We start from the raw sequence: 224,765 nt of genomic DNA on the forward strand, positions 1-224,765 counted from the left end.
GCGGGCAAGCGGGCAAGCGGGCAAGCGGGCAAGCGGGCAAGCGGGCAAGCGGGCAAGCGGGCAAGCGGGCAAGCGGGCAAGCGGGCAAGCGGGCAAGCGGGCAAGAAGGCAAGAAGGCAAGAAGGGTGTCCGGGGACGAGTGGGTGTCAGGGGCGTCGGAGGCAGGACGTAGGGTCCGAGTGTGCGGGAAGCGAGTGAGATGCCGCGGTTGCGGGACAGATACGAGGCGCTGCTGCTGGATCTGGACGGGACCCTGTACCGGGGGGCCGTGGTGATCGAGGGTGCCCCCGAGGCGCTGTCGGGTGGGATACAGCGGCTGGTCTACGTCACCAACAATGCGAGCCGGTCGGCCACCGCTGTGGCGGCGCATCTCGCCGAGTTGGGGTACCCGGCGACGGAAGCGGATGTGGTGACCAGCGCGCAGGCGGCCTGCCGACTGCTGGCCGAACGTCTCGCGTCCGGCGCGGAAGTCCTGGTCGTCGGCTCCGACGATCTCGCGGCGGAGGTGAAATCCGCCGGTCTGCAACCGGTGCGGCGGGCGACGGAGACCGTGGCGGCTGTCGTCCAGGGCCATTCGCCGCAGACCGCGTGGCCGGATCTCGCCGAAGCCGCGTACGCGGTGCGGGCCGGCGCTGTGTGGGTGGCCGCCAATACCGATCGGACGCTGCCGAACGAACGTGGTCTCGCGCCCGGTAACGGTGCGATGGTCGCGGCGCTGCAGACCGCCACGGATCGGGAACCGGTAGTGGCCGGCAAACCGTATCCGCCGTTGCTCGAGGACGCGCTGGTCCGTGCCGGGACCCGGGCGGCCCTGGTGGTGGGGGACCGGCTCGACACCGATATCTCCGGCGCGCAGAACGTGGAGCTGGATTCGCTGTTGGTACTGTCCGGCGTCAGCACTGTCGACGAACTCGCCGGTCTGCCCGAGACGGAGTTGCCCACCTATATCGCCGACAGCCTGGATGCTCTCGATCAGCCACCGATACCCGGTCGTATCGACCCGGCCGTGGCGGGTGCGGAACTGCGCGCGCACCCTGGGCGGGCACTGAGGGTACGCGCGCCACGTTCGGAAATCCGATAGCGTTGGGCTCACGATGACTACCCCTACTCCCCGCCCGAACACGCCCGGCGCCGCCCGAGCCGGAGCGCCGCTGCCCGGTCGGCATCTGCCCGGCGCGGCCGGACCCGGTGAACCGGCCGATCCGGACCGGATCCGGGCCGAGGTCCGCGACCTGCTCGCCGAACTCGGCAACGCACCGAGTATCGACGGAACCTCCGGGGACGTCTCCGTCGGCGCCGATCTGGCCCGCCGTGCGCACATCCTGGACCAGGCACACGAGGTGCTGGTGCAGGCGCTGGCCACGGTGGACAAGATCTGAGGTGGCCAGGCGGGCGCGGGTGGACGCGGAACTGGTCCGCCGCGGTCTGGCGCGGTCACGCGAACACGCGGTGGAGTTGATCGGAGCCGGACGGGTGTTGATCAACGGCACCGTTGCGGTGAAACCGGCCACAGCGGTGGAGACCGGGACACCTCTGCTGGTCAAGGAACAGGTGGACGAGGTCGCCTGGGCGTCGCGTGGGGCGCACAAACTGCTGGGGGCGCTGGAGGCGTTCGAACCGCACGGGCTGGAGGTCGCCGGGCGGCGCTGCCTGGATGCCGGGGCGTCGACCGGCGGTTTCACCGATGTGCTGCTCAGCCGGGGCGCTCGCGAAGTGGTGGCGGTCGATGTCGGCTACGGACAACTGGTGTGGCGGCTGCGCACCGATGACCGGGTGCGGGTGCACGACCGCACCAATGTCCGGAATCTGACCGCAGACGATATCGGCGGGCCGGTCGATCTGGTGGTCGCCGACCTGTCCTTCATCGCCCTGGCGCTGGTGCTTCCCGCGCTGGCCGGCTGTGTGGTGCCCGGTGCCGATCTGCTGCCCATGGTGAAACCGCAGTTCGAGGTCGGTAAGGAACGGGTGGGTTCCGGTGGGGTGGTGCGGGATCCGGGCCTCCGGGCCGACGCGGTCCGTTCGGTGGCCGCCGCGGCCGCGGACCTCGGCCTGCACACCCTGGGCGTGGTGGCGAGTCCGTTGCCCGGCCCTTCCGGCAATGTCGAATACTTTCTGTGGCTGCGCCGTACGGAATCGGCGTGCCGGTCCGCCGACGAGGTGGACGCGCTGGTACAGCGGGCAGTCGAGGAGGGGCCGCAGTGAACACGGAGGGATCCCGGCAGCGGGAGATCCTGCTGGTCTCCCATCCCGGCCGGGCCGAGATCAGCGAAACCGCCCATCGGGTGGCGAAGATCTGCGCGGAGGCCGGAATCGGATTGCGCGTTTTGGCCGACGAGGCCTACAGCACCCGGTTCGACGCCGATACCGAACCGGTCACCGATCCGGGTGGATATCCGGTGCAGGTGGTCGCCCACGAACCGGACGCGGCACTGGGCTGCGAGATGGTGCTGGCGCTCGGCGGGGACGGAACGCTGCTGCGGGCCGCGGAACTCGCCCGGCGGGTGACGGTCCCGGTACTCGGTATCAATTTGGGGCGGATCGGCTTTCTCACCGAGGCCGAAGCGGAGAACCTGGACGAGGCGCTCGCGCAGGTGGTACGCCGTGACTACCGGGTCGAGGAGCGGATGACTCTCGATGTCAATGTCCGCCTCGACGACGAGATCATCGAACAGGGCTGGGCGTTGAACGAGGCCAGTATCGAGAACGCGGCCCGGATGGGCGTTCTCGAAGTGGTGCTCGAAGTGGACGGGCGGCCGGTGTCCTCCTACGGTTGCGACGGAATTCTTGTCGCTACCCCTACCGGTTCGACGGCGTATGCTTTCTCCGCGGGCGGGCCCGTGGTGTGGCCGGAACTGGAAGCGCTGCTGGTGATTCCGAGCAACGCGCACGCCCTGTTCGCGCGCCCCCTGGTGACCAGCCCGGATTCACGGATCGCGGTCGAATCGGTTGCCACCGGCCACGATGCGATAGTTTTCCTGGATGGCAGGCGCACCCTCGCACTGCCGCGGGGCGGTCGGGTCGAAGCGGTCCGGGGTGCCGAGCCGGTGCGGTGGGTGCGGCTGGATTCCGCGCCGTTCGCGGATCGGATGGTGCGCAAGTTCGAGCTGCCGGTCACGGGTTGGCGGGGCCGGCGGCGAACGGAGGGCACACGTGCTGACAGAGATAAGAATTGACGGACTGGGCGTCATTTCGACGGCCACCGCGCAATTCCACGAAGGGCTGACTGTGCTCACCGGGGAAACCGGGGCGGGCAAGACGATGGTGGTCACCAGTCTGCACCTGCTGAGCGGTGCGCGCGCCGATGCCGGGCGGGTCCGGCTCGGGGCGAATCGCGCGGTGGTGGAGGGCAGGTTTACCGTCGAGGAACTGAACGACGCCGCGCGCGGTGCGGCCGAGCGGGTGCTGGAATCGGCGGCGGCCGTCGCCGACGACGACGGCACGGTGATCGCGATCCGTACCGTCGGCAGCGACGGGCGCTCCCGTGCGCATCTGGGCGGTCGCGGTGTTCCGGCCTCGGTGCTGGCCGATTTCACCGCACCGATGCTGACCGTCCACGGTCAGAACGATCAGTTGCGATTACAGCGCCCCGAACAGCAGTTGCATGCACTGGACCAGTTCGCCGACGCGACGGTCGGGCCGCTGCTACGCGAGTATGTCGAGCAGCGCCGTAGCTGGCTGGATGCCCGGACCGCACTGCTGGAACGGACCGCGCGCGGCCGGGAGATGGCCGCCGAAGCCGAACGGCTCACCCAATCGCTGGCCGAAATCGACGCCGTCGCACCGGACCCGGGGGAGGACGAGCGGCTGGTCGCGGAGATCCGGCGGCTCAGCGATCTGGATTCGTTGCGGGAGGCGGCGGCCACCGCGCACGAGGCGCTGGCCGGTCCGGCCGGCGACCCCGGTGAAGGAAGTGGCGCGCTGGACGCGCTGGGGGTCGCCCGGTCACGGGTGGAAGGCGCGGAGGATCCGGCTCTGGCGGCACTGTCGCCACGTCTTGCGGAGGCGATCGCGGTGGTGGTGGATCTGACCACCGAACTGAGCGGATATCTGTCGGATCTGCCGTCGGACCCGGGCGCGCTGGAATCGATGTTGTCGCGGCAGGCCGAGTTGAAATCGCTGACCCGCAAATACGCGCCCGATATCGACGGTGTGATCGCGTGGGCGGATGAAGCCCGGACCCGGTTGGAGTCGCTGGACGTTTCGGAGGGGACCCTCGCGGCGCTGACCGCCGAGGTGGAGGCGGGCGCCGATCGGCTGCGCGCGGCCGCGGTGCAGTTGACGGCGGCCCGGACCGCGGCGGCAGGTGAGCTCGGGGCGGCGGTGACCGAGGAGTTGAGCGGGCTCGCCATGGGCAAAGCGCGGCTCGAGGTCGAGGTGCGTCCCTTACCGGCCGGGGGGCAGGATTCGGCGCCTCTGCTGGTGGACGGCACCGAACTGCATGCGGGGCCCGCCGGGGTGGACGAAGTGGAGTTCCGGCTGGCCGCCCATTCCGGTGCGCAGTCGCTGCCGTTGAGCAAGAGCGCCTCCGGCGGCGAGCTCTCCCGGGTGATGCTGGCGCTGGAAGTGGTCTTGGCGGGAGCCGAGCACGGGGCGACGATGGTTTTCGACGAAGTCGACGCCGGTGTCGGTGGCCGGGCGGCGGTCGAGATCGGGCGGCGGCTGGCCCGGCTCGCACGGACCCATCAGGTGATCGTGGTGACGCATCTGGCGCAGGTGGCGGCGTTCGCCGATACACATCTGGTGGTCGATAAATCCGATGACGGTGACGGCGCCGTCAACTCGGGGGTCCGGGCGCTCACACAGGACGAGCGGATCGTGGAACTGGCCCGGATGCTGGCCGGGCTCGACGATACCGAGACCGGTCGCGCACACGCATGGGAGCTGTTGAACACCGCGCGCGCCGAACGGATGGCGACCTACTGAGCCTGTTCGCCGCGGATGGTATGCGGATGTTCGCCGATCCCGGTACGGGTGGTCCGGCGCTGTCGGGGTCCCGCGATGCCGGGTGGTGCGTCCGGTCCAGTGGGCCGAGTCGCGCCGCGAGCCGGACACGCGGCGCACGATCCGGAGCGGCCCGGCGCTGCGCCGGAGCGGCCCTGCGGTGGCACCGCTCCGGTGTCGCGTCGCCGGGTCAGTCGACGGCTTTGCGTGCGGCGGAGATGAACTGGTTGATCAGGCCCTTCAGGCCGATTTCCAGGACCTTGGCCGGAACGGGCAGCGTGGGGTCCGAGGTCATCGTGTAGGAGACCCGGGTGCCGTTGTCGGCGTCGGCGAAGGTGATGACCCCGGTATGGCTCTTCACCGGAGCACCCTTGACGATCTTGTACTCCATGCGTTCGTTCGGGACCAGCGCGGTGATCTCCTCGATGACGCCGACCGGTCCGATTCCGATCTTGTGTTGTGCGCCGACACCTTCCCGTTCGGTGGTGCCCGGTTTGACGAGCGTCACGTTCACCGCAAGGAACGGATCGATGCTCTCGCGGTCGGCGAACAGCCGGTACACGGTCGCGCGCGGGGCGGCGATCACGGTATCGACGGTGGTGCTGGCCATGGAGACTCCTCTTCGCGTAGCTGTCCCAGGCAGCCTACGGCGTACAGCGGTGGTTTTTCGTGCTGTGGTGCAGTGGTCGCAGTGGTTCCGGAGCTCAGTGATAGCGGTGGGGTATCGACGCGCGGCGTGTCTCCACCAATGGTTGAGGGTTTGCGACGATCATCGCTGCATGAGGATGCTGGCGCTGCTGTCGAAGAATTCCGAGACGCTGCCCGGCCGGACCGGTACCGCCCGGGTCGACCGCGATACCCGGCGGCTGCTCGACCGGCTGGAACCCGGCGATATCGCGGTTCTCGACGAAATGGATCTGGACCAGGTCACCGCCGACCGCCTGCTCGCGGCCGGGGTGGCGGCGGTGGTGAACACCTCACCGTCCATCTCCGGCCGCTATCCCAACCCGGGCCCCGAACTGCTGGTGGCCGGCGGTGTACTGCTGCTGGACACGATGAGCTCCGATGCTTTCGGCCGGATCAAGGACGGCGCGAAAGTACGAATCGACAACGGTGTGATCTACGCGGACCGCCTCACCCGGCGGGAACCCGAGGTCTTGGTGGAATGCCTCGAGCTCGACGAGGGCGGCGTGGCCGAACGGTTGTCGGAGGCGCGGATCGGCCTGGCCGGCCACCTCGAATCGTTCGCCGGTGACGCCCTGGAATTCATTCGGGCCGAATCGTCGCTGCTCATGGACGGTATCGGCGTGCCCGATCCGGATCTGGACCTGACCGGCCGGCCGGTGGTCGTGGTGGGTGACGGGCCCGGCTACGCCGAGGACCTGAAGAAACTCAAACCCTTCATCAAGGAGTACGGTCCGGTCGTCATCGGGGTCGGGCAGGGTGCGGAGGCGGTGCGCAGTGCCGGCCACCGGCTGGATCTGATCGTCGCCAACCCCGACGAAATCACTGCCAAAACCCTTACCGGCCGCGCCGAGCTGATCGTCCCGGCGGAAATCGATGGTTACGCCGAGGGCCTGGACCGGGTCAAAGAGCTGGGTATCGGCGCGATCACCTTTCCGTGTTCGGGGACGCCCGCGGATCTGGCGTTGTTGCTGGCCCATCATCACGGCGCCGCGCTCATCGTCACCGCGGGGGCGACCGCGTCGCTGGAGGATTTCTTCGACCGGAGCCGGCGTGGGAGCAATCCGGCGACCTTCCTCACCCGTCTCAAGGTGGGTGGCACGATCATGGATGCCACTGCGGTGGCCACGCTGTACCGGAGCCGGGTCTCCGGGGTGCTGATGGCGCTGTCGGTTCTGGCGGCGCTTGCCGTGCTGATCGTGGCGGTGCTGGCCGCCGGGCACGGAAGCGAAGTACTCACCCTCGCCCAGGACTGGCTGCACCGGGCGGATCTGTGGGCACGCGAGATGCTGAACCGGCCGCAGTGAGAGGCGCGTGGTGCGCGCTGCCCGGATCGGTGCAACCCTACCGGGCTGTTCGCGCACAATCACCCGGTCGCGTCGGTCGCGCGCAATCACCCGGTCGCGTCGGTCGCGCGCAATCACCCGGTCGCGTCGGTCGCGCGCAATCACGCAGCATTGTGACGAAACCGTGAAAAGATCGCTGATCGACGCGCTCGCCTGTGAAAGAAGTGGCCGGTGATACCCCCGGGGCGGAGATGATCGCTCTTCGGCCCGGATCACCGGTAGCGGTGCCGAGTGGGTGCGGCGATCGGACGGTTAACCGGGAGTGGCGGTCGATCGTCGCCCCGGGTTTCGTGTTACCGTGAAGACCCGTGGGTCATACACGGATTCAGGCGCGGGCAACCACCAAACATATCTTCGTCAGCGGTGGTGTCGCCTCCTCACTCGGTAAGGGTCTCACCGCCTCCAGCCTCGGTCAGTTGCTGACCGCGCGCGGGCTACGGGTCACCATGCAGAAACTCGACCCCTATCTGAACGTCGATCCCGGCACCATGAATCCGTTCCAGCACGGAGAGGTGTTCGTGACCGAGGACGGGGCCGAGACCGACCTCGATGTGGGGCACTACGAACGATTCCTCGACCGCGACCTCTCCCGGGACGCCAACGTCACCACCGGTCAGGTGTACTCGTCGGTGATCGCCAAAGAACGGCGTGGCGAGTATCTCGGCGATACCGTGCAGGTCATCCCGCACATCACCGATGAGATCAAGGCACGAATCCTGGCCATGCGCGGTCCCGATCTACAGGGCCACGAGCCGGATGTGGTGATCACCGAGATCGGCGGCACGGTCGGCGATATCGAATCCCAGCCGTTCCTCGAAGCGGCCCGCCAGATCCGTCACGATGTCGGGCGCGACAATGTCTTCTTCCTGCATGTCTCGCTGGTTCCGTATCTGGCACCGTCGGGCGAGCTCAAGACCAAACCCACCCAGCACTCGGTGGCCGCGCTGCGCAGTATCGGTATCCAGCCCGACGCGCTCATCCTGCGCTGCGACCGTGAGGTGCCGGCCGGTCTGAAGAACAAGATCGCGCTCATGTGTGACGTCGACGTCGACGCCTGTATCTCCACTCCGGACGCGCCGTCGATCTACGACATCCCGAAGGTCCTGCACCGCGAAGCCCTCGACGCCTATGTGGTGCGCAAGCTCGGGCTGCCGTTCCGGGACGTCGACTGGACCGTCTGGGGTGATCTGCTCGACCGGGTGCACGCCCCGCGGGAGACGGTGGAGGTCGCGCTGGTCGGTAAGTACGTGGACCTGCCCGACGCCTATCTCTCGGTCACCGAAGCGCTGCGCGCCGGTGGCTTCGCCCACCGGGCCAAGGTGAAACTGCGCTGGGTGCAGTCCGACGACTGCGAAACCCCGGCCGGGGCGCAGGCCGCCCTGCGCGACGTGGACGCGGTTCTCATCCCCGGCGGATTCGGGATCCGCGGTATCGAGGGCAAGGTCGGCGCGATCCGGCACGCCCGCACCCGCGGGCTGCCGCTGCTCGGACTGTGCCTGGGTTTGCAGTGCATGGTCATCGAGGCGGCGCGGTCGGTGGGGCTCACCGATGCCAATTCGGCCGAGTTCGAACCCGAGACCGAGCATCCGGTGATCTCCACCATGGCCGATCAGGAACAGGCCGTGGCCGGTGAAGCCGATCTGGGCGGCACCATGCGGCTCGGCGCCTATCCGGCCGTGCTGGAGAAGGGTTCCGTGGTGGCTCGGGCCTACCACGCCACCGAGGTCTCCGAACGGCACCGGCATCGGTACGAGGTGAACAACGCCTACCGTGACAAGATCGCCACCAGCGGATTGCGGTTCAGCGGTACCTCCCCCGACGGGCATCTGGTGGAGTTCGTCGAACTGCCCGCCGATATCCACCCCTTCTTCGTCGGCACCCAGGCCCATCCCGAACTCAAGAGCCGCCCCACCCGGCCGCATCCGTTGTTCGCCGAACTCATCGCCGCCGCGCTGCGGTACAAGCTGGCCGAACGGTTGCCGGTCGATATTCCCGGTGAGCAGGAGCTGGCCGCAACCTCCGAGCGGGTGTCGTGACCCCCGCGAACCCGGCGCCCGGCAGCCATGCCTTCGCGACGGTCGACAGCCGGGTCGTCTACTCGGGGGCGATCCTGGCGCTGCGGGTGGACCGGGTGGAGATGCCGGACGGGCGCATCGTGGAACGCGAAGTGGTCGAACACCACGGCGCGGTGGCGGTTGTCGCGGTCGACGACGACGGACGGGTGGTATTGATCCGTCAGTACCGTCATCCGCTTGGGGAGAGGCTGCTCGAACTCCCGGCCGGGCTCATCGATATTCCCGGCGAAGATCCGCTGGCGGCCGCGCAACGCGAACTGGCCGAGGAAACCGGGCTGGCCGCCCGGGACTGGTCGCTGCTGGTGGATGTCGCGCTGTCGCCGGGTTTCACCGACGAGGCGCTGCGGGTATATCTGGCACGGGGGCTCTCCGAGACCGAGCGACCGGCTCCCGAGCACGAGGAAGCCGATCTGGAACTGGTGCGTATCCCGGTCGCCGAGGCGGTCCGCGCGGCACTGGCGGGCACGATCGTCAACGCCACCGCCGTGGCAGGGCTGCTGGCATTGAGCGCGGCCGATACCGCGGACGTTCCGCTACGGCCGGCCGACGCGCCGTGGCCGGGCCAGCCGGACGCACTGCTGCGCCGCCAGGCCGCGCGGCAGAACACTACGGACTGATCGGGGTCCGGCGGTGCGGGAGGCCGATACCTTCCTGGACCATCTGGCCGTGGAGCGGGGTGCCTCGCGTAGCACCCTCTCCGCATACCGCCGGGACCTGGCGCGTTACCGGGAGTTCCTGAGCCATCGCGGTATCACCGGCCTGGCGTCCGTCGCCGAAACCGATATCACCGAGTTCGCGGTTGCGCTGCGCGCCGGTGGTGCGGGGCATCCGCCGCTGGCGCCGGGGTCGGTGGCACGTGCGCTGAGCGCCGTGCGGGGACTGCATCGTTTCGCGGCCGCCGAAGGTCTGACGAGCGTCGATGTGGCATCCGCGGTGAAACCGCCGATGGTGGGTCAGCGGCTGCCCAAAGCGCTACCGGTGGACCAGGTGCTCCGGCTGCTGGACGCAGCCGGAGCCGGCGCCGGCGGCGACGCCGCGGCCCGCGGACTGCGTGACCGGGCGCTGCTGGAACTGCTGTATTCGACCGGCGCGCGGATCTCCGAAACCGTAGGTCTCGATATCGACGACCTCGACCTCGACGACCGGTCGGTCGTACTACGCGGTAAAGGCGGCAAACAGCGGTTCGTTCCCGTCGGCCGGCCCGCATCGGCCGCGGTCGACGCCTATCTGGTGCGTGGCCGCCCCGTCCTGGCCTCGCGGGCACGCACCGGGCGGTTTTCCCCGGGTGCGGCGGCAGCCCTGTTCCTGAATGCCCGCGGCGGCCGCCTCTCTCGCCAGAGCGCCTGGCAAGTGTTGCAACAGGCCGCAGAACACGCTGGGATCACTGCCACGGTGTCGCCGCACACGCTGCGGCATTCGTTCGCCACCCATCTGCTCGACGGCGGCGCCGATGTCCGGGTCGTGCAGGAACTGCTGGGCCACGCGTCGGTGACCACCACACAGATCTACACGCTGGTCACCGTAGGAACCCTGCGCGAGGTCTGGGCGACAGCGCATCCCCGCGCCAGGTGAGCCGCCCGCGGGCGCGGGGACGCTCTGTAGATGCCGACCGGGTCAGCCGTCGGCGCGGCTGTGGCCGGACACGCCCCTCAACTCGGCGATCCGGCCGTGCCGGATCGCCGAAGATCTCCATCATGGGTACACGTTCGGCACTGTCCGGTGGGGACAACACCGAGCGGACGGCGATCCGATCGCCGTCCACGAGAATGTCCTCGACGGATACCCGGATTCCAGGTGAGATCGCGAACATCTTCGACCATGCTTCTGCGACGGCCCGGGCACCGGTCGTTCCCAGCGGATGACTGATGAACTCCGGAGCGAGAACGGTTTCCAGAGCGGCCAGGTCCCGCCCGTTGAACGCCTCCTACATTCGCAGGCCGACCGCTTATTCCTCGGATACGCCGACTGCGCTCGAAGAGTCTTCCAGCTCGTAGTCGAACCAGATCCGGTGTGTGCCGTCGGCATCGACGCTCATCCCACCGGCGCCGGAGATCCCGGCCAGTTCCGCGGTGCCGCTCCCGGGCACGATAGTGAAGAATTCCGCTGCGCGGTCGGTGCCGGATGTGGTGGCCGAGTGCGCGAAATTGAAAGCGCCGGTCCGGCCGCGCAGCGTGCCCTCGAACGATTCCATGGCTACATAGGTGCCGGTACTGGTCGCTTGATCGAATGCGGCGGTGAACAACGTCGCCGAGCGGCCTGCGACCTCGCCCTCGAAGCGTTTCTCGATCGTCGCGACTCCCACCGGAAGGCCGGTCGGCACGGGCGGGTCCGGCGCCAATTCGGTCGGGACGAATGCTTCGACGGTGAATGTTGCTGTAGCGCGCATTCGGTGACGATATCGGCGCACTCCGACACGTTCTCCGATCTATCGACGAGGAACAACGTTGTCCACGCCGGTGAGCGCGCGGTTCATCCGTGCCATGGACACCCGTAGTCGGAGTCGCCATCGCACAGCCCCCGCACGATCGCGGTGACCCTCTGCTGGCGCAGCCTCCCCCAGGTCGCTCGAGGCGCACGTCAGCACCCACCTACTGTCTGCTCCGGATGGTCGGTTTTCGTGGTCGGGGCCCGCCCGGTTCTGCGACGACAGAGGGGAGGAGCGCCGGAGTGAAGAATCGGGGAAGCAGGGCCCCGACCACGCGGCGCGACAGACGACGCAGAAAATACAGTAACGTTTCGGTGTCGCCGGGTGCCCAGGCGACGGTGGATACCGGCTGGTCCCGGCCTTGCGGCGAACACGCCGTATCTACACGCCGCGCTCGAGCGCCGTCAACCGGTAGCGTCTAGGTCTAGCCGGACCGTGGCGAAAGCGAGACCGTGCCTTGATCGGCCTCGTTACGCTCTACGAGGTGACGGACGGGTAGGAAACGTATAAGGAGCAGCGGATCGTGACGACAGCCGGATCGGCGGACTCGCCCAAGGGCGCCGAGAGCGACGATCGCGCCGCGTCGGTGTGGGGCGCGGGCCCCGAACCCGTTCCCGCCGACGCCGCGCTCGGCCCGACCGGGCGGCCTCTGCGCCAGGTTCCCGATCCGCCCGATCCATCGCACGAGGGTAGTGCGCTCATCGTCGCCATGTGCAATCAGAAGGGCGGAGTGGGCAAGACCACTTCGACCATCAATCTGGGTGCGGCACTGGCCGAATACGGGCGCCGGGTTCTGCTGGTGGATCTCGATCCGCAGGGCGCGTTGTCGGCGGGTCTGGGTGTGGCACATCACGATCTGGATCTGACCGTGCACAATCTGCTGATCGGAACCCCGGTCTCCGCCGATGACGTCCTGATGCAGACCAAGGTCGAGAATCTGGATCTGCTGCCCAGCAATATCGATCTGTCGGCGGCGGAGATCCAGCTCGTGAACGAGGTGGGTCGCGAGCAGTCGCTGGGGCGCGCGCTGGAACCGATCCGTGATCGGTACGACTACATCCTCATCGATTGTCAGCCTTCGCTCGGTCTGCTCACCGTGAACGCGCTCGCCTGCTCCGACGGCGTGATCATTCCGATGGAGTGCGAGTACTTCTCGTTGCGTGGGCTGGCGTTGCTCAACGACACGGTGGAGAAGGTGCGGGACCGGCTGAACCCGCGGTTGAGCCTGTACGGCATCGTGGTCACCATGTTCGATGCCCGGTTGCTGCATTCTCGTCAGGTGATGGCGCGTGTGGTGGAGGTTTTCGGGGAGCTGGTGTACGACACCGCGATCTCGCGGACGGTCCGGTTCCCGGATGCCAGTGTCGCCGGCGAGCCGATCACCACGTGGGCACCGAAGTCCAGTGGCGCCGAAGCGTATCGGGCGATGGCACGGGAAGTCATCCACCGGTCCGGTCGGTGAGCGGGCCGACTCCGGCCGCACCGTCGACGACGAGCGAACCCGCCCCGGCCGCGGAGGCGCCGCGGGCGGATCCGGAGAAATCCGGTTTCCATCTGCGGTTGAGTAATTTCGAGGGCCCGTTCGATCTGCTGTTGCAGTTGATCTCGCAGCGTCGTCTCGACGTGACCGAGGTGGCATTGCACCGGGTCACCGACGAGTTCATCGCCTACACCAAGGCGTTGACCGCGAGCCTGAACCAGCCGGGGAATTCGTTGCGTACGGATAAGATCCTGGATCAGACCACCGAATTCCTGGTGGTGGCCGCGACCCTGCTGGATCTGAAAGCCGCACGGTTGCTGCCTTCGGGCGAGGTGACCGATCCCGAGGATCTCGAACTGCTCGAGGCCCGGGATCTGCTGTTCGCCCGGTTGCTGCAGTATCGGGCGTTCAAACAGGTCGCCGAGCTGCTCGCCGAGCTGGAGGCGGCCGCGTTGCGCCGTTATCCGCGCAGTGTGGGACTGGAGGAGCGGTTCGCGAGTTTGCTGCCCGAGGTCAGACTCGGGGTGGACGCGGCCGGTTTCGCCGATATCGCGGCGGCGGCATTCCGGCCCCGCCCGGTGCCGACGGTGGGCCTGGATCATCTGCACGCGCATTCGATATCGGTGGCCGAGCAGGCGACGCTGGTACTGGAACGGCTGCGGGCCCGGGGTGTGGGGGTCTGGACCACGTTCGCCGATCTGGTGGCCGATTGCGCGGCGCCGATCCAGATCGTTGCGCGGTTTCTGGCTTTGCTCGAGCTGTACCGGGGTAAGACGATCGAGTTCGACCAGCCCGACCCGCTGGGCCCGCTCGCCGTCCGCTGGATCGGTGACGACGAGGAGGGCGCCGCGGCGCCGGTGACCATCGACGAGGACTACGGGTGAGGGTATGACCGAGGCTGTGACCGATTTCGCGCCCGAGCCGTTGGACGACGACGAGTTCCGGGCCGCGCTGGAGGCATTGTTGCTCGTGGTGGACACTCCGGCGCCGGTAGAGCAGCTGGCCACCGCCCTGGACGAGGCACCGCACCGGGTGGAGCGGACCCTGCGGGAGATGTCCGCGGAGCTGGCCTCCCGGCGCAGTGGGATCGATCTGCGTTTCGCCGGGGACGGGTGGCGCTTCTATACTCGCAGCGAGTACGCACCGTATGTGGAGCGTATGTTGCTCGACGGCGCCCGGTCGAAGCTGACCAGGGCGGCTCTGGAGACGCTGGCGGTGGTGGCATACCGTCAGCCGGTGACCCGGGCCCGGGTCAGCGCGGTGCGCGGTGTCAACGTCGACGGTGTGATGCGCACCCTGCTGGCCAGGGGGTTGATCACCGAGGCGGGCACCGACCCGGAAACCAACGGCACGCTGTACGGCACTACCGAACTGTTCCTGGAACGGATCGGATTGGCGTCGTTGAGCGATCTGCCGCCACTGGCGCCCCTACTGCCGGGCGTCGACCTGATCGACGAGATCAACGACAGTCTGGAGACGGATCCCCGTTACACCAGGCTGCGCAAACCCGCCGAGGACGATCTGAATCTCGGCGCCGAGGATTGACAGGACATCGTGAAGACACCCGCTCGCCGTGATGGCATACCGGATCGTAGGAAAAGTGGTGACCAGCCCGCCCGGGCCGGTCGTGGGCGAAGCGCCTCCCGTACCGGGGACGCCCGCCGGGGAAGTACGGAAGCGCCGCGTACCGGTCGCGCCGGGGGACCCCGCAGTACCGAACGTGGGGCGCGTAGCGACCAGGTGCCGCGTTCGGCCCGGAATACGGGAGAGGCGGCGACCGGCGGTCGCGGTGCCCGTCCGGTGGGAGGTCGTGGCGGTGCGGCGACGCCGGGCCGGGCCGGAGCTGCCGGGGCCGCGCGAGGTGGTCCAGCGGGTGCCGGCCGTAGCGGTGGTTCCGCCGGTGCGGCCCGGGGCGGCTCGGCGGCCGGACGGGGCGGTTCGGCCGGCTCGCGGACCGGTGGCCGTTCCGGTGGGAGCCCGGCGCCGCGTAAGGGTCAGAGTGCCCGGCCGGGTAGCGGCTCTCCGCAGCTGAACAATGCGAAACCGGCCCGTCACCAGCATGTCGAACCGGATGGGACCGGCCACGAGAAGTTGCCCTGGGGCGAGGGCGAGCGTCTGCAGAAGGTGCTGGCCAAGGCCGGGGTGGCCTCGCGTCGCGCCGCCGAGGAAATGATCGAGCAGGGCCGGGTCGAGGTCGACGGCATCATCGTCCGCGAACAGGGCCTGCGTATCGACCCCGAGAACGCGGTCGTGCGAGTGGACGGCACCCGCGTGGTGGTGCGCGAGGAACTGGTGCATCTGGTGCTGAACAAGCCCAAGGGCTGGCAGTCCACCATGTCCGACGATCTGGGCCGTCCCTGTATCGGCGATATCGTTGCCGAGCGGATCGCGGCCGGTCAGCGGCTGTTCCATGTGGGCCGGTTGGACGCCGATACCGAGGGGCTGTTGTTGCTCACCAACGACGGCGATCTCGCTCATCGGCTGATGCATCCCTCCTACGAGGTGTCCAAGACCTATCTGGCGACCGTGCAGGGCGAAGTGCATCGTTCGATCGGCAAGATCCTGCGCGACGGCGTCGAGCTCGACGACGGGCCGGCTTCGGTGGACCGTTTCCAGGTGCTGGAGGTCGACGCGGGACGTTCCCTGGTGAAAGTGGTGTTGCACGAGGGGCGCAAACACATCGTGCGGCGGCTGCTCGACGCGGTCGGGCATCCGGTCACCCGGCTCGTTCGCACCCATATGGGACCGGTGGTCCTGAACGATCAACGTCCGGGCACGCTGCGCGTGCTGGGACGCGACGAAATCGGCAAACTCTACGAGGCGGTGTCTTTGTGAACGGTGTGGAAGCCCCGGTGGGGGTCGTCGCGGCTGCCGCCCGGGACCGGTCGCTGGTCGTCGCGATGGACGGTCCCTCGGGTACCGGGAAGTCCAGCGTGTCGCGCCGGCTGGCGGTCCGGCTTTCGGCCCGCTACCTCGACACCGGCGCCATGTACCGGGTCGCCACGCTGCAGGTGCTGCGGGCCGGGATCGATCCGGCCGATGCCGCGGCCGTCACCGGGGTGGTCACCGATATGCCGTTGCGGATCGGCACCGACCCGGAGCGGGAACTGATCGAACTCGACGGTGACGATGTCCGTACCGAGATCCGCGGGCCCGAGGTCACGGCAGCGGTGTCGGCGGTTTCGGCAGTGCCGGAGGTCCGCGAGCAGTTGGTCGCGCTGCAGCGCGAGATCACAGTGAGTGCGGGCCGGATCGTGGTCGAGGGCCGCGATATCGGTACCACTGTGCTGCCCGACGCCGACGCCAAGATCTATCTGACGGCTTCCGCGCAGGCCCGCGCGCACCGGCGCAACCAGCAGAACATCGCCGAAGGCCGCGGTGACGACTACGTCGGGGTACTCGCCGACGTGGAGCGCCGCGATCGACTCGATTCGACGCGCGCGGTATCGCCGCTGCGGCGGGCCGAGGACGCGGTACAGGTCGATACCAGTGACCTGACCATGGACGAAACCATCGAGGAGCTCTACCGCGAGGTCGGCCGGCAGCTGGAGCGGCCGCGGGATCGTCGGGTGGCCGGACGCCGGGGAGTCGCCGGATGAGTGGGGAGACAATGAGCGATGTACTCGCCGGTGACGGTGTGTGGAGCGACGAATCCGAGTGGGAGCTCACCGATCTCGACGGTGATCCCGAGGCTGCCGACCATGTTCCGATGCCCACACTGGCGGTGGTCGGCCGCCCGAACGTCGGGAAATCGACGCTGGTCAACCGCATCCTCGGCCGTCGTGAGGCAGTGGTCGAGGATGTGCCCGGGGTGACCCGGGACCGGGTCTCCTACGAGGCCAACTGGGCCGGCCGCCGCTTCTGGGTGCAGGACACCGGCGGCTGGGAACCGGATGCCAAGGGGTTGCAGCAGTCGGTGGCTCGACAGGCCGAACTGGCCATGAACACCGCCGACGCCATCGTGCTGGTGGTCGACGCGGTGGTCGGCGCGACCGCCACCGACGAGGCCGCGGTGAAAGTGCTGCGGCGGGCGAAGACCCCGGTCATCCTGGTCGCCAACAAGGTCGACGATCAGCGGCTGGAGGCCGACGCGTCCGCGCTGTGGTCGCTGGGACTGGGCGAACCGCGGATGGTGTCCGCCGCGCACGGCCGCGGTACCGGCGATCTGCTCGACGATATCCTCGAGGTCCTGCCGGAGACACCGCGGGAAACCACCGGACCCGGTGGCGGGCCGCGGCGGGTCGCCCTGGTCGGTAAACCGAACGTCGGAAAATCGAGTCTGCTGAACAAGCTCAGCGGTGACGAGCGCTCGGTGGTGCACGATATCGCCGGCACTACCGTCGATCCGGTGGATTCGCTGGTCGAACTGGGCGGCAAGGTATGGCGTTTCGTCGATACCGCCGGGTTGCGGCGCAAGGTCGCCAATGCCAGCGGTACCGAATTCTACGCCTCGCTCCGCACCAAATCGGCGCTGGAGGCCTCGGAGGTGGCGATCATGCTGATCGACGCCTCTCAGCCCATCACCGAACAGGATCTGCGGGTGATCAGCCTGGTCGCCGATTCCGGGCGGGCGCTGGTGCTGGCGTTCAACAAATGGGATCTGGTGGACGAGGACCGCCGGTTGCAGCTCGACCGTGAGGTCGATCGCGACCTGGTGCGGGTGCCGTGGGCGCAGCGGGTCAATATCTCCGCGCAGACGGGCCGGGCGGTGCAGAAACTGGTGCCCGCCATGGAGACCGCGCTCGAATCCTGGGACAAGCGTATTCCGACCGGCCGGTTGAACACCTGGTTGAAAGAGGTGATCGCCGCGACGCCGCCACCGATGCGCGGTGGGCGGCTGCCGCGGGTGCTGTTCGCGACCCAGGCGACCACGCGGCCGCCGACCTTCGTCCTGTTCAGCACCGGTTTCCTCGAGGCCGGGTATCGCCGGTTCCTGGAGCGGCGGCTGCGGGAGGAGTTCGGGTTCGACGGTTCGCCGGTCCGGATTTCGGTCCGGGTGCGGGAGAAGCGTCCCCGCAAGTGAATCCCGCGGTGCTCACTCGCCGGCACGGCGGGTGAGCACCGGGCCCGCCGATATCGCGTGGTCGCGGTCCGGAACTCGGGCCGGGCCGGGGCCAGCGGCGGTCGGTACTCGGCGGGGTGGCGGTGGCCGACCCGGAGTCTGGTCAGACCCCCCTGTCGCAGCTCGGAGCCGCATGGTTCGTAGGCGTCCCGGTCCGGTGCCGACGTCAAGATCGCGGCGACCACCGGCCACGTGTCGTGCCGCGGGGGCGCGGCGAAGTACGGTCCGGCGCAAAACATTTCGATTCCACAACGGAGCAACCGTACCCCACTCCGGATTCCGGATCCGGTGCCGGTCCCCGCACTGCGGTGCTCCGGCAGCGCCCCCGTGCGCAGTGCATCCGGCAGCGCCGTTCGTACCCGGCGTGGAGGTGAGACCGCCGCGTCGGCGGCCGTGGCGGAATATGCTCCGGGGTTGGGTCCGCTCACCGGCCGGGCACCGCCGCCGATGCACCGGAGTGAGGAGATGCCATGATGCGATACCGGCGCCTTCCCGGCGGCCTGCGGGGATCGTACGGAGTGGCATCGGAGAAGAGATCGTGACGGCCGACGGTGGCCTGCGAGGATCGCGGACAACCGTATCGAAGGAGGGGGTGTGATGGCCAGCCGTCGTACTCGGGTGCTGTCTGTCTTCCTGCGGATCACGCGCAAACGCGGAATGGACACCCCGGCGAAGGCCCGCGCCGCCATGGCCGAACCGCCCGGCACCCATGTCCCGCCGGCACGGTTGCGCCGCCGGCACCGGGTCACCGACCGGCTCGTCGAGGGTTTCCCGTGCTACACCGTGACGCCCCGGACGGCACCGGAATCCGGGAAAGTGGTGATCTATCTGCACGGTGGCAGCTTCTTCCGGGAGATCAGCTGGTGGCACTGGCGGTTCATCGATCGGCTGGTGACCGCGGGGCACCGGGTCGAGGTACCGATCTATCCGCTGGCGCCGCGCTACACCTATCGGGCGGCGCGGCCGTATCTGCTCGCGGTCTACCGGCAGGTGACCGGAGAGGTGGATTCCGGGCAGGTGGTCCTCGCCGGGGATTCGGCCGGCGGAACGCTGGCGCTGCTGCTCGCCCAGGCGCTACCCGGTGCGGGGCTGCCGGCTCCGGCGCGACTGATCCTGCTGGCGCCGTGTCTCGATATGCGGCTGAACAATCCGGAGATCGACGACGTCGCGGACGCCGACCCCTGGCTGGCGCGACCCGGTCTGCTCGAGGCCGGCCGGGTCTGGGCCGGCGGCGATGATCTCGGGCTGCCGGAGCTCAGTCCGATCAACGGTTCGCTGGACGGGCTGCCGGCGACGGATCTCTTCGTCGGAACACACGACATCCTGTATCCCGACGCCCGTCTGTTCGCCCAACACGCCGGAGCGAGAGTACGTTTCATCGAGGAGCCCGGAGCGTTCCACGTGTATCCGCTCGCTCCGGTCCCAGAGGCCGGACCTGTGCTGAAATCGGTCTTGACCACTGTCGACGCTCTGTGATCACGGAAACGCGGCGCCGCCAGGGGAACTCGTGAACAGCCTGTGAGCGTCCACGGAAATCGGTTGTTTCGACCGTGACGATGCATCGCGGAGCAAAGCGCGGTACCGTTCCCCGGCGTGACTACTTGTCTGCCATCGAAGCACCCGAGGCGGGAGCCGTAATGACTGTCGAACCGCCGATCGAGGACGATGTCACGCAACTGGCCCAGCGCGTCGAACATGCACGCGGCCGCCTGGCCTACCAGTTCGACCCCGCCCTCACCGAGGCGCTGTCGGAATCCGAGCTGAGCGCCGAACGCGAACTCGCCGAGCGTATCCGTGAGCAGGAACGCGGGCAGCGGTGGAAGGAGATCCAAGCGGTCGCCTCGGCCAACGATCGGGCGAGGCAGACCACCGAGCAGATCGAGAAGGCGGATATGCGCGACCTCTTGCTCGCCCGTAAAGCCATCGCCGCTCAGCGTCGGGAGTCCAGTCCGCACGCCAAATTGGCTTCGCTGTACCGGCACCGGTCCTGGTCGTTGCGCGCGCTGGCCGGAGTGGTCGGTGCCGGGATGCTCTGGTCGGCGGTCAACGTGCAGCAGAACATCGCGCCCACCGGACCCACCGACCCCCTGTTCTGGTTCAGCTACCTGCTGGAAGCGATGATCAGTGCCTGCCTGATCATCATCATGATCGGCACGAACAAGGTGGCCGAATGGGGGGTGGTCAACAACCGGAAGCAGACGGCGGCCGCCGAGATCGCTCTGCTCGCGCTGACGATCGGGCTGAACACCTACCCGTACCTGAGAGTGGGCGAATGGTACGACGCGGCGGTACATGCGGTAGCGCCGGTGATGATCGGTGTTGCGCTGCTCATCCACGACGCGGCGAGCGCCCGTTACGGTATGGCGATCCTGCGGGCCACCGAACAGGTCCGGGTGTTGCCCGACCCCGCCGAGCACATTCGCAGCAAGCTGCCCCGGGTGAGCGTGCGACTCGATACCGCCCGGGCGGTATCGTCGATGCCGGTGACCGAGGCCGAGGTCACGTCGAGACCGGCCGCGCTGGAGCCCGCCGGTAGCAAACCATCGGGTACCGCTTCGAGTGGTTCGGCCTTTCGGTCGGACAGCAAGGGCGGTGATATGGGAAAACGCCGATCGGGGGACCTGGCGGAGGTCACCTCGGGATTGATCGGACGGACGAGCTCGCTGCTCGATGAGATGGCCGCCAATTCGCCACTGTTCGACGGGGATACGGTGACGAACAAAACAGCCGATACCACCGACAAACTGCCGGTGACCAAACCCAAGAAGATCGCCGGCCTCGGGAAGGCCTCGTCGGACGGTGCCAGGAACGGCGCCGCGGACGGCGGATCCAAGGGCAAGATGTCCGGGGACAAGGAGACCGACGAGTTCCTGGACGTCGTGCGTTCCTCCGACGGGTACGACACCGGGCAGTTCCGGGTCGCCGATATCCTCGAGCAGGAGCTCGCCGAATTGCAGGCCGAACGTCGCCGGGCCCGCTCCGGCCGTACCCGCAGTGCCTCCACCAACGGAGCCTGACCGGGCTCGGCGGTGGGTGGTGCCGTAGTACGGCGGTCGTCCGTACGCGCCGGTCCCGGCGTGAGCGTTACCGTGGTGGGAGACGGTGAGGAGTGACGATGGCCGAGCGCAAACCCGCTGGAGTCGACTTCGAGTCCTGGGTCGATCGCAAGATCAGGGAAGCCACCGAACGCGGCGAATTCGAGAATCTTCCGGGTGCCGGTAAACCGTTGCCGGGTGCGGGTAACCCGTACCACGACGAGAACGCCTGGTTGCGCGACTACCTGCGCCGCGAAGGCGTGAGCGGCGACGCGATGCTGCCGCCTTCGCTGCTGTTGCGCCGTGATGTGGAACGGTTACCGGAGACCGTGCGCGATGCCGGTTCCGAGGCCGAGGTGCGCTCGACGGTCGCCGAACTCAATCGCCGGATCGTCGACTGGTTGCGGATGCCGACCGGACCGCAGATTCCGATCGCTCCGGTCGATGCCGACGAAGTCGTCCGGGAATGGCGGGAGAACGACGCGGGCGCGCAAGGATCAGCCACCACGGGGACCGTCCGGGATACCGGTCGGCCGGGCCGCGACGAGCACACGCCGGCCGCGGTGCCGCGCCGGCGCCGGATCTTCCGCGGTCGCTGAACGCCGATCCCACCCGGCGGTACCGCCGGTGCGGTTGTATGGAGGGATGGATTCACCGACCCTCGCCGACCGGTTCGAGATCACCGATCTGCTCACCCGCTACGCCACCGCCGTCGACAGCAAGGATTGGGAGCTGTACCGGTCGGTGTTCACCGCCGACGCGCATATCGACTACAGCAGCGCGGGCGGCCCGGTCGGCGATCGAGAGACCGTGGTGGCCCGGCTGACCGAGCAGCTGAGCCTGTTCACCTGCACACAGCATTTCATCTCCAATATCGCGGTCGAACTCGACGGGGACAGCGCGAAGGTGCGGGCGATGTTCTTCAACCCGATGATCGTGTCGCCGGGTAAGCAGTTCACCTGCGGCGGCTGGTACAACCACGATCTGGTCCGTACCCCCGACGGCTGGCGCAGCACCCGGCTGATCGAGGAAGCGGCCTGGTTCGACGGTATCGAGGCCGCTTTCGCGCAATAGCGCCGGAGCGCCCGGATCCCGGGCCGATCGGTTGCGGCGGAACCGGGTGCGCGGTCCCGTCGCTCTCATCCGGTCAGCGCGGTCTCGGTGTGCTCGGATTCCCCGGCTGGTCGCGGGTGCAGTTCGTACACCGCGAAAGCGGACCGGATCACCGGCTGGGCGACATTGCGGACCCGGATACCACCCGGCGTACTGCCGCGTTCGGTACCGGCGTGGGCGTGGCCGTGCAGCGCCAGATCGGCACCGTGTGTATCGATGGCTTCACCGAGCAGGTAGGACCCCAGGAACGGATAGATCTCCCGCGGTTCACCGTGCAGTGTGTCGCTGACGGGGGAGTAATGGGTCAGGGCCACCGTGACATCGGTGTCCAGGCCCGCCAGCGCGGTATCCAGGCCGGCGGCCAGGTCCACGGTGTGCCCGGCGAACTCGCGCATCAGGTGTTCCCCGAACACGCTGGCGCATTTGCCCGCGAAACCGCCGCCGAACCCCTTCGTGCCCGCGACACCGAGCGTGCGATCACCGACGGTGACCGTGGTGGCACTGCCCTCGAGTACCGTGATCCCCGCCTCGCCCAGCACGATGGTGATCTCCTCCTGGAGATCGCTGTGATGGTCGTGGTTCCCGAGAACCGCGATCACCGGGACACCGAGATCGGTGAACTCCGCCGCCACGACTTCAGCCTCCGGCAGCGTCCCGTGATTGGTCAGATCACCGGCCAGCAGCAGTACATCGGCGTGGTCGGGTAGTCGGCGCAACGTGGGGCGCAGCATGCCCCCCGAGTCGGTCCCCAGATGGACATCCCCCACAGCGGCGATCCGCATCGGTGCACTCCCTTCCGCCCGGTGTCAGTCACCGAGGTCCTCGCATTCACCCGGCCCGGGTGTCGCGGTCACGTGTACGTCGTTGTGGATCTGCGCGTCCGGCGCGATCTCGTGAACCACGGTTTCCAGCAGGCTGCGCCGCTGTGCGGTACTCACCTCGCCGTCGAGCACCACCAGGTCACCCCGGATGCGGACACGTACACCCTGCTCGGCCGTGCGGGGGTCCTCGGTCAGGGCTCGATGCAGTTCGGCGGCCAGGTATTCCGGTGGTCGTCCCGCCGGCCGGTTATGGGTCTGCGACATCTATCCGCCCCTTCCCGATACTCGATCACCTGGGTGGGTGTCGGCGATCCCCAGATCGTCGATCAGCCCCAGAAAAGCGCGCGCGTACGGCGAATGCTCGGTCTGTACGCGCACCGACGGCCAGTCCACCTGTTCGCGCAGATCGCGGGAGATCCGCAGCAGCGGGCTCAGGTCCAGCCGATGTGCGTCGAAGACGAGCAGTTTGTCGACCAGCAGGTCGGTCCCGTGCACCACCGGTGCCATCGTCGGACCCACCCGCATGACCTCCGCCCGCGCGAGCAGTGCGTCGTCGACTTCCCGGTTGTTCGGCCGGTGGATGATGTCGATGAGGGTGTTGCCGTCGTAGGCCTTGACGAGCCAGTCCTCGGCGGCGTCGGCGATACGCAGCCCCGCCCGCGCGAGTTCGGTGCGCGCCCGGGCACAGTCGGCGGGTTTGACGAAGAGATCGACATCGTGGTCCGAAGGCGGTCCGCCCCGGGCGTAGACCGCGCATCCGCCCGCCACGGCGAAGGGTACGTCGTGGTGGGTCAACGCGTTCGCGGCTCGCGTCAGCGCATGCAGCAATTGCTGATGGGTCGGAGCCATACCGGGCGGCTACCCGCAAACAGCACCACCAATCAACCTACGACCACGATCACAGGCCCACCGCTACCGCGGCGAAGGCCGCCATCAGCACGATCGTCAGCGCGACCGCGAGCACCCCGGTTCTGGAAATCCGTGGCGAGTGGCCGGTTCCTCGGCCGACAGTCCCGAGGTCTGCGCGGTATCCGGTGGGGTGGAGCCCGGCGGAACTCCGCCGCCCGGCTCCGGATCGGGGGTATCGGCGGGGTCGGGACCCATGGATGATATTTCTGCTACCTCCCTTCGCGGCCGGTATCCGGCCGGGCCCGGCGGCGATGGCTGGTATCGCACAGCGGATAACTACCGGACCGTTTGCAGGTACACAGTGCGACCAGGAAACGGTCGGCGAGGATTCGGTCCCCGTTCGGGGCGATCACCTCCAGCGGTCCCTCGATCAGCGCCGGCCCCTCCGCCGTGAACCTGACCCGGCGAACCTCGGACGCAGGCCGCTCCGGCCGGTCCGCGGCCACATCGGGAGCCGGAACTTCCGGCTGCCCGGTCCTGTCGTTGCCGGCGGCGGCACCGGTGCATCGGATCGCGGCGAGCAATTCGTCGGGGCCGGGTGGTGGATCAGCGGGTTCGATCGGCACGGATGACCACCAGTTCCTCGTGCTGTTGTTCGGGCTGGATCAGACTGCGCTCGCGGAGCCACTCGACGCGGCTGCGCATCACCGGACCGAAGGGAACGACGGTGCGCGCCACGACGGTCGCCTTGAGGCCGCCCGCGCGCAGTCCGGCGAGGGTGGCGGCGATACCGGAGACCGCGGAGTGCACGATCAGTGCGGTACCGCCCGTACAGAGCAGGCGCGGCATCATTTCGCACAGCGGGTCGAGCAGATGGCGGCCGTGCCATCCCGCGTCCCAGGCACGTGCCGGGCCCACCTCGGGTGGCTGCGATGTACTCGGCACATAGGGCGGGTTCGCCACCACCACGTCGAAGGTGCGGCCCTCGACCACCCGGGTGACATCTCCCCACAACAGTTCCAGCCGCACTCCGTAGAGCCGGCTGTTGAACCAGGCCGAGGCCAGCGCCGCCCGCGAGAGATCCACCGCCGTCACGGCCGCTGCCCCGGACCGCGCCGCGTGGATGGCCAGCGCCCCGGTACCGGTGCACGCGTCGAGCACCTGAGCGCCCTGCGGCAATGCGGCATCGGTCATCGCCCGGGCGAGCAGCCTGGTATCCGGCTGTGGGCGGTAGACGCCGGGAACCCGGACCAGCACCGGGCTCACCGGTCCGTCGTCCGCAGCGAGCTCTCGCCCGCGTGCCAGCGATCGACCACTGCGGCGGACCACCGGTCCTCGAGGAGATCGGTGGCCTGGATACCGAACACCACCGATTCGGCCAGTCCGGGTTCCCGGGCGAGTAGATCGCCGAGCACATCGCGGCGGACCACCTGTTCGTGGACCGCGTCGGCCGTGACGTGCTCGCTGTAGAACCGCACGCAGTCGCGATGGGCGTCGAAGCGGTGCAGTGCCTCGACCATCAGCCGGGAGGCCGGGGAGGAGGTGATCTCGACCGCCGCGAAATGTCCGACGATCGCACCGCGCAACGACCGATGCAGACCGAACAGCGACATCATGTCGACCAGCGCGAGCATGGGAGCGGGCACTACGTCCAGATAGTGCAGGTATTCCGCGTTCAGTCCGGCGCCGCGCAACAGGTCGGCGTAGAGGCGGGCGTGGATACGGTCACCGTGGCCGCCGCCGAACTCGTCGAACTCGATCGCCACCAGTCCGGCTTTCGCCCGGCCCCGCAGCCGGGGGATCACCCACGCCACCGGATCGGCTTCCTTGTGGTGGTAGATCGACCGGTGGACGAAGTATTCGCGTACCTGCCACCACGCGCCCTCGTCGCGCAACCGGCCCGGGACACCGCCGGAGGCGGGCACGGTGAGCAATCGGTCCAGTTCGGCCGCGACATCGTCGCCACCGGGTACCTCTGCCCGTAGAGCGGCGCGGAACCGGCGCTCGAGCTCCGCGCGCAGTGCCAGCAGTCCGGGATCCCATTCCCAGTCCGGGTGCACCCCCGGAAAACCCTGATAGTGCAGTTCGTAACAGGTGTGCAGAGTCAGCTGGAAATCGTCGCCGTAGGGGTCGAGGCCGCCGGGAACTCCGGGAACCGGTCGGCCGGGCGCACCTGCCAGCAAGTCCGTGACGGCTGCCGACAGGGGACCTCGGGGCATCGGCAGGCCGCGCACGACAGCCGCTTCGCTCGGGGAGAGTGTTTCGACCATGGTTCGCCTTTCGCAGGCATCGAACGCCGGATCCCTGGGGGGCGGCAGCAGATACCGCTGGTTGTCGGGCCGGTCAGGAGGTGCCGCGCAGCGATCCGGCGATCGGGACCGCCCGGCGTCCGGCAGTGGAATCGGCGCGTGAGCCTGTCGATGGACGCATCGTCGCGAGTGCGGTGAGAGAAGCCATATCGGAAACCTCCGCCCCTGTCGGTGGGCCGGTCCGACCCGGCCGTTTGCCTCCCGCAATAACCGGTCGAGACCGGGATAAACATCGCGATCCGGCCGCGCGGCCGTTTCCGGGCGGAGATCCCCCGGTCGCGCGGCGGTGTACAGGGTCGGCCGACCGTGCCAGAATGGTCCGCAGGTTGAAAACATGCAGCCGATCCCGGTACCGCGTAGCTCGGTGCACGGGCTCGACGAACGGGAAACGATCCCGTTCCGATATCTGCCCGCCAGTGCGTACGCCAACCGGAAATCCCCACCACCAGGACGGGATTGATATGTCGGTTACCACCGCTATGTACCAGGTCGATCAACACCGGCGCCGTGATCCGAGGCCATCGGCGGCAGCGCGGCTGTGGTCGCGTCGCAGCACCGAGTTTCCCGATTGTGTGATCGCTCGGGTGGAAGGCGAACTGGACGCGGTGCTCCACGATGATCTGCGCACCGTGCTGGGCCGCTGTCGCTCCATGCTGTGCCGGGTGGTGGTGCTGGACCTGCGCGCCACTACGTTCATGAGCATCCGCGCCGCCGCCGTCCTCGCCGAGGCCAAGGCCGACGCCTGGCGGGCCGGGGTCGAGCTGCGGCTGGTCAGCGGGCGTAAGGAAGTGGAGCGGGCACTGGAGGTCGCCGGGGTGCGGCCGCAGTTCCGCTATTTCCCGACACTGCGGACCGCGCTGGCGAGCTGATCTGCCGTCCCTAACCCCGTCCCGGCCGGTCCAGCGGCCGGGACCGAGTCGCTTTCCGCGCCGGAACCGCCGATACTCGAGTCGTGACCCTGAAGGACGGCGAGATCGCCGACGAACTGGACGACGAGTTACTGGATTCGATCGCCGGCGTATCGCAGTGCGCCGGGGCCTTCCGGTTCTGGTTCGCCGAACAACGCTGGGAGTGGTCGGAGGCAGTCGCGCAGATGCACGGCTATCCGGCCGAGCCGATGACACCGAGCACCGAATTGCTGCTCGGTCACAAGCACCCCGACGACCGTGCCCAGGTGGCGAGTGCGCTGGCGAAATCGGTGGCCGACGCGCAGCCCTTCTGCAGCCGGCACCGCATCGTCGATCTCGAGGGCCACACCAGACCCGTGATCGTGGTGGCCGATGCCATGACCGACGAGGACGGCACGGTGGTCGGCTGCGCCGGCTATTACGTGGATCTCACCGAGACATTGGCCGAGGAACGCGAGGAGACGCTGCAGGACACGCTGCCCGGTCTCTACGCCGCACGCGCGGTGATCGAACAGGCCAAGGGCGCGTTGATGCTCGTCTACGGGATCAGTGCCGATCAGGCGTTCCGCGTACTGATCTGGCGTTCCCAGGAATCCAACATCAAACTACGTCTGCTGGCGGCGCGGCTGGTGGCCGAAATCCGCACGGTCGAGCACGCAGGCCCCGGCCTGCGCACCGAATTCGACCATCTGTTGCTGACTGTGCACGAGCGGATCGACCACAGCTGAACTGCGTGGTGTTTCGGAGATTCCGACCGGGGTATGTGCGCATGTGACAATCAGGCCGATATCCGAGGACAGACGAACCGCGGCGTCACCGACGGTCACGGGCACGACGGGGCCCGGCGGGCGCCCCCCTGCCCGCCGTGGCGCGGGCGGTAGGAACGAGGTGGTGGTGCGCATGGCGGAGAGTATCTCCGAATCCGTGTATACGACATCGGCGGATATGACGGTGGGCGTACGGATCCCGGCCCGGCAGGAGCAGCTGGTGATGCTGCGCGCGCTGGCCGAGACGGTATCGCTGATCGCCGACTTCGGCCTGGACGAAGTGACCGATATCCGGCTCGCGCTCGACGAAGTGGCCACATCGCTTATTGCCGCCGCCGTTCCCGATTCGAGTCTGACCTGCGACTTCGATTACGACGAGCATCGCATGACAGTGCGCGTAACCTCGGTTTCGGAGGTCGATTCGCTCCGAGATCAGGAGGGGTTCGGCTGGCATATCGTGCGGACGCTGACCCGCTCGGTCAGCGTGGTACAGCACCCCTACGACGTGGCGAGCGGTGGTTACCCGACCGATGTCGAGTTCAGCTGGTTCCGAGGAGGCGCCGATGGCGGATGAAGGCCCCCGGGCCGACCCCGGACCTTCGCGTCGCCATCGCGGCAACGACAGTTACGACAATATCGAGCCTTTGTTCGGCAAGCTGGCCGCTCTTTCCGAGGGCGATCCGGCCGGCCCCGAGCTGCGTGAGGAGATCATGCGGCGGTGTCTGCCGCTGGCCGAACACATCGCCCGCAAGTTCTCCGGTCGTGGCGAGAACTACGACGATCTCCTGCAGGTGGCCCGGCTGGGTCTGGTGAACGCGGTGGACCGTTTCGACGTCTCGCGCGGTTCGTCGTTCTTGTCCTTCGCCGTTCCCACCGTCATGGGTGAGGTCCGCCGCCACTTCCGGGACAACACCTGGTCGGTCCGGGTACCGCGGCGGGTCAAGGAACTGCAGCTGAACCTGGGTCCCACCATCGAGATCCTGTCGCAACGGCTGGGTCGGGTACCGCGCGCCAAGGAGATCGCCGCGGAACTCGATATCGATGTGGTGGAAGTGACGCAGGCGCTCATCGCCGGTAACGCCTATCAGGCGTCGTCCCTGGACGCGCCCGCGGCCGGGGAGGACAGCGAGAGTTCGGCATTGCCGCTGGTGGAGTCGCTGGGTGCGGAGGAACCGTCCTACGGCCGGCTGGAGGATTATCTGGCGATCGAACCGTTGCTCGGCGAACTCTCCGACCGGGAACGTCAGGTCCTGCGGATGCGTTTCTTCGAGTCCCGCACGCAGTCGCAGATCGCCGACGAACTCGGCGTCTCCCAGATGCATATCTCACGGATACTGTCGCGGACGCTCGGCTGGTTGCGCGACCAGGCGATGCGCGACTGATCACCGCCGGCCGCGGGTATCAGCGCGCGGTCGCCGGATCCGTTCGCCCGGCCGGAGCGCGGGAGAGGATCCCGCGGATGAAAGCGGCCTGGCCCACGTGCTGGAGGTCGTCGGCCAGCACACTGACCAGTCGCACACCCATGGTGACGGGCGGATCCCAGTTCGTATCGACGATCGCGTCGAGGGCCCGATCGTTCAGGGCGCCGACGAATCGGACTGTCCGCGCGTGTACGGCGTCGTGGTAGCCGGTGAGCAACTCGGCCGGGGCGCTGATCAGCGCCACCTCGGCAGGCGTATCACCGTAACCGGTGGCGTTCCGGTCGATCGGCAGGTCGAAGCGTTCGTACCAGCCGCGGCCTGTCCACAGCGAATCTGTGGCCTCGAGCTCGGCCAGGTGTTCGTCCTGCACCCTGGTGAGATGCCACACCAGCCAGGCGATGGTGTTGGCCCCCGGGGCCGGCCGGTGGGTCAGTGCGTCCTCGTCGAGTCCGTCCACCGCGTCGTGGACCTCCTCGCGGATCCGGTCGAAGGTGTCGGTGAGAATCTCGGCACTGTTCATTCCTGTCTCCGTCGCTGCTGGGTGCGGCACCTTCGGCCCGGCGGCCGGATGCCGCGAACTGTCGTCCGTTCCCGGCGCAGTACCACGGTTCGCGTCCGGCAAACGCGGGTCCGGCCGGGGCCGCCGCAGAAAATAGAACATGTTCTTGCCGCGTCGGGGCCGACGTGCCATGGTGACTTCCATGGATCTGCAGGCACTCGAACTACTCCGCGGCCTCAAATATCGGTACTTCCGCACTCTGGACCTGAAGCAGTGGGACGATTTCGCCGCCACCCTGGATCCGGAGATCGAAGCCCGCTACGGGACGCATGCCATGGGGGAGACGCTCACCCTCGACGGCCGCGACGCGGTGGTCGGGTTCATGCGCGAGAACATGGGCCCCGGCATCGTCACCACCCATGTGGCCAACCATCCGGAGATCACGGTCGACGGCGATACCGCCACGGGTAGCTGGTTGTTCGAGGACACCGTGCTCGCGACCGATTTCGGGGTGCTCATCCGGGGTGCCGGGTACTACACCGACCGCTACCGCCGCGGCGCCGACGGGATCTGGCGGATCCATGCCACCTCCTATGTGCGGATCTACGAATCCTCGCAATCGCTCGCCGATACCCCCAGCCATACGCTGCTCAGCAATATGTGGGCGGCCGGGAAGAACTGAGGGGCCGCGGCCACCCCGGTGCGGGCGTTCTCGCCGCACCCGGATACCGGGTGCGCAATGCCCGCCGCCGTTCAGGGCACCAGGACCGCGCGGCCCCGGATTCTGCCCTGCTCGAGCAGTTCGTAGGCGCGGGCGCCCTCTGCCAGGGCGAACTGTTCGGTATGCGCGGTGATCCGGCCCGCCCGGGCCAGCGCGATACTGTCGATGAGGTCGCGTTTGGTGCCGCCGTAGGATTTGCGGACCGTCGCTCCCCACGGCAGCCCCGGTCCGCCTGCGGGACCCGCGGTGATCCCCGGATTTCCGTCACCCAGTCCGATCATCCGGTAGGCCCCGTTCGGACCGACCGATTCCACCGAGAGTTTCGCGGTCGAATCCACGCCGACGAAATCGAAAACCGCCTCCGCTCCCCGGCCGCCGGTCATGGCGAGGATCCGCGCAGCGGTATCCGCATCGGCCGCCAGCCCCTTGTGCGCACCGCATTCCGCCGCAAGCTCGAGTTTGGCGGGGTCGGTATCCACCGCGATCACCCGCACCGGGGTGATCGCGCGCAGGATCTGGATACCGATATGGCCGAGCCCGCCGGCGCCGATCACCACGGCGGTCGCTCCCGGGTAGAGCTGATCGCGGGCGCCGCGGATGGCGTGATAGCTGGTCAGCGCCGCATCGGCCAGGGGTGCCGCGGCCACGAAATCCATATCGCCGATGGGTACGAAGGAATTCGCCGGAACGGCGACGTATTCGGCCATTCCACCGTCGGGGCCCAGGCCGGGACAAGGCGGCATCGCCACCCGCCCGGCCGCTCGGCACACATTCTCGTTACCGCTCGCGCATTCCGGGCAGTGCCCGCACGACCAGCACAGATAGACGATTCCGCGGTCGCCGACCGCATGGCCGCCGACCTGCGCACCCACCGCCGCGACGGTGCCCGCGATCTCGTGGCCGAGGGTCAGCGGCTCATCGCGAACCTTGACGGGGAGGTGGAGTACATGCAGGTCGGAGTGGCAGATCCCGGATGCGCCGACCCGGATCAGCAGTTCGCCGGGGCCGGGTTCCGGAGTCGGGACCTCGCGTATCTCCAGGATGCCGGGTTCGGTGAGTTGCAGCGCTCGCACAGGTGTCCTCCCGATCCGGCCGGATATGGCGTGCCTCACAAACTAGGCCGTGCTCCAGTCGGCTGACAAGAGTGGATTTTTATTGACACCTGTCAAATCCGGTCCTAGTGTCCCTGTGACCGGTATCACCCGACGGGTCGGTGCCGCACCGGCGCAGCGCACCAGGAGGTCGTATGTCACAGCCCACCGTCGCCGTGATCGGAGCCGGTATAAGTGGCCTGACAACCGGGAAGATGCTGGGCGACTACGGCATTCCGTACACCTGTTTCGAAGCCTCCGACCGGATCGGCGGAAACTGGGCGTTCGGCAATCCGAACGGACATTCGAGCGCCTATCGCTCACTGCATATCGACACTTCGAAGTACCAACTCTCCTTCCGCGACTATCCGATGCCGGAGTCCTATCCCGACTTCCCGCACCACAGCCTGATCAAGGAGTACCTCGAGGGCTATGCCGCAGCTTTCGACCTGAAGAGCGCCATCGAATTCGGTACCGCAGTCGAGCACGCCCGGCCCGTGGCGGACGGTGGCTGGGATATCGAGACCGGATCCGGTACGACCCGCCGGTTCGATCTGCTGGTCGTGGCCAACGGGCACCACTGGGACCCGCGGCTGCCCCACTTTCCCGGGGAGTTCACCGGCGAATCGATCCACTCCCACGCCTATGTCGACCCGCGCACACCGCTGGACCTGCACGGTAAACGCATCTTGATCGTCGGCATCGGCAACAGTGCCGCCGATATCGCCGTCGAACTGTCCTCGCGCAGTACGGACAACGATGTCTGGTTGTCGACGAGGTCGAGCGCATGGGTGGTGCCGAAGTATTTCGCGGGGACCCCGGCCGATCGCTATTTCCGCACCGTTCCCCATGTGCCGTTGTCCTGGCAGCGCAAGATAACCCAGATCTTCACACCGTTCGTCTCGGGTGATCCGGTGAAATACGGGCTGCCCGCACCGAACCACAAATTCTTCGAGGCCCATCCCACCCAATCGGTGGAACTGCCGCTGCGGCTCGGCTCCGGGGATATCGTCGCCAAACCCGATGTGAGCCGGTTGGACGGTCCCACGGTGCATTTCGTGGACGGCACGGCGAAGGATTTCGACGTCATCATCTATTGCACGGGCTACAACATCACCTTCCCGTTCTTCGATCCGGAGTTCCTCAGCGCGCCGGACAATCGGATCTCGCTGTACAAACGCATTTTCGCCCCGGGTATCGACGATCTCGCCTTCGTGGGATTCGCCCAGCCGTTCCCCACCCTGTTCCCGTTCGTCGAATGCCAGGCCCGGCTGGTGGCCGCGTACGCGAGCGGGCACTACCGGCCACCACCGGTGGCGGCGATGCACCGGATCATCGCCGCTGATCAGCAGCGATTCACCGGCCATGTGGTGGACCGGCCCCGGCACACCCAGCAGCTGGACTACTGGGTCTACGAACGCGACCTGCGGCTCGCCGAGATACCCGCCGGGCTGCGCCGGGCCCGCGCCCAGGGGCCGGTGCCGCTGGGCCGGGCCGGATGACCACCCGGCCCCGGACCGACCGCCGGGCGCCACAGCGCGGCGACCGGCGGCGCAGTGCGCTGCTGGCGGCACTGGACGAATTACTGCGCGACAACGGCGGTCAGCTCGAAACCGTCAATATCGCCGAGATCTCCCGGCGGGCCGGACTGACCCGATCCGCGTTCTACTTCTACTTCGAGAACAAGGCTGCGGCTGTGGCGGCCGCGCTGGAGCAGACCTACGAGGAAGTCTTCGCGGTCAACGACATCCTCGTCGGCGGCGGTCCGCCGGCCGAGCGGATCGAGCGGACGATCCGCGCGCTCATCGAGTTCTGGGACCGCAACCGCCATCTCTACAGTGCGGTACTGGCCGCGCGCAGCGCCTCGCCGGGCGTGCGTGACCTGTGGGAATCCGACCGCCAGGCCTTCATCCCGTCCATTGCCGCGATGATCGAATCCGAACGCGCTGCCGGTCGTGCCCCGGCCGGTGGTGATGCAGCCGCCCTCGCCGATGTACTGCTCCTGCTCAACGAGCGCCTGCTCGAGCGGCTGACTTTCGACGCCGAACTGGACCGCGAACGCTATCTCGAATCGGTGGTCACCGTCTGGCTGCGGTCGATCTACGGCACCGCCCCCGCCCCCGCCGCATCCCCCACCACGAGGAACGATCGATGACTCTGCGCGATACCCCGGGCCCGGCCGCCGCGGCCGAGCCCGCCACCGTGACCTTCCGCTCCGGCAACGCGGACTGTCATGCCTGGCATTTCCCCGCCGGGAGCACCGACCTCGAAGGACCGGCCGGTCGTCCGGTGGCGGTGATGGCACACGGCTTCGGTGGGACCAAGGACTCCGGCCTGGAACCGTTCGCGCGCGCCTACGCTGCGGCCGGGATCGACGTCCTGGCCTTCGACTTCCGGTATTTCGGCGCCAGCGGGGGCCGGCCGCGGCAACGGGTGCGGATGGCCGAGCAACTGGCCGACTACCGGGCCGCTGTGCTCGCCGCCGCGGAGCTGCCGGGGGTGGACCCGCGGCGGGTGGTGCTGTGGGGTGTTTCGCTTTCCGGCGGTCACGTCTTCGCGGCCGGTGCGGCCGCCGGTGCCACCCCGCCACACGCGACCGGCGTCCGGGCTGCCCTCGCGGCGATCGTCTCGGTGACCCCGCTGGTCGACGGCCGGGCGGCCGGTGTCCTGGCGGTACGGGAGAGCGGTGTCCCGGGTGTACTGCGCGGCGCGTTCGGTGCCGCCCGGGCCCGGCTGGCCGGTGCGACCGGTGATTCCGGCCTCATCCCGCTGGTGGGCCGGCCGGGTGAGGTCGCCGCGCTGACGATCGACGGCTACCACGACTCCTACCGCGCACTGGCCGGCCACACCTGGCGCAACGAGATCGATCCGAGTGTGCTGACCCAGCTCTCCGGCTACCGGCCTGCTCGCGCCGCCGCCACGCTGAACCTTCCCGTTCTGGTGCAGATCGCCGATTTCGACCGTGGCGCGCCGCCGCATGCCGCGGCGAAGGCGGCATTCGCGGCCCGCGCCGAGGTGCGTCACTATCCCTGCGACCATTTCGGTATCTGGCCGGGAAATCCGTTCTTCGACGCGGCCGTGGCGCATCAGCTGCTGTTCCTGCGCCGCCATCTCGCGCTGGGCGAATCGAGTGGGACGGGTCCGCCGGCCGGGCGCCGGTGATGTCGACGCTCCGGTTCGGGTGAGGGCGCTCACTCGTGGACATACTCGTTCACCCGGTATCGAACCGATCGGTGCCACGACCGCGCTGAACTGCTACGACGGTTCCGGCTCGGTAGATCACTGCGCCGCTGGAGAATCGCGCGGGGCGGCCTGTGCCCACCCTGCGGTAGCGTCGGCGTCACCCCTCGGCGGTGTGGGACAGCACAAATTGCAGGCAGATAACGCCAGTTGTGAATGCCCTTACCTTCGTGAAGATTCGGCATATCGTCGTGCGGGTAAACCTGGGGTCGGCGGTGGTTGTCGCGGCTGCCGGCCACTGATCGATACACAGGAGCAGAATGAGTGCCAAAACTGAACTCGTCCGGGAACTGAACGGACCCACCGCAGCCTCGGAAATGCTCTCCGAACAGGAGATCGAGGATCTGCTCGGCTTGTTCCGCAGTGCCCAGCAACAGGAAAAGGATCTGCTCATCGAGGCCGTCAACGGCATGATCAGGTTCTTTCCGCCGCCGTTCCGCGGGATCACCCGCCGGATCATGTTCGGGGACAAGCTCGAAGGATGAGTGATCTGGTCACCCGCGCGCAGATGGTTCTGCTGGCGCGCACGCTACATGTACCTGTCGAACGCATCGCCTATGTCGAACGGCTCGGAGCCGAACACCTGCACGAACTCGAGCAGCGGATCTCCGGCCGGATCTACGAGTTCCACGGCGAAATGTTCAAACGCATCGGGCGATTGATCCCGATCATTCCACTCACGGTATCGCTGCCCCTGGTCCAGCGAATCGTGCCGCCCATGATGACCGGCCGTGCGGCCGGAGCCGTCGGCGTGGAATATCCCGATGCCGCCGCCGAGACGCTCACCATGCTCAAAACGGAGTACGCGGCGGACTGCACGCCGTACGTGGATCCCAAGGCACTCGGTGAACTGGGCGACATCATGGCTTCCGAGCCGCTGGTCGCGATCGTGAACGAGGTCCTGCGCCGCCGGGACCACATCACCGTCGGACCGTTCCTCGAATACGCCAAACCGAAATTCGTCGAGGCGGTCGAGCACGGAACCCTCGACGACGAGGGCATCATCTTCTCCGCCGCCTACGCCTACTCCGCTTCCGCGATCAGCAACGTACTGCGCCAGTTGCTGGACGGCCGGTCGAAGCGGATCCCGCGGATGATGGAGACGGTGCTGGCCGGCTCGCCCGAATTGAAGGAGGCGGCGATTTCGGTGATGTCGCGGGCCTCCAGGGATGTGGTGTCCGAGATCGGCGATATTCTGCTCTCCATCGCCAGCCCCGATGCGCTCGGCAAACTCGCCGCTCATGTCATCCAGAAGGGCGCCGCGCCCGAATTGATGACATTCGTATCGAAGCTGAGCCACCCGGGCCTGCAGCGGATGGCGATGAATCCGATCTTCGCCAATACCGCAGCGCTCACCGCGATCGTCGAATCCCTCGTCATCGCGTTCTACCCGGGCCCCTGGCGGGGCCTGTTGGTGCTCGCCGAACGCTGCCATCCCGACGTGCAGCGCTATATCGTCGGCCTGATCGTGCGGATGCCGGCCGAACGGGTCGCCGAGCTCCCGTCGATCGCCAACGCCGACGATCTATGGGCGGAGCTGCTGCGCCTGGTGGCGGTCGCCGATCACCCCTCGCAACGTCGGATCGGCGCGATCTGGGCGGGGTTGCCCGCCGAACGGCGGGCCGGGTTGCACCGGCGGATCGCCGAACTGCGGCTGGACGCGCAGCTGGCCGGAATCGTCGAGGAAGTACCCAACATCTCGGTGGAAGAAGTGTTCTATCAGCGGCGGCGGCGTGGGCGCCGACGCGGCTCGACTCCCGATAGCTGGAGTGTCGCCTGACCGACTGGAAGGCTGTTCGTCGATCGTCGCGCCGGGCCCCATTTCGGCGCGTCTACGGTGGTTGCTGCCCACAGCTCGGAAAATTCGGTTACCTTCGTGTAGGTCTCTGATTTCGCTCGGAATTTGCTATCCCTCGCCGGATGCGGCGGCAAATCGACGAAAAGAGGTCGGCACGAGATGAGCAACGGACAGTTCCTCCATCGGATACGCCGTATGGCTGTTCTCACCGGTATCGCGGCGGCAGCGCTGGCGCCCACAGCGCCCGCGCTGGCCGAACCGCTGTGGCCGAACGGGCCGGATGTGCCCGGCGCACCGGCCATCATCCCGACCCAGGCGCCCTGCTCGACGGCGGCACGGGCCTGCCTGCGCCTGTCCAGCAACGAGGTCTGGCTGATGGACAATGGCAAGGTCACCTATGGTCCGACCCCGATGTCGCACGGTATGCAGGGCTTCGAGACCCCGCCCGGGGTCTTCCACGTGGCGTTCAAAGAGCTCTACCACTGGAGCACGATGCACAACGCCCCGATGCACTACGCGGTCTTCTTCAACGGCGATATCGCCTTCCACATCGGGCCGGTGGAGCACAAATCCCACGGGTGTATCCGGCTCACCGAGCCCGGTGCCGTCGCCGTCTACCACTATCTGAACCCGGGTGATGTGGTCGAAGTCGTGCCCTGACCCGCGGTGTCGCCGATCGGGACCGGCGCCGGTCGGCGCCGCGCCGGTCGGCGACCCGGTCCGCGGGACGCACATCCGGTTTCGTACGCTTACCGAATGTGGATCATCGTGGTCGTCGCCGTCATCAGCTGTGTGCTCATCGCGATCGGTTTCGCGCTCGGTCTGCCGGACTGAACCGGCACTTCCACGCGTGACCGCCCGCCCGGTACGACCGACCGTGCGGTGACGCGCCCTCGGGGCGCGGTGTCAGTCGGAGCCGTCCCCGCTCTGCCGCGCCGAATCCGGTGCCGGGCGGTCGACGGCGACCGGGCGCAGCAGTGCCCAGGTCACGAAGGCGGCGGCGACTACGACCAGGGCCAGGCCTGCCCACAGGTTCACATTGATACCGCCGGTCTTGGCCTCTTCGTCGACGGTGTCGTGGACGAAACCGGTGATCACCAGGATGATCCCGTAGAGGCCGAGCAGGCTGCCCACGATGGTGCGGATATCGAAGAACACGATGGTTGTCCTATCCGGTGACGATATTGAGGACGATCACGAGCACCAGCGCGATACCCGCCAGCAGGACGGGGCGCTGATACCAGGGCAGAGTGGCGGCCTCGGGGTCGGTGCGCAGCTCGCGCGGTGTCTCCGAGTACACGAGGCCGACCAGCTCGGCGGCCGGTTTCGGTGCTGTCACCAGGGTCACCGCCACGCTCACCAGGATATCCAGTACGAAGGCCGCGCCGGCGGCGACGAAACTGACGCCCTGGCCCGACAGCGATATCACCTCTGTTTCGTTCAAGACGAAGATGAAGACCGCGACCGCGGTACCCGAGACCAGTCCGGTCCAGCCGGCCGTCGGGGTCATCCGCTTCCAGAACATACCCAGGATGAAGGTGGCGAACAGGGGCGCATTGAAGAAGCTGAACAGCGTCTGCAGGTAGTCCATGATGTTGCTGAACCCGCCGGCGATGAACGCGGTGAAGATGGCGGCGATGGTGGCGCCGACCGTCGCCAGCCGACCCACCCGCAGGTAGTAGCCGTCGGATTTGTCCTTCACCACGTACTGCTGCCACAGGTCGATGCTGAACACCGTGTTGAACGCCGAGACGTTCGCCGCCATACCGGCCATGAACGCGGCCAGCAGCCCGGCCAGGCCCACCCCCAGCAGACCGTTGGGTAGCACATCTTTCATCAGATACAGCAGCGCCTGGTTGTAGGTGACATCGCTTTCGACGTCCGGGTTCGCGGTGACGGCCGCTTTGTAGTGGGCCATCTGCGGCACCAGCACCGCGCTGATCATGCCCGGGATGATCACGATCAACGGGATGAAGATCTTCGGGAACGCGCCGATGATCGGGGTGCGTCGCGCGGCGGCGATGGAATGGGTGGCGAGGGCGCGCTGCACCTCGACGAAGTTGGTGGTCCAGTAGCCGAAGGAGAGGACGAAACCGAGGCCGAACACGATGCCGAGGATCGACAGGAAATCGTTCGCGAAACCCGACAGCGCGTTACCCGGCCACGAGTCCAACTGTTCGGCGCCGCCGGGGGAGGCGGCGACCTTGTCCTGCAGTCCGGACCAGCCGCCGACCCGGTGCAGGCCGATCAGGGTCAACGGGAGCAGGGCGGCCACGATGACGAAGAACTGGAGTACTTCGTTGTAGATCGCGGCCGACAGGCCGCCGAGCGTGATGTAGGACAGGACGATCACCGCTGCCACAATGACCGAAACCCACAGTGGCCAGCCCAGCAGGACGTTGACGATGGTGCCGAGCAGATACAGGTTGACGCCCGCGATGAGTACCTGGGCGACCGCGAAACTGAGCGCGTTCACCAAGTGCGCGCCGGTGCCGAACCGGCGCCGCATGAACTCCGGGACACTGCGCACCTTGGAGCCGTAGTAGAACGGCATCATCACCACGCCCAGGAAGAGCATGGCCGGGACCGCGCCGATCCAGAAGTAGTGGAAGGCCGGGAAACCGTATTCGGCGCCGTTGGCCGACATCCCCATGATCTCGACGGCCCCGAGGTTGGCGGAGATGAACGCCAGCCCGGTGACCCAGGCCGGCAAGGATCTCCCGGACAGGAAGAAGTCCATACTCGACGAGACCCGTTGCCGGGCCAGCAGGCCGATACCGATGACGAATACGAAATAGAGGGCGACGATCGCGTAGTCGACGGGCTGGGCGTCCAGCCGCAGTACCTCGCCTTCCGCGATCAGAGAATCGACCTCGTGGGATAGCTCGTGCTGCGACATACGACGTTCTCCTCGAAGCGGTCCCGGACAACCGCGCGCAGCTCGCCTCATCGCGCTACCGATGGCTGGCCGCACTACCAGACCGGCTCTGGTGGACCAAACCGTACCGTGCGAGACGACCGGCCGGGCGGTGTCGGGCGGAATCGGGCGTGTCCGTCCCGGCGAATTTTCGCTGGGCGGGCCTCGCCCGGCTGCGAGCGCCGTTGTGCGGGCGCCGTTGTGCGAGCGCAGCCTCTCGTGCGCGCGGGCGGGTATTGCTACCATGGACGGCGGCGCATCCAAACGCACTGTGCGCCAGGGAATTTCGGAAGAGCCCTGGCGCCCCTGTGGTGTGCGCGGGTTTCGTGGTCACCGAAGTAGGGGTCGCCGTGATTGTACGCGTGCAGAGCACCGAAATGTCGGGCATACAGCGTTTCGTACGACGGTTACTGACCGATCGGAATCCCGGTGCCGGGCAGCTGGGTGGGGTGGCCCTGCTCGGTCCGCCGCCGTCGCGTTCACGCCGCCGGCCCGTGCCGGCCACCGACCTGCTGGTCTGGATGCCGCACGGGTGCACCCTGGTGGTACTGGCCGATTTCGGGTCGGTGCAGCACGGCGTGCTGTCCACCGGCCCCACCGGTCGGTGGCTGGTGGACGACGACGCCGCCGATCTGCGCACCGGAAAATCCACGCCCAATCCGATCTTGCGCGGGCGCAAACTGCGTAATGAACTGGCCACGATCTTCCGGCGCAGCGGTCTGTCCGAACATATCGATGTCCTCGTGGTGTTGATCCCCAAGACCGGTTCGCGCATCAGCTGGACGCCGCGGCCGCCGGCGGACGGCATCGAGACCATCCTGGTACGGATCGGCGACTCGGCCGAGCTGGCCGGATATTTCGAGCGCGCCGCGGTGGGGGAAGTGCGCTGGCGCGGCGAGGATATCGCCCGAGCCTTCGAGATGCTGGGGGCCGCGCAGCACTTGCCCGACTCCGACGAACTGCAGAACGAAGGCTTCCCGTCGGCACCGGGCGAGGTCGCTTCCGGCCGGTCCGGCTCCGCGGATCGATCTCCCGCACCGGATGTCGCTGCGGAGCCGACCGGTGACCTTACGATCGGCACCGCGGCCGGGCCGGTGGCGATCGAGCGGGGTCGGGTAATCGAGACGGGCGGTCCGCGAAGGCCGGGGCCGCGGCCTGCCCGGGACACCGCCCGGACGAGCGGATCGGAACCGGCTGCCGATCCGGTCGGGTATCCGGCCCGTTCAACGATGCGCGGATGGTCGAGCGAAGGCAGAGCAGGTCGGGCCGAGGCCGGACCCCGATCCGCCGAGCGCGGGGCCGCGGCGGCGGACGACCCGGCGACACCCAGGGAGCCGGCGGTGAGGCCCGGCGGATCGGCGGACGCGACCGCGGAAGCGGCGAGGGATGCGACGGCGCGCGGATCCGCTGGATCGCCTGCAGATCCGGGCGCGGCGGATGAGGCGCCTGTCCGATCCGATTCGTCCGGGCGGAACGACCGGGCATCCGCCCGTCCCGCCCCGTTCGATTACGGTCGCGTTTTCCGGTTCGCCGCCGGTGTCCCGGCCGGGGTGCGGCACGGTCCGGCCGGGGTGCGCAAGATTCCTGCCCGACCGCGCCGTGCACCGACAGCGCCGCGGCCGGACGTCCGGGCCCCACGGGAACCGCGGTCCGCCCCGCGGCCCGCGCGCCGAGGGGCGGATCTGCGGTACCCGGCGGTGCTGGGTCTGGCCGCGGTAACCCTGGCAGCCGTGACGGCGACAATTTTCGCGGCGTCCGGTTTCGCTCGGTTCGATGTGACCGAATACGGTGCGCTGTGCGGGGGTGGCGAGGGAAATTCCACCGCCGCACCGTATTCTGCGTCCGGCCCCAGGCCTGTGTATCTCGGCGGCGACCTACCCGAGTACACGGCGTTCGGTCCTTCCGCGGTGTGGCGTCCGATCGAACCGGGCGCGGTTCAGCTGGTCGCGTGTGTGCACCAGGAGCGCCGCGGGGATCTCGTCCATACCTGTCAATACCCGCCGGGGCCCGGGCAGCCCGTGGGCCGGACACTGAACCTGTTCACCGCGGTCTATCGCCTGACGCTGTATGAGGCCCGCACCGGTAATCGACTGGCCACGATGGAGATGACCGGCGACGAGTTCGGTGTGGATCCCGCGATCGCGGATCCGGATCCGTGTCGTGCGGCCACCGGCGCGCCCGAGGACGGATTACCGGGCCGCCGGCACAGCCGCCCGTCGCATCGGCAGATCGAACAAGCCCTCACTCCGTTCGTGGCACCGGCGCCGCAACGGATCCGGGCCGCTCGCTGAGTCGCCGGAGGGACAGGCGGGCTGCGCCGAGACTCGTGCCGGTACCGCGTGGTTCGTTTCGGCCGGAATCCAGAGGCTGTTCCGTAAGGCCGTCAATGCGACTTGTTCACGATCTCGATACCGAATACCGAGGTGTCGTACTCCGGTCTATCGGCCCACAGATACTCGGGAGACATCTGTTTGACACGCATCGGATGGTTCGGATCGTGATCATGTTGATCTGCGCCCCACCAGCTGTCACTTTCTTTGTCATAGTACGAGTAATTGAAATTCATGCTGTTCGGCCTGCCCTGATTCAGATCGGCGGACATGTCTACACGGCTCGTCTCGGGATCAGGTCGGAATCTGCCGGGATCCGGTGTATCACTGCCCCCGAGGTTTCTTATCCCGCCATCCAGGAACTTCACCTCCTGGGCGGCGGTATCGCTCTGGCCGGACCACAGGTCTTTGAAGGTGACCACTGCTTCGAAGTCTTCGGGCTTGCCGCCGGGTAGTAGCCGTTCGATACCGTGCACCGGGCCGAGGCCCGGATGCAATCGGATCAGATTCGCAACTTCTGCCGCGTCCGCGGGCTTCGATGCGAATATTCTGTTCAACTCGTCCGTATAGCCGGAAACCGTGTCGAACATGCGCCTGTTGCCTTCGAGCTTTGCTGCGCTCTTGGCATCCGCCATCTCCGCCAGACCATCGATATCCGCTATTCGGGCCCTCGTTGCCCGTGCCTTGTCGTGGGATGTCTCGAGATTTTCCCTGGCCCATCTCATGAACTCGGTCGAGGTTCGGCTGACCCCGGTATCGGCGTCCGTTGCTTCCCAATCCGGTCCATGATTTCTGGTTGTTTTCTCTGCTAGATCGAGCTGTTTCTGCCAATACGCGACGTCTTTTTCAGCTGCCTCGACAGGTGCCAGGGTCTTCCCGAGATCAGCGATCACACCGTGTGATTCCCTATCGCTGAAAGCGATACGCATCGGCGGCAGCCCGCCGCTTCGTCCGATGCGATCCTGTACGAGGCCGACACATCCCGAGCGGAGAGTTTCTCGCCGCTCGGGGCTCAGCGCCCGTCCCTCTCTTTCTTCCACTATGCGGACATATGCGTCCAGCGAATACTCTCGGTGGGTCGGCGCGGAACCGGCGCGATCGACCGTGGGAGAGTCGAGAGGGGTTGCCGACCCCGGCTCCGGTGTTCGCGGCGCCTGGCCTGCGTCGTCGAACTCGTGACTGCCGCGCTGGTCGGCGTGCCCCTTCGCGTCGAGATCCCGCAGTGTGTAGTCGGCCGCGCCCCTGGTATTGCCCGCGAACCCGTCGGCTTCTTTTCTTGTGAGGCGCATCAGATCTTTCAGGGCTCGCGTCAGAGCCCTGGTCACGCCGTTGCTCAATCGGGCCTCACGACTGCTCCGGGTATAGCCGGCGCCGTGGTCGGAAAAGTGGTGGAGCGCCGTCGCGGCTGTCGTGGTCCGATCTCGGGTGACGGGCCTCGGACAGGATGACGATCTCCCGAATGTTCACCCGGGTAACGCCTGCGGCGATCATCCGGCCATCACCTCGTATCCCGGCCACATCGAGCTTCACGAACCCGTCGATCATATCGATCGGTGGAAGCGGCGGCGTCGATCCCGGGGCCGTGGACTGGGCCCCACCGCCGACCGGCCTTGTCCCGTAGGCATATTCAGACGCTCATCGCCCTCTCGCGGCTGCCCCTCCGGAGTGCCGATCCAGGACTTCCCGAAGAACGGCGGCGAAGCCCACCGGTTCGCCGGTCATGCCGAATCAGCCGCCCAGGAAACCGGCGTGGCCGCCGGGAAAGGTCACCACTGAGGCGATCCGGGAAGTACCACGCCGGGGTGCCGAAACCGCCGGCCACCATGGGTGAACCGATGAGCAGTAGCGGTCGCGGGCCGAGGCCGTGCAGGTCACCGGGAGGGTCATAGGTCAGCGTGGCGCCGGGTATACGCAGGGTCCGGGTCTCGATATCGGCCATCCGGGCTCCTCCGAGGCCGCGGTCCCTGTGGAGACGACGCGGGCCTGGGAATTCATCGGTGCTGTGCCCGGCGCCGTCGTCGGTTCCCGGTGTGCCGGACCTTCTCGCGTCGAACTGCGGGCAGGCGCCCTCGTGGCCGTTAGGCTCGGGGCAACCGTCGATCATCCCCGCCGCACCGGTACCGGTGCCGGCCCGACCGCAGGAGATCCAGCACAGTGGGCAGTGGTTCGATCCTCATCACCGGCGCGAGCTCCGGCCTCGGCGCCGAAATGGCCCGGCAGTTCGCGGCGCTCGGCTACGATCTGGCCCTCTGCGCGCGCCGCACGGAACGGCTCGACGAACTCGCCCGGGAGATCGCGGTGGCCCACCCGGCGGTCCGGGTCCGGGTGGCGGAACTGGACGTCACCGATTTCGACGCGGTGCCGGCGGTTTTCGACGGATTCGCCGCCGAACTCGGCCGGATCGATCGGGTGATCGTCAATGCCGGTCTCGGTAAGGGGGTGCCGTTCGGTAAGGGCGGCGACCGCCCCAATCGGCAGACCGCCGAGACCAACTTTCTCGGCGCCATGGCCCAGATGGAGTCGGCGATGAAGATCTTCCGGGCCCAGGGCGGCGGGCATCTGGTGGTGATCTCCTCGATCTCCGCCGTCCGCGGGATGCCCAAGACCATGACCAGTTACGCCGCGAGCAAGGCCGGGGTGGCGGCGATGGCCGAGGGCATCGCCGCCGAGCGGGTGCCCGGGGTGGATGTATCGATCATCTTCCCCGGCTACATCTCCTCGGAGATGAACGACAAGGCCGCGCATCCGCCCACGTTCCTGGTCGATACTCGCACCGGTGTGCGCTCCATGGTGTCGGCGATCGAGAAGCGGCGGTTCAAGGCCTACACCCCGGCGTGGCCGTGGACGCCGCTGGCCTACGCGATGAAGGTGCTGCCGCTGTCGGTCGTGCGCAGGCTCGCGGGAATCTGATCCGGCCGGGGCGCACCCGGCGATCAGCTCTTCTCGTCCGCGCCGAGAACTGTGACGGCCGCCGATAGTTCGGTCAGCGCGGCCACGATCTCGGCCAGGCGTTCGGTACCGACCTCGGCCGCGAGCCGGGCGGCGTATTCCGCGTGCCGCGGCGCGATCCGGGCCACGGCGGCGTGGCCCGCGTCGGTGATCGCGACCAGTTTGGCCCGGCGGTGTGCCGGGTTGGGCCGGTATTCGGCGAGGCCGCGTTCGACCAGCAGATCGGCGATCCGCTGTACTCCCTGCCGAGTGACGCCCATCTCCCGGGCGATCCCGGCGACCGGGAGCGGCTCGTGCAGCACGGCACCCAGCACCTGCCACCAGGCGGCGGTCAGCCCGGCCGGCCCGGCCAGATCCTCGGCGATCGCGAGGAACTGGCCGTTGAGCCGGAACGAGGTGATGGCGGCCGTACTGAACAGCTGTTGGCCGGAGTCCTCCACGCTGCCCGCCTCAGACCGCCGCCTGCCGCGCCTCGTACGCGGCCAGCGCCGCGTAACCCGCCGGATCACCGGCGCTGAACAGCCGGTACCAGCCGTCGAGTACTTCGGGTTCGTAGAACTCCAGCGCCGCCAGCACTTCGCGCGCGAATTCGAAAGGCGCGGTGGAGTTCGCGGTGATCACCCCTCGATCGGTGACGGCCGGCTCGTCGACATAGTGTGCGCCGCCCGCGTATCCGCTGGCCGCGAGGAACTCCGCGACATTGCTGGTGTGCCGGCGATCGTCGAGCAGGCCCGCTGCGGCGAGTCCGAAGGTCGCGCCGCAGATCGCGGCGACCGGGACGCCGGCCGCGACGAATTCCCGCGCCTTCGCGGCGAAGGGATCCAGTTCGCCCGATTCCCAGCCGGTCGCGCCCGGCAGAATGAGCATGGCGCTGTCGGCCGGGGTCAGTTCGTCCAGGGTGGTGTCGGGGACGATCCGCATTCCGCCCATGGTGGTGACCGGATCGGTGCTCGTACCGACGGTCCGGGTGCGGTACGCACCGGGTTCACGATGCCAGGCGTCGTTGTTGATATGCGCGGTCGCGGCGCCCACTTCCCAGTCGGCGAGGGTGTCGAAGACGGCCACGTGTACGAGTTTCGAAGTCATGACAACATACTGTCAATAAGACAGCATGTTGTCAACTTGGACGAGTTCAGAACCGCGGCGTACCGCCCACCACCTCATCGCGCTCCAGCCCGGCGATCTCGTCCGCGCTGTAGCCGAGCTCGGCCAGCACCGCGTGATTGTCCTGGCCGAGCAGCGGTGCGGGGGAGCGGTGATAACTGCCCGGGCCCGCGGAGAAGCGGGCGGGTACCGTGCTGTGCCGGGCGGCCGGATTGACCGGATGCGGGACCACCTCGAAGAAGTTCCGGTGCTGGAGCTGCGGGATCTCGCCCTGCCGGTGGGGCTGGAGCACCTCGGCGACCGGGATACCGGCGGTCCAGAGCCGCGAGACGATCTCGCCGACCTCCCGTTCGGCGAACCAGGATGCGAGGTGTACGTCGATCTCGTCGTGCCGCTCTCGCCGGCCCGCCGTCGTCTGTAGTCCGGGGTCGGTCGCCCAGGCGGGCCGCCCCAGGATCTCGGTGAGCTGGGCCCACTGTTCGTCGGTGGTGACGGCCAGCGCTATCCAGTTGTCGGGCCGGCCGAATTCGTCGAGTCCGGCCGCCCGGTAGAGGTTCTGCGGCGCGGCGTGCGGACCGCGATTGCCCATCCGTTCCAGCAGCGCACCGTAGGCGGAATACTCGATGACCTGCTCTGCGGTGATGTTCAGCGCCGCATCGACCATGGCCGCCTCCACCAGCACCCCCTCCCCGGTGCGGCGCCGGTGCTCGAGAGCGAGCAACAGTGCGATCAGGGCGTGCACACCTGCGTTCGGGTCACCGAGGCTGTAGGGTTCGACCGGATTCCGATCCGGATAACCGGTGCGCGTGGTGAGTCCGGACGCGTCCTCGATCACGTAGGCGAAGGCCGGATTGTCGCGCCAGGGGCCGTCGAGACCGAAACCCGGCATCCGGACCATGACGGCATCCGGGCGCAGCGTACGGACGGTGTCCCAGTCGAGACCGATCTGTTCGATCACCCGGGGTGTGTAGTTCTCCACGAGCACATCGCAGATGGCGACCAGTCGGCGCAGGATCTCGCGACCCGCCGGCGCGCGGAAATCGACGGTGATACCGCGCTTTCCCGTGTTGAGGCCGGTGAAGATCCCCGATTTCTCCCACCACCGGTCTTCGTCGATCGGGACGCCCGCGATGAGCCGGGTCCCGTCGGGGCGCTGCGCCGATTCGACATGGATCACCTCCGCGCCCTGCATCGCCAGGAAATGGGTGCAGGACGGTCCCGCCCAGAAAGTTGTCATATCGAGTACCCGCAGGCCCTGGAACGGAAGAGGATTCGCGGTGGCGGTCGCTGTCCGGTCCGGACGGTCGAGGGGCCCGCCGGTGCGGTACTGCTGGGTGTGCTCACCTCGCCGGGGAGCGGGCGCGGGTTCCCGCGACAGGGCAGGCGAAGTCCGGAACGGCGGTCCGGGCCGGACGAATCCGCCCCCCGGGTTCGCGGTGAAGGACCCGCGTGCCCGGTGCTGATCCAGTTCGGTGACAGTGGCGCCGTCGGCCACCGGGCTGTTCGGGATCCGGAACGCCGTGGCCAGTTCCCGGATCTCCTCGACCTTGTGGGCGGCGAACCATTCGGCGATCTCCGCGGCCTTCTCGTTGGTGCGTTCGGTGATGGCGGGGGCCGGGTCCTCCTCGATCCATTCGGGATGCCCCACCATCACACACAGATCGAACCACTGCTGCGCGGTACCGCAGCCGACCGCGATCAGACCGTCGGCGGCGGTGGCCACACCGGGGCGGCTCAGCCTGCGCTGGGTGCGGAACGGGCGGTGCGCCGTCTCGTAGAAGGACACCGGATAGTAGGAGAGCCCGAGGATCTGGGTCTCCAGCATCGAGAGGTCGACCAGTTCGCCGGTGGCTGTGGTCAGGGCCCGCTGCCGGGCGGTGAGCAGGGCCGCCGCTGCGTGCGCTCCGGCGAACCATTCGCCCACATCCCCGCCGATATGCAGCGGTGCGCGATCCGGCGCGCCGCGGCCGAGCCCGACGATCCCACCCGACCAGGCCTGCAGGGTGAATTCGGTCGCGGGTCGTCCGGACCACGGGCCGTCGAGACCGAACGGGGTGATGGCGGTGACCACGAGATGGGGATGGCGTTCGCGCAGTGTGGCGGGGGAGTAGCCGGGATCGGCGGCCGGGCCGGCGCCGGGCGACCAGACCACCGCGTCGGCACCCGCCAATAGCCGGTCGAGAAGTTCGCGGTCGGCCGGGACCGCCGGATCGGTCACCACGCTGTGCGTACCGCCGGCGAGGAACTGGAAGAGCGCACCGTCGGTGCCGTCACCGAGCACGGCCCCCGAAACCGACCGGCGGCGCAGTGGGTTGCCCGCGGGCGGTTCGGCGGCGATCACCCGGGCTCCGGCGTCGGCGAGCAGTTTGGTGCAGTAGGCGCCGGCGATCCCGCTCGACAGGTCGACCACGATGTAATCCGCCAACGGCGCGTTTCCGAGGGGTCCGTATCGGTTCGCGGCCCGCTTCGCTGTCATATGCCTCTCGATTCCTCTCCCGGGGCTACCGGCCACACGTGGATCCGGGCGTCGGCGGAAGAACCGCGGAGACAACGCTGCACCCGCACTGTGGTGCGGGTGCAGCACACCGGCACGCCCGGGCCGGTGTTGTCGACCCCCGATCGGCCGCGGCCTGCCTATTCCGGTTTCTTGCGCCCCGATTTGCTCAGCCGGAATTCCGGTGGGAACCGGCTGTCGTTGTCCTTGACCGAGTTGGCGAGTCCGCCGTCGAAGGCGTTGTCCAGCATCAGATCGTTGTCGTCGGCGTGGATATGGCCGCCCATGGATTCGAAGAAGCCACTGAGCAGGCTGCCCATGTACTCGCCCTGCTGCTGTTTCATGATCTCGAAGAAGACCTTCTGCATGAACACCGTGTCCGTGGGCCGGTTCCGGGCGCAGGCCAGCGCGTACTTATCGGTTTCCGCTTCGAGATCCGCGCGGGCGACGACACTGTTGAGGAAGTTGCACTCGGCCATCTCCGCGGCCGAGAACGCCCGGCCGGTGAACACCATCTCCTGGAACTTGCGCAGTCCCATGGTCTGCGCCCAGGTCCACATCCGCGGACCCCACCCGTAGTAACGGAACGAGGGATGCCCGAACAGTGCATCGTCGGAGGAGATCACCAGATCCGCGTCGGCGGCCTGATAGAAGTGCCAGCCATAGCAGTAGCCCTTCACTTCGACGATGCTGATCTTCTTGAATTCCTGCAGGCTCCGGCAACCGGCCTGGGCGTTGGCGTACCACTGGCTGATACTCGCGCCGTGCCGGAACGACTCTTTCGGCGGATACCGGACGTCCTCGTCGGGACCGATCTTGTATTCGCTGAGCCGTGGACCCTGGTCGGGGTCGTTCTGCACGGCCATGAACTCCCCGAGATCCGCGCCCGACCCGAAATCGTCGCCTGCGCCACGGATCACCAGGACCTTGACGTCGTCGTCGATACTCGCCCGGTGGATGAGGTCGCCGTAGCGTACGCGGGCGGCCATGGTGGGCGCGTTGAGTTGATCGGGGCGGTCGAAGGTGATGGTGGCGATCCGGGTCGCGGGATCCTTCGAGTACCGGATGATCTCCTCGGCGCTCGGCCGCGCGGGCCCCGGGGGCCGCGCGGTGCCTTCGTCGCCGGTCGATGCGCCGTTCGGGGGCGTTCGGGTGGTCATCGCGGCTCCCGGTGCGGGCTCGAGGTCAGAATTTCCGGGCCGTCCTCGCCGATGAGCACGGCGTCCCGTCCGAAGACCGAACCCACCCCCTCGGCCCAGACGTAACCGGTCAGCGCGAGTACCGTCCCGGGCTCGAGGATCTCGGCTTCGGCGGTACGCCGCAGCGCGGGCGCCACCACCGGCGGATCGAAACCCATCCCGAGGCCGCGGGCGACCGGCACGACCGGTAAGGGTTCACCCGCGTTCAGGTAGGCGTCGAGCAACCCGGCGGCGGGCGCGCCGGGCCGGCAGGCCCGCACCAGGTTGTCCCACAATCGGTTCCAGCGCCCGTAGAGCTTCTCCGTGGCCGGTGACGCCGCGCCGACCGGCCACGTTCGCCCGACCTCGCCGATGTACCCGTCGGCGAGGACACCGGAGGAGAAGGCGACCAGATCACCCTCCTGGACCCGCCGGTCCGCGGTCGCACGCCGCCACGGATGATCCCGGGCGGTCACCCAGGCGGCGTCCTGGGTGGCGGGGGTGCTCACCCCGCCGGCGGCGCAGGCTTCCAGCAGGACTCCGGCCAGCCCCTGCTCGGTGACGCCGGGCGCGAGTTCGGCCAGCCCGGCCGCCAACCCCTGTTCGGCGACGCGCAGTCCGGCACGCATGGTGGCGATCTCGTCCGCGGTCTTGATCCGGCGGGCCGCCCGGAAAGCGAGTTCGCCGTCGACGAGTTCGGCGTTCGGGAACGCCGTGGGCAGCAGCTCGGCGAAGCCGGGCGAGAGCGCGTCGGTACCCACCCGCCGGGCCTGGGCCGCACCGTCGATCTCGCGCAGTGCCGCGACGAGATTGCGGGGATCCCACATGGTCTCGTAGAGGTTGTCGTGCGGGATGTCCTCGGGTATGCCCTCGTCCCAGGTGCTGTGCAGATGGACCGCACCGGTTTTCCGGACGATCATGGCCACCGGCCCGAACGGCCGGGTCCCCGCCACCCACAGCTGGGGCGCACCCGAGAGGTAGCGGGCGTTGGCCTGCCGTCCGGCGATCAGTACATCGAGGTCGTGGGCTTGCATCTGTGCCAGCACCCGCTCGCGGCGGCCCACCCGCAGCGCGCGATCGTCCGGCAGGATCTCAATCGCCATAGGGGGCATAGGTGTAGTCGGTGAGAGGCGTGAAGCCTCCTTCGGTAACCACCACGATCTCCTCACTGCGGTAGCCGCCGGTGCCGTCCTCCCACACCACGGGTTCGAGGACCAGCACCATGCCGGGTCGGAGCACGAAGTTCTCGTCGAATTCGGCGCCGAGGTCGGTACCGATCATCGGAACCTCCGCGGCGCTGACGCCGATTCCGTGCGAAATATAGAAATGCGGGAGCCAGGGGCGCTGCCCGCCGGCCGCTGCGGTGGCCGCCGCGCCGAGTTGCGCCGCGGTGGCGCCCGGGCGGATCTGCGCGAGTACCGCGTCCAGGATCTCTCGCCATTTGCGGTACTGCGCCTGCTGGCGCGGTGTCGGTTCTTGTCCGACTATCCAGGTGCGGCCGAAATCCGAGCAGTAGCCGTTGTAGGTGATGGAGACATCGGTCCACAGCACATCGCCGGCCGCGAGTTCACGTTCGGTGGTGAGCAGCGGTAGCGCGAGATCGCCGTGCTTGGTCCACACCCCGTCGGCCTTGGTCTCCGGCATGACCTGCCAGATGGCGTCGAGCATGGTGGCGGTGGCGCCGAGTTCGAACGCGCGGCGGACGAACCGTGCGGACAGATCGATCTGCCGCTGACCGGGTGCCAGCGAACGGTGGATGTCGACGATCGCTTCCTCGGTGATCCGGCAGGCCTTGCGGATACAGGAGAGTTCGTCGGGAGTCTTGATCAATTTGGCCGGTCCGATGACCGTGGCCGCGTCCACCGGCTTCCCGCCCGGGAACAACCGGTCGCGGGCGCGCAGCATCGCACCGGTGTACTCGTCCACCGCGAAGGTCGACCCGGCGGGTACGAGATCGGACAGGATCCGGGCGAAATCGGCGACACCCTCGTCGAATTCGAGATATACCGGCGGGTGCAGATGGTCGTCGGGCAGTTCGGACTCCGCCGCCGCGCCGGCCCGGAAGGGCAGGAACAGATGCGGCCATTCGTCGTGTGCGGTGACCACGGCGACCGGCCGCTCCACATGGGCCAGCCCGGCATCGCCGAGCGGCCAGTTGGCTCCGGTCGCGTAGACGACATTGTTGTTCAGCAGCAGGATCGCCGCGTCCACGCCGCGTTCGGCCATGGCCGAACGCAGGCGGGCCCCCGTCTCCCGGCGCATCCGCGTGCGATCCGGGAGTGCGGGTATATCGATCGCCGCGGTGGTCGCGGCGGGAAATGCGGTCATCGAAACAGGTCCTTCTCGCCCTCGGCGCTCCAGCCCGGCCTATACACCCAGGAATTCCTTGATGTTTCCGCTCACGATGCGCGCGGCGTCCTCGGGACCGACGGCCGCTACGACCGCGGCCAGCGACTGCTCCGAATAGCCGAACGTGCTCTCGTTGTGCGGATAGTCCGAGGACCACATCACCCGGTCCGCCCCGATCTGGTCGATGATGGCCAGACCGAGCGGATCGACCATGAACGAGGCCCGCATATGGTTCTCCCAGTAGTGGCGCACCTCGTGTTCGACCGGGCGGTTGTACATGTGCCGGTAGGAGGCGTTCATATGCTCGGCGTCCTGCAGGGCCGAGGCGACCCAGTTGATCCCGCCCTCGAACCAGCCGATCTGCAGTCCTGGATGCCGGTCGATGATGCCGCTGAACAGATACTTGGAGAACAGCTCCCGGAACGGGGCCACATTGTGCATCATGCCGACCACGACGCTGTTCACCTCGCAGGGCGCCGACAGCGGTGATTCGCCGATATGGTGTGCGACCGGGATTCCGGATTCCTCGATGGCGTCCCAGACGCCGATCATCTCGGTACTGCCGTAGTCGATGACGTTTCCGTCGTCGTCCTTACCGGCCGACAGCGGCAGCAGGAATGTCGTGAGACCCAGGCCTTTCAGCTCGGTCAGGGTCCGGCGCGCACCATCGGCGTCCCACCAGTTGATCAGGCCCACGCCGTAGAGTTTTCCGCCGGACCGCTCCTGTACTTCGGCGATGTATTCGTTGTAGATCCGGAAGCAGCGCTCGCGAACCGCCTTGTCCGGGTAGAAGAGCAGAGCCAGCAGCGAATTGGGGAACGCCAGTTCCTTGTCGATGCCGTCGGCGCGCAGATCCGCGGCCCGGGCCTCGAGGTTGGTGCTCCCGGAACCGTCGAGGGGGTCGTACTGCATCAGTACCCGGCTGAAATCGCCCGGCAGGAAGGATCTCCCCTTGCGTCCGATCTGGTAGGCCCCGTCCTCGTACCACACGCGGGGTGCCTTGTCCCGGAGCTCCTCGGGGAAGCGTTCGTAGAAGATGTCGTCGGCGAGGGAGATGTGGTTGTCGGCGGAGAAGACCTCGGTGCCGGTGGGAAGTCCGAGTGTGCCCTCGGCGTGGCCCCGGCGATCCTTCGGCGGACCGAACCCCTGTGGTGGGTAGAGCTGGGCACTGCTGGGCGACGTCGGCATCGTGACCCTCCAATGGATCGTTGATTCGCGAATTTGCCGTCGGCGGTCGTGGTCCCGGGCTGCCGTTGCCGTCGCGGTGTTATGCCGATTGCGTATGGCTTGCTGCGCAAACGGATCGGCAGTGCCTGCGGCCGGGTTCCGGGTGGTGACCCGCCAATCTGAAAACGACATTATCACAAAGCGAGAGTGGCGTTCTACGAGATGGGGTCTTTTTCCTGGTTCTTCCGCGGCTAGGGCATGGAGAATGGTATTTTCATCAAGGGTTCGTTCCGGGCGCCGCAAGTATTGCGCGCGGGTGGATTCCGAGTCCGTGGCGGCCAGTGATCCGCACGTGAAGGCCCATTGCCGGGGCAACTTCCCTGTAACCCTTGTCACAAGGTCGAAACCAACCTACTGTGTGTTCACTAGGTTTGTCAGATCGGGGTTCGGGCCATGACAGCTCCTCGTCCTTATGCCTCACTCCTCGCCAAAGGGGAAGACCGCAGGCAGCGCATCCTCGCCGTCGCCCAACGTCTCCTCACCCGGAACGGCTGGCGCGGCACCACGCTCGCCCAGATCGCGGGCGAGGCCGGAGTGACCTCAGCGGGGCTGCTGCACCATTTCTCCTCGAAAGATCAGCTGCTGCACGCCGTTCTGGACGCGCGCGATGCCGAGGATCTCGAGGACGCGAACATCAACGGCGATCTGATCGCCGAGATCCGCAAGGTGGCCACCCGGATGGAAAGGCATCCGGAACTGGTCGGCACCTTCGTCGTCCTGCTGGTCGAGAACCTGATGCCCGAGGCGCCGCTGCACGATCGGATGCTCGACCGCTGGCATATGGCGGTCGAACTGGTCCTGCAGGCGATCCGCCGCGGCCAGGACGACGGCCGGTACCGGCGCGATATCGACCCACGGCTGCGCGCGGTGGAAATCGTCGCCTTCTTGAACGGAATGGAGATCTCATGGCTGCTCGATCGTTCGATCCCGCTGGCCGACGTATTCAACGGTTACACCGAGTCGCTGGCCCGCGACTTGGCGGCGAAGGAGATGTGATGAGGTACCGGCTCGATGTGGTGGCGGCAACCGTGGCCGACGCGGTCCAGTTCGCCGGCGGGTGGTTGTTCGATCGATCGGTGGCCGGCTGGGATGTGACGGTGCTGCTCGCCCAGCCCTCCGATATCCGGCCGCTGAAGATCCTGGGCGCCGAGGTTCGTGAGCTCGACGCCGTGCTGGCCACCGAGGTGCCCGGCCGGTTGCCGCAGGCGCTGGCGGTCAACGCCGATGTCTGTAGCCGGGACCGCCGCGCCCGCAAGGGGGTGCTGCGCGCCCTGGAGGACCGTGGGATCGAGGTCGTCGTCTGGGGTGACGGCTGGCCGGCCGGTCAGGATCACGGGGTGGATCCGGTGCTGCACCGGCTGAGCTGTGCCGCGCGAGCGTTCAAGGCGCAGGCGATGGTGGCGGCCGGGCTTTCGCCCACCGGGGTCACGCCGAGTGAGATCTTCCGCAGTGGCGCCATGGAGTACGCGCCCTTCTGCGCGGATCTGGTGCCCGCGGTCTGATCGCCGGTAAGCCTTCCCGCGGGCAGACGGTACGACAGTGCGCGGGTGGGCGATGATGTGGTGGCGAGCCGGGTCGGCGTCGAATCGCGCTGACCCGGACAGTGTTCCACCGGGGCCTCCGCGCCGGAAACGGACGGACGGGAGGCGGCGGGCTCGCCGTCGATATCCAGTGCCGGGGTGATCCGGCGGCCGGGTACGAAAGTGCGCCCGTGCGGTTCGGACGCATTTGTGCGAATTCGATGCGGGGCGAAAGTATCGGGCGGATTTGAAACGTTGAATTTCATGATTCCGTAGATCGCCCGGGGGTTGTCACGGGGGTTTATCCGGTCGTGGTTCGGGGGAATCATGCCTGTTCGAGGGGTTTTCGTCGCGGCGGCGTGGTCGTTTGCCCGATCTGCCTGGGCGTTCCGGGAAACTTGCCGGTAAGTATTGTATTCTCCGAATCCGGATGCCATCCTATTGGAAATCGAGAATGACATTTCCGTACCGAGAGAGATGCGACAGCCGGCCTGCTGAGACGGCAACAGCCAGCGGATCGTGATCCGTAGCCGTTCACCCGGGCACACTCGTCGCGCCACGGCCCGTTCGCCGGCCGCCCCGTCTCGGTGGGTTCGCGCCACCCGGTGCGTCCGCCGAGCCGTCGATCGTTCGACAGGAGCACTTCGATGCCGAATTCCTCGCTGCCCGGGTGGGTCCCCGGCCTCCCGGGGGACCGCCCGAACGGCACGGCGGCAACCGTTCCCGACGCGATGAGGTTCGGATGACCATGCGGACCCCGGTCTGGATCCGGGCCAAGGATCGGATCGCCGGACCTCTCCAGACAGTGGGCGGATTGTTCGCCATGACCGCGGACGCGGTGAAATTCGCATTCCGGCGGCCGTTCCAGACACGGGAGTTCCTCGAACAGGCGTGGTTCATCGTCCGCGTATCGCTGGTTCCCACGCTGCTGGTGGCGATTCCGTTCACCGTACTGGTCAGCTTCACCCTCAATATCCTGTTGCGCGAACTGGGCGCCGCCGACCTGTCCGGGGCGGGCGCGGCTTTCGGCGCGGTGACCCAGGTGGGCCCGATGGTGACCGTGCTCATCGTGGCGGGCTCCGGTGCCACCGCCATGTGCGCCGATCTGGGCTCCCGAACCATCCGGGAGGAGATCGCGGCCATGGAGGTGCTCGGAATCGACCCGGTCCAGCGCCTGGTCACACCGCGCATGCTTGCCTCCGGGCTGGTCGCGCTGCTGCTGAACAATCTGGTCTGCATCATCGGTGTCCTGGGCGGATACGTCTTCTCGGTCTACGTGCAGGATGTGAACCCGGGCGCGTTCGTCGCCGGTATCACCCTGCTCACCGGGATCAACGAGGTGATCATCTCGTCGGTGAAGGCACTGCTGTTCGGACTGGTCGCCGGGATCGTCGCCTGCTATCGCGGGTTGATCGTCACCGGCGGCGCGAAAGCGGTCGGTAACGCGGTCAACGAGACCGTGGTCTATGCGTTCATGTCGCTGTTCGTCATCAATGTGATGGTCACGGCGATCGGCATCCAGTTGACGACCGGATGAGAGGAGGTATCCGATGACAGCCTCCGAGGTTCTGACGGCTCGGTATCCGATGATCATCCGCCGGTTGCGCAAACCGGTGGATGCCCTGGGCCGGGTAGGTGACCACGCCATTTTCTATGTGAAGGCGCTGGCCTTCGCGCCGATGGCGGCCTGGCGGTACAAGCGGGAGACCATCCGGCTGATCGCGGAGATCAGTATGGGCGCGGGCACGCTGGCGGCGTTCGGCGGCACCGTGGTGATCGTCAGTTTCCTGACCCTGGCCACCGGCGGCACGCTCGCGGTGCAGGGCTACAGTTCGCTCGGTGATATCGGGATCGAGGCACTCACCGGCTTCCTGTCGGCGTTCATCAATGTGCGGATCTCGGCCCCGGTCGTGGCCGGTATCGGGCTGGCGGCCACCTTCGGCGCGGGGGTGACGGCGCAACTGGGTGCCATGCGGATCAACGAGGAGATCGACGCGCTGGAATCGATTGCCATCGAGCCGATCTCGTATCTGGTCGGTACCCGCATCATGGCGGGCATAATCGCGATCACCCCGCTGTACGCGATCGCGGTGATCGCCTCGTTCCTGGCCAGCCGGTTCACCACCGTGGTGATCCTGGGCCAGTCCTCCGGACTCTACGACCACTATTTCGCCACCTTCCTGAACCCGATCGACCTGATCTGGTCGTTCCTGCAGGCGATTCTCATGGCGATCACGATTCTGCTGATCCACACCTACTTCGGGTTCTTCGCCGCCGGCGGACCCTCCGGCGTCGGGACAGCGGTCGGCAACGCGGTCCGGACCTCGCTCATCGCGGTGGTGTCGGTGACTCTGCTGGTCTCCCTCGCCGTGTACGGGTCCAACGGCAATTTCGAGCTGTCGGGGTAGGGATGGCGCTGGTGGCAAACCAGAAGCAGTCGTGGGCGCAGCGTCCACCGTCGGGGCCGCAGCCGTCGGGGCGGCCGGTAGTCCGGCGCCGGCGCGACCGGCTGCGGCTGTTGTCCGCGGCCGGCCGGCCGGCCGCGGGGCTGGCGGCGCTGTCCGCCGGTATCGCGATCGTGGTCCTCGCGGTCACCCTCTTCCAGGGCGGATTCGCCGATACCGTCGCGGTCACCGTGCATTCACCCCGGGCCGGGCTGGTGATGTATCCCGACGCCGAGGTGAAATTGCGCGGGGTGACCGTCGGCGCGGTGCAATCCATCGCCGAACGCCCCGACGGAACCGCCGAGATCGAATTGGCGATCGACCGCGGGCAACTCGATCGCATCCCCGGTGACGTCACCGTGGATATCGCCTCCACCACTGTGTTCGGTGCCAAGTACATCCAGCTGGTGCCGCCGGCGCAACCTTCGGACCGTCGTCTCGAGCCCGGGCAGGTCTTCGCCGCCGAAAGCGTGACGGTCGAGATCAACACCGTCTTCCAGCAACTCACCCAGGTACTGGGCGAGATCCAGCCGGAGAAACTCGACGAAACCCTCGGCGCACTGGCCGACGCCATGCGCGGCCGCGGTGACCGGGTGGGCCAGATGCTGGTCGATCTCGAGGCGTTCCTCGCGAAACTGGAACCGGGACTGCCCGCCTTGCGCGCCGATCTCGCCATGGCACCGCAGGTGGCCGGCACCTACGCGGATTCGGCGCAGCCGCTGCTGGACACTGTCGGCAACACCACGAAGCTGAGCGATACGGTGGTGGCGGAACAGCAGCAACTCGACGTGCTGCTCATGAGCCTGATCGGGCTGGCCGATACCGGTAACCGGGTGATCGGTGACAACGGTCCGGCACTGGCGAGTTCACTCGCCGCGCTCGTCCCCACCACCGATCTCACCAACCGCTATCACACGGCGCTGACCTGCGCGCTGGACGGCCTCGGCTATCTGGCGTCGGTGAAACCGGTACAGGTCCCCGGAATCGGGCTCTCGGCGAACTTCCTCTGGGGGGTGGAACCGTACCGGTATCCCGATCATCTCCCGAAGATCGCGGCCAAGGGCGGACCGCAGTGTTCGATGCTGCCGGTCGGCTACGAGGACTTCCCGCCGTTCGTGGTCACCGATGTCGGTGCCGACCCGCAGGCCGGTCCGTTCCGTCCCGGACTCACGTTGAACACCGAATCGCTGGCCAGAGCGTTGTTCGGTCCGGCCGCCGCCGGGAAGGAAGCCCCGCGATGACCAACCGCAATACCCCCCTGCTGAAATTCGGCATCTTCGCCGCGGTGATGGTGGTGCTCTCGGCCTGCCTGATCATCGTTTTCGGTGAATACCGCAGCGGATCCACCAACGAGTATTCGGCGGTGTTCGCCGACTCCTCTGGGTTGCGCGAGGGGGATACGGTCCGGGTGTCCGGTGTCGTCGTCGGCTCTGTACGCGGTGTCGACCTCGAGTGGGACCAGCGGGTGCGGGTGAAGTTCGACGCCGACCGGACCTTGCCGCTGACCACGGGCACCCAGGTCGCGGTGCGGTATCTCAATCTCGTCGGCGATCGTTATCTCGAACTGGTCGACAAACCCGGTAACGACCTGCCCGCGGGCGGTGAGCTCCCGATCGAGAACACCGTCGGCGCACTGGATCTGGACCTGCTGCTCGGTGGGCTCAAACCGGTGATCCAGGGCTTGAACGCGCGCGACGTGAACGCGCTGACCTGGTCGCTGCTGGAGATAGTGCAGGGCAAGGAAGGCACGGTGAATTCCATCCTCGGCCGCACCGCCTCCTTCTCCGCGGCGCTCGCCGACAACAACCAGGTCATCGCGCAGCTGATCGACAACCTGAAAACGGTGATGACGACCCTGCAATCGGAAGGCGGCCAGTTCTCGAACCTGGTGGATCGGCTCGAACAGCTGATCACCCAGCTGAGCAACGACCGTGATCCGATCGCCGCCGCGATCGACTCGCTGGACAGCGGAACCGCCACGGTCGCCGATCTGCTCACCCAGGGCCGACCGCCGCTGGCCGGCGCCATCGACCAGGTCAACCAGCTGGCCGCCAATATCGACGGCGACAAGCAGACCCTCGACACCGCCCTGCAGAAGGCCCCGGAGAACTTCCGCAAACTGGTGCGGACCGGCGCCTACGGCAACTTCATCCAGTACTACCTGTGCGATCTGACCCTGCGGGTCAACGATCTGTCCGGCCAGGTCGTGGAGATCCCGGCAGCCGTACAGACCGACGGAAGGTGCGCTCCCTGAGATGTTTCGATACCGCGGAAGACATCTGCTGCGGCACGGCCTGGTCGGGATCGTGCTCATCGTCTGTGTCATCTCGCTGGGGTTGCAGTCCCAGCAGGTGATCGCCTGGGGGACGACCGTTCGCTACCAGGCCCTGTTCCAAGAGGCCGGCGGCCTGGAAGCCGGGGACGAGGTGATCGTCTCGGGGGTGCGGGTCGGCTCGGTGACCGATGTCCGGCTCGACAACGGGGACGCGCGAGTGGTGTTCACGGTGCGCAGTTCGGTGCCGGTGGGCGCCGAGAGCACGGTGCAGATCAAAACGGGTTCGCTGCTGGGCAAACGGATCATGACCCTGGTCTCGCACGGTGACCAACATCTGCGGCCACTGGCCACCATTCCGGTCGAGCGCACATCGTCGCCGTATTCGCTGACCGACGCCCTGGGCGAGCTGACCACCAACGCCGGGGCCATGGACACCGATTCGCTGAACGATTCGCTGAATATGCTCTCGTCCACCCTCGATACGATCGCCCCGCAGCTGGGACCGGCATTCGACGGACTGTCCGAACTGTCGAAAACCATCAACAGCCGTAATACCGCGCTGCGAGATCTGCTCGCCGCCTCCCGCGATGTCACCGGAATTCTGGCCGACCGCGGACAGCAGGTGAACACCATGCTGCTCAACGCGAATACGCTCATCGGCGTCCTCGACGAACGCCGGCAGGCGATCGCGACCCTGCTCGCCAATACCGCGGCGGTCGCCGATCAGCTCACGAAACTGGTCGCCGACAACGAAGCCGATCTCGGTCCCGCACTCGATCGGCTCAACTCGGTGACCGAAGTACTCCAGCAGAACCGGGACAATATCGCCAAGGCGATTCCCGGCCTGGCCAAGGCATCCCTGACCCAGGGCGAGGCGGTATCGGGCGGACCGTTCTACAACGCCTACGTCGCCAATCTGATCCCGGCCCAATGGATCCGGCCGTTCGTCGACGCGGCATTCGGCGGGTCGGTCCCGCCACCACCCGCACCACAACCGGGGGCGCCGCGATGAATCGGAAACTGATGCTGCGAGTGGCCGCCGGGTTCCTGGCCGTCGTGGTGGTGGCCGGAGCCTTCTCGGTGGTGAACCGTACAGTTCTCGCGCCGACCACGGTGCGCGCGATCTTCACCACCGCCACCGCGATCTATCCCGGCGACGATGTGCGTGTCTCCGGGGTGAAGGTCGGGACGATCGCCGGGCTCGAACCGCGGGGTACCGCCGTGGAGATGGAACTGCATATCGACCGTGGCGTGGATATCCCGGCGGGCGCCGGTGCGGTGATCGTGGCGCAGAGCCTGGTCGATTCTCGGTATGTGCAGCTCACCCCGGCCTACCGCGGCGACGGCGACACCATGCCGGACGGGGCGGTGATCCCGCTGGAGCGCACCGCGGTCCCGGTGGAATGGGACGAGATCAAAACCCAGCTCACCCGGCTGGCCACCGAACTGGGACCCGACGGCGACCAGTCCTCGGGACCGGCGGGCCGGTTCATCGACAGCGCCGCCGACGCCCTCGCCGGTAACGGCGACAAACTGCGGCAGGTGCTGACACAACTGTCCGGGGTCGGCCGGATCCTGGCCTCCGGCAGCGGTGATATCGCGGACACGATAAAGAATCTCCAGATCTTCGTGACGGCCCTGCGTGACAGCAATGTGCAGATCGTGCAGTTCCAGAACCGGTTGGCGACGCTCACCAGCGTGCTCGACAGCAGCCGCTCCGATCTCGACGCGGCATTGAACAATCTCGCCGTCGCGGTAGGTGAGGTGCAGCGGTTCGTCGCGGAGAACCGGGACAGAGTGAGCGAGCAGGTGGGCCGCTTGGCCGACGTCACCCAGAACCTCGTCGACAACCGCGGCGAACTCGAGGAGTTGCTGCATGTCTTCCCCACCAGCCTGGCCAACTTCTACAACATCTACAACCCCGATACCGGCACCGAGGCAGGGGTTTTCGTACTGAACAATTTCTCCAATCCGATCGAGTTCGTCTGCGGCGGTATCGCCAGCGTCGAGAACATCGGTGCCGAAGAAGCCGCCCGCAAATGCCGTGACTATCTGGGACCGGTGCTCGGATTGATGAACTTCAACTATCTGCCGGTCCCGGTGAACCCGGGACTCGGGCCCTCGGCGTCGCCGGACAACATCATCTACAGCGAACCGGGTCTGGTTCCACCGGCCGCGCAGGTGGTGAGCCCGGCCGCGCCGCCGCCCCCGCCCGCGCCCACCCTGGCTCAGATCCTCTTCCCCGGCGGGCGGTGATCGTATGGCGATACCGGGACGTCCACGGAAACTGCGCAGAGCCGTGCTGGGCTCCGCGTGTGTTGTGATGACCGTATCGGGCTGCGCGTGGGACGGCGTGAACTCGCTTCCGCTACCGGGGGCCACCGGACGGGAAGCCGGCGCCACGACGCTCTATATCGAGATGGCCGACGTCGGCACACTCACGCCGAATTCGCCGGTGCTGATCGACGATGTGGTGGTCGGCAGCATCGGCGATATCCACGTCGAGAACTGGCATGCGCTGGTGGAGGTATCCGTGCAGCCCGGCGAGGTGGTACCGGCGAACGCGCAGGCCCGGGTCGGGCAGACCAGCCTGCTCGGCTCGATGCACCTGGCGCTGGATCCGCCACCCGGCCGAGCACCGGAGGGCCGACTGGAATCCGGCGCCCGTATAGCGCTGGACGACACCGCGACCTACCCCTCGACCGAGCAGACTCTGGCCTCGCTGTCGGTGGTGGTCAACGGCGGTGGCCTGGGTCAGGTGGGCGATATCGTCGGCAGCCTCGGGGCGGCCTTCAAAGGCCGGGAGACGAATATCCGGGCCCTGCTCGATCGCCTGGATGTCTTCCTCGGCACTCTCGACGCGCAACGCGCCGATATCGTCGCCACCCTCGACGGCCTCAACCGGCTGGGCGGTACCTTCGCCGCGCAACGCGATGTCCTCGCCGACGCACTACGCCGGATCCCGCCGGCCTTGGACGTCCTGATCCGGGAACGGCCGGATCTCGTCTCGGCCATGGACCATCTGCGCACCTTCAGCGATACCGCCAACGGCGTATTGACCACCGTGCACGACGATCTGCTGACCGATCTGCGCAATCTGGAACCGACACTGCGGGCACTGGCCCAGGTCGGCCCGGATATCAACAAGGCGATCGCGTTCGCCACTGTGTTCCCGTACGGGCAGTACCTGGTCGACAACGGGGTGCGCGGCGATTTCATCAACCTGTTCGCCACCGTCGACCTCACCATTCCACGGCTGCGCCGCGAACTGCTGCTGGGCACGCCGTGGGGTGATCCCACCGCGGTGATCCAGGCCGCGGTGGGCGACCCGGGTTACGCGGAGCAGACCGAGAACCCGCTCGGATTCGGAATCGTGCCGCCCTCGGCCGCGACGCCGCCGCCTGCTGCCCCGGCTCCCGAACCTGCTCCGGCCCCCGCGCCCGAACCCGCTCCGGCCCCCGCGCCCGGCCTGCCGTTCCCGCTGCCGCAGTTGCCGCTACCCCAGATACCCCTGCCACCCGGGATCGGAGGCCGCTGATGCTGCTGTCCCGTTTCGTCCGTGCCCAGCTCGTCATCTTCAGCCTTCTCTCGGTGATCGGCCTGGTCGTCATGTCGGTGTTCTATATGAAGCTCCCGACCCTGGCCGGGGTCGGCACCATGAACGTGACCGTGGAACTACCCGAGGCGGGCGGACTCTACCGGTTCGGCAACGTGACCTACCGGGGTATCCAGGTGGGGAAGGTGACCCGCGTCGACCTGACCGGGGACGGTGTCCGGGCCACTCTCGCGATCGACGGCTCACATCGGATCCCGGCCGATCTGACCGCCGAGGTACGCAGTGTATCGGCGGTGGGCGAACAGTATGTGGACCTGCTTCCGCGGACCGACTCCGCGCCGTATCTGTACGACGGCGCCACTATCGAACGCCGCGATACCGAGATCCCGCAACCGGTGGGCCCCATGCTGGACCGGCTCAGCTCGCTGGTCGACACCATTCCGAAGGACGATCTGCGCCGGCTGCTCGACGAGATGTTCGCGGGCGTGCACGGCGCGGGCGATGATCTGGATTCGCTGCTCGGCTCCGCCGAGAAGCTGACGGCGACGATGAACGGCGTCGGCGACAATACCCGGACCCTGGTGGAAGACGCGGTGCCGCTGCTGGATTCGCAGGTGCAGTCGGCCGACGCGATCCGGATCTGGACCCGCGCCACCGCGAATGTCACCGGGCAGCTGGTGACGAACGATCCGCAGCTGCGCACTCTGTTGCACTCGGGTCCGGGGTTCGCCGACGAAGTGTCCCAGCTGCTGGACTCCCTGCAGCTCACCCTGCCGGTACTGCTATCCAACCTGACCTCGGTGGGCCAGCTCGCGGTCACCTACAACGCGAGCCTGGAACAGCTGCTCGTCCTCCTGCCGCCGGTGGTCTCGCTGGTCCAGGCGGTGCAGCCGACCAAGAACGCGTCCGGTCTGGGGATCGGCGACTTCCGGATCAGTGGCGTCTCCGATCCGCCGGCCTGTACGGTCGGCTTCCTGCCGCCCTCGGAATGGCGGTCACCGCAGGATGTCACCACCATCGACACACCCGACAATCTGTACTGCAAGTTGCCGCAGGATCATGCGGTCGCGGTCCGTGGCGCGCGCAATATCCCGTGCGCGGGCCATCCGGGCAAACGCGCGCCGACTGCGGCGATCTGCAACAGCGATCAGGATTACGTCCCGGTGGCCCCGGAGCAGCCGGTGGTGGGCCCCTATCCTCGCGATCCGGAACTGGAAGGGCAGGGTATTCCGCCGGATTCCCGGTTCGCGCCACCCCCGGGTGACGCGCCCGCCGCGGATACGACCATGCCCGGCGCTGCCGCGCCGGCGGTCGCTTTCGCTCGGTACGACCCGGAAACCGGTGAGTACCTGGGCCCGGACGGTCAGCTGTACCGGCAGACCGATCTGGTGGCCGACAGCCACAGCAGCTGGGAGGAGATGCTGCCCCGCTGACCGATCTCGCTCCGGTATGTCGGCCGCCGCGTGACTCGGTCAGTTGACCCAGGGCGGGTCGACGATGGTCCCGTCGGGGAGTTCGCCGGTGAAACCGACGGGGGCGCTGACCAGGACGGCGGCAGCGGATGCCGAGGGGTTGGCGAGCCGGATCTCGGAGCCGGCGGGGGCCACCGCGGCGTCGCCGGGGGCCAGCGTGCTGACTTCGTCCCCGATGGTGAGGGTGAGGGTGCCGGAGAGCAGGACGAAAGCTTCCTCGCGGTGGATACGGTGAGCGACGCCTTCGAGGGCGGGGGCGATGTCGAGGCGCCAGACGCAGAGCTCGCTGCTGCCGGTGGCGGGGCGGACGAGTGGGGTGAAGGTGGAGCCGTGCATCTGGTGGGATTCGACCTCGGCGGTGCGGACAACGGGCATAGCCAACTCCTCATTAGTCAATAAACTTGACTATATAGTCAAGCGGGTTGACCAATAAGTCAAGTGTCATGATGCATTCATGTCCGCTCAGGATTTGCCGTTGCTACTACTCGCGGCCGCCGCCGAAGTCACCGATACCGTGAACCGGGGGGTGGCGGACGCGGGCTTCGGAGATATCCGGCCCGCGCACGGGTTCGCATTCGTCCGGATGGCGCCCGACGGCGCCACGGTCGGCGAGATCGCCGCGCATCTGGGCGTGACCAAGCAGGCAGCCAGCCAGCTGGTGGAGGAACTGGTGAAAAAGGGTTACGCGGAGAGGAATCCGCATCCGGTGGACGCACGGGCACGATTGATCACCCTGACCGAACGTGGGTGGGCAGCCACCCGGGCCGCCGATGCCGCCCTCGCGCGGTTCGCCGAGGCGTGGGGCCGGACGCTCGGCCCGGCGGAGCTGGTGCGGTTGCGCACTGCGCTCGCGCGAGTGGTCACGCCCGGGCGGGTGCGCCCCTCGGTCTGGTGAGCGGGCTGTGTGCCGTCGGGAGCGAACACCGCGGCGACGGCGGCTCAGCCGCGGGGCAGGCCCAGCACCCGTTGCGCGATGATATTGCGCTGGATCTCGGAGGTGCCGCCCGCGATCGTGCCGGAGAAGCTGCGCAGGTATCGCTCGAACCAGCTCGGCGCGTGATCCTCCAGATTGAGCAGGTTGTGCCGGGAGGTCACCGCGGGGTGGATCAAGCCGTCGGCACCCGCGGCGTCCAAGGCGGCCTCGAGGCCCTGCTGCACGGCCTCCGAGCCCAGGAGTTTCAGCACCGAGAGTGCGGCGACATCGGTCTCGCCCCGCTGTTCCCGGGCCAGTGCCGCGGACCCCAGCAGTTCCAGTGCCTGGAGATCCATCACCGAGGTGGCGAACCGGTCGGCATCGAGTTCGGTGCGTGGGGTGAAATCCTTGACCAGCATGCGCAGCCGCTGCGCGAAGCTCATCCACAGCAGTGTGCGCTCGTGGCCGAGTGAGCCGTTGGCCACGGTCCAGCCCTTGTTCAGTTCGCCGACCAGGTTCTCCGCCGGAACCCGCGCCTCTTCGAAGAACACCTCGTTGAAGTCGAGATCGTCGGCGGCGCAGGCGGAAGCGAACGGGCGGCGCCGTACTCCGGGGTTGTCGGTGGGGATCAGCAGGACAGAGATGCCGCGGTGTTTGGGGGCGTCCGGGTCGGTGCGGACGAAGGTCAGCACGACGTCGGAATCGTGCGCGCCCGACGTCCACACTTTCTGGCCGGTGACGACGAACTCGTCACCGTCGCGGATCGCCCGAGTGCGTAATCCGGCCAGGTCCGAACCGGCGCCGGGTTCGCTCATACCGAGGGCCGCGGGCATCTCGCCGCGTAGGATCGGCACCGCCCATTTCCGCTGCTGTTCGGGGGTGCCGAAGGTGATGAGGGAGGCCGCGATGATGCCCTGGCCCTGTGGGTTGCAGCTTTCGTAGATCCGGCGTCGGCCGAGTTCCTCGCGGTGGACGTATTGCTGGAGGACCGTGGCGTTGCGGCCGCCGAATTCCGGGGGGTAACCCGGTACCAGCCAGCCGTGGTCGAACTGCAACGACTGCCATTCGCGGGCCCATTGCGGTACATGCGAGCTGGAGCGGGGTCGTTCGATAGCGGATGCCTCGGGCGGCAGATGCTCGTCGAGGAACGCGATGAACTCGGCGCGGAACCGTTCCACATCCTCGTCGAAAGTCAGCTGCACGGTGTACCTCCCTTTTGCGAAATATGAGAATATCATTCTCTCATCGGGATATTCTAGTTTCCGTAGGTGGCGCGACCAGTCGGGACGGGGTTCCCTCCGGTGGTCGCCGCCGCGGTGATGGGAGGTACGCCATGCGGAGTGCCGGCAGTGGGCTGACCCTGCAGCAGCGGATCGACGCACGCTCGGTCCGCACCACAAAACTGTTCGGCAGCGTTGCGGTCCAGCGCTTCCTGGATGCCGCCCGGGTTCTGATCACCGAGCGGGGCAGCACCGATTTCACCATGCACGAGGTGGTCGACCACGCGGGCCAGTCGTTGCGCAGCTTCTATCTGCTCTTCGACGGGAAGCACGAGCTGCTGCTCGCCCTGTACGAAGAAGCGATCGCCAAGGTGGCCGACCAGATCCGGGAGGCCACCGGCAATGATGACGACCCGCTGATCAAGCTGCGGCTCGCCGTGGAGTTGCTCTTCGAGTTCTGTCGGCCGGATCCCGGCGCGCATCGTCCGCTGTTCACCGAATACGCGCCGCAGCTGCTGATGTCGGACCCCGTCGAGATCCAGGTCGCGCATGCGTCGCTGTTCGAGCTGTTGGCCGACCTCGTGCAGGACGCGGCCGCGGCGGGGCATATCCGGGCCGGCGCCCGGCCGCGCCGGATGGCCGCCATGACCCTGCAGACCGTGATGTTCGTGGCTCAGGGTGCCCGCACCGACGACGGGTCGAACGCGATCACCGCGGCCGAAGTGTGGAATCTCTGCGCCTTCGGTGTGCTCGGGAAGGCGGAGGGCGCGGCGGGAACTCGCCGGTGAGGGTTGTTCGAGCAGACCGTGCGGTCGGCGAATCGGGGTCGCGACGCAGCGGATATGATATTCTCGGTTTCCGAGAATATCGATATCACCAAGGGCCGGGCGCGGGGACGCCCGGCGTTCGGGAAGTAGTCGTATGAGTATTTCGCTACTGCTGGATATGGCGGCCTCGACCGACCCGGATCGAGTGGCTGTCGTCTCCGGTGAATCGCGCTGGACCGGCGCGGAGCTGGACGCGCTGGCACACGGCGGTGCGGGAGCGATCGCGGCCACCGGCGCGCGCAGTGTCGCGTATGTGGGTACCGGTGGCGCGCTGCTGCCGCTGCTGATCTTCGCCGCCGCCCGGGCCGGTGTGCCGTTCACCCCGTTGAACTATCGGCTCAGCGGCGACAAACTCGCCGAACTCGTCCGCCGCCTCGACGCACCGCTGGTGATCCACGACGATGCCTACGCGCACGCCGTCGCCGGTACCGCCGACCTGCTGTGGACCGCGGCGGAGTTCCTGGACCGGGCCCGGTCCGCGGAACCGGCCGGTAGCGAACCGGATCCCGACGCGGCCGCGGTGGTGCTGTTCACCTCCGGGACCACCTCGCAGCCGAAAGCTGTCGAGCTCTCGCACAACAACCTGGTCAGCTACATCACCGGGACGGTGGAATTCGCCTCCGCCGCACCCGAGGACGTATCGCTGATCTGTGTACCGCCCTACCATGTGGCCGGCGTCGGTGCGGCGCTGTCGAACCTGTACGCGGGCCGCAAGATGGTGTACCTGCGTAATTTCGAAGCGCAGGAGTGGATCCGGCTGGTGGAGACCGAACGGGTCACCACGGCGACGGTGGTGCCGACCATGCTGGACCGGATAGTCACCGGCCTGAAGGAGAGCGGATCGCGGCTGCCGACCCTGCGCACCCTGGCCTACGGCGGTTCGAAGGTGGGCTTGCCGCTGGTGCGCACCGCACTCGAACTGCTGCCCGAGGTCGGATTCGTCAACGCCTACGGGCTCACCGAGACCAGTTCCACCATCGCGGTTCTCGGACCCGATGATCATCGCGCCGCGCTCATCGCCGACGACGAAGCGGTCGCGAAACGCCTCGGTTCGGTGGGACAGCCGGTCCCGGGGATCGAGGTGCAGATCCGGGACGAGGGCGGCGCCGTCGTCGCCGCCGGGACACCCGGTGAACTGTTCGTCCGCGGGCCGCAGGTCTCGGGCCGTTACACCGGGATCGGCTCGGTACTCGATGCCGAGGGCTGGTTTCCCACCAAGGATCTCGCGGTGCTCGACGACGGCGGCTATCTGTTCATCCACGGCCGCGGCGACGACACCATCATCCGCGGCGGGGAGAACATCGCCCCGGCCGAGATCGAGGACGTCCTGGTCGAACATCCGGCCGTGCACGAGGTCGCGGTGGTGGGTGTCGAGGACGCCGAATGGGGACAGATCATCGTCGCCGTCGTGGTCCCCGCCGATCCCGGCGGTGTTCCGGATCCGGAGGAATTGCGCGCCTATGTGCGAACCGGATTGCGCGGGTCCCGGACACCGGACCGCGTGGTCTTCCGCGCCGAACTCCCCGCCACCCCCACCGGGAAGATCCTGCGCCGCGAACTGGTCGCCGATCTCACCCGCGAAACCGCCGGCGCCTGATCGCGCGCCGCCCTGAAAGGACAAACCATGGTCAAGACCGGTACCCGGCTCCGCAGCCAGGTGTGCAGTACCGAGGTCATCATCGTGCGGGCCGCCGACAGCCTCGACGATCTCCGGGCCGGCGGGGTGCCGATGGTGCCCATCGACGGTGGTGCGGCGAACTCCGGCGGTAGCCCGCAAGCGGGTTTCGCGGACGGCAATCTCATCGGCAAACGCTATGTCGACGATGACGGTGCCGAAGTGCTCGTGACCAAGGCCGGCGCGGGCACACTCAGCGTCGGCACCACACCGCTGGCCGTCAAGGAAGCAAAGCCGCTGCCCGCAAGCGATTGATCGCCTCCGCAATCGCTCCCGCGGTGCGCGGGCTGCGGGACAGTGCCAACTAGAAGAGTGATCGAGGTGGGAACATGACCCAGGCCACCACCGACCCGCTGCTCCTGGCGGCGGAGGAAGCCGACGCCGAAGCGGCGGCCGCGGAAGCCGAAGCGGTCGCCGCGCAGGCCTCCGCGACCGCGGCTCGCGCCCGTGCCCGGGCGGCGCGGCTACGCCGGGAGGCCGGGACATCGGGCGAACCGCCCGGCTCCGGCACCGGAGTGGAGAAACCGGGCGCCGCGGCGCCGGTGGCCGACACCCCGACCAAGCTCGCGGACGACACTGCACCCGCCGCCGAACCGGACGAGGACACGGAGCCGGCGGACGCGGCCGATACCGATTCGGAGCGGTCAGGGCCCGGTATCGATCAGCGGCAGGCAGAGTCCGGCTCCGATGCAGAGTCCGGTGCCGATGCGGCGCGGGTCGAATCCGATACGTCCGTGACGGGTTCCGGCGGCTCGGCAGACGACGCACCCGGCGGCACGCCGGAGAAGCCCACCCGGCCGGAAGGGAACCGACGCGCGAAGGCATTGCGGCGGTTGCCGCGACCCGCGTTCCGCCGGCCCCGGGGGCGCACGCTGGGCCGGACCGCCGTGGGCCTGGTGGTGATCGCGGCCCTGGTGATCAGTGGCTTCTCGATCTGGAACCACCAGCGGATCGGCGCCCAGCAGGACCGCGCCGACGCGTATCTCGCCGCCGCTCGGCAGGGCGTCCTGGCTCTGACCAGTATGGATTCCGGGCGGGCCGCCGACGATGTGAAACGGGTGCTCGACAACTCCACCGGTGCCTTCCGCACCGATTTCCAGACCCGCTCCGAGGATTTCACCAAGGTCGTCGAACAGTCGAAGGTCGCCACGCAGGGTGAGATCACCGGAGCGGCCGTCGAGTCCATGACCGACGAATCCGCGGTGGTACTGGTCGCCGCGGTCTCCCGGATCACGAATTCGGCGGGAGCGCAGCAGCAACCGCGCGTATGGCGGCTGAGTGTCACCGTCACCCGCGACGGGCCGGATCTGTTGATGTCGAAAGTGGAATTCGTGCCATGAGAATCCCCAGCTTCCCCCGTACCGCGGGCACTTCCCGGGAACCACTGTTGCTCATCCTGGTGGCCGTGGTGGCGGTGGCCGTCGCTGCCGCGCTGCTGGTCTTCCAGTACCGCCCCGACGACCAGGGCGATGCGGTGAAGAACGAGGTCCTCTCGGCAGCGACCGAGGGCACCGTGGCCCTGCTGTCCTATTCCCCGGAATCGCTGGACGCCGATTTCGCGGCCGCGAAATCCCGGATGACCGGCGATTTCCTCACCTATTACAACCAGTTCACCGAAAAGGTCATCGCGCCCGCCGCCAAGGAGAAGTCGGTGCAGACGACGGCGACGATCGTGCGGTCGGCGGTGGCCGAAGTGCATGCCGATTCGGCGGTCGCGCTGCTGTTCATCAACCAGACGACCACCAGTGCCGAAAAACCGGATCCCGCGCTGGCCGCGAGCAGCGTCCGCGTGACCCTGTCGAAGGTGGAGGACGCGTGGTTGATCTCGTCGTTCGATCCCGTCTGAACGGTACTTCCGGGACCGCGATCCCGCTGCCGCCCGGTATGCGCCCGGACGAACCCGTGCTCGTCACGGTCTATCCGGTTCTGGACTATTTCTCCAGCTGCCCGCGCTGCGGATATCCCGCCGAGGCGTCGGCGACGGTCCGGACCCACGCCGACGGTGATACCGACACCGAGACCCACACGACCTGCGGACTACCTTGCGGTCGGCTCGGGGGCGGTTGATCGGCTCGCTCACCGGCCACCGCCGGATACCTCTCCGATCCTGCAGGGGGCCGAGATCGGGGCGTATCGTTTTTCCGGGTCTGCCTCGACGCGGACAGCCGGGTTCTCTCGGCTGGGGCTCCGGGGACCGATCGGTATCCTGTTGCGGCAGCGGTTGTGCTGCGTACGGGAGCGGAGAGCCGCGGGGGAGATTTCACAGTGGATATCCCAGGCGTGACAAGCGCACGGTCCGGATGAACACACATCAGCGACTCGCCTCGGCGATCGCCGCTGTTGTCCACCGACTGACGGCCACGGCCGACGCTGTCGCCGAGAGCGGGCTCGGTATCCGAAAGGTCGCCGATGGGACCTCCGCCGCCCCGGGCACAATCACCGCCGCCGGCCGGAGAGCCTCGGACAAGGTATCGGAAGTAGATCCGTCACGGGCACAACCGGTCTCCGCCGGTTCTTCCGACGATCGCGCCGTCATCACCTGGTCGGCCTCCGTACCATCGGGAAACAGATTGTCGGCGGTCCCCGACCTGCACGGTTACGCGATCGATCGGGTGGAGGCCACAATGCGCGGAGCCGGATTCAGCTTCAGATCGCAGACTTCCGGCGGGTATCGGCGATATACAGCGGGCGATGGCAGCGAGATCTGGATACGCCCGGACGGCGAAGTCCAACGACTGGGTCCCAAGGTGAGCCCGGGACCGAACCAGCGAAGCTACCGGCAACGATATGGTCCGGACGGAGCTGTGACCAAGGATCATTCGACAGGTGAGAGGGTGTCTCGATGACGGAATTCGATCGGATTCGAAGCGCAGCACCACGCTGTACCGGATACTTGATCGACCGGATGACCTTTTCCCGAGTCGACGAGAACGATGCACTCGATATCGGCTTGCGTTGGGGTCCCACCGAGCCGGATATCGTCTTGTCCTTCCAGAATGTGTACTACCTCGAAATCGGCCGACTGCCCGGACCCGGCGCCGAACCCCTCGACAATGTCACAGCGGCGGTACTGCCGCCCAGCGATGAACCGTGGCCGGCGCAACTGTCGATCGATACGATCCGCTCGGCGTCGCTGCCGCCACTTCTCTGGCTCCGCGCCGAAGGACCGGTACAACTCAACGTCGTCGCCGCGATCGCCACTGCTTTCGTCGAGCTGCCGGGCGATGACGGGCTCTTCGCCACCGACCCGGTCGACGCGACCGGCCTCTCCCGATGAGTGGCCAGGTGGTTTCACTCGAGTTCGGCACCGGCCCGCCGCCGAGTGCCGGCGCACCGACAGCCGGGACTATCGGTGCGGTCCGGGTCACGGTTGTATGCGCGCTTCGTCCGGGGGCGGCTCGCCGTTCACCCGATTCGATTCGGGCAGCATCGTGATGGCGTGTACCGGGCAGTCGAGCAGCGCGCGGGTAACCGCCGGCTCGTCGGCCGATGCGATGGCCTGATCGCCGGCCGGCGAGGCGTAACCCCAATCGTCGAGTGGGAAATGCCCGGGCGCGTGCTTGGCGCAGATGCCGAAGCCGTCGCAGAGCGTGCGATCCAGTTTGATCTTCACAGCAGCGCCTCTGTCGCCACCTGGAAGGGGGCGTGGTCGATAGCGGGCCCGGCCGCGCAATCCGGGCACCTGTTGTCGAGATGAGTGGTGACCTCTCGAGGAAACCGCGCCAGTAGGCTCGCCGCGGTATTGCAGGCGGCGTCGAGGGTGCCGCAGGCCCCGCGTCCGCGCAGTATTGTCGACCAGCGGCGCAACCGTTGCAGATCCTCCGGGCCGGCCCGACCTTCGGCCAGTGCGCCGGCCGCCGCGGCCATGGCCGCGGTGCCGTTGAAACAAGATCCGCACTGCCCGGCGTTCTCCCGGTCGAAATAGCCGAGGACTCCGGCGGCCACCGCGACCGGGCATTCGATGGTGAGAAGGGCGATCGCCCCACACCCCAGCCCCGCGCCCGCCCGGCGCAGTGATTCGTGGTCGAGCGTGAGGTCCAGAATCGTCCGGTCGAGCAGGCCCGTGAAGTAACCGCCGATCAGGGCGCCGCGCAGATCGGTCTCCGCGATCCCGTGCAGCGCGAGGAGATCGGCGAACGGCAGTCCGTGCGGCAGTTCGTACAGTGTGGGAGCGCGTCCCGCGGCGGTGACCGTGGCCAGGAATGTCCCGGGGGAGAGTGCGGTACCAGCGGCTCGGTATGCGTCGGCACCCCACCGGTCCAGAAACGGCAGATTGGCCAGTGTCTCCACATTGCTCACCAGGGTCGGCAGCCCCGCGACCCCGGCTTCGAAGGGACGCGGCGGTTTATCGGTGGGTTTGGCCGGGCCGCCGTTGACGGCCTGTACGGCCGCGGTCTCTTCCCCGGCAACGTATCCGGATTCCACCTGTACGACGGTGATTTCCGGACCTTCGGGCAGCGTGCCGCCCAGCTCCGCCAGCGCCGCTTCGACAGACCGGGTGGATTCGGGGTCCGATACATAGACATAGGCCCGCCGGGCGCCCACCAGTGCCGCTGCCAACCGGAGACCGTCGAGTACCAGATGGGGCCGGTTACGCAGCAGCCAGCGATCTTTGAACGAGGCGGGTTCACCCTCCTCGCCGTTGGCCACGACCACCGTATCGGTCCAACCCGCCGGTGCGCCCGCACCGACTCGGCTGCCACCGCGGACACCGCTCGCCTTCACCGCGAACGGGAACCCGGCACCACCCCGGCCGCGCAGACCACTGCGCTCGACCTCGTCCGCCAGTGCCGCGACCGATCCGACCGGGCGGTAGCCGCCACGATCGCGGTATTCGTACGCGGTTTCCACACCGCCGCCGCTGTGGAGCAGGCGTGGATCGCTATCGGGGTAGGGGGCCACGGTGAGGCCCCCGGCCGACGAGAAGATGTGCTGCATCGTCCCTCCTGAATGGTTGCGGCATCGGGCCGCTTTCGGGCGTAACCGCCGCTGTTGCCGCGACGGTGCGCACATCGGGGGTGGGCTTCGACCGGCTGTGCCCGTTAGGCTGATCCGCATGCGAACTGCGGTGCTGCGGGTGAATGTGGACCCGGCCGGTGAACTCTCCGCCGAATCGCTGGTACGTGGGACGGCCGAGCTCGCCGCGGGTCTCGCCGATTCCGGTGCCCGGGTACTGGACCGGGATCTGACCGCCGCCCCGCCCGGTCGCCGTGAACTGCAGGTGCTGCTGGACACCGCCGATGCCGAAGCCGATACCGAGCGGGTGCTCGCGTTGTGCGGTGAGGCGTTCGGTACACCGGCCGCACCGGGTGTCCTCACCTATGTGAGCCGTGGTACCGATGCCGACGCGCACGGGGTCCTCGCGGGATTCGGGCTCACCGGGGAGATCGTGCGGGTCCCCGGCCCCGAGGGCTACGACATTCTGCAGGTCGGGCTGCGCGAAGCCGATCTGGAGCGGGTACCGGAGAGCCGGATCCACACCGCACTGGAGGCGTCCACCAACTGCGAGGTCCGGATCCGGACGGTCTGAGCGGGCGCGCGGCCCGCTCATCGCTCGCCCAGGAACTTCAGGATCTCCGGCGCGGCGAGCACCCAGGTGTCGAACATGTTGTACTGCTGCACCCGGCCCTGGGCGCGGTCCTCCATCGCGCGTTCCCAGGCATCCTCCGGCCACGGTGGGTCGATCAGGGTCGAACCCTCGATCAGGCAGCTCACCTCGAGCGAGGTCCGTTTGGGATGGTCCATATCCTCGGCGCCGCCCCGGATGATCAGGGTGGGCACCCGGATACGTTCGAACATCTCGTCGTCGACGCCCGGTATTGTCTGTCCCGGTTTCGGGACGTAGGCGCCCAGCCAGCGCAGCGACAGTTTCACGAATTCCGCCGAATCCAGCTCCCGTAGCCGCTGCTCGTTGTCCGGGTTCTCCGCGATCCGCTCCCGCCACTCCTTCATCCGCAGCAGGCCCTCGCTACCCAGGCCGCGGACGGTCTGCAGGCTGGGGAGCACGTAGTAGGCGCCGAGGTTGAAGGTTCCGTACACCCCGCCCACGATGTTCCAGAGCACCAGATCGGTGACCAGTTCCGGGAACAGCATGGTGGTGAGCATCGAATCCCGGGCGCCACCGGACCCGCCGGCCAGGATCACCGGGCCGGTACCGAGTTCGGTCAGCAAGCCGGACAACGTCTCGGCGCGCATATGCGATTCGGTCTGCCCGAAGAACTGCACATCGGAGGCACCGCAGTTGGGCCGATCCCACAGCAGGACCCGGTACCCGCCGGCGACCAGTGCCTCGGCCAGCGGCCGCAGCCCGGGAATATCCTTGCTGTAGCGGCCACCGGGGGTGAGCACGATGAGGTCACCGGTCTCGCCGACTATCTCGTAGACGACCTTGCCGCCGTTCACCGTTACCGCGGGCATGCACACACTCCTGGATGGTTCGGGGAGTGGCCGCGTGGGCCCTCCCGCGGTCGGCCGATGTCTCGGCGCGACCGGGCTTCGTACTGTCCGTCTGTCCCGGATCAGGCGGTGACCAGGACTTCGTCGCCGACCACCCGCACCGGATAGGTGCGGATACTCCATTCGGGTTTCACCGCGGTGGTGCCGGTGGCCAGTTCGAACCCCCACTGATGCCACGGGCAGTAGATGAACTCGTTGTCCCGCACCATCACCGAATCCCCGGGGACCGATTCGTCGACCACCGTGCGACCCCGGGCCCGGCCCGAGCACAGCGGTCCGCCCTCGTGCGGGCAGTAGTTCGCGATGGCGTAGAAAGTACCGTTCACGTTGTAGACCCCGACCCCGTGCCGGCCGATCGGTACCACTTTCGACGAGCCCGGCGGTATCTCGTCCACCGTGGCCACCACATGTTCGCGGCCCTGCGCCAGCCGGACCCGTTCGCCGCCCACCGGCCCGGTGCGCACCGCCTGCGCTCCGGCACCCCCGGCGGTGCTCTCCACCGCCGGAGCGGGATTCGCGTCGGGAGTCTCGATTCCGTCTGCCATCAGTGGACCCGCATCTGTCCGGGCAGTGCCGGTACGGTCTCCGGCAGATGGTAGGTCTCGATGCCGTTGCCGAACATGACCTTCTCCCGGGCCGCCGGTGGCAGATGTTTCACCAGCCAGCGGGGGTCGTCGAAGGTCCAGTGCGGGTAATCCGAGGAGTACAGCAGGATCTTGTCCGCCTCCATCCATTCGAATGCCCGGGTGAGCTCGGTCTTGTCCTCCGGGTAGTCCAGCGGCTGGGTGGTGAACTTGATGTGTTCTTTGACGTACTCCGAAGGTTTGCGCTTGATCGACATATACGAACCGCGTGCCGCGTAGATCGCGTCCATCCGCCACATGAGTGGCAGGATCCAGGTGAACGCGTGCTCCACGAAGACGATGCGCAACTCCGGGAAACGATCGAAGACCCCGTCGAAGATCAGGCTCATCACCTGGTTCGCCGCCAGCAGCGAGTAGGTGACCATGAAATCGTGGTTGTAGCTGGGGAAGCCGACCGGCGGCATGGGCATGGTCTCGTAGGCGCCGCGGCTCAGATGGCAGCTCACCGGTAGATCGTGTTTCACCGCGGCGGCCCAGATCGGGTCGTAGCGGGTATCGCCCCACGACGGCCGGGGTTCGGCCTTGATGAGGATCTGTGCCATGTACTCGTGCCCGGCCCAGTGTTCGATCTCGGCGACGGCGGTCTGCGGATCGTCGATGGCCACGCAGATCGAACCGCGCCAGCGCTGATGCCAGTTGTTGTGCGCGTCCAGCCATTGCGCGTCCAGCCACCGGTTCACGGCGGTGGCCATGGCGGCGGTCGCCTCGGGCAGCCGGGTCGCCTTCACCGTCGGTTCGAGGATGACGATATCCGAACCGGCCTCCATGATGAGCTGCCGGAAGGCCATATCCGGGTCACTACCGGGGAATTCACCGTTCGCCGGGAAGGTGTCCACCCGCATCGCCTTGGAGTGGGCATAGTCCGGCGCATCGTAGATGATGGTGTCGCCGACCCGGTGGCTGAGGAAGAACGAGGTACGCCACGGTTCGGGAATATGCTCCACCAGATCACCCCGCCGGGGGACCGGATGGACATCGGAATCGACGACGCGTACCGGAACCATTTCCGTGGACGGTACCCGCCCCCGTACCTGTGCTGTTGTCACCATGCCTCCTTCGTAAGGGCTGCATATGATCGGCGGAGGCCGTAGCGAAGGTGGAGGTATCGCACCTCCTCGAGTAGCACTGTCGCGGAATCGCCCGCCCGCACCAGCCGCATCAGCCGACCGCGGTGACCGCGTCTATATCGATGCTGTACAGGCTCGCGGCGTTGCGCCAGTAGAGTTTTTCGCGCTGTTGCGCGGTGAGCGCGGCGGGCAGGTTGCCGGTATCGCCGCTGTGCCAGTGCGGGTAGCTGGATCCGAACATGAGCATGTCGTCCTTGCCGGTGAAGTCCAGCCATTCGGCGGCGTAGGGCGCGTCGCCGGGCCCGTCGATCGTGGCGTGTATGAAGTACACATGTCCGGGCAGGTAGTCGCTGGGCATCCGGGGTGCCCACGGGGTCTGTTCGAGATGGGGCCGGCCGAAGGTGTCCATCCGCCAGGTGAACGGGGTCAGCAGATCGGCGCCGCCGTCGGCCCAGACGAACTTCAGACCCGGGTACCGCTCGAACACGCCCTCCGCGATCATGTTCATCAGGTGGTAGATGTAGTTCAGCCCCATGAACCCGTAGTACTGCTCGTAGGTCCGTGGATGCCCGGAGGGGGTGGGTGGCAGGCCGATGCTCTCCCCGGTCTCGATATGTGCGGCGACCGGCAGATTCGCCGCCGCGGCGGCCTCCCACAGCGGCCAGAACTGCGGTTTACCGTACAGTTCGCGCGATTGCAGCGGGATCCCGAGCTGCACGATCCGCGGATGGTCGCCGAGCCGGTCGATCTCGCGCAGCGCACCGCTGAGATCCTCGGGATTGACCCGCAGGGTGCCGCGGAAGCGATCGTGACAGGTCCCGGCGTCGAGCCAGCGCGACACCATCATGTCGTTGTGCGCGGACAGTACCGCGGTGGTCAGATGCCGGTCCGGCAGGATCCCGCGCGTCATCGGATGCAGCACTGCCACATCCACGCCGCGTTCGGCGAACAGCTGCTGCCCCACGAATTCCGGGTCCGAACCCGGATACCCCTTGTGCGGCCCGCGGGCGCCCTTGACGTATTCACCGCCGGGGGCGCCGTACCAGTCCATCTCCGCGTCCGGGATACCGCGGCTCTTGAACGGTTCGTTCAGGTAGGAACGCATATCGTCGTTGGAGCGGAAGAAAATGTGCACGCTGGTATCGATCACCGGAGTGCGGGTGCCGTCGGGCAGATCCTTCATCGCGGTTCCTCGTCGGAGAGGGAGGGCCGGCCGAACCCCGCGGTACAGGCCGGCCCTTCTCGGTCAGTACTCGAAGTCGATCACTGCGGCATCGGGCCGCTCGGTCACCGGCGCGGCCAGACCCTGTTCGTCGCAGATCCGCTGCAGATGGTCCAGGGTCTCGTCGAGGCTGGGCCCCAGTCGTTTACCCGGAGTGAAGGTGGCCGGCAGATTACGCATCCCCTGGATGACGCCGATCGTGTCGTAGTGCACCGTGCCTGCCGGATCGCATGTGTAGTCGGGCATCCGGTCCAGGACCGCGAGCAGCATGGATTTGAACACCGTGCGCGCCACGTTCGAGCCGATGCACCGGTGTACGCCCAGCCCGAAGCTGAAGTGCCGGTTGCCCTTGCGGTCCAGGACGATCTCGTCGGCATCGGGGAAGATGCTCTGGTCGCGGTTGGCCATCGCCCAGGACAGCCACAGCCGCTCGCCCTCTTTGAACTCTGTGTTCTGGTAGGTGCAGTCGTCGGCGATGGTGCGGCCGTCACCGGGGGCGGGGGTGAAGTAGCGCAGGAACTCCTCGGTGGCGGGATCGAGCAGATCGTCGCGGTCACGGCTGAGTTCCGCGCGCTGATCGGGGTTGTCCGACAACCATTCCAGGGAGTGCGCGGTGAGCGCGGTGGTGGTGTCGAAACCGCCGCCGATCAGCAGACCGATCATGCCGAGCAGTTCCATATCGGGGGCCGGTTCACCGTCGATACGCAGCTCGGTGAGGGCTTTGATCAGCCCGGGACGCGGGTTCGTCTTGGCCTCGTGGAGGCTGGTGAGGATATCGATACCCATGGTCCGGTGCATTTCGGCGACCCGGGGGGCGTCGGGGGAATTCTCCGGGGTGTACACCGAGGCGTGCACCGGATCGCTGTAGACCGACCACTTCTTCAGCGGGATCCCCAGCATGGCCAGGGTCAGTACCGCGGGCACGATATTGGCCAGATCGTCCACGAAATCGATCCGGCCCGTTTCGATCTTCTCGTCCAGGCAGGCCCGGACGATCTCGTCGATGAACGGCTGCCACCGTTTCACCGCGGCGGGTGACAGGTACGGATTGAGAACCGAGCGATAGGTGCGGTGTTCGGGCTCGTCCATCTCCAGCATGCCGCCGCGAACCATCGCGGCGCGCTGCGCTTTCGGGATCGAGATGCCCTGATAGCCGCGCCGTTCGTTGTGCACATCGTGATCGACCGACACCTCGGGGCAGCGGGCGAGTTCGAAGACCGCGTTGCCCCCGGCGGCCACCCAGTGTCCGTTGTAGGTATCCGACCACGCCACCGGGCATTTCGCATGCATCTCGTGGGTGATCTCGGCGAAGTTCTCCCGGTATTCGGGGGTGTGCCGATCGAAGTGGTAGCGGTTCTGCTTGCGCTGGTCGTTATCCGTAGAAGTCACGGTCTGTTGTCCCTCTGCTGGTCACTGGGTGCGGCGAACCTTCGCCGGGGCCCGGAACTCTGCGCCGCTCCGGGAGTCGGATACCGACTCGCCACCGGTGCGGCGGCGCGCGTGCCGATCGCCTTCGTTCGCGCGCCGCCGGTCTCGGCGTGGCCGGGTGGGGTCAGAGTTTGTGGTCGTACCACTTCAGGTAGCCGCCGGCATCGACGCGCAGCTGCATACCGGTGACGAAACGGGCCTCGTCGGATACCAGGAACAGGATGGCGTTGGAGATATCGACCGGCTCGATCCAGGGGGTCTTCATGGCCTGTTGGACGTAGAAGGCCGGTTCCGCGTCGGCGCGGGTCGGGTTCTCCAGGTCGGGTCGGAACGACCGGTACATGGGCTCGCTCTGCAACATATCGGTATTGCAGTTGGTCGGATGCACCACATTGGCGCGGATACCCCGGGGCGAGAGGTGCCGGGCGATATCGAAGACGTAGTAGGACAGTGCCCGCTTGGAATGCACATAGGCCATACCGCCGAGATCGGAACCGGGATTGTCGACCTTGCTGGTATCGACCATCGCCGCGGTGGAACCGGTGGCCACGATGGACGCGCCCGCACCGAGGTGGGGGAGCGCGGCCTGAATGGTATTGATGGTGCCCACCAGGTTCGTATCGATGACATCGGTCCACGCCTGGATATCCGGCTGCCCCTTCATCCCGGCCACACCGGCCTGGGCGATGACGATATCGAGTTTGCCGAACTCGGCGACGCCCGCGTCCAACACGGCCTTGAGGGCGACGGCATCGCGGACATCGGTCCGGGTCGCGATGATCCGGCGGCCGGTCTTCTCGACCAGGCGCACGGTCTCCTCGAGGTCTTCGGGCGTGGCCAGCGGGTATCCGATGGTCGACATGTTCTGGCAGAGGTCGACAGCGATGATGTCCGCGCCCTCCTCCGCCAGTCGGACGGCGTGGCTACGGCCCTGACCGCGCGCGGCGCCCGTGATGAATGCGACTTTGCCCTCAACACGTCCCACAGCATTCCCTTTCGATCTGTTTCCGGGAGTCACCTGCCCGGTGTGCCGGTATGCCGGTGGCGGCGCGCGGCACAGGACAGGGTGCGCGGCGAATACCGCGCGTCGATCCGGCCGCGGACCCGTTTCGGTGTCGACCCAGCACCACCGGGTACCGGCTCCGGACATACGGCTGTTCTCGTATGCGAAAAGAACTGCGTTTTCGCATACGAGAACGGTACTCTACCTGTGGGCTCGGCGGCAAGGTTTCGGAAGAAGGCTGGTCGAGTGATCAAAACGGGCTCATGAGGTATTTCGGCAGTTGGCGACCGATATCGCCATCACGATCGCCGGAGGCTGCGCGCGAATTGATTGTTCGCGCTATCAGAGAATTCGATTATCACCAGTCGGCGGTACGAACTCCGGCGCGTTCGCGTAGGTGCCCCGTACTCCGGTGCCGAGCACCCGCCGGCGCGGAAGGGGTGAACCGTTATGTCCGACCGGGATATTCGAGGTGGGGTCCGGTGACCCGGGTGGTGCCCGACGAGCTGCGCGCCCGCTATGTGGCCGAAGGCTGGTGGACCCGAGACACCATGGGCGATCTGCTGAGCCGCGGTCTGGCCGCGGCCCCGGATGCGAAGTTCCGGGTGCACTCCGAGGTCCGGCCCTGGCGAGGTACATTCGCCGAGGTCGAGCGGGTGGCCCGGCGGCTGGCCGCGGGCTTGCGGGCCCGGGGTGTCGGGCCCGGTGATGTGCTCGCGTTCCAGCTGCCGAACTGGATGGAGGCGGCCGCGACCTTCTGGGCGGCCTCGTTCCTCGGCGCCGCGGTGGTGCCGATCGTGCACTTCTACGGCCGTACCGAACTCGGCCATATCCTGCGGGTCGCGCGGCCGAAGGTTTTCATCACCATGGCGGAGTTCGGTCGTACCGTCCACGATCCCGCCGTCAGCGCCGAGGTGCCCGTCGTGGGTGTCGTCGGGCGGGATTTCGACGACCTGCTCGCCGATGAACCCATGCCGGGTGTCCTACCCGCCGATCCGGCGGGCCCCGCCCTGATCGCGTTCACCTCCGGGACGACGAGTGCCCCCAAGGGGGTGGTGCACAGCCATCAGACCCTCGGCTGTGAATCCCGGCAGCTCGCGGAGCGGAACAGGGCCGACCGTGGCGATCAGCTGACCGCCACTCCGGTGGGGCATTTCATCGGGATGGTCGGTGCCTGCCTGCTTCCGGTTCTGCACGGGCGGCCGGTGAATCTGCTCGATGTCTGGGACCCGGGCCGCGCGCTGGCGCTGATGAGATCCGATGGGCTCGTGGTGGGCGGCGGCCCACCGTATTTCGTCACCAGCATGGTCGAGCATCCCGACTACACCCCGGAGCATCTCGCGCATATGCGCTATGTGGGGCTGGGTGGTTCGGCGGTGCCGGCGGCCGTGACGCGGATGTTGACCGAGCTCGGCGTGATCGCCTTCCGGGCCTACGGCAGTACCGAACATCCCTCCATCACCGCCTCGGAACTCGATGCCCCGCCGCGCGAACGGCTCACCACCGACGGCCGCCCGATGCCGGGTGTGGAGATCCGGTTCGCCGACGACGGTGAGATCCTCAGCCGAGGACCGGATCTGTGCCTGGGCTACACCGACGCCGAGCTGACGGCGCGCGCCTTCGATGCCGACGGCTGGTACCACACCGGTGATATCGGCGTGCTCGATGCCGACGGTTGCCTGACCATCACCGATCGCAAGGCCGATGTGGTGATCCGCGGTGGGGAGAACGTGGGCGCCCGGGAGGTCGAGGACGTCCTCGATGCGATGCCGCAGGTGGCGGAGTCAGTGGTGATCGCACTGCCCGACGATCGGTTCGGTGAAGTGGTGGGCGCGGTGCTGCGGCTGCAACCGGGCTGTGCGCTCCCCTCCCGGGCGGAGGTGCGGGCCTTCTTCGAGCGGGCGGGAGTGGCGCGGCAGAAGTTCCCGGAACGGTTGTTCGAGGCCACGGAGTTCCCGCGCACCCCCAGCGGCAAGATCCAGAAACATTTGATCCGAAGGGGTATTGCGGCATCCATCCAGCGAGAATAATATTCTCGCAAAGGGAGATTGTCGTTTTTCTCACGTCGGTCCCGGCCCGTGCTCCGCACGACAGCCCGCCGGGACCGGCGCTTCGAACTCCGCCTGCTCGCCGAAAGGACAGCGCAGTGCCATCGCATCAGCCCGCGGCCGCCGAAGCCGATCCGTCGAACACCTGGGACGAGGAGACCGACGTCGTCGTTCTCGGTACCGGAGCCGCCGGACTCACCGCGGCGCTCGCCGCCGCCGTCGAGGGTGCGGCGGTGACACTGTTCGAGAAGGCGGCCACGGTCGGCGGGACGAGCGCGGTATCCGGTGGACTGGCCTGGATCCCGGCCCACGCTCGCGCCGACCGGGAACTCACCGTGGCCGAGGCGCTGGCCTACCTGGACGCGCAGTCGCTGGATTCGATGGACGACGAACTCGTCGAGGTGTTCGTCCGCACCGGTGCGCGAATGCTCGATTTCGTCGAAGAGCACAGCGCGGTGAAATTCGAAGTGGCCGAAGGGTTCCCGGACTACAAGCCCGAACTGCCCGGCGGCCGGCCCGCGGGCGGTCGATCGCTCGGTCCCGCGGCCTACGACCTCGCCCGCCTGGGCGACTGGCGGGACCGGATCACCACCTTCCCGCTCGACTGGAGCAATGTCGGATTCGACGCCGAGACCCGGGCCCGGTTGCGTGCCGTGCTCGGCGACGCGACCGCGGATATCTGTGTGGCGGGCCAGGCGCTGGTCGCCGGACTGCTCGAGGGTGTACTCGGTGCCGGGATCACCCCGCGCACCGGCGCCCGGGGCGTGGAGCTGATCGCGGACGCCGGGGCCGTCGCCGGCGTCCGGGTCGAACTCGGCGGCCGGCGGCTCGCAGTCCGGGCCCGCCGCGGCGTAGTACTGGCCACCGGCGGATTCGAATGGGATCCGGTTCTGGTCAAAGCGTTTCTGCGGGGTCCGATGACCGGCCCCGTCTCGCCACCGAACAACACCGGCGACGGTCTGCGCATGGCCATGGCGCAGGGTGCCGATCTCGGGAACATGGGTGAGGCCTGGTGGGTGCCGGTGGTACAGCTGCCCGGCGACACCATCGAGGGCGAACAACGCAGCCGCAGTGTCCGGCTGGAACGCACCCGCCCGCGCAGCATCATCGTGAACCGGGCCGGGAAGCGATTCGTCAACGAGGCCGCCGAGTACAACTCCATGGCGGGGGCCTTCCACTACCTGGACCCGCGCGGCGGCTATGTGAACAACCCCGGCTGGATGGTGTTCGACGCCGAACATCTGCGCCGGTACGGATTCCTGGGCGTCGAACCCGGGGGGACGGCGCCGGAGTGGTTCGGCGAATCGGCGGATCTCGACGAACTGGGCGCCCGGACCGGGATCGACCCTGCCGGACTGCGGCGCACCGTGGCCGCTTGGAACCGCGCGGTCGCGGCCGGTGCCGATCCCGATTTCGGGCGCGGCGCCAGCGAATACGACGGTTACTGGGGCGATCCGGACGCCGATACCGTCGCCGGACGCACGCTCGGACCGGTCGATACCGGCCCGTACTACGCGGTGCCGGTGACCGTGGGCGCCATGGGCACCAAGGGCGGTCCGCGTACCGATCGCGACGCCCGGGTCCGGCATATCAGCGGTGCGGTGATTCCCGGGCTGTACGCGGCCGGGAACGCGATGGCCGGGGTCACCGGCCGGGCCTACGGCGGCGCCGGCGGAACCATCGGCCCCGCAATGGTGTGGGGGCTGCGCGCGGGCCATCACGCGGCCACCGGTGAATCGGTGAAGTACTGAGCGAGTGGCGGGCGAACGGGCGGCCCGCGGTCCCGGCGGACCGGCGCCGGACCGGTGGACAGAGCGGAAGGTAGCAGTGTCGGAATACGAGAGTGTGTGGTGCGACCTGCAGGGTGTCGCGTTCAGTCAGGGATATCTGGATGTGGCGGGGGTGCGTACGCGCTACCTGCATGCCGGCGACCGGGACAGACCCGCGCTGGTCTTCCTGCACGGATCGGGCGGCCATGCCGAAGCCTACGTCCGGAATCTGGCGGCGCACGCCGAGCATTTCTCCACCTGGTCGATCGATATGCTCGGCCACGGATACACCGATAAGCCGGGTCATCCGCTGGAGATCGAACACTATGTGCGGCATCTGATCTCGTTCCTGGATGCGATCGGCGCCGCCCGGGCCCATATCAGCGGGGAATCGCTCGGCGGCTGGGTCGCCGCCCGGGCCGCCTACGACCATCCCGGCCGGGTCGAGCGACTGGTGCTCAACACCGCGGGCGGATCGCAGGCCGATCCGGAGGTGATGGCGCGGATCGTCACGCTGTCCATGGCGGCCGCCACCGATCCCACCTGGGAAACAGTGCAGGCGCGCATCAAATGGCTGATGGCGGACAAATCCAAGGAATACGCCGACCTGGTGGCCAGTCGGCAGCGGGTGTACCGGCAGCCGGGTTTCGCGGACGCCATGCGCGACATCATGGCGCTCCAGGATCCGGAGATCCGGGCCCGCAACCTGCTCGGTCTCACGGAATACGGCGGGATCACCGCGCCGACACTCGTGGTGTGGACCAGCGACGATCCCACCGCCGATGTAGCCGAAGGCAAACGGATCGCCTCGATGATCCCGGGCGCCCGCTTCGAGGTGCTGCCCGACTGCGGGCACTGGCCCCAGTACGAATCACCCGCGGAGTTCGACGCACTCCATCTCGAATTCCTGCTGGGCGGTTGATATGGACCACGGAAACGGCAGCGGCCCCGCGAAATTCGATGTCGTCATCGTCGGTGCCGGGCCGGTCGGCCTGACCATCGCGAACACCCTGGGCCGCTACGGCGTGCACACCCTGCTGGTGGAGGAACGGCCGAGCCTCATCGACTATCCACGCGGTGTCGGTATCGACGACGAATCCCTGCGCACCATGCAGGCCACCGGCCTGGTGGACCGGATCCTGCCGCATACGAACCCGAACCAGATCATGCGGTTCGTCGACGGACAGCGGCGGCTGCTGGCCGAGATCGCGCCCACCGATCAGCAGTTCGGCTGGCCCAAACGCAGCGGTTTCATCCAGCCGCTGGTGGACGCCGAACTGCTGGCCGGGCTGGCTCGTTTCGACTGCGTCGAGATCCGCTGGGCCACCGCGCTGAGCGAATGTGACGACACCGGCGACGAGGTCCTGGTGCGGCTCGATACCGCCGACGGTCCACAACAGGTGCGGGCCCGGTACGTGGTGGGTTGCGACGGCGGCCGCAGCACCACCCGGCACGCGATGGGGGTGAGTTTCGAGGGCACCACCTCGCCGACCCGCTGGCTGGTGGTCGATATCGACGGTGATCCGCTCGGGCATCCGAATGTGGAGGTGGGGGCAGATCCGGCGCGGCCGAATGTCTCCATCTCACTGGCCCACGGGATCCGCCGGTTCGAATTCCTGCTGCACGACGACGAATCCGATGCCGACGCCGAGACCCCGGAATTCCTGGCCCGGCTGCTCGCCTCCTTCGTCCCGCATCCCGAACGTCTCGATGTGATCCGGCGCCGGGTCTACACCCACCATTCCCGGATCGCGGGCGAATTCCGGAAGGGCCGGTTGCTGCTGGCCGGGGATGCCGCCCATCTCATGCCGGTCTGGCAGGGTCAGGGCTACAACAGCGGGATCCGGGACGCGGCCAATCTGGGCTGGAAGCTCGCGGCGGTGGTGTCCGGGATCGCCGGCGACGGTCTGCTCGACACCTACGATCAGGAGCGGCGTGAACACGCCCGGGCCATGATCGATCTGTCGACCATGGTCGGGCGGGTCATCTCGCCGACGAACACCCGGGTCGCCGCGGTCCGGGATGTGGCGGTACGCGGGCTGGCGCTGGTACCGCCGTTGAAACGGTACGTGCTCGGGATGCGGTTCAAACCCATGCCCCGCTACGACCGCGGCGCGGTGGTGCACGGCTGGTCGCGGTCGCCGAATTCGGCGGTGGGCACCCTGTTCATCCAGCCGCGCGTCGCCACCCGGGCGCGGCCGGATGTGCTGCTCGACGACACCCTGGGTCCCTGGTTCGCGGTGCTGTGCTGGAACAACCAGCCCCGGAAACTGCTGGGGGACAGCGAATTCGCTCGGTGGAAGGACCTCGGCGCCCGTTTCGTGGAGGCACGGCCCGCGACCCAGTTGCACTGGACCGGGCACGACGACCCCGAGGTGGGGGTGGTCGGTGACCACACCGGCGCCCTGAAGAGATGGTTCGACGGCCAGCTCGATTCGGTGCTGTTCCTGCGCCCGGACCGGTGTATCGCCGGCGCCTGTATCGCCCAGCACGCCCCCGAACTCGGTGCGGCGCTGCGCAAAACCCTCGAACTCGCCCCGGGAGGTACCGATGCCACTGGCCGTGTGCTGCGTCTCGCACAGCCCACTCCTTGAACTCCCGGGCCCGGGTCCCGAACTGCGCACGGAGGTCGGCGAAGCGCTGGATCGGGCCCGGGATTTCGTGCGGGACTTCGATCCGGAACTGGTGGTGCTGTTCGCCCCGGACCACTACAACGGGTTCTTCTACAAACTCATGCCGCCCTTCTGTCTGGGTACCGCGGCCACCGCGGTCGGGGACTACGGGACCCACGCCGGGCCACTGAACGTGCCGGAGGATATAGCCCTGCGGCTGGCCGAAGCGCTGCTCGAGTCCGGGATCGATATCGCGACCTCGGCGGAGATGTCGGTTGACCACGGCACCGTGCAACCACTCCAGCGCCTGTTCGGCGACGCCACCGCGCGACCGGTCGTCCCGATCTTCGTGAACTCGGTGGCGACGCCACTGGGCCCGCTGCGCCGGGTGCGGGCACTGGGTACCGCGGTCGGCCGTCATCTCGCGACCCTGGGCAAGCGGGTACTGATCATCGGATCGGGCGGCCTGTCCCACGACCCGCCGGTACCCCGGCGTGGCGGCGCCCCCGAGCCGGTACTGGAGCGGATCGTGCACGGCCGGCCGATGACCATCGAACAGCGTGCCGCTCGCCAGGCCGCGGTGATCGCCGCCGCCCGTGACTTCGCCGCCGGCGACAGCCCGCTGCAGGCGCTCAACCCCGACTGGGACCGGGCGTTCCTCGAACTCGTGGACACCGGCGAGCTGGCCGCCGTGGACGACTGGGACAACAGCGAGATCACCCGGATCGCCGGTAATTCGGCGCACGAGATCCGGACCTGGGTGGCGGCCTTCGCGGCACTGGCCGCACAGGGGGCCTATCACACCGGCGTCCGCTACTACCGGCCCGCACCAGAACTCATCGCCGGATTCGCCGTCCGCACGGCCCGGCCCGCCGATGAGCGCAGCGACGACAGGAGGCGCGCAGTGAGCACCGACGAGACGGATTTCGACGAAACCGTCGATCTACTGGTGATCGGTTCCGGCGGCGGCGGGATGAGCGCCGCGCTACGCGCCGAAGCACTGGGCCTCGACACCCTGGTAGTGGAGAAGGCCGACTACTACGGCGGCTCCACCGCCCTGTCCGGCGGCGGAATCTGGGTGCCCAACGCGCCCGCGCAACAGCGGGACGGGTTCGCGCTCGACCCCGACGCGGTGGTCGGTTATCTGCGCACCATCACCGGCGGGCTGGTCACCGAAGAACGGTTGCGGGCCTATGTCGAGCGATCGCCGGACATGATGGCCTTCCTCGAAGAGCGCAGCAGCTGGCTGGAATTCGTCTGGAAACCCGGGTACGCCGACTATTACCCCGAGATCGAAGGCGGTTCGGCGCAGGGCAGCACCATCAATGTACCGCCGATCGATCTGCGCGAACTGGGCGACGAGGAAGCGAAATTGCTCAAACCGCTCGCCCTCGCGCCGAAGGGGATCTGGCTGGGGCCCAAGGACCTGCGGATGTTCTACCAGGTCCGGCAGAACTGGCGCGGTAAAGCCGTGCTGCTGAAACTGATCTGGCGGATGTTGCGGGCCCATGTGTTCGGCGACCGGATCGCCGCGATCGGCCAGTCCCTGATCGCACGGTTGCGGCTGGCGATGAAGGAACGCGATATCCCGCTGTGGCTGAGTTCGCCGATGACCTCGCTGATCACCGGCGCCGACGGGCAGATCACCGGCGCGGTGGTCACCCGCGACGGAAAACCGGTACGGATCCGGGCCCGCCACGGCGTGATCCTGGCGACCGGCGGATTCGACCACGATATGACCTGGCGTAACGAGGAACTGCCGGAGGTCGACCAGGACTGGAGCTTCGGTAATCCGGTGGCCCTGGGCGACGGGATCCGGGCCGGACAGCAGGCCGGTGCGGATACCGCGTTGATGGACGAGGCCTGGTGGTTCCCGGCCATCCAATGGCCCGACGGGCGGATGCAGTTCATGCTCAACGAACGCATGATGCCCGCGCAGTTCATCGTCAACGGGGCCGGGAAGCGGTTCATCAACGAGGCCGCGCCCTATATGGACTTCGGGCACGCCATGATCGAGGGCCAGCGCACCGGGGTCACCCATATCCCGTGCTGGCTGATCACCGATCACCGCTCTTGGCACAAGTATGTGATCGGCGGGCACCTGCCGATCCCGAAAGTGCCGTTCGCGCCGGTCCCGACCGGGTACAAGATGGTGGCGGCCTGGCTGGAATCGGGTGTGGTGAAAGCCGCCGGCAGTTATGCCGAACTGGCCGCGAAGATCGAGGTCCCCGTCGCCGAACTCGAGGCCACCGCCGCCCGGTTCGACGAACTCGCCCGCGGCGGCCACGACGACGATTTCCAGCGCGGCGACAGTGTGTACGACAACTACTACGGCGATCCCACGCTGCCGAATCCGAATCTGTTCCCACTCGGCAAACCGCCCTATTACGCGTTCCGGATCGTCCTCGGCGACCTCGGGACCTCGGGCGGCCTGCGCACCGACGAGCACGCCCGGGTGCTGCGTGCCGACGGGTCGGCGATCGACGGACTGTACGCGGTCGGCAATGCCTCGGCCGCGGTCATGGGCCGCAGCTACGCGGGCGCCGGCGCCACTATCGGCCCGGCCATGACCTTCGGATACCTCGCCGCCGAGCACTGCGCCGGGCGAGCACGGTCCGGAGCACCGGGGGACACCGGCGAAGGGGCGGTTGCGCCGGCCGAAGGAAATGACATGACGATCCGATCCACTGGAGGTAACCGATGAAAATATCCCTCTTCTACGAGTTCGCCCTGCCGCGGCCCTGGAGCGACGACGACGAATTCGAGATGTTCTCCGACGGGCTGTCCGAGGTAGAAGCTGCGGATAAAGCCGGTTTCTCCACCGTGTGGCTCACCGAACACCACTTCCTCGAGGAGTACTGCCACGCCACGGCGCCCGAGATGTTCCTCGCCGCGGCCAGCCAGCGCACGAAGAACATCCGGCTCGGTTTCGGTGTCATGCATCTGCCGCCCGGTATCAACCACCCGGCCCGCGCCGCGGAGCGGGTGGCGACCCTCGATCACCTGTCCGGCGGCCGGGTGGAATTCGGTACCGGTGAATCGTCGTCGGTGGCCGAGCTCGGCGGGTTCAATATCGACCCCGCGGACAAGCGTGCCCAGTGGGAGGAAGCCCTCGAGGTCACCATCCGCGCGATGACCGAGACCCCCTTCAGCGGGTTCAAAGGCGAGCACATCACCATGCCGCCCCGCAATGTCATTCCGAAACCCCGGCAGACACCGCACCCGCCGCTGTGGGTCGCCTGTACCCGGCCGTCGTCGGTGCAGATGGCAGCCCAGAAGGGTATCGGTGCACTGAGTTTCGCCTATACCGGTCCCGAGGCGCTCGGTGAGCGAGTGCGCGGCTACTACGAGGAATTCGAGAACGCTGCCGCGCCCTCGGTGCCGCAGATGAACCCGAACATTCTCGCCATCGGCGGTGACCTGTCGATGATGGTCGCAAAGACCGACGAGGAAGCCGTGAAACGCCTCGGCCTGGGCGGCGGGTTCTTCTCGTTCGGCATCATGCACTACTACATGACCGGTATGCACACACCCGGCCGCACCGGCGTGTGGGACAGCTACCTGGACGCGGTGAAGGAAGACGAAACCCTCGCCTACGGCCCCGGCCGCGGTGCCATCGGTGGCCCGGACACCGTGCGCGAATTCCTGCGCGGTTACGAGGAGAGCGGGGTCGACGAGATCATTCTGCTGCTGAACCCGCGCAGCCACGAAGGAACGATGGAATCCATCGAGATCATGGGTAAGGAGATCCTGCCGGAATTCATCGAACGCGACGAGGCCGCCCGGGCCGCGAAGGCCAAGCGGCTCGAGCCGGTCCTGGAGAAGGCCGAAGCGCGGCGCCGGCCCTGGGCGGTACCGGAATTCGACGAAACCTATTCGATCGGCGGCCTGCCCACCGGCCGCGGCGGCAAGTTCACCGCCAGCGAGATTCCCGAGGCCATGGCCGAGATCAACGAAGGCCGGGTGAAGGCTGCGCAGGCACTGAAGGAACAGCAGCAGGGCTGAACGGCAGCAGCGGGAGAGGAGAGCGCGGTGCCCGAGATGGACTCGATCGACCGGCGGTGGCGTTACGACGGGAAACGGGTGGTGGTGACCGGCTGCGCGTCCGGCATCGGCGCCTGCCTGGTCACGCAGTTGCGGGACCTGGGCGGCCGGATCGTCGGTCTCGACCGGCTGCGTCCGGGCACCGAACTCGACGAGTTCTACGAAATGGACCAGGCGGATCCGTGGTCCATCGACCGGGCGGTGCGCTCGGTCGGGACCGACGTGGATGTGCTCTTCAATATCGCCGGCGTCTCCTCCGGCATCGGCGACCCGCTGCGCGTGGCCACCATCAATTTTCTCGGGATGCGGCATTTCACCGAAGCGCTCGTCCCACATATGGAACCCGGTTCGGCGGTGGTCAGTGTCTCCTCGCTGGCCGCCTCCGGATACCTGGAGAACCGCTGGGCGGTCAACGGGTTCCTGGAGACCACCTCGATGGAGGAAGGAATCGCGTGGTGCGCCGCGAATCCGGAAGCCATCGCCGACGGCGGCTACCGGCTGTCCAAGGAGGCGATCATCCTCTACACCGTGCGCCGATCGGTGGAGCTCGCGGGCCGCGGGATCCGGATGAACTGCACCGGCCCCGGCGTCACCGAAACCCCCATCCTGGACCAGCTGCGCTCGGCATACGGCCAGGACTACCTCGACGGGATCCCGAAACCGCTCGGCCGGTCCGCCGATCCCGTCGAACAGGCGTCGGCACTGCTGTTCCTGGGTAGCCGGGCCGCCGGATATATCACCGGTCAGGTGCTGTGGGTCGACGGCGGGAACCTCGCCGCACGGCTGGCCGGCGAACTGGCCGGACCGCCCCCGGTGCGGCCCACCGGGCCGACCCCACCCGAATCCGCCGGGGTGGTCCCGGGCGAGCCGAAATAGGCTGCTGGAAGGAAAGTGCAACGTGGCAACTCTGACCGATTTCTACACACTCGGTGAAACCGTGCGTAACTGGGGCCGCTGGGGCGCCGGCGACGAACTCGGCACGCTCAATTTCATCACCCCCGCCAAGGTCGCGGCCGCCGCCGGGCTGGTCCGGCACGGGAAGGTCTTCCCGCTGGGCATCGATTTCAGCTCCAACGGACCGCAGGGCGCGTTCAAGTTCCGTGCCAACCCCACGCATGTGATGACCGTCGACGGCGGCGACGCCGCGACACTGGTCGAGTACGGCCCGAAATGGCTCCAGAACTCGGTGGCCGGTGAGCTGGCCGGATTCTTCGCCGACAATCCCTTCCGGTTCAACGACGATATGCTCATCATGCCGCTGCAGGCCGCCACCCAGTGGGACGCCTTCTCGCACGTCTACTACGACGACAAGCTCTACAACGGGTTCCCGGCGGATTCGGTGACCAGTATGGGCGCTTTCCACTGCGGTATCGAAAAAGTCGACAGTAAAGGCATCACCAGCCGCGGCGTACTGCTGGACCTGGTGAAATATCGCGGCGCGGACGTATTCCTCGAAGTCGGCGAGCCGATCACCGGCGACGAACTCGACGAATGCGCGAAACGACAGGGCGTCACCATCGAATCCGGCGATATCGTGCTGGTCCGGACCGGCTGGTGGAACCGTTTCCTCGAGGCGCGCAACGGTGCCGAACCGTACAGCGGTCTGGACTGGACCTGCGCGAAATGGTTGCACGAGCACGAGATCGCCGCGGTGGCCGCGGACAATCTCATGGTGGAGAACCCGGTGTCCGGCGTCGACGGCACGTTCCTGCCGCTGCATATGCTCTGCCTCCGCGATATGGGCCTGATGCTCGGCGAATACTGGGATTTCACCGCCCTGGCCGCCGATTGCGCCGCCGACGGAGTCTACGAATTCCAGCTGATCGCACCGCCGCTGCGCGTGGTGGGTGCGGTGGGATCACCGATCAACCCGATCGCCATCAAATAGGAGACCGGTCATGACCTTGGGAAGCACAATGGTGGAGCGCACAGCATCCGGCGCGGATACCCAGCCGTTCGTCGTCGGCCTCGGCGGGACGTTGCGGGCGAACTCCTCGACCGAACGGGCGTTACGCCACTGCCTGGACGAGGTCGAGAAACGCGGCGGCCGGACCGCCCTGTTCAGCGGCCCGGATATCGACCTGCCGATGTACAACCCGCACGATCCGGCCCGCACTCCGCAGGCCGTCGCGCTGGTGGAAGCATTGCGTGCCGCCAACGCGGTCATCGTCGGATCGCCCGGATACCACGGCGCGATCTCCGGGCTGGTGAAGAACGCCCTCGACTATGTCGAGGATATGCGCGCCGATCCCACGGTCTACCTGGACAACAAGCCGTGGGGCTGTATCACCTGCGCCTACGGCTGGCAGGCCGCCGTCGGCACGCTCGGCCAGTTGCGCGGGATCGGGCACGCGCTGCGCGCCTGGCCCACCCCGATCGGGGTCGCGATCAATTCCGCGGACAAGATCTGGGACGAGGCCGGCGCGCTGACCGACCCCGGTGTACAGGGGCAGCTCGAGCTGCTGGCCGCGCAGGTGCTCACCACCGCCAAAACCATCGGCGGCACAGCTTGATGCGATATTCCCGTCTCCACTTCGGGCTCGGCGGTCTGTATACCGACCGATCGCCGGACTCGGTCCTCGTGCTCGAGAGGAACAGCCCATGAGTGATTACGCGCACCGCACGCTCGTGGTCGACGGGCTGCACACGCATTTTCTGGAGGCGGGTGCCGGTGAACCCGTCGTACTGTTGCACGGCGGGGAATTCGGGGCGAGTGCCGAAATCGGCTGGGAACACACCATCGGCGCGCTCGCGCAGCGGTATCACGTGATCGCCCCGGATATGCTCGGGTTCGGCGAATCGGCGAAAGCCATCGATTTCACCGACGGCCGTGGAATGCGGATACGGCATATCGCGCGGCTCTGCGCCCTGCTCGGGATCGAATCCGCTTATTTCGTGCGCAATTCCATGGGTGCCGTGAATCTGCTGGCCGATACCACCGCCGAGAATCCGGTCCTACCGGTTCGTGCCATGGTCACCCTCTGCGGCGGCGGGCAGATCCGGGCCGGCGAGCATATGCAGGCCCTCTACGATTTCGACGCCACCCTGCCCGCCATGCGCAGGATCGTCACCGCGCTCTTCGCCGCACCCGCGTATCCGGCCGACGAGGACTATGTGCGGCGGCGGTTCGAATCGGCGACGGCCCCGGGCGCCTGGGAGGCGATCGCGGCCGCCCGGTTCCGGCGGCCCGGTGCCCCGCCACCACCCGGCCCGGGGGACCGGCCGTTCGAACGGATCCGGGTCCCGGTCCTGGTGGTCGAGGGCGGCGCCGACAAACTCCTGCCGCCGGGTTGGGCGGCCGATATCGCCGCGCGGATCCCGGATGCCCGCTCTGCGGTCGTCGACGATGCCGGGCACTGTCCACAGCTGGAACGCCCCGACGCGGTCAACGCCCTGCTCCTGGACTTCCTGGACCGGCAGTCCCGTAGTGCGCCGGCGCCGGACTACGCGCGCAGCGGATGAGTCGCGGGCGTCCCGGGGCGAGCGCGCGGGATCGGACTACGGAATGTCGTGAGGAAAGGAAATTCAGCGTATGGGCAACGAGTTGACGGGCAAGGTCGCCGTGGTGACCGGTGGCGCGACCGGCCTGGGCACCGCCATGGTCGAGCGGTTCGTTGCCGAGGGCGCCCGGGTGGTCGTCGGAGATATCGACGTCGAGCGCGGCACCGCCGTGGCGCAGCGTTGCGGTGCGCTCTTCCAGCGCACCGATGTCGGGGAGCAGGATCAGATCGCCGCTCTCGTCGATCTCGCGGTCCAGCGGTTCGGCGGCCTGCACATCATGTGCAACAACGCCGGGATCTCCGGGACGATGCACAAGAGCATCCTGTCCGACGATTTCGGCGACTTCCACCGGGTGATGTCGGTCAATGTGCTCGGTGTGATGGCCGGGACCCGACAAGCCGCGCGGTATATGTCGGAGCACGGCGGCGGTTCGATCATCAACCTCTCCTCGGTGGGCGGGGTCCAGGCCGGGGGCGGGGTGATGACCTACCGCGCGTCCAAGGCGGCGGTCATCCACTTCACGAAATCGGCGGCAATCGAATTGGCGCAGTACGAAATTCGCGTCAACTGCATCGCACCGGGCAATATCCCCACCGACCTGCTGGCAAAGGCTTCCACCACCATGTCACCGGAGAAGGCCGAGCGGATGACCCGGGCCATGCGGGAGATGATGAACCAGGACCGGCCGCTACCGCGTGAGGGTACGCCCGAGGACGTCGCCGAAGCGGCCGTCTACTTCGCGGGCGACCGATCCCGTTATCTGACCGGGACGGTGCTGACCGTGGACGGCGGCACCACCGCCGGTAAACCGCTGCGCGCCCGGAAATCCGACGTGGCGGCAAACGGTTCCGCCGCGGCCCCCGCGGGGTCGTCCTGAACCGGCCGACTCCCGAGAACCCCACGCCAGGAGAGAGAACGTCATGAAAGTGACTGTCGAACAAGGGAAATGCATTGCCGCCGGGCATTGCGTGATGGCGGCGGACGCGGTCTTCGATCAACGCGAGGACGACGGCATCGTCGTGCTGCTGGACGAGAACCCGCCGGACGAACTCGCCGACGAGGTGCGCGAGGCCGCCGCCGTCTGCCCCGCCATGGCCATCCACGTCCACGAGGAGTAGCAGTGTCGAATACTTCCGGGTCCGAGACCCACACCGGAACCGTCCTGAACTATCCGCTGGACCGGGCTCCCGGCTGCCCGTTCGCGCCGCCGCCGGAAGTCCTGGGACTGGTGACCGATGCCCCGCTCAGCCGGGTCCGTATCTGGGACGGCAGTACGCCGTGGCTGGTCACCGGGTACACCGAGCTGAAATCGCTGATGTCCGATCCGCGGATCAGCGTCGAGGACCACCACCCCGGCTTCCCGCATTGGAACGAGGGCATGCTCGACCTGGTGAACCACCGGGCCAAATCGGTGTTCAACACCGACGGGGAGGAGCACAGCCGGTTCCGCCGGATGATGACCAAACCCTTCACGGTGAAGCGCGTCGATGCCCTGCGTCCGGCGATCCAGCAGATCACCGACGACCATATCGACGCGATCCTCGCCGGTCCGCAGCCCGCCGACCTGGTCGAGGCGCTGGCGCTGCCGGTGCCGTCGCTGGTGATCAGCGAAATGCTGGGTGTGCCCTACGAGGATCACGAATTCTTCCAGCAGCACGCGACGACCGGGGTCTCGCGCTACGCCACCAAGGAGGAGTCGACGCAGGGCCGGGTCGGTCTGGCCCGCTATCTGATCGACCTGATCAAGGCCAAGATGGAGAACCCGGCCGAGGATATGGTCACCGAACTCGCCGAACGGGTGACCGCGGGCGAGATCTCCATGAAAGAGGCCGCCCAGATCGGTACCGGGGTCCTCATCGCCGGCCACGAGACCAGCGCGAATATGATCTCGCTCGGCACTCTCGCCCTGCTCGAGAATCCCGATCAGCTGGCGCTGCTGCGCGATACCGAAGATCCCAAGGTCGTCGGAGGCGCCGTCGAGGAATTGTTGCGCTATCTGAGCATCATCCAGAACGGTCAGCGTCGGGTGGCGCTCGACGATATCGAGATCGGCGGGCACACCATCAAGGCCGGTGAAGGCGTGATCATCGACCTCGCCCCGGCCAACTGGGACCCGAACCAGTTCCCCGAGCCCGACAAACTCGACCTGACCCGTCCCGCCCGGCGCCACGTCGGCTTCGGTTTCGGCCCGCATCAGTGCGTCGGTCAGCAGTTGGCTCGGGTCGAACTGCAGATCGTCTTCACCACCCTGCTGCGGCGGATTCCGACGATGCGCCTGGCGATTCCGATCGAAGACGTCGAATTCAAACACGACAAGCTGGCCTACGGCGTGTACCGCCTACCCGTGACGTGGTGACCACGCCGCACGATTCCGGAGAGGAGACCGACCTGTGACGACCAGCGCGCCCAGCGACGTTTACTACGACCCCTACGATGTCGAGCTCAACGCCGACCCGTATCCCATGTTCAAGCGGCTCCGCGACGAGCGGCCGCTCTACTACAACGAGACCCACGATTTCTTCGCGATCAGCCGTTTCGCCGATGTGAACGCCGCGCTGATCGACAAGGACACCTTCAGTTCGGCGCGCGGCGCGATCATCGAACTCATCAAGGCGAATATCGAGATCCCACCGGGGGTGTTGATCTTCGAGGATCCGCCGATCCACACCATGCACCGCAAACTGCTGTCTCGGATGTTCACTCCGCGCAAGATCTCCGCGCTGGAGGAGAAGGTGCGTGAATTCTGTCGGCGCAGCCTCGACCCGCTCGTCGGTACCGGGCGGATCGATTTCATCGCCGATCTGGGCGCACAGATGCCGATGCGCACCATCGGCATGCTGCTCGGTATCCCGGAAGAGGATCAGGAAGCCGTCCGGGATTTCGCCGACGACCAGATGCGCACCGAAGAGGGCAAACCGATGGAGGTCTCGACGGAGAGCCTGGCCAGCGGTGAACTCTTCGAGAAGTACGTCGACTGGCGCGCCGAGAACCCGTCCGACGACATCATCTCCGAACTGCTCGATGTGGAGTTCGAGGACGAGACCGGCACTCTGCGCCACCTCACCCGGGCCGAGATCCTCACCTACATCAATGTGGTGTCCGGCGCCGGTAACGAGACCACCACCCGGCTCATCGGCTGGGCGGGCAAGGTCCTCTCCGAGCACCCCGACCAGCGCCGCGAACTCGTCCGCAACCCGTCGCTGATACCGGCCGCCATCGAGGAACTGCTGCGCTACGAACCACCGGCGCCGCATGTCGCGCGCTACGTCACCCGGGATATCGAATTCCACGGCACGACGGTGCCCGCGGGTAGCGCCATGATGATGCTCATCGGCGCCGCCAACCGCGACCACCGGCAATTCGCCCCCGACGGGGACGTTTTCGATATCCACCGGGAGAGCAAGCCGCATCTGGCCTTCAGCGTGGGTACCCATTTCTGCATGGGTTCGGCACTGGCGAGGTTGGAGGGCCGGATCGCGCTGGAGGAGATCCTGAAGCGTTTTCCGGAGTGGGAGGCCGACGCTACGAACGCCGAACTCTCACCGACCTCCACGGTGCGCGGCTGGGAGTCCATGCCGGCGACCTTCTGAGCGGCAACCGGCGGCCGAGGCGGCCTGGTCGAGCCGTGCTGCCCGGCCGCGAGAGGTCGGCCGGTGAGTACTTTCCGTTTCTCTTGTCCGGCCGCTCGACCTCCATCCATGGCCCATGGGCTGCGCGGCGGACTCGCGCCATCGCTCGGTGTTTCAGAGGGTTTTCATGTGCCGTTCGAGCACGGTGAGAATTGTTGCGCGGTCGACGGAACCGTGCGGCGTGACCGCGTCCAGCGACAGACCTGAGACCAGTGCGGCGAGATGCGCGGCCGCGGCAGCCGGATCGGCCGTCCCGGTCGCGGCCACCGCCTCGGTCAGTACCTGCCGCACGTCGGCGGCCATCTGCTCGACTACCGGCGCGAACGCCGGGTCGAGCCGGGAGGCGGCGATCACCTCCAGCAGGACGACCGCCTCGCGGTGGCGTTCTTCGTCCAGCGGTACCAGTTCCGCGAGCACGGTGAGCAGGTGGCGGCGGGCGGCTACGCGGTCCGCGTTTCCGGGCGCGGGATGGCGGACGAGGCGCTGTCCCATCCGATCACCGACCTCGGTTGCCACGGCCACGATCAGTGTTTCGTGGTCGGTGAAGTAGTGCCGCACCGACCCGACGTTCAGGCCCGCTTCCACCGCGACCTTCCGGAAAGTGGCCGCGGCGATACCGCCGCGCACGATCAGGCGCAGCGCGGCGTCGACGATATGGCGGCGGCGCGCCTCGGCATCTACTCGGACCGGCACCGCCACAGTCTAGAAAATCGGTTCATTTTTGTATCACTGTCGTGATACAAAACGGTCGCTGATACCGACCGTGTGGAAAGGACCGATCATGGACGAGGCCGCGGCGATCGCCGCCAACCGGGCGAACTGGGACGACCGCGCCGAGGTCCACCGGCGTTCGCGGATGTACGACGTCGATGCCTTCGTGGGCGATACCGAACGAATCTCATCGGTGGTGCGCAACGATCTGGCGGTGCTGGCCGCGTATCTGCCGGAATCCGGGGTGCGGGGCCGGTCGCTGTTGCATCTGCAGTGCCATATCGGCATCGACACGCTCTCCTGGGCCCGCCTGGGCGCGACAGAGGTGCACGGGCTCGACTTCTCGCCCAACTCGCTGGGCCACGCCGCGCGCATCGCGCGGGCCGCCGGTCATGAGATCACCTTCGTGGAAGGCGACGCACGATTCGCATCGACCGTGCTGGACAGGCGGTTCGACCTCGTCGTCACCAGCGCGGGAACGATCGTATGGCTACCCGAGCTGGAGGACTGGGCGCGATCGATCCACGACCTCCTCGAACCCGGTGGTGTATTCCTGATCCGCGACGACCATCCGATCCTCGGGTCCATGGAATTCGAGCCCTGGGAGATCACCGACGACTACCTGGGTGGCGGTGGCCGGCGCACCTATATCGAATCGGGCAGCTACACCGAGGATTCGGCCGGGCAGATCGCGCACGACACTGTGTCCGAGTGGCGGCACGGCCTGGGCGACGTGGTCGGCGCGCTGCTGCGGGCCGGGCTGCGGATCGCCGCGGTCGAGGAACTGCCGATCATGGACTGGCCGGCCTTCCCTGATCTCGTACCGGGTCCGCGGGGATGGACGCTGCCACCCGGGGCACCGCGGATTCCGCTGAACTTCGCCGTCGTCGCCACGCGTCCGGCTTGAAATCCGCGCAGCGGGATGGTTGGGCCGGGCACGATCAATCCGCTGACACCGGCCGCGACGGACAGGTCGTGCCGCCGGGCGCGGCCGCGGCGGCCGGGGGCCTCGTCGCCTCCTCTCTACGCTGGGCTGATGTTCTTCATCTTCGGTTTCGGTACCAAACGGCAGAACCGCGGTCCGGGTGGAACACGGACCTGCTCTCGATGCCACAACACGACACAGTGGCTGCGGGTGCGGGAGTTCAAGCAGTTCACGGTGTTCTTCGTACCGGTCGCGCGCTGGCAGCGCCGGTCGCTGGAAGTGTGCGGTATCTGCGGGACCGCGATCGAGGCCTGAGTGGCGGCAGCGTCACGTCCGAGCGGGGCGGTGGTGAATCCGGCGGCCGCCCCGTTCGACAGCGGTGGTTCGCTAGCGGATGCCGGACTTCCACCGACCGTCTAGTCTGCTTTTCGCGGCGCGGGTGCCGCGGAGCGAGGTGTGCAATGGGTGAGAAGAATCGGCAGTGGGTCCTGGTCCGGCGACCGGCGGGTGACAACTATCCGGACGCGGTGGAACTACTGGACAGCGAAACCCCGGAATTGTCCGGCGGCGATGTGCTGATCCGCAATATCTACTTCTCGCTCGATGCCGGCACCCGGATGTGGATGGGGCCCCGGGAGGATTCCTACTCACCGCCGACGCCGCTCGGATCACCGGTCATCAGCACCGTCCTCGGTGAGGTGATCGACTCCCGGCATCCCGACTACCGGGCCGGTGATCTGGTCCGGGCCTACGGCCAATGGGCCGATTACTCGGTCGCTCGGCCGGACGAGGTCTATGTGGAGCGAGTCAGCCGCTCGCTCGACGATCCGCGTCAACACCTCGGCGTTTTCGGAGCCAACGGCTGGACCGCGTACCTCGGCGTACTCGAATACGGAGCAGCGCGGCCGGGGGAGAATTTCGTCGTCTCGGCGGCGTCCGGGGTGACCGGTGCGCTGGCCGGGCAGATCGCGGCCGCACACGGTTGCCGGGTCGTCGGGATCACCGGTTCGCCGGAGAAATGTGCCCGGCTCACCGGGGAATTCGGCTTCGACGCGGCCATCGATCGTCGTGCCGGCGATCTGGATGCGGCCCTGCGCGAAGCATGTCCGGACGGTGTCGATGTGTACTTCGACAATGTCGGCGGCGATGTACTCGATACGGTGCTCGGCAATATGGCGCTGTTCGGCCGGGTCGCCGTGTGCGGTCTGCTCACCCAGTACGGTCTCGACGAATCCGGGCCGGGACCGCGGCGATTCGACCAGATCCTCATGAAGCGGCTCACCATGCGGGGCTTCTTCTCGCCCGATTTCTACCACCGCGGTCCGGATCTGAATCGCCGGATGCTGCCCTGGTACGAACAGGGCCGGTTGCGGATGTCTTTCGATGTGACTGCGGGTCTGGAGAACACCCTGGACGCCTACGCACGTCTGTTCACAGGCGATAAGGTAGGGAAATCGCTGGTGCAGGTCGGCGAACTGAATTCGTGAGTCCGTGGCCGCGTGAGCTTTCGGTGCTCCCCGTGGTCGTCCGGCTTGCCGAGGCAGACTGAACCGTATTCCACCACTCGGTCCGGATCTGCCCGGACCGGCCGCCCTCGGGCTCAGTCCAGGAACATATCCGGAACGGGGTTCTCGCTGCCCCCGTAGGCGCTGATATCGACACGTCCGGACTCGATCAGCGCCTGGGCGTCGATAAAGCAGTTGCCGGTGTGGAACCGGGCCTCCCGGGACAGGATCTCGGCCGCCGCGTCGCCCATGATCCGTGGATCCCTGGACCGTTCCAGCAGGTCCGCGCCATCGGGTAGATTCGCCACCGCCGAGGTGGCGATATAGGTCTGCGGCCACAGGCAGTTCGCGGCGATACCGGCGTCGGCGTACTCCGCCGCCCAGCCGAGGGTCAGTAGGGTCATCCCGTACTTCGAGAGGGTGTAGGAGGGGTGGGCGCCGAGCCAGCGGGGACTGGTGTTCAGTGGCGGCGCGACGGTCAGGATGTGCGGATTCGGGGCCTGCCGCAGATGCGGTAGGCAGGCCCGGGTCAGCAGGAATGTGCCGCGCAGATTGATCTGTTGCATCAGATCGAACTTCTTGGCCGAGAGTTTCTCGGTGGGGTCGGTGGCGATGGCGCTCGCGTTGTTCACGCAGTAATCGATGCGCCCGAACCGTTCCAGCGCGGTATCGACGAGTCGCGCGACATCCTCCTCCACCCGGACATCGCCGACCACTGCGGCTGCTTTCCCGCCCGCCGCCTCGATCTCGGCGACCGCGGTGTGCACGGTCCCCGGCAGCCTCGGATGCGGTTCGGCCGTTTTGGCCAGCAGGACCACGTTCGCGCCGCGGCGGGCGGCCGACAGGGCCACGGCGAGCCCGATGCCCCGGCTGGCTCCGGAGATCACCAGGGTCCGGTCGGTGAAGATCTGTTCGGTCGGCATGTCACTCCCGGTCGATTATGCGTTCGCGCGAAGCGGTATTGGCATTCTCATTTTCTGCAAGTATCGTATTCAACGATGAACGACGCAGTCCATACCTCCTCGGGTATCCCGCTCGATCCGGTCTACGGACCGGACCACCGGCGTACCGAACCGCCCGCGCCCGGCGCGTTTCCGTTCACCCGGGGCAACTACGCCACCGGATACCGGGGACGGCTGTGGACCTTCCGGCAGTACTCGGGCTTCGGCACCGCCGAAGAGTCCAACCGTCGCTACCGCTATCTGCTCGAGCAGGGCGGCACCGGCCTGTCGGTCGCGCTCGATCTGCCCACCCAGTGCGGATACGACTCCGACGATCCCGAAGTGGGGGAGGAAGTGGGCCGGGTCGGCGTCGCCGTCGACACCCTCGCCGATGCCGAGATCCTGTTCGACGCCATCCCCCTGGACAAGATCAGCACCAGCTTCACCATCAACGGCACGGCCGCGATCCTGCTCGCGTTCTATGTCGCCGCGGCGGAGAAGAAGGGGGTGCCCCGGGAGAAACTCACCGGCACCATCCAGAACGACATCCTGAAGGAATACGCCTCGCGCGGCACCTGGATCTGGCCCCCGCAACCTTCGCTGCGGCTCATCGCCGACACCATCGAATTCTGTGCGGCCGAGGTCCCGCGGTTCAACGCGATCTCGGTGGCGGGTGCGCATTTCCGCGACGCCGGCGCGACCGCGGTGCAGGAGATGGCATTCACCCTGGCCGACGGTGTCACCTACTGCGACACCGTCGTCGAACGCGGGCGGATGAGTATCGAGAAGTTCGCGCCGCAGATCTCGTTCTTCTTCTACACCCACGGCGATTTCTTCGAGGAGATCGCCAAATACCGGGCCGGCCGGCGGCGGTGGGCGACCATCGTGCGCGAACGCTACGGCGCGACCTCGGACAAGGCCTCGATGTTCCGTTTCGGCTGTGTCGCCGGCGGCGCCTCCCTGTATGCCCCGCAGGCACAGAACAATCTGGTCCGGATCGCCTACGAGGCGATGGCGGCGGTACTCGGTGGAGTGCAGTCGATGTTCACCGCGGCCTGGGACGAACCGTTCGCGCTGCCCAGCGAGGAATCGGCGACCATGGCGCTGCGCACCCAGCAGATCCTCGCCTACGAGACCGGGGTGACCCGGGTGGCCGACCCGCTCGGCGGCTCGTATTTCGTGGAAGCGCTCACCGATAAGACCGAAGCGGCGATCCAGGAGATCATGAGCGACCTGGAGAACCGCGGCGGGATGGTCCGGGCCATCGAGGACGGCTATCTACAGGGCCTGATCGCCGACGAAGCCTACAAACTGCACCAGGAGATCGAATCCGGCGTCAAACCGGTGGTCGGGGTGAACAAGTTCCTCTCCGATGAACCCGCTCCCGAGATCTCCACCTACGAGCTCGACGCCGAGGGCCGCGAAAAACAGTTGAAACGGCTGGCCAAGGTCAAGGCCGAACGGGATTCCGCCGCGGTGCGCGACACGCTGGCCGCGCTGTCCCGGGCCGCCGAAGGAGACGAGAACCTGATGCACCGTCTGGTCGACTGCGCCAACGCCTACTGCACGGTGGGCGAGATGACCGCCGCGCTCAAATCGGTGTGGGGCGAATTCCAGCAGCCGGTGGTGTTCTGATGACCGCGCGCGTACTGGTCGCCAAACCCGGACTGGACGGGCACGACCGCGGTGCCAAAATCGTCGCCCGCACCCTGCGCGATGCCGGATTCGAAGTGGTGTACACCGGGATCCGGCAGCGGATCGAGGACATCGTCTCCATCGCGGTCCAGGAAGATGTCGCGGTCGTCGGGCTCAGCATCCTGTCCGGAGCCCATGTGGCACTGACGAAACGGGTGGTCGACGCACTCCGTGCCGCCGACGCCGCCGATATCGCGGTCGTGGTCGGCGGCACCATCCCGCAGAGCGATATCGAAAAGCTCCGCGAGGCCGGCGCCGCCGCAGTGTTCCCGACCGGGACCGCGCTGGATGTGCTGGTCACCGAGATGCGGGCGCTCACCGGAACACCGGAGCCGCCCACCGCCTGACCCCCGGACGCCGTGTCGTCCGGGCCCGGAGCCGCCGCCACGGCGGAAGGCGGCTCCACCCGAATCATGAGAGTGGAGGAATCGTGCGGATCGGTGTGATGATCGGACCCGAGCGCGGCGATACCGCGCGCAAGGCCGCCCGGATGATCGACGACATCCGTTGGGCCGAAGCGGCCGGGATGGACACGGCCTGGATCCCGCAGATCCCCACGGATTTCGACGCGCTGATCACCGTGGCACTGCTGGGCTCGGTGACCGAGCGGATCGAAATCGGTACCGCGGTCGTTCCGCTGCAGGCGCAGCATCCGATCGCCCTGGCCCGGCAGGCGATATCCGCGCACGCGGTGGCCGGTGGGCGGCTCGCGCTGGGCGTCGGGCCGTCGCATCACTGGATCGTGCAGGACATGCTCGGGCTGCCCTACGAGAAACCGGCCGCCTACACCCGCGACTACCTGGAGGTCCTGAATCCGGCGCTGCACGGTCCGGGCACGGTCGAGGTCTCGAACGGGAGCTTCACCGTGCGCAATCCGCTCGACCTCGGACCGGTGGCACCTCTGCCGGTGCTGTTGGCGGCGCTGGGCCCGGTCATGCTGCGGATCGCCGGCGAACACGCCGACGGCACCATTCTGTGGATGGCCGACGAACGCGCCATCGCCGACCATATCGCCCCCCGGATCACCAAGGCCGCCGCGGACGCCGGTCGCGGTGCCCCGCGCATCGTCGCCGGACTACCCATCTGCCTGTGCGCGAACGCCGATATCGACACCGCCCGCGAACGCGCCAACCGGATCCTCGGCGAGGCCGAGGTGTCGCCGAACTACCAGAGATTGCTGGAACAGGGCGACGCCCGCGATATCGGCGATCTCTGCATCGCCGGTGACGAGGACACCATCGCCGCCGGCCTGCGCCGGTATGCCGAAGCCGGCGCAACCGACCTGTCCGTCCGCCTGCTGCCCATCGGTGACAACCGCGACGAACTGATCGCCTCGAAACGACGCACCCGCGAGATGATCGCGGAGATCGCGAAGGAGCTTCGCTGATGCGGTACCTCCGCCTACGCTGCGGCCTCCGCGGATCGAATGATTTCGACTCGAGGGAGGTTTTGTGATTGTGATATTTCCGCACGCTGCATGTACCTACTCGGAGGGAGTTGCCGTGATGCGGTACCTCCGCCTACGCTGCGGCCTCCGCGGATCGAATGATTTCGACTCGAGGGAGGTTTTGTGATTGCGATTCTTCCGCACGCTGCATGTACCTACCTGGAGGGAGTTGCCGTGATGCGGTACCTCCGCCTACGCCGCGGCCGCTGCGGATCGGATGCACCCGATACCGAGGAGCTGTCATGAGTTCGGGGCCGCTGGCCGGGATTCGGGTGCTGGAGGTCGGCACCATGCTGGCCGGTCCCTACGCCACCATGATGCTGGCCGATCTGGGTGCCGAGGTGGTGAAACTCGAACCGCCCGGCGGCGATATCTCGCGTAAGGTCGGCGATTCCTATTTCGCCAGCCTCAACCGCGGCAAACGCAGTATCTGCATGGACCTGACGGCCGAGTCCGGGCAGCGGCGGCTCGGCGAGCTGGCCGCGCAGTCGCATGCGCTGTTGGTGAACCTGAAACCCTCGGCCATCCGCAAACTCGGGCTCACCTATGAGGCACTGCGCTGCCACAACGACCGCATCGTCTGTGTCGCACTCACCGGTTTCGGCCTGCACAACGGTGACGACCCCGCCTTCGACTACGTCGTGCAGGCGGCCACCGGAGTTGCTGCCCTCACCGGCGACCCGGCCGGTCCCCCCACGCTGCCCGGATACTCCTCCGCCGACAACTCCACCGGCCTGACAGCGGCTCTCGGCCTGCTCGCCCAGATCGTGTCGGGACGGGGCGGCCAGATCGATGTCTCGCTGCGCGATGTGATGCTGTCGCAGCTGAATTATCACGCGGCTGCCTACCTCGACAACGGTGTCGAACCCCAGCGTCGCCCCAACGGTGCCCACTCGTACTACGTTCCGGCCCAGCTGTTCCCGACCGCCCAGGGCTATCTGGCCCTGTTCATCACCCACGACGGCTTCTGGAAACTCTTCGCCGGTGAAGCCGGGCTGGCCGGGTTCGCGACGATGGCCGAACGGGTGAGCAACCGGGAGGCCGTCCTCGGCCTGGTGACCGCCGTCCTGGCCACCGACACCGCGACGTCCTGGGAGGCGCGGCTGCGACCGCTCGGCGTCCCCGCCGCCGCGGTCCGCACGCTGCCCGAGGCGCTGGCGGCGACACCGGAGATGGTCGTCGAGGCCGGGGAGCACCGGCTCGTCGGCTCATCGATTCAGGTGGCGGGCTGGACCCCCGATTATCGGCCGCCGCCCCGCCTCGGCGAACACGACGAATCGGCTGGAGACGGTACGGCCGCATAGAGTCCGCCGCGCCGGAAGGCCCCGCACGGCCGTGAGGTGCGCGTCTTCCGGCGCCGGACTGCGTCCGAAGGCGAGCCGGATCCGGCCGGGGGACTGCGGGATTCACGAACAGGCGCAGTGGCGCCACCGCCTCGGCGCTGTGTGGGTCCCGCCCTACCCGCGATTTCGTCGCGGGTCCGGTGAGCTCCGTCCCATCGTGGCAAAGTCGCAGGTCCGACTCTGTCCACTGTTGGTGATGCGGTGCGCGGATCGGTACGGTTGCCGATGTTCGGTGGGGGTTCCGCGCGATGCGCACCTGTCCGAGCGCTGGGGTCTACTCGAACGAGGTGGAGAAATGCTCGACGGAGTCCGCGCGGCGGTATTGATGGCGGCCACGGTGGCGACCGGTCTGATGGCAGGTGTCTTCGGCATCTACGCCCTCGCGGTCATGCCCGGGTTGCGTACGACCGACGATCGCACGTTCATCGGTTCGTTCCAGGCGATCGACCGCGCGATCGTCAACCCGCTGTTCCTGGCCACCTTCATGGGTGCCCTGATCCTGTCCGTCGCAGCCGCGGTACTGAACCTCGGCGAGGGCTATCGCTCCGTATTGCTCTGGGCCGCTGTCGGGGCCGTGCTCTACCTGGTCGCGGTCGTGATCACGGTATCGGTGCATCTGCCGCTCAACGACGCGTTGAAGGCCGCCGGCGATCCGGCGCAGATGAGCGACCCGGCGGCGATCCGGGCGGCGTTCGCCGAGACACGGTGGGTGACCTGGAACATCGTGCGCACGGCGACCAGCGGGCTGGCCTTCGTGTCGTTGTCCTGGGCATTGGTGCAGTGGGGGCGGGTCCAGGCAGCAGCCTGATCCGCCACCCCTGGGCCTCGCAGGGCCGGTGCACTTCAGCAGGCTCGAGAGCAAGGGAACCGATCTGCTGCCGACGGCGTCTGATCTACTGAATCGCCGATCGACCTTGCGAGGAGTGGTATGACAAGCCGGTACAGGGCTGTTCGTGGCCCATTCGGACCGGGGTAGGCCCGGTTTGCGTAGCTTTCTCGTTGCCCTCGCCCGATCAGGGGTGATCGGTCCGCTGGCCAAGATCGCCGGCTGGCTGAGTGTCGCCGCAGCGGTGATGCTCGTTATCGCCTGGGTGGGTAACCCGTACGCCGACAAAGTGCCCGACGTATCGCAGGCGGCTCCGTCCTGGCGCCCCCCGGCTCCGGTGGAGTCACCGGCGGAACCACCGTTGCCGCCCGGATTTCCCTCTATGGCGTTTCCGCCGCCGCTCCCCGAGGTGCCCGCGGGGCAATCGAGGACTGTGCCGACCAGGTACGGGCTCGACTATTCCGTACCCGCGGGAGACGGCTGGCGCCCGTCCAACGGCCGGACCATCAGCTGGTCCGAAGGTGGCCGGACGATCGCGTCGTACGGAGCCGTGAGCGACTTCGGATACGGCTACTGTCCGGCGACCGATGGTTCGGCCTTGGCAAGAGTCGGTGTCAGGGGTCGCAACGGCATCGATATCGAGACCGCGGCCCGCGAAGCGGCCGCCCAAGCCGGCGCAATCTTCTCCGATGCTGCGGGCGCGCGTCCGAAGGTGGAGATCCGAGGCCCGGTACAGGCCGAAGTCGCCGGGCGCCCTGCCGTTCGATACACGGCGATGGTCAGCGGCATCACCCAGGAGTCCTCCTGTGACCCGAGCACCGCGCGCTTCGATGTCGTGGCGACATCGGCGTACGCCTCTGCCGAGGTGATGGTGCTGTTCCTGCAGCGTCACACCGGCGTACCGGATGCGCTGAGCGGGCACGACGCAGCAGCGATCCTGACTTCTCTGCGCACGACGAACCGATGATGGAAGGAAGGACGGATACATGGCGGAAACACTGGTAGCGGAGTCCGCGCAGATCGCCGGCCTGGGTAACGCCCTCGATGCCATCGGCGGCGACGCCAAAGCCATCGCCGATTTCGTCGGCACGCACTGTACGGTCAGCCCCGAGGGGCTCGGCGGGGCGATACTCGAGCCGCTGACCATGCCGTTCGCTCACGCGGCAGGGGTTTTCCGAACCCGGATGGCAGGTATCGGCAACACCACCGCGAACAGCGGCGATGAGCTGAACCGCACCGCCTGGATGTACCACGACCAGGACAAGAAAACCTATGAGGCGCTCAACGCGGCCACCACGAACCTGATCACCGGGCAGGGTGTGTCCCTCGACGCCGATCGAGAGAACGCCGGCCTGGTCACGGATTACCCCGACCCGGTCGCCTACCCGAAACCCAACGAGATCAAGCTGGATCCGCCTTCGGCCGCACCACCGGAACTCGCGGACCTGATCGCGGAGACCACCGGCGTCGTCGGCGATGTCAACGAGGCGGTCAAGAACGTCACCAGGATGGCGGGCAGCGAGGTCAACATCCTGGAGATGGTCGTCTCCCGCATCACCGCGAACTGGAACGAGCTGCGCCGGATCGGTGAAACCTACAAGGTCGCCGGTAATGCGATGGAGAGTTCCGCCGCGAACCTCGAGGACGCGGTGCGCCGAGTCGGTCCGCACTGGGACGGCAGAGCGGCCATCGCCTTCGAGACGTGGGCGGGCAGCCAGGTCGCGGCTATGAAGTGGGAGGGCCCCGTGGGCCGGGTCATCTCCGACCTGCTCACCCTGGTCGCGGACAAGATTCGCGACGGTGTCCGCCGGGCCTGCGAGAAACTGCGTGACTTCGTCGTCTCCTTCGTGGACTTCCGCAGCACGAAACAGGTCTTCAAGGCCATCGTCAAGAAGATCCCCGGAATCGGGACGGCGCTCGAGATCGCCGATATGGCCCGGAAGATCTGGAATATCGTCGATCTCGTCAACACGATCATCAACGAGATCGAGGATGTGCGTAATCGCACCAAGGAATTCCTGGAGTGGCTCGGCAATCCGGTCGGTAAGGGTAAGGATTGGGTCACCCAGAAGCTCGAGCCGATCACCAGCCGCGTCGACGATGCCGCCCGGCGGACTGCCCTGGTGAACGATGTCGCGAAGATAGCCCGAGCCGAGGACACTCTGAACCGGCCGAAAGAAGCCTATGAGGTGGGTTCCGGGGGCGCGCCGTGGGAGGACGCGGTATGACCGTCTTTCGGTGGAGTTCGGTGACAGGCTCAGGCGATACCCGTGTTCGATGACCCGAATCTGGATCCCGGCGTGGAATCCATGGCCCGGCGCGTTCTTGCCGCGGCGGAACGGCTCGAGTCGGCGAGCCTGCGCGTAGAGCGCGCCGTCCTCGATGATCTCTGGAGTGAACCGGTTCCGGTCACCGAGGAGTTCATGGCGTCGCTGGCGGCGATGCGGAACGCCTCGCCGGAACTGCGGCAGTACAGTGCGCGCGTCGAGGCGGGCGAATGCCGCTGGCCGGATATCGAGCAATTCGCGCGCCCGACGCCGCCGGAAATCGCGGAGCTGAAGAATTCACCCTCCTATGTCTGGAAATGGGGTGCACCTGCATTCGCGCCGCAGACTCCGGCGCCCTCGCCGGCCGTACGCCGGGACGACAACGTGGTGGGGCCGAGTGATTGGCCCGACGATTTCGACGACTATCCAGAACAGAGGACTTGGCTGCAATGAGAAGAACATTGGTGACGGCACTACTCGCTGGAGTCGTCGCGGCGACGAGTACCGCCTGCGGTGGCGCCGATGGCACAGCCGAAACGTCGCCCGTCGCCCGTCCCTGTGATATCCCCGCTGCAGCCCTGACCGAAGCGGGAATCACGCCGCAACCGTTGATGACCGAGCCTTTCGGGACCGAATTCGCCGGCTGGGAAGGCTGTATCTGGAAATCCACCGCCGGGTGGTACGACGCGGCCGTCTACTTCGCACCGACCTCGCTGGACGAGTTCCAGCAGGACCCGCGTTACCGGGATTACCGGGCAGTGGGGCCCGCCACTGTCGGTGACCGCACGGCGGTCGAATTCGGTGACGCACTCGACCCGGAACGGAAGGAGCGCTGCTATTTCGGTGTGGGACTCCAACAGGGGATGGCACTCATCTGGTCGCGTCTGCCGGTCGGGCCGGGTGGAGGCGCGGCAGGCGGCGATATCTGTGCGGAGGGGGAGCGGATTGCCGGGGCGTTGAGCCCCTACCTGCCCGAATAGCGGTATGCCGCCGCATCCGCAGTGCTCGTCGCCGATCGGTCCAGCGGCTGCGGTGTTGTCGGTGGGTCGCGTGGGAGGAACGGGGATCGTAGGGTCGGCGGCGGGGGCGACCGGTTCCCGGTTCGGTGTGGAATGCCGGTGTCGGGAGGTCGTGATGGCCGCTGTTCGGTCGGTCCGGGGGATTCTGTGCGGTGTGAGGGGTGCCCTGCTGGTCATGGGGTGTGGTTCAGAGAGCGGGGTCGGCGTCTTCGGTGACCACTACGACCGGATTGCCGATTGCCGCGGAGGCTCCGCAGTACAAGGCAGCCCACAGTTCCATTCTGCAAGTAGCAGTGGACGAGCGAGACACACAGCGCCTCATCGAGGCGACAGCGAGGGAGTATCGGGCATGAATATCGACCTGTCCGGCGCTGCGTGGTTCAAGAGCAGCCGTAGCGCCAGCGGGAAAGACTGCGTCGAGGTGGCCCACCTGCAGCTCGGGATGGTGGGTGTGCGGGATTCCAAGAACCCCACCGGCCCGGCCCTGGTTTTCGGTCCAGGGGAGTGGGACATCTTCACCGCTGGTCTGCGCGCGGGTGGGCTGGGGACGGCGGGCTGAGTACCTCGGCGTACCCGAACACACCGACCACACGCCCGCCATGTGGCCGAAGTGTGGTCGGTTGTACGTCGTATCGGCCGGTTCATCCCGGAGGGACGGATTTCAATTCGAGGTGAGCACGGCACCTTCGTCCGCAGGCTGTACGACCCGACTGCGGGCACATGGCAGCTGGACTGACTACCGCGGGTTCCGCTGGTGAGTCCGTATCGGAGTGGAGTGTCTTCCCCGCCCCTTTCAACATATATCGCACCGGGGGACTTGCGGCAAGGCCCGGGGAATGGCGCAGAATAACCGGCCGAAGGCCAGGAACTGCGAAAATGCGGTGTGCGGAGCGGGTGAGCGCCTGGCGGAAGTCCGAACTCTCGGTGGATGGGGTGGCTCGTGTTCGATGTGATCGTTGCCGGTGGTGGACCGACCGGTCTGATGCTGGCCGGGGAGCTGCGCCTGCACGGTGTGCGTGTGCTCGTCCTGGAAAGGGATGTCGAGCCGCCCGCGTTCGTCCGTTCGCTGGGTCTGCATGTGCGCAGTATCGAAGTACTGGATCAGCGTGGTCTGCTGGAGCGGTTTCTCGCGCGCGGCCGTAAGCATCCGCTCGGCGGTTTCTTCGCCGGTATCGCCAAGGCGTCGCCCGATGGGCTGGACACCGCGCACGCTTATGTCCTCGGTATTCCGCAGACCGTCACCGAGCCGCTGCTGGCCGAACATGCCACCGAGCTCGGTGCGGAGATCCGGCGCGGCAGCGAGGTGAGCGGGCTGAGCCAGGACGAGCACGGGGTGGCGGTCGAGCTGGCCGACGGTTCGCGGTTGCGGGCGCGTTACCTCGTGGGTTGTGACGGCGGGCGCAGTACGGTGCGCAAACTGCTCGGTGTCGATTTCCCGGGCGAGCCGTCCCGGCACGACACGCTGGTGGGTGAGATGGCCGCGACCGCGGATCCGGCCGCGATCGCCGCCACGGTGGCCGAGATCCGCAGGACGCAATTGCGATTCGGTCTGGGGCCGCTCGGCGACGGGATGTATCGCGTCGTCGTGCCCGCCGCCGACGTGGTCGACGACCGTTCGGTCGCACCGACGCTCGAGGAGTTCGCGCGGCAGCTGCGGGCCTTCGCCGATACCGATTTCGGTGTGCATTCGCCGCGGTGGCTGTCCCGCTTCGGCGACGCCACCCGGCTGGCCGAGCGGTATCGAGTCGGACGGGTGCTGCTGGCCGGGGACGCGGCGCACGTCCACCCACCGATGGGCGGCCAGGGACTCAACCTCGGCATCCAGGACGCGTTCAACCTCGGCTGGAAACTGGCTGCCGAGATCGACGGCTGGGCGCCGGAGAAGTTGCTGGACAGCTACGAGAGCGAACGTCGGCCCGTCGCCGCCGACGTGCTCGACAACACCCGTGCGCAGGCGGAGCTGATGTCCACCGAACCCGGTCCGCAGGCGGTGCGGCGGCTGCTGTCGGAATTGATGGACTTCGAAGAAGTGAACCGCTATCTCGTCGAGAAGATCGTCGCGATCGGTATCCGCTACGAATTCGGCGCGGGTCACGAACTGCTGGGCCGGCGCCTGCGCGATGTGCGGTTGGGGCGAGGCCGTCTCTACGAGCTGATGCACGCCGGTCGCGGGCTGCTCCTCGATTCGACCGGCCGGCTGTCGGTCGCCGGGTGGACGGACCGGATCGACCACGTCGTCGACATCAGCGAGGAGCTCGACCTGCCCGCCGTGCTGCTGCGCCCCGACGGTCACGTGGCCTGGGTCGGCGATCAGCAGCTGGATCTGCTCGCGCACCTGCCGCGCTGGTTCGGCGCCGCCGATACGCGTCGAACGGTGCGGTAACCCGTTCCGGCGAGATCCGGCCGTCGCGGTGGGCGGGTGATGAGCAGCGACCGGCGGCGGTGTCGAACCGCCCAGTCCGGCCACTTCCCACGCCGCGGGCCGGTGCGGACGACCGCGCTCCCGTCCACGACGATGCCGGTTGTCGGCGGGGTGTCCTACCATCGCCGAATGTCGTTCACCCTGCGCCAATGGCCCACCGATACTGCCGAACCCGAGCCGGAAGCCTCGGTGCGGCATACGCCGGTAGCGCACCGAGAGCTTCTCGGTCCCTGGACATTCGAGATCCGCAGCGCTGTTCCGCTGTCCCCGGTCGACTGTGAACGGATCATCGCCGCCGTCGTTTCCCCGGACGGGGGCGAACCGGACCGCGAGAGCATCACAGCCGATACGGCCGCGCGGGCGGAAGCGGATCTCACCGAAGCGCTCGGCACGGGGCGCAGTCTGGACGACCATCTCGAAGAGGATGCGTCGCTGTTCATCCGGACCGCCTTCGGTGACGACGATGCGTGGCGGGTCGTGGCCGCATTGGCGATGGCGCCCGGCGCGGGCGCGGAATCCGAATTCGTTGCCACGCTGACCTGCATCGATAATCCGGAAAACGAGGGCTTGTCGATCGAGGCACTGTTGGCGAAGATCGGTGACCGGCCGATCCACTACGTCTTCCTCGCCGATACCGTCACCCTCACCGACCCCGAACATCCGATCCTCGCCGTCGACACCGGCCCGGAGGAGACCGGTCACGAACCCGGCCGGACGGTCCGAATCATCCCGGCGGAGATGTGGGGCATCGAAAACAATCTGTCCATCGCCAATATGGACTTTCAGGACTTCGCCGACGCCGCAGACGCGGACGGTGTGTTCCGCGGATTTTCCTGAGAGCCCGCGGCGGCCGCGATCGAAGTTACAGCCGCTGCATCTCGCTGCGGCGAAACCTCAGTTCACGTTCCACTTTTCGAACCGGAGAGCCGGTGAAAGGGAGCCGGCCGTAGTCGACGGCCTCCGCAGCGCGTAGTGCGACGGCGCGTGCGGAAGCCGCGCCACGGTCGGGTAGGCCGATCTCGGCGGCGAAGCCGATCCAATCGCGTGCTTTCAGCTTGCGGGTTCGGCCGCCTATCGGCAGTGCCATCGAATCATCGTCGTAGATCAATGTGCTGGGGATGTCGTATATCGGCGCGATTGCCCATCGGTTGTCCGGAGCTTCGAGCACACCGAGGTTCTTGCCGTGTAGATCCCCGTTCCCGGTGAGCCAGGCGAACAAGAATTGCAGGTACAGGTTTCGTACGGCGACGCGCGGTGCGTGCACCACGGCGGCGAGCGCGCGGACGACCTCTATCGCGTCCACTGTGTACTTTCCCGCGGGCGGAATTCCCATCACCTGTGTGGCGTCTTCGAACGCCAGCCGAGTCCATTCGCCGCCCTGCTCGACACGATCGAACCGTCGCACCAGCAATCCGGGCGTGCCTACGCGGTCGGTGATCGACTGCGCGGCGGCGACGGGAAGTTTGAGCAACCGAGCGGCCTCGAGGTGAAGGGCTTCGTTTTCCGCCAGATGCGGAAACCCGTCCTGCGAGAGTTTCAGGATGAACCGTCCGAAACCGGCTGCGAGGGGCGTGCTGATCATGGATGTGCTGGCCTTTTGCTGCACCCCCGGCAGCGCATGCGGGTCGACCTTCTCCACCAAGGCAGTGAAGTCCAGGTCCGCAGGGGACTCGCCGCTGGCGAGTGCCGGAACCTCGATCAGAGGTTCTCCATGAGGTATCACCTGCACGTCCCCAGGTGCGTCGGCGCCGACCGCGAGTAACAGGGTGAGTTCGTCGTTCAGGCCGGTTTTCACCGCCCGTCGCAGTACCGACAGCCGGTGTCCTTCGGGGAGCAAGCCCGCGAAGTAGGCCGGCAGGCTTCCTCCGAAAGTGCGGATCGGTTCGTCGGTCAGTGGCAGTGTGGTGGAGATCGGTCGTTCGGACGCAGTCGAATATTCGGGAAGGTAGCGGAACTCGAGTGTTCCGTCGGTGCCCTTCGTGATCGTCGCCGCTCGCCGACCGGACTTGTAGACATCCGCGGCGGTAACAGTGCGGAGGCGGGTCAGGTCTCTCATCCGTGGAGCTCCAGTGTGAGACCGAGGACGTCTGCGACCTCGGCAACAGTCCCGATCCCGGTTGTCCCGGTCCCGTGCTCGATATCGCGGACCGTGCGGGTCGATGTTGCGGCGAGATCAGCGAGCTGCTCCTGAGTGAGCCGATACCGTCGGCGGGCAGCACGAATATCGGCGCCGATACGCTGCACCCGATTCATACAAGCCTCCTATCCGGCAGAATGCTGCCGAAATAGCCGATAAGTAGTTCGAAGAGTACGACATCTTCTTCGAATCGGCAATATATTGCCGATTTGCTGTGGCTGCTGGATGTCGAGGTCGGCGTGTCTGCATTTTCGGCAGTATTCTGCCGAAATATACTTGCCCGGTTTTCCTGACTCGGTTGCGAGGCTTGGGTGCTGGGATCGCGGACCGGCCCGGGAGCTCGGCCGACCGGTCGGGGCGCGATGAATTCTCGGCCCGGGAGCCGTCGTCACCGGTATGTCGACGCATACTCTCGAAACCGCCGGTGCCGATATCGTCTACGACGTGCACGGCCCGGTGCCCACCGCCGGGGGACGGCCGCCGCTGTTCATGATCGGCCAGCCCATGGAGGCGGCCGGCTTCCGGGCGCTTGCCGGGTATTTTCCCGACCGCACCGTCGTCACCTATGACCCGCGGGGCATCGGCCGCAGTACCCGTACGGACGGGCGCGTCGATCATGAGCCGGAGGTCCAAGCCGAGGACGTGCATGCTGTTGTCGAAGCGCTCGGCGCCGGTCCCGTCGAGATATTCGCGAGCAGTGGTGGTGCGGTGACCGCGCTCGCGCTCCTGGCTGCCCACCCCGGCGACGTGATCACTCTGGTGGCGCACGAACCGCCGCTGATCTCGGTGCTGCCCGATGCCGCGGCGGCCGAACGCGCGCGCGTGGCTGTGCGTGACATATACGAGGCGAAGGGCTTCGGTGCCGGGATGGCGGCCTTCGTCGCGATGACTTCCTGGGCGGGCGAATTCACCGACGAGTACTTCGCGCAACCGGCCGCCGACCCCGCCCTGTTCGGGATGCCCACCGAGGACGACGGTTCGCGAGACGACCCACTGCTGTCGGATCGCTCGCGGGCGGTCACCGGCTATCGGCCCGACCTCACCGCAACGGTCGCCGGGGCGACCCGCATCGTCATCGCGGTGGGAGCGGAAACCGGGAATACCCTCACCGGCCGCACCGCGGTGGCCACGGCCGAATTGCTCGGTCAGCGGGCGACCGTGTTCCCCAGCCATCACGGCGGCTTCCTCGACGGAGAATTCGGGTACGCGGGGCAACCCGAGGAATTCGCTCGCCGGCTGCGGGAGGTTCTGGACGATCAGGGGTGAGCCGGTAGCGCCCGACGAGCAGCGCCGGGCCGCTGCCGATGCGCCCGGGGCATCGGCCCTGCAAAACCGATATGCAGGGCCGATGTTGTATCTCGTCGAGCACAGCTCGGGCCGGGCGGCGTGCTCGGCTATACGGGTTCGATCCAGAAGCCGCCCTTGTCGATCACGATTTCGGAGGGCCCGGCCACCGTCCCGGCCTTGTATACGGCCTCGCTGAGATGCGTCGACATCAACAGCATCCACGTCTCCCACGGAGTGCTCGCCCCGCCGGGCTTTCCGGTGTCTGCTGCAACGCTTGTGTAGTAGTCGCGAAGCTGTTCGCCGGTGAACCGGAACTTCAGCGGAGGATCCACCGGCGATCCGGCGGTAGCGGTGACTTGCAGCTCACCTGCGGCTGCACGGCCGATTCGGTACCCGGCTTCGGTGCCGGCGCGAATCACCGACTCGATGAGTTCGTCCATGCTGGGCTCAGGCTCTGCCATCACAGCCTCCTCCGGGATATGCGGTAACGATCACGCCGGCACTACGGACGATCTTGGTCATCCTGTTGAAATTGCCAGGGGCGTTACAGTCCGACGCCGGTTTCGATCGAGCAACGGCGCAGATGATCTCGAGTGGCGATCCGGGCCGCGACCGCGGTGGCGGAAATGAGATCGCCCGACAGCAGGGCTTGTAGTTCGCGCGGAGCTCCGCCGCTGTCAGTGGACGCTATTCGTAGCGGACGGTCACCGACGGGGTATCGGGGATCGCTTGGCAGGTGAGAATGTAACCCTCGTCGAGGTCGTCGTCGGTGAGGGCGTCGTTGACGCGCATCGTCGCCTTGCCCTCGGTGAGTTTGGCCATGCAAGTGGCGCAGTTGCCGGATTCGCAGGAGAACGGGGGAGTGAGCCCGGCTCGGCGGGCGCTCTCCAGCAGGGTTTCGCCGTCGCGGCGGGGGACGGATTTCTTTTTTCGGTTGAGGAAGATCGTTACCGTGCCCTCTTCGGTGGCGGCTGGTTTCGCGGGGGTGGTCGCCGCCGCCCCGGTGCTCGCGTCCGCCGCTACGGCGCCGATCGGCGGGGTGGTGACGGCGTTCGCTACGGCTGTGGTGGGAGTCGTTGTCGGGGTGGAGCCGGCCGGTGCCGCAGCTGGATTCGGGGCGCCGGCCGCGGGCGGGGCGGGCTTGGCCGGGGCGCCGCCGAATCGTTCGGAGAAGATCTGTCCCGGCCCGGGTAGGGCGTTCTCGACGAGCTCCATGAAGGGTTCCGGGCCGCAGATGTAGGCGTCGCCGGCGGTATGGGGGCCCACGAATTCGAGGACCTTCGCGGCGTCCACATAGCCGTGTTCGTCGTCGCGATGGCGTACGACGGTCAACCGGCCGGGGTAGCGGGCGACCAGTTCGTCGAGGGCGGCTTCGAAGATGGCGGAGCTGCGGTCGCGGTCGGCGCACAGCAGCCGGACCTGACGGCCGGTGGTCGCCAGCGTGGTCTTGGCCAGCGAGATGATCGGGGTTATCCCACTGCCCCCGGAGAAGCCGAGCACCGGAACATCGCCGTCGCGCAGGCAGAATCGGCCGGTCGGCACCGTCAGTTCGACTTCGTCGCCTTCGCTGAGGTTGTCGTGCATCCAGTTGGACACCAGGCCGCCGGGTACGCGCTTGACGGTGGTCATGAATTCGGTGTCGGTATGGGGGCAACTCGACATCGAGTACGACCGGAAGAGCGGTTTGCCGTCGACCACGACCTTGAACGTGCAGAACTGGCCGGCCTGGTAGGCGAAGGGGCCGTCGTGGGGTTCCAGCACGAAGGTGCGGGTGTCCGGTGTCTCCTTCGCGATGCGCGTTACCTTCGCGCGCCGGAACAACGGTGGTCTCGCCATGGTCGCCTCCTTCTGGTATTAAGATTCTATCCAAGCGAGAATAGTATTCTCAAATTCGGATAGGAACAGCCATGAAGTGCTACCGGACGGGGGGACGCAGATGACGGATCCCACAGTGCTCGCCTTCGAGGAGCGCGAGTACACCCGCGCCGAGCTGGATACGGCGGCGGACGGCTTGGCCGGGGTACTCGCGGGCCGCGGCGTCGGCGCCGGGCAGCGGGTAGCGCTGATGTCCGCCAACCGACCGGAATTCGTGACCGCGGTGCTGGCCGTCTGGCGACTCGGCGCCGCCGTGGTACTGCTGAGCCCGGCCTGGAAACGCGCCGAGGTCGCGCACGCGCTCGAGATGACCGGCGCCCGGCACGCACTCGGTGATCAACCGGTACTGGCCGAGCTCATGGACATGGTCTCCCTCGACGATCCGGTACCACCGGCCGGTCGGACCTTCCCGGCACCGGATCCCGGCGGCGACGCGGTACTCGTGTTCAGTTCCGGCACCACCGGGATGCCGAAAGCGGTGCGCCACACGCACGCTTCGTTCGCGGCGGCGGTGCGGCACTGGCGGGACGCGCTGCGACTGGGACCCGGTGATCGGATCCAGGTGGCGACTCCGCCGTCACATATCCTCGGCATCCTCAATATCGTCACCGCGCTGGAATGTGGCGCGTGGGTGCGGCTGCACCGGCGGTTCGAGCTGGAACGCGTATTGCGGACGATCGAATCGGACAAGATCACCATCGAGATGGCGGTGGCCCCGATCGCGCTGGCGATGGCGCAGTTCCCCGGCCTCGAGTCCTACGATCTGTCCTCACTGCGCTACATCATGTGGGGTGCGACCCCGGTGACGGCGAGTGTCGCCGAAACCGTCACCCGACGGACCGGTGTCACCTGGCTGCCCGCCTACGGCGCGAGTGAACTCCCGGTGATCGCCTGCAATCCGATCGAATCCCCGCGACTGGATTCCGTCGGCAAGACCGTACCCGGGGTCGATGTGCGGGTGGTGTCGCTGGCGGACGGGCAGCCCGTCGGGCCGGGGGAAGACGGCGAGATCCAGTTGCGCGCGGAATCGCTGATGGCCGGCTATCTGCCCGATTCGGCGACCGCGGCGGCATTCGACGACGGCTGGTATCGCACCGGTGATGTCGGAAACCTGGACGCCGACGGCTGGCTGCGTCTCACCGACCGGTCCAAGGAAATGATCAAGGTACGCGGCTTCCAGGTGGCACCGGCGGAGATCGAAACCGTGCTACACGGCCACGACGCGGTCGCCGATTGCGCGGTGTTCGGCATACCCGACGGCGCGAACGGTGAGGCGATCGTCGCCGCTGTCACGATCTCGGCGCCGGTGACCGCCGAAGAGCTGATGACGACCGTGCAGGAACGGCTGGCCGGTTACAAGCGATTGCGGCAGGTGCAATTCGTGGACGAGATCCCCCGCCTGCCGTCGGGCAAGGTGCTGCGGCGAGTGCTGAAGGAGCGGTATGGACGTCCGGCTGACGAGTGAACAGCGGCAACTGCGCGACGCGGCCGCGAAACTGGCCGACGAACTCGGCCCGGGTTCGGTGCTGGATCTGACCGACCCCCGGCGGCGCACCCGCCTGGAGGAAGCGGTGTCGGGCACCGGCTTCCGTGAACTGCGCTCCGACGGCGCCTCCGGGGTGGAGGTGGCGATCGTGGCCGAGGAGTTCGCGCGCGGACTGGTGGACGTCCCGTTTCTGGGGCCGGTTCTCGCCGACGATCTGCAGGGCCGGCTCGACGGAGACACCGCGCGGTGGACGGTCGCGCACGGGGACGTCGCAATCGATGCCTCCGGCTGCGACCGGGTGCTGAAATTGGAGGGGAGCGGTGTATCGGCAGGGCCGGTCGGTGCCGAGGTCGCGGGCGCGGATCTCACCCGGGCCGCCGGTGCGGCCGAAGGCCCGTGGGAGTCGCGAGCCGATATCTCGCCGGGACACCGGGATCGCTGGCTGGCCCTGGCGCTGACCACCACCTGCGCGGATCTGGTCGGTGCCGCGCGCGGCGCCCAGCGGCTCGCGGTGGAATACGCGAAAGTCCGGGCGCAGTACGGGCAGACGATCGGTTCCTATCAGGCGGTGGGGCATCTGCTGGCCGAGAGCGAGGCGCTGATCGAGGGGTCGATCAGTGTGCTGTGGCATGCCGCCTGGGCCGTGGACGAACTCGAGCCCGCCGAAGCGCTGCGCGCGGCGCGGATCGCCAAGATCTACGCCGCCCGGGCCGCCCGCACTGTCTGCGAGACCGCGATCCAGGTACACGGCGGGATCGGCAACACCTGGGAATGCCTGGCCCACGTGTACCTGCGGCGGGCACTGGTGTCCACCGAACTGTTCCCCGTACGCCTGGAGGAGGCCGGCCTTGGACTTTCGTGATTCCGCCGAAGAAGCGGCGTTCCGGGAACGCCTGCGCGACTGGCTCGCCGGAGTGGCGGGCAGATACCCGACCTCCGGCGACGAGTACTGGGCCCGGCAGGGCGAATGGCACGCCGAGCTGTACCGGGCCGGATTCTTCGGGCTGTCCTGGCCCGAGGAGTACGGCGGTCAGGAGTTGCCGCCGGTCTACGACGTGATCCTGGACGAGGAACTCGCGATCGCCGGCGCGCCGCCGCGGCCGAGTCTCGGGTATCTCATCCAGGGGCTCGGCCACCACGCGAGCCCGGAACTGTGCCGCCGCTTCCTGCCCGGCATGATCGACGGAAGCCAGCGGTGGTGCCAGGGTTTCAGCGAGCCCGGCGCCGGATCGGATCTTGCCTCCCTCACCACCACGGCCGTCCGCGACGGTGACGAGTACGTGATCCACGGCCACAAGATCTGGACGAGTTACTCCGATGTGGCCGACTGGTGCCTGCTGCTGGCCCGGACCGATCCCGCCGCACCCCGGCACAAGGGGATCTCGGCCTTCGTCGTGTCGATGAAACAGCCGGGTGTGCAGCAGCGGCCGCTGGAGATGATGAGCGGGGTGACCACCGAATTCGGGCAGGTGCTGTTCGACGGTGCCCGGGTGCCCGCGGATCAGCTGGTGGGGGCGCCCGGGGAAGGGTGGAAACTCGCCATGACCGTGGTCGGTCACGAACGGGAGCCCTCCACTCTGGGGTACGCGGCGCGCTACGGAAAGCTGGTGCGCCAGCTCGCCGCCCGCACCGAAGGTTCGGTCCCCGACGAACTCGCCTGGGCCGCCGTCCAGGCGGAGATGCTGCGACTGCACGTCCGGCGGCGGCTGTCCGAACAGCTCGACGGCGTAACGCACGGGCCGCAGGGCTCACTCGACAAACTGCTCATGACCTGGGTCGACCAATCGGTCGGATATGCCGCGCTGGCCGTGGCCGGTACCGGTGACCAGGAGATGTTCGGTTCCTACCTCTACAGCCGCGCCCAGAGCGTGATGGGCGGGACATCGCAGATCCAGAAGAACATCATCGCCGCGCGCATCCTCGGATTGGGAGCCTGAAATGTACGATATGCCACCGGAAATCGATGTCCGGGCCGACGGCTCACTCCGGATCATCACGCTGAACCGTCCCGACGCGCTCAATGCCGTGGACGACGCGCTGCACACCGGTCTGTCCCGGCTGTGGCCCCGGCTCGCCGAGGACTACGACGCCCGTGCCGCCGTACTCACCGGCGCCGGCAAGGCCTTTTCCGCAGGTGGTGATTTCACCTATCTCGAGGAACTCGGCCGCGATACGGTGCTGCGCGAGAAAACGATCGCCCACGGCCGCGATATCGTCCTCGGGATGGCCCGCTGCCGGGTACCGGTGGTCGCCGCGGTCAACGGTCCCGCCGTGGGTCTCGGCGCCAGCCTGGTCTCGCTCAGCGATATCGTCTACATCGCCGAAACCGCCTACCTCGCCGACCCGCACGTTCAAGTCGGGCTGGTGGCCGCCGACGGCGGGCCGCTCACCTGGCCGTTGCACACGAGCCTGCTGCTGGCGAAGGAATACGCGCTGACCGGCGCTCGCATCTCCGCCGACCGCGCCCGCGAGATGGGCCTGGCCAATCATGTGGTGGCCGACCCGCTGGCCGAAGCGCTCGCCTGCGCGAAACGGATCGCCGGAATGCCCCGCCAGGCCGTGGAAGCGACCAAACGGGTGCTGAACATCGCGCTGGAGAAATCGGTGGCGGCCACCCTGGACTACGCCACCACCGCGGAGTACCAGTCCTTCCAGACCGACGACTTCCACGCGACCATCGCCCGGCTCAACGCCGGCAAGAAGTAGCCGCCGACAGCCGAATGCTGATGTGGCCGTTGGTTTTCCGTTCTCTATGCTGAGCCGATGGACGCACCAGCCTGTGAGCACCACCCGTGGCCGGAATTCCGGCCGGTCACCGAATCGACGTGGGAAGGAGTTCTGTCGGAGAACTGTGCGACCGGCGCTCCGGAACTGACATGGACGGTGTACTTCGACGGCTATCCGGACGGAAGATCCGGGGTGCAATTCCACATCGAGTGGATTCCATTCGATGTGTCGTCGTGGCGTGAGCTCGAAGGCGCGCAGGCCGAATGCGAAGAGTTCGGCGAGCCGATCGAGGCCTATCTCTTCGACGGCGAACACAGCAGTTTCGACTATGTACGCATCGAGGCGCTGCACCAGGCCGGAACGACCGTGCGATTCGCGATCCATCTGGGCTGGTGCGAGGTGGACCGGGTCAAAGTGAACGACGAGGACGACTGGGCGGATATCGACCGGCTGCGGGTGGTGGTGGACGCCGAGTTCAAGGGAATAGACATCCAGACGTCCAACGGCCGACTGGCCGATTTCATCGACACCACCGGATTGGCACTCGAGGCAGGTGGTAGCGCCTATCGGCCGACCGGCGCCTGATCGCGCCGGTGCGGTCACGACAGCACCGGATACTCGAAGGCTGCCTTCCGCGCGATCCGCCGCACGGCCGGGACGAGATTCCTGATACCGGCTTTCGTACCGCGGAAGGCGCGGCGCTGTGGCGCGCAACCTGAATCGTATCGGTGATCCCGGCAGGATCGGTGCCGAGCACACCGCGGTGCGCGTCGGACGGTCCGCCTTCGACGCACCGGTCCGCCGGAACGGAATCACTGTGTGGCGAGCAGGGTTTCCGAGCGTTGAACCGTACCCGTGATTCCGGCACCGTCCTGCGTGGCGAGCAGAACCGCGGCCCGGCCCATCGTCTCCGGTGGTTCCACCATCTCGGCGGGAATCTCGCCGCCGCCCGCGGCCAGCCAGCCCTCGGTGAGCACCACCCGCGACGGGCTCAGGCAGTTCACGGCGATATTGTCCGGCCGCAGATCGGCGGCCAGTCCGGCGTAGAGCCGTTCGACCGCCGCCTTGGCGACCCAGTACGCGTTGGATCCACGATCGGTCATCTCCACCCCGGTGGTGGTGATCGCGATGAGTGAGCCACCGCCGCGGGTGCGGATATGCGGGATCATTTCGCGGGTCACCAGGAACACGCCGGTGAGGTTCACGTCCAGGCACAGCTGCCAGCGTTTCAGCGGAGTGGTTTCGACGGGGCCCAGCCACAGCACGCCCGCGTTCGCGACCAGGATGTCGATCCCGCCGAATTCGGTGACGGTTGCCGTTGCCGCCGCGCGCACCGATTCTTCGTCGGTGACATCGCAGGGGACAGCGAGCGCCCGGCCGCCCGCGGCCGCTATCCGTCCGGCCACCTCGTGGATGGTGCCGGGTACCCGACCTGTCACTTCGGACCGGGCGGTGACCGCGACCGATGCGCCCTGCGCGGCCAGGCTCATCGCGATCGCGGCGCCGATTCCGCGACTGGCCCCGGCGACAAAAGCGACTCTGCCCGTGAGCGGCTTTCGCCCGCCGGCGCCGGCGGACGCCACTGGTCGGGTCGCCGCGCTCGGACCGTACGTCCCGGGTTTGCCGTCGGCCGGGACGGCGGGCTCGTTCACTTCGGCGGGAACCGCAGGGCGCCGTCGAGGCGGATGACCTCGCCGTTGAGATAGTCGTTCTCCACGATCGACTGGACCAGCTGGCCGTATTCCGGCGAGCGGCCCATCCGCTTCGGGAACGGGATCTGCGGGGACCAGTACTGTTCGAGCTGGTCTGCGGCTTTGCCGTAGGCGGGGGTGTTGAACGTGCCCGGGGCGATGGTGACCACCCGGATGCCGAGCGGCGACAGATCCCGGGCGGCCACCAGGGTCATCCCGATCACGCCACCCTTGGCCGCCGAATAGGGCAGCTGGCCGATCTGGCCCTCGTACCCGGCGACCGAGGCGGTGTTGACGATCACCCCGCGCGATCCCTCCTCGGTCGGTTCGGATTCGGCGATGGCCGCCGCGGACAGCCGCATCACGTTGAACACGGCGATCAGATAGAACTCGATGGTGGTGCGGAACCCGTCGAGTGGGAGCGGGCTGCCGTCCTTGCCGACCAGCCGGCCGCCGGTGGCGGGGCCGCCGTGGGTATCGACCGAGATGCGCAGCGGTCCGAGGGATTTCGCTTCCTCGATGGCCGCCTGTACCGAATCCTCGCTGGTGGCGTCGGTGTGGATGTAGCGGATACCGAGTTCGTCGGACAGTTGCTTGCCCTTGTCGTCGGCGACATCGGCCACCACGACCTTGGCTCCGGCGGCGTGCAGCCGCCGCACCGTGGCCTCGCCCAGTCCGCCCGTACCGCCGACGACAATCGCCGAACTTCCTTCGATCTGCATGTCACTGCCCTCTCTTGCGATTATCGCTCTCAAATTGAGAGAATACTATTCTCATGTATATCGGCAAGATCGTCGACGTGGGGGAAACTGGAGAGAACTGATGCCTGAAGCCGTGATCGTATCCGCGCTGCGCACCCCGATCGGGACCGCCGTCAAGGGCACGCTGCGCGAAACCACCGCCTTCGACCTGGCCCATCACGTGGTCGAGGCGACGACGAAACAGCTCGAGACCGACGCGCCCATCGACGATCTGATCCTCGGCGAAGGTCGGTACGGCGGTGGTGTGATCGCCCGGCACGCGGCGGTCACCGCGGGCCTGACCGGCGTGCCCGGTCTGGCGCACAACCGCCACTGCGCGGCCGGTATGGCGGCCGTGCAGACCGCGGCCGCCGGTATCCGGGCCGGTATGGACCGATTGGTTCTCGCCGGCGGGGTCAATGCCGATTCCACCGCGCCCAAGGCCCGGTTCCGGGTCGGCCCCGACGAATGGGCCGATCCGTGGACCTCGCCCTCGCATCCGGATCGCCCGGACGCGCCGAACCTGGACATGTCCATCACGGTGGGCTGGAACGCGGCGGTGAAATCCGGTATCTCCCGTGCGGATCTGGATGCCTGGGCGCTGCGTTCGCACCGTAACGCGATCGCCGCGATCGACGAGGGCCGGTTCGACGACGAAGTGGTGCCGATCGATACTCCGTTCGGGCAGTTCGCGATCGACGAGCATCCGCGCCGCACGACCACGCTGGAGAAACTGGCCTCGCTGAAGGTCCTGCATCCCGAGATCGACGGGTTCTCGATCACCGCGGGCAATGCGGCGGGCGCCAACGACGGGGCCGCGCTGCTCACCGTCGCCAGTGACGACCTGGGCCTGCCCGCGCTGGCCACGATCCGGTCCTGGGCTTCGGTGGGGGTCGATCCCGCCGATACCGGCCTCGCGCCGATCGAGGCGATCACCAAAGCTGTCCGTAAGGCGAAGATCTCGCTCGGAGACGTGAATCTGTTCGAGATCAATGAGGCGTTCGCGTCGGTGCCGATCGCGGCCGTGCGGGCACTGGATCTGGACCCGGATCTGGTGAACGTGAACGGCAGCGGCTGCTCGCTCGGGCATCCGGTGGCGGCCACCGGGGCGCGCATGATCGTGACCACGATCCACGAATTGCGGCGTCGCGGTGGTGGTCTGGCGATCGTGGCCATGTGCGCGGGCGGGGGTATGGGTTCGGCGACGGTACTCGAGGTCGCCGCGCCGTGACCGGCAACGGTGCCGCCGGGGGCAGGCCCCCGGCGGACCTGGTCGCCGCCGCGCGTGCGGGTTCGATGCGCGCGGCGGGCCGGTTGCTCACGCTGATCGAAGGTCCGCGGCGCGATGAAGTGCTCCGGTTGCTGGAACCGGGCGAGATCCGGGTGGTCGGCTTCACCGGGCCGCCGGGCGCCGGTAAATCGACCACTATCGCGGCCGTGGTGAGCACCTATCGTGGCCAGGGACTCCGGGTCGCGGTGCTGGCGGTGGATCCGTCCTCGCCCTACAGCGGCGGCGCACTGCTCGGCGACCGTATCCGGATGGCCGCCCATATCGACGATCCGCAGGTGCTCATCCGGTCGATGGCGACCCGCGGGCATCTGGGCGGACTGTCGGCGGCGGTGCCCGCGGCTGTCCGGTTGCTGGCCGCGCTTTCCTACGACCTGATCGTCATCGAATCAGTAGGGGTGGGCCAGTCCGAGATCGAGATCGCCGCCGTAGCGGACCCCACCGTCGTAGTACTCACCCCGGGCGCCGGGGACGCCGTGCAGGCCGCAAAAGCGGGACTGCTCGAGGTGGCCGATCTTCTGGTGGTCAACAAGGCCGACCGCGACGGCGCCGAGCAGACCGTCCGCGACCTGCGCGCCGAATCCGATATCCCGATCCTCACGGTTGTCGCAGCGAACGGTACCGGTATCTCCGAACTGGTCGACGCCGTCGATGCCCACCACCGCAGCGATACCCCGCAGCGCCGTGCTGCCCGGGCCCGGGCGCAGATCTTGTCACTGGCCTACAGCAGGTTGCGCGCTCATCCCGGACTCGCGGGCCTTGCCGACGCGGTGGGAGCGGGCGAGTGTGATCCCTATACCGCAGTGGATCACTTGATGCGGCCGGCCGGCGAGGTCACCGGCATCTCCGGTTCACTGCCGGTATCACCGCAAGCCCGGCTCGGGCCCGAGGCGCACTGAGCAGCGTCTCAGGAACCCGAGGCGCAGCCGATGGCTATTCCTACATCAGCGGGAACGCCGTGCCTGTTCACGCAGTCGAGGCCCTCGCCGATATCGATCACGTGCCAGTGTGTGTGCCCGTTCTGCTCGGAGTACTCGAACAGATACATGACCGGATGGAGGGTTCCTTCCGGGTGGCTCATCGCTGATGCGAAGGTACCGCTGCATCGTGCTTGCCGAAGGTCGGCCAGGGGATCCCCGCCGCCCCCTGTCATTCTCGCTGTGGTGATCAGATACTCGTCGGTCACCTCGGCGCAAGGATCGGCCGCCGGCGCCGGGGCCGGCGGCTCGGGCGCTGCCGGGGCTTCGGGTTCGGCCGGAGGTTCGGCTGCGGGTGCCGGGGGTTCGGCCGCGGGTGCGGGGGGTTCGGCCGCGGGTGCTGGAGGTTGGGCGGCGGGTGCTGGAGGTCGGTCGGCGGTCGTCGAGTTCGACACCCGGGTGGAAACCGTGCTCGATATCGAAGAACCGGCATCAGACGTGTCTGCGCTGCCGCACGCCGTGAGAGCCGCCCCGACGGCGGCCGACGCGGCTACGAATAGAACAGGTCGGATCATTTTCCCTCCAGATCAGCGTCTGCCTACATGGCAGTAGCTCCTGGAAACATCTGGAGGCGAATATATTTCGTTACAGCATGGAACTATGGTGCGGATCACGCCGGTCGTCGATGTTCGATTCGAACCGGGTCGGAGCGAGTGTTGCGCCGCACTCGGGCAGCGCGGGTGTTCGCCGAGCCGCTCGATCCGGCGGGCGCCCGCGCTCCCGATGCCGCGGCCGAGCGGAGTTCCCGCGCGGTGCTGGGAGTTCAGGTCGGGTAGCGCCTCGGTGCACCCTTCGGCCCGCAGTGCCTCAGGGCGAGTGAGCGAGAGAGTGCGGTCCGGCGCGAAGCGGGAAGGCTCATGCTCCCGCGGGACGGTAGTCCGTGTGCAGCCGGGTCAGCCGCTGGGTTCGTATCCGCCAGTCACCGTCGATCTTGGCGTAAGTCTCGTGGTAGTGCCCGAACCCGTGCACGTGTGTACCGTCCGGCCAGGTCAGCCGGTCCTCCAGAGCCCAGATGCCCTGTGCTGTCGTCTCGCTCAGCACGTCGATCTCGGGGGAGTGCCCGTGATGGATTGTCAGGGCCTCGCCGATCCGGGCGGTGAGAAAAGTCAGGAACGTATCCGCTCCGGTGATCACCTCGCCGCCCGACTCGGACAGATCGATCACGACGTCGTCGCAGAACAGCGCACGGAATCCGGCCCAGTCCTTGGTATCCATCAGCCGGAAATACCGGGCTTTGAGCGCGCGGAGCGCTTCGTGGTCGTTCATGGTCGTCCCAGGTTCGCGGTGACGGTCGGCAGGTCCAGTACCGTGCGGATCCCAGGCGGCGCCGCGCAGACGTGGCCGACGGCGTTCACCGCGCGGTTGGCGGTATAGGAGGGGGAGTGTTCGGCCATCTCGTCGAGCGGGAATGGAAACACCATATCGATCTCGAGCGGAGCGTCCCCGCGCATCGACAGATGCCAGCCGGTCGGCCGGATCTCCCAGTCCGTGCCGGCTTCGGCCCCGCAGTGCCAGACGGCGCGGAAGGACACCACGGTGTGTCCGTCGCGCCGGCCGGAGATCGTGATGCGCTGCGCTGCCACCGTGCCTTTTTCGATGGTCCCCGCGGCGATTTCGAAGGTGTGTCCCGCCGTCGCGACCGCACCCGCCGCGGTCACCTCGTCGAGCGGCACGCCGATCCCGTCGGCGAGCAGGCGCAGCGACGGACCGAAGCTGTCGCGCAGATGGTCGAGTCGTGCCTCGGCGAAATCGGCCGGGGGGCTGCCGAACCCCATCACATCGAAGAGTATTCCCGGTGAATCCCGCCGGGAGAGATCGGCGTACTCCTCGATGGCCAGCGAGTCCAGCCGCCGCTGGATCGAGGTGAGCACGAGCGGTACCGCCTCGGTGATGAACCCCGGACTGCTGCCGGTGCTGTGGATCGAGGTGGCTCCGGTCGCGCACGCCGCCTCCACCCGGGCCCGGACGGCGGGATCCATACTGGGCGGGTGATGGAAGAGGCCGCAGGTCGTCACGATATTCGTGCCCGCGGCGAGAATCGCGCACACCTCGTCGAGATCGCAGCTCTGCGGCATGTACAGCAGGCAGTCCGGCCGCCGGGCCAGGATCTGCTCGATATCACCCGTCGCTTCGATCCCGGTCGGGACGGCGAGCCCGCACAGTTCGGCGGCGTCGCGCCCGGATTTGTCCGGGGAGTGCGAATACAGCGCGGCCAGTTCGAGTTCCGGATGTTCGATGATCGCGCGCAGCGCCCGCCGGCCGATGGTGCCGGTGGCCCATTGGGCGACGCGGTACGGGCCGCCGGTGTCATGACGGGCAGGGGAGGTCAGGGTGCCGGGTTCCATCGGGATTCTCCGTCCGTGCTGTGCCGTGATCGGCCGGAAGGCGGTCAGGGGCGGAAGCGCAGCAGCGCTTCCTGAGCGAAAGAGGCCACCAGAGTGCCGTCTTCGGTGAGGACGTCGCCGCGCCCGTAGGCGCGGCCGTGGGCCATGACCGTGCCGTGGTGCCGCAGCAGCAACCAGTCGTCGCTGCGGAACGGCCGGTGGAACCAGAGCGTGTGCGACGTGGTGGCGGACGTGAACGCGGTGCCGTTGCCGCTGTGTTCGAATCCCTCGATCTGGCGCAGCACTGTCCCGATCACATTGAGATCGGTCGCGTAGGCGACCAGACCGGGAGCCAGTTCGGCGCCGGTCGCCGGGGTCCGCATCCACAGGTCGTATTCGGCCGGTCCCACCGATGCATCGCTGAGATCGGTGAGCGATCGGGTCTCCCACGGGATGAGGCCGATCTCGATCCGGTGTTCGGGGCCGGGCAGTGGAGACGGTGCCGCGACTTCCTGACTGTCCCGGCCTTCTTCCATCGCGGTCATGGAGACCAGCGCCGTGGCGATCACATCGCCCTTCTGCCGTGCGACGATGGTGAGGGTCGCGAAGGAGCGGCCGCGGTGCTGTGGCTGCACCACGTAGTACACCGGGGCATCGCTCTTACCTTCGCGCGCAAAGATCACATGTACCGATTTGACCGTCTTGTCCGGGCAGGCGAAAACCGCGGCGCGCAGGAACTGCGCCAGCAGCTGGCCGCCGAAGAGCCGGTGGTATTCCAGTTGCTGATTGGGGCCTTCGAAAACGGACAGTGTGGCCTGCGGATCGGGAGCGGGCGCGTCGTCACCGGCCGGTGGCGCGGTGGGCCGCAGGCGGAGGTCCATACAGGCGAGAAGGTCGGTCCAGAGATCGGGCATACAGCGAGTGTAAGCTCGTTTCTCTGATTTAGAGAACGTTATTCTCGCTCAGTCGGCGTGTGCGAAGCCCCGAGCGCAGAATTCCCAGATCTCCTCGGCCGAGATCGGATACGCGGTCTCGTCGTCGATACCGCCGTTGGACTGCGCCGTGAACATGACCGTCTGCATCACCATCGCCGCCATGCGACGCGGATTGACCTCCGTGCGGAGCAGTCCGGCCTTGTCGGCATCGATCATCAGCTCGGTGAACAGGGCCAGCAGTGGTGTGTGTGCGACCTTCACCTGTGCCGGGTGGCTGACCAGCAGCTGCGGTGCGAAATCGGTGAACAGCGGGCGCTGCGCGGTCGGATCCGGGCGGCACAGTTCGTAGAGGAGCTCCACGGCCAGTTGTAGCCGTTCCAGGGCGTTGTCCTTACCGGCCGCGGCGGCGCGGATCTGTTCGGCGGTGCGGCTCAGCGCATCTTCGAACAGGGCCAGCAGCAGTTCGTGTTTACCGTCGAACTGCAGGTAGAAGCTGCGCAGCGACTGTTTGGACCGATCCACGACCTCCTGGACCGTGAAATCGGTCGTGCCCTTTTCGGTGATGATCGCCTGGGCGGCATCGAGGAAGCGCTGGACCCGCTGTTCGGCGCGTAGCTTCGCGGTGCGGATCGAGCGCTCGACGGCGCGCTGCTTCCAGGCCGGTTCTTCGCTCGGGCTGGTCACCGGCCGGCCCGTCCGATCCCATTGATCCCATCTGTGGAGAACATGAGTGCACTGTACCGGAGAACGTCCCATGTCTGGGCAGGCACGTCCCATGTTCGCGCCAATGAGGAGACTATTAATTTCATCTCAAGAGAATGCTATTCTCCTCAACGTAACGCAACCCCGCCACAGGAGGCAGCCGGATGCTCTTCGAGTTCGATGCCGATCAACGGCTGTTGCGCGATACGGTCCGGGAAGTGACGGCCAAGGAGTGCCCGCCCGCGGTGATCCGCGAGATCGTCGACGCCGGGGCGGATCCGGGCCGGATCTGGAAGACCTACGTCGACCTCGGCTGGACCGAACTCGTCGAGCCGGAGGCGACCGTGGAACTCGGTATCGTGCTCGAAGGTCTGGGCCGGGCGACCGACCCCACGCCCTATCTTGCCACCATGACCCAGTTCGCGCCGCTGGCCGGGGTGTCGGCCGGCGCCGACGGAACCGGGGCCGCGGTGTTCGAGGGCGTCACCGCGACCCGCGACCGGGACGGCTGGCTGCTGAGTGGCAGCGCCGCTCCGGTGCTCGACGGGGACCGTTGCGATCGGCTGGCCGTCGTCACCGAGGCCGGCGTGTTCGTGGTTCCCGCGCACGCCGTCACCGCCCGGCGGACCGCTGCCTTCGATCCGGTACTGCATCTGGCCGAGGTCACCTTCGACGCGGTGCGGGTCACCGACGGCGACCGCGCCACCGGAGATCCCGAACGGGCCCGCCAGCTCGCCCTGACCGGTCTGGCGCTGACGACGGTGGGCGCCTGCCAGCGGATCCTCGATCTGGTACTGGAACATGTGCGGACCCGGCGTCAGTTCGATACCGCGATCGGCGCCTTCCAGGCGGTGCAGCACAAGGCGGCCGATATGCATATGGCCATCGAACGGGCCCGGGCGCTGGCATATTTCGCGGCCCTGTGCCTGGCCGAGGACGATCCGCGGCGCACACTGGCGGCCGCGATGGCGAAAGCCGCGGCGGGCGAATGTCAGTCGACCGTCTTCCGGCACGGTGTGCAGTTGTTCGGGGCCATGGGATTCACGTGGGAGAACGACCTGCAATTCGCGATCAAACGGGCCAAGGCCGGTGAACTGCTGTTCGGCGGTGCGGCCCGGCATCGTGCGGTGGTCGCCGCCGAATACCTGGCCACCGCAGGGTGATCGGCGACACCATGGGGCAGCGCCGCCCGGCCGATGCGCCGGCAGCGCGGACGGTGTCGCAAACCGAAAACCAGCGCCGGGTCCGTGAACCCGGTCGACCCGGAACCGAGGAGCACTGTTTTGTCGTATATCGACTACGAGGTCGCCGACAAGATCGCGACGATAACCCTGAACCGGCCCGAGGCCGCCAATGCGCAGAATTCGGCGCTGCTGGACGAACTCGATGCCGCCTGGACCCGGGCGGCCACCGACGACGAGGTCGTGGTCATCATTCTGAACGCCGCGGGTAAGCATTTCTCGGCCGGTCACGATCTGAAGGACGACAGCTGGCCCAAGCCCGAGAAGATCACGCTCGACTGGATCTACCAGACCGAGAGCCGACGGTACCTGGAGTACACATTGCGCTGGCGCAATGTGCCGAAACCGACGATCGCGGCGGTCCAGGGACGGTGTATAGCGGGCGGGCTCATGCTGTGCTGGCCGTGCGATCTCATCATCGCCGCGGACAACGCGCTGTTCTCCGATCCGGTCGCGATGATGGGGATCGGTGGCGTGGAGTACCACGGTCACACCTGGGAACTCGGGCCCCGTAAGGCCAAGGAGATCCTGTTCACCGGCCGGGCGGTCACTGCGCACGAGGCCGAGCAGACCGGCATGGTGAACATGGTGGTTCCCCTGGACGAGTTGCCCGCGAAGACAGCGGAAGTGGCGGCGCAGATCGCGAAGATGCCACCGTTCGGGTTGCGCCAGGCGAAACGGGCCGTGAACCAGACCCTGGATGTGCAGGGGTTCTACGCTGCGGTGCAATCGGTTTTCGATATCCATTCCACGGGGCACGGAAACGCGCTGAGTGTGAGCGGATACCCGATCCTGGTCGACCTCGAACAAATGAAGACGAACATCAAATAGACCGACCGACGGGGGATCGAACCGTTCGCCGCGGTATCGATCCCCCGATATCGGAAAAGCGGTCACCGAAAAGGAAATCGGCGATCGGGGAATCTTCGACACGGGTAGCGTAACCGAATTACGTCCACCCGGAACCCTGTTTCCGAATTTCCCTGATGGACAACAATTCGATGTGTCCATCGGAAAGGTTTCCGCCATGCGTTCCAGTAGAACCCGGCGTACCGCCGCACTCATCGGCCTGATGGCACTGACGGCCACGGCCGTCATCGGCTGCGGTGATTCCGAGGACGATGCCGCCGCTGCCACCTCGGCTCCGGTCGCCACCAGTTCGGCGGCGCCCGCCTCGGCCTCCCCGGAGACCGAGAAGGAGATCACCGACGCTTTCGTCACCTTCTTCGACGGCACCGCGCCCGCGGCGACCCGGGCGGGTCTCGTGGAGAAGGGGGACGCCTTCGCGCCGATGCTGCAGGGGATGGCCGCCGATCCGCGGGCCGCCGGGACCAGCGTGACCGTCTCCGCGGTCCAGCTCGTCGACGACAAGACCGCGGATGTCACCTACACCCTACTGCTCGGCGGTAATCCGGTGCTGCCGGACCAGTCCGGGCAGGCGATCAAAGAGGGCGACACGTGGAAGGTCGCGGCGATGACCTTCTGTTCGCTGTTGGCGGTCCAGGGCAGCGGGGAGCCCAACCCGGCTTGTAGCTGATCGTTCTCACCGGGCGGCACTGCTCCGTCCATCGGAATATCGGTCCCCGTGCGGTGATACCGCGCGACGGGCGATCCGCCGGGCCCGGATGTCGCGTGTCGATCGCGCAGTATCGATCCGCCGTCCGGGCTCGTGTGGTGCCCGACGGCGTGGCGGCGGCCGGGCGGTTCGCGGGGGCGGTCCGCGCCGGAGGCGAAGTGCCGCCGGGGGCGGGTGGTGGTCACGTGAAGGGCCCGTGGGGGGCTGCGAAGCCGACTGTGCCACAGTCGGCACAGTCGCCGGAAGATGGGGGCGCCGCGAGGCCGGGCCGGGTGGGGAGTGTCGCCGGACCGCCCAACCGCGAACCCGTCCGGTTTACCGGATTTCTATCCGTTCAAATGCTTCGAATTCGCCCTTACCCCAGAGTGTCCCGGGCTAAACTCGCCGCGGCATCTGCGGTAACGCTGTTTCCGGAGCTGCGCTTCATCACTCTGCAGAAAGACGAATCGATGTCACGAAGACGCCGGGTAGCGCGCATTGCTGCCGTGGGCGGGGTCGCTCTCGTACTGACCGCGGCCACCGGCTGCGGCAATTTTTTCGGTCCCGACAACTGTTATGTCCTACCCACCGCGGAAACTCCGGCCGGTGCCGCCGAAAAGTCGGCCACGGCAGTGGGTTCCGCCCCCGGAGTCGCCGTCGCCGATTCGCCGGCGGCCACGAACGCAGCGATCATGGGCGTATACGAAGCGTTCTTCGCCCCCGCCACCTCGACCGAGGACCGGATCGCTCTGGTCGAGCACGGTAGAGAATTCGAAACCGAGATCTCCGGAATGGCGAACCATATCCGGACAGCGCTCACCACCATCGATGTCACCGATGTGGTGCTGATCCAGCCCGGACAGGCCCAATTGCGTTTCACGCTGAATATTTCCGGAAATCCGGTCGTGAACGGTCAGACCGGTCACGCGGTTCGCGAAGAGGACGGCTGGAAGATCGCGTCCTCCACCATGTGCGGGCTGGTCGCGATATCCGGGGGAGTATCGCAGGCCTGCGCCTGAACCGTTTCCGTCCCGGCGGCCGGAACGCCTCGTCCGAGCGTCGTTGAACCGGGATATCGAGCCACCGCCCTGGCGCGCCGACCAGGGCGAGACGGCAGACAGCCGAGTCAGAGATGAGCCAGCCGTGGGGCGTAACCCAGCTCGCGCAGCATCGTACCGGCCTCGCGGGTGAGTTCCCGGGCGCTGCCGAGTAATCCGTCGAGTACCAGTGCCCGCTTGTAGTGGCGGTGGAATTCGTGCTCGGCCGTGAACCCGATCCCGCCCAGCACCTGCTGACAGTTGCGGGCCGTCACCAGTGCCGCGCGACCGGCGGCGGCCTTGGCCAGCAGCGCGCCGAGTGCCTCGGATTCCTCGGGCGGGGGACTGTGCGGATCCGGATGGGCCGGATGGTCCGCGTCACCCGGCGATACCGTGAGAGCGGCCTCCGCGCCTTCGATGGCCACCAGTGATTCGGCCAGCCGGTGCCGGACGGCCTGGAAACCGGCCACCGGTTTGCCGAACTGATGCCGTTCGAGCGCGTGCACGCGGGCCAGGTCGAGCATGGCCCGCGCCGACCCCACCAGCCACCAGCCCAATGCGCGGCGCCCGGCCTGCGTCGGCAGCGGCGCTGCGGAGGGTGATTCGGTGATATCGCCGAGCCGCAGCAGCGGCAGATCCGGGTCTATCGGTTCCGGGGTTCCCGGCGGGAGTTCGTGCGCCCAGCGCACCCAGGTGCCGCCGGTGAACGGGAGCGCAGCGGTCTCCCCGAGGGGCCGGCCGGCGGCGTGCGCGAGCACATCGTCGAGCAGCGGGGCATGTGCGCCGGTCTCGCCGAGCAGCCGGAACACCAGAGGTACGGCGATCTCGGCGACCTCGGCCGGGCCGGTGAGCAGATCGTGCCAGCCCAGGTCACACAGCTGCGCGTACAGAACGGTGCCGCTGGTCGCGGTCATCGTCTTGCGGAGCGTATCGGCGAGCAGCAGCTGTTCGTCGGTGTCCACCACTCACTCCTTTCCCAATCCGAGCAGCCGGCGCGCGATGATGTTGCGCTGGATTTCGGCCGTACCGCCGTAGATGGTCGCCGCCCTGGAATACAGGAATTCCGAACGCCATTCGGTGTCGTCCAGCTCGACGACGCCGGGTAGCAGGTCACGGACGGTATCGAAGAGTTGCTGTTCGGCGCCCGCGAGCAGGACCTTGTCGATGGAAGTCTCCGGGCCGAGCGCGGCGCCGCCGGCCAGCCGCCGCTGGGTGGCGCGGGATCGGCAGCGGACGGTGTGCAGTGCCAGGTAGGCGGCGCCCAGGTCGGCGTCGTCACCGGCCGCGGTCTGATCCAGCACGCGGTCGAGCCGGGTGAACAGGTGCGCGATCCGGTGCCAGAAACAGGTGGACCGCTCGTAGGGGAGCAGATCCATCGCGACCCGCCAGCCGTCGCCGGGCCGGCCGAGCATCCGGTCCGCGCCGACCACCACATCGTCGAAGTACACCTCGGCGAATTCGTCGACACCGTGCATGGTGCGCAGCGGTCGCACGGTGATCCCGGGTGTATCCATATCGACGAAGAACGCGGTGATCCCGTCGTGCCCGGGGCCGGTGCGGGTGAGCAGGACACAGCGGGCGGCGAACTGGGCCAGGCTGGTCCACACCTTCTGGCCGTTGACCACCCAATCCGAACCCCGCTGTTCGGCGCGGGTGCGCAACGAGGCCAGATCCGAGCCGGAACCCGGCTCGGAGAAGCCCTGGCACCATTGTTCGCTGCCGTCGAGCAGCCGGGGCACCGTGTGCGCGGCCAGCTCCGGCCGGGCATAGGAGATCATGGTGGGGGCGAGCACCTCGACCATGGAATAGATACCGGGTTCGGCCAGACCGCGGGTCGCGACCTCCTCGCCGAGTACCGCCCGCAGCAGTGGCCCACCTCCGATCCCGCCGACGGATTCCGGCCAGCCGTACCGCATCCAGCCCGCGTCGAAGAGCGCCCGCCGGACCCGGCCCAGCTGCGCGACCTGTGCGTCGAAACCGGGTTCGGGTCCGGGAGAGAGATCGTGCTCGTCCAGCCAGCTACGCAATCGCGACCGGAATCCCTCGATCTCCGGCCCTGACTCGCTCATACTGCCCCCTCGGGTATGGGCGAGGCTTTGCGATCGGTCCGCATGCTGACGCGGAGGCCGAAGCGCAGGCGAAGGTATCGCACTTCCGCCTCCGGACCTGACCCACTCATACTGTGTCGATCGGGTATGAGTGGGGGCCCTGCGTGGTTACGCTGCGCTGCCGCCTCCGGGCCTGACCCACTCATACTGTGGGCCGCTCGAAGGCGTGCGGGATACCGGAATCGTGGATACCGCTGCGCCGGATGAAGGTCATCGCGCGGGTGCGCAGGCGCCAGCCCTGCTCGGTGCGCAGATAGGTGTCGCTGTAGTAGCCGATCCGCATATCGTGGCTGGAGTGCTCGACGAAGCACAGCGGCTGGGTGCCGGTGCCGGTATCGCCGTCCAGTTCGATGAGCGGGGTCCCGGTGAGGAACAGCCCTTTGGGGGCGGCGTCCACGAGTTCGGGGAAGACATCCAGGGTGTAGGTGTCACCGAACGCGCTGTAGGTGCCGTCCGGGGTGAACACGCCGACCAGACCGTCGATATCGCCCTTGGTGATGGTCACCGCGTAGCGGGCGAGCAACTGCTGGATTTCGATCAGGTCATCGATTGCCGCCATAGACCTTCCCGCCTTTCATGACGAACCGCACCTGCTGGGTGACGGTGATATCGGCCAGCGGGTCACCGGGCACGCCGATCACATCCGCCAGCAGTCCCTCGGCGAGCCGGCCGCGATCGCTCACCTGGATCAGTTCGGCCGCGGTGACCGTGGCCGCGCGCAGTACCGACAGCGGGTCGAGGCCGCGCTCCACCAACGCCACCAGCTCGTCGGCATTGCGGCCGTGCGGAATGGCCGGCGCGTCGGTGCCGACCGCGATCTTCACCCCCGCGTCGAAGGCCGCCTTCACCGAAGTCCGGGCCTTGGGGAACATCTCGGCGGCCTTGGCCTGGAGTTCCGGTGCCGCCTTGGACACATCCATGGCGTCGGCGAGCCGGGTGGTCGGCACCAGATAGGTGCCGGACCGGACCATGAGGTCGATGGCTTCGTCGTCGACGAGGAATCCGTGCTCGATACAGTCGATTCCGGCCCCGACCGCCTCCTTCACCGCTTCGGCGCCGTGTGTGTGGGCGGCCACGCGCAGACCGCGGCGGTGTGCCTCGTCCACTATCGCCCGCAGTTCCTCGGTCGAATAGTGCTGCGCGCCGGGGGCGCCCGTCAGCGACATGACCCCACCGGAGACGCAGACCTTGATCAGCTGAGCACCGTGTTTGATCTGGTACCGGACCGCTTTGCGTACCTCGTCGACACCGTTGGCGATCCCTTCCTCCAGCGTCAGCTTGAGCACATCGGGCGCGAACGCGGAGAACATCGTGGGATCCAGATGCCCGCCGGTCGGGGTGATGGCATGTCCGGCGGGCACGATGCGCGGACCGTCGATCCAGCCCGCGTCGATGGCCTTGCCGAGCGCCACGTCCAGGAGGTAGCCGCCGGTTTTGACGAAGAGGCCGAGGTTGCGCACGGTGGTGAACCCGGCGCGCAGCGTGCGCCGGGCATTGCCGACCGCGCGCAGCATACGCAGGGGCGGATCGTCCTGGACCGAGGAGGTGAGCCCGGTTTCGCCGCGCCCGCCCATCAGGAGGTTGACCTCCATATCCATCAGGCCGGGCAGGAGCACGAGATCGCCCAGTTCGACGATCTCCCCCTCGGGCTCGCCACCGACCCCGACGATCCGGTCACCTTCGACGCGCAGGATGCCGGGCCGGACGATCTCGCCGGTGTCCACGTCGAGCAGCCCGGCGGCTCGCAGTGTCAGCACGGTCACACCACCGGCTCCCGCACGATATCGAGATAGGCGGCGCCGCTGTCGGGCACCCGCGGCTGCTTCCAGACCTCCACCGGGAACGAGGCCATCACCAGCGACTGCATCAGATGGAACAGGTTGCGTGCGTCGTCGGGCAGGTCGTCGAGGTCGAACCGGTCGCAGTAGGCGATGGCGTCCTCGAGCCGCGCCATCCCCGCGTCGTAGAAATCCTGCATCTCCGGCATCGTGGAGGACAGCCGTTTGGCGTAGCGCTCGGGTTCGGTGGGCAGTATCCACTCTTCGAATTTCGCGAGATCGGCGAATTCGGCGGGCAGTTTCGACTCAGTTGCCATTGCGGTACTCCTCGACTTTCTTCTGGGCGGTCTTGTGCAGATGACGCAGCAGGATCTCCTGGTCGTTGAGCGGGAAATCGGTGACGGTGCGGGTCGCGATCATCGTCTGGGTGGCCTCGAGGGTGTTCGCGTCCTGCAACGCGTATTCCTTGAAGGTCACCCCGGCCAGCTCCTGGGCCAGGCGTTCCCGCGCGTTCTTCGCGGGCACGAAGTAGAGATTGGCCTCGAAGATGTGTTTGTTCACCGCGGTCGGCCAGTAGTGGTAGGTGAGATACCAGCCCGGCGCCCAGAACAGCAGCGAGAAATTCGGCCAGATCTCGAATTCGTCCACGCCCCAGGCCTTGTGGCCGGCTGGGTTGATACCCGCGGGCAGCGGATCCAGGCCTTCGATATCGGGCCGGTCCCACGGGCCGAACAGACCGCTGCGCAGGATGCGTTCGATCGGTTTGACCATGTTCAGGTCCTTGGGCGGCGCCATTCCGCCCCAGGACGAGATCATCGAATGCGGTGCCTGCAGTTCGTAGTGCAGCGCTTCGTAGCCGTAGCCGGCGAGTTTGTCGGCTTCGTCCTTGACCGCCTGCTTCATATGCAGGATCGGCGCGTGATAGAACTCGGCGAAGGCGTCGATGAACAGCTTCCAGTTGCTGCCGACCTCGGCCTTGTAGCTGAACACCTCGGTCATCTCGTGGAACGGATAACCTTCGAGCCCCTTCATCATCGGGCCGAGGAAGGTGGTCAGCGGTTCGGCGTCGGCGTCGAGGTTGACGAAGATGAACCCCTCCCACACCTCGCAGCGCACATCCTTGAGTCCGTAGTCGGCGCGATCCAGGCCGAAGAACTCCTTCTCCTGCTGGACGAAGGTCAGTTCGCCCTCGAGGCTGTAGCGCCAGGCGTGGTATTTGCAGGTGAACTGTTTGCAGAAACCGGAGGTCTCCTCGTTGGGGAAATCGTCCCAGACCAGCTTGTTGCCGCGATGGCGGCAGATATTGTGGTACGCGTGGATCTGATCGTCGTTACCGCGCACGATGATCAGCGAGGTTCCGGCGGAGGCCAGTTCCTTGGTGAAGTAGCTGCCTTTTCGCGGCAGGCGCTCCACGCGGCCGACATTGAGCCAGGTGCGTTTGAAGATCGCGTTGCGCTCGTCCTCGTAGAACTGCGGATCGATGGAATCGCTGTAGTCGACCGGCTCGGTACCCAGGTCCGGGTAATGCTCGGTCCAGCTACCCGCTGCCGGTTTGTTGAAGTGTGCCAAGGGATTACCTCTCGTACTCGGATCGGACGCCGAAGGTGTTGAAGGCCGCGGCGAGCGTGTTGTAGGTGCCGATGGTGAAGATCAGGTCCATCCGCTGGTGTTCGTCGAGCTGCCCGCACAGCGCGTCCCAGGTGGCATCGGACAGATTCGATTTCTCGTCGAGTTCGTCGACTGCCCGCAGGATCGTCCGGTCGAGGGCGCCGGTGGCCTCCCCGTGCCGGACCGCCTCGATCTCTGCCTCGGTGATCCCCTCGGCGAGTGCGGCTTCTCGGTGGTGGTTCCACTCGTAGACGCAGTCGCGGCGGTATGCGACCCGCAGGATCGCGAGCTCACGCAGGCGCGCCGGCAAGGTCGACCGGAACAGCAGATGGACGTTCAGGGTCAGGAACGCCTTGGTGAGCTCCGGATGCCGGACCAGCGTCGACAGGGCATTGCTCGCCGATTCCGGAGTGCGCATCCGGCGCGGCAGCATCACCCGGAGCGCGGCGTCGACTTCGTCGTCCCACTCGTCGGCTGGTAGCGGCGGTACACGCATCGCACCTCCTCTCGATGAGAATGGTATTCTCGCTTTCGGATAACAGGTTTCCATGTGCTGGCTCGTTAGTCAACGCGAAGGTTTACGGACAGGTCGCGGGGGCTGCGGAGGACTGGCGGCGGTCGCTGTTCGGCTGTTGCGCACGAAGACCTCGGCGCGGGGTCGTACCTGAAAAACAGGATATTGATTCTCGATAAGTGAGAAGCTAGTTTTCATTCACCGAGAGCTTTGGATACGGCCCGGCCGGACCGGGAAGTCTCGACGCGGAACTCGGTGCGCGGGCGGACGCTGTACCGCCCGATCACGATCGGCTGGCCGATGGGGCCCAGCGCAGAAAGGACCGTCGTGAGACCGAAGCGAATAGCCGCCGGCCTGATCGCCGTGGCATTGCTCGCCACTCCCGGTTGCGGAGGCCGTACCGGAACCGAGACCGAGAACTCTTCCTCCGGCGATTCGGTGGTCGCCGATTTCGGCGACCTGACCGGGGTATGCCAGGACGGGGACGCCTCGGGCTCGCCGACCCAGGGCGTCACCGACTCGGAGATCACGGTCGGCGTCTTCTCCGATGTCGGCTACTCCAAAAACCCCGAATTCGTGGATGCAGCAAAGGTGTTCACCTCGTGGTGCAATGCCGCGGGCGGGATCAACGGGCGCACCGTCACCACACAGACCCATGATTCGAAGGTGATGGCGGTCCGCCAGAAGATGGTGGAGGCCTGCCGTACCGATTTCGCGCTGGTCGGCGGTGGTGCCGGGCTGGACGGTCTCGGTACCAAGGAACGCCTCGAATGCACCCTGCCCGATATTCCGGCGCAGGTCTCACAGCAGCCGAACCTGGGCACCGATCTGCAGGTGATCCCCTCACCCAGTACCTACGCCCACTACGACCCCTACAACGCATTCCGCCAGTGGCTCACCAAAGAGGCCTATCCACAGTCCGCCGGTGCGGTCGGCATCATCAACGGCGACTCGCCGGTCACCAAGGTCCTCGGTGACAAGGCCGTCGAATCGCTGAACGCGATGGGCGCCGAGGTGATCTACAACCAGCTCTACCCGGTGGGCGGGGTCACCGACTGGACGCCCTATGCCCAGGCCATCAAGAACGCCGGAGTGCGCGGACTGGTCTGGTACGGCGAGGACGGGCCGCTGACCAAACTCGAGGAGAAGCTGACCTCGATGGACTACAAGCTCGACTGGATCGACCCGAACAACAACGCGTTCAAGCCGGACTATGTCGATCTGCTCGGTCGCTCGGCGAGCTTCCAGAACAATGTGGTCGACCTGGGCGGCGTGGTGCCGCCCCAGCTGGCCGATCAGTCCCCGGCGATGCAGCAACTGCAGGACCTGTACGAGAAGTACGCGCCGGATGCGGTGATCACCCTCCCGGCGGTGCGCGCTTTCTCGGCCTGGCTCCTGTTCGCGAAGGCCGCGAGCAGTTGCGGTGCCGACCTGACCCGGACCTGCCTGATCCAGGCGGCGCAGCAGGAAGCGGCGTGGAGCGGCGGTGGGCTGCACAGCCCGAACGACCTGACCGACCGGGACGCGCCGCCGACCTGCTTCAACGTCATGCAGGCTACGCCGGAGGGCTGGAAGGCACCGGAGTTCGGCGCCGACAACGGCCTGTTCCGGTGCAACACCCCGCCCTACCGCTACACCGGCAACTACGGTGAGCCGCTGACGCTGGCCGATGTCGGCAAGACCATGGCCGACGTCGAGTAAACGGTCATGGATCAATTCCTCGCCTTCGGGATCGTCGGGCTGAGCACCGCGGCCGTCTATGCCGTGATCGGCAGCGGCCTGGTGCTCACCCATACGACCACCGGGATCTTCAACTTCGCGCACGGCGCCGCCGGCATGATGGCCGCGTTCTCCTACTGGCAGCTCACTGCCGGCTGGGGGGTGCCGGTACCGATCGCGCTGGCGGTCGTGCTCCTCGTGCTCGCACCGCTCGCCGGTCTGCTGGTGGAGCGGGCACTACGGGCGGTCCAGGGGCTCGGTGACGCCGAGAAACTGGTGATGACGGTCGCCCTGCTGAGCGGGCTGATCGCCCTGGCGCGCTGGATCTGGAATCCGATGCAGGCCCGCTCGTTACCGACCTTCTTCCCCGATGCCGAACCCCTCCGGCTCGGTTCGGCCACGGTCACCTGGCATCAGGCACTCACCATGCTGGTGGCCGTCGCGGTCGCGGTGGTGCTGCGGGTCCTGCTGTTCAACACCCGCACCGGCGCGGAGATGCGGGCCACCGTCGACGACCGGGCGCTGGCCGGACTCACCGGCGCGGACCCGGTCCGCGCCAACCGGGTCGCCTGGATCCTGGGAATCGAATTGGCGGCGGTGGGCGGCATTCTCATCGCTCCGACAGTCTCGCTGGATGCCGCGACGCTGTCGTTGCTGATCGTCAGCGCCTATACGGCGGCGATCTTCGGACGGCTGCGGAGCCTGCCGATGACCTTCCTCGGGGCGGTCGTGGTCGGACTGATGGAAAGCTATCTGACCGGTTATCTGCCGCAGAACGAGTACCTGCCCGGGCTCCGGCTGGCCGCGCCCGCGCTGCTGCTGCTGGCCGCGCTGCTGCTGTTCCCACACGGGCGACTGCGGGGGCGCGACCGCAAACTCAGTCCGGTACCGACCCCGTCGCGCGGTGGTGCGGTGTTCTTCGCCGTGGTGATCGTGCTCCTCGGCCTGATGGTCGCGACCAGCCTCGGGGAAAGCGATCTCATCGCCTACGGCCCGATGTTCGCCTTCGGCGTCATCGCGCTGTCGTTCGTACCGCTGTCCGGCTACGCGGGGCAGATCTCGCTGGCCCAGCTGAGCATGGCCGGGATCGGCGCGGTCGCCTACGCGCATCTGGCGCCGGACGGGCAGTGGTGGGGTCTGGCCGGGGCGGTGGTCGTCGCGGCGATCGCGGGCGCCCTGGTGGCGATACCGGCACTGCGATTGTCGGGTGTGTACCTGGCATTGGGTACAGCGGCATTCGCGGTGATCCTGGACCGGTGGATCTTCACCCTGCCCGCCTTCGAAGTGGCAGGTGTGCAGATCTCGTTCTTCGATCAGGGATCGGTCGAGGTGGCCGGGCTGAATTTCTTCGGACTCGAACTCGCGGATGCCGGGCAGATCACCGTTTTCGCGGCGGTCTGCCTGGCGGTCGCCACTCTCGGCGTCGCGGCCCTGCGTCGCGGCCGGTTCGGGCGGCGGCTGATCGCCCTGCGCGACAGCGAGGCCGCCTACGCGACCCTCGGCGGGAATCTGCTGCTGGCGAAGGTCGCGGTCTTCGCGCTCAGCGCGGGGCTGGCCGGGCTCGGCGGCGCCCTCTACGGAATGCAGATGGGGTCGGTGACCCCCGAACAGTTCAATTTCGTCGCCGGTATGCCGATCTTCCTGGTGGCGGTGTTCGCCGGACTCGGCGCGCTGGGCAACGGCCTGTTCGTCGGTATCGCACTGTACGGGCCGCTGCTCGCCGTTCCGGTGCTCTTCCCGTCGACGGAGAACATCATCCACGTGATCCCGGCGCTGGCCGGTATCGCCTTCGGCGGCGGCGTGGTCAGTCACGGTGCCGTGGCACGGATGCGCGAGGGTTTCGAGGCGGCGATCCGCAACCGGGTGGCACTGGCGGCCATGGTCGGTATCCCGGTGCTGCTGTGGGTGCTGCGGCTGGCCGGCGCGATCGACGGCTGGATTCTGTTCTGGGGCTCGGTGGTCGGCGTCTTCGCGGTGCGGATCTGGGCGAACACCCGGGAACAGCGCGCCGTCGCGGGGGAACCGGATATCCCGGTCGAGTGGTGGGGTGTGAAACGGCCCTGGCGGTCTTCGGACAAGGAGGAGCTGGAAAATGCCATCGCTGCTGCAGGTTAGCGATATCACGGTCACCTTCGGTGGCCGCCGGGCCCTCGACGGCGCCGGACTCACCGCCGAAGCGGGCCGGGTCACCGGACTGATCGGGCCCAACGGGGCCGGCAAGAGCACGCTGTTCGATGTGATCTGCGGGTTGCGGCGGCCCGCCGCGGGCCGGATCCGGCTGGGCGAACGCGATATCACCCGACTGGCCCCGGCCCGCCGGGCCCGGCACGGGATGGCCCGGACCTTCCAGCGGCTCGAACTGTTCGGCCGATTGTCGGTCCGCGACAACCTGCTCGTCGCGGCCGAACTCGGCCCGCACCGGCGGCACGCGAAACGTATCGCCGACGAGATCGTCGAACGGCTCGAACTGGGTGACCGCGCCGGTGATCTCGCCGACGCACTGCCCACCGGTCTGGCCCGGCTGGTGGAGGTGGGCCGGGCGCTGGCCGTCCGGCCCACCCTGCTGCTGCTCGACGAACCCGCAGCGGGCCAGGACAGTACCGAAACCGATCGGTTCGCCGCGCTGTTGCGTTCGGTCGCCGCCGACGGTACTGCCGTGGTGCTGGTGGAACACGATATGGGCCTGGTGATGAGCGTCTGCGATCACATGTACGTGCTCGATCTCGGAAAAGTGATCGCCGACGGCCCGCCCGAGACGATCCGCGCCGACGAACAGGTGCTCGCCGCGTATCTGGGGGCCGCATGAGTACCCTGCTGGAGCTGCGCGGAATCCGGGCCGCCTACGGGGCGATCACCGTCCTGCACGGTGTCGACCTGAGTGTGCGGGCGGGTGAGGTGGTGGCGCTGCTCGGCCCCAACGGCGCCGGTAAGACCACCACGCTGTCGGTCGCCGCCGGGGTACATCCGGTGGCGGAGGGCGAACTGCGGCTGGGCGCCCGGACAGTCAACGGGGTCGATCCGCGCGACCTCGCGCGCGCGGGGGTCTGCCTGATCCCCGAGGGCCGGGGCGTCTTCCCGAACCTCACCGTGCGCGACAACCTGCTGATGATGACCTTCACCGGCAGGCCGCGGGAACAGATCGAGGAGATAGCGTTCTCTCGGTTCCCGATCCTGGCCCAGCGGGCCGGGCAGACCGCGGGCACCCTCTCCGGCGGCGAACAGCAGATGCTGGCGCTGGCGCGTGGGCTGGCCACCGACCCGGCGGTGCTGATGCTGGACGAGTTGTCCATGGGCCTGGCCCCGCTGGTGGTGGGCCGGCTCTACGAACAGGTGGCCGAGATCGCCCGGCAGGGTGTCGCGGTGGTGATCGTCGAACAGTTCGCCGCCGCGGTACTGGATATCGCCGACTCCGCCGCGGTGCTGGTGCGCGGCCGGATCGAACATCACGGCCCGCCCGATTCCGGGCTCCGCAACGAATTGGCCACTCTCTATCTAGGAAGTTCGACATGACCGAATCAACACGTGCGGACCGTTTCACCGCCGAGCTCGCGGAGCTGAAGATCCCCGACCCCGCGGCCGGCCGCGGTGCGCTGTGGCTGCGCGTGGGGGTCGTACTCCTGGTGCTCGGCCCGGTGGTGACGCTGCTGGCCTATCTGATGTCGCACAACACCTCCGACGCACTGGTGCAGCGCGACGCGCTCACCGTCGCGCTGAGCGGAGTCGCGCTGAGCATCGTGGGAGCGGCACTGTTCCTGCGTTATTCGCTGACCGGGGTACTGCGCTACTGGATGGCCCGGCAGTCCTACGACCTGGACCGACTGGCCGACCGCCTGCCCGGCGGCGCGGCGCGCGAGCACGGGGAGGTGGGTGTGCCGCAACGGTGAAGCCGCACGGTGCCGCAGTCTCGGCCGCAGAGCGTTTCGCAGCGTCGGTCGCACTGCGTCGCAGGCAGGTGGTGCCGTGTCCGGGTGATCCTGGCCGGTCGCGGCGATGACGAGAGGGAGTTGATGTGTCCGACGGTATGAGTTTCGAGCTGACCGAGGATCAGCGGCTGATCCGGGATTCGGTGGCCGAACTGACCCGCAAATTCGACGATCAGTACTGGATGGAGAAAGACCGGGACCACGAATTCCCCACCGAGTTCTATCGCGCCGTCGCCGACGGCGGCTGGCTGGGTATCTGTATTCCCGAGGAGTACGGCGGCCACGGTATGGGGATCACCGAGGCCTCGATCCTGGCCGAACAGGTCTCGCGGTCGGGCGGCGGGATGAATGCCGCCACCTCGATCCACATGTCGATCTTCGGTATGCAACCGGTGATCGTGCACGGGTCCGAAGAACTCAAACAGCGCACCCTGCCCCGGGTCGCCCGCGGTGATCTGCACGTGTGTTTCGGCGTCACCGAACCCGGTGCGGGCCTGGACACCAGCCGGATCACCACGTTCGCCCGCCGCGACGGCGATCACTATGTGGTGAACGGCCGCAAGGTGTGGATCTCCAAAGCGCTGGAGTCGGAGAAGATCCTGCTGCTGACCCGTACCAGCAAATACGACGAGGTCGAGAAGAAGACCAGCGGTATGACGCTGTTCCTGACCGATCTGGACCGTGCGCACGTCGATATCCGGCCCATCCCGAAAATGGGCCGCAACGCCGTGTCCTCGAACGAACTGTTCATCGACGATCTGCGCATCCCGGTGGCGGACCGGGTCGGGGAGGAGGGTCGAGGCTTCGAGTACCTGCTCGACGGACTCAACCCCGAGCGGATGCTCATCGCGGCCGAAGCGCTCGGGCTGGGCCGGGTGGCGCTGGACCGGGCGGTCCGGTACGCGAACGAACGTGAAGTCTTCGGGCGGCCGATCGGTAAGAACCAGGGGATCCAGTTCCCGCTGGCCGATTCCCTGGCCCGGCTGGACGCGGCCGAACTGGTGCTGCGCAAAGCAACCTGGTTGTACGACCAGGGCAAACCCTGTGGCCGGGAGGCCAATACCGCCAAATACCTGTGTGCGGAAGCCGGTTTCGAAGCGGCCGACCGGGCGATGCAGACGCACGGCGGTATGGGTTATTCGGAGGAATACCACATCTCCCGGTATTTCCGGGAGTCACGCGTCATGCGTATCGCGCCGATCAGTCAGGAAATGATCCTCAACTATCTGGGGTCGCACGTATTGGGAATGCCGAGGAGTTACTGATGGCAGCGAAGAACGGTTTGTTCGATCTGGCCGGGCGGAGCGCCCTGGTCACCGGCGCCGCCGGGGGTATCGGTTCGGCGGTGGCCCGCGCGTTGGCCGCGCAGGGGGCGGCCGTCCTGGTCACCGATCTCGACGGCGGCGCCGCGACAGCGGTCGCCGAGAAGATCACCGCGGACGGTGGTACTGCGCAGGCGAGCGCACTGAATGTGGCCGATCCGGATTCAGCGGCTGCCGCGGCCCGGCAGGCGTCCGAACTGGGCGGCGGGACGATCAATATCGTGGTGAACAATGCCGGGATCACCGCGCCGGCGATGTTTCCGAAAACCACTCCGGAGTCCATGCGCAAGATCTTCGATGTGCATGTGCTGGGAACGTTCAACTGCAGCCAGGCCGCCCTGCCCTACCTGGCCACCGACGGTACCGGACGCATCATCAATGTGACCTCGTCGGCGGGCCTGACCGGGACGCTCGGCCAGGTCAACTATTCCGCCGCGAAAGCGGGAATCATCGGTATCACCAAATCGCTGGCCCGGGAACTGGCCCGGAAGAACATCCTGGTGAACGCACTGGCTCCGCTGGCAGCGACCCCGATGACCGAAACCATCCGCACCGACGAGAAATTCGCCGAGCAGATGCTCAACCGGATCCCGCTGCGCCGCTGGGCCGAACCGGACGAGGTCGCGGGAGCGTTCGTCTTCCTGGCGTCCGACGCCGCCTCGTTCGTCACGGGGCAGGTGCTGCCGGTCGACGGCGGCATGGTGATGTGATGGCCCCGTCCGGCCCGCTGGCCGGGGTGCTGGTGATCGCGCTGGAGCAGGCGGTCTCGGCGCCCATGTGCACTCGTACGCTCGCCGATTTCGGGGCCCGGGTGATCAAGGTCGAGAACCCGGCCGGTGGTGATTTCGCCCGGCACTACGACGATGTGGTGGCGGGCCAGGCCGCCCATTTCGTCTGGGTGAACCGGGGCAAGGAATCGGTGACCCTCGACCTGAAATCCGAACCGGGGCTGGCGGTTCTGCACGAACTGCTGGCCCGCGCGGATGTGCTGGTATCGAATCTGGCGCCCGGTGCCACCGGGCGGCTCGGGCTGACACCGGCGGATCTGGCCGAACGGTATCCGCGGTTGATCGCGCTGGAGATAGACGGTTTCGGCGCCGGTGGCCCGCTCTCGCACAAACGCGCCTACGACCTGCTGGTCCAGGCGGAGTCCGGGGTGTGCTCGGTGACCGGGCGCCCGGGTGAACCGGCCAAACCCGGCCCGGCGGTCGCGGATGTGACCACCGGCCTGTACGCGGCACTGTCGATCCTTGCGCAACTGTGCGGCCGCTACCGCGAGACCGGCCCCGCGGGCGGGGCGATCAGTATCAGTCTCTTCGACACCATGGCCGAGATGATGGGCTACCACCTGAACTACACCCGGCATTCGGGCGTGGAACAGCAGCCGCTCGGGATGAGTTCGCCCGCGGTCGCACCGTACGGCGCCTATGCCACCGGTGACCGGCAGACCGTGGTGCTCGGTACCACCAACGACCGGGAATGGCAGCGGCTGGCCCGGGAGATCCTGGCCCGGCCGGATCTGGCCGCCGACGATCGTTTCCGGAGCAACTCCGACCGGGTGCGCAACCGTGCGCTGCTCGACGCGGCCATCGGTGACTGGTGCGCCCGGCACACCCTCGCCGAAGTGCAGAAGGCCGCCGACGCCGCCGGTATCGGCAACTCGCGGTACAACACGGCCGCCGAGATGATCGACCACCCCCAGCTCGCGGCCCGCGACCGCTGGCGCGAGGTCGACAGCCCCGGCGGTCCGGTGCCCGCTCTGCTACCGCCTGCGGTGATCAGCGGGTTCGATCCGCCGATGGGCGCGGTGCCGGGGCTCGGTGAGCACACCGATGCCGTTCTGGCGGAACTGGGCCGCTCGGCGGCGGAGATCGGCGAACTGCGTCGCGGCTCGGTGATCGGGCCCGAATACCACGCCGCTGTTTCCGGGGAGCGGTCGTGAGTACCGAGGCGACCGACGGTGGATCGGCCACCGGCGAACCCGAACTGCTGGTCGCCGACCGGGCCGGGATCCGGACGGTGACACTGAATCGCCCGCACCGCAGAAATGCGATGACCTGGGCGATGTGGCGAGACCTGGCGGATGTGCTGCGGGACACCGGCGGCGACCGGTCCGTCCGCGCCCTGGTGCTCACCGGCGCCGGTGGCGCGTTCTGCTCGGGCGCCGATATCTCGGTACCCGATGCCCGGCATCCCATGGACAAACTCCGGATCTTCACCGATCTCGCGCTGCAACTGCACGAACTGCCTACGCCCACCGTCGCGAAGGTGACCGGTCCCGCGGTGGGCGCCGGCTGGAACCTCGCACTGGGCTGCGATCTGGTGGTGGCCACTCCGGAGGCCACCTTCGCCCAGATCTTCGCCCGGCGTGGACTGTCGGTGGACCTCGGCGGGTCGTGGTTGCTACCGAAACTGGTCGGGTTGCAGCAGGCGAAACGGCTGGCGCTACTGGCCGAGACCGTCGATGCCGCCCGCGCCGAAGCGCTCGGCCTGGTCACCTGGGTGATCGCGAGCGCGGAGATAGACGGGTTCACCGAGGATCTCGCCGCCCGGCTCGCGGCCGGCCCCCCGGTGGCGCTGGCGCAGACCAAGGCCCTGTTGAACGAGGGCGCAGACTCGACACTACGAGAGGCGCTGGCCGGCGAGGCCCGGGCCCAGGGAGTCAATTTCGCTACCGCCGACGCGCCGGAGGCATACGCGGCCTTCGCCGGGAAACGCACACCGCGGTTCACCGGCGCCTGGTCGCTGCCCCCGGCCGGCGGCGAGAAGAGGAGCGGGTAGATGCGGGAAGTGGTGATCGCCGGCGCGGTGCGCACACCGGTCGGCAAGCGGAAGGGCGGGCTGTCGGGTATGCATGCCGCGGACCTTTCCGCGGTGGTGCTGCGCGCACTCGCCGAACGCACCGGCGTCGATCCGGCACTGATCGACGATGTGGTGTGGGGCTGTGTATCCCAGGTCGGCGACCAGTCGAGCAATATCGGGCGCTACGCGGTACTCGCCGCCGGCTGGCCCGAATCCGTTCCCGGGACCACGGTGAACCGGGCCTGCGGTTCGAGTCAGCAGGCCCTGGATTTCGCGGCGCAGGCGGTGATGTCGGGTCAGCAGGATCTCGTGGTGGCCGGTGGGGTCGAGGTGATGAGCCGGGTCCCGCTCGGCGCCGCCCGCGCCACCGGGCAACCGTACGGTCCGGCGGTGCTGGCGCGATACGACGACTTCTCCTTCAACCAGGGGATCTCGGCCGAGCTCATCGCCCGGAAGTGGGGTTTCACCCGCACCGTGCTCGACGAGTACTCCGCGCGATCCCACGACCTCGCGGCCGCCGCCCAGGACCGGGGGGCGTTCGACGCGCAGATCGTCGCCGTCGACGCACCCGCCGGAGAAACCACCGAGGGCGGACAGATCACGGCCGACGAGGGAATCCGGCGCGGTACCACCGCCGCGAAACTGGCGAACCTCGAGCCCGCGTTCCAGGACGACGGGGTCATCCACGCCGGTAACTCCTCCCAGATCTCCGACGGCGCGGCGGCATTGCTGGTGACCACCCCGGAGAAGGCCGCCGAACTCGACCTGACCCCGCTCGTTCGCTACCGCGCCGGCGCGGTGGCCGGAGCCGATCCGGTGCTCATGCTCACCGGACCGATCCCGGCTACGGAGAAGGTGCTGCGCAGGACCGGGCTCACGGTCGCCGATATCGGAGTCCTCGAGGTGAACGAGGCCTTCGCGCCGGTCCCGCTGGCCTGGCTCGCCGAAACCGGTGCCGATCCGGCCTCGCTCAATCCGCTCGGCGGCGCCATCGCGCTCGGGCATCCGCTGGGCGGCTCCGGTGCGGTCCTGATGACCAGGATGATCCATCACATGCGCGACAACGGGATTCGCTTCGGTCTGCAAACCATGTGCGAGGGCGGCGGCACCGCGAATGCCACCGTCGTCGAACTCGTCTCCTAGGAAGAACATGCGTCGCGATCTGTTCACCCCCGACCACGAAGCGTTCCGCGAGCTGGCGCGCGAATTCATCGACAAGGAGGTCGTGCCCCAGTACCCGGACTGGGAGAAGCAAGGGCAGATGCCGCGCGCGGTCTTCCGGCGGCTCGGGGAACTGGGTCTGCTCGGCACCGCGATCCCGCAGGAGTACGGCGGGACGGGAGTGCGCGACTATCGATACAACGTGGTCCTGCAGGAGGAGGCACAGCGGGCCCTGGTGACGCTCAGTACCGTCCGCACCCAGCTGGACGTGATCCTGCCGTACTTCCTCGAATACGCCGACGCCGCGCAGCGACAGCGCTGGTTCCCCGGTCTGGCCGACGGCACCCTGCTCACCGCCGTCGCCATGACCGAGCCCGGCACCGGATCCGATCTCGCCGGGATCCGCACCACCGCGGTACGCGACGGTGCGGACTACGTGCTCAACGGCGCGAAGACATTCATCACCGGCGGTCTGCTCGCCGATCTGGTGGTCGTGGTGGCCCGGACCGCCACCGATCCGGAGAACCGGCGAGCGGGGCTGACCCTGCTGGTGGTGGAGGACGGTATGCCGGGCTTCGAACGCGGCCGGGTGCTGGACAAGATGGGCTGCAAGGTGCAGGACACGGTCGAGTTGTCGTTCACCGACGTGCGGGTGCCGGTGGCCAACCGGCTGGGTGACGAGGGCGCCGCCTTCGGCTACCTCGGCCACAACCTGCCCCAGGAACGGATGACCGTGGCGGTGGGGTCGGTGGCTCAGGCCCGCGCGGCCCTGTACGCCACGATCGATTACGTCAAGGAACGCAAGGCCTTCGGCACACCGGTGGCGTCGTTCCAGAACACCAAGTTCGAACTCGCCGCGATCTCCGCCGAGGTGGAGGCCGCGCAGACCATGGTGGATCGGGCGGTTCGGGATCTGGTGGACGGGGAACTCTCCGGTGCCGATGCCGCGCGGGTGAAACTGTTCGCCACCGAGACCCAGGCCCGGGTCGTGGACCGCTGCCTACAACTGTTCGGTGGTTACGGCTACATGATGGAATATCCGATCGCCCGGCTCTACACCGATGCCCGGGTGGCGCGGATCTACGCGGGGACCAGCGAGGTCATGAAAGTTATCATTGCCAAAGACCTCGGTTTGTGATGTATAGCACAGATGGTAATTTGGTGAGACGTGCGTCACATACGGGTGTTCGACCCTACTGTTTCAGCAGTTGGTTTATCGAACGGAGTACCCGGTGATCGGTTCACGGGATGAGGACAGGGCGGCGAACTGCCTTCCGGACGCCGAAACCGTGGTCGGACCCGGTCTACGCCCGGTCGACATCATGCGCGCACACGCCAGGCGCCATCCGCTGCGGCACCGGCTCGCGATCGTCGCGCCGAACACCGTGGACGCGGTGCGATACGCGGGCGGCTTCATCTTCGACCGCATGATGGGCGGCTGGGAGGTCGTCGCCGTACTCACCGAACACGACGATGTGCGTCCGCTCGAGATCCTGGGGGCGACGGTTCTCGATCTCACCACCGCCATGGCCTCGCCGGTGCACGACACCTGGCCGGAGAGTGTGCTGCTGGCGCCGGATGTGTTCGTCTCGAACGAATGGGTCCGCAAGGGCGCCATCGACTGTCTCGACAAGGGTCTGGCCGAACTCGCGGTCTGGGGCGACGACCTGCCCCCGGAACTCGCCTGCCGGGTCCTCTCGGCCCATCATCGGCTCAGTTCGGCGGCCCAGGCGTTCAAACGATGCGCCCTCGCGGCGGCCGGGGTGCCCGAACAGGAGCGCGAGGACATCGAGGTCTTCCACAGCGGTGAAGTACTGCTCGCGGATCTGCGCGGCAGGCAGGCGCTGGTCCGCGCGGTCTGAACCCGCGCTCCTCGCCGCGCCGTCAGAGACCGGCCGCGAGGAAGCGTTCCGCGAACTGTGACAGTTCGTCCTGCTGCGCGGCCGGATCGGCGGCGGTGGCGCTGACCACCACCCGGGTGACGCCCTGGGCAGCGAAAGCGGCCAGGCGTTCGTCGGTCATATCCAGTCCGCTCCAGCGGGTGTATTCGAGGCGACCGGGGTCGCGCCCGGCCGCGGCGGCGGTCGACCGGGCCAGGTCCCACTGGCTCGCGCGTTCGTCCGGAAGCAACGCCCCGCCCGCGAAGTAGCCGTCGCCCCGGAGCCCGGCGCGGCGGGCGGCAGCCGTGCTGGAGCCGCCGATATGAATGGGTAGCGTGTTCGAACCGAAAGGTTTCGGGAACTGGACCAGGTCGTCGAATTCGAAGAACTCGCCGTGATGGCTCACACCGTCCGCGCCGCCCGACCAGAGCAGCCGCAGCACGTCGATGGCCTCGTCGGCCCGTCGTCCTCGGGTGCGGAAATCGACCCCGGCAGCGGCGGCCTCGGCCGGTAGTGTTCCCAGACCCACCGACAGCAGCCGCATCCGGCCCTTGGACAGCACATCGATCGTCGCCAGTTGCTTGGCCAGTACGACCGGATGCCGGTAGGGCAGCAGCAGCACCCCGGTGCCGAGCAGGATCCGGTCGGTGACCGCCGCGACGAAAGCCAGGGTCTCGAGCGGGTCGGCGAAGGGAAGATCGGGTGGTACCTCGAAATCGTGCAACCGGGCGCCGGGATACAGCACCAGATGTTCGGGCAGGTACAGGCCTTCGAATCCGCAGGCCTCCGCATGCCGCGCATAGGCGGCGAGAGCATCCGGGTCGGTTCCGAAATGGGCCGTGCTGTAACTGACTGCGAACTTCATCGTTTTCCCTTCGGCGGCATCGGCATACCGAGCACACGCGTCGGGGCGTGCCACGACGGTTGCGGTGGGATCGGCGGCCTCGGCGAGGACAACCCGGGACAAGCCGGTGAAAATTCCCGGTGGCGTGATCTGCCGGCGCGCTGGATCGCCGGGTGGGACGGGAGGGCCGTGCCGAGGCGCCGGCACGGTGTGGTCCAGTCCGGTGCTGATCGGCGGAACAGGCGGGTGTTCGACCGGCCGGTCAGAGGGCCGGGTCGATGAGCACCTTGCCGACGGCCCTACCGGCCGCCACCTCGCCGAGCGCCCGGGCGGTGTCCGCCAGACCGAAGACCGCGCCGATATGCGGCACCACCCGGCCCTCGGCGAGTAGATCGGCCACTTCTGTCTCGTTGCGTTCGAATTCGCCCGGATCGATGTCCCGGAACTGGAATCCGAGAATATGTAATCCTTTGACCAAGACCAGGTTGAGCGGGATCCGGGGTACGGCGCCCGAGGCATAGCCGACGGTCACGAATCGGCCGCCGCGACCCAGGGCCCGCAGTGCCGGTTCGGACAGGTCTCCCCCGACGGGATCCAGCACCGCCGCCGCGCCGTCGGGTACCACCGCTCGTAATGCCTCGCGGAGATCCGACCTACGGTGGTCGATCAGATGTTTCGCGCCGTAGGACGCCGCAGCGGCCAGTTTTCCGGGCGTGGACGCGACCGCGACGACCTGCGCACCGAGAATCACGCCCAGTTGCACGGCCGCGAGCCCGACGCCGCCCCCGGCGCCGAGAACGATCACCGTATCGCCGGGGCCGACGCGGGCCACCGACCGCAGCGAGTGGTAGGCGGTCCGATGAGCGACACCGAACGCGGCCGCGGTCCGGTCGTCCACCCCCTCGGCGATCGGGGTCAGGCCGGTGGCCGGGACGACTATCTCGTCGGCGAAGGCCCCGTACAGACCGGTGCCCGAGACTCGGTCCCCGACCGCGAACCGGGTGCAGTCGGTCCCCAGTTCGGTGACAGTCCCGGCGAATTCGCTACCCGGGACGAACGGCGGCTCGACAGCGATCTGATACCGCCCGGCGATCAGTAGCACGTCGGGGAAGTTCGCGGCGGCCGCGCGTACCCGGACGCGCACCTGTCCGGCACCCGGCCGGGGGAGCGGCCGCCGTTCGATCCGCAGCACGTCCGGGGTGCCGTACTCGGGACAGACCACTGCCCGGACGGTCGTCACTTCCCGCGCCACACCGGATCGCGTTTCGCCATGAACGCCGTCGCGCCTTCTTTGGCGTCCTCGCTGGCGAACACCACTGCCTGCCAGTGTCGCAGCCGCTCGGCGGCCTTGGCCGGATCGGTCACCGACAGGCGCACCAGTTCCTTACACGCGGCGACACCGAGCGGTCCGTTGGCGGCGATCCGGTCGGCGAAACCGAGGGCGGTTTCGAGTACCTGATCGGTCGGGACCACGGCATTGATCAAGCCGATATCGTAACCGCGCGCAGCGGTGAACAATTCACCGGTCAATGTCAGCTGGAGTGCGATACCGAGGGGGATACGTTCGGCGATATAGGTGCCCCCGCCGCCGGGAAAAAGTCCGCGCTGTACTTCCGGAAGGCCGAATTTCGCGGTCTCCGCGGCGACGATCAGATCACAGCCCAACAGCAGTTCGAGACCGCCACCGACCGCGGTGCCGTTGGCGGCGCCGACCACCGGGACCTCGACGGCGCCGCGGGTGAGGCGCTGGAAGGCCCGGTTCTCCGGGGTATCGCTGAACCCGACATCCTCGCCACTGGAGAACGCTCGCAGATCCATCCCGGAGCAGAAAGCGCGATCGCCGGCGGCGGTGAGCACCAGCGCGCGGGTGCCGGAATCCTGTTCGGCTTCCAGGATCGCGGCGCCGATACCGCCGATCAGATTGCCGTTGAGAGCATTACGCGCCTGTGGGCGATTCAGTGTGAGCACAGTGACGGGCCCACGCCGCTCCACCTGGAATTCGTCGGCGCTCATGCTGTGTTCTCGGGGCATGTGCGAGGACCCTGCGTGGTCACGCTTCGCTACCGCCTCCGGGTCCGACTCGCTCATGCTGTGTACTCCGTCGTCTCGGTGAGTTCGGCGGCCGATCGCATGAGTTCGGGCACGATCGGGCCGAAGGATTGCAGTTTCACGTCGTCGCCTGCACGCTGGAAACCCTGCTCCAGCACGATCGCGAGTTTCCATTTGGCGAGGATCAGGTAGTAGTCGAGGTCGTCGACCTGCCGTCCGGAGACTTGCGCGTAATGCTCGACCACCTGATCACGGGAGGGCATACCGCGCATATCGACGTAGCCGGATTCGGCGGCCTCGGGGGCGGCGGTATCCGTCGGCCAGCTCTGCACCATCCACGCCAGATCCAGTTTCGGATCGCCGACCGTACCCATCTCCCAGTCGACGACGGCCGCCAGCCGGGCCGGGGCTCCGGCGTGGAACATGACGTTGGCGAACTGGTAGTCGCCGTGCATGAGTCCGGGGATGTAGTCCAGCGGGCGGTGCTCGCGCAGCCAGCGGGTGGCGGTCTCCATCCCGTCGATCTCGCGGCCTTTGATCCGTTCGAAGAAACCGGTCCAGCGTGCGACCTGGCGTTCGTGGAAGCCGTCCGGGCGTCCCAGATCGTGCAGGCCCCGCTCCCGCCAATCCACCTTGGACAGCAGGGCTATCCCTTCGGCCAGCTGATAGGCGAGTCCGGCGCGGGCGGCGAGGTCGTGATCGAAGGGCGCCGGCCAGATCCGGCGGTGATCCATCGGGGACCAGCCGTCCACGAACCCCATCAGGTAAAAGGTCCGGCCGAGCACGGAGGTGTCGGTGCAGACGGCCACCGCGTCTGTGTGCGGGACATCGGTGCCGTCGAGCGCCTCGATGATCCGCCATTCTCGCAGGATCCCGTTGTCCCGGTCGGCCGGTGCCCCGGCCGGTGGTATTCGCAGCACACTGCGGTGCTCACCGCGGGTGATCTCGTAGATCTCGTTCTGTGTACCGCCCGAGAGGAACCGGGTCTCCAGCGGTTCTCCCTTGCCGGGTAGTCCGGCGTCGTCCATCCACTGCGCCAACGGCGCGAAGTCGATCACAGGTTCCCCACTTCGTTCTCCAGATAGCCGGCGTACTTCGCCCGCGCCGCTTCGAGCTTGCGCGGCATCCATTCCGTGGGCCACAGATCGTCGCTGGGCCGGTGGTCGCGCAGTACCTGTTTGGCGACGGTCATCTTGTGTACCTCGGTGGGGCCGTCGGCCAGACCCATCACCCCGGCGCCGCGGATCATGGTGAAGAACGGCAGTTCGTTGGTGGTACCGAGCGCACCGTGCACCTGCATGGCCCGCCAGGCGATATCGTGCAGCACCGTCGGCATGACGACCTTCACGGCGGCGATGTCCTTGCGGACCTTCTTGTAGTCGTTGTACTTGTCGATCTCCCAGGCCGTGTAGAGCACCAGTAATCGGAACTGTTTCAGCTGGGCGTAGGAGTCGGCGATATAGCCCTGGACGAATTGTTTGTCGGCGAGGCGGCTACCGGCGGTCTCCCGGCTGAGCGCGCGTTCGCACATCATGTCCAGAGCCTTCTGCGCGAGTCCGATGGTGCGCATAGCGTGATGGATGCGGCCGCCGCCGAGCCGGGTCTGCGCGATCACGAACGCCTGCCCCGCCTCACCGAGCAACGCCTCGGCCGGAACACGGACATCGTCGTAGTGGATCAGTGCGTGGGAACCGTCGTTCAGCGGTTCCCCGGCCAGGCCGATATTGCGTTCGATGCGGATTCCGGGAGTGTCGGCGGGCACCAGGAACATCGACATCCCCTGGTAGGGGCTCACGTCGGGGTCTGTCACCGCCATCACGATGAGGAACGCGGCGGTGCGGGCATTGGAGGAGAAGAATTTCCAGCCCTTGATCACCCAGTCGTCGCCGTCGCGTACCGCGCGGGTGCGGAACAGGGTCGGGTCGGCGCCGGCCTGCGGTTCGGTCATCGAATAGCAGGAGAAGAGTTCGCCGTCGAGTAATGGACGGAGGTACTTCTCCTTCTGGGCCTCGGTCCCGTAGTGCGCGATGATCTCGGCGTTGCCGGTATCGGGCGCTTGGCAGCCGAAGACGATCGGTGCCCACGAGCTGCGGCCCAGAATCTCGTTGAGCAGCGCCAGTTTCAGCTGGCCGTAACCCTGTCCGCCGAGATCCGGACCCAGATGGGTCGCCCACAGGCCCTGTTCGCGGACCCGTTGTTTGAGCGGATCGACGGCCGCTCGCCGCGCTCCCGCCAACGGTACGAACTGTTCGTGCGGCCAGAGGAGATCCAGTGGTTCGACCTCATCGCGTACGAACGTGTCGGCCCAGTCCAGCTTCGCCTGGAAGTCGGGTTCGGTGTCGAAATCCCATGCCATTTGCGCCTCCTCTCCTACGGTGAGAATATACTTCTTGTGAACAAGAATGCAATTCTTTCCGGGTCGGACCTGGTCGGCCGGATCGCCCGGAAGGCGGTGGCCGAGCGGGAGGCCGAATACGCCGGGGAGGTCCGCCGGCTGTTGGATGCCGCACTGGAACAGGTCCGCCGCTGTGGGACGAGCACGCGCCCCCGGGTGGCCGATATCGTGGCCGCCGCCGGGCTGTCCAACGACGCGTTCTATCGGCACTTCCGCTCCAAGGACGCGCTCATGGCGGCGGTGCTCGCCGACGGTGCGGAACGGCTGGCGGATTACGTCGCGCACCGGATGTCGAAAGAAGCGGATCCGGCTGCGCGGGTGCGTTGCTGGGTGGCCGCGATCCTCGCGCAGGCCGAACCCACGCTCGCTGCCGACGCCCGGGCCGTGCTGTGTCATACCGGTGCGCTCGGTGCGGATCTGGTCACCGGCCGGGCCGGATCGGCGCCGCGCCGGCTGGCCGAACTGCTGCACGCGCCGTTCGCCGAGCTCGGAGTGGCGGACCCGGAGTTCACCGCCGGTCTCGTCGCATCCGCAACGGTCGGGAAACTCGCGGAATACCTGTGGTCCGAGGCCGAACCCGACAGTGTGGCCGTGGCGCGGCTGAGCGAATTCTGTCTGGCTGCTGCGGCGGCTGGGCGGTCGGATCCGCCCGGCTGAGGCTGCCGATGGAACGGCCGCGAGCCAAACCAGTAAACATTGCAATCCTTATTAGGATTGCCGTAGGGTACGCCCATGGACTTCACGATGGGTGCGACCGCCGCGAAGCTCCGCGGCGAGCTACGTCGATTGATCGCCGACGAGGTCCCTGCCGACTATCTGGGTGCATTCACCGACGATCCCGCGGATCTGGCTGTCGCGCAGCGATTCTGCGCCGCCCTCGCCGATCGTGGTCTGCTCTGCACGGCCTGGCCCGAGGAGTTCGGCGGCCGCGACGCCTCGATCTGGGAACAGACCGTGGTCCGCGAAGAGATGTGGGCACAGCACGAACCGCGCGGAGCCCAGTACATGGGTGTCAATTGGGTGGGGCCGACCATCATGCGCCACGGCACCCCGGAACAGCAGCGCAAGCACCTTCCCCCGATCGCCCGTGGCGAGGTCGTCTGGTGCCAGGGGTTCAGCGAACCCGAGGCCGGCTCGGATCTGGCCGCACTGCGCACTACTGCCCGGCCCGACGGCGACGGCTGGTCGGTCACCGGACAGAAGATCTGGACCTCCTACGCGTCCATGGCGCAATGGTGCTTCCTGCTCGCCCGTACCTCGAACGCCGGGCGGAAACAGCAGGGACTCACCGTTTTCCTGCTGCCGATGTCGGATCCGGGTATCACGGTCCGGCCGATCGCCTCCATGCTGGGGCCCCATCATCTCAACGAAGTCTTCTTCGACGGTGTCCGCGCGACCGAGGCCGACGTGCTGGGCGAGGTGGGCCACGGCTGGTCGGTGGTCCAGGAAGTACTGGCGTTCGAACGTGTCGGAATAGCCCGCTACGCCCGCTGCGACCGGCTGCTGCACGCCGCGCCGGAAGTACTCGGGGAGCTCTGGGACGAGATCCCGGCGGCCCTGCGCGGGCGCTGGGCGCGCATGCTCACCCGGTGCCGCCGGGCCCGGCTGCTCGCGTATCAGGTGCTGTCGCTGCAGAGTTCGGGCACGGTCGCACCGGGCGACGCCGCCGCCTACCGTATCGCGGTGACCCGGCTCGATCAGGAGAGCGCCGAAGTGCTGGTGGAACTGGCCGCGGCGGTCCCGGGCGATTCCGGCCCGCGCCGCCGGTTCCGGCGAGCGGTCCACGATCACTGGCGCTACGCGAATGCCGCGACCGTCGCCTCCGGGAGTATCGAGGTGCAGCGTATTCTGCTGGCCCGGGAACTACTGGCTGTGCCCGGTCCGGGGCGCGAGACCGCGGGCTCCGTTCGGGCCGACCGGCTCGGGAGCCGGAAGCCGCGGCCCGGGCGGGCGGGGTCGTGAACGTGACCGGCCCGGCATCCGCCACCTCCGGTGCTTGTGCCGATGGCCCGGTTCGCGGCGTGCACGGCGAGCGGGGGGCCGGGGACGCGGCGTCGCCCCGGGCCCTCGCCCCTGCCGCGGCGCGCCGGCACCGGATGCGGTACCGGGTCCGGAGGCCACGTCCGGTCCTCGCCGATCCGGGTCCGGCGCGCGCTTCGATATCGGATGACCGCCGGACCGGGGATGCCGGGCCGCAACCGGATCCGGCGGCTGCCGCGACGGCAGCGCACAACCGCAGGGGTTACCGCGGCCGACGGAGGAGGACAGGATGACAGTGTCCGGGAACCAGTCCGGCGACGCCCATGAGGTGCGGATCGAACTCGCCGCCGAGGCATCGGAGTTCGGGGATGCAGTGGTGCGTGCGATCGGTGCGGCCGGTGGTGACGAACTGGTGCAGCGTGCCGAACAGGAACCGGGGGGCCGACAGCAGCTGATCGAACCGGTGCTCGCAGGCCTCGGGGCCTGGGAACTGGCTCCCCGGCACGACCCGGTGGAGTTGGAAGCGGCAGCCGCGCTGTGCCGCGCTGCCGGGTACTGGGCGACGCCCTATCCGGTGGCGGAACGGCTGGCACGCCCGGCCGATCCCGACTTCGACGGGCTGCTCGTGGTGACCGGGAGACAACCCGCAGCCGCGGTGGCCGGGCTGGACCTGCGCTGGGCGACCGTGACACCGGACGGTGCGCGCGGGGCCGCGCGGGCATTGCCCGGCGAGCTCCCGGCCCGGGAATCGGCCTTCGTCGCTCCGGTGGAGATCCGTCAGGTCGACGGTGACGGGAGCGCGGATCTCGCACTGGCCCTGACGCTGCCGTGCTGGACCCTGCTGGGAATGCTCGACCGGGCAATGGAACTCGCTCGCGCGCACGTCTCGCTCCGCGAACAGTTCGGGCGGCCGCTGGCCCAGTTCCAGGGTGTGCAGTTCCAGCTCACCGACGCCGAAGTGGAGCGACGCGGAGTCGACCTGCTGGCCCGGTACGCGCTGTGGAGTATCCAGACCGGTCGCCCGGAGGCGGTCGACGACGCGCTCGCACTGCGCCTGGCGGCGCTGGAGGCCGCCGATATCGTGTTCCGGATCGCGCACCAGCTGCACGGTGCCGTCGGATTCTGTGACGAGACGACGTTGTCCTGGCTGTCGCGTTACAGCTTGCCGTTGCGCCGATATCCGTTCGGCGCGGTGACCACCGAAGAACTGCTGACCGAGCGGATCGGGCGGCGCGGTCTGGCGGGATTGTTCTCCGATCCGGCGGGAGTGTGAGGCCCGATGCGATACGAGCTGCCGGAGGTGCTGACCGTCACCGGTACGGGCCCGGTCCGCACCGTCACCATCGATCGGCCCGCGGAACTGAACGCGGTGAACGCCGATCTGCACCGAGCGCTGGCGCAGGTCTGGCGGCAGCTGTCGGCCGATACCGAAGCCCGGGTAGTGATCCTCACCGGTGCCGGGCGGGCCTTCAGCGCGGGCGGCGATCTGGACTGGATCACCTCCTTCCTCGACGATCCGGTGGCGCGTGACGAGAGCATCCGGGAGGGCGCCGAGATCATCGAGGAGCTCCTGCGTTTTCCGCTGCCGGTGATCGCCGCGGTCAACGGCCCGGCGGTGGGATTGGGGGCGAGTATCGCTGTCCTGTGCGATATCGTCCTGATCTCCGAACGCGCCCATCTGGCCGATCCGCATATCGCGGTGGGGCTGGTGGCCGGTGACGGCGGCGCGGCCTTCTGGCCGCTGCTCACCCCGATTCTGCGTTCGCGGGAGTATCTCTACACCGGTGACCGGATCGACGCGGCGACCGCGGTGGAACTCGGGCTGGCCAGCCGGACGGTGGCCCCCGACGATCTCCAGGCGGCGGCGCGTGCCCTGGCCGACCGGCTCGCGGCCCTCCCCGCACAGGCGCTGAGCAGCACCAAACGTGTGGTGAACATGTATCTTTCGCAGGCGCTCGCGGGTCCGCTGCAAGCCGGTTTCGCGGCCGAGGTCGCGACCATGCAGTCGGCCGAGCACCGGGAACGCCTGCGGGCCCTGCGGGAGCGGACGCGGTGACGACGCGGAGCGGGCGATGAACGACAGCGACCCGGCCGCTTTCCGGGAAACGGTGCGGCAGTGGTGCCGAGCCAATATCCCCACGGACTGGCGGGAAACCCAGACCGGTGCCACCGAAGCGGATTTCGTGGCATTCCAGCGCGACTGGTTCCGGACACTGCGCGAGGCCGGCTACGCGGTACCGCACTGGCCGAGTGAATACGGCGGCGGTATGTCCGTAGCGGAGCAGATCGTTCTCTACCAGGAACTCGCCGCGCACGACGCGCCACGGCTGGTGCTGGCGTTCGTGGCTATCCACCACGCCGCGGCCACCCTGATCGCCGGCGGAACCGACGAACAGCGCCAGCGGCATCTGCCGGCGATTCTCGACGGGCAGCTGTGGGTACAGGGTTTCTCCGAACCCGGCGCGGGTTCGGATCTGGCGGCGCTGCGGACCGCGGCCCGGCGAGACGGTGAGGACTATGTGGTCACCGGGCAGAAGGTGTGGGCCAGCGGCGCCCAGTACGCGCAGTGGTGCCTACTGCTGGCGCGTACCGATCCGGACGCGCCGAAACGCAAGGGGATCTCGTATTTCCTGATGGATATGCGCAGTCCGGGGATCGCGGTGCGGCCCATCCGCCAGGCCACAGGTGAAGCGCATTTCTGTGAGATCTTCCTCGACGAGGTACGCATACCGGCCGCGAATCTGATCGGTGCCGAGAATCGCGGCTGGCAGCTGGCGCAGCAGACGCTGGGCGCCGAACGCGGTCTGACCATGCTGGAGCTGGCGGAACGGCTCGGCAATGCCGGGTTCGGATGGCTGGTGCGGGAATGCCGGAAATCGGATGCCCTCGGGCGGCGCCCGGTCGACGACGGGCATATCGCGGATCGGCTGGCCCGGCTGGAGATCGAACTCACCGGGTTGCGTGCGCTGTGCCGTGACCTCGTGGAACGGCACGATGCGGGTACCGTCGGGCCGGCCGACGCATCGGTGGTCAAGCTCTACTACAGCGAACTCCTCCAGCGCATGACCGATTTCGGTGCCGAGATCAGTGGTCTCACCGGCCAGACCGTGCTGCGCAAGCCGATGTCGGGTGGCTGGGAATCCGGAGCCTGGGTGCTGGATTTCGTCGGCTCGTGGGAGTGGACGATTCCGGGCGGTAGCAGTGAAATCCAGCGCACGATCATCGGCGAGCGCGGACTCGGTCTGCCCCGGGAACCGGCGGGAGCGTGATGAGCGGCGAATTCACCGAGTTCCACGACGAGCTGCGTGCCGTGGCCCGGGAGCTGCTCGGCAGAGCCGGTGCCGCCGAGCACATCGACTGGACCGCGCTGGCGCGGGCGGGCTGGGCCGGCCTCGAGGTGCCGGACGAATACGGTGGCACGGCAGCCGGTTACACCGAGGTCGGCATTCTGTTGGAGGAGGTGGGCCGGGCGGTCGCGCGCACCGCGTATCCGAGTGTGGCCTCGGCGGGTATCGGCGCGTTGACCTTGCTCGAGCCGAACACCCACCGGGACGCGGTACTGCGCGAAACCGTCACGGGCACCGCGGTACCGATCGCGGTGCTGGGAGGAAATATGGTGCCGGCGGCCGGCGGCGAAACGGCTTGTGCCGGCACCGGAGGCATAGTACCCACATTCCGGTTGGAACAAACCATCGAGGGATACGAATTATCCGGAACCGCCGATTTCGTACCCGACGCTGCGGCGGCGACCGTACTGCTCGTTCCCGCTCGGGCGCCGGACGGCTCGGTGCGGATGGCGATCGTCGCGCCCGATGCGCCCGGGATACGAATCGGCAGCCGGCCGGTGGTGGACGAGACCAGATCGCTGGGGCTCGTGGCAGCGCGGGGAGTCGCGCTGGCTCCGGCGGCCGTCTGTCCGTTCCGGGCCGACAGCGCCGCCGCGTCGCGCGCTCTCTACGACCGTGCCGCGCTGGCGGTGGCATGCGACAGCCTGGGGGCCGGGGCCGCCATGCTGGACGCGACCGTCGAATATGCCCGGGTGCGGGAACAATTCGGCCGCCCCATTGGATCCTTCCAGGCGGTCGCACACGCCTGCGCGGATATGTTCGTGGATCTCACGATCGCCCGGCGGCTGGTCGCGGCGGCGCTGTCGACTCCGCTGGACGGCTCCCCGGACTCCAGCCGGGCAGTCTCGGCGGCCAAGGCCTATACCGGTGAGGCCGGTGTCCGGATCGCCGGAAAGGCCGTTCAACTGCACGGGGGTATCGGCTACACCTGGGAGAGCGGTATCCACCGCTACCTCAAACGCGCCACCCTGAATCGGGCGTTGTTCGGTTCGCCGGCCGATCACCGCCGCGAACTCGCCGGTCGCTATCGCGTGGACTGACTCCTGCTCCTCCCGCGCGCGGTATCGGGATCCAGCAGTCCGTCGACCACGCGATGGACTCTCGTGACACTGTCCGTCTCGCCGAAACGCAACGCGATATTGGCCGCGTTGAGGACGGCGTCGATCTGGAAGGCCGCCAGGTCCGCGTCGCCGGTTCCGGGGCCGCGGCCGCCGGTGGGCTCGAACTCCCGCGCCAGTGTATCCAGCCAATCGCGGTGCTGTCGCCGCAGTGCGTCGCGGACCGGCCCGGGCCGGCTGTCGAAGACCGGAAGATTGGCTCCCCAGAAGCAGCCGCCGGGGAACAACGGTTGTGCGGCGTAGTCGATCCATCGAGTGATCAGCGCGCGCAACCGGGGTTCACCCGCCGCCGCGGAGCCGGCCGGGGCGATCACCGCCGTGGTGAATGCCTCACCCGCTGCCACCACGGTAGCCAGTTGCAGAGCCTCCTTGGTCCGGAAGAGGGTCTGGATACCTGCCTTGCTGATCTCGAGATCCTCGGCGAGCCGCCCGAAGCTGAGCCCGTCCAGTCCGTCCAGCGACGCGATATCGACGGCGTGCCGGGTGATGAGCCGCCGGGATCGCGATCCGCGCTCGCGGCGGCGATCACCGCTGCGCTCCAGGGGCCGGTCGTCGCCTGCGGCCGTCATCGCCGGGCTCCCGGGGCCGGGCGGCATCACAGCACCTGCTCGACGTGGTAGGCGACCCCGCCGTCGACGGGGTAGCCGGTCGCGACCGCGACGATATCGTTGAGCCAGGCCAGCCGTGCCGATCCGGTTTCGAACAGGGGAGTGGTGCGGAAGTAGTAGCGGGCCGGGTCGACCCGGGCGCGGGTGTCCGGATCGGCCATCTCGGCCCGGGCGTCGTCCGGGATCACCCAGCGGCCGTGATAGGTCATGGCCACCAGTTCGTCCTCGACGCGCAGGGTGAGCCGGACATCGAGCAGCATGGTGCCGTCGGGACGGTACAGCGCCCAGTCGCCGCCACCGGCCGGCACCTCGCCGCGCAACCGGGGCCCCTCGAACGATCCGCCGGCCGCGCCGTACAGCACTCGGCGCCCGAGCGGTCCGCCGCGGCCGAAGTCCAGCGGTGGGAACAGGTCGACGACCATATCGAACAGCGGTGCGGTGCGGATGGCCGCGACCGGTTTCACGCGCGCGTCCATCACCGGCCGCCCGCAGTGCTCGTCCGGCCGTGCAGCCGGTCCCGCACCGTATCGGTCGACACCCCGGACTGAGCGCACAATTCGGCCAGATCGAAGACGAAGCGCTCGCTCGCGATGAGATCGTCGGCGAAGGTGAAGCCGATGAACACCGGTACCACGGCCCGGTGGCCGTTGGGTGCGACACCGAATCTGTTGCCGGTCATGGTCATTCGTGCGGTACCCCAGCAGATCAGGGTTTCTCCGTCGTCCGCGTGCCCGTCCAGTTCGACGTCATAGTCGGGAAAGGTCGCGAAGAAGCGTGTGAGTACCCGCTCGTTCTCTGCGAGGCCTCGCGCTGTGGTCCCGAAAGCGGGGGTTTCCAAAGTCGTATCGGGGTGGAGCAGGCGGAGTGCGGCGGGAAGATCCCGGGCGCTCTTCGCGGTCGCCAGGGCACGAGCGAGTTCGAACATGCGGTGACCGTCCATGAGCATCCTTCGGTCGCGGTACGCATCGGGGCGGTATCTCCCGATATGCTATGAAAAGAATACATACGACCGTATGTGTAAACAAGGCGGGTGCGCCGGGTACGGTCCAGCGACTCCTCGCGCGCACCCGGAGCGGGAATCCTGCCGGGTAGTCCCCACCGCCGCCGGGTCGGCCGCTACCGGGATTCCGCGGAGGTCAGCCGCTGCGCCGCCAGCCGGCGCAGATCGCTGGATTTGATCTTGGCGCTACCGGTCAGTGCGAGATCTTCCTCGGTGAAGAACAGAATCTCGCGCGGCACCTTGTAGCTGGCCAGCCGGGCGCGCAGATGTTCGCGGATCTCGCCCGGGTCCAGGGTCCGGCCGGGGTGCGGGACCACGCACGCGACCACCATCTCGCCGAGCGTCTCGTGTGCGACGCCCACCGTGCGGCCGATCTGCACGCCCGGGAAATGGCCGAGGACCTCGTCCACCTCGAGCGGTGAGACATTCGCGCCGCCGGTCTTGATGATGTCGGTGAGCCGGCCCGCCCAGTAGAGTCGTCCCTGATCGTCCAGGTACCCGCCGTCGCCGGTGTGGAAATAGCCGTCGTCGTCCAGCGTCTCGTCCAGCGGAGTCCCGAGGTAGCCGAGCATCAGGGTGGGGCCCTTGACGCAGATCTCGCCGGAATCGCCTCGATACAGCGCCGCGCCGGTGAGTGGATCGGCGATCTTCACCGTCACGCCGGGCAGCGGCACCCCGCTGCTGCCGGCGATGGTCTCCTCCGGTGTGCAAGCCGGGAAACACGTGGTGATGGTGAATGTTTCGGTATTGCCGTAGGCGTGGCCCGGTTCGGTCCAGTCGGTATCGACGGTGGGATGGGTGGCCAGCGGCAGATCCCGGTCCACGAAGCGCAGCTCGCGCAGATCCGCTGTCTCCCAGTTGGGCGCCCCCTGCAGCTGGGCGTGCTGGTGCGGCCACGCCACGGGAAAGTTCACCCGCTGCGATTGCATGAGTTCGAGTGCTCCGGCAGCGTCGAACAGCGATTGCAGGACGAGGGTGCCGCCCGCGGCGAGGGTCGCGCCCAGCGCCTGCGCGAAATTCCCGGACCAGAAGAAACCGTTCGCGGTCCAGCAACGTACCTCGTCGTCCGGGCCGAAACCGAACATCCGCCGGAAACGCCACATCTGCAGCGTGACCCCGCGATGGGCGCTGCGGATACCCTTCGGTTTGCTGGTGGTGCCGGAGGAGAAGAACAGCACCGCGGTATCGCCGGGCTCCACTGTCGCCGCCGTGGCCTCGATCAGATCCGGGGCCGTTCCGGTCCCGCGTGCCAGGAAGGTGTCCCAGCCCTCCACCGCGCCCTCCGGTGCCGGGTCGCCGACCTCCGCGAGATACCGCAGGAAGGGGTACGCCGCCGACGCCACCCCGCTCGATGCGGCGGCCGCGAGCCGGGGTTCGAGCTCGGTGAGCATCCGGCCGAAATCCGTTTTCGCCACCCGGCGTTCGTAGAGCAGCACGGATACACCCGAAACCCGCAGCAGATGGTCGAGTTCGGGCGCGGTGGAGAAAGTGCTGAGTGCGACCGCGACCCCGCCGGCCAGCGCGGTGCCGAAAACGGCCGCGAGCCATTCGGCACGGTTGGTCATGAGTACGCCGACCCGGCTGTCCTTGCCGACCCCGCACGCGTGCAGAGCCCGGGCCACCGCCTGCGCCCGGTCCCACAGGTCGGTATATGTCCAGGCGACCTCGGCGCCGGGGCAGATCAGTGCGGTACGCGCGGCATACTGTGTGGTGACCTCGCGCAGGAACCCGGGGAGCGTGAGTGTTCCGAGCCCCGGTTCCTCGCTCAGCGGCGGTCCCGCGGCGATCGCCGCCGCCCGGTCGGGGGTGTGCCGATGCCCGGTGCTCATCGCCGGTTGTCCTCTCTGACAGTGATTCCGCGTCGACCGCGGTATTCCCGCCGTTACAGCATTCCGCCGCTACAGCGGGAGTTCGACCTCGGCGGTGCAGCTGACCAGCTTGCCGCCGTCCTGATTGGTGAGGGTGAGTTTCACCTGGACCAGGGGTACGCCCCAGGTGGATTCCGGATTCTTGTCCACTATCTCGGCGTCGAAATAGGTGACGTCGCCTTCGAAGGCGGGTAGGCGGAAATCGGCTTTGGTATGCCGCACCAAGCCGTCGTTGCCGGCCCAGTAGGCCAGATAGTCGGTGCACCAACCACCCATCGTGGCCCCGTAACCGTAGGCTCGCGCCATCCCGACGTCCCCGGCTTTCTCGGCGTCGATATGACCACGCGAGGGTCCGACGTAGAGACCGTCGCGCAACCGCGGGTCGATCTCGGCGCCCTCCTCGTCGAAGCCGAAGCCCTCGGTCCAGCCGGGATCCTGATAGACCCAGGGGTCGTCGATGCCCTCGGGCGCGGTCCACCGGAAGGTGCCCCAGATATTGAAGAGGAACGCCCGGTACTCGGTGGTGAAAGAGGCGATACTGTGCGGGCCGATCACCCGGCGCGGCAATCGGTCGCCGACCTTCACCTCGTCGAAATGCGGGGAGACCCCGAGCCGGTTGGACATCAGCCATTCGGTGCGCAGCGCGTCCACCTCGGCGAGTTCGGTGGCCGTCCACTTCTTGATCTCACCGAGCTGGCTCTCGTACATCCCTCGCTTGTTGGCTTCTTCGGCGAGATAGCGGATGGCCGTCGATCGTTCCTTGGCGACGAGCGTTCCGTGCTGATTGCGGTGGACGGTATCGCCGCGGGAGAACATGGTGGGCCCGGCGAAATTCGTCTGGGTCACCTTGTAGTCGTGGAAGCGCCGCTCCTGGAAGAGCTGGTCGCCCGGTCGCACCGGAGCGCCGTAGAACCACCACTCCTCGCCGCCGAAGATCAGATGGCTGTTCGGGATACGGCCGACACACGCCGGTGCCGCGCCGTGCCCGTAGTCCAGCGCGACCGCGATCGATTGCGGGGCGACGAGTCCGCCGTACCGGGATTCCCGCGCGAACTCCTGATCCCAGTGCAGCGGGTTCGGATAGTCCATCGCCATCACCCAGCGGCGGATATCGGAGGTGCTGCACGGATCCCACAGCTGGCCGCCGCCGATCGGTTTGCCGACCCGGTGATCGACATCGCTCAGATCCAGTTCGACGGTGGTTTCGTCGGGGTTCTTGCTCACGAGAAACTCCTGCTCAGCGATTCACATCGACGATGATCCGGCCGCGGACGGTGCCCGCCACGAACCCGTCCGCCGCCTCGATCGCCGCACCCAGCGCGATCTCGCGGGCGATCGAATCGAGTGCGGCCGGGTCCAGGTCGCGGGCCAGGCGCGCCCAGGCGTCGAGCCGCTTCTGCTGGGGGGCCATCACACTGTCCACGCCCAGTAGCGATACGCCACGCAGAATGAAGGGGGCCACCGACGCCGGGAAATCCATCCCCTGGGCGAGACCGCAGGCCGCCACCGCACCGCCGTACCGGGTCTGCGCGCAGGCATTGGCCAGGGTGTGGCTGCCGGCGGTGTCCACGACGCCCGCCCAGCGTTCTTTCTGCAGTGATTTGCCCTTGTCGGCGAATTCGGCACGGTCCAGGACGGTGGTGGCGCCGAGCTGTTTCAGATAGGCGTGCTCGTCGGCCTTACCGGTCGCGGCGGCCACCGCGAACCCGGCCTTGGTCAGCAGCGCGATGGCGATACTGCCCACACCGCCGGTCGCGCCCGTCACCAGGACTTCGCCGCCGTCGGGGGCGAGCCCGTGTTTCAGCAGCGTGTCGACGCACAGGGCGGCGGTGTAGCCGGCCGTGCCGATGGCCATGGCCTGGCGTTCGGTGAATTCGCCCGGTAGCGGGATGAGCCAGTCGCCGTCGAGCCGGGCGCGCTGTGCCAGTCCGCCCCAATGGGTTTCGCCGACACCCCAGCCGTTGAGGACCACTTTGTCCCCCGCCGACCAGCGGGGGTGGCTGCTGGTGACGACGGTGCCGGCGAGATCGATACCCGGGATCATCGGAAACTTGCGCACGACGGGGGAGGCGCCGGTGATCGCGAGGGCGTCCTTGTAGTTGAGCGTGGACCAGGCCACCTCGACCTCGACATCGCCCGCGGGCAACTGCGCGTCGTCCACGGTGGTGAGTTCTGCCTTCGTGCCCGACTCACCCTTGTCGATGAGAACTGCGGAGAACATCGGTGATGTGGTCCTTTCTCGTTCGTTCGGTTGCCGTTCCAGCGTCTCGAACGGCGGTGCCGAGGGACAGGGCGCCGGTTCGCAGGTGGAGAATTTGATTCTCTAGAACAAGAATAATATTTCCAGTCGCGGTTTCCGGTGTCAACACCCTGGGTCAGCGCGCGGTCCAGCCGCCGTCGACGACGATGGTCTGCCCGGTCACGTACCGCCCGGAATCCCCGGCCAGCCAGACGACGGCGCCGACCAGGTCCGCGGCCGTGCCCTCGGTGGGCAGCAAGGTATTACGGCGCAGATAGGCGGCACCGCGCTCGTCGTCGTAGAGGCCGGCGGTGATCTCGCTCCGGAAGAAGCCCGGTGCGACAGTGTTGACCCGGATCGAATGGCGCGCCCACTGCACGGCGAGTTCGGTGGTGAGTCCGGACAATCCGGCCTTGCTCGCCGCATAGGACGCTTGCGGAATTCCCGGAATACCCACCCGGCCGCTGATGGAGGAGATGTTCACGATCGAACCCCGGCCGATCGCGCGCATGGCCGGAAAGACCTGCTGGGCGAGCAGGAGCGGAGCCAGCAGATTCAGTTCGAGAGTGCGCCGGATATCGGTGAGCGACTCCGCTTCCGCGACTTCGGTGCCGAACCGGTTACCGGCGGCGTTGATCAGGATCTCCGGCGGTCCCAGTGCCGCGGTCACCGCGGGAACGATCTCGGTCAGCCTTTCGGGATCGCCGAGATCGCACCCCAGGGCGAGGCCGTCGATCTCCCCGGCCAGGGATTCCAGGCGGTCCCGGCGGCGTGCGACAACCGCGACCCGGGCGCCGAGCCCGGCCAGGGCCCGGCTCACCGCCGCCCCGAGTCCCGACGATCCGCCGGTCACCACGGCTACCCGGCCGTCCAGTTCGAAGGGGCGTACGGCCGCCGCGCGGTCACCACTCATGGCCGGGCCCGCGCGATCAGATCCGGGAGTCCGGTCCGCACGACCTTGCCCATGGCATTGATCGGCAGCTCGTCGACCACCGCCCAGATCTCGGGAACCTTGTATCCGGCGAGTTCGGCCCGGCAGAATCGTTCCAGCTCGGTGAAGTCCACCGGATGCCCGTTCGTCTCGATCGCCGCCGCAACCTGCTGACCCAACCGCTCGTGCGGTACTCCGCACACCGCCACCCCGGCGACCGCCGGGTGGTTCCTCAGCACCCGCTCCACTTCGAGGGGGTAGATGTTCGCACTGCCGCGAATGATCACCATCTTCTTGCGGTCCAGTACGGTGAGCCAGCCGTCCGCATCTACGGTGCCGATATCGCCGGTGGCGATCGGACCGTCCGGCGGTGCGATCACTTTCCCGTCGACCCAGAATCCGAGCATGGGGCGCCACAGCCCGGCCCACGGCCCGTCTGTGCGGCCCGACAGGCGCAGCTCGCCCGGTTCGCCCGCGGGCAGGCGGTTACCGTCGTCGTCATAGGCCGCGATATCGAACTGGGGCAGCACTCGGCCGCTGGCCCGCTGCTGCCATCGCGCGCCGGGTGGATCGATGGCGACCACGGTCGGAGCTTCGGTGAGGCCGTAGGTGACTCGCGGTACCGGTCCGTGGGCCTGCGCGAACGCGGCACGGACGGTATCCGGGGTATCGCTGCCGCCGCTCCATACCTCCTGTAGTGAACTCAGGTCGAGTTCCGGGCGCGCCGCCAGATCGTAGATCTGCGCGGGGGCGCCGTTCCAGACCGTCACCCGGTGGGCGGAGATCCATTCCGCCACACCCGCGACGTCGCGACGGTCCATGATCACCGCGCATCCGCCGGCCTGGGCGGTGAGCAGGGTGGACAGCACCATCAGGTTGAGAATGGTCAGCGGGAAGCTGTCGCCCTTGCGCAGTTCGGGCCCCCAGCCGCGGGTCGCGACCAGGGCGGCGCCGGGTAGCAGCAGGTTGCGCTGACTGTGCACCACCGCTTTCGGCCGCCCCGAAGTTCCGCTGGTGAAGGCTATCCCGGCCGCGGCGTCCGGATCCGCGTCGATACGCGGTGCCGCCGGTGCGTGCTGGGCGGCGGCCCAGCGGGCGGACTCGACGCGGGCCGGGGAGTCGATCAGGCAGCGGGGCCCGGCCAGGACGACCCGCGGCGTCACCAGATCGTGCAGGTACTGCTGTTCCGTGGCGGCCAGGGCTTCCCCGATACCCGCCCAGATCGCGCCGATACGTTGCGTGCCGTGGAAGGCGGCCACGATCTCGAGGTCGTTGGGCAGGCAGGCCGCCACCCGGTCGCCGGGGCGTACGCCGAGCGACCACAGCGCCGCCGCGGCCGCGGCGGCGTGTTCGTCGAGTTCACGGTAGGTCCAGGAGCCCGAGGTGGCTTCGATCGCGGTGGCGTCCGGATGCGCGGCGAGTGCGGGTGTCAGGACCTCGCCTATGGAGGCCGGCAGCCGGGCGCCCGCGCCGGTGTCGAGTTCGGCGTTCTCGCGAACGGGTCCGGCGTTCTCGCCGTTGAAAATGGGCACCCATACTTGATATCACTATCCTTACAAAGATTCATCAGATAGCCGCCGATTTGTCCGGGCGACCCGGTGAAGGTAGGGCGTATGCAGCACACAGGGCCGCTGGCCGGGGTGCGGGTGATCGATCTGACCGCGATGGTCATGGGTCCCTACTGCACTCAGATCATGGCCGATATGGGCGCCGACGTGATCAAGGTGGAACCTCCGGCCGGGGACAACACCAGGCATATCTCGGTGGGCCCCGAGCCGGGAATGGCGGGAGTGTTCGTCAATGTCAACCGCGGGAAACGCAGCGTCGTCCTGGATCTCCGGGAAGCGGCGGGCAAATCCGCCCTGCGCGGTCTGATCACCGACGCCGATGTGTTCATCCACTCCATGCGGGGCCGGGCGATCGCTGCGCTGGGGTTCGGCTACGAACAGGTCGCGGCGGTGAACCCCGGGATCGTCTACACGAACTGCTACGGCTACGGACGGCGCGGTCCCGATGCCGATCGCACCGCCTACGACGATACGATCCAGGCCGAATGCGGGCTGCCGTTCGTACAGGAACTCCTCACCGGCACACCGGGTTACGTGGGCACCATCATGGCCGACAAGATCGCCGGGATGACCGCTGTCTACGCCACCACCATGGCGCTGTTCCACCGGGAGCGCACCGGTGAGGGGCAAGAGGTGGAGGTCGCGATGTTCGAGACCATGGCCGCCTTCATGCTGGTCGAGCATGCCAACGGCGCTCTGTTCGAACCCGCGCTGGGAACCGCCGCATACCCCCGCGCGGTGACGCCCGAACGCACCCCGTACCGCACATCCGACGGCTATCTGTCCGCACTCGTCTACAACGACAAACAATGGACGGCGTTCGTGGACGCGGTCCGCCCGGCCTGGAACGGCCCGCAGTTCGCGACGCTCGCCCAGCGGGCCCGCGTCATCGGCACCGTCTACGCCCATCTGCGGGAGACCTTCGCCACCCGCACCACCGCCGAATGGCTGGAATTGCTGAATTCCCTGGATATTCCGGCCGCCCCGGTACGGACACTGGACGACCTCTTCGACAATCCGCATCTCAACGAAGCGGGCTTCTTCGAAACCGTGGCGAGCCCCGACGGTCCGCTGCGCTTCCCCGGTCCGCCGACCTGGTTCTCCCGCACGCCCGGCCGGATCGCCGGTCCGGCACCCCGGCTGGGTGCCCACACCCGTGAAGTGCTGGAAGCGACCTCGGGCGCCGTCCACACACCGGAGACCAGCGGATCGGCCGGCAACGGCAGCGGGCTTCCCGCATGAGCAAGCCGGCAGGACCATCGCTGGGACCCGGTCGGCACGGCGTGGGCGGGATCGGTATCGACCTGAGCGAGTGGCTGCGTCCCGGCGACCGGATCGTCATCGGGCAGGCCTGCGGTGAACCCACCACCCTGATCGATGCCCTCATCGATCAGGGGCCCGGGATCGGCGACCTGTCCGCCTTCACCGCCACCAGCTTCTCCGGCCGGTTCGCACCCGGTGTCAGCCGGTCGTTCGCGCTGTCGAGTATGGGTGCGATCGGTGCGCTGCGCAGCTTGACCAGAAGCCACGAACTCGAGATCGTGCCCTGCCACGTCGGCCGGGTGGCCGCCATGATCGGATCCGGCGAACTCGGCTGCGATGTAGCCTTCGTCCAGGTCAGCCCCGCCGATTCGGCGGGCAGGCACAGTTTCGGCCTGATCAGTGACTATGTGCGGGCGGCGGTGGCCCGGGCCCGGGTGGTGATCGCCGAGGTCAACGAGCAGGTGCCCTACACCTTCGGCGAATCGCTGGCCGTCGGCGAGATCGACTGCGCGGTGCCGGTATCGGTTCCACCGGTGCAGGTACCGCCCGCCGCGCCCGCGGCCGTGGACGAGGCGGTCGCGCGCCATATCACCGACTACATCGGCGACGGCGCGGTACTGCAGGTCGGGGTCGGCGCCGTCCCCGACGCGGTGGTGCGCCTGCTGGGCGACCGCCGCGATCTCGGCGTCCACTCCGGAATGATGGGTGACGGTCTGGTCGATCTCGTCGAGGCCGGGGTGATCACCAACGCGCGCAAACAGATCGACCGGGGTGTCTCGGTCACCGGCGCGCTCATCGGCACCCGGCGCCTCTACGATTTCGCGGACCGCAATCCGGCCGTGCGTATGTGCCCGACGTCCTACACCCACGACGCAGCTGTCCTAGCCCGGCTCGAGAACCTCGTCACGCTCAATTCCGCCCTGGAGGTGGATCTGACCGGACAGGTGAACGCCGAACAGTCCGGCGAGAACTATGTCGGCGGGACCGGAGGTCAGGTGGATTTCGTACGCGCCGGGCTGCGTTCGCCCGGTGGCCGGTCGATCATCGCCTTGCCCGCCACCGCCCGTAACGGCACCGTCAGCCGGATCACCGCGGCCCTGTCCGGTCCGGTCACCACCGCGAGGACCGAGGTCGACATCGTGGTCACCGAGTACGGTGTCGCCGAATTGGCCGGGCGGTCGCTGGCCGAACGCGCCCGCCGCCTGATCGGTATCGCGCATCCGGACTTCCGTGCGGAGCTGGACCGGACCGCGCATCTCATCGCGAAACGAGGTTTCTAGATGGCGGACGCCGTACTCTTCGATGCCCGCGCCGACGGCATCGCGGTGATCACCCTGAACCGGCCGCAGACCAGAAACTGCCTGTCCGCCGAGGTCCGGGCCGGATTGTTCACGGCCTGGGACCGCTTCGAACGCGATCCGGCGCTGCGGATCGCGATCCTCACCGGTGCCGGGACCAAGGCGTTCTGTGCCGGCGGGGATCTGCGGGAGATGGTGGATACCGGTATGGCCGAACCGCCGCGGGATATGTTCCCCCTGCCCTACGACACCGTCGAGCTGTCCAAGCCCACCATCGCCGCGGTCAACGGTGCCGCGTTCGCCGGTGGCTGGATGATCGCCCAGGCATGCGATCTCTGTGTCGCCAGTACCAGCGCGACCTTCGCGGTGAGCGAGGTGAAGGTGGGGCGGAGTTCACCGTGGGCCGCACCGCTGATCCATATGATCCCGCAGCGCATCATGATGGAGATCCTGCTCACCGGTAACCCGATCAGCGCGGCCCGCGCCTACGAGATCGGCCTGGTGAACCGGCTGGCCGAACCGGGCGAATTACTCGATACCGCAGTGGAACTGGCCAACGCCGTGCTGGCGGGTGCTCCGCTGTCGGTGCGCGCCGCCCGCGACACCGTCATGCTGTCCACGGAAATGGGACGGTCGGCCGCATTGCAGGCTGCCCGGCACGCGTCGGCACGCGCCTATCGCAGTGCCGATGCCCAGGAGGGGCCGGCGGCATTCGCGGCCAAACGCACGCCGCGCTGGACGGGGGAGTGAGGCCGCCGGCTCGATCGCCGGGCCCGGAATTCCGAAGCGGGTGCCCGGCCGCGGTCCCGGGCCGGAAGCACCGGCGTCGAGCGAGCCGTTGTTTCCGTTCGGCGAAACGGTATTTCCGCTCGGAGTGGATCGGGTGCGCACTCGTCGGTGACCGTTCGATTTACCGGCCGCACCCGTAGGTGAACGCGAATTCCGGCTGTTGCTGTCCTGCACAGGCACCCCTATAGTGATTCGGGTTGGGCGAGTAACTACCGCAGGCGCCCACAGCCGCATGATGCGCACAGACTTACAACCGGCGAGGGAGTAAGCTGTTATGGCCGATATTCTTTTCGTGGTGACCGGTGCCAGTTATTGGACCCTGAAGGACGGCACCCGGCATCCGACCGGGTACTGGGCCGAAGAATTCGCCGCCCCGTATACCGCGCTGAGCCATGCCGGGCACCGCATCGTGGTGGCGACTCCCGGCGGTGTCGTCCCGCATGTCGACGTCATGAGCCTGCGGCCGTCGATGGCGGGCAGTGAGCAGATCGCCCTGGACCTGGAAGAAACGCTGCGCTCGGCCGAAGAATTACGCAGGCCGATCGCATTGTCAGTGGTCCGCTCGGCGGATTACGACGCCGTCTACTATCCCGGCGGGCACGGTCCGATGGAGGATCTGTGGAAAGACGCCGATTCCGGCCGATTGCTGGCCGCGGCTCTCGCATCGGGTAAGCCACTGGCGATCGTCTGTCACGCGCCGGTGGCGGTACTGGCGACCAGGCGAAACGGTGTGTCACCGTTCACCGGATTTCGTATGACGGCGTACACGAACGACGAAGAAGACGCTGTCGGTCTGCGTGCGAAGGCATTCTGGACGGTAGAGGACCAATTGCTGGAACTCGGTGCCGAGTTCTCACGCGGGGAGGTTTGGAAGCCCTACACCGTCGTCGACCGGAATTTGTTCACGGGCCAGAATCCCGCGTCCGCCGCACCTCTCGCCGAAAAGGTGCTCGAGGCGCTCGCCTGACCTCGATCACGGCACAGCACCGGGTAGTGAGCGAAGGAGACGCTGAAGATGCGCGGAGTCGTCATGTACGCACCCGGTGACGTGCGGGTCGAGGACCGCGACGATCCGGTGATCGTCGAACCCACCGACGCGCTCATCCGGATCGCCGCCACCTGCGTCTGCGGTTCGGACCTGTGGCCCTACCGCGGCGTGGAACCGATCGAGGGCCCCACCCCGATGGGGCACGAGTACATCGGTGTCGTCGAGGAGATCGGTCCGGCGGTGGCCGATATCGCGGTCGGCGATTTCGTGGTGGGTTCGTTCTTCGCCTCCGACAACACCTGTGAGATCTGCCGGGCCGGCTACCAGAGCCGCTGCGTGCACAACGTCGCGATGGGTTCGATCGGCACCCAGGCCGAGCGGGCGCGGATTCCGCTCGCCGACGGCACCCTCGTCACCGTTGCGGGCGACCCGGGTCCGGGGCTGTACCCGGCCCTGCTGGCGGCCTCCGACGTATTGGGCACCGGCTGGTTCGCGGCGGTCGCCGCCGCGGCAGGTCCCGGGAAAACAGTAGTGGTCGTCGGTGACGGAGCTGTGGGGCTGCTGGCGGTCCTGGCCGCGAGACAACTCGGCGCCGACCGCATCATCGCCATGAGCCGGCACCCCGACCGTCAGGCCCTGGCCCGTGGATTCGGGGCCACCGATATCGTCGAGGAACGCGGGAAAGCCGGGGTGGCCGGGATCAAGGAACTCACCGGCGGCCTCGGCGCGCATTCGGTGGTCGAGGCAGTGGGCACGCAGGAGTCGATGATGCAGGCCATCCGCGCCACCCGCCCCGGTGGCCACGTCGGCTATGTCGGCGTGGCCCACGACGTCGAACTCGACGGTATGCGGCTGTTCTTCTCCAGTGTCCATCTGCACGGCGGTCCCGCCCCGGTACGCCGTTTCCTGCCCGAACTGATCGACCTCATCGTGCGGGGCGAGATCGATCCCGGTGGGGTATTCGACCTCGTCCTGCCGCTGGAGCAGGCCTCTGAGGGCTACCGCGCGATGGACGAGCGCCGGGCCACCAAGGTACTGCTCACCGTCTGAGGATCCGGGCCCGGGCATCGCCGCGGGTGGTCAGCCCTCGGCTTCGTCGACGATCTTGATCGCCCATTCCGGGCAGGCGTCCTTGGCGGTCAGCACCGCCTCGTGCAGATCCTCGGGAACATCTCCGGATACTGCCTCGGCGTAGCCGTAGTCGTTGAGCGCGAAGACCTCCGAGCACAGGGTGGTGCAGATACCGTGGCCCTTGCAGGAGTCCTCGTCGACGATGACCTTCATATGGGGGCCTACCCTTCCGTCCGGTCGAATTCCAGGTGCAGCGCGGTGATCCCGCGCAGGATGAAGGTCGGCAGATACTGGTACCTGCGCGCGTCCGCCGGGCCGTGGACGCTTTCGTCGATCCGGATATCGGTGGTGCGCTCCAACAGCCGTTTGAACGCCACCTTCGCCTCGGTGCGGGCCAGCGGAGCGCCCGGGCAGGTATGGATGCCGCGGCCGAAGGCGATATGGGAGCGGGCGTTCGAACGCTTCGCGTCGAAGACCGTCGGATTCTCGAAGCGCCGCGGGTCGCGGTTGGCGCCGCCGTTGGCGAGCATGAGGACGGTACCCGCGGGGACCTCGACACCACCGACGGTGCTGGTGGTCTTCGCGAGCCGGAAATCGCCCTTCACCGGGCTCTCCATCCGCAGCATCTCTTCGATGAAGTTGTTGATGCGCTCGGGGTCGCCGCGTAGCCATGCCTGCAGTTCCGGGTCCTCGGCGATCAGCTTCAGCCCGGACGACAGCAGCCGGACGGTGGTCTCCTGCCCGGCCGAGAAGAGGTTGGCAGCCACTCGGACGACGTCGATCACCTCCGGTCGGCTGCCGTCGGGGAAAGTGGCCGCCGCGAGACTGGTCAGCACGTCACCGCGTGGATTCTCGCGGCGATCGGCGATATACGCCGAGAACTTCTCGTAGAGGAATTCGATCGGATTGTGCTCCATCGCGTGATCGGAGCTGGTGCTGCCGACCGTCCCGGTGCGATGCGGGTCGCGCTGCAGCGCGTCGAGGAACTCCTCCTGGTCCTCCGGCGGTACGCCGAGCAGATCGGCGATGACGTAGAGGGTGAAGGGGCCCGCGAAATCGCGGATGAGTTCGCCCTTCCCGGGGGCCAGATACTCGTCGAGCATCTTATCGGCCAGATCCCACATCGCCTCTTCGTTCTCCTTGAGGCGTTTCGGCGTGATCAGCCGCATGAGCAGCCCGCGGTGCGCGGTATGGGTCGGCGGGTCCAGGGCCGGGAGCTGATCGCTGAACGGCAGTGACTCCCGGTGTTCGGCGATCAGGGCGTCGGCGTCGGAGTTCTCGTCGAGGGGAACCGGAAATCCGGGGAAGGGGCCGGTCACCGAGATGCAGGAGGAGAACCGCTCGGCGTCGTTGAGGACTTCCAGGGCCTCGTCGTAGCCGGTCACCATCATGACGTTGTGGTGCTTCTCCCGGGTCACCGGGCACTGTTCGCGCAGCGCATCGAAGTAAGGGTAGGGATCAGCGACCAATTCCTGCCCGAGGAAGAAGTCCAGATCCTCGAAATTTCTCACGTGACGGTTCCCTTCGGTCGGCCGGCACCCACCGCCACGAGCAGCTCCGCCGGTTGACTTTCGCATTTGAGAATATAACTCTCATCTGTGAGTATGAGATTTCCACACGCTGTGCCGTGCGTCAACCGGAGGACCGGCGAACATGACCCTTGATCTCACCGCTGACCAGCGGCTCTTCCAGCAGACCGCCCGGGAATTCCTGGCGGAGACAGTCCCGGTCGCGACAGTACGCGCGCTCGGCGAGGCGGGGACCGGATTCGACGATCAGTGGTGGCGCTCCGCCACCGAACTGGGCTGGACCGCAATGCTGGTCGCGGAAGACCACGGCGGCGGTACCATATCCGGCCGGCCGATGACCGAATTGACGCTGATCGCAACCGAACTCGGCCGGTCATGCGCACCCGGCCCGTTCGTCACCACCAACGCGGTGTTGGCCGGACTGGCGACCGCGGCCGCGGGGCACGCCGAGACGATCGCCGGGATCGTGGCGGGTACGGCGATCGCCTCATGGGCGGTCTACGAGCCGGGACGCGGTCTCGATATCGTCAACGCGCTCGCCGACGGGGCAGCGCCCGCCGACGGGGAATGGGCGCGCGCGGTCCGGGACGGGGCCGGGTACCGCCTGACCGGCGTGAAGGATCGTGTCGAAGCGGGCGACCGCGCGAATGTCCTCCTGGTGACCGCTCAGAGCGCGGACGGGCCCGTACAACTCCTGGTGCCCACCGACGCGCCCGGCGTCACTGTCACCCCGACCTGGACCCTGGACCTCGTCCGGCGAACCGCCCGGATCGACTTCGCGGACGTGGCGGTGCCCGCGGACGCCGTGGTGCACACCGGTCTCGCCGCGGCCACCGCTGTCCGTGCCCAGTTGCACACCGCCGCCGTGCTGACCGCGGCCGAGACGGTGGGCGCGACCGCCGAGGCGATGGCGGCGACGCTGGGCTGGCTCGCCGACCGCTACACCTTCGGCCGTCCGCTGGCCTCCTATCAGGCGCTCAAACACCGGATGGCCGACAACAAGACCTGGCTCGAGGCCTGCCGTGCGACCGCCGGCGCGGCCGCGGCCGCTTGCGACGACGATCCGGCCACTGCGGCGGAGGCGGTGAGCGTCGCGAAATCGTATGTGGGGGCGAAAGCTCCGGTGATCGGCCAGGACTGTGTGCAACTGCACGGTGGGATCGGGGTCACCTGGGAACACGATCTGCATCTGTACCTGCGGCGGATCGGACTCGGCCGCGCGCTCTACGGCACTCCTGAAGAGCATCGCCGCCGGATCACCGACCTCCTCGTCGCCGCGTAGCGCGGCCGATCTCCCCGGAAGGCAGTACCGCTATGACCACCGAACTGGAACCGGTAGCCGAGTTCCGTGAGCGCGCCCGGGTCTGGTTGCGCGACAACCTGCCGCCCGCGCCACCGGACCAGGGGCCGCCCGACAGCAAAGAGGAATGGGACCGGGCCCGGGAGTTACAGCGGATGCTCCACGACGGGGGGTTCGCGGGTATCTGCTTCCCGGCGGAATACGGCGGCCTGGGCCTCACCCCCGCCCATCAGCAGGCGTTCACCAAAGAGTCCTACGCCTACGAGATGCCGGTCATCCTGAACGTGCCGACACTGTCCATCTGCGCCGCCACCCTGGCCGATCTCGGCACCGAAGCGCAGAAGCGCGAATATCTGCCCGCGGTACTGCGCGGTGATCTCGTCCTCGTGCAGTTGCTGTCCGAACCGAACGGCGGATCGGATCTGGCCGGGCTCACCACCCGGGCCGAACGCGACGGCGACCGCTGGATCCTCAACGGTTCCAAGATCTGGAGTTCGGGTGCCTACGCGGCGGACTACGGTTTGTGCCTGGCCCGTACCAACTGGGACGTGCCCAAACACCGCGGGCTCACCATGTTCCTGGTGCCCATCGGGGCCGCCGGTGTCACCGTGCAGCGGATCAAGCAGGTCACCGGATCCACCGAGTTCTGCCAGGAGTTCTTCGACGATGTGGCCCTCGGCGCCGACGCTGTGATCGGCGAGGTCGACAACGGCTGGGAGGCCGCGTCCCGGCTGCTCTACCACGAACGTTCGGCCATCGGAGGCACCTCGCCCTATATCAGTGGAGCCCGCCCGCATCTCGGCGGTGAGGAATCACCGATCCTGGGTATCGCCCGCGACAGCGGACAACTCGACGATATCCGGGTCCGGGAGGATATCGGCGAAGCGCGGGCGATGAAGGTGGTCCGCGATCAGCTCATCGATCACATCACCCGGAGTGTGCTGGCCGGGGAGCTGCCGCCGGCCGCCGGGTCGATCACCCGCCTGTTCAGCGCCGAGAACTCTTGGCTGCAAACCGATCTGGCCGTGAAGGTCGCGGGTTCGGCCGCCGCCACCCATGCTCCCGGCGACCCCGTCGACACGGCCCGGATCGGCACCGATTTCCTGTTCCGTGCTGCCTGGAGTCTCGCGGGCGGCAGCACCGAGATCGCGCGCAATGTGATCAGCGAACGGGTGCTGGGGATGCCGCGGGAGTACGCCGCCGACCGGGACGTGCCGTTCAACCAGGTCAAACGGGGCCGGTAAGCGCCGGATTCCGGCGAATTCGCGGAGGTAGCAATGCGGTTCATCTTCCACTACCCCGAAACCGGCGGCGTGGACGCGGATGTCCTCGACCCCGGGCCGCTGGGGGAGGTCGCACGCACGGCCGAGCAGGCCGGTTTCGCCGGGTTCTCGCTCAGCGAGCATCCGGCACCGGGCGCCCGCTGGCTGCATGCCGGTGGCCATCAGACCCTGGACCCGTTCGTCTCGCTGGGATACGCGGCGGCACTGACCCAGCGAATCCGGTTGATCACCTATCTCTCGGTGGCGCCCTACCGGAACCCGATGCTGCTCGCCAAAGCGGCGGCCACGCTGGACAAACTGTCGGGCGGCCGGGCCGTGCTCGGGATCGGCACCGGCTATCTGAAGGGGGAATTCCACGCGGTAGGAGTGGATTTCGAGGAGCGCAACACGCTCTTCGACGAAACTCTCGACGTTCTCCCGCTGCACTGGCGAGGTGAGCCGTTCAGCTACACCGGGAAGCATTTCAGTGCTCGCGATGTGCAGGCCCGTCCGATGCCGGTACAGCAACCCATCCCGATCTGGATCGGCGGTAATTCCGCGTTGAGCCGGCGCCGGGTGGCGCGGGCCGCTCACGGCTGGATCCCGATGTCGGGTGGTGCCGAACTCAGCAGCACCGCCCGCACTCCGCAGCTGGGCACGCTCGAGGACCTCGCCCGCAAGATCGCCGATATCCGTTCGGCGGCCGCGGACGGCGGCCGTACCGACCATATCGACCTGGTGTACTCCTACAACCACACCGGACTCACCGGTCCCGGCGTCGATCCGGGCCCGCATCGGGAGGCTTTCGCCGAACTGGCACGGGCCGGGGTCGATTGGATCACCGTCTCCACCCGGGCCGGTGTGCACGACACGCTCGATCCGGCCGTCACCTTCGATTTCCTGATGTCCTTCGGCGCGGACTACATCGAATGAGAGAGGCGGACCGAATGGGCTGGTTCGAGGAACGTGGCGGTCTGGACGGCCGGGTGGCGGTAGTGACCGGGGGAGCCGGAGGGCTGGGCCGAGCGATCGTCACGGATCTGGCCGCCAACGGCGTACATCCGGCCGTCGTGGATCTCGATGCCACCGCGACCGCCGAACTGCGGCAGTCGCTGGCGGACCGGAATGTCGACGCTGTCGTCCACGACGGTGACGCCCGGGACCCGGATGTGCTCGCGGAGCTGTTCGATGCGGCCGATGCGCGGTGGGGGCGGCTCGACATCCTGGTGAACGTGGTGGGCGGCACCTTCCGCGCGCCGTTCACCGACACCCGTCCGAAGGGCTGGGAAGCACTGCTGCGCACCAACCTGACCCATGTGCTGCACGCCTGTCACCTGGCTGTCCCCCGGATGCGCGCCGGCGGTCGCGGCGGCAGCATCATCAACATCACGACCATCGAAGCACATCGTGCCGCGCCGGGGTTCGCGGTGTACGCGGCGGCGAAAGCCGCGGTGGAGCAGTTCGCCCGCACCCTCGCCGTCGAGGTGGCGCCGGACGGGATCAGGGTCAACAACATCGCCCCGGATTTCGTACCCACCCCGAATCTGGACCGGATCGGGACCGGCGACAATGCCATGACCGATCCGGTAGGGGTCGCAGTGGCGATCCCGATGGGCCGCGCCGGCCGGCCGGCCGATATCTCGCACTGCGCGGTATTCCTGGCTTCCGGTCTGTCGTCCTATCTCACCGGTGCCACCCTGCATCCCGACGGAGGTACCCGGGCGTCGGCAGGCTGGTTCAACTGGCCGGAGGAGGGCTGGGCCAATCACGCTCCGCTGCGCGTACTGCGGGCGAGCCAGGAAACCCGGTAGCCGAGGAAGACCTCGGGGTCGGCTGTTGTCCGCGGCTTCCGTTCGAGACTACGGCGCATTCCTGACGAATCCGAGACAGACCACCGAGCTGTCGAAATCGGAGTAGCCGGCGAAGAACTTCTCCGAGGTGCTCTGATATACCTTCATCGGATTGCGCACCGGATCGCCGTTCTCCGAATAGACGCGGTAATCCGCATGATTGGCGTGCCACCAGCTACCGGCCTGTTCGTCGTACAGACCGTAGTCGAAGCTGACATAACCCGGTTTGGCACGGCCGTGGTCGCCCGACATGTCGACCTGACCTGTGGCCGGGTCGGGTGCGAATCGGGCGGCGTCGGGGGTTTCGGTGGCCCGGGTTTCGAATCGGCCCTCTTTGAAAAGGAGATTCCCGTCGCTGTCACGCACCATTTTCTGACCGGACCAGAAGTGTTTCGCATAGATGACCGGCTTCCATTCCGACGGACTGCCGGTCGGCAGCTGGTGGTCGACTCCGCGTAGTCGTGCGAGTTCGGGATCTGCTTTCACCAGGCGCATGAATTCGCCGGTATCCGCCGGTCCGGTCGCCAGGATGTTCTCGAACTTCCGCGAATAGCCGCGCACTTGCTCGAAGGTGCGCATCTCGCCCTCGATCTTTGCCGCGTTCCGGGTGTCCAACATCTCCCGGATATGCCCCTTGGCGAGATTCGACCACGTTTCCCGCGCTTCGGTACGCGCTCGCTCCAGGTTCTTCTCGACCTGGTCGATGTATTGCGCGGCGCTGAGCACCGTCCCGTCCGGGTGCTCGACCGCCCAGTTCATACCGTGTTCTCGCACAAGGTCGTCCGCTCGGGTGCGTAGTCTGCGGAAATTCTTCACGTCCGCGTTGGCGATCTCGCCAGGAGCCAGGACGTTTTCGGCGCTCTGAATCGCCCGGTGCGAAGCCGGGTCGGCGAAGGCGAGGTTCATCGGCGGGATCTGGTCCAGCCTGCGCTGTCCGAGACCCAGCTTGGTGACACCGATACATCCTTGGGCCAGTATCTCGCGTTCTGTGTAGGTCATCGCCCGGCGGTGGTGGCGCTCCCACATCCGGATGTAATCGTCCACGTGGTAGCGGCGTTGATCTTCCGGAAGGCCGTAGCGGTTGACGGTGTGGCGAGGGTCGAGCGGGGGAGCGAGCAGGCGATCCGCGTGCTCTGACCGGTCGGCGGCCCGATATCGATCGATCCCGGTGGTGAGTCCGTGGGCTCTGCCCCGGTACTCCGTGTTCGCGATCGCCCGGACCATGATCTTCGCGTCTACGCCCAATTGTGCGGCCGCGTCGAGAATAGCTCTGCGGACCGACTCGCTCACTCGGAACATTCTGACGGTGGACGGCGGGCCGGGCGAATCGACGGCCGTCCCCGTGCGGTTTGTTTCCGGTGGACGTCGTCGGGTCAGTCGGTCCCGGGGCCGTCCGGTACGCCGCCGCGAGGCTGTGCGGTGAGGATGCGCAGGGCGTTCAGGAAACCGCGGCGGTCGGCGGCGGGGAGCTGTGCCAGTACCTGTTCGGTCTCCCGGGCCTGGATCTCGGCCTGTGCCGCGGCCGCGATCCGCTGGCCCTCCGGCGTCGAACCCAGCAGCCGAGCCCGCCGGTCGGCGGGATCGGGTGTGCGTTCGATGAGGCCGCGGTTCTGCAGGTCGTCGAGTACGGCGATGATCCGGGTCTTGTCCGCGCCGATCTCCTGGGCGAGGACACCCTGACCGCGCGCGGTACCCCGGCTCAGCGCGATCAGCACCGTGTAGGCCCACATGGTCAGCCCGTGGGCTTCGAGGATCGGGCGTTCCAGGGCGATGAGGGTGCGGGTCAGCGGCGCGAGCATCGCCGCGAGATCCGGACGGTCCGTGGTTCCCATGGGTCAGAACCTACCCACTTCCAATTGATACGCATTGACCTACTATAAGCGTGTGTGTACTATTTTGCAGATGACTCCAGATCTCGTAGAACTCGACCGCAGGGCGGTACTCGCCACGGTGACCACCGCCGAACTCGTAACTCCCGAACGACTCACCCTCCCGACCCCGTGCGCGGGATGGCCGGTGGGTAGCCTGCTGGCGCATATGGCGGCACAGCACCGCGGATTCGCCGCCGCCGCCCGGGGCGAAGGCGCCGATCTCGAACGGTGGCGGGAGCGGCCTCCCGGACCGCACACCCCGGCGGAATACGTGGATTCCGCGAAGGAGGTCTTGCGGGCGTTCGCCGAGCCCGATATCGCCGAACGCACGTTCGCTCTGCCGGAGTTCGGCCCGGAGGTGACCGTGCCCGGGCACCAGGCGCTCGGGTTCCACCTCGTCGACTATGTCGTCCACGGCTGGGATCTCGCGCGAGCACTCGGCGTCGGCTACGAACTCGACCCCGACGCCGCCGACCCCGTGCTGCGTATCGCCGAAGCCGTGCCCGACGGTCCGGAACGCGAACAGCCGGGCGCCGCTTTCGCCCATGCGCTGCCGGATCGGGATCCGGGTGTGCCGCTGGACCGGATACTCCGGTTGCTCGGTCGTTCGCCCGCCTGGCCGAAGAGTGAATAGCCGGCGCAGCGTCCGATCGGCGGCGGCCGCGCTGTCCGCGGCACCGGGCCTGATCCGGTCCGGCGCCGGGCTCATACCGCGGCGAGTTCGTCCCGCCAGACCGGGCTGTCGACATAGTGGTTGTCGTACAGTTCGGAACCGGCACGGATGTCCTCGACCGTCGCGGTACCGCGATGAACCCGCTCGAGCAGGCGGTAGTAGTCGAACCGGTGCAGGCCCGGGGTGAAGACCACCAGCAGTTCGGCGTCGGTATCGGCGGCCGGGGCGAACGCGTGGGGGACCGTGGGCGGGACGGTGAGGAAATCACCGCGCTCGAGCCGGACGATCTCCTCGCCCAGCAGTATCCGCACCGAACCGTCCAGCACCAGGAACATCTCGGTGGCGGCAGTGTGGAAGTGGGCGGGCGCGCCCGGCGACCCCTTGCGCAGTGTCGCCTTGTTCGCGGTGAGGGCGCCACCGGTATCGCCGGCGTCGGCGAGCAGGGTGATCAGGCTCAGGCCGCCGTCCTGGACCGTTTCGGCGTCGGCGGAACGGACCAGGACGGGGGCGGCGGTCTGCGCGGAAGCGTTCATCGGAAACTCCGTGGGTGTCGGTGGGCATGGCGCCCGATTTCGTCTGCTGCTGAGTCGACGGAGCAGCATTGCCGGGTGTGACATTCCGCCGTGCACGGGTCAGCGGGTGGGCCCGCCGCCCGGTCGCGGGCTCGTCGCCCGGTCGCGGCCGGGGGTGAGCCGGGTAACCGTGTCAGGGGCTACGTCAGGCCGGTGTCAGGCCGGTATCAGCCGGGCCCGCGACAGTATTCGTATGAGCAGCACAGCGAACAACGTGACCGGCCCCACCACCCTGAACCCCCGGCCGGCGCCCGTCGGCCCCGATCGTCCCGCACTCCAGCGGGCGATCCGAGCGGCCGTCGACTCCGGTCTCACCGGGATGACACTGCGCGTCCACGACGAACGGGGGGAGTGGACCGGGAGCGCCGGAGTGAGTGAATTGGGCGGGGCCACCGCGCCTCCGATCGACGGGCACATCCGAATCGGCAGCAATACCAAGACATTCACCGCGACCCTGGTCCTCGGGCTGGTGGCCGAGAACAGGATCGAACTGGACACCCCGGTGGCCGATTATCTGCCCGAGTTCGGGCTCGACCGGCGGATCACGGTGCGGATGCTGCTGCAGCACACCAGCGGCATCTTCAACTTCACCGGGGAGTACTACCCCGACGGGACTGTCGTGGCGGGTATCGCCTGCACGATTTCGGGGAAGGAATGGGTGGACAACCGGTACCGGACCTATCAGCCCGCGGAACTCGTGCGTTTGGCGCTGTCGAAGCCGCCGCGTTTCGAACCGGGTACCGACTGGAGTTACTCCAACACCAACTACGTCCTGGCCAGACTGCTGATCGAGCGGGTCACCGGTAGCCCGGTCGCGGCGGAGATGCACCGGCTGATCCTGGGCCCGCTCGGACTGACCGGTACCGTCGTGCCGACCGACGAGACCGATATCCCGGAACCGCACGCGCACGCCTACTACCGCTACGACGACGCGGGTGAGCAGAAAACGGTCGATGTCACCCGCCTCAACCCCTCCTGGATCTCCAGCGGCGGTGACATGATCTCGACAACCCGTGATCTGCACACATTCATCTCCGCCCTCAACCGCGGAGACCTGCTGCCGGCCGACCTGCTCGCCGAGATGCGGACCGGGCGCGCGACGGGTATCCCCGGGATGAACTACGGACTCGGCGTGTTCGTCCAGGACCTCGACGGCGGCGGCACCGTCATCACCCACAACGGCGGCGCGGCGGGGCACGCGGCATTGATGTTCAGCACACCCGACGGCCGCACCACGCTGACCGCTTCGCTGAATTATGTGGACGACGCCGCGCTGTCGTTGTCGCTCGCCTTCCAGCAAGCCACGCAACGGCTGGTCGCGGAGGTGTTCGGTGGCGGGCAGCCCGACGCCGGCCGGTCACCGAGCTGAGCCGGTACCCGCCTACCCCGGCCTAAGGCCGGGGTAGGGAGCACTGCCGTGCGTCTTTCACGCCGGCTCGACGGCCGCGCGGATGGCCGGATCGAGGAGGCCGAGATCGCTTCCCAGTTGTCCGGCGAGGTCCCGGGCCACCGCGACGTCCTTGCGCAGGAAATCGCCGACCGATTCCGCGAAGGCGGCGACCGAACCCTTCGCCGCCACGCTCAGCACCGCCCGGCTCGAACTGCTGGCGTGCGGGAGCGCCGACAGCACTTCGGCCTCGGTCAGCCCGAGCTGTCCGGCCAGCCGGACGGCCTCGGTGACCAGGCCGATCTGGGCGGCGAACAGCGAGTTGTTGACCAGTTTCACCCGCTGGCCGTTACCCAGTTCGCCGACGGCCAGAACGGGATCGGCGTAGGCGGCCAGGACGGGCCGGGCCAGCGCGGTCGCCGCGGCGGAACCGCCGAGGAAGACGGTGAGTGTCCCGTCGGCGATATTGTGCGGGCCCCCGCTCACCGGCGCGTCGACCACATGGCGCCGGGCGGCGGCCGGAGCGGCGGCGATCGTGGTCGCGGTATCGGGACTGCCGGTGGTGTGCAGGATGAGCACCGACCCGGCCGGCATGGCCTCGAGTAATCCGCCGTCCAGGCAGATCTCGCGGACCTGCTGGTCGGTGAACACGCAGATCACCACCGCCTCGGCGTGGTGCCCGGCTTCGGTGACCGAACCCAGTGCGGTGGCTCCGGTACCGGCGATCGCCGCGCGGGCCTCGGGGTTGCGCCCGACCGCGCGGACGGTGTGCCCGGTGGCCGTCAGGCGCCGGATCATGGGGATTCCCATCCGGCCTGCGCCGATGAATCCGATACGCACTCGGTTCTCCTTCGATCACGGGAACGCGCCGGCCCGCCGGCCGGTGCGGTGTGGCCCGGGTGGTTCAGCGGGGGCGGCCCATCAGGCCGAGCGTGGCGTCCGCGGTGTCGAGGACGACTCCGGGCGTGATATCGGCCGCGGCCGCGAGTTCGCTGATCAGCCGGACATCTTTGCGCAGTAGATCCCCGGCATGCGTGGCGATCTGGTCGAGCGTCCCGCCGCCGGCGAGGATCCGCCCGAGCGCGAAACTGTTGCCGCTGCCGTTGCCGATCACCTCACCGAGGCGTTCGGGGCTCACACCGAGCCGGGCACCGAGTTCCAGGGTGCTGACCGCGGTGGACATATGCGCGGTGAACAGGAGGTTGTTCAGGAGTTTGGTGGTCTGCCCGGCGCCGACCCCGCCCAGGTGCACCACCGGGTTCGCATACGACCCGAACACCGGAAGGCAGCGCGCCAGGGTGTCCTCGTCACCACCGGCCATCACCAGCAGCCGCCCGGCCGCGACGGCGGGCGCTCCGCCGCTGACCGGAGCGTCGATGAGTGAAACATTCTGGGCAGCGGCCGTTTCGGCGAGCTCGCGGCAGGTGTCGGGATGCACCGTGCTGTGGATCGCGATCACCGGCGGCTCCGCGCGTCCGGCCGCGGTGGCGGCGAACCCGGCCAGGACACCGTCCGCGCGTTCGAGGACCTCCCGCACATCGGCGTCGCCGACCACACACAGGCAGACCAGATCGCTGTCGGCGGCCAGCTCGGCCGGGCTCGCGGCGACCTTCGCCGCGGTATCGGCGTACGGCTCGGTGGTGGCGGCGCGGCGCGCCCACAGCGTGGTCGGGTATCCGGCCTCGATGATGCGGCGGGCCATGGGACCGCCCTGACTTCCCAATCCGATGAATCCGACGCGCATCAGATGTTCCTCTCTACGCACAGCTCAGGAATCGGCGTCCGCCGACACCGGTTTCGGAGCCGGGGGCCGCCAGAAGACCGCCAGCAGGCCGGCGGTGGCCAGGACACCGACGCCGAGCGCGATCGCGCCGCCGCCCCAGCCGGTGATCTCGATCCCGGCGGCATGGTCCACGGACAGCCATCCGGGCCCGAGGATGCCGATCGCCAGCGAGACGACCGCGAGCACCAGAACGTATTCGTAGCCGTCCTCGAAAACGAAGAAGCCGTTCTTCCGGTGGGCCAGCAACGCGGCCACCAGCATCACCGAGATGACCGCAGCGGCTGCCAGCGGAGTGAGCAGCCCGACGATCAGCAGTGCCCCCGCACCGATTTCGGTGATCACGCTCAACCAGGCCTGCAATACGCCGTTGCGCAAGCCCAGACCGCTGAACCAGCCGGCGGTGCCGGCGATCTTGCCACCGCCGATCCAGTGGTTGACCCCGTGGGCGATCATGGTGGCGCCGACGACCAGCCGGAGCAGCAGTAGCGCGATATCGGTGATGTCCATTCGGTTACCTTTCCGGCCGCGCCACGGCGCCGCCGTCGAATTGCCGGGTGGGCGCGGAGAACTCTCCGGTCCTGCGGGCGATGATGCACTCCTCGGCGAAGGCCAGCACGTCGAGGTGGTAGGCCGGGGCGGTGCGGCCGAGGCTGACATTGTGACCGGTGCCGGGCATCCGGTTCACCACGACGCGTGGAGATCCGGTGAACAGCCCGCCGACCGCGACCATTTCCGCGGCGTCGTTACGCCAGACCCGCTCGAACTCACCCAGGCTGTACCGCACGGGTACCCGGATATCGGGTGCGAGCCCGAGGAACTCCCGCGCGGCCCAGTCGTGCAGCGTCCGCGACTCCAGATACGAGCCCTGCGCGGACACGCTGCTGCCGCCGAGGACATCCGCCGGGTACAGCCGGGCGGGTTCCCAGAGTAGTCGTCCCACGCCCCGGGGCCGCCGGCCCGCCACCCGGTCCGGGCCCCAGAGGAGGTCGTGGGCGGCCTGCTGATGGGTGCGGCCGGTGCCGGCCAGTTCGAGTCCGAGCAGTCCGGTACCGCGTTCGGCTGCGGCTACCCGGACCGCGAGTTCGCAGCCCGCCGAATGCGCGAGCAGGAATATCCCCGCGCCGCGCGGCGATCCGTCCAGCAGCGCGTCGACCGCGCCGTAGATCAGTTCCACCCGGCGCTCGGGAAGATCCAGGAGGTCGGCGTAGGGGGCTGAACTCCGGAAACCGGGCCGGTCCAGTGCGAGCACGGTGTATCCGAGCCGCTGCCCGGTCCGTAGCAGTGAGTGTTCGGGATGCCCGGGGCAGTCGAAGTAGCGGGAGTCGACCGCCCCGCCGTGCAGGGCGACCACGACCGCTCGGGGATCGGCCGCCTCGGCCAGCAGACCGGACACCGGGATCCCGTCGACTTCGGGAACTTCGGCCACAACCGGCAGCGGTGCGGCGGAATCGGCCGGAACCGGATCGGATTCGATGAGGGTCACCACGCACCCCGGACGGTGGGCGCCATCAGGATTCGCTCCGCAACAGCACGGCGCCGCCCGGGGTGAGCCCACCGCTGGACACCACCGCGACTTTGGCGTCGGTCACCTGACGCTCCCCGGCAGCGCCGCGCAACTGGAGGATCGCCTCGTGCATCAGACCCATTCCGTGGGTGCGGCCGTGCGAGAGCTGCCCGCCGTGGGTGTTCAGCGGCAGGATACCGTCGCGAGCGATATTGCGGCCCCCGTCCAGGAAATCCTTGGCCTCACCGATTTTGCAGAAGCCGAGCGCCTCGATCCAGGACAGGCAGTTGATAGTGAATCCGTCGTACAGTTCGGCGACGTCCACATCGTCGGGACGCAGATCGGTGCGCGTCCACAGATGTGCGGCCGGACCCAGGACCTGCGGTTCGTGGGTGAGTGTGCTCTGATCCCATTCGATCCGCTCGACGATCTGAGTGCCCACGGCCTCCACCCGGACAGTGGGTACCGGCAGATCGGCGGCGGCCTCGCGGGCCGAGACGATCACCGCGACCGCGCCGTCGCACGGGACATCGCAGTCGTATAGACCGAACGGTGTCGTGATCGGGCGGGCGTTCAGGTAGTCGTCCATGGTCATCGGATCGCGATACACCGCGCTCGGATTCAGCGCGGCGTTCGCGCGCTGGTTCAAGGCGATCCAGCCGAGGGTTTCGCGGGTGGTCCCGTACTCGTGGAAATGCCGTTGTGCCTTCTGCGCCAGCGTGTGCGCGGCAGACGTGGAACCGAACGGATGCAGCCAGCTCGCCGTGCGACCGCCGCCGGAAGCGGGGATCGTGCCCCGTTTCACCAGCTCGTTGAAGGTGGCCTCCCAGACCGTGCGGAAGCAGAGCACATGGGTGGCGAGCCCGGCGTGCACCGCGAGCATGGCCGCGATCACCGACCCGCCCGGCCCGAAGGTTTCGATACCGCCGTTGTGCCAGGTGGGACGGATACCGAGGGCGGATTCCAGTGCGGTGACCCCGCCCTCGCCGAAGCCGCCGAGATTCCCGCCGCCCGGATACGACGACAGGCCGTCGATATCGTCGAGGGTCAGGCCCGCGTCGTCGATCGCCTGCCGGCAGGCATCGACGGTGAGCTCCAGCGGCGGGCGCATGAGCCGCCGGCCGATCTGCGACATGCCGATCCCGGTGAGCGCGACACTGTCCTCGAACTTGGTGCCGGGCCGCCGCGGGGGCACGTGCTGGGCGAACTGGTCCGGGGGTATCTCGTCCACCGGCAGCGGCGCCGGATCCGATTGTCGCGCGGCGGGCCGGAACAGTGGCAGCCACACATCGTCGTCCTGCTGGAACACTACCTCCAGCCGCATTCCCAGGGTGAGTTCACCGGGATCGCAGCCGATGATATTGGTGGTCAGGCGGACCCGAGGATCGTCTTCCAGGGCTACCGTTGCCACCACGTACGGTGGCGGGAGACCGGGTAGCCCGAAGCGGTGGTTGACGGTGAACGACGCGAGTGTCGCGGTACCCGAGACGATCCGGGGCGCCAGCTCACGCCCCCGGCAGTAGCGGCAGATCGGTTGCGGCGGATGGATCAATGCCGAACACGACCGGCATTGCTGGACGCGGAGGTTGCCGTCGGCACCCGAGGTCCAGAAGAACTCGGTGTCCAGGGACAGCAGCGGCAGCGGTCGCCCCGAACGGGGTGCCGGATCGTCGCCGGTCGTCGATGACATAGCGCCTCCTCGTGGCGTCGGTTGCCGGATCCGGTGCCGCCGCCGACGGCTCGGTCCAGTGCTCCACGCTCGCGGCGGGTGCCCGGTCGGCGCCCACCGCGAGTCGAAATCTGTGGTGCTGTCGAAGTTGTACCGCGTCAGATCTGTGCCGAGCCTTTGCGGACGGTCACCGGTTCGGCCAGCCGCTGTTCGGTACAGACGGTTTGCAGTTTCTCGAGTGTTTCGGTGAGTCCCGGTCCCAGCGGTTCACCCGGGGTGAAGGTGGCCGGTAGATGCCGCATCCCCTGGATCACCGCGATGGTCTCGTAGTGCACGGCCTCCTCCGGGATACACCGGAAGTCGGGTAGCCGGTCCAGCACCGCGACCAGCATCCGTTTGTACACCGCGCGGGCCACGTTCGACCCGATGCACCGGTGGATTCCCAGTCCGAAACTGAAGTGACGGTTACCCTTACGGTCCATCACGACCGTATCGGGATCCTCGAACACCGCCGGGTCACGGTTGGCCATGGCCCAGGACAACCAGAGTCGTTCCCCCTCGGCGAAACGGGCACCGGCCAGTTCGACATCGGAGTTCACGGTGCGGCCGTCACCGGGCGCCGGGGTGAAGTAGCGAAGGAACTCCTCGGTCGCCGAATCCAGTAGTTGATCGCGTTCCCGGCGCAGGGTTTCGCGCTCCTGCGGATGTTCGGACAACCACTCCAGGGAATGCGCGGTCAGTGCGGTGGTGGTGTCGAAACCGCCGCCGATGAGCAGGCCGAGCATGCCGAGGATCTCGATATCGGAGAGGGGTTCGCCGCCGAGGGTCGCTTCGGTGGCGAGGGCGTGGATGAGCCCGGGCCGGGGGTTCTCCCGGATCTCGGTGAGATTGGTGTAGAGATCGAGTCCCATTTCCTGGTGCAACCGGTGCACCCGCTCGTATTCCGGGGAGTCGGGCGGGGTGTACACGGTGGCGTGCGCGGGTTCGCTGTAGACCGCCCAGTTGCCCAGCGGTATGCCCAGCATCGCCAGGGTCAGTACTGCGGGCACGATATTGGCCAGGTCGTCCACGAAATCGATCCGCCCCGTCGCGATCTTCTCGTCGAGGGCGGCGCGGACGAGTTCGTCGACGAACGGGATCCACCGCTGGACGGCCGCCGGGGAGAGGTACGGGTTGAGCACCGCGCGGAGCTCGCGGTGCTCGGGGTCGTCCATCTCCAGGATGCCGTTGCGGATGGAGGCCTGGTCGGTGGAGGGGATGGTGATGCCCTGGTATCCGCGCCGCACGCCCTCGACGTCACGGTCGTTGGAAACGTAGGGGCACCGGGCGAGTTCGAAGACCTCCCGGTTGCCTGCCGCCACCCAGTAACCGTCGTGCCGGTCGGTCCAGGCGATGGGGCAGTGCTGATGCATATGCTCGGTGATCGATTGGAACGATTCCCGGTAGGCGGGTCCGTAGCGGTCGAAATCGAGCCGGGGTTGCAGGCGGTCGGTGGATTCGGCGGCGGACATGGGTCCCCCCTCGTGCTACTCGGTGAGCGAGATGGCGCGCTCGGGGCACGAGTGCACCGCTTCGCGCACCTGGTCCTCTTGGTCGTGGGCTACATTTTCGTCGACCGGCGACGAATGGCCGTCGATTTCACTGAGTTCGAACGCTTTCGGCGCGATCATCGAGCACAGGGTGTGTCCCTGGCAGCGTTGCTGATCGACATGGACCTTCACGGTTGTCACTTCCCTTCGGATGCGGTGGGCGGATACCTGGGGCTGTCAGGTGTTGCGTCCGCCGTTGACGCCGATGATCTGGCCGGTGATGTAGCCGGCCTCTTCGGAGATCAGGAAAGCGCAGGTGGCGGCGATATCCTCGGGTTTGCCGACCCGCCGCACGGGGGTGCGCTGGATATGGTCCTCGACGCTGCCGCCGAGCAGCCGGCGCTCTTCGGAGCGGCGCAGCATGGGAGTGTCGATGAAGCCCGGCGGTACGGCGTTGACCGTGATACCCGACGGGCCGAGTTCCAGCGCGAGGGATTTGGTGAGCCCGTTGACCGCGGATTTCGAGGACACGTAGTGGGACATGAACGGCTGGCCCGACTGCGCGCTCGACGAGGAGATGTTCACGATGCGGCCCCAGCCGGCCTCGACCATATCCGGTAGTACCGCCTGGATGGTGTGGAAGACACCGTGCAGATTGACCTCGATGACCCGCTGCCATTCCGCGAAGTCGATGTTCTGGAATCGTTTGAATCCGTCGACTCCGGCCGCGTTCACCAGAACGGTGACCGGGCCGAGCTTCTCGCGGACGGCACCGAGCGCTTCGGCGATACTGTCCGGGTCGGTGACATCGGCGCGGTAGGCCGAATCGTCGTCCGCGGCCGGGTTCCGGTCCAGGGCGGCCACGTGGAATCCGTCGCTGCGCAACCGTTGGGCGATGGCGAGTCCGATGCCCGAGGCGCCGCCGGTGACAACTGCGGTTTTCACGCTTGCCTCTCCTCTCTTGCGCCCACCGGCGCAAGAATATGCATTCCGAATATGGAGAACCGTACTCTCGTCCAGATCCGGTCCGCAAGATCTGCGGGATTCGTCCGAGGTCGGTCTCTCCCGGATGTCGCGGGATTGCTCCAGCTCGCCGAATCGGCAACGTGAGCGCCCTTGCCAAATGTACTATTCTCCTCAAACGAGAATGTAATTTTCACGAACTTTCGAGGAGGCGGGATGTCAACGCAGGAAGAGGCGGTGACTGCCACGCAGCGGTTGCTCATCGACGGGCAACTGGTCGAGACCGGGGCGACCCTGGCCTCACTCAATCCCGCGAACGGGACCGTGGTCGGCCACGCGCCCGAAGCCGGGATCGCCGAAGTCGATGCCGCCGTGGCCGCGGCCCGCCGCGCGTTCGACACCACCGACTGGTCGACGAACCACGAATTCCGCGCGCGCTGCCTGGAGCAGCTCTATCAGGCCCTGCAGGACAATGTGGAGGAGCTGCGCGCCCTGATGATCGCGGAGGTGGGCGCGAGCTACATTCTCACCAAGGGCAACCAGCTCGAGACCCCGTTCGAGATCGTCAAGTACTACGCGGGCGTGCTGAAGGATTACACCTGGAGCCAGGATCTCGGCCCGGTCGAGATCCGGGGCGCACAACATCAGCGCTGGGTGGAGAAGGAGGGCGCCGGCGTCGTCGCGGCCATCGCCGCCTACAACTACCCGTACCAGCTGGCGTTCGCCAAACTCGCGCCGGCACTGGCCGCGGGCTGCACCGTGGTTCTCAAGGGCGCCCCCGACACCCCGCTCGTCACGCTCGCGCTGGGGGAGCTCATCGCGAACCACACCGATATCCCGGCCGGCGTGGTGAACATCCTCACCAGCTCCGAAGTGGCTGTCGGGGAACGGATGACGACACACCCGGAGGTGGACGTCGTCTCTTTCACCGGTTCCACACCCGTCGGCCGCAAGATCATGGCCGCGGCCAGCGCCACCCTGAAGAAAGTGTTCCTGGAGCTCGGCGGTAAATCCGCGGCCATCCTGCTCGACGACGCCGACTACAACCTCGGCGCCATGTTCGCCGCCTTCAGTATCTGCTCGCATGCCGGTCAGGGTTGCGCGATCACCACCCGGCTCCTGGTCCCCCGGGCCGATCACGACAAGGTCGCCGAACTGGTCGCCGCCAACCTCGCCAATATCACCTACGGCGACCCGGCCGACCCGAAGAACTATATGGGCCCGCTCATCAGCGAACGCCAGCGCGACAAGGTGCACGGCCTGGTGGAGCGGGCGGTCGCCGCGGGCGCCACGCTGGTGGCCGGTGGTGAAAAGGTCGACCCCGGGTTCTTCTACAAGCCGACCCTGCTGGCGAATGTCGACCCCGACAGCGAGATCGCCCAGGAGGAGGTGTTCGGCCCGGTCCTGGCACTGATCCCGTACGACGATATCGACGACGCGGTGCGGATCGCGAACAACTCCATCTACGGTCTCTCCGGCGGTGTATTCGGCGCCGACGCGGAGCGCGCCAGGGCAGTGGCCCGCCGGATCCGCACCGGCACCTTCAGCATCAACGGTGGCAACTACTTCCACCCGGATGCCCCCTTCGGCGGCTACAAACAGTCCGGCGTCGGCCGGGAGATGGGCGTCGTGGGTATGGAAGAGTTCATGGAGCGCAAGACCATCGCCGAGGTGGTGGTCTCGTGAGCGCACCGCTGGAGGGGATCACGGTCCTCGAGGTCGCCATGTACGGGTTCGTGCCCTCGGCGGGCGCGGTACTCGCCGACTGGGGCGCGAACGTGATCAAGGTCGAGCACGCGGTCACCGGGGATCCGCAGCGCGGATTGCGTCAGATCGGCAAGTTCAAGGTGGAAGGCGATCCGAACCCGAATATCGAACACGCCAACCGCGGTAAACGCAGTATCGGCGTGGACATGTCCGTCGCGGGCGGCCGTGAGGTCATCTATGAGCTGGCCCGGCGGGCCGATGTATTCCTCACCAGTTTCCTGCCGTCGGCGCGCACCAAGTTCGGTATCGATATCGACGATATCCGCGCGGTCAATCCGCAGATCGTCTACGCCCGGGGCAGTGCGCTCGGTCCACGCGGCCAGGAATCCGATCGTGGTGGTTACGATATGACCGCTTTCTGGTGCCGTGGCGGGGTGGCCGCCACCATCACCCCGGAGGGCACGAACGGCATGATCCAGCCGCCCGGCCCGGCCTTCGGCGACACCATCTCCGGAACGAACCTGGCCGGTGGCATCGCCGCCGCCCTGCTGAAACGGGAGCGGACCGGGGAACCGTCCGTCGTCGATGTCTCGCTGCTCGGTAGCGGGCTGTGGTCGCTGGGGCATACCGTCGCGCTGTCGGCCTATCAGGGCGAACCCATGCTGGCTCCGCCACCCGGCACCCACGGTGCGATGTCGAACCCGCTGTCGGGCCTCTACCGTACGGCCGACGACCGCTACCTCTCCTTCGTCATGTTGCAGCCCGGCAAGTTCTGGGCCGATGTCTGCCGGCATATCGACCGCCCCGAACTGGCCGAGGATCCCCGGTTCGCCGATGCCGCGCAGATCGCGGCCAATACCGGGGCCGGGGTGGAGATCCTGCGCGAGGCGATCGCCGCGCGGACCCTCGCCGAATGGACGAAGAAGTTCGCGACCCTCAAGGGCCCCTGGGCGCCGGTCCAGGACTCCCATCAGGTCGGCCAGGACGATCAGATCAGGTCGAACGAATACATTCTTCCTGCCGGAGAACTGGAACTGGTCTCCAGTCCCGTGCAATTCGATGTCACCGCACCCGAACTGCGGCCGGGCCCGGAATTCGCGGCGCAGACCGAAGAGGTCCTGCTCGAACTCGGCTGGGACTGGGACCGGATCATCGAATTGAAGACCGGTGGGGCGGTGGCCTGAGAAGTAGCGCCGAACGACGGATCCGCAGGAACGACACCGGTTTTCCCGGCCGGTTCGGAGCATCCACTATCTCGGTGCGTCCTGCGGACTGTCCGGCTCCACCGGCTCGAGCGGCTCCACCGGCGCGAGCGGCTCCACCGGCTCGAGCGGCGCGAGCGGCTCGAGCGGCGCGGGTGCCGGCACATGAGCATTGTGGCCGGGATCGCCGCCGTCGATACTGTCACCCCGTAGGCTCGGCACTCCCTCATCCCCGGTGAGCAACTCCGACGGCCCATTGGTGGCGACGAAGTTTTTGTCCCACGTCTCCTCCAGCGCGTCCCGGTAGTGCTGGTACGGCGACCTGCCGAGCTCGTCGGCCAGCCGGTCGCGTGCTCCGTCGTGCGACAGTTTCCCGGAAAGTTCGGCCGCCCAGATGCTCTTGGTCTCATCGCTGATGTTCCCGATATCGGGACCGCCGTTCCCGAGTATCTCGCGCCGCACCCGGGCGGTGGACAATCCGGCCTCGGCTTCTTCGAGATAGCGCATGCGCATATTCCGTTCGAGCCACGGACCGTATTTCTCACCGGGCGTCGGTGGATCGGTGATCGCGCCGAATCTGCCCGGGTAGGAGTGGCCCACCTCGTGTGCCAGAATCGCGGTGGCCCACAGCGGATCACCCTTCTTCTCCGTGCTGATGATGATCTTCTTGGCGTCGTAATAGGTCTTACCGAGCGCATCGATATCGCCGTATCCGATCGTCCAGCCGTCGGCTTCCAGGATTTTCAGCTGCTCGCGCAAGAACGGGGACATATCGGCGTAGCGCAGTACGGACGCGTCCAGGTCGGATTCGACCTTCGGTGTGTCGTCCTGCGGTCGGTCTTCTGGTTCGTCATCGTCGAGCTGGGTCAGCGCCAGCCCACCCAGCCCACCACCCACCGCGGCAGCCGGTACCACGCGGCGGAACGAATAGTGGCCCTTGCTGCTTGCTTGCTCTACACCTGCGGTGCCATCGCGTGTGCGTAGGGCGAAGCGGCGATAGGTTTTGGAAGTGCCGGTCGCAAAATCGCCGATCAGAGTGGCCGAGCGCTCCGTGGCCTTACGCGCTGTCGCGCTGAGGGTCTTGGATACGGGAACCCGCATGGATTTTCTCTTCTCGCTCGCCGGCCGTGTCCACCATCCCACAGGTATCGGTGGTGGATCGCCGGTGGCGGCGGGAGTTACTACGCTCTTTCCCGGCCGAGGGCGGCGAGGGTGCCCGAGACGCGTACTCCGGCGTCTCGCGCACCCTCGGCCATTACCGTCGCTACCGCAGGTCAGCTGCTCTCACAGCTGATTCCGCTATCGTCGCGGTCCCGACCGTATTCGTCCGGACCGATCACCCGGGACCCGGCCGTGTAGGCGGGCCCGTTCCCCCTGTCGCCCGCGCAGTCCACATCGCTGGTGATGGAGACGTAGGGGTCGTAGGAGAGGTGGCAGCCGGCCGGTGCGGCCCGCGCCGGAGCGGCGACCGCGACCGGGCCGAACGAAGTGATGGCGCGGGCGGCGGCGCCCAGGGCGGACAGGTCCGCACCGGCACCTTCAGCAGCACCGGTGGCAGCTGCTTCCGCTCACCACCGGGTCGGCGGTGATGCGCTGTGATGTGCACTTTCGCGGACTGTGGGATCACTCAGGGCGCCACCAGGATGACCGTCCACCCGTCGGCGCCGTTGTTCTGGCATTCGAACTGCCCGGCGTCCTTGTTCCCGTTGTCCACGATCCATTGCAGGCAGGAATACTCGTCGATCAATCCGGTCTTCAGAACCCATCGTGTCTCTGCCGCTGCCACGCCGGCGACGCCGGTGACCAGGACGGCCGCCAGAATTCCGGCGATCGAGAACTTTTTCAGCATGAGTACTCCATTCGAAATGTTCGAGGCATGGACCGGCCCGGAGCCGGCCTGCAGAAGGAAAGTCGTTCGGCCGCGCCTGTTCGGCGCCGGATGATCAACCGGCGCGGCGCGGAAAGAGAATCCCGGAACCGGGCAGAAGCTGGTTCACAGTCGAAGTAATTCGTGCAGCACCGGCAAACACTCCCCCCGTTCATGCCTCGCATAAATCGGCCGTCCCCACTTCGCCGACCGACGGGTTCAATATATCAGAGTGGTTCGCCCTGGCCAGGGGCGCAATACTTCTCGCCGATCGGGCGGTGGCGGGGCGATCGGCGAGAGGCAACCGGACCGGGGCCGCGCCACCGGCGGGTGTGGTGCCGTCGCCACGGCACCACACGGGTCCGATCAGCTGCTCTCGCAGCCGATTCCGTTACCGTCGCGGTCGAGGTCGTATTCGTCGGGTCCGATGACCCGGACGCGGCCGGTGTAGGCGGGTCCGTTGCCACTACCGCCTTCGCAGTCCACATCGCTGGTGACGGGGACGCACGGGTCGTAGGAGGCGTGGCATCCGGCCGGGGTGGCGCCGGCCGCTGCGGTGGCTGTGATCAGGCCGAATGTGGCGGCGGCGAGGGCGGCGGTGCCCAGGATGGACAGGGTTCTCATCGGGGCTTCTTTCAGCGAGGAGGGGAGGGGAGGGGAGAGGAGGGGAATCGCTGAAGTTTCGCACGGGCCGTCGCAACAGGTGCCTGTTTTAATGGAAAAGTGACCTCTAAAAAGAGTTATCGGATGCTTATCGGATCGCCGGGCAACCGCGCTCTCGGCCGGGAATCGTCACGGTGGCCCCGGTGTTGTTCCGGGCGCATCCCGCCCGCATCTTCCGGAGGCCGCTCATGACCACATCGAGTGCGAACGAATTGATCGACCCCACAACAGAATTCGGTGCGAGAGTCGCCGACCGTCTGGAACAGGAGCAGATCGTCTGGCTGACCACCGTCGGCCCCACCGGCACCCCGCAACCCAACCCCGTGTGGTTCCGCTGGGACGGGGGCAGCTTCCTGATCTTCAGTCAGCCCGACCGGCCCAAGCTCCGTAATATCGCCCGCAACCCGCGCGTGGCTCTGCACTTCAACAGCACCGAGAGCGGAGGCGAAGTGGTGGTGTTCGGCGGCGTGGCCCGGCTCGACTCCGCCGTGGAACCCGCCGAAGCCGCGGCCTACCTGGAGAAATACGAATCCGGGCTGGCGGGCCTGTCCATGACCGGGGAACGGTTCCGGGCCGAGTACTCGGTACCCGTCCGGGTGGTGCCCGACCGCCTGCGCGGGTTCTGAGCGCCGGGTCGCGCGCCTGGGAACCTACGAACTGAACACCACGCTCTCGAACGCCGACCCGCGCTGGGGGGTCGCGGGCGCTCCCTCGCAGTTCGGCCCCGGGAAACCGGCCACTCGCATGCTCGTATCGTTCGCGACGACCCCGGCCGCACCCGGCGTGTTGTGACACCGATCGGGGACGGGATCGCGCAATACGGCGTGGCCACCGTTCTGTGCGAGGTAGACGAAATCGCCGAGGTCCGCGTACGCGCTGAATGGTGCGGCCAGGGTGAGCAACGCTCCGGTCGCGAAGACGGCCGCAGTGTCGATGATGTGTCGCACTCGCTGTTCCTCTCGATTCGGAAGAAGGGACGGCTGCTCGGGTACGTGTTCGCAGTATTCTCCTCATCCCCCCGCATTGCGGGCAGGCGATCCATCTCGCCGGTCACAGCGTTGCCTTCGGAGTGTCACCGCGAGGCGACGGCGGTCCGGATGCTCTCGGTGGGGCGATTGCCGCGGCCGGTCCGAATCCGCGGTATCGAACGAGCCGGGTCCATCGACTCGCGACGATCATCGGGCGTTTCGTGCCCCCGGCCGGTGCGCGCCGTCTACGCTGGACCGATGCGATTTCGGCATCAACGGCGCTTCCTGGTCGCGCTCGGTTCCGTCGTGACGACGCTACTGCTCTGTGCGACTTCGGCCGCCGCCCCGGACGTGCAACCGGCCGCCGGCCCGCAGGCGTTGGATCCCGGGTTTCTGTGGGGCGTCTCGACGTCCGGGTTCCAATCCGAAGGCCGGACACCGGATAGCAATTGGAGTCGCTACGTCGCCGCGAACCCCGGATACGACCGATTGCAGGATTCGGTCGACTTCGTGGGTCGCTACTCGGCCGATATCGGGCTCGCCGCCGCGATGGGGACGAAGGTTTTTCGGATCGGGATAGAGTGGGCCCGGCTGCAACCGGCGCCGGGTGTATGGGATCCCGCTGCTTTCGGCTTCTATGATGCGGTCCTGGCGGATATCGTGCGGGCCGGAATGCGACCGATGATCACGCTGGACCATTGGGTGTACCCGGGCTGGGCTGTCGATCGCGGCGGTTGGCGTTCGCCCGGTATGGTCGAGGACTGGCTGACGAATATGCGTAAGGTCGTCGATCGCTACGCGTCCCTGGATCCCCTGTGGGTCACCGTGAACGAGCCGGTCGCATATATCGCGCACGAGGCCTCCCGGGGGGCCGCCGACGCGCCGGTGATGCTGGACCGGCTGGCGCAGGCGCACAATGCCATATACGACCATATCCACCGGGTTCGGCCGACCGCCCAGGTGACCAGCAATGTCGGCTATGTCGCCGGGGCGGAAGCCCAGATCAACGGTGCTCTCGTCGACCGTATCGGCGACCGGCTGGACTATGTGGGAGTCGACTACTACTTCGCCTACGATCCGGTACGGTCACTGCTCGATACCGTGTTGAAGGCCGCCGGATCGTCGATGTTGTCCCCACCGGGACAACCGATCTGGGAATTGCCGTTGCGCACCGAAGGCATCTATTTCGCGCTGAAATACTATGCGCAACGGTTTCCGGGTAAGCCGCTCTATATCGTGGAGAACGGTATGGCCACCGACAACGGCCGGCCCCGGGCCGACGGATACGCCCGCGGCGATCATCTCCGCGATACCGTCTACTGGATCCAGCGCGCCCGAGCCGACGGCATCGATGTCATCGGGTACAACTACTGGAGTCTCACCGACAATTACGAATGGGGAAGCTACAGTCCCCGATTCGGGCTCTACACCGTGGACGTGCGTTCCGATCCGACCCTGACCCGCCGGCCCACCGATGCCGTGGGCGCCTATTCCCAGATCATCGCCGCGGGCGGTGTGCCCCCGGACTATCGGCCCACCCGGCCACCCGCTCTCTGCGTCCTGGTCGATCCACCGGCCAGTTGCCTGACCCCGGTCGGGGCACCCTAGCGGTCGTGACCACCATCGATGCCCTCGTGGCCGCGTTCGGCGCGCTGCCCGGGACCGGGTCGGGGACCGGGCCCCGCCACCCGGTGACGCCGGATCCCGCGCTGGAACCTCTGCTGGCGGCGCTATTCGATACCTACCCGGGGCTGACCGGCGATACCGGGTACACGGAGTTCCTCTGGAAGTACGCCGGGCTGTCCCGCAGTGACGAAGCGCAGAACCAGCTCTTCGACATCTCCGGGTTCGCATCCGATAGCCGGGCCGGCCCGCCCGCCGTCGTGGACTTCCGGGAACTCTACGGCCCCGCCGTAGACGAGGACGGCTTCTTCGTCTTCGCCGAAGCCACGGTGCACGCTGACACCCCGCGGCATCTCGACACCTACGAACACGACTTCGCGTTCGCCCTCGACGGCGACCGGGAGCCGGGCGTTCATGTGTTCCGGTCGACCCTGAATGCCCGCGCGGCGGAATGGGTCAGGTACACAGACGATTTCACCACGTTCCTGGCGGCCGCCGTCGAACACCGCGGCGTGTGGCCGCGACGCTAGCTGCGGCGATATCACTGAGCGAGCAGTGTCGGGCAGCCGCTGGTTATGCTCGAGGGGCGAAAAGCTCGCACCTGACCGGCGTCGACCGGTCGACGCACTCGATCATGTTGGAGTTCAACCGTTTTGAGTTCGCCCCAGTCACCTGCTCACCCCGCATCGTGCCCCGTCGCCCACGGTTCGCCGTACGACTCCGACGAGCAGCGGGTGTCGATGCACTCGCCGGAATTCGCGATCGACCCGCATCGCGCGTACTTCGAAATGCGGAAGAAATACGGCTCTCTGGCACCGGTCGAGCTGGCACCGGGAGTACCGGCCACGCTGGTGATCGGCTACCACACCGCGCTGCGGGTCCTCAACGACCCGGAGCATTTCCCGGCCGATCCGCGTATCTGGCAGAAGGATATTCCCGCCGACTGCCCGGTGCTTCCGATCATGGAATGGCGCCCGTCGGGGAGCAAGAGCGCCGGCTCGGCTTTCCTGCGCTACCGCGAGGCGACCTCGGCCAGTATCGCCGAGGTCGACCTGTACGGTCTGCACGGCATCGTCGAGAAGTTCGCGCTGCCGCTGATCAAAGGCTTCTGTGCCGACGGTTCGGCCGATCTGATGAGCCAGTACATCTTCCCGCTGACGTTCGAGGTCGTGGGTGCCATGGTCGGCTGCACACCCGATATCGGGCGCCGGGTCGCCACCGGTATGGCCGCGATATTCGAGGGTATCGAGGCCGAACAGGGCAATCTGATGGTCGGTTCGGCGTTGCAGGATCTGGTAGCGCTCAAACGGATCGAACCCGGCAACGATGTCGCGACGAAACTCTTGCGGCATCCGGTCCAGCTCGACGACGAGGAACTGATCCACCAGTTGGTGGCCTTCTACGGTGCGGGAATCGAGTTGCAGCTGAACTTGGTCGCCAACACTCTGCTGCTGATCCTCACCGACGACAGGTTCGGTGACACAGTAGTGGCCGGTAGCCTCTCGACGCGCGACGCGCTCGACGAGGTGCTGTTCAACGACCCGCCGTTGGCGAACTACATGATCACCTTTCCGCGGCAGCCGATTCTGATCGAAGATGTCTGGCTACCGGCCCACCAACCGGTCCTGATCAGCATGACCGCGTGTAACAACGATCCCGCTATCCGATCCGAGCACCGGACCGGCAACCGCTCGCATCTTGCCTGGGGAGCCGGTCCGCATGCGTGTCCCGCGCAATCGCTGGCCTACCTGATCGCCCAGGAGACCATCGATCAACTTCTGGACGTACTTCCCGATCTGAGCCCGGCTCTGCCCGGAGGTGAACCGAGTTGGCGCCCGGGCCCGTTCCATCGGGCGCTGGCCTCGCTACCTGTCACATTCCCACCGGCCGATCCGGCGTCGGTGATGACCGAAGCGGAAACCGAGTAGCGGGACCGCCGGGGCGGCCGTGCCCGAGGCGATGCCGAGGTCTGCGGTCTCGCCGGCCGGTGAGACCGGCGGTCCGGCTTGCCCGGGCGCGCCCGCCGGTCGGGTCGAGTAGGGTTACCCGGTACGGGAGTGGAGGAGAGCTCGGTGGGGCTGGCGCAGGGGCAGGATTTCGCGGGGTATCGGATCGAACGGCTGTTGGGCGCCGGGGGGGATGGGCGAGGTCTATCTCGCGCGGGATCGCGACCTGCCGCGCTGGGTCGCGTTGAAACTGCTCGCCGGATCGGTGACCCATGATCCCGGTGTTCGAGCACGATTCCAGCGCGAGGCCGATACCGCCGCCCGGCTGGCGCATCCCAATATCGTGAGTGTGCACGCCCGTGGTGAGCACGCCGGGCAGTTGTGGATCGCCATGGAATACGTGGACGGCACCGATGTCGCCGCGCTGCTGCGCAACGGCCCCTTCTCGCCGGACTACGCGGTATGGGTCCTCACCGAGGCCGCCCGTGCGCTCGATCACGCACATCAGCAGAACACGCTGCACCGCGATGTGAAGCCGGCCAACATCATGGTGGCAGGTGGCGCACACCCGCGGGTGCTGCTGGCGGACTTCGGAATCGCGAAAGCGCTGGACGAATCGGTCGCCATCACCCGCACCGGGGAGGTGTACGCCAGCTTCCGATACGCCGCGCCCGAACAGCTCGACCCCACGGTCGCCGCCGACCGGCGTGCCGATGTCTACGCCCTGGGCGGCGCGTTCTACCACATGCTCACCGGTGTACATCCGTTCCCGGCGACGACGACGGCCCAGCAGCAGTCGGTGTCACACCGATGACCGTGGCGAAGTGGCGGAAACGGTTCATCGAGCACGGTCTGCCCGGGCTGGCCGACGAGCCTCGGCCGGGCCGGCCGCCGTCGATACTTTTGGACCGGGTGGAACAGGTGCTGGCGTTGACCTTGGAGCAGACTCCGCGTGATGCCACGCATTGGTCCCGGTCGTCGATGGCCGAACGGACCGGGCTGTCGAAATCGACGATCGGACGGATCTGGCGGCGGTTCGAGCTGAAACCGCACCTGGTCGACGGGTTCAAACTGTCAACCGACCCGCTGTTCGTGGAGAAAGTGGTCGACGTCGTCGGCCTCTACCACAATCCGCCCGAACGGGCCGTCGTCCTCTGTGTGGACGAGAAATCCCAGATGCAGGCTTTGGATCGTTCCCAGCCGGTGCTGCCGATGATGCCGGGCATGCCCGAACGCCGCACCCACGACTACGCCCGCCACGGCACCACCAGCCTGTTCGCCGCGTTCAACATCGCCGACGGCACCGTGATCGGCGAGCTGCACCGCCGCCACCGCGCGACCGAGTTCCGCAAGTTCCTGGTCACGATCGACAAGACCGTGCCCGCCGAACTCGATGTCCACCTCGTCTGCGACAACCTCGCCACCCACAAGACCCCGATCGTCAACGAATGGCTCGCCCGCCACCCCGCTTCCACGTCCACTTCACCCCGACCGGGTCATCCTGGCTCAACCAGGTCGAACGCTGGTTCGGATACCTCACCGACCAGCTCACCCGCCGCGGTGTCCACAAAAGCGTCGCGGCACTGGAGAAGGACGTCACCACCTGGATCGAGCACTGGAACGCCAACCCCCGGCCGTTCGTCTGGCGCAAGACCGCCGAGGAAATCCTCGACTCCCTCGCCCGATATATCCAACGCATTTCAGGCGCGGAACACTAGGTTCTGTATCGAAGTCAGTGATGGGGTGGCACCGCCCAGTGGTGCCACCCCTCAGCATGTCGGTGGAAGCTGATACCTGCGTTGGCATATTGGTGAGGTCTGCGGGTATTTCGGGTTGGCGACCAAGCAAACCTGAATAGTTCCGGAGACTTCCCGATGGAGTTGTCGTAGCCGGTGTCGCTGCCGAAGGTCTCCCGAAGCCGTTTCCACGCCGCGCCGGGGCCGCCCCTGGACTGCGCCCGCCCGGCCAGATACCGGGCCCGCGACTGAACCGCCGACAGCGTCCTACCAGCACCTTTCGCCACATCGGCGTCGGACATGCCTGCGGACAGCCCGGTCGCGATGATGCGGTAATCCTGATCGGTCCACTCGTGATAGTGGCGTGGAAGCTCATTCGATGTCAGGGCATGCCCCTGAAATCCGTCCGCATCCTTGATATTCCAGAAATCATCGTCACACCCGACACCGACACAAGGGGCGAGTGCGACTCATTCCGCGACTCGGGCCGTCGCACAACGCGAAGGACAGCGATACCCGGTCGCGCCGACTCCGCAGCAGCAGTGCACCGGTGCACACTCGCTCATTCGATCGCCGACGACCAAGAAGACGTACAGCAGGAACTCGCCTGGGATCTGCGAGCGCCGGTATTCCCCACCTGCTGTGGGCCCAGGTCGCTGCGGGCGGCAGGATGACCATCTTTTGGCGTCGCCACCGGACTCCGGCGGGTCGACCGCCACAGCTCCAGTGTCGGGTTCACCCCAGGTCCAGGGCGCGACGCTGTGCTCGTCACAGCTCGACCCTGCGAATCACAGTCCGCCCGGTCTGCGGATCCACATATGGGATCTCGATTGTCCTGAACGGCGTGGGGCTTCGGAACAGTATCTCCTCCTCTTCAGGCCTACCCGTGTACGCACTCACGTCCTTACCGTGCTTCGACAAGAGCTGAAACTCCACAGGAATACCGCTCATGCGGTCGGTGCCGAATGCGGCCTTGTCCGTCCTCGACGCGGAGGTGAATGCCGCCTCGACCAGATCCGGATCATCCCGGTAACGGGCCAACGCTTCGGGTGAAAGGTTGACCCGACGTATGACCCATTTGTTGCTGTAATCGGGCAGCTTGCTCAGGGCCGAGTTGATGTCGTCGCGCAACAGTTGCTGGTAGCGGCTCAGATCGTTCTGGCGTATTGCGAAGTTCAACCCTCCGGAGGTTTTCCCGTAGCGCTGCAGTGCGGACCTGTCAACGTCGGTGACGGCGGGTGTGTCGATCTGCGGGCCGATTGTCGTATCACCCGCACGAGCGGCATCGTCATGTATTCCGAGGGGCTCGCGGCGGTCGTCCTCCCCAAGGATGACGGCCCGAATATCCTTCCCTTCGGGAGAGGTTCTCGATGTCCTGTCGAGTAGCCCTTCGCCCTGCTCTTCGGAACGCGTTACTCCGCCGATCACATCTCGGATATATTGTGCCGCTGCTGCTTCCGACCGCGCCTCTTTCGCCGCCCCTCGAGTCAACTGCTCGGACAGCTGGGCCGCCCATCTCGCAACTTCGTCGGCAGGTTGCCACCGGTTCACGAGATCACACGTCCTCGACCGATGCGTCGAGCCACGAGATTCCCTCCGAATCGCCGGATCCGACAGGCCTGGCCCTACTCCCGCAAATGGAGCCTGGACATACTACCGGATCAGTTTAGCGAATGATGACTTCGACTTGGCCCGCGGACTCCGTCGAGGGCAATCACCCCGACTACGATCTTCGCGGATCGACCTGAGGTCGAGGTACGCCACACCTGCCCGGGCCAGACCGGGCGAGGGACTTTGTTACTGTCCATAAATGATGGCGGTCTCAAAGGGGTAGTGCATCACCGCTGTTCAGGTGTTCAGCGTAGACCTCGGCAGGGCTGCGGTATCCGTGGATCCTGCGGGGCCGGTGGTTGAGTTCGAAGGCGATGGCGTCGAGATCGGTCTGGTCGAATCGGCGCAGGTCAGCGCTCTTGGGTAGGTATTGGCGTAGCAGTCGGTTGGTGTTCTCGTTGGTGCCGCGCTGCCAGGGGCCGCGGGGTTTGCAGAGGTAGATCGGTGTCTGTGTCGCTGCGGTGATGGCTTGATGTCCGGCGATCTCGCGGCCGCGGTCCCAGGTCAGGGTCCGCCGCATCGGTGCGGGCAGCCCGAGTAGGAAGCGTGTCAGGTGTGGTGTGACCTGCTCGGCTTCGATGCCGTCGGGCAGCGCCACCAGGACAGTGAACCGGCTGGTCCGCTCCACCAGCGTGGCGATCGCCGAGGGCCGTGAGCCCATCACCAGATCACCTTCCCAGTGGCCGACGACCTGGCGGGTTTCGACCTCGGCCGGCCGCTCACTGATAGGCACGAGTTCGCGGATCACGCCTCGCCGGTCAGGTTTGCGGGCCCGTTTCGGGTGTCGCATCGGGCGTCCGGTGCGTAACCGCTTGTGTCAGGGTGCGGTCGATCGCCTTGCGTCGCGGGTCGAACAGTGCCAGGTAGATCGCTTCGTGCGAGATCCGCATCGACGGATCGTCAGGGAAGTGTCGCCGCAGCCACCCGGCGATCTGCTCGGGTGACCACAGAGATTCCAGCTTGTCCTCCACCAGCACCCGCAAGTGCGGGCAGGCCGCGAGCTTGGCCGGTCTCGGACGCCGTGCTCGCTGATAGGCCAGCTGGTCAGCGACCGCGGCTCGCTAAGTGCTCTGGCCGCCGGTGCGGGCGATCTCGCGTGATGAACACCGGCCTTCAATGCGAGGAAGTGCCTGTTCAGGTCCTGCTTTCCTGTCCCCGTTCTACGCTGGCGGTGTCTTCTCGTCGAGTATCGGAAGCAGGCTGTCCGGATCGCGCGGATCCAGGCTCGTGACGCCGGCGCTGTTACGAAACACCCGCGAAGCCAGGAGTTCGGCCAGTCCGCCCGACACTGATGACTCCTGTGGTGCTCGAGGGGCTGGCCGGGCTCGGTCAGTTCGGTCCCGAGCCATATGCCCGAGGTGCGCTGGATCGCGGGCGGAGTAGCGAATGTCGGCGAGCATCTGGTCGGGGTACTTGCGATCCCGGTATTCACCGCTAGTGCGCCTGGTCGGCCGCTCATCTGATCCGGCCGGACGTCAGGTAGGAGAGCACGGCAACGCAGAAAACCCACGATCGTGCTGGCAATTTGCCACAAATCCCTAATTCTCGGATATACCCGGGAATTAGGGATTTAAAGTGACGAGTACTTTAGCTCTTATTCGAGCTACAAAATATTTCACACCCACATCTTCCGACATACCTTCTTATTCTTGTGAAAAACGCTTTCGGCAGGGGTTCATATTGGGCGAACCGCCCCCGGGAACGCGGCACGGGGTAACCGGGGCGCGCTGCCCGGGGCTTGGTCGGCGGAGCTGAGAGCTCGGGATGATCAGGAGGTCTTGATCCAGTGCGTAACCTTCATATCGCTCGGCGCGACCCCGAATTTCCCAAACAGGGCGCCGTGGTTGGAGTCGAGGTAGATGTCTTCTTCTTCTGGAAGAAGTTCTCGTTGTACCAGGCGACTCCGAAACGAACCGTGCCCCAACAGCCTTGTTCGCCTCGAGCGTCACAACCTGCCAGTCGTAAGGCCCAGGGCTCGGCTTCGGCCCGTTCTTGATACTCTCCGCCAGGCGCCGGTCCGACTCCTCCAGTTCGGCCGGGCACACCGCCACGGCCTCATCGGTCGCCAGTGTCATCTCGATGTGCGACTCGGCGATGGCCTCCCGGCCGGCCCGACGCTTCTCGGTTCAGCCACCGAGAGAAACGATCCGCCGGACCGTTTCGACCGAAGGCGTAGCAATGGACTGAGTTTCATGTGAATCCCTCCAAAATAAATGCAGCTGCAGTAATGGAAAGCGGCTGTGCCACTGAACATTGCAGGTTTCGACAGATTGCCGCTAAAGTTTTATCCACCGCCACTGAAGTGACCGGTAACTATTGGTTTGCTATACAATATAGTGGGGATGTAGATGCGACTCATCGTTCTGGCCGTAGCGCTCGGGATCGCCTCGGCGGGCGGCTCGGTGGCGCGGATAGCGTTGCTGTTGCTGCTGGAGGATCACTCGGCGCTGTCGGTCTCGGCGTTCCTGTTCGCCGGCTTGGTGCCCGGCGTCTTCCTCGCTCCATTGCTCGCTCCGGCGGTGGATCGCGTCGAATCGCGCAGGCTGCTCACCGTGACACTGCTGGGCCAGGCGGTGATCACTTTGGGCATGGCGGCCTCCGCATCGCTGCCGATCGTGGTGATCCTGGCACTGGCCTTCACCGCCAGTTGCCTGGCAGCCCTGAACGCCCCGGCGATGATGCTGCTGGCCGAAAAGGCCGACGAGACAGCTGCAGCCAACCCAGCGCGCGCCTACTCGATGCTGGATGCCGCGCGCATGACCGGCATGCTGGCCGGCCCGGCACTCGGCGGCGCCGCGGTCGGGCTGCTCGGCTTCTCCTTCACCATGGTGGTCGATGCCGCCGCTACTTGCCTGCTGGTCGCGCTCTTGGCCGCCCTGCGGTTGCGGCGCACTCCGCCCGAAAGCCGCGGGCAACGGCCTACCTGGTGGAAACAGGTTGCAGAAGCGCCCGTACTCCTCGCCTCTGATGTGGTGGTCCGGGCCGCGATGGCCTCGCTGGCGGTGGCCATCGTCTTCACCGCGATTTTCACTGTCGCCGAAGTCTTCTACGTGCGCGACACCCTCGGCGCTACACCGTTGCTGTTCGGCGTAGTGACGACCGCCTTCGTGATCGGCAGGCTCGTCACCTCCTCCTGGATCGCCGGCCGCATCCCGCCCGGGCGGCAGGCCGAAACGCTGGTGCTGGCCGGCCTGTTGATGGGGTTGGGCCTAGCGGGCGCGGGCCTGTCGCACTCGCTGATCGGCGCAATGGCCGGCTTCGCTGCGGCCGGTGCGGCGAATTCTCTGCAGGTTTCCGCGATCATTGTGCTGATCAGCACACATATTCCGGCCGAAGTCAAAGGCCGCGCCTTCGCGGCAATGGGGTCATTCAACAGCGCCGCAACAGTTCTGGGAACGGTCCTCGGGGCTCCGGCGGTCGCCACAGCAGGCCCGGCCGGAGCGCTGGTACTCGCGGGTGCGGGCACCTTCGCGGCGACCGTGCTCGCAACACCTATCTTGCTCGGTCGCAGACGCGAACCTGCAGATGCGGAGCACACCATGAGCGAAGTCGATCTGGAGAAGACAACCGCTCCGCGCACATGACGCTTGTTTCCACTCCGGCACCGCGCTTTATCCGGGCGCCGGACCGGAACTGTCCATTGAATGATCAGTTTTTGAACAGTGGTTATCGGCTGCACCGAGCGCCAAGGCGGTGCGCGACATCAGCGTGGCGGCTGTAACGTGTTCCATTTCAGGATTTTCGACAGACAGTCCGAAGGGGGGATAGACCACAGATGGTGAGTTTCTTCGACCGGCAAGGCGATCAACTCGTCGCGGAGAAGCTGGCGATCAGTCCGTGGGCGCCGGCGAACCTGAGCGGGACCGGGGTGTGCGGTCTGCTGGCCCGGGAACTGGAGGACCACTGCCCTGACGGCTTTGTTCCGGCCCGCCTCACCGCGGACCTCTACCAGCCTGTGCGCAACGCACCCTTCGAGATGCGCAGTACCGTGGTCCGCCGCGGGTCACGGATCACCGTCGCCGATACAGCCCTCGTGCAGGACGGCCAAGACCGCGTCCGGGCATCGGCCATATTCTTGACCCCCGGCGCCGAACCGCCGGGGGAAGTATGGAGTCCTTCCGAAGAGTTGCCCGTTCCTCCTGAGGGCTGCATGTCCCCAGAAGGTTCCCCGCCGCTGTTCAAAAGCGGTGACCGTGACTGGACCTCCGATTTCGGCGCGAACCAGAACGCCAACCGCAAGATCACCTGGCAGAGCCTGCCGCCGCTGGTCGGCGGCGAGCCGATCACCCCGTTCCAGCGCGCCGCAATCATAGGCGACGCGACCAACCACCTGTGCCATTGGGGAACAGCGGGTGCGGGCTACATCAACGCCGACGTCACGGTGAACCTCTCCCGGCTCCCGATCGGCTACGAACTCGGCCTGCGCGCCGACAACATCATCGCTTCGGCGGGGATCTCCATCGGCGCCGCCACACTCTACGACCGCACCGGGCCCGTCGGCACCTGCGTGGTAACCACCCTGTCCAACGCCCGGCGTCAGATCGACTTCTCGACCAACCCACTCGCCTGAAACCCGGTTCGGCGCCAGCGCCTCTCGGGGACTCCCCGCCCAGCCGCGCTGTGTTCGAGAACCGGGCGTTCTTGAACGGCTATCCGCTTCCAAAGATCGTTGACCGGCGATGATCGTTTCTCGCGATGTTCAAGAATGCATCAATTGATGGACGGCTGTCGCGGCCGTAAAGCCGACGCGGTCGGATCGCGCACGCCTTCGAGATGACACCCGAGGCGACCAGACCGGCGCGCGCGTCCCACCCGAGCTGCTGACGACCCGCACGCCAATCATTCGATGGTGGTGAAGTTCATGCGCATCCACGGGATCCATGTGCCCGTGCCGGGGTTACGTTCCCACAGCGCGGACATCGACGTTCCGTCTTCGGATGGCCGGAGAGTGCTGCGCATTCCTTCGCCGTCGAAGAGCCAGGACCCATCGGCGTTCGGGCGTGCCGTCATAGTGCTGTACGAACCGGAGGCGTCGAAGGCCCGCATCGCGTAGGTACCGGCCTCCGGGTCGTAGTCGCCGATCAGTTCGAGAGCCCGAGTGCGTTCGTCACCCATCATCACGTCGACGCGGTGCAGGATCCATCGGTCTCCGGTCATCCACTCGTATTCGTCTGTGCCCTCGATTGTCGATGTCTGCCGGCCTTGCTCGTCGAGGACCACACCGGATGTCTTCCACCGGCCGATGACCGATTCGAACCGGAGCATTGCGTGGATGGGTGCGGCCATTCGAGGTTCACTCTTTCGTCGGCGGGACACACTCGGCCCCGAGCACGGCTTGCATAGATGCTCGGGCGATGCGCTCATGGAGCAGACGAGCGGGACCGGGCGAACTCATCGTTACTTTCGATTCTCGATATGCTGCTTACCGGTCGATTCGGGGATGTATTTGTACAGCGTGGTCCGGGATACCCCCAGCAGCCGCGCGATCGAGGACACCGACTCATCCGGCCGGGTCAGCAGCGCGCGGGCCTGCCGGATCTGTTCCTCGCTCATGGCCGGTGGCCGGCCGAGGCGCTGCCCGCGGGCTCGTGCCGCGGCCAGGCCTTCGTGGGTGCCCTCGACGATGAGCTCGCGGATGAATTCGGCCAGCGCGGCGAAGACATGAAACACCGGGCGCCCGCCGGGGGTGGTGGTGTCGAGGGCTTCGTGCAGGGCGCGGAACCACGTTCCAGGCTCGCACGCCCGGGTGAGAGACCTGTCTATCTGGGGTGTACTCCAGTTGGACAATGGTGCAGGAGTCGCTCAACTGGCAAATCGGGCAATGGCATCGAGAACGGCAGCTTGCATGGCGGGGCTGCCGGTGTGGCCGGAGTCGTCGATGATCCGCAGTTCTGCGTCGGGCCAGGCTCCAGTGAGTTCCCAGGCGGTGAGCAGTGGTCCAGACAGGTCGAGACGACCGTGGATGAGAATGCCGGGGATCCCGGCGAGGCGGTGAGCGTCACGGAGCAACTGGCCGTCGTCGAGCCAGGCGGCATGGGCGAAATAGTGAGTGCAGATCCGCACCAACGCCAACCGTGCCGCATCCGGTTTGGCGCTGTATTGGCCCGGCGCGCCGAGGGCTTCGTGCGCGATCACCGCATCCTCCCACGCGCACCATTCCTGCGCAGCCCTTTCGCGCACTGCCGGATCCGGGTGCTCCATCAGTCGCCGGTACGCCTCGACCAGATTCCCTTCCCGGTCCGCGGCGGGCGCCCCGTCGCGGAACCGCTCCCATTCGACCGGCAGCAGCAACCGCAGGCCGTGGTAGAGCCAGTCGATCTCCCGTGGTCGGGTCATGGTCACACCGACCAGCACGATCCCGGTCACACGGTCCGGGTGACGCTGGGCGTAGGCCAGGATCAGGGTCGAACCCCACGAGCCGCCGTAGAGCAGCCATCGTTCGATACCGAGGTGCTCGCGCAGCAGCTCCATATCGGCAAGCAGGTGTTCGGTGGTGTTGTGCGCCATATCCACGGAAGGGTCGGCGGCATGCGGCAGACTCTCGCCGCATCCGCGCTGGTCGAACAGCACAATCCGAAACGCGTCGGGATCGAATCTCCCACCCGCCTCGCGGCGCCCGCCACTGCCGGGACCGCCGTGCACCACCAGAGCGGGTTGGCCGTTCGGATTCCCGCTGGTTTCCCAATAGATCCGGTTGTCGTCACCGACATCCAGTAACCCGGACTCGTAGGGCCCGATCACGGGAAACGGTTGCCGCGCTTCGGAAACAGACACAACCCGTAACGGTAGTCGTGGCCGATCGCCGACCGTCGCCGGCCGGGCAGCGCAATGTTGGATGATGCCGCGTGCGGATTCACGAAGCGGGTGAACACGAGTTCGAGCATCGGTGTACACGGCTTCGAACATCGACAAACGTCCAGGTCGACCGAAGTCGGCAACTGTTCAAAACAGTGTCGTAAAGCCTGACCGTCCAACAATGGATAATCACCCTTTTATGTACGATTACCGGGCGACGGACACCGCTGCGCTCGAACCGCTTTCTCTCGACGGCGATGCCCTGGATCCGATCGGTGGGGGAGGAGCGCTGATCGGGTACGCCGGCGTCTCGACTCGCGACCAGAACCTCGACCGGCAGACCCGCGCCCTGAAGGCGGCCGGGTGCAAGAAGGTGTTCTCCGACAGGAAGTCCGGGAAGGACGTCGAGCGCGAACAGCTCGCGAAGTGCTTGGACTACATGCGCGCCGGCGACACCCTCGTGGTCGCGTCGCTGGATCGGCTCGGCCGCAGCCTGCAGGACTTGATCTCGATCGTGGCCGACCTGCGGTGGCGCGGTATCGGTTTCCCGAACGCGACCATCAGATCGCCCGCCGTGCTGCGAAGGGCTCGGCCCATGGCCGGCCACCGATGTTCGATGCCGAGGTCTACAAGCGGCATAACGTGGTCGAACGTTGCTTCGACCGGCTCGAACAGTTCCGTGGCCTGGCAACCCGTTACGCCGAACGTGCCGCTTACCACCAGGCAGAACTCACCATAGCCGCGATCGTGCTCTGGTTGCGATGAATTACAGGACAGGTCCTAGTCGCGACCGCCGGTCGGATGCGGCAGGGGATCGTCCCGGAGCTCCAGGTACTCGCCGAGCCGGCCCGCGGCCGCCAACATGGCCAGACCTCGCGCGGTGATCCTGCGCTGCCAATCGGCCAGTGCGCCCGCAAGGGTCTCGGTGTCGCCGGCGGTGCGGATCTGTTCGACCACCGCGGCGATTCGGTGCAGTCCGTAGCCGCCGCGGCGGAGCAGGTGCGCCAGTTCGGCGTCGCGGATATCGGCGGCTGTGTAGAAGCGATAACCGGTCCCCGGATCGCGTTCGGGAGTGAGGATGCCGGTGTTCTCCCACGCGCGCAATGTCGCCGGGGTGACGTGCAGGTGATGCGCCAGTTCCCCGACGGTACGGGTGGTGGAGACAGTGGGCGGGCCGGGAAGGCCGGGGTGGTGTTCGGCGGTGAGGTGCCCGATGGCCCTGCGGACGGTGTCGAGAGTTTCGCGATCACGGAGCAGTTGTTCGTGACCGCGGTCGAGGAGTTTCAGCGCGGCGTCGATATCGGCGTCATGGATCGCGGTCATGGCGCGCCCGGCGAGCGTATGCCCGTACGCGGTGACGAGCGCGCGGAAGGCCCGCAATGCCGCCGCGTGCGTTTCGGTGTAGATCCGGTATCCGCTCGGGGTGCGCTCGGCGGGTGGTATGAACCCGTCTCGCTCGTAGTTGCGGACGGCCTGGGTGGACAGCCCGTGCTCGCGGGCGAGATCGGCCGGTCGCATATTTTTCATCGTTTTGAGACATTATCGGATGTTGACTGCGTGGTGACCGAAAAAGTATCAACCGACTCTTCAAAGATATGATCGAAGAAGTGAATGAACCCCTGGAAGCCCTCGCTATCGCGCCCACCGACCTGCTGGCATTCGGTGAACCGACCCATCTGGAACCTGCTTTCGCCTGGACCCGCAACGACCTCTTCGCGGAACTGGCCGGCCACGGCTACCGATCGATCGCCCTGGAAACCGACCGGGTGGCCGCGCTCGTCGTGGACGATTACGTACGGCACGGGACAGGCACGCTCGATACCGCCATGGCGCGGGGTTTCTCGCACGGGCTCGGTGACTTCGCCGCGAATCGGGGCCTTGTCGCCTGGATGCGGGAATACAACGACGGCCGCCCGGCGGACGAACGCCTCGCCTTCCACGGCTTCGACGCCCCGCTGGAGACGATGAGCGCACCCAGTCCACGCCACTACCTCGAATACGCTCGTGACTATCTGGGACTCGGCCTCGAGTTGGCCGGCCCGGCCGGTGCCGACGGCCGGTGGCACCGCAGCGAGGCGGTTCTGGACCCGGCCGAATCGGTCGGGGCGACCGGTGACGCGGAAGCTTTGCGCGTACTGGCCGACGATATGCTCATCGCGCTCTACGCCCGGGCGCCCGAGCTCGTGGCGAGCACCTCGCGCGCCGAGTGGTTCCGGGCCGAAACGTATCTCACCGCCGGGCTCGGTCTGCTGCGCTATCACAAGCAGGCGGCTCAGCAGCTCGAACAGGAAGTGCGCTGGACCCGGTTGTGCGTCACCAGGGATGCGTTGATGGCGCAGAATCTGTTCGATATCCGGCGTATGGAGGCCGACCGGGGCGCGACACTGGTATTCGCGCACAACAGCCATCTCCAGCGGAACCCGAGCAGTATGCGGATGGGTGAGATGCAGATCGACTGGTCCGGTGCGGGGGCGATCGCCGCATCCTTGATGGGTGCGAGGTACACCGTGGTGATCGGATCCCTGGGCCGCGACGAATCGATGGATCTGCACGAGCCGGAACCGGACACCTACGAGGGATGGCTGCAGACCCGGGTCGCCACTCGGGGTTTCGTGAATCCGGCGGATATCCCCGATGCGCGCGGCCGTGCCGACCACACTCCCGCGCAGGGCTATTTCGTGCTCGACCGGGCGACCGTCGCGGCGGCCGACGCGATCCTGCACATCCATGACGGCGCCGCGGTCCGCGGTCCCGGGTCGAGTGTCCCGGTCGCGAGCCACCCGCCGGCGGTGTGATGCTCAGATGCCCGCCGATACCTTCCGGGTCGTCACGGTCCGGAAGGAACCGGTTCGGCGGCGGCGGGGACGACGGGACCGCCCCCGTTCCGGCTCAGCTCGCGTGCTTGGCAGCGTAGCGTTGCGCGTACTCCGCGCGGGTCGTGGTGGACAGGTCCACATCGGTGGCCTTCGCGCGTAGCGCCCCGACTGTCGCCTCCTCGCGGGGGATGTGCGCGAACGGATCCCAGTTCAGGAACCGGCAGGCGTTCTGCCAGGTGATCTTGTCGATATCGGAATCGTCGGCCCCCGCGCCCTCGAGTTCGTTCAGTACGAACTCCGGTGCGCCCGGCCACAGTGAATCCGAATGCGGATAGTCGCATTCCCAGGCGATATTGTCTATACCGATCTCGTGCCGCAGTTTCAACGAGGTGGGATCGGTGACGTAGCAGGCCAGTACATGCTCCCGGAAGACCTCGCTGGGCATCTTGCCGCCGAAATCCCGGCGCAGCCAGCGCTGGTTGGTGTAGTGCCGGTCGGAGCGGTCCAGGAAGAACGGGATCCAGCCGACGCCGCCCTCGGACAGGGCGACCTTCAGCTTCGGATAGCTGCGGAAGGCGGGGCCCCACAGCAGATCCTGGGTGGCGATCAGCGAGATACTGGGCGCCAGGACCATCAGGTTGTCGATGGGCGCGTTCGGAGCCAGTTTGAGGACGCCGAAACCCTGTCCGATGTGCAGGTTCATCACGGTGTCGTTATCGCAGAGCGCCTGGAACACCGGGCCCCAGTAGTCGATATCGTGATAGCTGGGCAGGCCGTCGATATGTGGCAGTTCCGGCATGGTCACCGAATGACAGCCCTTGGCGGCGACCCGGTTGATCTCGTCGATCGCGAGCTGCGGTTCCCACAGGGGCAGGATCGCGATCGGGATGAACCGGTCCGGGTAGGCGCCGGCCCATTCGTCGATATGCCAGTCGTTGTAGGCCGAGATCATCGCGACGGTGATCTCGTCCATTCCGCCGCGGCTCAGATGCCCGGCGCTGAAGCCGGTGAAGGTGGGGAAGCACATGGAGCCGAGCACGCCGTTGGCGTCCATATCGCGGACCCGGTCGTGGATGTCGTATACCGCGGGCCGCATCTCGGCGTACCCGGCGGGATCGTAGCCCCACTCCTCGGCGGGCCAGGAGACGACCGCGTTGAGACCGGTGACCCCGGTGGGGCGGTCACGGTAGATCCAGCGGTCGATACCGGTGTCGTCCACGACGACCTTGGGCACGTATTCGGCGTACTTCTTCGGCGCGTGGTTGGCGAACATATCGCGCGGTTCGACCACATGGTCGTCGATGCTCACCAGAATCATGTCGTCGATATTCACCGGACTCCTCGCTGTTCATGGTCGACGCCGGGCGCGGCCCGGACTAGGAGATCGAAAATCTCTCCAAATGAGAATCCCACTCTCGGTTGGATTCGACGATACACCGTGGCCCGTACCCGGGTCGAGATGGTCATCGGCCGGATCCCCGAGTCGGGGATCGGCCCGACGGGCACACCGGACCCCGCCACCGCGGCGTACGCGGAGGCGGAGTCGCGGCTTCGGTCTCCGCGGGGCGACTCGGAACGGTCGCGTGGGTCGCACCCGGCCCGGCCGCAGTCCTCTGAGGGCGGCTCTTCCCGGCGCTCAGCGCAGCTGATCCTTCATCACCTTGCCGGTGGCGTTGAGCGGTAGTCCGTCGAGGAAGACGATCGACCGCGGCACCTTGTACCCGGCCATCCGCTCCCTGGCCCAGGCGATCAGGTCCGCCTCTCCGATCTCGGTACGTGCTACGACGAATGCCCTGCCCACCTGGCCCATTCGTTCATCGGGCACTCCGATCACCGCGGCCTGTGCCACTGCGGGATGTTCCAGGAGGAACCCTTCGATCTCGGCGGGGTAGGCGTTGAAGCCCCCGACGATGTACATATCCTTCTTGCGGCCGATCACTTTCAGCCGCCCGCCCTCGTCCAAGGTCCCCAGATCTCCGGTGTGCAACCAGCCGTCGGCATCGACGGCCGCCGCACTGGCCTCGGGGTCGTCGAGATAGCCCTGCATCACGCTGTATCCGCGGATGAGCACTTCCGAGTCGTCGGCGATCCGCAGTTCGATACCGTCGCAGGCGCTGCCCGCGGTGGTCGCGATCTGTTCGAAGGTGTCCCCTGGGCGCGACGCGGTGGCCGTACCGGCCTCGGTGAGCCCGTATCCGGTCATGATCGATCGGAACGGTAGTTCCTCCCGGATCCGGCGGATCAGGTCGACCGGGATATCCGCGGCGCCGGTCACCGCGGCACGCAACGAGGAGATATCGCGGGTGCCCCGGTATTCCAGCAGCGAGTGGTACAGCGTCGGCGGCCCCGGCAGCATGGTGATCCGTTCGGTCGCCACGAGTTCGATCACCCGATCCACCTCGAAAACCGGTACCGGCAGCATGGTCGCGCCACGGACCAGCGCCGCCACGATCCCCGCCTTCAGGCCGAAGGTATGGAAGAACGGGTTGACCATCAGGTAGCGGTCGCCGTGCCGCAGATCCGCCAGGTCACACCACTCCGAATACAGCCGCAGGGTCTGCGCATGGTTCATCATCACGCCCTTGGGGCGTCCGGTGGTACCCGAGGTGTAGATGATGTCGGCGATATCGGTACCCGCGACCTCCCGTTCGAAAGGTGCACCGCCGGTGAGGAAATCGGATTTCAGATCGTAGACCGGTACGCCCGGCGGTGCCGGAAAGTCCGCGCCGAGGAAACCCTTCTGCACCAGCAGCGCCTTCGCTCCGCTGCGGCGGATGACATCGGCGGCCTCCTCGGTCTTGAACCGGGTGTTGACCGGTACCAGCACGCCGCCCGCGGTCATCAGGCCGAGGGCGGCGACGATCCACTCCGCCGAATTGGGTGCCCAGACGGCCACCCGGTCGCCGGGGCCGATCCCGGCTTCGGCGAACGACCCCGCGGCCCGGCGGATCCGATCCACCAGCTCGTTGTAGCTCCACCGCAGCTCCCCGTCGACGACCGCTTCGGCATCGCCGAAGCGGTCCGCCGTCGACAGGGCGAGCTGCGGGATGGTCTCCCAGGTCATGCTGTGGACCCGCTCGGACTGTGCCGCCTGGGTATGAGCGGGGGCCCTGCGTGGTTACGCTGCGCTGCCGCCTCCGGGCCTGACCCGCTCATACCTTCAGCAGCCGCGCCAGGTTGCCGCCCATGATCTTGGCCTGTTTGGCCTGCGGCATATCCTTGATCTCGTTGATGTAGCGGGCGGGCTCGGCCAAGCCTTCCGGGTGCGGCCAGTCCGAGCCGAACAGCACATGGTCCTCGCCCATGACCTGCGACAGGCGTTCCAGGTCCTCTTCCCAGAAGGGGCTCACGTAGAGGCTCTGCTTGATGGCCTCGATCGGATCGCGGAAGCCGAAGCCCTCCGGCGCCTTCTTGTAGACGTCGGACAGCTGCTGCAGCAGCGGCTCGAGCCAGGCCGAACCGTTCTCGATGACGGCGATCTTCAGGTCGGGGAAGCGGTTCAGCGCGCCGTGGCACACCCAAGAAGCGACCGCATCGGTCACCGGCCGCCACTGGTTGGTCATGGCGAAGGTGTTGGTCTGGAACGGCAGCATCTCGGAATCGCTACCGTCCCACTCGGCGTCGAAACGCGAGTAGCCGCTGTCGGAGGAGTGCATGGTGACCAGGACGTCCAGTTCCTGTACGCGCTTCCAGAACGGATCGAATTCCGGCATCGCGAACGAGCGCATCCCCTTGAATCCGGGCACCGGCGCCGGGCGCACCAGGATCGCCTTGGCGCCGTGTTCGACGACGGCCCAGTTCAGCTCGTCGATCGCCCGTTCGACGATCGGCAGGGTGATCACCGGGACGGTGAAGATGCGGCCGGAGTGGACGAAGCTGCCGTCCTGGCCCCAGTCGTCGAGCATCCACCGGTTCAGCGATTCGATCACCGCGTGGATCAGCTCGGGATGGTGGCGCATCCGCTCCTCGACCAGGCTGGCCAGGGTCGGGAACATCAGCGCGCGCTGCAGCTGCAGATCGTCCATGACCTGTAGCCGGGCTTCCGGGTTGCGGAAGGCGTCGATCGCCTTCATCGACTTGCCGAAGATCTCGCGCCGGCTCTTGCCCTCGGGATTGCCGTGCTTGAAGTACTGCTCCATCGCGCCGGGGCGCGCCACGACCTCGAAGGTGGGGTTGGGGATGTACTCGCTGATCTGGCCGAGTACCG

222 protein-coding genes and 4 pseudogenes (1 of these 226 only partly in view) are annotated in these 224,765 nt (G+C 67.4%); 134 read left to right on the forward strand and 92 right to left on the reverse strand.

The window, feature by feature from the left end; translation table 11 throughout:
- Positions 1–199: 199 nt before the first annotated feature.
- From ACWCPQ_RS10165 to recN, 5 genes are read left to right on the forward strand one after another with little or no spacing between them, the layout of a single operon-like run.
- Positions 200–1,081 (forward strand): HAD-IIA family hydrolase, encoded by an 882-nt coding sequence (locus ACWCPQ_RS10165; RefSeq protein WP_449897350.1) that lies wholly within the window; start codon positions 200–202, stop codon positions 1,079–1,081.
- Positions 1,082–1,094: 13 nt separating this feature from the next.
- Complete coding sequence (locus tag ACWCPQ_RS10170) at positions 1,095–1,379, forward strand: hypothetical protein (protein ID WP_449896842.1); 285 nt, start codon at positions 1,095–1,097, stop codon at positions 1,377–1,379.
- Position 1,380: 1 nt separating this feature from the next.
- Positions 1,381–2,202: a TlyA family RNA methyltransferase gene (locus tag ACWCPQ_RS10175; protein ID WP_449896844.1), complete on the forward strand. Its 822-nt coding sequence runs from the start codon at positions 1,381–1,383 to the stop codon at positions 2,200–2,202.
- Complete coding sequence (locus tag ACWCPQ_RS10180) at positions 2,199–3,173, forward strand: NAD kinase (protein WP_449896846.1); 975 nt, start codon at positions 2,199–2,201, stop codon at positions 3,171–3,173. Before ACWCPQ_RS10175 ends, ACWCPQ_RS10180 begins: the two co-directional genes overlap by 4 nt.
- On the forward strand, positions 3,151–4,923 hold the full coding sequence (recN, locus tag ACWCPQ_RS10185; protein ID WP_449896848.1) for a DNA repair protein RecN: 1,773 nt from the start codon (positions 3,151–3,153) through the stop codon (positions 4,921–4,923). The genes ACWCPQ_RS10180 and recN overlap by 23 nt, the downstream gene beginning before the upstream one ends.
- A gap of 208 nt (positions 4,924–5,131) precedes the next feature.
- Here the strand turns inward: recN and ACWCPQ_RS10190 are convergent, their stop codons facing one another.
- Positions 5,132–5,551 (reverse strand): SRPBCC family protein, encoded by a 420-nt coding sequence (locus tag ACWCPQ_RS10190; protein ID WP_449896850.1) that lies wholly within the window; start codon positions 5,549–5,551, stop codon positions 5,132–5,134.
- A 169-nt stretch (positions 5,552–5,720) separates the two neighbouring features.
- Here ACWCPQ_RS10190 and steA point away from each other — a divergent pair, with 169 nt between their 5' ends.
- The 4 genes from steA (at position 5,721) to xerD (ending at position 10,618) form a co-directional block, all read left to right on the forward strand.
- Positions 5,721–6,932 carry a putative cytokinetic ring protein SteA gene (gene steA / locus ACWCPQ_RS10195; protein WP_449896851.1) on the forward strand — a complete coding sequence of 404 codons (1,212 nt, stop codon included), beginning with the start codon at positions 5,721–5,723 and terminating at the stop codon, positions 6,930–6,932.
- 347 nt (positions 6,933–7,279) lie between these two features.
- Entirely contained in the window at positions 7,280–9,007 is a 1,728-nt protein-coding gene (locus ACWCPQ_RS10200; RefSeq protein WP_449896853.1) for a CTP synthase, read from the forward strand.
- The gene (locus ACWCPQ_RS10205) at positions 9,004–9,663 is read left to right on the forward strand and encodes an NUDIX domain-containing protein (protein WP_449896855.1); all 660 of its coding nucleotides are present in this window, start codon (positions 9,004–9,006) and stop codon (positions 9,661–9,663) included. Before ACWCPQ_RS10200 ends, ACWCPQ_RS10205 begins: the two co-directional genes overlap by 4 nt.
- Before the next feature lie 13 nt (positions 9,664–9,676).
- Positions 9,677–10,618 (forward strand): site-specific tyrosine recombinase XerD, encoded by a 942-nt coding sequence (xerD, locus tag ACWCPQ_RS10210; protein ID WP_449896857.1) that lies wholly within the window; start codon positions 9,677–9,679, stop codon positions 10,616–10,618.
- Here xerD and ACWCPQ_RS10215 read toward each other — a convergent pair.
- Positions 10,563–10,958 (reverse strand): annotated as a pseudogene (locus tag ACWCPQ_RS10215) (nuclear transport factor 2 family protein); the annotation flags it as partial. The gene xerD and the pseudogene ACWCPQ_RS10215 sit on opposite strands and share 56 nt — an antisense overlap.
- A 33-nt stretch (positions 10,959–10,991) precedes the next feature.
- A complete protein-coding gene (locus ACWCPQ_RS10220; RefSeq protein WP_449896859.1) occupies positions 10,992–11,432 on the reverse strand; it encodes a DUF3224 domain-containing protein in 441 nt (146 codons plus the stop codon).
- 625 nt (positions 11,433–12,057) lie between these two features.
- Here ACWCPQ_RS10220 and ACWCPQ_RS10225 point away from each other — a divergent pair.
- The 10 genes from ACWCPQ_RS10225 to ACWCPQ_RS10270 all read left to right on the forward strand — a co-directional run bounded on the left by ACWCPQ_RS10225 (position 12,058) and on the right by ACWCPQ_RS10270 (position 22,122).
- Positions 12,058–12,933 (forward strand): ParA family protein, encoded by an 876-nt coding sequence (locus tag ACWCPQ_RS10225; protein ID WP_449897352.1) that lies wholly within the window; start codon positions 12,058–12,060, stop codon positions 12,931–12,933.
- Positions 12,930–13,835 (forward strand): segregation and condensation protein A, encoded by a 906-nt coding sequence (locus ACWCPQ_RS10230; RefSeq protein WP_449896861.1) that lies wholly within the window; start codon positions 12,930–12,932, stop codon positions 13,833–13,835. The genes ACWCPQ_RS10225 and ACWCPQ_RS10230 overlap by 4 nt, the downstream gene beginning before the upstream one ends.
- A gap of 4 nt (positions 13,836–13,839) precedes the next feature.
- Entirely contained in the window at positions 13,840–14,496 is a 657-nt protein-coding gene (gene scpB, locus ACWCPQ_RS10235; protein WP_449896863.1) for an SMC-Scp complex subunit ScpB, read from the forward strand.
- A 9-nt stretch (positions 14,497–14,505) separates the two neighbouring features.
- Entirely contained in the window at positions 14,506–15,786 is a 1,281-nt protein-coding gene (locus tag ACWCPQ_RS10240) for a pseudouridine synthase (protein ID WP_449896865.1), read from the forward strand.
- 65 nt (positions 15,787–15,851) lie between these two features.
- Positions 15,852–16,550, forward strand: coding sequence for a (d)CMP kinase (gene cmk / locus ACWCPQ_RS10245; protein WP_449897353.1), 699 nt, complete (start codon positions 15,852–15,854; stop codon positions 16,548–16,550).
- Positions 16,547–17,974 carry a ribosome biogenesis GTPase Der gene (gene der / locus ACWCPQ_RS10250; RefSeq protein WP_449896867.1) on the forward strand — a complete coding sequence of 476 codons (1,428 nt, stop codon included), beginning with the start codon at positions 16,547–16,549 and terminating at the stop codon, positions 17,972–17,974. Before cmk ends, der begins: the two co-directional genes overlap by 4 nt.
- 636 nt (positions 17,975–18,610) lie before the next feature.
- A complete protein-coding gene (locus tag ACWCPQ_RS10255; protein ID WP_449896869.1) occupies positions 18,611–19,489 on the forward strand; it encodes an alpha/beta hydrolase fold domain-containing protein in 879 nt (292 codons plus the stop codon).
- A 161-nt stretch (positions 19,490–19,650) separates the two neighbouring features.
- The gene (locus tag ACWCPQ_RS10260; RefSeq protein WP_449896871.1) at positions 19,651–21,030 is read left to right on the forward strand and encodes a hypothetical protein; all 1,380 of its coding nucleotides are present in this window, start codon (positions 19,651–19,653) and stop codon (positions 21,028–21,030) included.
- Positions 21,031–21,128: 98 nt separating this feature from the next.
- Entirely contained in the window at positions 21,129–21,647 is a 519-nt protein-coding gene (locus tag ACWCPQ_RS10265; RefSeq protein WP_449896873.1) for a DnaJ family domain-containing protein, read from the forward strand.
- A 46-nt stretch (positions 21,648–21,693) separates the two neighbouring features.
- Entirely contained in the window at positions 21,694–22,122 is a 429-nt protein-coding gene (locus tag ACWCPQ_RS10270; RefSeq protein ID WP_449896874.1) for a nuclear transport factor 2 family protein, read from the forward strand.
- Between the two features lie 65 nt (positions 22,123–22,187).
- On the opposite strand, the gene ACWCPQ_RS10275 is transcribed toward ACWCPQ_RS10270, so the two are convergent.
- The 7 genes from ACWCPQ_RS10275 to ACWCPQ_RS10305 all read right to left on the reverse strand — a co-directional run bounded on the left by ACWCPQ_RS10275 (position 22,188) and on the right by ACWCPQ_RS10305 (position 26,101).
- The gene (locus tag ACWCPQ_RS10275; protein ID WP_449896876.1) at positions 22,188–22,943 is read right to left on the reverse strand and encodes a metallophosphoesterase family protein; all 756 of its coding nucleotides are present in this window, start codon (positions 22,941–22,943) and stop codon (positions 22,188–22,190) included.
- 24 nt (positions 22,944–22,967) lie between these two features.
- Positions 22,968–23,246 carry a BON domain-containing protein gene (locus ACWCPQ_RS10280; RefSeq protein WP_449896878.1) on the reverse strand — a complete coding sequence of 93 codons (279 nt, stop codon included), beginning with the start codon at positions 23,244–23,246 and terminating at the stop codon, positions 22,968–22,970.
- On the reverse strand, positions 23,247–23,831 hold the full coding sequence (locus tag ACWCPQ_RS10285; RefSeq protein ID WP_449896880.1) for a nucleotidyltransferase family protein: 585 nt from the start codon (positions 23,829–23,831) through the stop codon (positions 23,247–23,249). It abuts the gene before it with no gap.
- A gap of 96 nt (positions 23,832–23,927) precedes the next feature.
- Positions 23,928–24,086 carry a DUF6480 family protein gene (locus ACWCPQ_RS10290; RefSeq protein ID WP_449896882.1) on the reverse strand — a complete coding sequence of 53 codons (159 nt, stop codon included), beginning with the start codon at positions 24,084–24,086 and terminating at the stop codon, positions 23,928–23,930.
- Positions 24,087–24,100: 14 nt separating this feature from the next.
- Complete coding sequence (locus ACWCPQ_RS10295) at positions 24,101–24,457, reverse strand: CDGSH iron-sulfur domain-containing protein (RefSeq protein ID WP_449896884.1); 357 nt, start codon at positions 24,455–24,457, stop codon at positions 24,101–24,103.
- Entirely contained in the window at positions 24,438–25,097 is a 660-nt protein-coding gene (locus tag ACWCPQ_RS10300; protein ID WP_449896886.1) for a HemK2/MTQ2 family protein methyltransferase, read from the reverse strand. Before ACWCPQ_RS10300 ends, ACWCPQ_RS10295 begins: the two co-directional genes overlap by 20 nt.
- On the reverse strand, positions 25,094–26,101 hold the full coding sequence (locus ACWCPQ_RS10305) for an iron-containing redox enzyme family protein (RefSeq protein WP_449896888.1): 1,008 nt from the start codon (positions 26,099–26,101) through the stop codon (positions 25,094–25,096). Before ACWCPQ_RS10305 ends, ACWCPQ_RS10300 begins: the two co-directional genes overlap by 4 nt.
- Positions 26,102–26,619: 518 nt before the next feature.
- Between ACWCPQ_RS10305 and ACWCPQ_RS10310 the strand changes: the two genes are divergently transcribed.
- From ACWCPQ_RS10310 to ACWCPQ_RS10325, 4 genes are all read left to right on the forward strand, one after another.
- On the forward strand, positions 26,620–27,009 hold the full coding sequence (locus tag ACWCPQ_RS10310; protein ID WP_449897355.1) for an STAS domain-containing protein: 390 nt from the start codon (positions 26,620–26,622) through the stop codon (positions 27,007–27,009).
- A gap of 89 nt (positions 27,010–27,098) precedes the next feature.
- Positions 27,099–27,776: a PAS and ANTAR domain-containing protein gene (locus ACWCPQ_RS10315; protein ID WP_449897356.1), complete on the forward strand. Its 678-nt coding sequence runs from the start codon at positions 27,099–27,101 to the stop codon at positions 27,774–27,776.
- 172 nt (positions 27,777–27,948) lie between these two features.
- Entirely contained in the window at positions 27,949–28,389 is a 441-nt protein-coding gene (locus ACWCPQ_RS10320; protein WP_449896890.1) for an ATP-binding protein, read from the forward strand.
- Complete coding sequence (locus tag ACWCPQ_RS10325; protein WP_449896892.1) at positions 28,379–29,197, forward strand: SigB/SigF/SigG family RNA polymerase sigma factor; 819 nt, start codon at positions 28,379–28,381, stop codon at positions 29,195–29,197. The genes ACWCPQ_RS10320 and ACWCPQ_RS10325 overlap by 11 nt, the downstream gene beginning before the upstream one ends.
- A gap of 19 nt (positions 29,198–29,216) precedes the next feature.
- Here the strand turns inward: ACWCPQ_RS10325 and ACWCPQ_RS10330 are convergent, their stop codons facing one another.
- Positions 29,217–29,756 carry a mycothiol transferase gene (locus ACWCPQ_RS10330; RefSeq protein ID WP_449896894.1) on the reverse strand — a complete coding sequence of 180 codons (540 nt, stop codon included), beginning with the start codon at positions 29,754–29,756 and terminating at the stop codon, positions 29,217–29,219.
- 181 nt (positions 29,757–29,937) lie between these two features.
- Here ACWCPQ_RS10330 and ACWCPQ_RS10335 point away from each other — a divergent pair, with 181 nt between their 5' ends.
- On the forward strand, positions 29,938–30,417 hold the full coding sequence (locus ACWCPQ_RS10335; RefSeq protein ID WP_449896896.1) for a nuclear transport factor 2 family protein: 480 nt from the start codon (positions 29,938–29,940) through the stop codon (positions 30,415–30,417).
- A gap of 71 nt (positions 30,418–30,488) precedes the next feature.
- Here the strand turns inward: ACWCPQ_RS10335 and ACWCPQ_RS10340 are convergent, their stop codons facing one another.
- Positions 30,489–31,529, reverse strand: coding sequence for an NAD(P)-dependent alcohol dehydrogenase (locus ACWCPQ_RS10340; RefSeq protein ID WP_449896898.1), 1,041 nt, complete (start codon positions 31,527–31,529; stop codon positions 30,489–30,491).
- A 173-nt stretch (positions 31,530–31,702) separates the two neighbouring features.
- Between ACWCPQ_RS10340 and ACWCPQ_RS10345 the strand changes: the two genes are divergently transcribed.
- From ACWCPQ_RS10345 to ACWCPQ_RS10370, 6 genes are all read left to right on the forward strand, one after another.
- The gene (locus ACWCPQ_RS10345) at positions 31,703–33,049 is read left to right on the forward strand and encodes a flavin-containing monooxygenase (protein WP_449896900.1); all 1,347 of its coding nucleotides are present in this window, start codon (positions 31,703–31,705) and stop codon (positions 33,047–33,049) included.
- Positions 33,046–33,702 (forward strand): TetR/AcrR family transcriptional regulator, encoded by a 657-nt coding sequence (locus ACWCPQ_RS10350; RefSeq protein WP_449896902.1) that lies wholly within the window; start codon positions 33,046–33,048, stop codon positions 33,700–33,702. The genes ACWCPQ_RS10345 and ACWCPQ_RS10350 overlap by 4 nt, the downstream gene beginning before the upstream one ends.
- Positions 33,699–34,709 carry an alpha/beta hydrolase gene (locus ACWCPQ_RS10355; protein WP_449896904.1) on the forward strand — a complete coding sequence of 337 codons (1,011 nt, stop codon included), beginning with the start codon at positions 33,699–33,701 and terminating at the stop codon, positions 34,707–34,709. Before ACWCPQ_RS10350 ends, ACWCPQ_RS10355 begins: the two co-directional genes overlap by 4 nt.
- Before the next feature lie 338 nt (positions 34,710–35,047).
- Entirely contained in the window at positions 35,048–35,272 is a 225-nt protein-coding gene (locus tag ACWCPQ_RS10360) for a hypothetical protein (RefSeq protein ID WP_449896906.1), read from the forward strand.
- Positions 35,269–36,567 carry a hypothetical protein gene (locus ACWCPQ_RS10365; RefSeq protein WP_449896907.1) on the forward strand — a complete coding sequence of 433 codons (1,299 nt, stop codon included), beginning with the start codon at positions 35,269–35,271 and terminating at the stop codon, positions 36,565–36,567. The genes ACWCPQ_RS10360 and ACWCPQ_RS10365 overlap by 4 nt, the downstream gene beginning before the upstream one ends.
- A gap of 213 nt (positions 36,568–36,780) precedes the next feature.
- Positions 36,781–37,245: a L,D-transpeptidase gene (locus ACWCPQ_RS10370; RefSeq protein ID WP_449896909.1), complete on the forward strand. Its 465-nt coding sequence runs from the start codon at positions 36,781–36,783 to the stop codon at positions 37,243–37,245.
- A gap of 246 nt (positions 37,246–37,491) precedes the next feature.
- On the opposite strand, the gene ACWCPQ_RS10375 is transcribed toward ACWCPQ_RS10370, so the two are convergent.
- Positions 37,492–37,743 (reverse strand): hypothetical protein, encoded by a 252-nt coding sequence (locus ACWCPQ_RS10375; protein ID WP_449896911.1) that lies wholly within the window; start codon positions 37,741–37,743, stop codon positions 37,492–37,494.
- Positions 37,744–37,753: 10 nt separating this feature from the next.
- Positions 37,754–39,484, reverse strand: coding sequence for a sodium:solute symporter family protein (locus ACWCPQ_RS10380; protein WP_449896913.1), 1,731 nt, complete (start codon positions 39,482–39,484; stop codon positions 37,754–37,756).
- 380 nt (positions 39,485–39,864) lie between these two features.
- On the opposite strand from ACWCPQ_RS10380, the gene ACWCPQ_RS10385 reads away from it, so the two are divergent.
- Positions 39,865–41,793, forward strand: coding sequence for a hypothetical protein (locus ACWCPQ_RS10385; protein WP_449896915.1), 1,929 nt, complete (start codon positions 39,865–39,867; stop codon positions 41,791–41,793).
- 92 nt (positions 41,794–41,885) lie between these two features.
- Here ACWCPQ_RS10385 and ACWCPQ_RS10390 read toward each other — a convergent pair whose 3' ends face one another.
- Positions 41,886–43,157 carry a hypothetical protein gene (locus tag ACWCPQ_RS10390; protein ID WP_449896917.1) on the reverse strand — a complete coding sequence of 424 codons (1,272 nt, stop codon included), beginning with the start codon at positions 43,155–43,157 and terminating at the stop codon, positions 41,886–41,888.
- Positions 43,158–43,986: 829 nt separating this feature from the next.
- On the opposite strand from ACWCPQ_RS10390, the gene ACWCPQ_RS10395 reads away from it, so the two are divergent.
- Positions 43,987–44,742, forward strand: a complete 756-nt coding sequence (locus ACWCPQ_RS10395) for an SDR family oxidoreductase (protein ID WP_449896919.1) — start codon at positions 43,987–43,989, stop codon at positions 44,740–44,742.
- Positions 44,743–44,765: 23 nt separating this feature from the next.
- On the opposite strand, the gene ACWCPQ_RS10400 is transcribed toward ACWCPQ_RS10395, so the two are convergent.
- From ACWCPQ_RS10400 to ACWCPQ_RS10430, 7 genes are all read right to left on the reverse strand, one after another.
- Positions 44,766–45,221: a MarR family winged helix-turn-helix transcriptional regulator gene (locus ACWCPQ_RS10400; RefSeq protein WP_449896920.1), complete on the reverse strand. Its 456-nt coding sequence runs from the start codon at positions 45,219–45,221 to the stop codon at positions 44,766–44,768.
- A gap of 10 nt (positions 45,222–45,231) precedes the next feature.
- Positions 45,232–45,867 (reverse strand): type 1 glutamine amidotransferase family protein, encoded by a 636-nt coding sequence (locus ACWCPQ_RS10405; protein WP_449896921.1) that lies wholly within the window; start codon positions 45,865–45,867, stop codon positions 45,232–45,234.
- A gap of 46 nt (positions 45,868–45,913) precedes the next feature.
- The gene (locus ACWCPQ_RS10410) at positions 45,914–48,361 is read right to left on the reverse strand and encodes a CoA transferase (RefSeq protein ID WP_449896923.1); all 2,448 of its coding nucleotides are present in this window, start codon (positions 48,359–48,361) and stop codon (positions 45,914–45,916) included.
- A gap of 158 nt (positions 48,362–48,519) precedes the next feature.
- Positions 48,520–49,539 carry an enoyl-CoA hydratase/isomerase family protein gene (locus ACWCPQ_RS10415; RefSeq protein WP_449896925.1) on the reverse strand — a complete coding sequence of 340 codons (1,020 nt, stop codon included), beginning with the start codon at positions 49,537–49,539 and terminating at the stop codon, positions 48,520–48,522.
- On the reverse strand, positions 49,536–50,660 hold the full coding sequence (locus tag ACWCPQ_RS10420; RefSeq protein ID WP_449896927.1) for a M24 family metallopeptidase: 1,125 nt from the start codon (positions 50,658–50,660) through the stop codon (positions 49,536–49,538). Before ACWCPQ_RS10420 ends, ACWCPQ_RS10415 begins: the two co-directional genes overlap by 4 nt.
- On the reverse strand, positions 50,650–51,885 hold the full coding sequence (locus tag ACWCPQ_RS10425) for a M24 family metallopeptidase (protein ID WP_449896929.1): 1,236 nt from the start codon (positions 51,883–51,885) through the stop codon (positions 50,650–50,652). Before ACWCPQ_RS10425 ends, ACWCPQ_RS10420 begins: the two co-directional genes overlap by 11 nt.
- A 39-nt stretch (positions 51,886–51,924) precedes the next feature.
- Positions 51,925–53,094 (reverse strand): amidohydrolase family protein, encoded by a 1,170-nt coding sequence (locus tag ACWCPQ_RS10430; protein WP_449896931.1) that lies wholly within the window; start codon positions 53,092–53,094, stop codon positions 51,925–51,927.
- Positions 53,095–53,526: 432 nt separating this feature from the next.
- Between ACWCPQ_RS10430 and ACWCPQ_RS10435 the strand changes: the two genes are divergently transcribed.
- From ACWCPQ_RS10435 to ACWCPQ_RS10480, 10 genes are all read left to right on the forward strand, one after another.
- Positions 53,527–54,129 carry a TetR/AcrR family transcriptional regulator gene (locus ACWCPQ_RS10435; RefSeq protein ID WP_449896933.1) on the forward strand — a complete coding sequence of 201 codons (603 nt, stop codon included), beginning with the start codon at positions 53,527–53,529 and terminating at the stop codon, positions 54,127–54,129.
- Entirely contained in the window at positions 54,129–54,635 is a 507-nt protein-coding gene (locus ACWCPQ_RS10440; protein WP_449896935.1) for a hypothetical protein, read from the forward strand. The genes ACWCPQ_RS10435 and ACWCPQ_RS10440 overlap by 1 nt, the downstream gene beginning before the upstream one ends.
- A 760-nt stretch (positions 54,636–55,395) precedes the next feature.
- Positions 55,396–56,190, forward strand: a complete 795-nt coding sequence (locus ACWCPQ_RS10445) for an MlaE family ABC transporter permease (RefSeq protein ID WP_449896937.1) — start codon at positions 55,396–55,398, stop codon at positions 56,188–56,190.
- A gap of 13 nt (positions 56,191–56,203) precedes the next feature.
- A complete protein-coding gene (locus tag ACWCPQ_RS10450; protein ID WP_449896939.1) occupies positions 56,204–57,061 on the forward strand; it encodes an MlaE family ABC transporter permease in 858 nt (285 codons plus the stop codon).
- Between the two features lie 2 nt (positions 57,062–57,063).
- The gene (locus tag ACWCPQ_RS10455) at positions 57,064–58,338 is read left to right on the forward strand and encodes an MCE family protein (RefSeq protein WP_449896941.1); all 1,275 of its coding nucleotides are present in this window, start codon (positions 57,064–57,066) and stop codon (positions 58,336–58,338) included.
- Positions 58,335–59,351: an MCE family protein gene (locus ACWCPQ_RS10460; protein WP_449896943.1), complete on the forward strand. Its 1,017-nt coding sequence runs from the start codon at positions 58,335–58,337 to the stop codon at positions 59,349–59,351. Before ACWCPQ_RS10455 ends, ACWCPQ_RS10460 begins: the two co-directional genes overlap by 4 nt.
- 1 nt (position 59,352) lies before the next feature.
- Positions 59,353–60,384 (forward strand): MCE family protein, encoded by a 1,032-nt coding sequence (locus ACWCPQ_RS10465; RefSeq protein ID WP_449896945.1) that lies wholly within the window; start codon positions 59,353–59,355, stop codon positions 60,382–60,384.
- On the forward strand, positions 60,381–61,628 hold the full coding sequence (locus ACWCPQ_RS10470) for an MCE family protein (RefSeq protein ID WP_449896947.1): 1,248 nt from the start codon (positions 60,381–60,383) through the stop codon (positions 61,626–61,628). Before ACWCPQ_RS10465 ends, ACWCPQ_RS10470 begins: the two co-directional genes overlap by 4 nt.
- Positions 61,629–61,632: 4 nt before the next feature.
- The gene (locus ACWCPQ_RS10475) at positions 61,633–62,910 is read left to right on the forward strand and encodes an MCE family protein (RefSeq protein ID WP_449896949.1); all 1,278 of its coding nucleotides are present in this window, start codon (positions 61,633–61,635) and stop codon (positions 62,908–62,910) included.
- Positions 62,911–62,912: 2 nt separating this feature from the next.
- Positions 62,913–64,361 carry an MCE family protein gene (locus tag ACWCPQ_RS10480; protein WP_449897358.1) on the forward strand — a complete coding sequence of 483 codons (1,449 nt, stop codon included), beginning with the start codon at positions 62,913–62,915 and terminating at the stop codon, positions 64,359–64,361.
- A gap of 39 nt (positions 64,362–64,400) precedes the next feature.
- Here ACWCPQ_RS10480 and ACWCPQ_RS10485 read toward each other — a convergent pair whose 3' ends face one another.
- A complete protein-coding gene (locus ACWCPQ_RS10485) occupies positions 64,401–64,775 on the reverse strand; it encodes a cupin domain-containing protein (protein WP_449896951.1) in 375 nt (124 codons plus the stop codon).
- 79 nt (positions 64,776–64,854) lie between these two features.
- On the opposite strand from ACWCPQ_RS10485, the gene ACWCPQ_RS10490 reads away from it, so the two are divergent.
- A complete protein-coding gene (locus tag ACWCPQ_RS10490) occupies positions 64,855–65,295 on the forward strand; it encodes a MarR family winged helix-turn-helix transcriptional regulator (protein WP_449896952.1) in 441 nt (146 codons plus the stop codon).
- Between the two features lie 44 nt (positions 65,296–65,339).
- Here the strand turns inward: ACWCPQ_RS10490 and ACWCPQ_RS10495 are convergent, their stop codons facing one another.
- The gene (locus ACWCPQ_RS10495; protein ID WP_449896954.1) at positions 65,340–66,515 is read right to left on the reverse strand and encodes an acyl-CoA dehydrogenase family protein; all 1,176 of its coding nucleotides are present in this window, start codon (positions 66,513–66,515) and stop codon (positions 65,340–65,342) included.
- Between the two features lie 131 nt (positions 66,516–66,646).
- Here ACWCPQ_RS10495 and ACWCPQ_RS10500 point away from each other — a divergent pair, with 131 nt between their 5' ends.
- The 7 genes from ACWCPQ_RS10500 (at position 66,647) to ACWCPQ_RS10530 (ending at position 72,312) form a co-directional block, all read left to right on the forward strand.
- Positions 66,647–67,321 (forward strand): TetR/AcrR family transcriptional regulator, encoded by a 675-nt coding sequence (locus ACWCPQ_RS10500; protein WP_449896956.1) that lies wholly within the window; start codon positions 66,647–66,649, stop codon positions 67,319–67,321.
- Between the two features lie 133 nt (positions 67,322–67,454).
- On the forward strand, positions 67,455–68,957 hold the full coding sequence (locus ACWCPQ_RS10505; protein ID WP_449896958.1) for a class I adenylate-forming enzyme family protein: 1,503 nt from the start codon (positions 67,455–67,457) through the stop codon (positions 68,955–68,957).
- A gap of 27 nt (positions 68,958–68,984) precedes the next feature.
- Complete coding sequence (locus ACWCPQ_RS10510; protein WP_449896960.1) at positions 68,985–69,290, forward strand: hypothetical protein; 306 nt, start codon at positions 68,985–68,987, stop codon at positions 69,288–69,290.
- A gap of 74 nt (positions 69,291–69,364) precedes the next feature.
- Positions 69,365–70,375 (forward strand): hypothetical protein, encoded by a 1,011-nt coding sequence (locus ACWCPQ_RS10515; RefSeq protein ID WP_449896962.1) that lies wholly within the window; start codon positions 69,365–69,367, stop codon positions 70,373–70,375.
- On the forward strand, positions 70,372–70,881 hold the full coding sequence (locus ACWCPQ_RS10520; protein ID WP_449896964.1) for a twin-arginine translocation pathway signal: 510 nt from the start codon (positions 70,372–70,374) through the stop codon (positions 70,879–70,881). Before ACWCPQ_RS10515 ends, ACWCPQ_RS10520 begins: the two co-directional genes overlap by 4 nt.
- Positions 70,851–71,102, forward strand: coding sequence for a hypothetical protein (locus tag ACWCPQ_RS10525; protein ID WP_449896966.1), 252 nt, complete (start codon positions 70,851–70,853; stop codon positions 71,100–71,102). Before ACWCPQ_RS10520 ends, ACWCPQ_RS10525 begins: the two co-directional genes overlap by 31 nt.
- Before the next feature lie 838 nt (positions 71,103–71,940).
- On the forward strand, positions 71,941–72,312 hold the full coding sequence (locus tag ACWCPQ_RS10530; RefSeq protein ID WP_449896968.1) for a hypothetical protein: 372 nt from the start codon (positions 71,941–71,943) through the stop codon (positions 72,310–72,312).
- Between the two features lie 87 nt (positions 72,313–72,399).
- Here the strand turns inward: ACWCPQ_RS10530 and ACWCPQ_RS10535 are convergent, their stop codons facing one another.
- The gene (locus ACWCPQ_RS10535) at positions 72,400–72,648 is read right to left on the reverse strand and encodes a ferredoxin (RefSeq protein WP_449896970.1); all 249 of its coding nucleotides are present in this window, start codon (positions 72,646–72,648) and stop codon (positions 72,400–72,402) included.
- Positions 72,645–73,973, reverse strand: coding sequence for an NADH-ubiquinone oxidoreductase-F iron-sulfur binding region domain-containing protein (locus ACWCPQ_RS10540; protein ID WP_449896972.1), 1,329 nt, complete (start codon positions 73,971–73,973; stop codon positions 72,645–72,647). The genes ACWCPQ_RS10535 and ACWCPQ_RS10540 overlap by 4 nt, the downstream gene beginning before the upstream one ends.
- 118 nt (positions 73,974–74,091) lie before the next feature.
- On the opposite strand from ACWCPQ_RS10540, the gene ACWCPQ_RS10545 reads away from it, so the two are divergent.
- Positions 74,092–74,565 carry a hypothetical protein gene (locus ACWCPQ_RS10545; RefSeq protein ID WP_449896974.1) on the forward strand — a complete coding sequence of 158 codons (474 nt, stop codon included), beginning with the start codon at positions 74,092–74,094 and terminating at the stop codon, positions 74,563–74,565.
- A gap of 17 nt (positions 74,566–74,582) precedes the next feature.
- Here the strand turns inward: ACWCPQ_RS10545 and ACWCPQ_RS10550 are convergent, their stop codons facing one another.
- The 6 genes from ACWCPQ_RS10550 to ACWCPQ_RS10575 form a co-directional block, all read right to left on the reverse strand.
- Entirely contained in the window at positions 74,583–75,452 is an 870-nt protein-coding gene (locus ACWCPQ_RS10550) for an alpha/beta fold hydrolase (protein ID WP_449896976.1), read from the reverse strand.
- Positions 75,453–75,553: 101 nt separating this feature from the next.
- Positions 75,554–76,036: a Rieske (2Fe-2S) protein gene (locus tag ACWCPQ_RS10555; RefSeq protein ID WP_449896978.1), complete on the reverse strand. Its 483-nt coding sequence runs from the start codon at positions 76,034–76,036 to the stop codon at positions 75,554–75,556.
- Positions 76,036–77,184 (reverse strand): amidohydrolase family protein, encoded by a 1,149-nt coding sequence (locus ACWCPQ_RS10560; protein ID WP_449896979.1) that lies wholly within the window; start codon positions 77,182–77,184, stop codon positions 76,036–76,038. Before ACWCPQ_RS10560 ends, ACWCPQ_RS10555 begins: the two co-directional genes overlap by 1 nt.
- A gap of 109 nt (positions 77,185–77,293) precedes the next feature.
- On the reverse strand, positions 77,294–78,385 hold the full coding sequence (locus tag ACWCPQ_RS10565) for an amidohydrolase family protein (protein ID WP_449896980.1): 1,092 nt from the start codon (positions 78,383–78,385) through the stop codon (positions 77,294–77,296).
- Positions 78,386–78,448: 63 nt separating this feature from the next.
- Entirely contained in the window at positions 78,449–79,813 is a 1,365-nt protein-coding gene (locus ACWCPQ_RS10570) for a cytochrome P450 (protein ID WP_449896981.1), read from the reverse strand.
- 163 nt (positions 79,814–79,976) lie between these two features.
- Positions 79,977–80,837: a mycofactocin-coupled SDR family oxidoreductase gene (locus ACWCPQ_RS10575; protein ID WP_449896983.1), complete on the reverse strand. Its 861-nt coding sequence runs from the start codon at positions 80,835–80,837 to the stop codon at positions 79,977–79,979.
- Positions 80,838–81,337: 500 nt separating this feature from the next.
- Between ACWCPQ_RS10575 and ACWCPQ_RS10580 the strand changes: the two genes are divergently transcribed.
- From ACWCPQ_RS10580 to ACWCPQ_RS10650, 15 genes and pseudogenes are all read left to right on the forward strand, one after another.
- Positions 81,338–82,885, forward strand: coding sequence for an AMP-binding protein (locus tag ACWCPQ_RS10580; protein ID WP_449896985.1), 1,548 nt, complete (start codon positions 81,338–81,340; stop codon positions 82,883–82,885).
- Positions 82,886–83,001: 116 nt separating this feature from the next.
- A complete protein-coding gene (locus ACWCPQ_RS10585; RefSeq protein WP_449896986.1) occupies positions 83,002–84,654 on the forward strand; it encodes an FAD-dependent oxidoreductase in 1,653 nt (550 codons plus the stop codon).
- Positions 84,655–84,730: 76 nt separating this feature from the next.
- A complete protein-coding gene (locus ACWCPQ_RS10590; protein ID WP_449896988.1) occupies positions 84,731–85,594 on the forward strand; it encodes an alpha/beta fold hydrolase in 864 nt (287 codons plus the stop codon).
- A 1-nt stretch (position 85,595) separates the two neighbouring features.
- Positions 85,596–87,266: a bifunctional 3-(3-hydroxy-phenyl)propionate/3-hydroxycinnamic acid hydroxylase gene (locus ACWCPQ_RS10595; protein WP_449896990.1), complete on the forward strand. Its 1,671-nt coding sequence runs from the start codon at positions 85,596–85,598 to the stop codon at positions 87,264–87,266.
- Positions 87,223–88,095, forward strand: a pseudogene (locus ACWCPQ_RS10600) (3-carboxyethylcatechol 2,3-dioxygenase); the annotation flags it as partial. The gene ACWCPQ_RS10595 and the pseudogene ACWCPQ_RS10600, both read left to right, overlap by 44 nt.
- A gap of 93 nt (positions 88,096–88,188) precedes the next feature.
- Entirely contained in the window at positions 88,189–89,988 is a 1,800-nt protein-coding gene (locus ACWCPQ_RS10605; RefSeq protein ID WP_449897360.1) for an FAD-binding protein, read from the forward strand.
- Positions 89,985–91,289, forward strand: coding sequence for an LLM class flavin-dependent oxidoreductase (locus tag ACWCPQ_RS10610; protein WP_449896992.1), 1,305 nt, complete (start codon positions 89,985–89,987; stop codon positions 91,287–91,289). Before ACWCPQ_RS10605 ends, ACWCPQ_RS10610 begins: the two co-directional genes overlap by 4 nt.
- Before the next feature lie 36 nt (positions 91,290–91,325).
- Entirely contained in the window at positions 91,326–92,204 is an 879-nt protein-coding gene (locus ACWCPQ_RS10615; protein ID WP_449897362.1) for a coniferyl-alcohol dehydrogenase, read from the forward strand.
- Positions 92,205–92,226: 22 nt separating this feature from the next.
- A complete protein-coding gene (locus ACWCPQ_RS10620; protein WP_449896994.1) occupies positions 92,227–93,216 on the forward strand; it encodes a cyclase family protein in 990 nt (329 codons plus the stop codon).
- A gap of 10 nt (positions 93,217–93,226) precedes the next feature.
- Entirely contained in the window at positions 93,227–93,841 is a 615-nt protein-coding gene (locus tag ACWCPQ_RS10625; RefSeq protein WP_449896995.1) for an NADPH-dependent FMN reductase, read from the forward strand.
- Between the two features lie 88 nt (positions 93,842–93,929).
- Positions 93,930–94,790 (forward strand): alpha/beta fold hydrolase, encoded by an 861-nt coding sequence (locus ACWCPQ_RS10630; RefSeq protein WP_449896997.1) that lies wholly within the window; start codon positions 93,930–93,932, stop codon positions 94,788–94,790.
- Between the two features lie 70 nt (positions 94,791–94,860).
- The gene (locus ACWCPQ_RS10635) at positions 94,861–95,706 is read left to right on the forward strand and encodes an SDR family NAD(P)-dependent oxidoreductase (RefSeq protein ID WP_449896999.1); all 846 of its coding nucleotides are present in this window, start codon (positions 94,861–94,863) and stop codon (positions 95,704–95,706) included.
- A gap of 43 nt (positions 95,707–95,749) precedes the next feature.
- A complete protein-coding gene (locus tag ACWCPQ_RS10640; RefSeq protein WP_030521171.1) occupies positions 95,750–95,947 on the forward strand; it encodes a ferredoxin in 198 nt (65 codons plus the stop codon).
- Positions 95,948–95,949: 2 nt separating this feature from the next.
- Positions 95,950–97,185: a cytochrome P450 gene (locus tag ACWCPQ_RS10645; protein WP_449897001.1), complete on the forward strand. Its 1,236-nt coding sequence runs from the start codon at positions 95,950–95,952 to the stop codon at positions 97,183–97,185.
- Between the two features lie 34 nt (positions 97,186–97,219).
- A complete protein-coding gene (locus tag ACWCPQ_RS10650) occupies positions 97,220–98,419 on the forward strand; it encodes a cytochrome P450 (protein ID WP_449897003.1) in 1,200 nt (399 codons plus the stop codon).
- Between the two features lie 153 nt (positions 98,420–98,572).
- Here the strand turns inward: ACWCPQ_RS10650 and ACWCPQ_RS10655 are convergent, their stop codons facing one another.
- Positions 98,573–99,151 carry a TetR/AcrR family transcriptional regulator gene (locus tag ACWCPQ_RS10655; protein WP_449897005.1) on the reverse strand — a complete coding sequence of 193 codons (579 nt, stop codon included), beginning with the start codon at positions 99,149–99,151 and terminating at the stop codon, positions 98,573–98,575.
- 88 nt (positions 99,152–99,239) lie between these two features.
- On the opposite strand from ACWCPQ_RS10655, the gene ACWCPQ_RS10660 reads away from it, so the two are divergent.
- From ACWCPQ_RS10660 to ACWCPQ_RS10670, 3 genes are all read left to right on the forward strand, one after another.
- Entirely contained in the window at positions 99,240–100,076 is an 837-nt protein-coding gene (locus ACWCPQ_RS10660; protein ID WP_449897007.1) for a class I SAM-dependent methyltransferase, read from the forward strand.
- Positions 100,077–100,205: 129 nt separating this feature from the next.
- On the forward strand, positions 100,206–100,409 hold the full coding sequence (locus ACWCPQ_RS10665) for a zinc-ribbon domain-containing protein (RefSeq protein WP_449897009.1): 204 nt from the start codon (positions 100,206–100,208) through the stop codon (positions 100,407–100,409).
- Between the two features lie 146 nt (positions 100,410–100,555).
- Positions 100,556–101,581, forward strand: a complete 1,026-nt coding sequence (locus ACWCPQ_RS10670) for an NADP-dependent oxidoreductase (protein ID WP_449897010.1) — start codon at positions 100,556–100,558, stop codon at positions 101,579–101,581.
- A gap of 113 nt (positions 101,582–101,694) precedes the next feature.
- On the opposite strand, the gene ACWCPQ_RS10675 is transcribed toward ACWCPQ_RS10670, so the two are convergent.
- Positions 101,695–102,522 carry an SDR family oxidoreductase gene (locus tag ACWCPQ_RS10675; protein WP_449897012.1) on the reverse strand — a complete coding sequence of 276 codons (828 nt, stop codon included), beginning with the start codon at positions 102,520–102,522 and terminating at the stop codon, positions 101,695–101,697.
- 75 nt (positions 102,523–102,597) lie between these two features.
- On the opposite strand from ACWCPQ_RS10675, the gene ACWCPQ_RS10680 reads away from it, so the two are divergent.
- The 12 genes from ACWCPQ_RS10680 (at position 102,598) to ACWCPQ_RS10735 (ending at position 114,396) form a co-directional block, all read left to right on the forward strand.
- Complete coding sequence (locus tag ACWCPQ_RS10680) at positions 102,598–104,175, forward strand: methylmalonyl-CoA mutase family protein (RefSeq protein ID WP_449897014.1); 1,578 nt, start codon at positions 102,598–102,600, stop codon at positions 104,173–104,175.
- Entirely contained in the window at positions 104,175–104,582 is a 408-nt protein-coding gene (locus ACWCPQ_RS10685; protein WP_449897015.1) for a cobalamin-dependent protein, read from the forward strand. Before ACWCPQ_RS10680 ends, ACWCPQ_RS10685 begins: the two co-directional genes overlap by 1 nt.
- A gap of 83 nt (positions 104,583–104,665) precedes the next feature.
- Entirely contained in the window at positions 104,666–105,622 is a 957-nt protein-coding gene (locus tag ACWCPQ_RS10690; protein WP_449897017.1) for an LLM class F420-dependent oxidoreductase, read from the forward strand.
- Positions 105,623–105,924: 302 nt separating this feature from the next.
- Entirely contained in the window at positions 105,925–106,986 is a 1,062-nt protein-coding gene (locus ACWCPQ_RS10695; RefSeq protein WP_449897018.1) for a CaiB/BaiF CoA transferase family protein, read from the forward strand.
- Positions 106,987–107,320: 334 nt separating this feature from the next.
- Positions 107,321–107,833 (forward strand): anthrone oxygenase family protein, encoded by a 513-nt coding sequence (locus tag ACWCPQ_RS10700; RefSeq protein WP_449897020.1) that lies wholly within the window; start codon positions 107,321–107,323, stop codon positions 107,831–107,833.
- Positions 107,834–108,401: 568 nt separating this feature from the next.
- On the forward strand, positions 108,402–108,818 hold the full coding sequence (locus ACWCPQ_RS10705; RefSeq protein WP_449897021.1) for a hypothetical protein: 417 nt from the start codon (positions 108,402–108,404) through the stop codon (positions 108,816–108,818).
- Between the two features lie 19 nt (positions 108,819–108,837).
- A complete protein-coding gene (locus ACWCPQ_RS10710; protein WP_449897023.1) occupies positions 108,838–110,079 on the forward strand; it encodes a hypothetical protein in 1,242 nt (413 codons plus the stop codon).
- 42 nt (positions 110,080–110,121) lie between these two features.
- Positions 110,122–110,571, forward strand: coding sequence for a hypothetical protein (locus ACWCPQ_RS10715; RefSeq protein ID WP_449897024.1), 450 nt, complete (start codon positions 110,122–110,124; stop codon positions 110,569–110,571).
- A complete protein-coding gene (locus ACWCPQ_RS10720) occupies positions 110,568–111,098 on the forward strand; it encodes a DUF3558 family protein (RefSeq protein WP_449897026.1) in 531 nt (176 codons plus the stop codon). Before ACWCPQ_RS10715 ends, ACWCPQ_RS10720 begins: the two co-directional genes overlap by 4 nt.
- A 388-nt stretch (positions 111,099–111,486) precedes the next feature.
- Positions 111,487–111,696, forward strand: coding sequence for a DUF397 domain-containing protein (locus ACWCPQ_RS10725; RefSeq protein ID WP_449897028.1), 210 nt, complete (start codon positions 111,487–111,489; stop codon positions 111,694–111,696).
- A 381-nt stretch (positions 111,697–112,077) separates the two neighbouring features.
- Positions 112,078–113,520, forward strand: a complete 1,443-nt coding sequence (gene rox, locus ACWCPQ_RS10730) for a rifampin monooxygenase (RefSeq protein ID WP_449897364.1) — start codon at positions 112,078–112,080, stop codon at positions 113,518–113,520.
- A gap of 168 nt (positions 113,521–113,688) precedes the next feature.
- Positions 113,689–114,396: a DUF6924 domain-containing protein gene (locus ACWCPQ_RS10735; RefSeq protein WP_449897030.1), complete on the forward strand. Its 708-nt coding sequence runs from the start codon at positions 113,689–113,691 to the stop codon at positions 114,394–114,396.
- A gap of 25 nt (positions 114,397–114,421) precedes the next feature.
- Here ACWCPQ_RS10735 and ACWCPQ_RS10740 read toward each other — a convergent pair whose 3' ends face one another.
- A complete protein-coding gene (locus ACWCPQ_RS10740) occupies positions 114,422–115,615 on the reverse strand; it encodes a type II toxin-antitoxin system HipA family toxin (protein WP_449897031.1) in 1,194 nt (397 codons plus the stop codon).
- Positions 115,612–115,812: a helix-turn-helix domain-containing protein gene (locus ACWCPQ_RS10745; RefSeq protein WP_449897032.1), complete on the reverse strand. Its 201-nt coding sequence runs from the start codon at positions 115,810–115,812 to the stop codon at positions 115,612–115,614. Before ACWCPQ_RS10745 ends, ACWCPQ_RS10740 begins: the two co-directional genes overlap by 4 nt.
- A gap of 280 nt (positions 115,813–116,092) precedes the next feature.
- On the opposite strand from ACWCPQ_RS10745, the gene ACWCPQ_RS10750 reads away from it, so the two are divergent.
- Complete coding sequence (locus ACWCPQ_RS10750; RefSeq protein WP_449897034.1) at positions 116,093–116,962, forward strand: alpha/beta fold hydrolase; 870 nt, start codon at positions 116,093–116,095, stop codon at positions 116,960–116,962.
- A gap of 128 nt (positions 116,963–117,090) precedes the next feature.
- Here ACWCPQ_RS10750 and ACWCPQ_RS10755 read toward each other — a convergent pair whose 3' ends face one another.
- Together ACWCPQ_RS10755 and ACWCPQ_RS10760 are read right to left on the reverse strand one after the other, a co-directional pair.
- Complete coding sequence (locus ACWCPQ_RS10755; protein WP_449897036.1) at positions 117,091–117,444, reverse strand: hypothetical protein; 354 nt, start codon at positions 117,442–117,444, stop codon at positions 117,091–117,093.
- Between the two features lie 226 nt (positions 117,445–117,670).
- Positions 117,671–118,819 carry a 2Fe-2S iron-sulfur cluster-binding protein gene (locus ACWCPQ_RS10760; protein WP_449897038.1) on the reverse strand — a complete coding sequence of 383 codons (1,149 nt, stop codon included), beginning with the start codon at positions 118,817–118,819 and terminating at the stop codon, positions 117,671–117,673.
- A 100-nt stretch (positions 118,820–118,919) separates the two neighbouring features.
- Between ACWCPQ_RS10760 and ACWCPQ_RS10765 the strand changes: the two genes are divergently transcribed.
- From ACWCPQ_RS10765 to ACWCPQ_RS10785, 5 genes are read left to right on the forward strand one after another with little or no spacing between them, the layout of a single operon-like run.
- On the forward strand, positions 118,920–120,323 hold the full coding sequence (locus ACWCPQ_RS10765; protein WP_449897040.1) for a class I adenylate-forming enzyme family protein: 1,404 nt from the start codon (positions 118,920–118,922) through the stop codon (positions 120,321–120,323).
- The gene (locus ACWCPQ_RS10770; protein ID WP_449897042.1) at positions 120,301–121,206 is read left to right on the forward strand and encodes an acyl-CoA dehydrogenase family protein; all 906 of its coding nucleotides are present in this window, start codon (positions 120,301–120,303) and stop codon (positions 121,204–121,206) included. Before ACWCPQ_RS10765 ends, ACWCPQ_RS10770 begins: the two co-directional genes overlap by 23 nt.
- Entirely contained in the window at positions 121,193–122,281 is a 1,089-nt protein-coding gene (locus ACWCPQ_RS10775; RefSeq protein ID WP_449897044.1) for an acyl-CoA dehydrogenase family protein, read from the forward strand. The genes ACWCPQ_RS10770 and ACWCPQ_RS10775 overlap by 14 nt, the downstream gene beginning before the upstream one ends.
- A 1-nt stretch (position 122,282) precedes the next feature.
- Positions 122,283–123,050: an enoyl-CoA hydratase/isomerase family protein gene (locus ACWCPQ_RS10780; RefSeq protein ID WP_449897046.1), complete on the forward strand. Its 768-nt coding sequence runs from the start codon at positions 122,283–122,285 to the stop codon at positions 123,048–123,050.
- Between the two features lie 57 nt (positions 123,051–123,107).
- The gene (locus tag ACWCPQ_RS10785) at positions 123,108–123,656 is read left to right on the forward strand and encodes a hypothetical protein (protein ID WP_449897048.1); all 549 of its coding nucleotides are present in this window, start codon (positions 123,108–123,110) and stop codon (positions 123,654–123,656) included.
- Positions 123,657–123,883: 227 nt separating this feature from the next.
- Here ACWCPQ_RS10785 and ACWCPQ_RS10790 read toward each other — a convergent pair whose 3' ends face one another.
- Together ACWCPQ_RS10790 and ACWCPQ_RS10795 are read right to left on the reverse strand one after the other, a co-directional pair.
- A complete protein-coding gene (locus tag ACWCPQ_RS10790) occupies positions 123,884–124,654 on the reverse strand; it encodes an SDR family NAD(P)-dependent oxidoreductase (protein WP_449897366.1) in 771 nt (256 codons plus the stop codon).
- Between the two features lie 65 nt (positions 124,655–124,719).
- Positions 124,720–125,484, reverse strand: a complete 765-nt coding sequence (locus tag ACWCPQ_RS10795; RefSeq protein ID WP_449897050.1) for an SDR family NAD(P)-dependent oxidoreductase — start codon at positions 125,482–125,484, stop codon at positions 124,720–124,722.
- A 100-nt stretch (positions 125,485–125,584) separates the two neighbouring features.
- Here ACWCPQ_RS10795 and ACWCPQ_RS10800 point away from each other — a divergent pair, with 100 nt between their 5' ends.
- Positions 125,585–126,733 (forward strand): thiolase family protein, encoded by a 1,149-nt coding sequence (locus tag ACWCPQ_RS10800; protein ID WP_449897052.1) that lies wholly within the window; start codon positions 125,585–125,587, stop codon positions 126,731–126,733.
- A 65-nt stretch (positions 126,734–126,798) separates the two neighbouring features.
- Complete coding sequence (gene meaB, locus ACWCPQ_RS10805) at positions 126,799–127,689, forward strand: methylmalonyl Co-A mutase-associated GTPase MeaB (RefSeq protein ID WP_449897368.1); 891 nt, start codon at positions 126,799–126,801, stop codon at positions 127,687–127,689.
- 8 nt (positions 127,690–127,697) lie between these two features.
- Here meaB and ACWCPQ_RS10810 read toward each other — a convergent pair whose 3' ends face one another.
- The 5 genes from ACWCPQ_RS10810 to ACWCPQ_RS10830 form a co-directional block, all read right to left on the reverse strand.
- Entirely contained in the window at positions 127,698–127,871 is a 174-nt protein-coding gene (locus ACWCPQ_RS10810; protein WP_449897053.1) for a hypothetical protein, read from the reverse strand.
- Positions 127,872–128,622: 751 nt separating this feature from the next.
- Positions 128,623–129,033, reverse strand: a complete 411-nt coding sequence (locus ACWCPQ_RS10815; RefSeq protein WP_449897055.1) for a nuclear transport factor 2 family protein — start codon at positions 129,031–129,033, stop codon at positions 128,623–128,625.
- Positions 129,030–130,112: an NAD(P)H-dependent amine dehydrogenase family protein gene (locus ACWCPQ_RS10820; protein WP_449897056.1), complete on the reverse strand. Its 1,083-nt coding sequence runs from the start codon at positions 130,110–130,112 to the stop codon at positions 129,030–129,032. The genes ACWCPQ_RS10815 and ACWCPQ_RS10820 overlap by 4 nt, the downstream gene beginning before the upstream one ends.
- 44 nt (positions 130,113–130,156) lie before the next feature.
- Entirely contained in the window at positions 130,157–131,005 is an 849-nt protein-coding gene (locus ACWCPQ_RS10825) for an acyl-CoA thioesterase (protein WP_449897058.1), read from the reverse strand.
- A gap of 48 nt (positions 131,006–131,053) precedes the next feature.
- Positions 131,054–131,710, reverse strand: coding sequence for a TetR/AcrR family transcriptional regulator (locus ACWCPQ_RS10830; RefSeq protein WP_449897060.1), 657 nt, complete (start codon positions 131,708–131,710; stop codon positions 131,054–131,056).
- A gap of 182 nt (positions 131,711–131,892) precedes the next feature.
- Between ACWCPQ_RS10830 and ACWCPQ_RS10835 the strand changes: the two genes are divergently transcribed.
- The 4 genes from ACWCPQ_RS10835 to ACWCPQ_RS10850 all read left to right on the forward strand — a co-directional run bounded on the left by ACWCPQ_RS10835 (position 131,893) and on the right by ACWCPQ_RS10850 (position 135,543).
- On the forward strand, positions 131,893–132,891 hold the full coding sequence (locus tag ACWCPQ_RS10835; RefSeq protein ID WP_449897062.1) for an acyl-CoA dehydrogenase family protein: 999 nt from the start codon (positions 131,893–131,895) through the stop codon (positions 132,889–132,891).
- 120 nt (positions 132,892–133,011) lie between these two features.
- A complete protein-coding gene (locus tag ACWCPQ_RS10840; protein ID WP_449897064.1) occupies positions 133,012–133,800 on the forward strand; it encodes an enoyl-CoA hydratase in 789 nt (262 codons plus the stop codon).
- Between the two features lie 196 nt (positions 133,801–133,996).
- Positions 133,997–134,506: a hypothetical protein gene (locus tag ACWCPQ_RS10845; protein ID WP_449897066.1), complete on the forward strand. Its 510-nt coding sequence runs from the start codon at positions 133,997–133,999 to the stop codon at positions 134,504–134,506.
- A 488-nt stretch (positions 134,507–134,994) separates the two neighbouring features.
- Entirely contained in the window at positions 134,995–135,543 is a 549-nt protein-coding gene (locus tag ACWCPQ_RS10850; protein WP_449897068.1) for a hypothetical protein, read from the forward strand.
- 107 nt (positions 135,544–135,650) lie between these two features.
- On the opposite strand, the gene ACWCPQ_RS10855 is transcribed toward ACWCPQ_RS10850, so the two are convergent.
- From ACWCPQ_RS10855 to ACWCPQ_RS10885, 7 genes are all read right to left on the reverse strand, one after another.
- Positions 135,651–136,475: an acyl-CoA dehydrogenase family protein gene (locus tag ACWCPQ_RS10855; protein ID WP_449897370.1), complete on the reverse strand. Its 825-nt coding sequence runs from the start codon at positions 136,473–136,475 to the stop codon at positions 135,651–135,653.
- A 51-nt stretch (positions 136,476–136,526) separates the two neighbouring features.
- Positions 136,527–137,630, reverse strand: coding sequence for an acyl-CoA dehydrogenase family protein (locus tag ACWCPQ_RS10860; protein ID WP_449897069.1), 1,104 nt, complete (start codon positions 137,628–137,630; stop codon positions 136,527–136,529).
- A 181-nt stretch (positions 137,631–137,811) separates the two neighbouring features.
- Positions 137,812–138,228 carry a nuclear transport factor 2 family protein gene (locus ACWCPQ_RS10865; RefSeq protein ID WP_449897071.1) on the reverse strand — a complete coding sequence of 139 codons (417 nt, stop codon included), beginning with the start codon at positions 138,226–138,228 and terminating at the stop codon, positions 137,812–137,814.
- On the reverse strand, positions 138,212–139,426 hold the full coding sequence (locus tag ACWCPQ_RS10870; protein WP_449897371.1) for a metal-dependent hydrolase family protein: 1,215 nt from the start codon (positions 139,424–139,426) through the stop codon (positions 138,212–138,214). The genes ACWCPQ_RS10865 and ACWCPQ_RS10870 overlap by 17 nt, the downstream gene beginning before the upstream one ends.
- A 2-nt stretch (positions 139,427–139,428) precedes the next feature.
- Positions 139,429–139,764, reverse strand: coding sequence for a hypothetical protein (locus ACWCPQ_RS10875; RefSeq protein ID WP_449897073.1), 336 nt, complete (start codon positions 139,762–139,764; stop codon positions 139,429–139,431).
- Positions 139,754–141,016: an aromatic ring-hydroxylating oxygenase subunit alpha gene (locus tag ACWCPQ_RS10880; protein ID WP_449897075.1), complete on the reverse strand. Its 1,263-nt coding sequence runs from the start codon at positions 141,014–141,016 to the stop codon at positions 139,754–139,756. The genes ACWCPQ_RS10875 and ACWCPQ_RS10880 overlap by 11 nt, the downstream gene beginning before the upstream one ends.
- Before the next feature lie 4 nt (positions 141,017–141,020).
- Positions 141,021–141,551 carry a carboxymuconolactone decarboxylase family protein gene (locus ACWCPQ_RS10885; RefSeq protein ID WP_449897077.1) on the reverse strand — a complete coding sequence of 177 codons (531 nt, stop codon included), beginning with the start codon at positions 141,549–141,551 and terminating at the stop codon, positions 141,021–141,023.
- Between the two features lie 345 nt (positions 141,552–141,896).
- On the opposite strand from ACWCPQ_RS10885, the gene ACWCPQ_RS10890 reads away from it, so the two are divergent.
- From ACWCPQ_RS10890 to ACWCPQ_RS10945, 12 genes are all read left to right on the forward strand, one after another.
- Positions 141,897–143,270 carry an ABC transporter substrate-binding protein gene (locus ACWCPQ_RS10890; protein ID WP_449897079.1) on the forward strand — a complete coding sequence of 458 codons (1,374 nt, stop codon included), beginning with the start codon at positions 141,897–141,899 and terminating at the stop codon, positions 143,268–143,270.
- 6 nt (positions 143,271–143,276) lie between these two features.
- A complete protein-coding gene (locus tag ACWCPQ_RS10895; RefSeq protein ID WP_449897080.1) occupies positions 143,277–145,403 on the forward strand; it encodes a branched-chain amino acid ABC transporter permease in 2,127 nt (708 codons plus the stop codon).
- Entirely contained in the window at positions 145,381–146,094 is a 714-nt protein-coding gene (locus tag ACWCPQ_RS10900) for an ABC transporter ATP-binding protein (RefSeq protein ID WP_449897082.1), read from the forward strand. The genes ACWCPQ_RS10895 and ACWCPQ_RS10900 overlap by 23 nt, the downstream gene beginning before the upstream one ends.
- Entirely contained in the window at positions 146,091–146,798 is a 708-nt protein-coding gene (locus tag ACWCPQ_RS10905; RefSeq protein WP_449897084.1) for an ABC transporter ATP-binding protein, read from the forward strand. The genes ACWCPQ_RS10900 and ACWCPQ_RS10905 overlap by 4 nt, the downstream gene beginning before the upstream one ends.
- Complete coding sequence (locus ACWCPQ_RS10910; RefSeq protein WP_449897085.1) at positions 146,795–147,172, forward strand: hypothetical protein; 378 nt, start codon at positions 146,795–146,797, stop codon at positions 147,170–147,172. Before ACWCPQ_RS10905 ends, ACWCPQ_RS10910 begins: the two co-directional genes overlap by 4 nt.
- Before the next feature lie 137 nt (positions 147,173–147,309).
- Positions 147,310–148,476 carry an acyl-CoA dehydrogenase family protein gene (locus tag ACWCPQ_RS10915; RefSeq protein WP_449897373.1) on the forward strand — a complete coding sequence of 389 codons (1,167 nt, stop codon included), beginning with the start codon at positions 147,310–147,312 and terminating at the stop codon, positions 148,474–148,476.
- On the forward strand, positions 148,476–149,243 hold the full coding sequence (locus ACWCPQ_RS10920; RefSeq protein WP_449897087.1) for an SDR family NAD(P)-dependent oxidoreductase: 768 nt from the start codon (positions 148,476–148,478) through the stop codon (positions 149,241–149,243). The genes ACWCPQ_RS10915 and ACWCPQ_RS10920 overlap by 1 nt, the downstream gene beginning before the upstream one ends.
- Complete coding sequence (locus ACWCPQ_RS10925; RefSeq protein ID WP_449897089.1) at positions 149,243–150,475, forward strand: CaiB/BaiF CoA transferase family protein; 1,233 nt, start codon at positions 149,243–149,245, stop codon at positions 150,473–150,475. Before ACWCPQ_RS10920 ends, ACWCPQ_RS10925 begins: the two co-directional genes overlap by 1 nt.
- Positions 150,472–151,314: an enoyl-CoA hydratase/isomerase family protein gene (locus ACWCPQ_RS10930; RefSeq protein ID WP_449897091.1), complete on the forward strand. Its 843-nt coding sequence runs from the start codon at positions 150,472–150,474 to the stop codon at positions 151,312–151,314. Before ACWCPQ_RS10925 ends, ACWCPQ_RS10930 begins: the two co-directional genes overlap by 4 nt.
- The gene (locus ACWCPQ_RS10935) at positions 151,315–152,478 is read left to right on the forward strand and encodes a thiolase family protein (protein WP_449897093.1); all 1,164 of its coding nucleotides are present in this window, start codon (positions 151,315–151,317) and stop codon (positions 152,476–152,478) included.
- Positions 152,479–152,485: 7 nt separating this feature from the next.
- On the forward strand, positions 152,486–153,634 hold the full coding sequence (locus ACWCPQ_RS10940; protein WP_449897095.1) for an acyl-CoA dehydrogenase family protein: 1,149 nt from the start codon (positions 152,486–152,488) through the stop codon (positions 153,632–153,634).
- Between the two features lie 94 nt (positions 153,635–153,728).
- Positions 153,729–154,358: a hypothetical protein gene (locus ACWCPQ_RS10945; RefSeq protein ID WP_449897097.1), complete on the forward strand. Its 630-nt coding sequence runs from the start codon at positions 153,729–153,731 to the stop codon at positions 154,356–154,358.
- Positions 154,359–154,380: 22 nt separating this feature from the next.
- On the opposite strand, the gene ACWCPQ_RS10950 is transcribed toward ACWCPQ_RS10945, so the two are convergent.
- From ACWCPQ_RS10950 to ACWCPQ_RS10970, 5 genes are all read right to left on the reverse strand, one after another.
- Positions 154,381–155,241: an LLM class F420-dependent oxidoreductase gene (locus ACWCPQ_RS10950; protein WP_449897099.1), complete on the reverse strand. Its 861-nt coding sequence runs from the start codon at positions 155,239–155,241 to the stop codon at positions 154,381–154,383.
- Between the two features lie 241 nt (positions 155,242–155,482).
- Complete coding sequence (locus ACWCPQ_RS10955; protein ID WP_449897101.1) at positions 155,483–156,442, reverse strand: NADPH:quinone oxidoreductase family protein; 960 nt, start codon at positions 156,440–156,442, stop codon at positions 155,483–155,485.
- A 14-nt stretch (positions 156,443–156,456) separates the two neighbouring features.
- The gene (locus tag ACWCPQ_RS10960; protein WP_449897102.1) at positions 156,457–157,233 is read right to left on the reverse strand and encodes an enoyl-CoA hydratase-related protein; all 777 of its coding nucleotides are present in this window, start codon (positions 157,231–157,233) and stop codon (positions 156,457–156,459) included.
- 71 nt (positions 157,234–157,304) lie between these two features.
- Positions 157,305–158,297 carry a phosphotransferase family protein gene (locus tag ACWCPQ_RS10965; protein ID WP_449897375.1) on the reverse strand — a complete coding sequence of 331 codons (993 nt, stop codon included), beginning with the start codon at positions 158,295–158,297 and terminating at the stop codon, positions 157,305–157,307.
- A gap of 26 nt (positions 158,298–158,323) precedes the next feature.
- Positions 158,324–159,625, reverse strand: coding sequence for an acyl-CoA dehydrogenase family protein (locus ACWCPQ_RS10970; RefSeq protein WP_449897104.1), 1,302 nt, complete (start codon positions 159,623–159,625; stop codon positions 158,324–158,326).
- Between the two features lie 36 nt (positions 159,626–159,661).
- On the opposite strand from ACWCPQ_RS10970, the gene ACWCPQ_RS10975 reads away from it, so the two are divergent.
- The 6 genes from ACWCPQ_RS10975 to ACWCPQ_RS11000 all read left to right on the forward strand — a co-directional run bounded on the left by ACWCPQ_RS10975 (position 159,662) and on the right by ACWCPQ_RS11000 (position 166,031).
- Positions 159,662–160,321: a TetR/AcrR family transcriptional regulator gene (locus ACWCPQ_RS10975; RefSeq protein ID WP_449897106.1), complete on the forward strand. Its 660-nt coding sequence runs from the start codon at positions 159,662–159,664 to the stop codon at positions 160,319–160,321.
- 75 nt (positions 160,322–160,396) lie between these two features.
- Positions 160,397–161,626, forward strand: coding sequence for an acyl-CoA dehydrogenase family protein (locus ACWCPQ_RS10980; RefSeq protein ID WP_449897108.1), 1,230 nt, complete (start codon positions 160,397–160,399; stop codon positions 161,624–161,626).
- A 346-nt stretch (positions 161,627–161,972) separates the two neighbouring features.
- Entirely contained in the window at positions 161,973–162,917 is a 945-nt protein-coding gene (locus ACWCPQ_RS10985) for an acyl-CoA dehydrogenase family protein (protein ID WP_449897376.1), read from the forward strand.
- 6 nt (positions 162,918–162,923) lie between these two features.
- A complete protein-coding gene (locus tag ACWCPQ_RS10990) occupies positions 162,924–163,700 on the forward strand; it encodes an enoyl-CoA hydratase/isomerase family protein (RefSeq protein WP_449897110.1) in 777 nt (258 codons plus the stop codon).
- Positions 163,701–163,716: 16 nt separating this feature from the next.
- Entirely contained in the window at positions 163,717–164,913 is a 1,197-nt protein-coding gene (locus ACWCPQ_RS10995) for an acyl-CoA dehydrogenase family protein (protein ID WP_449897112.1), read from the forward strand.
- Complete coding sequence (locus ACWCPQ_RS11000) at positions 164,913–166,031, forward strand: acyl-CoA dehydrogenase family protein (protein ID WP_449897113.1); 1,119 nt, start codon at positions 164,913–164,915, stop codon at positions 166,029–166,031. The genes ACWCPQ_RS10995 and ACWCPQ_RS11000 overlap by 1 nt, the downstream gene beginning before the upstream one ends.
- Here the strand turns inward: ACWCPQ_RS11000 and ACWCPQ_RS11005 are convergent.
- From ACWCPQ_RS11005 to ACWCPQ_RS11040, 8 genes are all read right to left on the reverse strand, one after another.
- Positions 166,016–166,678 carry a TetR/AcrR family transcriptional regulator gene (locus ACWCPQ_RS11005; RefSeq protein ID WP_449897115.1) on the reverse strand — a complete coding sequence of 221 codons (663 nt, stop codon included), beginning with the start codon at positions 166,676–166,678 and terminating at the stop codon, positions 166,016–166,018. The genes ACWCPQ_RS11000 and ACWCPQ_RS11005 overlap by 16 nt on opposite strands.
- 26 nt (positions 166,679–166,704) lie before the next feature.
- A complete protein-coding gene (locus ACWCPQ_RS11010; protein WP_449897117.1) occupies positions 166,705–167,181 on the reverse strand; it encodes a DUF3237 domain-containing protein in 477 nt (158 codons plus the stop codon).
- A gap of 11 nt (positions 167,182–167,192) precedes the next feature.
- Entirely contained in the window at positions 167,193–167,657 is a 465-nt protein-coding gene (locus ACWCPQ_RS11015; RefSeq protein WP_449897118.1) for an ester cyclase, read from the reverse strand.
- A gap of 176 nt (positions 167,658–167,833) precedes the next feature.
- Positions 167,834–169,546, reverse strand: coding sequence for a class I adenylate-forming enzyme family protein (locus tag ACWCPQ_RS11020; protein ID WP_449897119.1), 1,713 nt, complete (start codon positions 169,544–169,546; stop codon positions 167,834–167,836).
- A 69-nt stretch (positions 169,547–169,615) separates the two neighbouring features.
- Positions 169,616–170,809: a MaoC family dehydratase gene (locus tag ACWCPQ_RS11025; protein WP_449897121.1), complete on the reverse strand. Its 1,194-nt coding sequence runs from the start codon at positions 170,807–170,809 to the stop codon at positions 169,616–169,618.
- Positions 170,810–170,822: 13 nt separating this feature from the next.
- Positions 170,823–171,806, reverse strand: a complete 984-nt coding sequence (gene acuI, locus ACWCPQ_RS11030) for an acrylyl-CoA reductase (NADPH) (RefSeq protein ID WP_449897123.1) — start codon at positions 171,804–171,806, stop codon at positions 170,823–170,825.
- A 154-nt stretch (positions 171,807–171,960) separates the two neighbouring features.
- Complete coding sequence (locus tag ACWCPQ_RS11035) at positions 171,961–172,737, reverse strand: SDR family NAD(P)-dependent oxidoreductase (RefSeq protein WP_449897125.1); 777 nt, start codon at positions 172,735–172,737, stop codon at positions 171,961–171,963.
- Positions 172,734–174,287 carry a class I adenylate-forming enzyme family protein gene (locus tag ACWCPQ_RS11040; protein ID WP_449897127.1) on the reverse strand — a complete coding sequence of 518 codons (1,554 nt, stop codon included), beginning with the start codon at positions 174,285–174,287 and terminating at the stop codon, positions 172,734–172,736. Before ACWCPQ_RS11040 ends, ACWCPQ_RS11035 begins: the two co-directional genes overlap by 4 nt.
- 81 nt (positions 174,288–174,368) lie before the next feature.
- Between ACWCPQ_RS11040 and ACWCPQ_RS11045 the strand changes: the two genes are divergently transcribed.
- From ACWCPQ_RS11045 to ACWCPQ_RS11065, 5 genes are all read left to right on the forward strand, one after another.
- The gene (locus tag ACWCPQ_RS11045; protein WP_449897128.1) at positions 174,369–175,565 is read left to right on the forward strand and encodes a CaiB/BaiF CoA transferase family protein; all 1,197 of its coding nucleotides are present in this window, start codon (positions 174,369–174,371) and stop codon (positions 175,563–175,565) included.
- On the forward strand, positions 175,562–176,866 hold the full coding sequence (locus tag ACWCPQ_RS11050; protein WP_449897130.1) for an acetyl-CoA hydrolase/transferase family protein: 1,305 nt from the start codon (positions 175,562–175,564) through the stop codon (positions 176,864–176,866). The genes ACWCPQ_RS11045 and ACWCPQ_RS11050 overlap by 4 nt, the downstream gene beginning before the upstream one ends.
- On the forward strand, positions 176,867–177,634 hold the full coding sequence (locus ACWCPQ_RS11055; protein WP_449897132.1) for an enoyl-CoA hydratase/isomerase family protein: 768 nt from the start codon (positions 176,867–176,869) through the stop codon (positions 177,632–177,634).
- 313 nt (positions 177,635–177,947) lie between these two features.
- Positions 177,948–178,640, forward strand: a complete 693-nt coding sequence (locus tag ACWCPQ_RS11060) for a type 1 glutamine amidotransferase domain-containing protein (protein ID WP_449897134.1) — start codon at positions 177,948–177,950, stop codon at positions 178,638–178,640.
- Positions 178,641–178,688: 48 nt separating this feature from the next.
- Positions 178,689–179,711, forward strand: coding sequence for a zinc-binding dehydrogenase (locus ACWCPQ_RS11065; RefSeq protein WP_449897136.1), 1,023 nt, complete (start codon positions 178,689–178,691; stop codon positions 179,709–179,711).
- Between the two features lie 30 nt (positions 179,712–179,741).
- On the opposite strand, the gene ACWCPQ_RS11070 is transcribed toward ACWCPQ_RS11065, so the two are convergent.
- Together ACWCPQ_RS11070 and ACWCPQ_RS11075 are read right to left on the reverse strand one after the other, a co-directional pair.
- Positions 179,742–179,945 carry a ferredoxin gene (locus ACWCPQ_RS11070; RefSeq protein WP_449897138.1) on the reverse strand — a complete coding sequence of 68 codons (204 nt, stop codon included), beginning with the start codon at positions 179,943–179,945 and terminating at the stop codon, positions 179,742–179,744.
- 8 nt (positions 179,946–179,953) lie between these two features.
- On the reverse strand, positions 179,954–181,243 hold the full coding sequence (locus tag ACWCPQ_RS11075; protein WP_449897139.1) for a cytochrome P450: 1,290 nt from the start codon (positions 181,241–181,243) through the stop codon (positions 179,954–179,956).
- A 142-nt stretch (positions 181,244–181,385) separates the two neighbouring features.
- Here ACWCPQ_RS11075 and ACWCPQ_RS11080 point away from each other — a divergent pair, with 142 nt between their 5' ends.
- Genes ACWCPQ_RS11080 through ACWCPQ_RS11095 form a run of 4 tightly spaced genes read left to right on the forward strand, consistent with a single transcriptional unit; the run spans position 181,386 to position 185,634 of the window.
- The gene (locus tag ACWCPQ_RS11080) at positions 181,386–182,543 is read left to right on the forward strand and encodes an acyl-CoA dehydrogenase family protein (protein WP_449897141.1); all 1,158 of its coding nucleotides are present in this window, start codon (positions 181,386–181,388) and stop codon (positions 182,541–182,543) included.
- 32 nt (positions 182,544–182,575) lie between these two features.
- On the forward strand, positions 182,576–183,805 hold the full coding sequence (locus ACWCPQ_RS11085) for an acyl-CoA dehydrogenase family protein (RefSeq protein WP_449897143.1): 1,230 nt from the start codon (positions 182,576–182,578) through the stop codon (positions 183,803–183,805).
- A 33-nt stretch (positions 183,806–183,838) separates the two neighbouring features.
- Positions 183,839–184,756, forward strand: a complete 918-nt coding sequence (locus ACWCPQ_RS11090) for an LLM class F420-dependent oxidoreductase (RefSeq protein ID WP_449897145.1) — start codon at positions 183,839–183,841, stop codon at positions 184,754–184,756.
- A complete protein-coding gene (locus tag ACWCPQ_RS11095) occupies positions 184,753–185,634 on the forward strand; it encodes an SDR family NAD(P)-dependent oxidoreductase (RefSeq protein WP_449897147.1) in 882 nt (293 codons plus the stop codon). The genes ACWCPQ_RS11090 and ACWCPQ_RS11095 overlap by 4 nt, the downstream gene beginning before the upstream one ends.
- A gap of 48 nt (positions 185,635–185,682) precedes the next feature.
- Here the strand turns inward: ACWCPQ_RS11095 and ACWCPQ_RS11100 are convergent, their stop codons facing one another.
- Positions 185,683–186,963 (reverse strand): hypothetical protein, encoded by a 1,281-nt coding sequence (locus tag ACWCPQ_RS11100; protein WP_449897149.1) that lies wholly within the window; start codon positions 186,961–186,963, stop codon positions 185,683–185,685.
- 83 nt (positions 186,964–187,046) lie between these two features.
- The gene (locus ACWCPQ_RS11105) at positions 187,047–187,505 is read right to left on the reverse strand and encodes a MarR family winged helix-turn-helix transcriptional regulator (protein ID WP_449897150.1); all 459 of its coding nucleotides are present in this window, start codon (positions 187,503–187,505) and stop codon (positions 187,047–187,049) included.
- A 70-nt stretch (positions 187,506–187,575) separates the two neighbouring features.
- Here ACWCPQ_RS11105 and ACWCPQ_RS11110 point away from each other — a divergent pair, with 70 nt between their 5' ends.
- Complete coding sequence (locus ACWCPQ_RS11110; protein WP_449897152.1) at positions 187,576–188,178, forward strand: TIGR03086 family metal-binding protein; 603 nt, start codon at positions 187,576–187,578, stop codon at positions 188,176–188,178.
- A gap of 71 nt (positions 188,179–188,249) precedes the next feature.
- Here ACWCPQ_RS11110 and ACWCPQ_RS11115 read toward each other — a convergent pair whose 3' ends face one another.
- Positions 188,250–188,750: a cupin domain-containing protein gene (locus tag ACWCPQ_RS11115; protein WP_449897154.1), complete on the reverse strand. Its 501-nt coding sequence runs from the start codon at positions 188,748–188,750 to the stop codon at positions 188,250–188,252.
- A 232-nt stretch (positions 188,751–188,982) separates the two neighbouring features.
- On the opposite strand from ACWCPQ_RS11115, the gene ACWCPQ_RS11120 reads away from it, so the two are divergent.
- The gene (locus ACWCPQ_RS11120; protein WP_449897156.1) at positions 188,983–190,158 is read left to right on the forward strand and encodes a serine hydrolase domain-containing protein; all 1,176 of its coding nucleotides are present in this window, start codon (positions 188,983–188,985) and stop codon (positions 190,156–190,158) included.
- Between the two features lie 57 nt (positions 190,159–190,215).
- On the opposite strand, the gene ACWCPQ_RS11125 is transcribed toward ACWCPQ_RS11120, so the two are convergent.
- The 8 genes from ACWCPQ_RS11125 to ACWCPQ_RS11160 all read right to left on the reverse strand — a co-directional run bounded on the left by ACWCPQ_RS11125 (position 190,216) and on the right by ACWCPQ_RS11160 (position 197,606).
- Positions 190,216–191,016 carry an NAD(P)-dependent oxidoreductase gene (locus tag ACWCPQ_RS11125; RefSeq protein ID WP_449897158.1) on the reverse strand — a complete coding sequence of 267 codons (801 nt, stop codon included), beginning with the start codon at positions 191,014–191,016 and terminating at the stop codon, positions 190,216–190,218.
- Positions 191,017–191,080: 64 nt separating this feature from the next.
- Positions 191,081–191,920, reverse strand: coding sequence for an NAD(P)-dependent oxidoreductase (locus tag ACWCPQ_RS11130; protein WP_449897160.1), 840 nt, complete (start codon positions 191,918–191,920; stop codon positions 191,081–191,083).
- A 24-nt stretch (positions 191,921–191,944) separates the two neighbouring features.
- On the reverse strand, positions 191,945–192,466 hold the full coding sequence (locus tag ACWCPQ_RS11135; protein ID WP_449897161.1) for a DoxX family protein: 522 nt from the start codon (positions 192,464–192,466) through the stop codon (positions 191,945–191,947).
- Positions 192,467–192,470: 4 nt separating this feature from the next.
- Positions 192,471–193,442: an alpha/beta hydrolase gene (locus tag ACWCPQ_RS11140; protein ID WP_449897163.1), complete on the reverse strand. Its 972-nt coding sequence runs from the start codon at positions 193,440–193,442 to the stop codon at positions 192,471–192,473.
- A gap of 25 nt (positions 193,443–193,467) precedes the next feature.
- The gene (locus ACWCPQ_RS11145) at positions 193,468–195,153 is read right to left on the reverse strand and encodes a thiolase C-terminal domain-containing protein (RefSeq protein ID WP_449897165.1); all 1,686 of its coding nucleotides are present in this window, start codon (positions 195,151–195,153) and stop codon (positions 193,468–193,470) included.
- Between the two features lie 137 nt (positions 195,154–195,290).
- Positions 195,291–196,643, reverse strand: a complete 1,353-nt coding sequence (locus ACWCPQ_RS11150; protein WP_449897167.1) for a cytochrome P450 — start codon at positions 196,641–196,643, stop codon at positions 195,291–195,293.
- Between the two features lie 15 nt (positions 196,644–196,658).
- Complete coding sequence (locus ACWCPQ_RS11155) at positions 196,659–196,853, reverse strand: ferredoxin (RefSeq protein ID WP_357976144.1); 195 nt, start codon at positions 196,851–196,853, stop codon at positions 196,659–196,661.
- A gap of 45 nt (positions 196,854–196,898) precedes the next feature.
- Positions 196,899–197,606 carry an SDR family NAD(P)-dependent oxidoreductase gene (locus tag ACWCPQ_RS11160; protein ID WP_449897170.1) on the reverse strand — a complete coding sequence of 236 codons (708 nt, stop codon included), beginning with the start codon at positions 197,604–197,606 and terminating at the stop codon, positions 196,899–196,901.
- Positions 197,607–197,840: 234 nt separating this feature from the next.
- On the opposite strand from ACWCPQ_RS11160, the gene ACWCPQ_RS11165 reads away from it, so the two are divergent.
- Together ACWCPQ_RS11165 and ACWCPQ_RS11170 are read left to right on the forward strand one after the other, a co-directional pair.
- Positions 197,841–199,310, forward strand: a complete 1,470-nt coding sequence (locus ACWCPQ_RS11165) for an aldehyde dehydrogenase family protein (RefSeq protein ID WP_449897172.1) — start codon at positions 197,841–197,843, stop codon at positions 199,308–199,310.
- Positions 199,307–200,515, forward strand: a complete 1,209-nt coding sequence (locus tag ACWCPQ_RS11170; protein WP_449897174.1) for a CaiB/BaiF CoA transferase family protein — start codon at positions 199,307–199,309, stop codon at positions 200,513–200,515. The genes ACWCPQ_RS11165 and ACWCPQ_RS11170 overlap by 4 nt, the downstream gene beginning before the upstream one ends.
- Positions 200,516–200,581: 66 nt before the next feature.
- On the opposite strand, the gene ACWCPQ_RS11175 is transcribed toward ACWCPQ_RS11170, so the two are convergent.
- The 3 genes from ACWCPQ_RS11175 to ACWCPQ_RS11185 all read right to left on the reverse strand — a co-directional run bounded on the left by ACWCPQ_RS11175 (position 200,582) and on the right by ACWCPQ_RS11185 (position 203,024).
- Positions 200,582–201,634: a hypothetical protein gene (locus ACWCPQ_RS11175; RefSeq protein WP_449897176.1), complete on the reverse strand. Its 1,053-nt coding sequence runs from the start codon at positions 201,632–201,634 to the stop codon at positions 200,582–200,584.
- 526 nt (positions 201,635–202,160) lie between these two features.
- Positions 202,161–202,382, reverse strand: a complete 222-nt coding sequence (locus tag ACWCPQ_RS11180) for a hypothetical protein (RefSeq protein WP_449897178.1) — start codon at positions 202,380–202,382, stop codon at positions 202,161–202,163.
- Positions 202,383–202,766: 384 nt separating this feature from the next.
- Positions 202,767–203,024, reverse strand: a complete 258-nt coding sequence (locus ACWCPQ_RS11185; protein WP_449897180.1) for a hypothetical protein — start codon at positions 203,022–203,024, stop codon at positions 202,767–202,769.
- A 227-nt stretch (positions 203,025–203,251) separates the two neighbouring features.
- On the opposite strand from ACWCPQ_RS11185, the gene ACWCPQ_RS11190 reads away from it, so the two are divergent.
- Positions 203,252–203,689 (forward strand): TIGR03667 family PPOX class F420-dependent oxidoreductase, encoded by a 438-nt coding sequence (locus tag ACWCPQ_RS11190; RefSeq protein ID WP_449897182.1) that lies wholly within the window; start codon positions 203,252–203,254, stop codon positions 203,687–203,689.
- A gap of 24 nt (positions 203,690–203,713) precedes the next feature.
- On the opposite strand, the gene ACWCPQ_RS11195 is transcribed toward ACWCPQ_RS11190, so the two are convergent.
- The gene (locus tag ACWCPQ_RS11195; protein WP_449897184.1) at positions 203,714–204,010 is read right to left on the reverse strand and encodes a hypothetical protein; all 297 of its coding nucleotides are present in this window, start codon (positions 204,008–204,010) and stop codon (positions 203,714–203,716) included.
- 279 nt (positions 204,011–204,289) lie between these two features.
- Between ACWCPQ_RS11195 and ACWCPQ_RS11200 the strand changes: the two genes are divergently transcribed.
- From ACWCPQ_RS11200 to ACWCPQ_RS11220, 5 genes and pseudogenes are all read left to right on the forward strand, one after another.
- On the forward strand, positions 204,290–205,639 hold the full coding sequence (locus ACWCPQ_RS11200; RefSeq protein ID WP_449897186.1) for a family 1 glycosylhydrolase: 1,350 nt from the start codon (positions 204,290–204,292) through the stop codon (positions 205,637–205,639).
- A gap of 5 nt (positions 205,640–205,644) precedes the next feature.
- Positions 205,645–206,184, forward strand: a complete 540-nt coding sequence (locus ACWCPQ_RS11205) for a hypothetical protein (protein WP_449897188.1) — start codon at positions 205,645–205,647, stop codon at positions 206,182–206,184.
- A gap of 210 nt (positions 206,185–206,394) precedes the next feature.
- Complete coding sequence (locus ACWCPQ_RS11210; protein ID WP_449897378.1) at positions 206,395–207,582, forward strand: cytochrome P450; 1,188 nt, start codon at positions 206,395–206,397, stop codon at positions 207,580–207,582.
- Positions 207,583–207,793: 211 nt separating this feature from the next.
- Positions 207,794–208,414, forward strand: a complete 621-nt coding sequence (locus ACWCPQ_RS11215; protein WP_449897189.1) for a serine/threonine-protein kinase — start codon at positions 207,794–207,796, stop codon at positions 208,412–208,414.
- Positions 208,414–209,318, forward strand: a pseudogene (locus ACWCPQ_RS11220) (IS630 family transposase); the annotation flags it as partial. The gene ACWCPQ_RS11215 and the pseudogene ACWCPQ_RS11220, both read left to right, overlap by 1 nt.
- A 786-nt stretch (positions 209,319–210,104) precedes the next feature.
- Here the strand turns inward: ACWCPQ_RS11220 and ACWCPQ_RS11225 are convergent.
- A complete protein-coding gene (locus ACWCPQ_RS11225; protein WP_449897191.1) occupies positions 210,105–210,887 on the reverse strand; it encodes a hypothetical protein in 783 nt (260 codons plus the stop codon).
- Positions 210,888–211,158: 271 nt separating this feature from the next.
- Positions 211,159–212,047, reverse strand: a pseudogene (locus tag ACWCPQ_RS11230) (IS30 family transposase); the annotation flags it as partial.
- Positions 212,048–213,295: 1,248 nt separating this feature from the next.
- Here ACWCPQ_RS11230 and ACWCPQ_RS11235 point away from each other — a divergent pair.
- Both ACWCPQ_RS11235 and ACWCPQ_RS11240 read left to right on the forward strand, forming a co-directional pair.
- Positions 213,296–214,531 (forward strand): MFS transporter, encoded by a 1,236-nt coding sequence (locus ACWCPQ_RS11235; protein WP_449897193.1) that lies wholly within the window; start codon positions 213,296–213,298, stop codon positions 214,529–214,531.
- A gap of 191 nt (positions 214,532–214,722) precedes the next feature.
- Positions 214,723–215,517 (forward strand): acyl-CoA thioesterase domain-containing protein, encoded by a 795-nt coding sequence (locus tag ACWCPQ_RS11240; protein WP_449897195.1) that lies wholly within the window; start codon positions 214,723–214,725, stop codon positions 215,515–215,517.
- A 269-nt stretch (positions 215,518–215,786) separates the two neighbouring features.
- Here the strand turns inward: ACWCPQ_RS11240 and ACWCPQ_RS11245 are convergent, their stop codons facing one another.
- The 4 genes from ACWCPQ_RS11245 to ACWCPQ_RS11260 all read right to left on the reverse strand — a co-directional run bounded on the left by ACWCPQ_RS11245 (position 215,787) and on the right by ACWCPQ_RS11260 (position 217,831).
- Positions 215,787–216,233: a DUF1579 family protein gene (locus ACWCPQ_RS11245; RefSeq protein ID WP_449897197.1), complete on the reverse strand. Its 447-nt coding sequence runs from the start codon at positions 216,231–216,233 to the stop codon at positions 215,787–215,789.
- A 111-nt stretch (positions 216,234–216,344) separates the two neighbouring features.
- Positions 216,345–216,734 carry a helix-turn-helix domain-containing protein gene (locus tag ACWCPQ_RS11250; RefSeq protein WP_449897199.1) on the reverse strand — a complete coding sequence of 130 codons (390 nt, stop codon included), beginning with the start codon at positions 216,732–216,734 and terminating at the stop codon, positions 216,345–216,347.
- A 15-nt stretch (positions 216,735–216,749) separates the two neighbouring features.
- Entirely contained in the window at positions 216,750–217,721 is a 972-nt protein-coding gene (gene pip / locus ACWCPQ_RS11255) for a prolyl aminopeptidase (RefSeq protein ID WP_449897201.1), read from the reverse strand.
- Entirely contained in the window at positions 217,685–217,831 is a 147-nt protein-coding gene (locus tag ACWCPQ_RS11260) for a hypothetical protein (protein ID WP_449897203.1), read from the reverse strand. The genes pip and ACWCPQ_RS11260 overlap by 37 nt, the downstream gene beginning before the upstream one ends.
- 110 nt (positions 217,832–217,941) lie before the next feature.
- Between ACWCPQ_RS11260 and ACWCPQ_RS11265 the strand changes: the two genes are divergently transcribed.
- Positions 217,942–218,481 carry a recombinase family protein gene (locus ACWCPQ_RS11265; RefSeq protein ID WP_449897205.1) on the forward strand — a complete coding sequence of 180 codons (540 nt, stop codon included), beginning with the start codon at positions 217,942–217,944 and terminating at the stop codon, positions 218,479–218,481.
- Between the two features lie 41 nt (positions 218,482–218,522).
- Here the strand turns inward: ACWCPQ_RS11265 and ACWCPQ_RS11270 are convergent, their stop codons facing one another.
- Complete coding sequence (locus ACWCPQ_RS11270; protein WP_449897207.1) at positions 218,523–219,260, reverse strand: TioE family transcriptional regulator; 738 nt, start codon at positions 219,258–219,260, stop codon at positions 218,523–218,525.
- Positions 219,261–219,349: 89 nt separating this feature from the next.
- Between ACWCPQ_RS11270 and ACWCPQ_RS11275 the strand changes: the two genes are divergently transcribed.
- On the forward strand, positions 219,350–220,537 hold the full coding sequence (locus ACWCPQ_RS11275; protein WP_449897209.1) for an erythromycin esterase family protein: 1,188 nt from the start codon (positions 219,350–219,352) through the stop codon (positions 220,535–220,537).
- Between the two features lie 94 nt (positions 220,538–220,631).
- Here the strand turns inward: ACWCPQ_RS11275 and ACWCPQ_RS11280 are convergent, their stop codons facing one another.
- From ACWCPQ_RS11280 to ACWCPQ_RS11290, 3 genes are all read right to left on the reverse strand, one after another.
- Positions 220,632–221,891, reverse strand: a complete 1,260-nt coding sequence (locus ACWCPQ_RS11280; protein WP_449897211.1) for an amidohydrolase family protein — start codon at positions 221,889–221,891, stop codon at positions 220,632–220,634.
- A 303-nt stretch (positions 221,892–222,194) separates the two neighbouring features.
- On the reverse strand, positions 222,195–223,622 hold the full coding sequence (locus ACWCPQ_RS11285) for a FadD3 family acyl-CoA ligase (protein WP_449897213.1): 1,428 nt from the start codon (positions 223,620–223,622) through the stop codon (positions 222,195–222,197).
- Between the two features lie 88 nt (positions 223,623–223,710).
- Positions 223,711–224,765, reverse strand: partial view of an amidohydrolase family protein gene (locus tag ACWCPQ_RS11290; RefSeq protein WP_449897215.1) — the 3' portion only. 142 nt of this gene lie beyond the right edge of the window; only the last 1,055 of its 1,197 coding nucleotides appear in the window; its start codon lies beyond the right edge, outside the window; it ends in the stop codon at positions 223,711–223,713.

Source organism: Nocardia sp. NPDC001965, from assembly GCF_053594175.1.

What these genes read in the sequence shown, in the direction of transcription:
- ACWCPQ_RS10165 (WP_449897350.1), top strand. Translation starts at nt 200, where the DNA reads ATGCCGCGGTTGCGGGACAGATACGAGGCGCTGCTGCTGGATCTGGAC.
- ACWCPQ_RS10170 (WP_449896842.1), top strand. Translation starts at nt 1,095, where the DNA reads ATGACTACCCCTACTCCCCGCCCGAACACGCCCGGCGCCGCCCGAGCC.
- ACWCPQ_RS10190 (WP_449896850.1), bottom strand. Translation starts at nt 5,551, where the DNA reads ATGGCCAGCACCACCGTCGATACCGTGATCGCCGCCCCGCGCGCGACC.
- steA (WP_449896851.1), top strand. Translation starts at nt 5,721, where the DNA reads ATGAGGATGCTGGCGCTGCTGTCGAAGAATTCCGAGACGCTGCCCGGC.
- ACWCPQ_RS10220 (WP_449896859.1), bottom strand. Translation starts at nt 11,432, where the DNA reads ATGCGCGCTACAGCAACATTCACCGTCGAAGCATTCGTCCCGACCGAA.
- scpB (WP_449896863.1), top strand. Translation starts at nt 13,840, where the DNA reads ATGACCGAGGCTGTGACCGATTTCGCGCCCGAGCCGTTGGACGACGAC.
- cmk (WP_449897353.1), top strand. Translation starts at nt 15,852, where the DNA reads ATGGACGGTCCCTCGGGTACCGGGAAGTCCAGCGTGTCGCGCCGGCTG.
- der (WP_449896867.1), top strand. Translation starts at nt 16,547, where the DNA reads ATGAGTGGGGAGACAATGAGCGATGTACTCGCCGGTGACGGTGTGTGG.
- ACWCPQ_RS10255 (WP_449896869.1), top strand. Translation starts at nt 18,611, where the DNA reads ATGGCCAGCCGTCGTACTCGGGTGCTGTCTGTCTTCCTGCGGATCACG.
- ACWCPQ_RS10260 (WP_449896871.1), top strand. Translation starts at nt 19,651, where the DNA reads ATGACTGTCGAACCGCCGATCGAGGACGATGTCACGCAACTGGCCCAG.
- ACWCPQ_RS10265 (WP_449896873.1), top strand. Translation starts at nt 21,129, where the DNA reads ATGGCCGAGCGCAAACCCGCTGGAGTCGACTTCGAGTCCTGGGTCGAT.
- ACWCPQ_RS10270 (WP_449896874.1), top strand. Translation starts at nt 21,694, where the DNA reads ATGGATTCACCGACCCTCGCCGACCGGTTCGAGATCACCGATCTGCTC.
- ACWCPQ_RS10275 (WP_449896876.1), bottom strand. Translation starts at nt 22,943, where the DNA reads ATGCGGATCGCCGCTGTGGGGGATGTCCATCTGGGGACCGACTCGGGG.
- ACWCPQ_RS10280 (WP_449896878.1), bottom strand. Translation starts at nt 23,246, where the DNA reads ATGTCGCAGACCCATAACCGGCCGGCGGGACGACCACCGGAATACCTG.
- ACWCPQ_RS10285 (WP_449896880.1), bottom strand. Translation starts at nt 23,831, where the DNA reads ATGGCTCCGACCCATCAGCAATTGCTGCATGCGCTGACGCGAGCCGCG.
- ACWCPQ_RS10290 (WP_449896882.1), bottom strand. Translation starts at nt 24,086, where the DNA reads ATGGGTCCCGACCCCGCCGATACCCCCGATCCGGAGCCGGGCGGCGGA.
- ACWCPQ_RS10305 (WP_449896888.1), bottom strand. Translation starts at nt 26,101, where the DNA reads ATGGTCGAAACACTCTCCCCGAGCGAAGCGGCTGTCGTGCGCGGCCTG.
- ACWCPQ_RS10310 (WP_449897355.1), top strand. Translation starts at nt 26,620, where the DNA reads ATGTACCAGGTCGATCAACACCGGCGCCGTGATCCGAGGCCATCGGCG.
- ACWCPQ_RS10320 (WP_449896890.1), top strand. Translation starts at nt 27,949, where the DNA reads ATGGCGGAGAGTATCTCCGAATCCGTGTATACGACATCGGCGGATATG.
- ACWCPQ_RS10325 (WP_449896892.1), top strand. Translation starts at nt 28,379, where the DNA reads ATGGCGGATGAAGGCCCCCGGGCCGACCCCGGACCTTCGCGTCGCCAT.
- ACWCPQ_RS10330 (WP_449896894.1), bottom strand. Translation starts at nt 29,756, where the DNA reads ATGAACAGTGCCGAGATTCTCACCGACACCTTCGACCGGATCCGCGAG.
- ACWCPQ_RS10335 (WP_449896896.1), top strand. Translation starts at nt 29,938, where the DNA reads ATGGATCTGCAGGCACTCGAACTACTCCGCGGCCTCAAATATCGGTAC.
- ACWCPQ_RS10345 (WP_449896900.1), top strand. Translation starts at nt 31,703, where the DNA reads ATGTCACAGCCCACCGTCGCCGTGATCGGAGCCGGTATAAGTGGCCTG.
- ACWCPQ_RS10350 (WP_449896902.1), top strand. Translation starts at nt 33,046, where the DNA reads ATGACCACCCGGCCCCGGACCGACCGCCGGGCGCCACAGCGCGGCGAC.
- ACWCPQ_RS10355 (WP_449896904.1), top strand. Translation starts at nt 33,699, where the DNA reads ATGACTCTGCGCGATACCCCGGGCCCGGCCGCCGCGGCCGAGCCCGCC.
- ACWCPQ_RS10360 (WP_449896906.1), top strand. Translation starts at nt 35,048, where the DNA reads ATGAGTGCCAAAACTGAACTCGTCCGGGAACTGAACGGACCCACCGCA.
- ACWCPQ_RS10365 (WP_449896907.1), top strand. Translation starts at nt 35,269, where the DNA reads ATGAGTGATCTGGTCACCCGCGCGCAGATGGTTCTGCTGGCGCGCACG.
- ACWCPQ_RS10370 (WP_449896909.1), top strand. Translation starts at nt 36,781, where the DNA reads ATGGCTGTTCTCACCGGTATCGCGGCGGCAGCGCTGGCGCCCACAGCG.
- ACWCPQ_RS10380 (WP_449896913.1), bottom strand. Translation starts at nt 39,484, where the DNA reads ATGTCGCAGCACGAGCTATCCCACGAGGTCGATTCTCTGATCGCGGAA.
- ACWCPQ_RS10405 (WP_449896921.1), bottom strand. Translation starts at nt 45,867, where the DNA reads ATGACTTCGAAACTCGTACACGTGGCCGTCTTCGACACCCTCGCCGAC.
- ACWCPQ_RS10410 (WP_449896923.1), bottom strand. Translation starts at nt 48,361, where the DNA reads ATGACAGCGAAGCGGGCCGCGAACCGATACGGACCCCTCGGAAACGCG.
- ACWCPQ_RS10415 (WP_449896925.1), bottom strand. Translation starts at nt 49,539, where the DNA reads ATGACCACCCGAACGCCCCCGAACGGCGCATCGACCGGCGACGAAGGC.
- ACWCPQ_RS10420 (WP_449896927.1), bottom strand. Translation starts at nt 50,660, where the DNA reads ATGGCGATTGAGATCCTGCCGGACGATCGCGCGCTGCGGGTGGGCCGC.
- ACWCPQ_RS10425 (WP_449896929.1), bottom strand. Translation starts at nt 51,885, where the DNA reads ATGACCGCATTTCCCGCCGCGACCACCGCGGCGATCGATATACCCGCA.
- ACWCPQ_RS10430 (WP_449896931.1), bottom strand. Translation starts at nt 53,094, where the DNA reads ATGCCGACGTCGCCCAGCAGTGCCCAGCTCTACCCACCACAGGGGTTC.
- ACWCPQ_RS10435 (WP_449896933.1), top strand. Translation starts at nt 53,527, where the DNA reads ATGACAGCTCCTCGTCCTTATGCCTCACTCCTCGCCAAAGGGGAAGAC.
- ACWCPQ_RS10440 (WP_449896935.1), top strand. Translation starts at nt 54,129, where the DNA reads ATGAGGTACCGGCTCGATGTGGTGGCGGCAACCGTGGCCGACGCGGTC.
- ACWCPQ_RS10445 (WP_449896937.1), top strand. Translation starts at nt 55,396, where the DNA reads ATGACCATGCGGACCCCGGTCTGGATCCGGGCCAAGGATCGGATCGCC.
- ACWCPQ_RS10450 (WP_449896939.1), top strand. Translation starts at nt 56,204, where the DNA reads ATGACAGCCTCCGAGGTTCTGACGGCTCGGTATCCGATGATCATCCGC.
- ACWCPQ_RS10455 (WP_449896941.1), top strand. Translation starts at nt 57,064, where the DNA reads ATGGCGCTGGTGGCAAACCAGAAGCAGTCGTGGGCGCAGCGTCCACCG.
- ACWCPQ_RS10460 (WP_449896943.1), top strand. Translation starts at nt 58,335, where the DNA reads ATGACCAACCGCAATACCCCCCTGCTGAAATTCGGCATCTTCGCCGCG.
- ACWCPQ_RS10465 (WP_449896945.1), top strand. Translation starts at nt 59,353, where the DNA reads ATGTTTCGATACCGCGGAAGACATCTGCTGCGGCACGGCCTGGTCGGG.
- ACWCPQ_RS10470 (WP_449896947.1), top strand. Translation starts at nt 60,381, where the DNA reads ATGAATCGGAAACTGATGCTGCGAGTGGCCGCCGGGTTCCTGGCCGTC.
- ACWCPQ_RS10475 (WP_449896949.1), top strand. Translation starts at nt 61,633, where the DNA reads ATGGCGATACCGGGACGTCCACGGAAACTGCGCAGAGCCGTGCTGGGC.
- ACWCPQ_RS10485 (WP_449896951.1), bottom strand. Translation starts at nt 64,775, where the DNA reads ATGCCCGTTGTCCGCACCGCCGAGGTCGAATCCCACCAGATGCACGGC.
- ACWCPQ_RS10490 (WP_449896952.1), top strand. Translation starts at nt 64,855, where the DNA reads ATGTCCGCTCAGGATTTGCCGTTGCTACTACTCGCGGCCGCCGCCGAA.
- ACWCPQ_RS10500 (WP_449896956.1), top strand. Translation starts at nt 66,647, where the DNA reads ATGCGGAGTGCCGGCAGTGGGCTGACCCTGCAGCAGCGGATCGACGCA.
- ACWCPQ_RS10505 (WP_449896958.1), top strand. Translation starts at nt 67,455, where the DNA reads ATGAGTATTTCGCTACTGCTGGATATGGCGGCCTCGACCGACCCGGAT.
- ACWCPQ_RS10510 (WP_449896960.1), top strand. Translation starts at nt 68,985, where the DNA reads ATGGTCAAGACCGGTACCCGGCTCCGCAGCCAGGTGTGCAGTACCGAG.
- ACWCPQ_RS10515 (WP_449896962.1), top strand. Translation starts at nt 69,365, where the DNA reads ATGACCCAGGCCACCACCGACCCGCTGCTCCTGGCGGCGGAGGAAGCC.
- ACWCPQ_RS10520 (WP_449896964.1), top strand. Translation starts at nt 70,372, where the DNA reads ATGAGAATCCCCAGCTTCCCCCGTACCGCGGGCACTTCCCGGGAACCA.
- ACWCPQ_RS10530 (WP_449896968.1), top strand. Translation starts at nt 71,941, where the DNA reads ATGACCTTTTCCCGAGTCGACGAGAACGATGCACTCGATATCGGCTTG.
- ACWCPQ_RS10540 (WP_449896972.1), bottom strand. Translation starts at nt 73,973, where the DNA reads ATGCAGCACATCTTCTCGTCGGCCGGGGGCCTCACCGTGGCCCCCTAC.
- ACWCPQ_RS10545 (WP_449896974.1), top strand. Translation starts at nt 74,092, where the DNA reads ATGCGAACTGCGGTGCTGCGGGTGAATGTGGACCCGGCCGGTGAACTC.
- ACWCPQ_RS10550 (WP_449896976.1), bottom strand. Translation starts at nt 75,452, where the DNA reads ATGCCCGCGGTAACGGTGAACGGCGGCAAGGTCGTCTACGAGATAGTC.
- ACWCPQ_RS10555 (WP_449896978.1), bottom strand. Translation starts at nt 76,036, where the DNA reads ATGGCAGACGGAATCGAGACTCCCGACGCGAATCCCGCTCCGGCGGTG.
- ACWCPQ_RS10560 (WP_449896979.1), bottom strand. Translation starts at nt 77,184, where the DNA reads ATGGTGACAACAGCACAGGTACGGGGGCGGGTACCGTCCACGGAAATG.
- ACWCPQ_RS10565 (WP_449896980.1), bottom strand. Translation starts at nt 78,385, where the DNA reads ATGAAGGATCTGCCCGACGGCACCCGCACTCCGGTGATCGATACCAGC.
- ACWCPQ_RS10595 (WP_449896990.1), top strand. Translation starts at nt 85,596, where the DNA reads ATGGACCACGGAAACGGCAGCGGCCCCGCGAAATTCGATGTCGTCATC.
- ACWCPQ_RS10610 (WP_449896992.1), top strand. Translation starts at nt 89,985, where the DNA reads ATGAAAATATCCCTCTTCTACGAGTTCGCCCTGCCGCGGCCCTGGAGC.
- ACWCPQ_RS10615 (WP_449897362.1), top strand. Translation starts at nt 91,326, where the DNA reads ATGGACTCGATCGACCGGCGGTGGCGTTACGACGGGAAACGGGTGGTG.
- ACWCPQ_RS10625 (WP_449896995.1), top strand. Translation starts at nt 93,227, where the DNA reads ATGACCTTGGGAAGCACAATGGTGGAGCGCACAGCATCCGGCGCGGAT.
- ACWCPQ_RS10630 (WP_449896997.1), top strand. Translation starts at nt 93,930, where the DNA reads ATGAGTGATTACGCGCACCGCACGCTCGTGGTCGACGGGCTGCACACG.
- ACWCPQ_RS10635 (WP_449896999.1), top strand. Translation starts at nt 94,861, where the DNA reads ATGGGCAACGAGTTGACGGGCAAGGTCGCCGTGGTGACCGGTGGCGCG.
- ACWCPQ_RS10640 (WP_030521171.1), top strand. Translation starts at nt 95,750, where the DNA reads ATGAAAGTGACTGTCGAACAAGGGAAATGCATTGCCGCCGGGCATTGC.
- ACWCPQ_RS10660 (WP_449897007.1), top strand. Translation starts at nt 99,240, where the DNA reads ATGGACGAGGCCGCGGCGATCGCCGCCAACCGGGCGAACTGGGACGAC.
- ACWCPQ_RS10665 (WP_449897009.1), top strand. Translation starts at nt 100,206, where the DNA reads ATGTTCTTCATCTTCGGTTTCGGTACCAAACGGCAGAACCGCGGTCCG.
- ACWCPQ_RS10670 (WP_449897010.1), top strand. Translation starts at nt 100,556, where the DNA reads ATGGGTGAGAAGAATCGGCAGTGGGTCCTGGTCCGGCGACCGGCGGGT.
- ACWCPQ_RS10675 (WP_449897012.1), bottom strand. Translation starts at nt 102,522, where the DNA reads ATGCCGACCGAACAGATCTTCACCGACCGGACCCTGGTGATCTCCGGA.
- ACWCPQ_RS10680 (WP_449897014.1), top strand. Translation starts at nt 102,598, where the DNA reads ATGAACGACGCAGTCCATACCTCCTCGGGTATCCCGCTCGATCCGGTC.
- ACWCPQ_RS10685 (WP_449897015.1), top strand. Translation starts at nt 104,175, where the DNA reads ATGACCGCGCGCGTACTGGTCGCCAAACCCGGACTGGACGGGCACGAC.
- ACWCPQ_RS10695 (WP_449897018.1), top strand. Translation starts at nt 105,925, where the DNA reads ATGAGTTCGGGGCCGCTGGCCGGGATTCGGGTGCTGGAGGTCGGCACC.
- ACWCPQ_RS10700 (WP_449897020.1), top strand. Translation starts at nt 107,321, where the DNA reads ATGCTCGACGGAGTCCGCGCGGCGGTATTGATGGCGGCCACGGTGGCG.
- ACWCPQ_RS10710 (WP_449897023.1), top strand. Translation starts at nt 108,838, where the DNA reads ATGGCGGAAACACTGGTAGCGGAGTCCGCGCAGATCGCCGGCCTGGGT.
- ACWCPQ_RS10720 (WP_449897026.1), top strand. Translation starts at nt 110,568, where the DNA reads ATGAGAAGAACATTGGTGACGGCACTACTCGCTGGAGTCGTCGCGGCG.
- ACWCPQ_RS10725 (WP_449897028.1), top strand. Translation starts at nt 111,487, where the DNA reads ATGAATATCGACCTGTCCGGCGCTGCGTGGTTCAAGAGCAGCCGTAGC.
- ACWCPQ_RS10735 (WP_449897030.1), top strand. Translation starts at nt 113,689, where the DNA reads ATGTCGTTCACCCTGCGCCAATGGCCCACCGATACTGCCGAACCCGAG.
- ACWCPQ_RS10740 (WP_449897031.1), bottom strand. Translation starts at nt 115,615, where the DNA reads ATGAGAGACCTGACCCGCCTCCGCACTGTTACCGCCGCGGATGTCTAC.
- ACWCPQ_RS10745 (WP_449897032.1), bottom strand. Translation starts at nt 115,812, where the DNA reads ATGAATCGGGTGCAGCGTATCGGCGCCGATATTCGTGCTGCCCGCCGA.
- ACWCPQ_RS10750 (WP_449897034.1), top strand. Translation starts at nt 116,093, where the DNA reads ATGTCGACGCATACTCTCGAAACCGCCGGTGCCGATATCGTCTACGAC.
- ACWCPQ_RS10755 (WP_449897036.1), bottom strand. Translation starts at nt 117,444, where the DNA reads ATGGCAGAGCCTGAGCCCAGCATGGACGAACTCATCGAGTCGGTGATT.
- ACWCPQ_RS10760 (WP_449897038.1), bottom strand. Translation starts at nt 118,819, where the DNA reads ATGGCGAGACCACCGTTGTTCCGGCGCGCGAAGGTAACGCGCATCGCG.
- ACWCPQ_RS10765 (WP_449897040.1), top strand. Translation starts at nt 118,920, where the DNA reads ATGACGGATCCCACAGTGCTCGCCTTCGAGGAGCGCGAGTACACCCGC.
- ACWCPQ_RS10770 (WP_449897042.1), top strand. Translation starts at nt 120,301, where the DNA reads ATGGACGTCCGGCTGACGAGTGAACAGCGGCAACTGCGCGACGCGGCC.
- ACWCPQ_RS10780 (WP_449897046.1), top strand. Translation starts at nt 122,283, where the DNA reads ATGTACGATATGCCACCGGAAATCGATGTCCGGGCCGACGGCTCACTC.
- ACWCPQ_RS10785 (WP_449897048.1), top strand. Translation starts at nt 123,108, where the DNA reads ATGGACGCACCAGCCTGTGAGCACCACCCGTGGCCGGAATTCCGGCCG.
- ACWCPQ_RS10795 (WP_449897050.1), bottom strand. Translation starts at nt 125,484, where the DNA reads ATGCAGATCGAAGGAAGTTCGGCGATTGTCGTCGGCGGTACGGGCGGA.
- ACWCPQ_RS10800 (WP_449897052.1), top strand. Translation starts at nt 125,585, where the DNA reads ATGCCTGAAGCCGTGATCGTATCCGCGCTGCGCACCCCGATCGGGACC.
- meaB (WP_449897368.1), top strand. Translation starts at nt 126,799, where the DNA reads ATGCGCGCGGCGGGCCGGTTGCTCACGCTGATCGAAGGTCCGCGGCGC.
- ACWCPQ_RS10810 (WP_449897053.1), bottom strand. Translation starts at nt 127,871, where the DNA reads ATGAGCCACCCGGAAGGAACCCTCCATCCGGTCATGTATCTGTTCGAG.
- ACWCPQ_RS10815 (WP_449897055.1), bottom strand. Translation starts at nt 129,033, where the DNA reads ATGAACGACCACGAAGCGCTCCGCGCGCTCAAAGCCCGGTATTTCCGG.
- ACWCPQ_RS10820 (WP_449897056.1), bottom strand. Translation starts at nt 130,112, where the DNA reads ATGGAACCCGGCACCCTGACCTCCCCTGCCCGTCATGACACCGGCGGC.
- ACWCPQ_RS10825 (WP_449897058.1), bottom strand. Translation starts at nt 131,005, where the DNA reads ATGCCCGATCTCTGGACCGACCTTCTCGCCTGTATGGACCTCCGCCTG.
- ACWCPQ_RS10835 (WP_449897062.1), top strand. Translation starts at nt 131,893, where the DNA reads ATGCTCTTCGAGTTCGATGCCGATCAACGGCTGTTGCGCGATACGGTC.
- ACWCPQ_RS10845 (WP_449897066.1), top strand. Translation starts at nt 133,997, where the DNA reads ATGCGTTCCAGTAGAACCCGGCGTACCGCCGCACTCATCGGCCTGATG.
- ACWCPQ_RS10850 (WP_449897068.1), top strand. Translation starts at nt 134,995, where the DNA reads ATGTCACGAAGACGCCGGGTAGCGCGCATTGCTGCCGTGGGCGGGGTC.
- ACWCPQ_RS10855 (WP_449897370.1), bottom strand. Translation starts at nt 136,475, where the DNA reads ATGACCGCGACCAGCGGCACCGTTCTGTACGCGCAGCTGTGTGACCTG.
- ACWCPQ_RS10860 (WP_449897069.1), bottom strand. Translation starts at nt 137,630, where the DNA reads ATGAGCGAGTCAGGGCCGGAGATCGAGGGATTCCGGTCGCGATTGCGT.
- ACWCPQ_RS10865 (WP_449897071.1), bottom strand. Translation starts at nt 138,228, where the DNA reads ATGGCGGCAATCGATGACCTGATCGAAATCCAGCAGTTGCTCGCCCGC.
- ACWCPQ_RS10875 (WP_449897073.1), bottom strand. Translation starts at nt 139,764, where the DNA reads ATGGCAACTGAGTCGAAACTGCCCGCCGAATTCGCCGATCTCGCGAAA.
- ACWCPQ_RS10885 (WP_449897077.1), bottom strand. Translation starts at nt 141,551, where the DNA reads ATGCGTGTACCGCCGCTACCAGCCGACGAGTGGGACGACGAAGTCGAC.
- ACWCPQ_RS10895 (WP_449897080.1), top strand. Translation starts at nt 143,277, where the DNA reads ATGGATCAATTCCTCGCCTTCGGGATCGTCGGGCTGAGCACCGCGGCC.
- ACWCPQ_RS10900 (WP_449897082.1), top strand. Translation starts at nt 145,381, where the DNA reads ATGCCATCGCTGCTGCAGGTTAGCGATATCACGGTCACCTTCGGTGGC.
- ACWCPQ_RS10905 (WP_449897084.1), top strand. Translation starts at nt 146,091, where the DNA reads ATGAGTACCCTGCTGGAGCTGCGCGGAATCCGGGCCGCCTACGGGGCG.
- ACWCPQ_RS10910 (WP_449897085.1), top strand. Translation starts at nt 146,795, where the DNA reads ATGACCGAATCAACACGTGCGGACCGTTTCACCGCCGAGCTCGCGGAG.
- ACWCPQ_RS10915 (WP_449897373.1), top strand. Translation starts at nt 147,310, where the DNA reads ATGAGTTTCGAGCTGACCGAGGATCAGCGGCTGATCCGGGATTCGGTG.
- ACWCPQ_RS10920 (WP_449897087.1), top strand. Translation starts at nt 148,476, where the DNA reads ATGGCAGCGAAGAACGGTTTGTTCGATCTGGCCGGGCGGAGCGCCCTG.
- ACWCPQ_RS10925 (WP_449897089.1), top strand. Translation starts at nt 149,243, where the DNA reads ATGGCCCCGTCCGGCCCGCTGGCCGGGGTGCTGGTGATCGCGCTGGAG.
- ACWCPQ_RS10935 (WP_449897093.1), top strand. Translation starts at nt 151,315, where the DNA reads ATGCGGGAAGTGGTGATCGCCGGCGCGGTGCGCACACCGGTCGGCAAG.
- ACWCPQ_RS10940 (WP_449897095.1), top strand. Translation starts at nt 152,486, where the DNA reads ATGCGTCGCGATCTGTTCACCCCCGACCACGAAGCGTTCCGCGAGCTG.
- ACWCPQ_RS10950 (WP_449897099.1), bottom strand. Translation starts at nt 155,241, where the DNA reads ATGAAGTTCGCAGTCAGTTACAGCACGGCCCATTTCGGAACCGACCCG.
- ACWCPQ_RS10960 (WP_449897102.1), bottom strand. Translation starts at nt 157,233, where the DNA reads ATGAGCGCCGACGAATTCCAGGTGGAGCGGCGTGGGCCCGTCACTGTG.
- ACWCPQ_RS10965 (WP_449897375.1), bottom strand. Translation starts at nt 158,297, where the DNA reads ATGGACGACGCCGGACTACCCGGCAAGGGAGAACCGCTGGAGACCCGG.
- ACWCPQ_RS10970 (WP_449897104.1), bottom strand. Translation starts at nt 159,625, where the DNA reads ATGGCATGGGATTTCGACACCGAACCCGACTTCCAGGCGAAGCTGGAC.
- ACWCPQ_RS10980 (WP_449897108.1), top strand. Translation starts at nt 160,397, where the DNA reads ATGGACTTCACGATGGGTGCGACCGCCGCGAAGCTCCGCGGCGAGCTA.
- ACWCPQ_RS10990 (WP_449897110.1), top strand. Translation starts at nt 162,924, where the DNA reads ATGCGATACGAGCTGCCGGAGGTGCTGACCGTCACCGGTACGGGCCCG.
- ACWCPQ_RS10995 (WP_449897112.1), top strand. Translation starts at nt 163,717, where the DNA reads ATGAACGACAGCGACCCGGCCGCTTTCCGGGAAACGGTGCGGCAGTGG.
- ACWCPQ_RS11000 (WP_449897113.1), top strand. Translation starts at nt 164,913, where the DNA reads ATGAGCGGCGAATTCACCGAGTTCCACGACGAGCTGCGTGCCGTGGCC.
- ACWCPQ_RS11005 (WP_449897115.1), bottom strand. Translation starts at nt 166,678, where the DNA reads ATGACGGCCGCAGGCGACGACCGGCCCCTGGAGCGCAGCGGTGATCGC.
- ACWCPQ_RS11015 (WP_449897118.1), bottom strand. Translation starts at nt 167,657, where the DNA reads ATGGACGGTCACCGCATGTTCGAACTCGCTCGTGCCCTGGCGACCGCG.
- ACWCPQ_RS11020 (WP_449897119.1), bottom strand. Translation starts at nt 169,546, where the DNA reads ATGAGCACCGGGCATCGGCACACCCCCGACCGGGCGGCGGCGATCGCC.
- acuI (WP_449897123.1), bottom strand. Translation starts at nt 171,806, where the DNA reads ATGTTCTCCGCAGTTCTCATCGACAAGGGTGAGTCGGGCACGAAGGCA.
- ACWCPQ_RS11035 (WP_449897125.1), bottom strand. Translation starts at nt 172,737, where the DNA reads ATGAGTGGTGACCGCGCGGCGGCCGTACGCCCCTTCGAACTGGACGGC.
- ACWCPQ_RS11045 (WP_449897128.1), top strand. Translation starts at nt 174,369, where the DNA reads ATGCAGCACACAGGGCCGCTGGCCGGGGTGCGGGTGATCGATCTGACC.
- ACWCPQ_RS11050 (WP_449897130.1), top strand. Translation starts at nt 175,562, where the DNA reads ATGAGCAAGCCGGCAGGACCATCGCTGGGACCCGGTCGGCACGGCGTG.
- ACWCPQ_RS11055 (WP_449897132.1), top strand. Translation starts at nt 176,867, where the DNA reads ATGGCGGACGCCGTACTCTTCGATGCCCGCGCCGACGGCATCGCGGTG.
- ACWCPQ_RS11060 (WP_449897134.1), top strand. Translation starts at nt 177,948, where the DNA reads ATGGCCGATATTCTTTTCGTGGTGACCGGTGCCAGTTATTGGACCCTG.
- ACWCPQ_RS11065 (WP_449897136.1), top strand. Translation starts at nt 178,689, where the DNA reads ATGCGCGGAGTCGTCATGTACGCACCCGGTGACGTGCGGGTCGAGGAC.
- ACWCPQ_RS11070 (WP_449897138.1), bottom strand. Translation starts at nt 179,945, where the DNA reads ATGAAGGTCATCGTCGACGAGGACTCCTGCAAGGGCCACGGTATCTGC.
- ACWCPQ_RS11080 (WP_449897141.1), top strand. Translation starts at nt 181,386, where the DNA reads ATGACCCTTGATCTCACCGCTGACCAGCGGCTCTTCCAGCAGACCGCC.
- ACWCPQ_RS11085 (WP_449897143.1), top strand. Translation starts at nt 182,576, where the DNA reads ATGACCACCGAACTGGAACCGGTAGCCGAGTTCCGTGAGCGCGCCCGG.
- ACWCPQ_RS11090 (WP_449897145.1), top strand. Translation starts at nt 183,839, where the DNA reads ATGCGGTTCATCTTCCACTACCCCGAAACCGGCGGCGTGGACGCGGAT.
- ACWCPQ_RS11095 (WP_449897147.1), top strand. Translation starts at nt 184,753, where the DNA reads ATGAGAGAGGCGGACCGAATGGGCTGGTTCGAGGAACGTGGCGGTCTG.
- ACWCPQ_RS11105 (WP_449897150.1), bottom strand. Translation starts at nt 187,505, where the DNA reads ATGGGAACCACGGACCGTCCGGATCTCGCGGCGATGCTCGCGCCGCTG.
- ACWCPQ_RS11110 (WP_449897152.1), top strand. Translation starts at nt 187,576, where the DNA reads ATGACTCCAGATCTCGTAGAACTCGACCGCAGGGCGGTACTCGCCACG.
- ACWCPQ_RS11115 (WP_449897154.1), bottom strand. Translation starts at nt 188,750, where the DNA reads ATGAACGCTTCCGCGCAGACCGCCGCCCCCGTCCTGGTCCGTTCCGCC.
- ACWCPQ_RS11120 (WP_449897156.1), top strand. Translation starts at nt 188,983, where the DNA reads ATGAGCAGCACAGCGAACAACGTGACCGGCCCCACCACCCTGAACCCC.
- ACWCPQ_RS11130 (WP_449897160.1), bottom strand. Translation starts at nt 191,920, where the DNA reads ATGCGCGTCGGATTCATCGGATTGGGAAGTCAGGGCGGTCCCATGGCC.
- ACWCPQ_RS11135 (WP_449897161.1), bottom strand. Translation starts at nt 192,466, where the DNA reads ATGGACATCACCGATATCGCGCTACTGCTGCTCCGGCTGGTCGTCGGC.
- ACWCPQ_RS11145 (WP_449897165.1), bottom strand. Translation starts at nt 195,153, where the DNA reads ATGTCATCGACGACCGGCGACGATCCGGCACCCCGTTCGGGGCGACCG.
- ACWCPQ_RS11150 (WP_449897167.1), bottom strand. Translation starts at nt 196,643, where the DNA reads ATGTCCGCCGCCGAATCCACCGACCGCCTGCAACCCCGGCTCGATTTC.
- ACWCPQ_RS11165 (WP_449897172.1), top strand. Translation starts at nt 197,841, where the DNA reads ATGTCAACGCAGGAAGAGGCGGTGACTGCCACGCAGCGGTTGCTCATC.
- ACWCPQ_RS11175 (WP_449897176.1), bottom strand. Translation starts at nt 201,634, where the DNA reads ATGCGGGTTCCCGTATCCAAGACCCTCAGCGCGACAGCGCGTAAGGCC.
- ACWCPQ_RS11180 (WP_449897178.1), bottom strand. Translation starts at nt 202,382, where the DNA reads ATGCTGAAAAAGTTCTCGATCGCCGGAATTCTGGCGGCCGTCCTGGTC.
- ACWCPQ_RS11185 (WP_449897180.1), bottom strand. Translation starts at nt 203,024, where the DNA reads ATGAGAACCCTGTCCATCCTGGGCACCGCCGCCCTCGCCGCCGCCACA.
- ACWCPQ_RS11190 (WP_449897182.1), top strand. Translation starts at nt 203,252, where the DNA reads ATGACCACATCGAGTGCGAACGAATTGATCGACCCCACAACAGAATTC.
- ACWCPQ_RS11200 (WP_449897186.1), top strand. Translation starts at nt 204,290, where the DNA reads ATGCGATTTCGGCATCAACGGCGCTTCCTGGTCGCGCTCGGTTCCGTC.
- ACWCPQ_RS11210 (WP_449897378.1), top strand. Translation starts at nt 206,395, where the DNA reads ATGCACTCGCCGGAATTCGCGATCGACCCGCATCGCGCGTACTTCGAA.
- ACWCPQ_RS11215 (WP_449897189.1), top strand. Translation starts at nt 207,794, where the DNA reads ATGGGCGAGGTCTATCTCGCGCGGGATCGCGACCTGCCGCGCTGGGTC.
- ACWCPQ_RS11235 (WP_449897193.1), top strand. Translation starts at nt 213,296, where the DNA reads ATGCGACTCATCGTTCTGGCCGTAGCGCTCGGGATCGCCTCGGCGGGC.
- ACWCPQ_RS11240 (WP_449897195.1), top strand. Translation starts at nt 214,723, where the DNA reads ATGGTGAGTTTCTTCGACCGGCAAGGCGATCAACTCGTCGCGGAGAAG.
- ACWCPQ_RS11245 (WP_449897197.1), bottom strand. Translation starts at nt 216,233, where the DNA reads ATGGCCGCACCCATCCACGCAATGCTCCGGTTCGAATCGGTCATCGGC.
- ACWCPQ_RS11260 (WP_449897203.1), bottom strand. Translation starts at nt 217,831, where the DNA reads ATGCTCGAACTCGTGTTCACCCGCTTCGTGAATCCGCACGCGGCATCA.
- ACWCPQ_RS11265 (WP_449897205.1), top strand. Translation starts at nt 217,942, where the DNA reads ATGTACGATTACCGGGCGACGGACACCGCTGCGCTCGAACCGCTTTCT.
- ACWCPQ_RS11270 (WP_449897207.1), bottom strand. Translation starts at nt 219,260, where the DNA reads ATGCGACCGGCCGATCTCGCCCGCGAGCACGGGCTGTCCACCCAGGCC.
- ACWCPQ_RS11285 (WP_449897213.1), bottom strand. Translation starts at nt 223,622, where the DNA reads ATGACCTGGGAGACCATCCCGCAGCTCGCCCTGTCGACGGCGGACCGC.